Origin of the sequence: Micromonospora sp. WMMD712 (assembly GCF_029581295.1) — a bacterium.
Lineage (GTDB): Bacteria > Actinomycetota > Actinomycetes > Mycobacteriales > Micromonosporaceae > Micromonospora > Micromonospora carbonacea.
The window spans coordinates 3,519,393-3,747,697 of record NZ_CP120743.1 but is presented as its reverse complement, the minus strand read 5'-3'; the positions used below and the strand labels follow the sequence as shown (position 1 = coordinate 3,747,697).

Here is a 228,305-nt window from a genome sequence, read left to right as displayed (position 1 = left end):
CCGACTTCCCGCCGCTGTGCCGGAGCCGCTTCGAGGCGGCGATCCGGCACCCGATGCCGGGCAACGTGCCGGCCTGGGCGCTGGCCCGGCTCGACGGCGAGCCGGCCGGCTTCCTCGCCCTCGACCTGCCGCAGCTCGACAACACCGACAACGCCACCGTCGACCTGTTCACGCACCCGGCGCACCGGCGGCGGGGGGTCGGCCGGGCCCTGCACGCGCACGCCGTGGAGCTGCTGGGCGAGCGGGGGCGCAAGCGGGTGGTCGGCGCGACCGTCGCGGCCCTGCCCGGCGGGCCGGCGCGCGGCGGGGCCGGCGGGGCGTTCGCCGCGGCGACGGGGGCGCGGGCGGTGCTCGCCGAGGTCCGCCGCCGCCTCGACACCACCCGGCTCGACCAGGCCGCGCTCGACGCGGCGCTGGCCGACGCCCGGTCCCGCGCCGCCGGCTACCGCACGGTCCGCTGGCAGGGCGCGGCCCCGCAGGAGCACGTCGCCGATGTCGCCCACCTCGACGGCCGGCTGATGGCCGACGCGCCCCTGGGCGAGATGGAGTGGGAGCCGGAGCGGGTCGACGTCGAGCGGGTCCGGGGCGTCGAGCGGGCGTTGGACGCGCGGGGCCGCCGCCGCTACCACCACGGGGCGGTGCACGCCGCGTCCGGCCGGCTGGTCGCCTGGACGACGATCGACCTCGGCCCCAGCGTCCCCTGGCACGCGTGGCAGCAGATCACCATCGTCGACCCGGCGCACCGCGGCCACCGGCTCGGGCTCCTCGTGAAGGTCGAGAACCTGCGGTACGCGCTCGACCACGAGCCGGGGCTGCGCGCGGTGGACACCTTCAACGCGCAGGCCAACACGTACATGATCGCCATCAACGAGGCGCTCGGGTTCCGCCCGGTCGACGCCTGGACCGACTGGCAGCTCACCCTCTGACTGGCCGGCCCGCGGCAGGGCGGCGGGCGTCCGGCGGCGTCCGCCGGCCCTACTGCCCGCCCGCCGGCTGCGGCATGATGGCGGGCATGACGGAGACCCCGCATCCTGCGTACGACAAGCACGCCGACACCCTGCACCGGGCGCTGACCGCGATCACGGAGCGCGGGTACTGGTCCGCCTATCCCGAGTCACCCAGCCCCCGGGTGTACGGCGAGACCGCCGCCGCCGACGGCAAGGCCGCCTTCGAGGCGTACCTGGGCGGCGACTTCCCGCTCGACCAGCCGGGCAGCGGCGACCGGGTCGCCACCGAGGCCAGCCCCTTCGGGCTGGAGCTGAACGTCAGCTACCCGCACCCGGGCGTCGACGAGCTGGTGGCCGCCGCCTCCGCGGCCCTGCCCGCCTGGCGCGACGCCGGCCCGCAGGCCCGCGCGGGCGTCTGCCTGGAGATCCTCGACCGGCTGCACAGGCACGTCTTCGAGCTGGCCAACGCGGTGCAGTTCACCAGCGGCCAGGCGTTCGTGATGGCCTTCCAGGCCGGCGGCGCGCACGCGCTGGACCGCGCCCTCGAAGCGGTCGCCTACGCGTACGCGGAGATGACCCGCCACCCGGGGACGGCCGGCTGGGAGAAGGCCGCCGGCAAGGGCGACCCGCTGCGGATGACCAAGACGTTCCACGTGGTGCCGCGCGGGGTGGCCCTGGTGATCGGCTGCAACACCTTCCCGACCTGGAACTCCTACCCCGGGCTGTTCGCCTCGCTGGTCACCGGCAACCCGGTGGTCGTCAAGCCGCACCCCCGCGCGGTGCTGCCGCTCGCGATCACCGTGAAGTACGCCCGCGAGGTGCTCGCCGAGGCCGGCTTCGACCCCAACCTGGTGCTGCTCGCCCCCGAGGCCCCCGGCGAGAGGCTCGCCTCCACCCTCGCCCTGCACCCGGCCGTGAAGATCGTCGACTTCACCGGCTCCACCGAGTACGGCGACTGGCTGGAGGCCAACGCCCGGCAGGCGACGGTCTACACGGAGAAGGCCGGGCTGAACGCCGTCGTGATCGACTCCACCGACGACTTCGCCGGGATGTGCCGCAACCTCGGCTTCACGCTGACCCTCTACAGCGGCCAGATGTGCACCACCTCGCAGAACATCCTCATCCCCGCCGGGGGCATCGACACCGACCAGGGGCACAAGAGCTTCGACGAGGTGGCCGCCGGGATCGCCGCCGCCGTGGGCAAGCTCACCGCCGACCCGGCCCGGGGCGTCGAGCTGACCGGCGCGATCGTCAACGACGGGGTGCTGGAACGCCTCGACGAGGTCACCAAGGTCGGAGCGGCGGTGCTGGAGTCGCGTACCGTCGAGCACCCCGCCTTCCCCGGCGCGGTGGTGCGGACGCCGACCATCGTCAGGCTCGCCGCCGCCGACACGGCGACGTACGGCCGGGAGTGGTTCGGGCCGATCTCGTTCGTGATCGCCACCGACTCCACCGCGCACAGCCTGGAACTCCTCCGCGCCACCGTGGGCGAGTCCGGGGCGCTGACCGCCGCCGTCTACTCGACCGACCCGGCGGTGCTGGACGCGGCCGAGGCGGCGGCGATCGACGTCGGCGTGCACCTGTCGTGCAACCTGACCGGCGGCGTCTTCGTCAACCAGTCGGCGGCGTTCTCCGACTTCCACGGCAGCGGCGCCAACCCGGCGGCGAACGCGGCGCTGACCGACGGCGCGTACGTGGCGAACCGGTTCCGCATCGTCCAGAGCCGCCGCCCCGCCTGAGGTGCAAGGAGGGGCCCCTTGTTAACGCTTTCTGTTGTACAGGGGGCCCCTGCAAACACCCCCGCCTCAGGCCGGGCGGCGCATCTGGAGCTCGCGCAGGGCGGGGAGCCTCGGGTGCGGGACCCGCACGCCCGTGTCGACGAAGCCCAGCTTCCGGTACGCCCGGTAGGCGCGGTCGTTGCCGACGACCACCTCCAGCATCAGCTCCGGCCGACCGCACTCCCGGGACCAGGCGGCGACCCCCTCGATCAGCGCGGCGAGCAGCCCGGTGCCGCGCCGGGCCGGCGTGACGTAGACGGCGTAGACGACGGTGAGGCCGGGTTCGTCCGCCGAGATCGTCCCGCCGGCGTGCCCGACGAGCCGCCCGGCGGGGCCACCCGGCCGGTCCGCGCCGGGGTCGGCGACGAACTGGGCGGTGTGCCGGCCGCTGGCGACCGACGCGACGCGGGCCGCGTACTCGGCGTGCGGGCGGGCGGCGGCCTCCGCCAGGGTCTCCAGGAAGGCCAGCGGCGCGTCGGCGAGCATCTCCAGCCGCAGCGCCCGCATCCGCGCCGCGTCCGGCAGGGTCAACCGGCGTACGTCGACTGCCGGCGCGGCGGTGTCGGCCGTCCCCGTCGGGGCGCTGCCCGGGTCGGTCGGCGGGCGGGAACCTGCTGTCATCCCGCATACCTATCGCAGTGATGGCCGCCTATGCCGCACCGGGTTGAGGTCGGTCCGTTATAGCCCTATTTGTGGTCGTGCGCCGTCGTCACTCCTCGTGTAGCGTGCGATTTCGGTCACTGGTTTCCCGGTCGGCGCAGACGGGTGAAACCGGTGTTCCCGGGGCCGCCGGTTCCGTCGGCGTACCCGCTCGTGGAAGGCCGCGCGACGTTAGGAAGTGCACCGTGGCACAGGGCACCGTGAAGTGGTTCAACGCCGAGAAGGGCTACGGCTTCATCGCCGTCGACGGGGGGCAGGACGTCTTCGTCCACTTCTCCGCCATCGAGATGGACGGCTACAAGGCGCTGGACGACGGGCAGCGCGTGGAGTTCGAGATCGCGCAGGGGCAGAAGGGGCCGCAGGCCGAGCGCGTACGCGTCGTCGCCTGACGCCCCGACCGGTTGGCCCGCGGGCGGGCGGGCCACCGATGGCCGGCGGAGCGCGCCGCCCCGGTCGGCGCGGACGGATCGGTCCGGGGCGGCGCGGACGGGGCGGTCCAGGAATGCTGCGGACCGTTCCCACATCGCCGCCGGGGAGGGCGCACGTCCCAGGGCGCATGTCCCAGCCATCTCCGTCCGATCGATCGATCCCACCGGGGGCCGAAGGGCCGGTCGGCCGCGCTTGGTCGGGCTGCGGTCGGTTTCCCGGCCGCCAGGTGCCGCGCCGGGTTGCCGACCCACCCTGGCCAAGGCTCCACCCTGGTCCGGCCCCAGCTTGGTCCGGCGCCAGCTTGGCCCGGTGCCACCTTGGCCCAGCACCACCTTGGCCCGGTGCCACCGCCGGTTCGCGCCGTGCCGTCCCGCCGTGGTAGCCCTGCCCACCGGGCCGCGCCGCGTCGTGGCCGCCGCCCGGCTGTGTTTCCGCCCGGACCCGCTGGTCGGCCTGCCCGGGGAAGGGGCGGGCGGATGGTCCCGGGTGCCCCGGCGCGCCGCGCCGCGGTCGGTGGCCGCTCGTGCCGGTCCCGGCTCTCGCCTGCCTGGCCGCACCCTCTCGGCTCTCTCGCCCTTCTTGGTCCGACCGTCCTGCCTCGTCGGTCCTGCCCTCGTCGGTCCTGCCCTCGTCGGTCCTGCCCTCGTCCGTCCTGGCCTTGGTCCGTCCTGGCCCTGGCCGTGTGCCTGGTCGCCCTGGTGCGCCTGGTCGTCCCGGTCCGGCCGGTCGTTACGGTCGTCACGTGCGCCGGGCGGCGGGCGTACGAGGGGTCGGTTACCGCCGCCCGGCCGGCGGGTGAAATCGGCTGAACCGGCGGGCCGGGTCGCGCTGGTCAGGTGGGGTCGACCCGGTCCGTCCGCCGCATCGTGCTTGCACTCGGCAGGGCAGAGTGCTAAACAAGTCATTGGCACTCGCCTTGGGTGAGTGCCAATGGTCGGGACGGTGGGGCCACGGCCGCACGGCGGAGATCCGTCGGGCGGCACATGGCCGGTCGTCGCGGGCTATCCGGCCCGGCCGAGGAGACGTCGTCGTCGCCAGGTGGCGACGTCCCAAGGTGCGTACACCAGGCGGCCCATCCGGGACACACACTCGGGTGGCCCGTGAGTGTCCAGGAGGACAACGCCGTATGGCCAAGATGATCGCGTTCGACGAAGAGGCTCGCCGCGGCCTCGAGCGGGGCATGAACCAGCTCGCCGACGCCGTGAAGGTGACCCTCGGCCCGAAGGGCCGCAACGTGGTGCTCGAGAAGAAGTGGGGTGCCCCCACCATCACCAACGATGGTGTGAGCATCGCCAAGGAGATCGAGCTCGAGGACCCGTACGAGAAGATCGGCGCCGAGCTGGTCAAGGAGGTCGCCAAGAAGACCGACGACGTGGCCGGTGACGGCACGACGACGGCGACCGTCCTGGCCCAGGCCCTGGTCCGCGAGGGCCTGCGCAACGTGGCCGCCGGCGCCAACCCGATGGCCCTGAAGCGGGGCATCGAGGCCGCCGTGGCCAGCGTCTCGGAGGAGCTGTCCAAGCTCGCCAAGGACGTCGAGACCAAGGAGCAGATCGCCTCCACCGCCTCCATCTCCGCCGGTGACAGCACCGTCGGCGAGATCATCGCCGAGGCGATGGACAAGGTCGGCAAGGAAGGCGTCATCACCGTCGAGGAGAGCAACACCTTCGGCCTGGAGCTCGAGCTCACCGAGGGCATGCGCTTCGACAAGGGCTACATCTCCGCGTACTTCATGACCGACCCGGAGCGGATGGAGGCCGTCTTCGACGAGCCCTACATCCTGATCGCCAACAGCAAGATCTCGTCGGTGAAGGACCTGCTCCCGATCCTGGAGAAGGTCATGCAGTCGGGCAAGCCGCTGCTGATCATCGCCGAGGACGTGGAGGGCGAGGCCCTGCCGACCCTGGTGGTCAACAAGGTCAAGGGCGTCTTCAAGTCCGCGGCCGTCAAGGCCCCCGGCTTCGGCGACCGCCGCAAGGCCATGCTGACCGACATCGCCATCCTCACCGGTGGCCAGGTCATCAGCGAGGAGCTCGGCCTCAAGCTGGAGGCCGCCGGCCTCGACATGCTGGGCCGCGCCCGCAAGGTCGTGGTGACCAAGGACGAGACCACCATCGTCGACGGTGCCGGCGACGCCGAGCAGATCCAGGGCCGGGTCAACCAGATCCGGGCCGAGATCGACAAGAGCGACTCCGACTACGACCGCGAGAAGCTGCAGGAGCGCCTGGCCAAGCTGGCCGGCGGTGTTGCGGTGATCAAGGTCGGCGCGGCCACCGAGGTCGAGCTGAAGGAGCGCAAGCACCGCATCGAGGACGCCGTCCGCAACGCGAAGGCCGCCGTCGAGGAGGGCATCGTCCCGGGTGGTGGCGTCGCGCTGGTGCAGGCCGGCAAGACCGCCTTCGACAAGCTGGACCTGACCGGCGACGAGGCGACCGGCGCGCAGATCGTCAAGATCGCGCTGGACGCTCCGCTGCGGCAGATCGCCGTCAACGCCGGCCTGGAGGGTGGCGTCGTCGTCGAGCGCGTCCGCAACCTGGACGCCGGCCACGGCCTCAACGCCGCCAGCGGCGAGTACGTGGACCTGCTGGCCGCGGGCATCATCGACCCGGCCAAGGTGACCCGGTCGGCGCTGCAGAACGCCTCGTCGATCGCGGCGCTCTTCCTCACCACCGAGGCCGTCGTCGCGGACAAGCCGGAGAAGGCCCCGGCCGCTGCGGCTGGCCCGGGCGGCGGGGACATGGACTTCTGAGTCCAGCTCCCACCGGAGTTCAGTTACACCGCACGTCGAGGGGGCGGGTCGCGTCAGCGGCCCGCCCCCTCCGCGTCGTCACGGCCGCCAGCGCCGGCCACTCCGGCCTCGGACACTCGGGCCGTCGGCACTCCGGCCAAGGCCACTCGGTCCTCGGGCACTCCCGCCTCGGGCACTCCGGCCTCGGGCACGCGCCCGCTGGCGGCTCTCACGCCGGCGTCGCTCACGCCGGCGTCGCTCACGTCGGCAGGGGCGGCTGGTCGCGTCGCCGCCCGGCCCGGCCGGGCGGCCGGCGAATGCGGATCGGCTCGTCGACGCGGATCGGCTCGTCGACCAGGACCACCGGCTCCTCCGCCGCAGGCGCGTCGCCCCCGGCCATCTCCGCCAGTTGCTCGGCGTCGCCGTAGTCCAGCCGGTCGAACGGCAGTTGCCCCGGGATCTCCTCGACCGGCACCCAGGCGGCGGAACGTGGAGCCTCGGCCCGCTCGTCGTCCGTGGTCATCGCGGCCTCCTCACCTCGACGGTAGGTGACCGTCGATGCCGGGGCGGCCGAACGGCGCTATCCGGCCCGGTGCCCGTTTCGCCCGCCGGCGGGGCGAGGATCGCGGGGCCGCCGCCGGGGCGCGGGGTGCGAGGTGAGAAGGGGACCCCTCTCTACCGTATGCGTTAACAAGGGGCCCTTCCTTACCCGCTCAGCGGGCCGCGCGGACAGCGGCGTACGCGTCGACCAGGCCCGCCCCGCTGATGTTCGCGTCGCCGCCGCAGGCGTCGGCCGGCTTGCGGGAGGCGTACGTCGCCCCGGCCGGGACGGCGGTGTCGCGCAGGATCCGGCGGGTGCGCTCCAGGTCGCCGACCAGCGTCGGGTTCGCCGACCACATCAGCGCCACCACGCCCGCGACCTGCGGGGCGGCCATCGACGTGCCGTCGAGGGTGGCGTAGCCGCCGCCCGGCATCGCGGAGAGCACCCCCACGCCCGGGGCGACCACGTCCGGCTTCGCCGCGCCGGGCACCGGCCCCCGGCTGGAGAAGTCGGCGACCTGGCGCTCCCGGTCGGTCGCCCCGACGGTGAACACGTCCGGGTACGTCGCCGGCGGGTCCTCGATCGACCGGCAGTACGGCCCGGTGTTGCCGGCCGCCGCGACCACGAAGATGCCCGCGGCGTCCAGCGCGTCGGCCGCCGGCCGCAGCGCCGCCGGGTCGCAGCCCTCGATCGGCGGGCAGCCCCACGAGTTCGTCAGCACCTGGGGGGCCCGCTCGGGCCGCCCGTCGGTGAACGGGTCGCCGCCGGCCGGGAACGGGGCCAGCATGAACTGGAGGCAGTCGAGGTAGCGCGCCGGACTGCCGAGGTTGCGGTCGAGGTTGACGCAGCCGACCCAGCTCGCCCCGGGGGCCACCCCGATCCCGTCCCGCCCGACGGCGCTGCCCGTCGTGTGGGTGCCGTGGCCGCCCTGGTCGGTCGGCGCGCGGGTGTGGTCCCACGGGTCGTACCAGGAGTCGTCGCCGCCGCGGAAGCCGCCGGCCAGCGCCGGGTGCCGACCGTCCACCCCGGAGTCGGAGCTGCCCACCACGACGCCGGCCCCGGTGACCTCGAGCTGCGACCAGACCTGGTCGGCGCGGAGCAGGGAGACGTTCCACGCCGGCCCGGAGGGGGCCGCCTGGTCGCCCCGGCTGGTCGGCGCGGGGGCCGGCAGCGGGCGCAGCCGCTGGCTCAGCAGCACCCGGTCCACCTCCCGCCGGCCCGACAGCCAGGCGCGCACCGCCGGCCCGCCGTCCACCTCGATCGCGTTGACCAGGTAGTACGGCGTCGGGTCGAGCCCCAGCCGGGTCAGGTCGCGGCGCAGCCCCGCCTGGGTGCGTTCGGCGGTCTCCACCAGCCGCCGGTAGACCTCGCGGGCGCGGGCGTCCCGACCCGCCTGGCCCGTCCCGCCGGCGGGCACGCCGCTCAGGTCGGCCTGCTCGCGCAGCACCACGAGCAGCCGTTCGCCGTGCAGGCCGGGCTGGCCGGGGCCGAGGTGGACCAGCGCCGCCCCGGCGAGCAGCACGCCGACGGTCGCCACCGCCACCGGCCGGCTCGGCGCGTGCCCGTTCGGGCGGGCCAGCAGCACGCCGTACACGATCGCCAGGAGCGCGGCCACCGCGAGCCCGGCGGCGGCGGCGACCGCCACCCAGAACGGGACGTCGCGGGTGGCCGCCAGGAGCAGGGTGATCTCCTCCGGGTCGGCGAACGCCAGTGGCCCGAACGTGGCGAGCCCGACCAGCCAGCGCACGGGCGCGGGGCCGACCGGCCCGCCGGAGCGCAGCGCGGGCGTCTGGAGGGCGGCCAGCGCGAAGCCGAGCGGGGGCAGGGTCAGCAGGGCGGGCAGTTGCGCGCCGGACTGCCCGGTGCCGGCGGCGAGCAGCAGCAGCGTCACCCCGGCCACCAGGCCGCCGACCAGCACCAGCCGCGCCGGCCGGTGCGGCGGCCCGCCCGCGAGGTGCGCCCAGAACCGGGCGTCGAGCAGCACCCCGGCGAGGACGCCGACGGCCGCGGCGGCCGCCGCCGCGAGCACGGTCTCCAGCAGCCCGCCGAGCGCGCCGAACCAGGCCCAGGGCAGCAGCGTCGCCAGCCCGGCGGCCACCGCCAGCCAGGTCACGGCGGGTGGGGCCGCCGGAACGGTCCCGCGCGGACCGGCCGGGGCGGTGGGCGCGGTGGGCGCGGTGGGGTCGTGCGGGCGGTCGGGCCCGGCGGGGTCGTCCGGGTGGCCGGCCCCCGAGGGCGCGGCGGGGTGGTCCGGGCGGCCGGCGGCCGGCGGCGTCGGCGCGGGGCCCCGGACCAGCCGGGGCAGCACCACAGCGAGCAGGACCGCCGTCGCCGCCAGCGCGGCCAGGTACGCCTCGTGGTGCACCGGCGGCAGGGCGCGCAGGCCGGTGAGCGCGCCGAGGGCGAGCAGCCCGCCGAGCCAGGCCCGGCCGGTGGTCCGGACCGCCCCCGAGCGGGGCAGCAGGGCCAGCAACAGCGCCGGCACCCCGGCCAGCAGCACCGTCACGACGGCGACCACCGGCCACAGCCAGACCACCCGGTCCAGGCCGGTGGCGAGCCGGACCTGGTCGGCCAGCCAGCCGACCAGCTCGGCCGGCGCGACGACCGCGACCGTCCAGCACCCGGCCACCGCCGCCGCGACCACGGGCCACGGGCCGGGGCGGGCCGGCGGGACGGCCACGGGCGACAGAAAGGGACGACCTGCGTACGGACCGACCTCCATCCCCCGACAGTACGGCCGGATCACGACATGCCGTGCGGTGGCCACGGCGGTTACGGTGGACGGGTGCGTGACCCCAACGTCTCCCGAAGCGTCGCCGGCCAGCTCTCCCCGGCGCGCCGCGCCGCCGACCTGCGGCGACTGCGCGCCGAGCGGTTCGACGTCCTGGTGATCGGCGGTGGCGTCACCGGTGCCGGCGCGGCGCTGGACGCCGCCTCCCGGGGCCTCAAGGTGGCCCTGGTGGAGGCGCGCGACTTCGCCGCCGGCACCTCCAGCCGGTCCAGCAAGCTGATCCACGGCGGCCTGCGCTACCTGGAGCAGCTGGAGTTCCACCTGGTCCACGAGGCGCTCACCGAGCGGGGGCTGCTCGCCACCCGGCTCGCCCCGCACCTGGTCCGGCCGGTGCCGATCCTGGTCCCGCTGCCCGCCGGCAAGGGCGTGCGCGACCTGCCCGGCCGCACCTTCCGCCGCTCCTACTACGGCCTCGGCGTGGCCGCGTACGACGCGTTCGCCGGGCTGTTCGGGGGCGGGCGGGGGATGCCGCTGCACCGGCACCTCACCCGGGAGGGCGCGCGGCGGGTCTTCCCGAGCCTGCGCGCCGACGGCCTCGCCGGGGCGATCCGCTACTACGACGGGCAGGTCGACGACGCCCGGCTGGTGGTCACCCTGGCCCGCACCGCCGCCAGCCTGGGGGCGACGGTGGTCAGCAGCACCCGCGCCGTCGGCCTCGTCCGGCAGGCGCGCGAGGTGACCGGGGTCCGGGTCCGCGACCTGGAGGCGCCGCCCGGCTCACCGGACGCCGAGTTCGACGTACGCGCCCGCACGGTCGTCGCCGCCACCGGCGTGTGGACCGACGACATGTCGCGGATGCTCAACGACGTCGGGCTGCGCCGGGGCGTCCGGGTCCGGGCGTCGAAGGGGGTGCACCTGGTGGTGCCCCGCTCGGCGATCACCGGCGAGACGGGCCTGATCCTGCGCACCGCCACCAGCGTGCTGTTCGTCATCCCCTGGGGCGGGCACTGGATCATCGGCACCACCGACACCGACTGGCGGCTCGACCGGTCCCACCCGGCCGCGTCGGCCCGCGACATCGCCTACCTGCTGGAGCAGGTCAACACGGTGCTGGACCGGCCGCTGACCACCGACGACATCGAGGGCGTCTACGCCGGGCTGCGGCCGCTGCTGGCCGGCGAGGCGGACTCCACCTCCAAGCTGTCCCGGGAACACGCGGTGGTCGAGCCCATGCTCGGGCTGCTGCTCGTCGCCGGGGGCAAGTACACGACGTACCGGGTGATGGCCTCCGACGTGGTGGACCGCGCGGCCCGCCGGCTCGGCGGGGTCCGCCCGTCCCGCACGGCCGACCTGCCGCTGCTCGGCGCCGACGGGTACGCCGCGATGTGGCGGGACCGGGCCGACCTGGCCCGCCGGCACGGGGTGCCGGTCGGGGTGGTCGAGCACCTGCTGGAGCGGTACGGCACCCTCACCCTCGACCTGTTGGCGCTGGTCGACGCGGATCCGCTGCTCGCCTCCCCGCTGGCCGGCGCGCCGGAATACCTGGCGGCCGAGGTGACGTACGCGGCCCGCGCCGAGGGGGCGCTGCACCTGGAGGACGTGCTGACCCGGCGTACCCGGATCTCCTTCGAGACCGCCCACCGCGGCCTGGAGTCGGCCGAGCACACCGCCGAGCTGATGGGCGCGGTGCTGGGCTGGGACGCGGCGACCCGGGCGCGCGAGGTCGCGCACTACCGGGCCCGGGTGGAGGCGGAGCGGGAGTCCCAGCTCATGCCGGACGACGCGACGGCGGACGCGGCCCGGCTCGGCGCGCCCGACGTGCGGGGCTTCGCGGCGGACCGGGGCACCGACGGCGACCCGGTCGAACTCCCGTCGTCCCCCCGGTAGCCGAACCCTTACCGGAGGGCGGGCCACCCCTGACCGGCCGCTCGGCCGGTACCCGCCGGCACCATGATCGGGTACGTTCCGGCGCGTGATCCGCCCTTTCCGTGCGCGTTCGATCATCCCGGTGGCCGCCGGTGCCCTGCTCGCCGCGGCACTCGCCGCCTGCTCGGCGGTCGGGCCGGTCCGGCGGGCCGGCACGGCGACCGCCCCGCCGTCCGACGGGACGCCGGCATCCCCGGCCGGCGGCGCGGCGGCCGGCGGGTCGGCACGGGTGGAACTGGTGCAGAAGCACGGCCAGGACGGCCCGGTGCGGATGCTGACCGTCCTGCCCGACGGGCGGTGGGAGTGCAGCAACTGCGCCGGCGACGACGTCCGGTCGTCGGGGCAGCTCGACCCCGAGCGGACGCAGCGGCTGCGCGCGCTGCTCACCGACGAGCGGCTGGCCGCCGAGACCGACAAGGCCCGGGGCTACCGGGTGAGCTGCATCGACGCGCTGACGTCCGTGCTGGTCACCACGCCCGGCCCGATCACGATCGAGGACTGCCCGGGGGAGGACCGGCCGCCCCTCGGGTACGAGATCCTGCTGCTGCTCACCCAGGCCACCCCGGCGGAGGCCACCGCCTGACGGTATGTCCGAGGACCGCGTCAGAGCACCTTGCCGGGGTTGAACAGCCCCGCCGGGTCGAGCGCCGCCCTGATCGCCTGGTGCACCCGCACCCCGACCGGCCCGATCTCCTGGGCCAGCCAGTCCCGCTTGAGCAGCCCCACCCCGTGCTCGCCGGTGCAGGTGCCGCCCAGTTCCAGCCCAAGCCGCATGATCTCGTCGAACGCCCGCCGGCCCCGCTCCACGCTCGCCGGGTCGGCCCGGTCGACCACGATGTTCGGGTGCAGGTTGCCGTCGCCGGCGTGCCCCACCACCCCGATCGGCACGGCGCACTCCTCGGCGATGCGGGCCACCCCGTCCAGCAGCTCGGCGAGCGCCCCGCGCGGCACCGCCACGTCGTCGATGACCAGACCCCCGTTGCCGCCCGGGTACGCGTCGGCGGCGAACTTCTCCATCGCCGGGTGGGCCAGCCGCCGGGCCTGGAGCAGCGCCGCGGCCTCCACGGCGTCGGTGGCCGCGTACACCTCGTCGGCCCCGGCGTATTCGCACACCTCGGCGATGCGGGCCAGGTCGTCGGCGGCCCGCGACCCGGTGTCCACGGCGGCCAGCAGCAGCGCCTGCGCGTCGGTGTGCAGCCCCATCGGCTGGTACGCCTCGATGGCCCGCAGGTGGGTGCGGTCGAGCAGCTCCAGCAGGCTCGGGGTGAGGCCCTTCGCGGCGATCTGGGCCACCGCCGTGCCGGCGTCCGCCGTCGAGTCGAAGACGGCCACCAGGGTCAGCGACTCCTCCGGGGCGGGCCGCAGCGCGACGGTCACCTCCGTGATCACCCCGAGGGTGCCCTCCGAGCCGACGAAGAGCCGGGTCAGGTCGTAGCCGGCGACGCCCTTGGCGGTGCGCCGCCCGGTGCGCAGCACCTCGCCGGAGGCGAGCACCACCTCCAGGCCGAGCACGTACTCCGTGGTCACGCCGTACTTGACGCAGCACATGCCGCCCGCGTTGGTGGCCACGTTGCCGCCGATCGTCGACGACTCCCAGGAGCCCGGGTCCGGCGGATAGTAGAGCCCCTCCCGGCGCACCGCCCCGGCCAGCGCCGCGTTCACCACGCCGGGCTGGACCACGGCGATCCGGCCCACCGGGTCGATCTCCAGGATCCGGTCCATGGCCACCGTGCTCAGCACCACCGCGCCGTCCACCGCGTTCGCCGCGCCGGCCAGCCCGGTCCGCGCACCCTGCGGCACCACGGGTACGCCGTGCCGGGCCGCCGCCCGGACCACGCCGGCCACCTGGGCGGTGTCGCGCGGACGGACCACCACCAGTGGCGTGCCGGAGGCGCACAGGTCGGCCTCGTCCCGCTCGTGCATCCGCAGCAGGTCCGGGTCGGTCAGGACGGCGGCGTCACCGAGGAGGGCGCGCAGCTCAGCGAGGAGAGGGGATCCGGCCATGCAGGAGAGGTTAACCGGCGGCTAGGTTGGCGGCCATGCTGTACGTGGACCAGCCCCGCTGGCCGGCGCGCGGGCGACTCTGGTCCCACCTGATCAGCGACGCCTGCCTCGCCGAGCTGCACGTCTTCGCCGAGACGCTGGGCGTGCCCCGGCGCGCCTTCGACCGGGACCACTACGACATCCCCGCCGAGCGGTACCGGATGGCGGTGCACCTCGGCGCGCGGGTCGTCCCGAGCCGCGACCTGGTCCGCCTCCTGCGCGCGGCGAACCTGCGCCGCCCCAAGCACCTCCACCGCCCCAAGCACCTTCACCGCCCGGCTCCCTGAGCCCGGCGGCGCCGTTCTCCGCTCTACGCTGGTGCCGCGCCGGCACCTGCCCGACGACGCGTCGCCGGATGTCCGACGACGGAGCCGGGCAGGCCGCGCCGGCGCACCGGGGAAGCCCCCGCCCCCAGGTGTGGGAGCCGCGAGGCGGGGCCTTCCCGCCCGGTGTGGGCTCAGCTGGTCGTCAGGTCAGCTGGGCCCACATCCGTTTCCGGCCAGCGTCACCACGAGGCCCGCCGAGTAGGCGACGACCTTCAGTGCCAATGCCACCCACTCGCCGACCTCCCTCCACCGGTTGGCTTTGGTCCGCTGGTTTCCTCGCGGGCCCGAAGGCCCCTTACGGCGCATCGTCACTCGCGCCCCTCCCGAGATCGACGGGTCGGGGAAACGGTTCGTCCCCCGGCCGTCGGGACGATCCGCGCCCACCTCAATCCGGGGGTTGTGCCAGCCGGCGCGGTGACGGGCGGCGCAGCTCGTACCGAAGCTCGAACATCCGGTTGAACTGCCTCAGCACGTAGAGCAGTTGTGCCCCGTAGGTGCGCCTCTCTTCCGCGAGCCCGTACAGTTCGGCCCGGAGCTCCTCGTCGTACCGTGCCCGCTGGTCCGGCGGAAGGATCCGGACGATGAAGTCGACCATGCGTAACGCCTGCCTTCGCGGCTGAAGCTCGGCGTCGATCGGCGGGATGTCCTCGGCGAGGTGCGCCTCGGATCGTCCGAGATCCTCGGCGAGGTCGCGATCGAGGTGTACGCGGATCCCGACGTGCGCGAAGGTCCCGTACCCGCCGGTGAGGGCGAGTCGCAGGTCCTCGGCGCTGCGGCAGGCGAGATGGAAACACCGGACGAGGAAGCTGACCCGGGCGCTGTTGTCGCCCGTCCGCCACGCGGTTCCCTCGGCGAGGGCGAGAGTCCTGTCGAGTTCCCGGGTCAGGGCCTGGTCCAGATCGCACACCCGGCGGTAGGCGCGTCGGTCGTCGCGGTTCTCCAGGTCGTGAACGATGGCGATCACTTCGCGGTCCAGCCGGGCGATCTCGTCAGCCAACGGGCGACCTTCGGGAATCCGCTGCGCCAGGTCCTCGGAGAGGGCGGAGAGCACTTCGAGGTCGCGGGACAGGTGGTATGCGTGGAAGCTCATGCGAGCCCACCCGGGAGGGCCGGGTTCGCACCGCGGAAACGGCGGGCCTCGACCGCGGCCAGAGCGGTGCGCGCCTGCTGTGCGCCGTCCGGGCTCAGCCGGTAGTAGCGCCTGCGCGGCCGTCCGGCCCGATGCGGGTCGACGTTCTCCCAGTGGGACTCCAGCCAGCCCACCTTCTCGAGGCGGGCCAGGATCGGGTGGATGGTGCCGCTGGCCAGGTTGGCCTCCTCGCAGATCTGCAGGCCGTATCTCGCCTCGGCGGGCTTGTCCAGGAGGACCCGCAGCACCCGCTGTGTCGCCAGCGTCATCCGCACTTCCGATGTGGACATGGTCGTACTCTACCTAGCTACCTCTACCTCTAGCTAGCCCCCTCGGCGTCGCCCCCCGACCTCGGCGATCTTGCACTTTGGGCCCACCTCTTGGGGGTTTTCATACCTTATGTCGGGGCCGTAAGTGCAAGATCACGAAGAGGGAGTGGGGTCAGGGGGTGTGGGGGGTGGGGGGGTGAGGGTGGTTAGTTCGCGGGTGAGGTTGGTGTGGGCCCGGGGGGTCCAGTGGGTCTGCGGGTGGGGGTGGTGGTAGAGGGTGGGCAGGGACAGGAGGGAGCGCAGGATGCGCGCCCGGCCGCGGCGGAAGTCCCCGTCCGGCACGTGCGCGTACTCCCGGCGGATGGCGGCGGCATAGCGGTCGTACTCCTTGGGCGGCCCGGCCAGCACGGCCAGGTCGGCGTCGCAGAGCAACGCCCCGTCGCGGTCGTCGGCGGCGACCGCGTGCCCGGCGGTGAGCAGCACCAGCCGGCGCACCTCGGCCACCGCCGCCGGCGGCACCCCGAGCCCGGTGAGCAGCCCCTCGGCGAGATCGGCGCTGGCACGCTCGTTGGCGTCCCCGGCGGCGCGCGGGTCGTAGACCGCGTCGTGGCACCAGGCGGCGAGGCGGACCAGGTCCGGACGACCGGCGCAGCCGGCGTACGCGTCGACCACGTCGAGGACGGCGGCCAGGTGCCGGACCGTGTGGTAGTGGCGGTGCGGCTCCCGCCAGCGGGCCAGCAGCTCCTGCCCGGCGCGGGTCAGCGCGGGGCCGTCGGGTGCGCCGGCGCCCCGCACCGCCGCCCGCCACCGGGCCACCAGGCCGGCCCCCCGGCCGTCGTGCGGGACTGCCTCGCGGTCGTCGTCGGTGTCGGCCCCCCGGCCGTCGTGCGGGACTGCCTCGCGGTCGTCGTCGGTGTCGGCCCCCCGGCCGTCGTGCGGGACTGCCTCGCGGTCGTCGTCGGTGTCGGCCCCCCGGCCGTCGTGCGGGACTGCCTCGCGGTCGTCGTCGGTGTCGGCCCCCCGGCCGTCGTGCGGGACTGCCTCGCGGTCGTCGTCCGCCTCGGCCGCCCGGTCGTCGTGCGGGTCGGGCACCCGGGCATCGTCCAGCTCCGTCACCCGGCCGAGTCTGCCGCAGCGGGCGAGGATTCGCCGTCCCCGCTACGGGTAGTCCCCGCCATGGCCGTGGCCCGGGACCGCCGACCCTCGCTGCTGGGGCGCGCCACGATGCGCGACGGCAACGGCGGCGACGTCGACGCGCCACGGATCGCGGCGGCGATGGAACAGCTGCGCCACCGGGGCAAGGCCACGCTGCACGACCGGCTGCACCGGGTCCGGATGGCGCTCGGGCTGGCCGTCCAGGCCGGGCTGGCCGCGGCGCTGGCCTGGATCGTCTCCCACGAGCTGCTGCACAACCCGCAGCCGGTCTTCGCGCCGATCTCGGCGGTCGGCACCCTCGCCGCGTCGGTCGGCCAGCGGCTGCGGCGCACCGTCGAGCTGATCATCGGGGTGGCGGTCGGGGTGTTCCTCGGCGACGTGCTGATCTACTTCCTGGGCACCGGCGGTTGGCAGCTCGGGATGGTGGTGACGGCGGCGATCCTGCTGACCATCTTCTTCGGCGCGAGCGTGGCGATCGTCATCCAGGCCGCCGCGACGGCCGTGCTGATCGTCACGCTCAGCCCGTCCACCGAGAACCTGGAGATACCCCGCTTCGTGGACGCGTTCGTCGGCGGCGGGATCGCGCTGGTGGTGACGGCGATCCTGCTGCCGTTGAACCCGCTGCGGGTGATCAACCGGGCCGCCCGGCCGGCGCTCGACCTGCTCGCCGACCAGCTCGACGTGGCCGCCGCCGCGCTGCGCGACCGGGACCGCGACAGCGCCCAGGGCGCACTGGAGCGGCTCCGGGAGAACAAGGCGGAGCTGGCCACCTTCACGGAGGCGATCGAGGGCGCGAAGGAGACCAGCACCCTCTCCCCGGCCCGCTGGCACCGGCGCAGCGAGCTGACCCACTACGCCGAGGCGGCCGAGCCCATCGACCGGGCGATGCGCAACAGCGGCACCCTGATCCGGCGCTCGGTCACCATGATCGAGGACGGCGAGCCGGTGCCCGGCCCCATGCCCGACGCGGTGGGCCACCTCGCGGAGGCGGTCCGCCTGCTCCGCCACGAGTTCGCCGTCGGGGCGGAGCCGGAGAAGGCCCGGGAACGGTCCCTGCGCGCGGTCAGCGAGGCTGGCCGGGCGTACGAGCAGGGGGTCGGATTCTCCGGCAGCGTGGTGGTCGCGCAGGTGCGGACCACCGCCAGCGACCTGCTGGTGGCCTCGGGCATCGAGCAGCAGGAGGCGAACCGGCTGGTCCGGGAGTCCTTCGGCGAGCAGGAGAAGCCGGCCCCGGAGGCGGACGAAGGCGAGCCCGGCCCCCGCAGGTCGCCCGCCGCCCCGTCCGTCGGCTGAGCGGCCGGCCCGCGCTCAGCCCCGCCCCGTCCGTCGGCTGAGCGGCCGGGCCGCGCTCAGCCCCGCCCCGTCCGTCGGCTGAGCGGCCGGGCCGCGCTCAGCCCCGCCCCGTCCGTCGGCTGAGCGGCCGGGCCGCGCCGCGCTCAGCCCCGCCGACCGGGTCAGCCCAGCTCGGCGAGGGCGGCCAGCAGGCGGTCGACGTCCCGCGCCGTGCTGCCCAGGCCGAGGCTCGCCCGCAGGGCGGTCGGCGGCAGGTCCGCCCGGCCGCTGCGGGCCGCCGCCTCGGCGAGCAGCCGCCGGGCCAGCGGGTGTGCGCAGAACAGCCCGTCGCGGACCCCGACGTCGTGCCGGGCCGCCAGCTCCGCAGCCACCTCGCCCGAGTCCCGGCCGGCGACGACGAACGAGACGATGCCGACGCGGGGCGCGTCCGGGCCGAAGGTACGCAGCTCCACCACGTGCGGCAGGGCGGCCAGGCCCTGCCGGAGCCGGGCCAGCAGGGCCTGCTCCCGGGCGTGCAGCTCGTCCCGGTCGGCCTCGGTGAGGGCCGCGCAGACCGCCGCGAGGGCGACGGCGCCGAGCAGGTTGGGGGTGCCCGCCTCGTGCCGGGCCGGGCCGGCGGCCCAGCGCACCTCGTGCGTGGCGTCCCCGACGTGGCTGGTCGCGCCCCCACCCGCCAGGTACGGCGGGGCCGCGTCGAGCCAGTCGCCCCGCCCGAGCAGCACCCCCGCGCCGAACGGCGCGTACAGCTTGTGCCCGGAGACCGCCAGGTAGTCGACGCCCAGCGCGGCGACGTCGACCGGGGTGTGCGGGGCGAGCTGGGCGGCGTCCACGGCGATCCGGGCGGCGTGCCGGCGGGCGACGGCCGCCAGCTCGGCCACCGGCCAGCGTTCCCCGGTCACGTTGCTCGCCCCGGTGACCGCCACCAGCACCGGCGGGCCGGCGGGGCGGCTCGGGCCCCCGGCCCCCGGCGTCGCGTCCCGGCGCAGCTCGGTCAGCGCCGCGTCCAGGGCCCGGACCGCCTCGCCTGGGCCCGCCGGCACGGGCAGCCGCACCGAGCCGCGCGGCCAGGGCAGCAGGTTGGCGTGGTGCTCGCCGGCGAACGTCACCACCGTCGTCCCGGTGGGCAGGGTGCGGGCCAGCAGGTTCAACGCGTCCGTCGTGTTGCGGGTGAAGATCACGTGGTCGCCGGGACGGGCGCCGAAGAAGTCGCCTACGGTCTGCCGGGCCCGCTCGTAGGCGAGGGTGCAGCGCCGCGACAGCGCGCCCGCGCCCCGGTGCACGCTGGCGTACCAGGGGAGCAGCTCGGCCACGGCGTCGGCCGCCGCCCGCGCGCACGGCGCGCTGGCCGCGTGGTCCAGGTTGGTCTGGCCCGGCACGCCGAGCACGTCGAGCGGCCGCGACGACGCCGGCGCGGTCCGCGCGGGCAGCGGGGCGGGCGGGGGTACGAGGGTGACGGTCATGCCGACCTCCGGGTCCGGGGACCCCGGGTGACGCCACCGGAGACGGGGTCCGCGCTTGCCCAGCGCCGGACGGGGCTGGGCCCGGTCATCACCCGGGGCACCCCACCGCGAACTCGACGAGGGTTGCCGGCCAGCAAGCCGGGGCTTGACGCTGGCGCTCGTGACCTGACGACAGGATAACGGTCGGCGGATGCGCCCGGAACGGGCGGCGGGGGGTGACTACGCTGACAGAATGGCCGACACCCCACCCGGCGGCGCGCCGGTGCCGCCGTGGACCGCGCCCGACGTCCCCGCGCCGCCCGGCGGGTCCGCCCCCCGGATGCCGCTGCGCCGGCTGGGCTGGCGACGGTTCCTGGTGCTGGCCCTGGTGGTGCTGCTGATCGCGGCGTGCGCGGTCTACATGCTCTTCGTGCTCGGGTCCAACCTCGGGCCGCAGGCGCTGCTGATCGGGGTGGTCGCCGCGATCCTGCCGGTGCCGGTGCTGGTCTCCTGCTTCCTGTGGCTCGACCGGTACGAGCCGGAGCCGCTGAAATACCTGATCTTCTGCTTCGCGTGGGGCGCGTTCGTCTCGACGGCCGCCTCGCTGACCGTGAACGAGTTCTTCGCCGCCCGGTTCGCCGACTGGGGGCTGCCGAACGCCCTCACCGGCGTGCTCGTCGCGCCGTTCATCGAGGAGCTGACGAAGGCGCTCGGGCCCATCCTGCTGCTGATCTTCCGCCGCCGCGAGTGGTCCGGCATCACCGACGGCCTGGTCTACTGCGGGCTGTCGGCGGTCGGCTTCGCCATGGTGGAGAACATCCTCTACCTCGGCGGCTACGGCTACGCCTCCGGCGTCGACGAGTACGGCCCGGCCACCGGCGCGCGGCAGGTCATCGCGATCTTCATCGTCCGGATCCTGCTGTTCGGGTTCGCGCACCCGCTGTTCACCTCGATGACCGGGGTGGGGCTCGGCATCGCCGCCCGCACGGCCGACCGGCGGGTGCGGTTCCTCGCCCCGCTCGCCGGCCTGCTGCTGGCGATGATGCTGCACGGCACCTGGAACCTGCTGCCGTCGCTGGCCCAGGCCACCGGCCAGGCCATGATCGCCCTGTACGGCTACCTGGGCGTGATGGTGCCGATCTTCTTCGCCATGGTCGGGTTGGCCATCTGGCTGCGCGGCTGGGAGGGGCGGCTGACCGAACGCACCCTGCCCGACTACGTGCGGGCCGGCTGGCTCACCCCGCCCGAGGTGGCGTCGCTGGGCAGCCTCGGCCGGCGGCACGCGGCCCGCACCTGGGCCCGTCGGGTGGCCGGCGACGCGGGCCTCAGGGCGATGCGGGGATACCAGTTCTCTGCCACCCGGCTGGCGCTGCTGCGCGACGGGATGCGCCGGGGGCTGGACCGCCGGCCCGCCGACCGGGAACGGACGATCAGGGAGGAACGGGAGCTGCTGGACGCGCTCACCGCGTACCGGTCGTTCTTCGTCGGACGGGACCCGCAGGCGCCCGTCGGCAGCTGGGACGGCCACCGCTACCACCTGCGGTTCCCCGACGGCTCGCAGCGCGCCGTCGACGCGCCGGACGAGCCGGTCGTGCCGATCCCGGTGGTGCTCGTCCCGCCGCCCCCGCCACCGGCCCACCCGGCGGGCTACGGCCCACCCGGCTGGTACGGCCCTCACCAGCCCCCGCCCTGGCCGCCACGGATGGGCTGACGCCGGGCGTGTGCGGGGTGGGCGGGCGGCCGGGCACGGGCGGGTGTGCGGGCGGGCCCGGCACGGGCTGACGGCCCGGCACGGGCTGACGGCCCGGCGTGTGCGGGTGTGCGGACGGCCCGTTCAGGTCGTCAGGCCGGTGAGGAAGTCGCCCATGCCCTGCGCCATCGCCATCAGGCCCCCGCCGACCGACCTGCACACCTGCGCCGCGCCGTCCGGCCGGAACGCCACGAAGTAGATCAGGAACGCGACGCCGCCCCAGAGGAACACCTTTTTCCAGAACACCGGCACACGCTCCCCTCCCCAGGGTGCTGGACGTGCCTGGCTTCCCGTCGCGGACGGCCGCAAACGAAGCAGCCCCCGCCAGGCCGCGCACGGTGCGCCCCGGGGGAGGAGTGTCAAGAGGGGCCCCCTGCTATGCAGAAAGCGTTAACAGGGGGCCCTTCCTTACAGGTAGAGGCCGGTGGAGCCGGTGGTCTCCGCCTCGACGCGTTCGGCGGCCACGGCGTGCACGTCCCGCTCGCGCAGCAGCACGTAGCCCCGGCCCTGGAGCTCGACCTCGGAGCGGTCGTCGGGGTCGAAGAGGACCCGGTCGCCGGAGACGATCGAGCGGACGTGGGGACCCACGCCGACGGCGGTCGCCCAGGCGAGGCGCTTGCCGACGGCGGCGGTCGCCGGGATCACGATGCCGGCGGTGGAGCGGCGCTCACCCTCGCTCCCCTCCAACCGCACCAGCACCCGGTCGTGCAGCAGGCGGATCGGCAGGCCGGAGTCGAGGCTGTCATCGGCGGTCACGACGGGAACGGTACCGCGTCCCCGCAGACCGGTCCGCCGGTGGTTACGGGGTCGAGCCCCAGGGCAATGTTGGCGCAACCGCCCTAGGCTGGGCCGGTCGGACGTATCCTGTCCACCCCTGTCGTCTGGGCGGGCGGGTTCTGCTGCGGGAGGTGCGCTTGAGCCGCTTCGAGCGGGTGTGGGGACGGCTGCACCGCGCGTACGAGTCGGGACGGGACGCGGTGCGGCAGGCCCGCGCCGACCCGACCGGGCGGGCCGACGTGACGGGCCGCCGGGCGTCGCCCGGCAGCGTCGACGCCTCGGCCGGGGCGGGGGTGGCCTCGCCCCGCTCGCCGGGGCCGGTGGCCCCGCCGTCGGCGGTCGTGGTCGGTGCCGAGCCGCCCGCCGCGCTGCACAACTCCACCTCCAGCCGCGACGACGCGGACGTGCCGCACGCGCTGCGCATCGCGGCCGCGTGGTCGTGGCGGCTGATCGTCATCGGCGTCGTGTTCTGGGCGCTGCTGAAGATCGTCGCCACCGTCAGCATCGTGATCATCCCGCTGGCCATCGCCATGCTGCTCTCGGCGCTGCTCGCGCCGGCCGTGGGCTGGCTGCTGCGGGCGCGTTTCCCCCGTTCGCTGGCGACGGCCGTGGTGCTGGTCGGCGGCCTGGCGGCCGTGGTCGGCACGCTGACGCTGGTGGTCAACGAGTTCATCAAGGGCGTGCCGGAGCTGAGCAAGAAGTCCTCCGAGGGCGTGCGGCAGATCCAGGACTGGCTCAAGACCGGCCCGCTGCACCTGTCGGACAGCCAGCTCGACCGGTACATCGAGGAGGCCCAGTCCTGGATCAACAACAACACCGAGCGGTTCACCAGCGGGGCGGTCTCCACCGCGGCGACCCTGGCCGAGGTGCTCACCGGCATCGTGCTGGTGCTCTTCGCCACGTTCTTCTTCCTGCGTGACGGCAGCCGGATCTGGCGGTTCCTGGTGCGGCTGCTGCCGGTGGCGGCCCGGTGGAAGGTCGACGACGCCGGCCGGGCGTCCTGGGAGACGCTGGGCGCCTACGTGCGGGCCACGGTGCTGGTCGCGTTCATCGACGCGGTCGGCATCGGCACCTTCCTGGTGATCTTCGACATCCCGTTCGCGTTCCCGCTGGCGGCGCTGGTCTTCCTCGGCGCGTTCATCCCGATCGTCGGGGCCGCGCTCTCCGGTGGGGTCGCGGTGCTGGTGGCGCTGGTCGACAGCGGCCCGGTCACCGCCCTGATCATCCTCGGCGTGGTGATCGGCGTGCAGCAGGTCGAGGGGCACGTGCTCCAGCCGCTGATCATGGGCCGGGCGGTGGCCATCCACCCGCTCGCGGTGATCATCGGCATCGCGGCGGGCGTGGTGCTCGCCGGGATCACCGGCGCGCTGGTGTCGGTGCCGCTGATCGCGGTGCTCAACACGGCCGTCCGCCGGCTCGCCGCGCGGACGGTGCCGGACACCCCGCCCGACGCCGTGGTGGTCGCCTCGCAGGCACCCTGACCGGCCGGCGGGCGAACGACAGCCAGCCCCGCCGGCCCGGCCGCGTCACGACCTGCCGAGCCGCTCCAGCGCCCCCCGGGCCACCTCCGGGCGCGTCGTGTACCAGAACGGGGGCAGCGAGCGGCGCAGGAACGGGCCGTAGCCCCGGGCCGTCTCCAGCCGCGAGTCGAGCACCGCGACCACGCCCCGGTCACCGGTGGCCCGGATCAGCCGGCCCACCCCCTGCGCCAGCCGGACCGCCGCGATCGGCACGCTGACGGCGGAGAACCCGGAGCCGCCGCCCGCGTCCACGGCGGCGGCGCGGGCCGCCGCGAGCGGCTCGTCCGGCCGGGGGAACGGCAGCCGGTCGATCACGACGAGCTGGCAGGAGTCGCCCGGCACGTCGACCCCCTGCCACAGCGACATCACGCCGAACAGACAGCTCGACTGCTCCTCGCGGAACCGGCGCACCAGCAGCGGCAGTGACTCCTCGCCCTGGAGCAGGACCGGCAGGTCGGTCTTCGCGCGCAGCAGCTCCGCCGCCTGCTGCGCGGCCCGCCGGGAGGAGAACAACCCGAGGGTACGCCCACCCAGCGCCCCGACCAGCGCCAGCAGCTCCTCGCCGGCCGCGTCGGGCAGCCCGGAGGCGGCGGGGCGGGGCAGGTGCGCCGCCACGTAGAGGATGCCCTGCCGGGCGTAGTCGAACGGGGAGCCGACGTCGAGCGACCGCCAGCCCGGCCCCTCCGTGGCGGGCACGGTGCCGGTGGTGGGGCGGCTGCCCGAGGCGGCGGCCACCGGCGTCGCGCCGGCCGGGGCGTCCCCCCGGGCGGTGGCGGCGGCCAGCGCGGCGGCGGCCGGGGACGGCGGGGCGGGCGGCGGCGCCTCCAGCCCCAGCGCCCGGGCCACCGTGTCGAACCGGCCGCCCAGCGCCAGGGTCGCCGAGGTGGCGACGACGGTGCGCTCGTCGTAGAGGTGGGCGGCGAGGGTGCCGGCGACCGACAGCGGGGCCACCACCAGGGCCCGGCGGCTGCCGTTGTCGGGCTTCTCCACCCACGCCACGTCGTGCTCGGACTCCTCCAGCAGCCGTTGGGCGGTGGCCGACAGCTCGTCGAGCACCGCCTTGGCCTGCTGCTTGCGGACCGGGTCCGGGTCGTCGGACTTGACCTCGCCGATCGCGTCGAGCGCGGCCCGGGTGGCGGCGTCGAGCAGGGTGCACGCCTCGCGCAGCGGGCCGGGCAGCCCGGCGGTGAGGCGGCCGGCGGGCACCTCGGCCAGCCCGACGGCGAGCGCGTCGCCGGCCTCGGTGAGCCGCTCGGCGACCTCCGGACGCAGCAGCGGCCGGGCCCGCCGGGTGGACCGGTCGATCAGCTCCGGCACCAGCTCGGCCTGGGCCGCCGAGGAGACCCGGTCGGCCAGCTCGTGCGCCTCGTCGACGATCAGCAGCTTGTGCGGCGGCACGATGTGCCGGCCGGCGATCATGTCGACGGCGAGCAGGCTGTGGTTGGTCACCACGATGTCGGCCTCGCGGGCGCGGGCCCGGGACGCCTCGGCGAAGCACTCCGCGCCGAACGGGCAGCGGGATGCCCCCACGCACTCCCGGGCCGGCATCGACACCAGCCGCCAGGCCAGGTCGTCGACGCCCGGGTCCAGCTCGTCGCGGTCGCCGGTGTCGGTCTCCATCGCCCAGTCGCGCAGCCGCTCGATCTGCTTGCCGAGCCGGCCCGCCTCGCCGAGCCACCTCCCGCCCCCGCCGCCCGACCGGGGCTCGACGGCGTCGAACAGGGTGTCCGCCGGCTCGTCCTCCGTCGAGTTGTCCAGCCGGGCCAGGCACAGGTAGTGGTGGCGGCCCTTGAGCACGGCGAAGGTGGGCCGGCGGCCGAGCACGGGCTCCACGGCCTCGGCGAGCCGGGGCAGGTCGTGCTCGACGAGCTGGGACTGCAACGCCAGGGTCGCGGTGGAGACCACCACCGGGCCGTCCACGGTGAGGGCCGGGGCCAGGTAGCCCAGCGACTTGCCGGTGCCGGTGCCGGCCTGCACCAGCAGGTGCTCGCCGGAGGCCACGCACTCGGAGATCGCCGTGGCCATCTGCTGCTGGCCGGGGCGGGCCGCGCCGCCGGGGACCGCGCCGACCGCGGCGGCGAGCAGCTCACCGGCGTCGGCCCGCTTGCCGCGCCGCCGGGCGGAGGTGCGGGGGAGGGCGGAACCGGGAGCGGTGCGCGGCGGAGTCACCGTGCGAAGGTACCCGCCGCCGCCGACACCGGTCCGCCCCCGCCCCGCGTGGCGGGGTCACCGTACGAAATCTCCCGGCATCGATTCCGTTACTTCCCCCCGCGCGACGGGTGGGCGGAATCGACTAGGGTGCGACTCATGCCGAGCGACGTGGTCCGCGTGATCTACCGCAAGTACGACGGCAGAGCCCACCGCGACTACCCGGCCCGCCGCCTGGCCACGGACGATCTCGGCGTGTGGCTCGGCGTGCCGGCCGGCACCGAGTCCATCTACCACGGCCAGCCGTCGGTCGAGCAGATCCCCTTCGTCCTGCTGGTGCCGCACCACGCCTGGTGGACGTGCATGTTCAACCCGCCGCCGCGCACGAGCGAGGTCTACTGCGACATCGCCACCCCGGCCCGCTGGGAGGGCGACGACACCGTCCACCTGTTCGACCTCGACCTCGACGTGGTGCGCCGCCGGGGCACCGGCCTGGTCGAGCTGCGCGACGAGGACGAGTTCGCCGAGCACCGCGAGCAGTTCGGCTACCCCGACGACCTGGTGGCCGAGGCGGAGACCGCCTCCCGCTGGCTGCTGGGCGTGCTCGGCGACGGCAGCGAGCCGTTCGCCACGGCGTACCGGAAGTGGCTGGCCCTGGTGGTCTGAGCCCGGCCCGCCCGCGGCCCGCCGCCGCCGACCGCGAACGTGACACCGCGCCCGACGGGCGGGAGTGGCCGGGGTAGGTGATGATCCAGTCATGAGCGGGTTCGATGGTGCGCGGTCGGCTGCCGGCCGCGCGGTCCGGGACGTCGTGCCGCCCCACGGGGCGACGATGCGGGAGTTGCTGCGGGTGGGCGGGGGCACCGTCGACCTGGCGGCGATCGACCCCCGGTCGACGCCGGGGCTGCCGCCGGTCGCCGCCGAGGGCGACGGGGGCCGCAAGGCGTGGGCGCGGGAGCAGGTGCGGTTGCTCGGCGCGGCCCTGGGGCGGCAGCAGGAGATGCTGTACGCCGGCGCGCAGGCCGCCGCAGGTCGGGGCGCGCCCGCCGGCCCTACCGCGACGGCCGACGCCGCACCGGGGCGGGGCCGGCCCGACCGGGTGCTGCTGGTGTTGCAGGCCATGGACTGCGGCGGCAAGGACGGCACGATCCGGCGGGTCGCCGGGGCGATGAACCCGCTCGGGCTGCACATCCGGTCGTTCGGGCCGCCGACGCCGCGGGAGCGGCGGCGCGGCTTCCTGTGGCGGATCCGCCGGGCCCTGCCACCGTCCGGCTACGTCGGGGTCTTCAACCGGTCGCACTACGAGGACGTGCTGATCGCCCGGGTGGAGTCGCTCGTGTCGGAGGCCACCTGGCGGGCCCGGTACGACCAGATCAACGCCTTCGAGCGGGAGCTGACCGGCTCCGGGGTGCGGCTGCTCAAGGTCATGCTGCACATCTCGTACGCGGAGCAGGGCGAGCGGCTGCTGGCCCGGCTGACCGACCCGACGAAGCACTGGAAGTACCACCCGAGCGACCTGGACTCCCGGGCCCGCTGGGGCGACTACCAGGCCGCGTACGCCGAGGCCCTGAGCCGGTGCGGCACGGACGCCGCGCCGTGGCACGTGGTGCCGGCCGACCGGAAGTGGTACCGCGACTGGGCGGTGGCGCACCTGCTGCGGGAGACGTTCGACGACCTGGATCTCGGGTATCCGCCGGCGGACTTCGACGTGGCGGCGGAGCGCAGGCGGCTGCGCGGCGGCTGACCGGCCGGTTTCGCGGCGGCTGACCGGCGGTGAGCTGGCCGGGCGTCGTCCGGCGGTCGGCCGGCGCTCGTGGGCCGGTGCCCGGTGGTTGCGGGCCGGGTGCCCGGTTCCAGGTGAACGACAGGTGAACTACCAGTAAATGGCGGCTGGCCAGGGGTGGGCCGACGAATTCGCGGCCCGGCCGTTTCCTAGCATTCCCGTTGCAGGCACCCCCGGGGCGTCCGCCACCCTTCCACCGACACGACGAGGTCCAGGCTGTGAAGTTTTCCTTCCGCCCCACCGAGGGCGCCTTCTACGAGCTCTTCACCAGGGCCGCGCAGAACCTGGTGCGGGGCACCGAGCTGCTCAACGAGCTGGCCCTGCCGGGCGTGGACGTGCAGTCGGTGAGCGAGCGGCTGACCGAGGTCGAGCACGACAGCGACCAGATCACCCACGACCTCTACAAGAAGATCAACTCCACCTTCATCACCCCGTTCGACCGGGAGGACATCTACCGGCTGGGGTCGCTGCTCGACGACGTGATGGACCACCTGGAGGCCGTGGGCAACCTGCTCTACCTCTACGGGCTGACCAAGCTGCCGGCGCTCCCGCGCGAGCTGCACGAGCTGGTCAACGTGCTGGACCAGCAGGCGAAGCTGACCGCCGAGGCGATGCCCCGGCTCAAGTCGATGAAGGACCTCGAGGACTACTGGATCGAGTGCAACCGGCTGGAGAACGACGGCGACCAGGCGTACCGGATGCTGCTGGTCCGCCTCTTCTCCGGCGAGTACGACGCGCTCACGGTGCTCAAGATGAAGGAGGTCGCCGACGAGCTGGAGGCCGCCTGCGACGCCTTCGAGCACGTGGCCAACACCGTCGAGACCATCGCGGTCAAGGAGTCCTGATCCTGTGAGTCCCGAACTCATCGCCGTGCTGGCGGTGATCGCGGTGGCCCTGGCGTTCGACTACACCAACGGCTTCCACGACGCCGCCAACGCGATCGCGACCAGCGTCTCCACCCGCGCCCTGACACCCCGGGTCGCGCTCGCCCTCGCGGCCGTCGGCAACTTCGTCGGCGCACACTTCGGCGCCGGGGTCGCCAAGACCGTCGGCGACAACCTCGTCACCCTGCCCACCGGCATCGCGAGCCTGGGGGTCGTCTTCGCCGGGGTGCTCGGCGCGATCGCCTGGAACCTGATCACCTGGTACTTCGGCCTGCCGTCGTCGTCCTCGCACGCGCTGTTCGGCGGCCTGGTCGGGGCGACCCTGCTGGCCACCGGCGGCGTCGTGCAGTGGATCAACATCGGCGAGAAGGTGCTGCTGCCGATGGTGCTCTCGCCGATCGTCGGCCTGACGCTGGGCTACCTGCTGATGCTGGCGATCCTGTGGCTGTTCCGCAACGGGCAGCCGGGCAAGCTGAACCGGGGCTTCCGCTGGGCGCAGACCGCGTCGGCGGCGGCCATGTCCGTCGGCCACGGCATGCAGGACGCCGCGAAGACCATGGGCATCGTGGTCCTCGCCCTCTACACGGGCGGCTTCCAGGACGACAAGACCCACATCCCCGGCTGGGTGTTCTGGACGTCGGCGGCGATGCTGGCGGCCGGCACGTACGCCGGTGGCTGGCGGATCATCCGGACCCTCGGCCGTAAGATCATCGACCTGGGCCCGCCGGAGGGCTTCGCCGCCGAGACGGTGGCCAGCTCGGTGCTCTACTTCAACGCGCTGGTGCTCCACGCGCCGATCTCCACCACCCACACGATCACCTCGGCGATCATGGGCGTGGGGGCGACCAAACGGCTCTCCGCGGTGCGCTGGAACGTCGCCGGCAACATCGTGGTCGCCTGGATCATCACGTTCCCGGCGGCGGCGCTGATCGCCTGCGTCACGTACCTGCTGGTCCGCCCCCTCTTCGGCTGACGACCGCCCGCCGCGCGCGACGTCCGGCGGTCTCACCGCCCGCCGCGCGCCGGCCCGGCGGTTAGGAAGGGCCCCCTGTACAACAGAAGGCGTTAACAGGGGGCCCTTCCTTGCATCTCACTTGTAGTGGACGCCGATCTGCTCGCGGATCGCGTCGAGCAGGCCCATCACCTCGAGCGTGGTGGCGTGCGGCACCAGCGGGCTCTCCGTCAGCCCCGCCGCGAGGCAGCGCTGCACCTCGATCGCCTCGTACTGGTAGCCGCCGCCGGTCAGGTCGGCCGGGATCGTCTCCGGCTCCGCGCCGGCCCGGTGCAGCGTCGCCGACGGCGGCCGGAAGAACGGCGCGGGCAGGTCGATGCGGCCGGTGGTGCCGGTGATCGAGGCGACCATCGGGCTCGCCCCGACCATGCCGCAGCTCAGCGTCGCCACGGCCCCCGAGTCGTAGCCGAAGACGATGCCGGTGTTCTCGTCGACCCCCTCCGGGCCGATCTTCGCCCACGACCGCACATGCTGCGGGACGCCGAGCAGCAGGTGGGCCAGGCTGACCGGGTAGACGCCCAGGTCGAGCAGCGCGCCCCCGCCCAGCGCGCGGGCCCGCATCCGGCTCTCCGGCGCGAACGGCCCGGCCACCCCGAAGTCGGCCTGCACGCCGGTGACCTGCCCGATCGCCCCCTCGGCGAGTAGCTCCACCACCCGCAGGACCAGCGGGTTCGTGCGCATCCACATGGCCTCCATGAGGAAGACCCCCCGGGCGCGGGCCGCCTCGACCAGCTCGGTGCTGTCGGCCAGGTCGAGGGTGAACGGCTTCTCCACCAGCACCGCCCGGCCCGCCGTCAGGCAGGTCATCGTCGCCTCGTGGTGCGCCGAGTGCGGGGTCGCCACGTAGATCGCGTCCACCTCGTCGTCGGCGGCCAGCTCCGCCCAGGACCCGTACGCCCGCCGTGCGCCGTGCCGGTCGGCGAACGCCCGCGCCGACTCCGCCGTGCGCGAGCCGACCGCGACCAGCTCGGCCCCCGGCACGTGCCGCAGGTCCTCGGCGAAGTGGGCGGCGATGTTTCCGGTGGCCAGAATCCCCCAACGTGTCATGCGACCACGCTAGCCGGGCGGGAGCGGACCCCCCGCCGCCGCCGGACCGGCGGACCCACCCTGCGGGACTACGCTCGCGGCATGACGATCGACAGCCACGGTTTCCCCGCCCCGCCGGCCCTGGTCGCGCACGCCCGGCGGTTCCGCGCCGAGGGCGGCATGCCCGCGCGGCCCCGGGTCGCGGCCACCGTGCTGCTGCTGCGCCCGGCCGGCGACGACTTCGAGGTGTACGTCATCCGTCGCGCGGCCGCGATGGCCTTCGGCGGCGTGTACGCGTTCCCCGGCGGCGGCGTGGACCCGTCCGACTCGGCGGCGCACCTCGACTGGGCGGGGCCCGAGCCGGCGGGCTGGGCCGGGCGGCTGGGTGTCGCGCCGGACGCCGCGCAGGCGGTCGTGTGCGCCGCGGCCCGCGAGGTCTTCGAGGAGTCCGGGGTGCTGCTGGCCGGGCCGGACCCGGCGACCGTGGTGGGCGACGTCAGCGGGGACGACTGGGAGTCCGCCCGGCAGGACCTGGAGGCCCGTCGCCGGGGCTTCGCCGACCTGCTCGCCGGGCGGGGGCTGACCCTCCGGTCGGACCTGCTGCTGCCGTGGAGCCGGTGGATCACCCCGGAGTTCGAGCCGCGCCGCTTCGACACGTACTTCTTCGTGGCCCTGCTGCCGGCCGGGCAGCGGACCCGGGACGTCTCCGGCGAGGCCGACCACACCATGTGGGTACGCCCGGCGGACGCCCTGGCCCGCGCGGAGGCCGGCGAGCTGACCATGCTGCCGCCGACCCTGGTGACGCTGGCCGAGGTGGCTGCCGCCGGTGACCTGGCCGGGGTGGCCCGGGCGTCGGCCAACCGCGACGCGGCGACGCCGATCACCCCGCGCCTGGAGCTGCCGGCCGACGGCGAGCCCCGCTTCGTGCTCGGCTGAGCGCCCTCGCCCTGCCTACCCGCCCGCCCGGCGGCCCGCCGGGTTAGGAAGGGCCCCCTGTACAACAGAAAGCGTTAACAGGGGGCCCTTCCTTGCATGCGGCTCAGCCGAAGCGGCCCGTGATGTAGTCCTCGGTCTTCTTCTGGCTCGGGTTGCTGAAGATCTTCTGGGTGTTGTCGTACTCGATGAGGCGGCCCGGGTCGCCGGTCTTCTCGATCGAGAAGAAGGCCGTGCGGTCGGAGACGCGGGCGGCCTGCTGCATGTTGTGCGTGACGATGATGATGGTGAACTTGTCCTTGAGCTGGAACATCAGGTCCTCGATCGCCAGCGTGGAGATCGGGTCCAGCGCCGAGCAGGGCTCGTCCATCAGCACCACCTGCGGCTCGACGGCGATCGTGCGGGCGATGCAGAGCCGCTGCTGCTGGCCGCCGGACAGGCCCGCGCCCGGCTTGCCGAGTCGGTCCTTCACCTCGTTCCAGAGGTTCGCCGCGCGCAGCGAGTTCTCGGCCGCCTCGTCCAGGATCGACTTCCTGCGCACCCCGTTGAGCCGCAGCCCGGCCACCACGTTCTCGTAGATGCTCATGGTGGGGAACGGGTTGGGCCGCTGGAAGACCATGCCGATCATGCGGCGTACGGCGGTGACGTCCACGTCGCGGTCGTAGATGTTCTGCCCGTCGATGGTGAGGTCGCCCTCGACGCGGGCGCCCGGCAGCACCTCGTGCATCCGGTTGATCGACCGCAGGAACGTCGACTTGCCGCAGCCCGACGGCCCGATGAGGGCGGTCACGGTCTTCGGCTCGACGGTCAGGTTGATGTTCTCGATCGCCTTGAAGCCGCCGTAGTAGGCGGTGACGTTGGTGGCGTCGACGCGCTTGGCCATGGTGGTGGTACCTCCGGGATTCATCGGCCGAGCCGGTTCCGGCGAGCCAGCAGCTTCGCCGCGATCGTCAGGATCAGCACGAGGGCGACCAGGGTCAGCGCCGCCGTCCACGCGCGGGCCGGGGCGTACTTCGACGCGTCGCCCGCCTGCTGGTAGACGAACAGGGCCAGCGACGACTGGTTGTTCTCGAACGGGTTGAAGTTGATCGCCGCGCCGCCACCGGCCACGAGCAGCACCGGCGCGGTCTCGCCGGCCGCCCGCGCGATGGCGAGCATGACGCCGGTGACGATGCCGGGCAGCGCGGTCGGGAGCACGACCCGCAGGATGGTCTTCCACTTCGGCACGCCGAGGGCGTACGCGCCCTCGCGCAGCGGCGCGGGGACGAGCCGCAGCATCTCCTCGGTGGAGCGGACGACGGTGGGCAGCATCAGCACGCTCAGCGCCAGCGCGGCGGCGAAGCCGGAGAAGCCCGGCCGCCCGTCGTTGAACACCGGCGAGACGACCAGCACCCAGAAGGCCAGCACGAAGAGGCCGGAGACGATGGACGGGATGCCGGTCATCACGTCGACGAAGAACCGGATCGCGAAGGCGAACCGGCCCCGGCCGTACTCGACGATGTAGATCGCGCAGAGGATGCCGAGCGGGACGGTGATCAGCGCGGCGATGCCGACCTGCTCCAGCGTCCCGACGATCGCGTGGTACGCGCCGCCGTTGGCGTCCCGGGCCCCGATGTTGTTCATCGAGGTGCCGAAGAAGTTGCCGTCGAGGCGCTCGACGCCCTTGCTGACCAGCGTCCACACCACGGACGCCAGGGGCAGCACGGCCAGCACGAACGCCGAGTGGATCAGCGCGCTCCAGGTGCGGTTGCGGGCCGAGCGCCGCCCCTCGACGGCGTGCGCGGCGGCGAAGAGGCCGGCCAGGTAGAGCAGCGCGGCGACGGCCACGACGAGCACTGGGCCGCCGATGCCGGCGCCGTACACGACGGCGGCGGCGACCGCGACCGCGCCGACGGCGATGGCCGGCGGGGCGTACTTCGGCAGGCGCTTCGCCCGGAGGGTGGCCGGCTGGGCCGGCGGCCGGGTGCGGTGGGCGACGGTGGTGCTCATGCGGCCGACTCCGTGAACTCCCGGCGACGGTAGATGATCGCCCGTGCCGTGATGTTGACGATCAGCGTGATGGTGAACAACACCAGGCCGGAGGCGATGAGGGCGCCCCGCCCGGTGTCGTTCGCCTCGCCGAACGCGTTGGCGATGTTGGCGGCGATGGTGTTGCCGCCGTTCTCGATCAGGTTGAACGAGATGCCGAAGGTGATGCCGAGGGTCATCGCCAGCGCGATGGTCTCGCCGAGCGCGCGGCCGAGGCCGAGCATCACGGCGGCGATGATGCCGGGGCGGCCGTACGGGAGGACGGCGGTGCGGATCATCTCCCACCGGGTCGCGCCGAGCGCGAGGGCCGCCTCCTCGTTGGCGGTCGGGGTCTGGAGGAACACCTCGCGGGAGAGCGAGGTGACGATCGGCAGCACCATGATCGCCAGCACCAGCGCGCCGAGCATGATCGACTTACCGAACGGGCCGTCGCCGCCGAAGATCGGGATCCAGCCGAAGTAGGTGTTCAGCCAGACCGAGAAGTCCCGCACCGGGTTGACGAAGATGTCCCGCCCCCAGAGGCCGAAGACCACGCTCGGCACGGCGGCCAGCAGGTCGATGAGGAAGCCCAGCGCGGTGCCGAGCCGGCGCGGCGCGTAGTGGGACAGGTAGAGCGCGATGCCCAGCGCCACCGGCACCGCGATCAGCAGCGCCAGCGCGGAGCTGAGCACCGTGCCGAAGGCGAGCGTGCCGATGCCGAACTTCGGGGCGGTGTCGTTGGGCGACCAGCCCTCGTACGTCCAGAAGTTCGCGGTGTTGGCGCGCAGGGCCGGCACCGCCTTGGCGATCAGGAAGACCGCGATGGCGGCGATGATCACCAGGACGGCGGCGCCGGCGGCCAGGGTCAGGCCGCGGAAGGCGCGTTCCGCGCCGAAGGCCCGCGCCCGGGGCAGGCCACCGCCGCCGCCGAGGCCGCCCCCGCCGGGGGTACGGGTGCTGACTGGTGCCTCGGCCACACGCGCCGAGGCACCGGCGGGGCGCCCGTGGCCCGAGGCCACGCGGATCCCGCCGGTGCCGGCGTCGGCCGAGCGGGGAGGGGTTTCACCCATCTGCTCGCTCGCTTCGAGTTGAGGGAGGTGGTGGTGTCGGTCGCGGTCAGGAGAGGTTCTTGACCGCGGCCTCGACCTTGGTGCGGACCGAGTCCGGCAGCGGGGCGTAGCCCAGCTCGGTCAGCTCGGCCTGGCCCTGGGCGCTGGCGGCGTGGCCCAGCAGGCCCTTGACCAGCGGCAGCTTGTCGGCGGCGATGCCCTTGCTGCAGACGATCTCGTAGGTCACCAGGACGATCGGGTACGCCCCGGCCTCCTTGGTGGCGTAGTCGACCGACATCTTCAGGTCGTCGCCCTGGCCCTCGATCTTGGCCCCGGCGATGGTCTTGCCCGCGTTCTCGGCGGTCAGCTCGGCGAACTCGCCCGCCCCGTTACCGATCTTGGCCATCTTCAGGCCGGCGTTCTCGGCGAAGGACCACTCCATGTAGCCGATCGAGCCGTCGGCGCCCTTGACGGAGCTGGCCACGCCGTCGGAGCCCTTCGCGCCGGTGCCCCCCGGGGCCTTCCACGCCTTGGCGTTCTCGAAGGTCCAGTCCGCGGCCGAGGTCTTGGCGAGGAACTTGGTGAAGTTGTCGGTGGTGCCGGACTCGTCGGAGCGGTGCACCGTCTGGATGGTGGTCGACGGCAGCTTGACGTCCGGATTGTCGGCCTTGATCGCCGGGTCGTCCCACTTGGTGACCTTGCCCGCGAAGATCTTCGCGAGGGTGGCCGGCTTGAGCTGGAGGTTGTCCACGCCGCTGACGTTGTAGGCGACGGCGACCGGGCCGATCACCATCGGCAGGTGGATGGCCTGGCCGCCGGTGCACTTGGCGTCGGCCTGCGGCTGCTCCTCGGGCTTGAGCGCCGAGTCGGAGCCGGCGAAGTCGGCGGTGCCGGCGATGAACGCCTGGATGCCCGCGCCCGAGCCGGACGGCTCGTAGTTGATCGTGCTGCCGGCGCACTTCTGCTGGTAAGCCTTGATCCACTCGGCCATGGCGTTCTTCTGGGCCGACGAGCCCTGCGCGTTCAGGGTGCCGGTGGCGCAGTCGGCCGCGGCGGCCGAGCCGGACGCGGAGGCGCCGCTGGCGGGCTCGTTGTTGTCCGAGCCGCATGCACTGAGACCGAGCACCGCAGTAAGAGCGAGGCAGGCGATAGTGCCGTGCCGCTGGAGCTTCACCTGAGGGGTTTCCCTTCACGTCTGGACGGGCCGTTCCCGGCTGGGTGGCCCGGGGGAGGGCCGGCGTGACCCGGCTGAACTGAAAGTTAGGAGGGCCAGGTAGCCGGATCGCCGGTCGCAAGTGAACGAGGAGTGAACAGGTGCGGCCGGGCGGGTTGCCGCAGGCTGAGGAAGGGTTGTCCATTTCGTGAACTCGCGGCCGACTATCGCTATTAATGCGATATATCCGGGCAGCCGTTATCGCGCCGAGGCCGTGCCGTGACGCCGCCGTGACGCGCGAAGCGAGGGAAGCGGGGCCGTCAGCCGAGGTGGTAGTTGACGTGCGCGGACCAGCGGGCGAAGCCGGCCCGCTCGTAGAGGGCGACCGCACCGGCGTTCGACTCGTCCACGTAGAGCATCACCCGGTCCAGCCCCCGCCGACGCAGGTACGCCAGCCCGGCCGAGGTGAGCGCCCGGCCGAGCCCGCCGCCGTGCGCGGCCGGGTCGACCCCGAGCACGTAGACCTCGCCGATGCCGGCCGCGCCCGGCCGGGTGTGCACCTTCGTCCAGTGGAAGCCGAGCAGCCGGCCGGTGTCCGTGGCGACGGCGAGCAGGAAGCCGGCCGGGTCGAACCACGGCTCGGCGAGGCGTACCCGCAGGTCGTCCGCCGTCCAGCGGCCCTGCTCCGGGTGGCTGGCGAAGGCCCGGGCGTTGAGCGCGAGCCAGTCCGCGTCGTCCTGCCCCGGCACGAACGCGCGCAGCGCCACCCCGTCGGGCAGGCGCGGCTCGGGCGGCGGGTCGGCCAGCGGCCGGCGCAGTTGCCAGAGGACCCGGGCCCGGGTGAGGCCGAGGTCGACGCCGAGCGCGGCGGCGGACGGGTGGTCGCCGTGCGCCCAGGCGCGCACCGGCCCGGCGGCGGCCGCGAGGGCCTCCCGGGCCAGCGCCCGGCCGGTGCCCCGCCGCCGGTGCGCGGGGTGCACGGCCAGCTCCACGCCGACGCCGCCGGCCGGGTCGGTGGTGTCCAGGTGCGCGTACCCGGTCAGGGCGCCGCCGGGCGCACGGGCCGTGAGGTGCACCGCCGGGGCGTGCGGGTCGCGCAGCCGCAGCAGCGTGTGCTCGTCGAACGGGTCGGCCCCGTCGGCGTCGCCCGCCGCGCGGGCCAGGGCCAGCACCTCGGCCACCTCGCCCGGCGTCAGCAGGTCGGCCCGGGTCACCCGGTCGGTCGTCGGCTCGGCGCTGCTCACCCGACCAACGGTAGCGGGACCGCCGCCCGGGCGGGGTCGTTGGCCCGGGCACCGCTGGACGGGGGGCCGACGCCAGGTGACGCCCGGCCCAGGCGGCCCCGGCTCAGGCGCTGCCGGTGGGCAGGGCCTCCAGCCGGAACCGGGCCGCCAGGTCCGGCAGGAGGCTGTGCAGCGCGTCCACCGTGCCCTGCCGGTTGCCGCCCGCGTCGTGCAGCAGCACGATCGAGCCCGGCTGCGCCTCGGCGGAGACGTCGTGGACGATCCGGGTCGCCCCCGGGGCCCGCCAGTCCGACGGGTCGACGGTCCAGTGCAGGGGGATCAGCCCCAGCTCCTCGGCCACCGACACCACCGGGTAGGTCCACGCCCCGCCCGGCTGGCGGTAGTAGGCGATCTCGGCGTCGGGCACGGCGGCCCGGATCGCCGCGTTGGTGCGCAGCAGGTCGGCCCGGATGACGTCGGTCGACCGCTTGCCGAGCAGCTCGTCGTGGTGCCAGGAGTGGTTGCACAGGGTGTGGCCGTCGGCCACGATCGCCTGGATCAGGTCGGGGTGGCGCTGCGCGTTCTCGCCGACCACGCAGAAGGTGGCCTTGACGCCGTGCTCCCGCAGCAACGCCAGGACCTGCGGCGTGTACTGCGGGTCCGGCCCGTCGTCGAAGGTCAGCGCCACCTGCGCCGACCCGGTGGTGACCCGGGCGCCGAACAGGCCGTCGCCCCCGGTCTCCGGCGCCTGCGCGGTCCCGCCGTCCTGGCCGTCCTGGCCGGACTCGGTGGGCGCGCCGGGTCCGTCGGTGGCGGCGGGCGGCGCCCCGCCCCGGCCGGGGTCACCCTGCGCCGGCTGGTCGGCGAAGCTCGGGTCGTCCGCGCTCGCGCTGACCCCGGTGGTCTGCCGGGCCGGGCCGGGCACCATGCTGCGGCCCAGCGCGTACGCGGAGCCGAGCAGGGAGACCACCACCAGGGTGGCGAGCGCCACGAACCGCCCGGTCGTGTCGACGCGCATCAGTGGTCGCCGCCGCTCGGTCGCGGGGGTCGGCCCCTCGTCGCCCCCGTGGTCATCGCACGCACCGTCGCCCCTTTCCTCGGCCACTTCGCCAGTCAGGATAAAACTGGCTAGTGGAGCAAAAGGGGCAAACCGGAAACTCGACGACGTCGACCGTCCCCGGCGGATCAGCCGGAACGGGGCGGATCAGCCGGGGACAGGGGGACGGACCGTCGGTGCCGGCCCGAGCGGGGACCGGGGCCGGTCAGACCGGGATCGGGGCGTGCTCCGACTCGGGCAGCGACCGCGACGGCGGCACGACGAACTTGTAGCCGACCTGGCGCACGGTGCCGATCATCGACTCGTACTCCGAGCCGAGCTTCGCCCGCAGCCGCCGCACGTGCACGTCCACGGTGCGGGTGCCGCCGAAGTAGTCGTAGCCCCAGACCTCGCGCAGCAGCTGGTCCCGGGTGAAGACCCGACCCGGGTGCTGGGCCAGGAACTTCAACAGCTCGAACTCCTTGTACGTCAGGTCGAGCGGCCGGCCCTTGAGCTTCGCGGCGTACGTGTCGGGGTCGATGCTCAGCTCGCCGGCCCGGATCGAGCCGCCGGCGCCGGACGTGGCGTTGCTCAACCGGCCGACCGCCAGCCGCAGCCGCGCCTCCACCTCGGCCGGACCGGCGCTGGCGAGGATGACGTCGTCGACGCCCCAGTCCGCGTTCAGCGCGATCAGCCCGGCCTCGGTGACCACCGCGACCAGCGGCACCCCGAGCCCGGTGGCGTGCAGCATCCGACAGGTGGCCCGGGCCTCGCTCAGCTCCGAGCGCGCGTCCACGAGGACGGCGTCGGGGCTTGGACCGGCAACCAGCGTGCGGACGTCGCGGGGCGCGGTGCGCACCGAGTGTGGCAGCAGGTCGAGCGCCGGCAGCACCACCGATGGTTCACCTGCGCGCGCGGTCACCAGCAGCAGGATCTCCACACGATCACCTCCGTCCCGGCGGCCCTCACGGCCGCGCGCGACCAGCGGCACCCTGAGGCGGGGTGCGCTGAGAACTTGCGTGGGTCCCGGCGTCGCTGACGGGCGGGTAACGGCTTGAGCGTAACCGATCGCTCCGTCCGTGCCTCCAGGTCGTTTCCCGTTTGTCGGCCTTGCCCACGAACGCGCCACAGGTTTTAACGTCACGGAAACCGTGGCCACCGATCCGACACCCCGGTCTGGCACGATCAGGTCGTGTTTCCCTCGACCTCCTCCGAGGCCGGCCGGGACCCGTGGGCCGACGACGGCCACCCTGGGCCGGCCGGTCGTGCGCATCCACCGGCCCCGCGCACCGGCCCGGACGTCGACGACGACGGGCCCCCGGCCCGCCGCGGGCGGCCCCGTCGGCTGCGCCGGGGCGGCGAGCCCGCCCGGCGGCCCGACGACGAGGCCGTCGAGGAGCTGGAAGAGGAGGAGATCGAGCCGGTCGAGGTGCGCCGGCCGCTCGCCCTGACCGTCGCCGGGTTCGCCGCGCTGCTCGGCGTCGGCCTGGTGCTCGGCGCGCAGACCGCCGGGCCCGGGCACCGGCTGCCCTTCGCGCTCATCATCTTCGGCGTACAACTGATCTTCGTGCTGGCCTGGACGATGGCCATGCGCCCGCCCGCGTTGCTGCTGGTGGCGGCCACCAGCGCCGTGGTGGCCGCCGCCGCCGACGTCGCCGCCGTGCGGTCCGACGTCGCCGGCCTCGCCCCGCTGGGCTACCTGGCCGCCGGAGGCTTCCTGCTCGGCGTGCTCGGGCAACTGGTCCGCCGGGTCGACCGGGTCCGGGTCACCGACTCGCTCGGCACCACGCTGCTGATCGTGGTGGGCGTGGTCGCGTTCGCCACGCTGATCGTGCTCAGCCGGATCCCGGCGGGCACCCAGGCGATCACCGTCTGCCTCACCGCCACCGGCGTCGCGCTGACCGTGGCCCGGATCACCGACGCGGTGCTGCCCTGGCCCCGGCTCGCCCCGCAGGTGCCCCGGGGGGCGGCCGGCGTCGTGATCGGCGCGATGGTCGGCACCCTCGCCAGCGCCGTCCTCGGCAGCTTCCTGGTCGGCTTCACCCCGACCAGCGGAGCGGTGATCGGCCTGGTCACCGCCGCCACCGCCGTGCTCGCCGACCTCGCCGTCGGATACGCGGAGGCGGGGCGGCTGATGGCCGGCGAGCCGCCGACGATGTGGGTCGCCCGGCACATGCAGGGCCCGCTCGGCGGCTTCGCCCTGGCCGCCCCGGCGGCGTACGCCATGTGCGTGCTGTTCCTCTGACCGCCCCTGCGGCGGGCCGAGGGTCGGCCGAACGGGCCGTGCGGCGCGACGGACGGTTGGCGCTTTCCCGCTTCGGGTACTCTCCGGGGCGCCGCTCGGGCGGCACCGGTGCCAGGGGCGCGCCGGCACGACAGAAGGAGGCGGCGTGGCGACGGCCCACCCGGCGTACGAGGAACGTCCCCGGCGACGCGGGCGCAAGGTGCTCATCACGCTGGTGGTCCTGCTGCTGATCCTGGGCGGGCTGCTGGTGGCCGCCGACCGGGTGGCCGCCGGGGTGGCCGAGCGGGCCATCACCGACCAGGTCAGCCAGCAGATCACCAAGCAGGGCGCCCAGTCCTCGCCGCCCGAGGTCGAGGTCGGCGGCTTCCCGTTCCTCACCCAGGTGCTCGACGGCAGGTACGAACGGATCTCCATCCGGCTGCGCGACGTGCGGGGCTCGGTGAACGGCGACGCGGTCGCCCTGCCCGAGCTGGACGTCGACGCCCGCAACGTGCGGGCCTCCCTGGAGACCCTGCGCACCCAGCAGGGCGACGTGGTCGCCGAGACCGTCGACGGCACCGGCACCATCACGTACGAGAGCCTGGCCGCGCTCCTCGACCGGCCCGGCCTGACCCTCGGCCAGCGCGACGGCCGGCTCGCCGTCACCGCCCCCGTCGACATCCTCGGGCAGAAGCTGACGCTCACCGGGACCGCCGACGTGACCGTCGGCAAGGAGGGCGCGATCTCGCTGCGCTTCAACGACGTCGACGCCGAGGGGCTGCCGAACATCCCGCTGGCCCGCACCCTGCTGAGCAACTACGCCAAGGACATCTCGATCGACGTCCCCCTGCCCGACCTGCCGTTCCAGCTCGCGGTGCGCGAGGTCAGGCCGCTGCCGCAGGGCCTGGCGGTGACCGCCGCCGCCAAGGACGTCCCGATCAACTCGGCCGGCTGACCGCCCGCGCCCGTCAGCACGGTGAGCGCCCGTCCGGCGACTGTCCGTCGGGACGGGCGTCCCGGATGCTGGTCGGGGCGGTGGCGTTCCCCGGGATGGCTGGTAGTGTCCCTGCTCATGGGGACGCTCCTCACCAAACGGCGCGCGGTCGACCTGTGCCGCGTGGCCACCTGCCTGTGTCGCCCCGTCATCTGACGGCGGGGCTGTCCTCGGCCGCCTGACGGCGGCCACCGGCCACAGGGTCTGCGTACCCTCCCGGTTCTTCCCCCTGAACGCCCGGCAGCGGCGCCGTCGCACGAACCCGTGATCCCGTCCTTTCTCTGGGTCCCGCGCGTGGTGCGACAGCTACAGACTTCGTCCTCGCGCAGGCTCACCATCCACCTCACCAGGGAGTGATCTGATGAGTCGCGACACCGCACTCGTCTCGGCCGAGTGGGCCGAGAAGAACATCGACGCCCCGGGCGTCGTCTTCGTCGAGGTCGACGAAGACACCTCGGCCTACGACACCGGCCACATCGCCGGCGCGATCAAGCTCGACTGGCGCACCGACCTCCAGGACCCGGTCCGCCGGGACTTCGTCAACAAGTCCCAGTTCGAGGCGCTGCTCTCCGAGCGCGGCATCTCCAACGACGACGTCGTCGTCCTCTACGGCGGCAACAACAACTGGTTCGCCGCGTACGCGTACTGGTACTTCAAGCTCTACGGCCACCGCGACGTCAAGCTGCTCGACGGCGGCCGCAAGAAGTGGGAGCTGGACGCCCGCCCGCTGGTGACCGACGCGGTGACCCGCCCGGCCACCCAGTACGTCGCGCAGGAGCCGGACACCTCGATCCGCGCCTTCCGCGACGAGGTCGTCGCCGCGATCGGCACCAAGAACCTGGTCGACGTGCGCAGCCCCGACGAGTTCGCCGGCCGGCTGCTCGCCCCCGCCCACCTCCCGCAGGAGCAGGCGCAGCGCGCCGGTCACATCCCCACCGCGATCAGCGTGCCGTGGTCCAAGGCGGCGAACGAGGACGGCACCTTCAAGTCCGACGACGAGCTGCGCAAGATCTACGCCGCGGCCGGGCTGGACGACAGCAAGGAGACCATCGCCTACTGCCGGATCGGCGAGCGCTCCTCGCACACCTGGTTCGTGCTCCAGGAGCTGCTCGGCCACGCCAACGTGAAGAACTACGACGGATCCTGGACCGAGTACGGCTCGCTGGTCGGCGTGCCGGTCGCGCTCGGCGACGAGCCCGGGGAGGCCTGAGCCATGACTGCTCCCACCGCTCCCACCGCTGCCGGGTGCGCCGCGCCCGACCAGGCCGCCCCGCTGCCGGCGAGCCTGGACCTGGAGAAGGAGACCGTCATCACCGGCGCCGTCCGGTCCGAGGCGGGCGACACCGTCGCGGGCGCGTACGTCCGGCTGCTCGACTCGACCGGTGAGTTCACCGCCGAGGTGGTCACCTCCCCGGCCGGCCAGTTCCGGTTCTTCGCCGCCCCGGGCACCTGGACGCTGCGGGCGCTGTCCCGGCACGGCAACGGCGAAACCGCCGTGACCGCCGCGCGCGGCATCAACGAGGTAACGGTCACCGTAGCGCCCTGAGGTGCAAGGAAGGGCCCCCTGTTAACGCTTTCTGCATAGGAAGGGCCCCCTCCTAACACCTGCGCACGGCACGCGCATCGGCTCGGGCCGGTCGCCCCGCACCAGGGGTGACCGGCCCGAGCCGTGTCGCGAGGCAGACGCCGCCGGCTGGCCACCGGGCCAACCCGCTACCTCAGCACGGGCGGCGCGGCCTCACCGCCGGTCTGCCAGCCGAACGGGTCGTCGTCCTCCAAGACCCGTATCCGCTCGCTGCCCGCCCTGCCCCGCTTCGACTGGTCGTCGGAAAGCGCGGAGACCTTCGTCCTCAGGTCGTCGATCATCTGGTAGAGGCGGACCCGCTCGCGGTCTGTGCTCTCCCGCATCTCGCCCAGCGTCACCAAGTGCTGGCTCGCGCGAGCCTCGGCGTCGTCGCGTTCCCGCACGAGCTGGCCAGCCCGGGTCTCCGCCCTGTCGCGTTCGAGGATGAGCCGGCCGGCTCGGCTCTCGGCCTGGTCGCGTGCTTCGGCGAGTAGATCCTGACGGGCGATGAGGTCCTCGTTCTCCCGTACCAGCCGATCGATCCGCGCGTTGAGCTCGGCACCCTCCTGATGCTGGCGGGCGACGTCCTGCCGCATCTGTTCCGAGACGTTCTCGATGCTGTTGATCAGCCTGCGCCGGTCCGCCTCGGCCTCTTCGATTTGCCGCTGCAGGTTCTCGGTCAGCCCGGCGATCTGGCCCTGCAACTCCTTGATCCGCCGGTGCTGGTCGACCAGTTCCTGTTGGGCGCGGTCGTGCTCCCGTTCGAGCATCGCGATCCGGCTCTTGTCGTCGCCGGCCTGGGAGGCGGACGCCAGCGCGTCCCGGACGATCCGCCCTTCGACGACGATCCGGCCGGTGTAGCCGTGCGGCGGGCCGCCACGGTACTGCTGCCACAGGCCGGCGAACAGTTCCAGGCGATCGTCGTGGTCGTCGGCGGGCGCGCAGATCCGGACGGCCCAGACGAGCAGGTCCCACGACACCCTGCCATCGCGTCTCAGCTCGTCGAGAACCTTCTTGTGGGTCGCGCCGTGATCGACTGCGATCTTCTTCCAAAAGTGCTGGAACGCGCCGTGCTTACGGCCGTGCCAGTTGCAGATCAGCTCCCGTACCCGGTGCTGCACCTCGTCCACGTGGCCATTCTGGTCGAACCGTCGATCGCGTGCAGCGCAGGGGGCGGTGCGCCTCGCGTCTGCTGGAGTGACAGTGCAGATAGGACATTTGGGTGGCTCGAAAGTGGTCACCGGCAAGGGACGAAGGACCGTTCGGATGGCGTGATGCCGGTCACATAGATGCCTTCTTTTCGGCAGTGATCGCAAGTTCTCAGCGGTCGGACCTCGCCTTCTGTCCAGTGGGGCTCTCGTTTGCGGGTGTGGCCGAAAAGCGGCTGCCGACTTGCGCTTTGTCGAAATATCCGATTTTCCCCGCCTCTGCTCTCATCGCAGGAATGAAGTACCGCTTCAGTGCGGTCCGGGGTGCCGGCGGAGCCGACAGCCAGGGCCCTGGGTGGACAGGGAGGTGCCATGTCCGTGTTCGTTGAACTTGCCGACCGCCGGGAAGCGCTCGTCACCGTGACGGTGCTGTTGGTGCTGCTCGGATGGGGACTGTTCGCCGTGCGGCGGCGTCGAGGGCATGATCTGGCGGAGCTGCGGTCCACCGCCCGCGTCGCGACGCCGCAGAGCATCTACCAGCTGCTCGCCTGGGCGCTGTCCAGTGACGGCCGGACGGCTCGCCTGATCGTCCTGCTGGTGGTGCTGCTCCTGCTCGTCACGTTCGACGACAGCCTGGCCCGCGCAATCGAGGCCCTGTTCGGCGCTGCCTGAGGGCGAGGCATATGGCGTCGAGGCGCACAGCAAGAGCGCTCGGGCCGGTCGCCCCGCACGAGGGGTGGCCGGCCCGAGCCGTGTCAGTTCCCGGGAACACGTCACGAGGTGCAGCCGCCGGCATGATCGACGCGCCGCACGCAGCGGCGTCGACCGCCGAGCCGCCGGTCGCAGAAGACCTGGTGCTGCGCGTCCGGCGCGCCCTCCTCCGACACCGTCGTCTCGCCGAGCACCAACTCCGGCAGGAACGCCAGCGACCGGCCGATCGCGCGGGCCAGCAGCCGCGCCGCGGGCAGGCCGTCGGCGGCGACGGTCAGGTGTACGACGTACCGCTCGCGCCCCGTCGTGGCGGTCACCCGCGCACCACCCGGGGCCCGAACCGGGACTGCCAGTCGCGGAGCGCGCCCTTGATCCGCGCGTTCTCTTCCCGGGTACGGCTCAACTCGGCGTGCAGCGCGGCCAGCTCGTCGGCGGTCCGGCGCAGGTAGCCGTCCACCTCGGCCGGGTCCAGCCCGCGCCGGCACCGGCCGAAGCGCTGCTGCCGCATCTGGTTGGCGCAGAGCGGCCGGTACGCCGTCGACCGGTGATGGTGGCCCGCGTTCCGCCGTCCCGGCGGCGCGGATCGACCGGTGGGGCGGGCGCTGGGTTGGTTGGTCGTGGGGCGGGTGGTGGCGCGGTGTCGGGCCGGTGGGCGGCGGTCGGGTGGTCGCTCGGCTGTCGCCGAGCGGCCGGCTGCCGTCGACCGGTTCCGGCGGAACAGCCGGAGGAGCCTGCGCACGATGAGGACCACCTCTCCGCAAGGGCAGCCGGGAACAGCGCCGCCGGGGAAGGCGGCCGGGACGGGCGTGTCCCTTCCGACTCCGACACCCGCCCCGACCGGGGGATGAGCCCTACCCGTTGCCACGCGAGGAGCGCTCACCGCCAACTTATTTGAGGAACTGGAAAGAGTCAACGACCGTTTGCTGTGCGTGGTTGCAGGTGGTGATCGGGGCGTGATCGAATCGGAGGTGCCACGCGAGGAGTGCCATGCCTGTGACCCCGGACTACATCCGGATCTCTGACGAGATCGTTGCCGACGTCAGGTCGGGCAAGTACAAGCCTGGGGACAAGCTGCCCTCGATCAGTGAGCAGTGCAGCAGGTTCAACGTCAGCGCGTCGACGATCAACCTCGTCAACGTGCGGCTGGAGGCGCTCGGGGTGATCAGCCGTCACCAGGGCAAGGGCATCTTCGTCACGGATCCGGCGACCTGGCTGCGCAAGCCCTGACCGGGGCGAGATCTTGAAAGATTCCGGCCCCTGGAGGGGCTGTTCAGTCCCATGAGGGGCCATGAACTTCCAAGATTCCCTGTTACGGAGCTGCCAGGCGCAGCGGGGCCGGGCGAGACGGGGCAGGGTGGGCGTGATCGTGCTTGATCAGGGATCGAGTGGCCTCCCACGCGGAGCGATGCCACTGTTTCCCTGATCGAGCGGGCCTCCCTGCCACCAGGCGCGATCCTGGGTCCCGAACGGGTGCGCCCGGACGGCCGCCCCGAGCGGGCGCGGAGGGCGCTTACCCGTCCGACGCCTGTTCGGCTGCGCGCTGCACCCGGGCGCGGTGCTCGGCCCACCGGCTCGCGTCGGCGTACGGCAGGTTGTCGATGCTCCGCAGCAGCCCTGCGGTGCCGTCGATCGTCTCCCGGACGATGTCCGCGTGCCCGGCGTGCCGATGGCTCTCGGCGGTCACGTGCACCAGGACGCGGTGCAAGGTCAGCTCATTGCGACCGGCCGGCCACCAGGAGACGGTGCCGATCGCGTCGAGCGGCAGGGCCTCGATCGTCGCGTCGGCGTGTGCCCAGGCCCGGCGGTAGAGCGCGACGAGCTGCGCGCGGGACTCGTCGGCGGTCGCCCACATGTCGGCATTGGGGTCCGCGTCGGGGTCGGTGTCGGAGTCGAGCCAGGGCATCGGCTCGTCGTGCGGGCGGCCGAAGGTCGGCCCGAAGTAGCCGAACTCGACGCCGGCCAGGTGCTTGACCAGCCCCAGCAGGTTGGTGCCGGTCGGGGTCACGGGCCGGCGGATGTCGTACTCGGAGAGCCCGTCGAGCTTCCACAGCAGGGCCTCGCGGGCGTCACGCAGATACTGGTGCAGGTCGGCCTTGGCATCGGGTGGCGTCATCCGCACACCCTCCCACCCGCCTCCCCACCCCTCCCCACCCGCCGCACCCCCGTCCCTGCCGCCACCCCCCGCCTGCGCCGATCTTGCACTTTGGGCCCCGACTTTGTCCCTTTTGCTGCTTATGCGGGGGCCGAAACTGCAAGATCGCGGGGGCGAGGGGCGAGGGGCGAGGGGCGAGGGGCGAGGGCGAGGGGCGGGGGGCGAGGGCGAGGGGCGAGGGCGAGGGGCGGGGGGCGAGGGGCGGGGGGCGGGGAGGGGGAGCGAGGGGCGGGGAGGGGGAGGGAGGGGTCAGTTGCCTCGGCGGCGGAGCTTGGCGCCCCACTGGGCCACCGTCACCAGCAGCGCGCCGATGCCGAGGGCGAGTGCGCCGATCAGGCCGACGGCCGCCGTGGAGGCGCCCGTCACCGGCAGATCCTGGCTCGCGGACATGTTCACCTCCCTCACGCGTCCGTGGCGGCGGGGACGGCGAAGCGGGTGGGGGAGGCCCACACGCACCGGTCCACCGTTGGCTGGCGGATGGCCTTGACCAGGGCGTGCACCAGGATCACCCGGTACAGCAGGTCGGCCAGCACGATCGTCGGCAGGAACAGCAGCAGGCGGGGGCGGCGCAGCCGCCAGGCGGCGAGCGCGACCCACAGCCCCTGGCCGGCGAGCAGGAGCAGCAGGCCCGTGCCGAGGCCCGGCCCGGCGGTGGCGAGCAGCCACAGGGTGAGCGGCGCGCCGAGCACGTACAGCAGCCAGTGCGCCATGAGCAGCACGTACGCGTAGTCGAAGCGGGTGTTCCGGCGGCCGACGGAGTGCCCGATGATGCCCTGGAAGGTGCCCCACAGCCAGCGCAGGTTCTGCTTGTACCAGTCCCGGCCGTTCGTCGGGTCCTGCAAGAGCGCGGTGGCGCGGGGGGCGTACACGACGCGGCCCAGGCCCCGGCGGTGCGTCTCCAGCACCCAGTACGTGTCGTCGACGATGTACGGCGGCTGCTGCGGCAGCAGCACGTCGAGCAGCTCCGTGCGGTAGATCGAGTTCGAGCCGGAGATGCAGTTCATGACGTTGAAGTGGCTCTGGATGCGGCGTACGACGGCCTGGTAGTTCCAGTAGCTGTAGGCGCGCTTGGCCAGCCACGGGTTCCACCGCCGCTCCGGCGGCCACCAGGTGACGTTGTGCCCGACGACGATCGCCACCCGCTCGGTGAGGTGCGCCAGCGCGGCGGTGACGAAGTCGGGCGCGACCAGCACGTCGTCGTCGAGGATGGCGACGGCCCGGTACGCCGTGCCCAGCCCGAACCGGACGTACCCGGCGTGCAGGGCGGCGGGCTTGCCGACGTTCTCCGTGAGCTCCAGCACCTCGGCGCCGGCCTCGGCGGCCTCCCGCGCGGTGGCGTCGGTGGAGGCGTCGGAGACCACGTAGACCCGGGCGCCGGTGGCGCGGGCGGCCCGCACCGCTCCGGCGATCGTCGCCGCCCCGTTCCGGCAGGCGATCATGATGGCCACCTCGTCGGGGGCGACCGGTCGGTACCGGGGGAACTCGGGGCGCTCGCCGTGCCGGGTGACCCGCTCGGGGCGGAGGAAGCCGTAGCCGAACGCGGCCACGAGGAGGAACAGAACGATACCACCGAGAGTAATCGTGGAGATCAGGAAAGCTTCCCGCATGAGGCCCATTTCGCAGGTGAGAGGGTATGCGAAGGCCGCTCACGTTGCGGCGCTGCGGTAACGCTACGTGTTCTTCCGGCGGTCGCCAAATGCCGGCCCGGGTTCTGGCCGTTCGGCCGACCCGCCGGCCCCGCCCGGTGGAGTCGCCGCCGGTCAGGGGCACGATGCGCCGCGCGCCGGCCGGGCGTTCGGCCCCGCGTGACACGATGAGCGGGTGAGTGGTGCTGCCCCCGCCGGATACGCCCCGCCGACCGGTCCCGGCGGAAACGGAGAGCCGACGCCGCCGGCCCGCCGGTCCCGTTGGCTGCTCGTGGCGACCGTGGCCTGGGCGGTGCTGCTCGGCGTACTCACCTGGGTCTCGGTCCGCGACGACGGGCCGACGGTCCGCGAGCAGCGCAGCCTGGCCCAGGCCGGGCCGGTGGTCGACCGCGCGGTGGGCGAGCTGGTCGCGGCGGCCGGCGACCGGGCCGTCGCGCTCACGCCGGCCCGGACGGAGCCCGGCTGCCGGGTGACCCCCCTGCTCGACGGCGCGACCCTGGAGCGCGGCGTGGAGATCCTCGACCCCGCCGCCGACCCGCGCGCGGTGCTCACGGAGCTCGCCGACCGGCTGCCGACCGGCTGGGAGGCCGGGGTCCGGGTGACCGGCGACGGCCCCCGCCTGCGGGCCGACGCGGGGGAGTTCGTGCTGGTCGAGGGCCGCCCGGCCGGCGACGGCCGGCTCCGGCTGACCGTCCGCACCGGGTGCCGGCCCGTCGGCGACGGCTACCGCCCGCCGTCCGCGCAGGGCGGCCCGGAGGCCGACGCGCTCGCCGCCGCCCGGCGGGCGCTGTCCGCCCCCGCCGGCCCGGCCCCCGAGCTGCTCGCCGCGCCGTGCCCCGGCGGCGACCGCCAGGCCCGCACCGCCCGCGTCACCCTCGACCCCGTCCCGGCCGCGCCGGCCACCGCGCTCGCCCCGGCCGCCGGCCGCGCGGTCCTGTTCGACACCCCCGAGGGGTACGCCTACCGTGCCGGCGGGGTCACGGTGGCCCTGACCGGCGGCGACCTCACCGCCACCACGTCCTGCCGCTGAGCACCCGGGGCGGCAGCCCGGCAGGGCTCAGCGGCGCACCGGGTCGCTCGCGGTGCGGCTGCGGCCCAGCGCGTCGACCAGCCCCCACCGGCCGGGGATGTCGAGCAGCTCCACCCGGCCCATGCCCGCCGGCACCGCCGGATCGATGATCAGGTGCTCGCCCTGCGGCTCCAGGCCGAGCATCACCCGCAGCAGCAGCAGCGGGGTGCCGGCCGACCACGCCTGTGGGCTGCACGCCGTCGGATACTCCACCGGATAGTCGGTGAGGTCCCGCTCGTAGCCGGCGAACGCCTCCGGCAGCCGCCCGCCGAAGTGCCGGGACGCCGACAGGATGCCCTCGCAGATCCGGCCGGCCTCCTCGCGGAAGCCGTACCGCCACAGGCCCCACGCGATGATCGAGTTGTCGAACGGCCAGACCGTGCCGACGTGGTAGCCGATCGGGTTGTAGCGGCCCTGGTCGTCGGCGAGCGTACGCACGCCCCAGCCGGAGAACAGCCGGGGCCCGAGCAGGTGCGCGGCGACCGGCCCGGCCTTGTCGGCGTCGACGATCCCGCTCCACAGCAGGTGGCCGATGTTCGACGACAGGGCGTCGACGGGCTGCCCGTCCTGGTCCAGCGCCAGCGCGTAGAACCCGCGGTCGGGCAGCCAGAAGTCCCGGTTGAACCGCTCCTTCAGCTCCGCCGCCTCACGCTCCAGCCGCTCCGCGTACGCGGGATCGTGCCAGACCTCGCGGGCCAGCCGCGCCCCGCGCAGCTTCGCGTCGTACGCGTACCCCTGGGTCTCGCAGGTGGCCCGGGGGAAGCCCGGCAGCCGGCCGTCGGCGTAGGAGATCGCGTCCCAGGAGTCCTTCCAGCACTGGTTCGCCAACCCCGTGGCCGGGTTGCGGGTCCGGTACCAGACGTACCCGGTGCCCAGCAGGTCGCCGTACGTGTCGATCCACTCCAGCGCGCCCCGGGCCGCGGCCTCCAGCTGCCGCACCAGCCCGGTGTCGCCCGTCCACCGCTCGTACTCGTCGAGCAGGATCACGAACAGGGGCGTCGAGTCGGCGGAGCCGTAGTACGGCGAGTGCGGCTGCTCCTCGAACCCGGCCGTCTCGCCGTACCGCAGCTCGTGCAGGATCTTGCCGGGCTCCTCGTCGCGGAAGTCGTCGATCCGGAACCCCTGGAGGCCGGCCAGCATGGTGATCGTCGGCGGCACCAGGTCCGGCAGGAACGGCAGCACCTGGAGCGAGGTGAAGATGCTGTCCCGACCGAACAGGGTCATGAACCAGGGCAGCCCGGCGGCCATCAGCCGCACCCCGAGGGCGATCGACTCGTAGCGCAGGGCCGCCAGGTCGTTCAGGCTCCGCAGGTACGCCCCGGCCAGCGGCTCGCAGTCGCAGCCGAGCTTCGGCGCCCGCGCGACGACCTCCTCGTGCTCGGCCTGGATGGCGGCGATGGACCGGTGCGCGCCGAGCGGCAGGCTGTCCCGGACGTCCTCGCCCCGGGCCCCGTAGATCACCGTCTGCACGTCGAGCCGGGTGGTCCACTCCCCGTGCGGCTCGACGCACACCCGGAACGTCATGCCCGTCGGGTCGACGATCGCCGTGGCGCTGCTGACCACCACGGTCTCCCGGTGGAAACCCTCGCGCCGGTAGGTGAACCGCAGCTCGTCCTCCCCCGGGGCGGCGGTGGCCCGGCCCGTCTTGCGCCGGGTCTGCTTGATCTCGAACAGGTCGGCGAAGTCGGCCCCCATGTCGACCCGGACGACGAACTCGGCCTCGCGCCCGGAGTGGTTGAGGACGGTCAGCTCCTCGGCGAAGCTGCCGCCGATGGACCGGCTGCGGAGCACCGACACCTGCGCGTCCAGGTAGTGCGAGGGCGCGCCGGGCACCAGGAAGAACCGGGTGCGGTACGAGAACGCGTCGTCGACGGAGAGCGGATGCAGCCGCTCCCCGTCGACCGTCAGCACCCAGGTCGACAGGAACCGCGTGTCGAAGGAGAACAACCCGGTCGGGAAGTCCTGCGCCGGCTCGATGTCGCCCCGCCGGTCGCTGACCAGGAAGGTGTTGCCGTCGAGGATGCTGACCTGCCCCCTCACGCCGGCTTCCTCACCCCGGCCGCCCGGTCTGCTCCCGGGCCACCGCCCGGGGATCCCGGGTGCCCGGCCGCTGCGGGAAGAACCGCCGGAAGGCGAGGTAGAGCACCACGTCGCCGGCGAGCGTGCTCTCGTTGCGCAGCATCGACGAGATGCCGTGCGCCCGGCCGGTGACGAGCCGGTCGAAGAGGTCGGCGCTGCCGAACCAGTAGGCGTCCGCCGGCCCGGTCTCCCTCGTGACCCGGGCCGAGCCGGGGGCCATCTCGACCCGCCAGTGCTCGCTGTGGTCGCCGGTGGTGAGCCGGAACTGGATCGTGCCGCGCACCGGGCCGCGCAGGACGGCGGGGGCGCGCGCCGGCAGCGACGCGAAGAACCGCTCCGTCGCCTCGGTCGTCTCCCCGGTCACAGGGGAGATCGTAGGCAGCGCGGGGGACGAACCGGGTGGTTATCGACACTCAGTAGACGAGTGCCCGCGTGCCCTCGGCCATCGCCTCCTCGACGAAGACCGCCGCCCCGGCGATCCGCACCCCGGGCAGCACGTCGCCGGGGCCGATGTCCCGCCGGGCCGCGCACTGGGTGCAGGCGGTCACCCGGCCCGTCGTCAGGATCACGTGCAGCAGCTCGCCCAGCGGCGCGGAGTGCGGCAGCTCGAACTGCTGCGCCCGCCCCGGCAGCGCGAACCAGGTCGATTCCCCGGTCAGCCAGAGCGACACGTCCACCCCGGCGGCGGCGGCCGTGGCGGCGACGGTGAAGGCCTGGGCGCACCGCTCCGGGGCGTCGGCCCCGGCGGTCGCCTTGACGACGAGAGAGCGGGCCATGGGGCCCAGCATAGGATGGCCGGGATGGTTACCGAGATCGGGTTCGTCAGCCTGCTGGTCGCCGGCCTGGGCGCGCTCGCCGGTGGCCTGGTCTACGCTGCCGTGCGCATCTCGAGAGGACGTTGGTGACCTGGTGAGCGACGAGAACCCCCTCCAGCCGCCGTGGCTGAACGCGCCCCCGGTCGATGAGTACCCGTACGAGGAGAGCCACGACCTGCGCGTCGGCCCGAAGCTCCACCCGACGCTGGACGGCCTGCTGCCGTACGTCGGGGTGTGGCGCGGCCGGGGCCGGGGCGGCTACCCGACGATCGAGGACTTCGACTTCGCCCAGGAGATCCGGATCAGCCACGACGGCCGGCCGTTCCTGCACTACGAGTCGCGGGCGTGGATCCTCGACGAGCAGAGCCGGCCGGTGCGCCCCGGCGGCCGGGAGATCGGCTGGTGGCGTCCGGTGCTCGGCGACGACGGCCGGGCCACCGACGAGCTGGAGGCCCTCATGTCGGTGCCGACGGGCGTGATGGAGCTGCACATCGGCAAGCGCAAGGGCACCCAGGTCGAGTTCGTCACCGACGCCGTGGTGCGCACCGCCACGGCCAAGGAGGTCACCGCCGGCCACCGCCTCTTCGGCATCGTCGAGGGCGCTCTGCTCTACGCGCAGGACATGGCCGCCGTGGGCCACTCCCTGACCCCGCACCTCTCGGCCCGCCTGATCCGCGTCGCCGGCTGACCCGGGCTGTGCCGGCCCGGCCTCCCTGCCCGCCAGGCCCGGCCTCCCTGCCCAGCCCACCAGCCCCGGCCGCCGCCGTCCGCGCACTCAGCGGGGATGGGCCAGCAGAGCCTGGGCGGCGTCGGTGTGCGCCGAGCGCGGCAGGCGCACCCCGTCCAGGGTGTGCACCGGGGCCAGGCCGCGCAGGGACGAGGTGAGCCACACCCCGTCGGCGGCGCGCAGCCCGGCCGGGGTGACCATGCGCTCCTCGGCGGTCAGGCCCAGCTCGGCGGCGTACCCCAGCAGCCAGGCGGCGGTCACCCCGGGCAGGATGCCGGTGGCGTCGGCCGGCACCGTGCACAGGGCGCGCCCGGCCACCCAGACGACGTTCGCGGTCGGCCCCTCCAGGGCGTAGCCGTCGGTGGAGACCCACAGCGCGTCGTCCACGCCGTGCCCGGCGGCCCAGCGGCGGGCGGCGGTGCTCACCGCGTACGACGTCGACTTGACGCCGACCGGCAGCCAGCCCAGGGCGGGGCGGGCGGTGGCGGCCACGCCCAGCGGCAGGGTCGCCACGGAGATCCCGCCGCGCCGGGCCTGCCGGGCGGCGGCCGGCACCCCGGCGAGCGTGGCGTGCGCCGACGGCGGCCCGCCGCCCTCCGGCCCCCGGGTGCACACCAGCCGCAGCGCGCCCTCCGCGTCGACCGGCCAGCCCGCGCAGACCTCCTCCAGCAACCCGGCCAGCACCCCGGCCGGGGGCAGCGGCAGGCCGATCCGGGCGGCCCCCCGGGCCAGCCGGGCCAGGTGCTCGTCGCGCAGCCACGGCCGCCCGCCGCGTACGTGCATGGTCTCGAAGAGCCCGTCGCCCTGGAGCGCGCCCAGGTCGTCGCCGCGCAGCACCGGCTCACCGGCTGGCACGACGCCCCGCCCCAGCACCGCGACCCGCGCGTGCGCCCCGCTGCCCGCCGCCGTACCGCCCGCCACCTCCGTCACGACCGGTGAGCCTAGTCGCGTACCCCCGTGGCGGCCGGCGCGTCGCGGCGGCCGCACTATGATCGGACGGTGTCCGAGTCATCCCTCGCGGAAGTGCTCCGCGCCCGTGGGCTGCGGCTGACGGCGCAGCGGCAGCTGATCCTCCAGGCGGTGCTGGATCTCGGGCACGCCACACCGGAGCAGGTGCACACCGCCGTGCGCGAGGTCGCCGCCGGGGTCAACATCACCACCATCTACCGCACGCTGGAGCTGCTGGAACGCCTCGGCCTGGTGACCCACACCCACCTGTCGCACGGCTCGCCCACCTACCACGCGGCCGGCGAGCACCAGCACGTCCACCTGGTCTGCCGCGAGTGCGGCGCGATCGACGAGATCGACCCGGAGCTGCTCGGGCCGCTGGCCGACCGGCTGGTCGCCGAGCGCGGGTTCCGGGTGGACATCGGGCACGTGGCGCTGTTCGGCGTCTGCGGCCGGTGCGGGGAGGAGCCCGTGGGCGAAGGCGTTCCGGGCCGGGGCGAGGACGGGGAGCGGCAATGATCGACATCGCGGGAGCGGTGGCCACCGACGCCATCGACGAGGAGACCCGGGACCAGCCGGAGCCGGCGCACCGGGCGGCCGGGGTGCGGCCCGTCGCCGCCCACTACGGCGACCCGCTGCGGGAGCAGCGCGTCCTCGACACCGCCGTCGGCCTCGTCGACCGGTCGCACCGGGGCGTCGTCGCCGTGCCCGGCGAGGAGCGCATCGGCTGGCTGCACACCCTCACCACCCAGCACCTCGCCGCCCTGGCCCCGGGCGAGGGCACCGAGCTGCTGGTGCTCTCCCCACACGGCCACGTCGAGCAGCACGCCATGGTCGCCGAGGACGGCGACACCACCTGGCTCGACACCGAGCCCGGGGCCACCGGGGGCCTGCTGACGTACCTGGAGAAGATGCGGTTCTTCAGCAAGGTCGAGCCGCGCGACGCCACCGCCGAGCACGCCCTGCTCTCGCTGGTGGGGCCGGAGGCGACCGGGGCGCTCGCCACGCTGGGCGTGACCGGGCTGGCCGCGCCCGACGCCGTCGCGGTGCCCGGCCCGAAGTTCCGCGCCGGCGAGCTGCCGCCCCGGCCCACCGTCCGCTACGCGGTCGCGCCGCTGCCCGGCGGCGGGTGGGCCCGCCGGGGCCCGCTGGGCGTGGACCTGCTGGTGCCCCGCCCCGCCATGGACGGGGTCGTCGCCGAGCTGCGCGCAGCCGGGGTGCCGCCGGTGGGGCTGTGGGCGTACGAGGCGATCCGGGTGGCCGCCCGGCGGGCCCGGGTCGGGGTGGACACCGACCACCGGACCATCCCGGCCGAGGTGGACCTGATCGCCCCGGCGGTGCACCTGGACAAGGGCTGCTACCGGGGCCAGGAGACGGTGGCCCGGGTGCACAACATGGGCCGGCCGCCGCGTCGCCTCGTCCTGCTGCACCTGGACGGGGTGACCACCGACCGGCTGCCGGCCGCCGGCACGCCGGTGACCCTCGACGGCCGGGCGGTCGGCTTCGTCGGCACGGCGGTGCTGCACCACGAGCTTGGCCAGGTCGCGCTGGCGGTGCTGAAGCGCAACGTCCCCGACGCCGCCCGCCTGCTCGTCGGCGACTCGGCCGCCGCCATCGAGTAAGGAAGGGCCCCCTGTTAACGCTTTCTGTATAGGAAGGGCCCCCTCCTAACACCGCAGCCGGCGCGCAGTCGCACCGCAGCCGGCGCGCGGGCGGGGAGCGAGCGGCGCGCGGCGTTGCGACCGGCTGGCGGACGGGCGCGTCCGCTGGGGGAGCGCGCGCCGTCGACCGGGCCCCCGCCGGGCGTCTAGGATCGCCGGCATGACGACAGGGACGTTGATCACGGTTGCCCCCACCGGCGCGGAGTCGGCCAAGGCGGAGGTCCCGGCGCTGCCGGTGACCCTCGACGAGCTGCTGCTGACCGCCAAGGAGTGCGAGGCGCTCGGCGCCGCCGTGATCCACGTCCACATCCGCGACGACGAGGCCCGGCCCACGCTCGACCAGGGGCGGCTGCGGGAGACCGTGGCGGCCCTGCGCGAGGGCACCGACCTGATCGTGCAGCTCTCCACCGGCGGCGCGGTCACCGACCCGGAGGCCGACCGGCTGGCCGTGCTGGACGCCGGGCCGGACATGGCGTCCTGCACCATGGGCACGCTCAACTTCGGCGACGACGTCTTCCTCAACCGCTGGGAGTTCATCGTCGACCTGCACACCCGGATGCAGGAGCGCGGCATCGTGCCCGAGTACGAGATCTTCGACCTCGGCCACCTGACCGCCCTGCAACGGCTCCTCGGCAGGCACGGGCTGCCGCACGGCGGGCACGTGCACGTCGACTTCGTGATGGGCGTGCCGGGCGGCATGCCGGGCACCACGGCGACGCTTGCCGCCGCCCACCAGGCGCTGCGCGACCTGCCGGAGGGCACCACGTTCTCGGCCACCGGCATCGGGCGCAGCACCATCCCGGTGCTGCTGGCCTCCCTGTCGGCCGGCGGGCACCTGCGGGTCGGCATGGAGGACACGGTGACGTACGCGAAGGGCCGGCCGGTCGAGTCGAACATGCAGCTCGTCGCGCGGGCGGTGGGCTTCGCCCAGCTCGCGCAGCGCCCGCCGCTGACCACCGCCGAGGCCCGCGCCCTGCTCGGCGTCGCGCCCCGCTAGGCCCCGGGCGGGCGGCGCGCGCCGGTAAGCCCCGGTCCAGCCGTCGCCCCTGTCGCGGCTCGGGCGACTGCGCTGGTCACCCGCGTTTCGTCGCCCGTCGGCCCCTCGGTACCGTCCACCGTGTGACGAAGACCTACTCCGGTGGCGTGCCGCTGGCCGAGGTGGTCCGTTCCGGGTTCGTGGAGGGGCTGCACCGCGGCTCGGTGGTGGTGCTCGACGCGGCCGGCGCGACGGTCGCCGCCGCCGGGGACGTGGCGTCCCCGGTCTTCCCCCGCTCGGCCAGCAAGCCGATGCAGACGGTCGGCATGCTCCGCGCCGGGCTGCCGCTGACCGACCCGGCCGACGTGGCGATCGTGTCGGCCAGCCACGCCGGGGAGGAGTTCCACGTGGCCCGGGTCGGTGCGCTGCTGGCCGGCGCCGGGCTGGACGAGTCCGACCTGGGCTGCCCGCCCGACCTGCCGATGGGCGAGCTGGCCCGGGAGGCGGTGCTGCGCGCGGGCGGCGGGCCGACCCGGGGCCGGATGAACTGCTCCGGCAAGCACACCGGCATGCTGCTCACCTGCCTGGCCGCCGGCTGGCCCCGGGCGGGCTACCGGCAGCCGAAGCACCCGTTGCAGCGCGCGCTGAGCTCGGCCGTCCAGGAGTGCGCCGGGGAGCCGGTGGCGGCGGTCGGGGTGGACGGCTGCGGCGCGCCGGTGCTGGCCGTGTCGCTGACCGGGCTGGCCCGCGCGTACCTGCGGCTGGTATCCGCCGGGCCGGGCTCGCCCGAGCGGACCGTCGCGGACGCCATGCGGGCGCACCCGGAGCTGGTCGGCGGCACCTGGGCCGAGGACAGCCGGCTGATGCGCGGCCTGCCCGGCGCGCTTGCGAAGATCGGCGCGGAGGGGGTGATCGCCGCCGCGCTCCCGGGGGTCGGCGCGGTCGCGCTGAAGATCGACGACGGGGCTTCGCGGGCCCGGATGCCGGTCCTGGTCTCCGCGCTGCGCCGGCTGGGCGTCCGGGCGTCCGTCCTCGACGAGTACGCCGAGCTGCCGCTGCTCGGCGGCGGGATCCCGGTCGGGGCGGTCCGCCCGGTCTGGTGACGGCGATAGGAAGGGCCCCTTGTTAACAGACGTCTGTTAACAAGGGGCCCTTCCTTGCACCTCACCGCAGGAAGTCCAGCAGGGCGTCGTTGACGGCGTCCGGCCGTTCCAGGGGGAGCAGGTGCCCGGCGTCCGGCACGTCCGGCAGCCGCACCGCGCCCGGCACCTCGGCGGCGATCCGGTCGGCGAGCCGGCCGATGTCCGGCACGTCGGCGGCCCCGGCGGCCACCAGCACCGGTACGCGCAGCTCGCCGAGCCGCTCGATCGCGGGCGGGTCGAGTTCGGCCCCGTCGACGGCGCTCAGCGCCAGCTCGGCCGCGAGCGCCCGGCGGTCCATCTCCTCGGCGAACCGGACCAGCTCCGGGTCGACGTCCTCGGGGCGGCGGGCCGGGCCGACCACCCAGAACCGCACCTCGCCTGCCGCCGTGGCCGCGAAGTCCTCGGGGTCCGTCTCGCCCACCAGGTCGTCCCAGAGGTCGTTGGCCTCGTCGGACCACTCGCTGCCGCTGACGGCCGTGCCGAACAGGGCGAGTGCGTCGACCCGATCCGGGTATGCGAGGGCGGTGTCCAGTGCCACGGCCCCGCCGAAGGAGCACCCGACGAGGGCGGCCCGGGGCAGTCCCAGGGCGTCCAGCAGGCCGACCACGTCGTCGTGGTGGGCGAACGGGTCGGTGGGCAGCTCGGAGTCGCCGTAGCCGCGCAGGTCGACGGTGATCACGCGGTGCCGGGTGGCCAGTGCGGGCACCTGTTCCCGCCACATGCGCCGGTCGGCGATGCCGGCGTGCAGCAGGAGCACGGGCGTTCCGTCACCCGTGTCGTCGTACGCGAGGTTCGCGCCGTTGATCTCGATCTTCGTCACCTCGGGGAAGGTACGGACCGGACGCACGGCGCGCAACAGATTCACGTCGGGCGGCGCTGACCAGGGGCGTGAGACCTTGCTAACTCTGGTTAGCGTTTTGCTTGCAGCAGCTAACGGGGCCGGTTAGCGTGGGGCCATGGCCACTCCCAAGGACCTACCCGACGTCGGCGGGTTCATCCGTGACCTGCGGCGCAACGCGAAGATCTCGCTGCGGCAGCTCGCCGAGCAGGCGGGCGTCAGCAACCCGTACCTCAGCCAGATCGAGCGGGGCCTGCGCAAGCCCAGCGCCGAGGTGCTCCAGCAGCTCGCCAGCGCGCTGCGGGTCTCCACCCCGGCGATGTACCTGCGGGCCGGCCTGCTCGACGACAAGGAGGGGCAGGGCGTGCTCGCCGCCATCGCGGTCGATCCCGACCTGACGATGGCGCAGAAGCAGTCCCTGACCCAGATCTACGAGACGTTCCGCCGGGAGAACAGCCGGCTCGCCGAGGCGACGGCCGCCACCGAGGCCGCCGAAGCCGCCACCGAGGCCGCGGAAGCCGCCACCGAGGCCGCGCAGGCCAGCACCGAGGCCACCGCCCAGGCGGCCGAAGCCGGCCCGGCCGGCACGAACACCACAGCGGCCCCGGCCACCGGAGCCCCGGCCACCACGGCGGACCCGGCGGCCCCGTCCGCGCCGGGGGTCGCCCCGGAGGCCCCGGGCACGCTGACCCCGGCCGCGACCGGGCCCACCACGCCGGAGGGCACCCCGACCGAGGCGGTCCTGGAGTCGGTCGCCGTCACCGAGGCCGGCCCGGCGCCCGCCCCGCCCAGCAGCACGCCCGCGAGGAAGGCCGCCGAGAAGGCGACCGCCGTCGAGACCGAGCAGACCGCCGCCGCGGTCGAGGAGGAGAAGTCATGAGCCCGAAGACCAACCGCATCCCGGCCCCGCTCTACGCCGCCGCCGGCGCCGGCGACCTGGCCCTGGAGCAGCTCCGCAAGCTGCCCACCGTGGTCACCGACCTGAGCGGCAGGGTCGCCGCCGACCTGGGCGGCAAGGCCGTCGTGACCGGCTTCGAGCTGCGCCAGAAGGCCACCGAGACCCTGCGTACGGCCAACCAGACCGCCGCCGAGCTGCGGGGCCGGTCGGTTCCGGCCGAGCTGAACCGGCTGCGCGAGGCGGCCGACGTCAACCGCCTGCGCGAGGCCGCCGACCTGAACCGCCTGCGCGAGGTCGCCGACGTCGACCGGCTGCGCGAGCTGGCCGACCTCGACCGGCTGCGCGGGCTGGCCGCCCGGAACGCGGCCGTCGTCGTCGCCGGTGCGCAGGCCGCCCAGGAGCGGGCCCTCGCCGCGTACGCGGAGCTGGTCGCCCGTGGCGAGCGGGTGGTCGGCGCCGGCGTGCTGGAGGCCGCCGACACCGTCAACGCCGACATCGCGGCGACCGAGGCCGACCTGAACCCGGCCCCGGCCGCCCCCGCCGCGCCCGCCCCGGCGGCGAAGGCCGACGTCCCGACCCCGGCCGACGTGGCCGAGGTCGTCGAGGCCAAGCCGGCCGCCGCGCGGACCCCGCGCACCCGCGCGAACAAGGCGACCGCGACCAAGGCGACCGCGACGAAGGCGACCGGGGCCAAGGCCAGCACGACCAAGGCGGCCGGGGCCAAGACCAGCGCGAAGACCGCTGCCAGGGGCGGCACCGGTGCCGGCCCCAAGGCCGAGGCCACCGACGGCCCGACCTCGGAGGCCACCGACACCCCGTCGGCCAAGCTGCCCAAGGCCATCCGGCGGACCCGCCCGGCCGCCGAGTAGCCGACCTGGTCCGCGCAACCCGGGGTTGACCGCCGCGGCCCGCGTTTCCCGGCGCGCCGCGGCCCGCGTTTCCCGGCGCGCCGCGGCCCGCGTTTCCCGGCCCGCCCCGGTCTGCGGCCCGCCCCGGCCTGGCCCGCGATCCCGAGCCCGGCCCGCGCCGCGACCGGCGGGGCGGCCAGCCCGGGAGAGACGCCGCACGACCCCGGAGACGTCCTGGCGGACGGATCCGGGGTCGTCGGCATAAGCTTGCCGGCATGGCCATCGCCGCGCCGATCTTCGCTTTCCAGGTCCAGTATTGGATCACCATGCTGCTGCTGGTGTTCGCCCTCGTCATCGAGGGGGTGGCGCTCGTGCACGCGATCACCCAGCGCGGCGAGGGCTTCGCCGCGATCGGCACCCTGCCCAAGGGCGGATGGATCGCCATCCTCGCGGTGTGCCTGGTGCTCACGCTGTTGACCAACAACGTGCTGAACATCTTCGGCCTGATCGGCATCGCCGCTGCCCTGATCTATCTGCTGGACGTCCGGGTCGGGCTGCGTGACCTGCACGACGGCCGGGGATCCTCCTGGTGAGAGGGTTCCGCTGGCCACCGCCGCCGGACGGCGGGCCACGGACCTGGGGCCCCGGCCCCGGCGCCCCGCGTACGGGCCGGCCGGCCCTGCCCGAGCCGGAGACCGAGTTGGTCGCCACCCCGCACGGGGCACGCCTCGAACAGCTCGTCACCGGAGCCGGCGATCCCGTCACCGTGTTCGCGCACGGGCTGGGCAACGGCATCGCCACCACCCGCCCCTTCGGCAGCGGCGTCGCCGGCCGCAAGGTCTTCTTCCAGTTCCGGGGGCACGGCCGCTCCGACGCGCCCCCCGGCCCGTGGACCTACCTCGACCTCGCCCGGGACCTGCGGGCCGTCGCCGACCTCGCCAACGCCACCCGGGCGTTCGGCGCGAGCCTCGGCGCGGGCGCGCTGTGCCGGCTGCTCGCCGAGAGCCCGGAGCGCTTCGACCGGCTGGTCTTCTTCCTGCCGGCGGCGCTCGACCAGCCCCGCACCCCGGCCGCCCGGGAGCGGATCGCCGCCCTGATCGAGGCGGTGGAGAGCGGGGACGCCTCCGCCGTCGCCGACGTCGTCTCGGCCGAGCTGCCGCCCGCCGTGCGCAACACGCCCGCCGGGTGGGCGTACCTTCGGCAGCGGCTCGACCACCTGCTGCGCGACGGCCTGGCGGCGGGCCTCGCCGACCTGCCCGACCAGGCCCCGCTGGGCGACCGGGCGGAGCTGGCCGCGGTGACCGCCCCGGCCCTGGTGCTCGCCTGCGCGGGCGACGACCTGCACCCGGTCGAGGTCGCCGAGCAGCTCGCGGCCGCCCTGCCCCGCGCCACCCTCCACGTGTACGACCGCCCGGGCGTGCTCTGGTCGGAACGCGCCGACCTGCGGGAGCGGATCTCGGGGTTCCTCAACGGCTGACGCCGGCCGCCGGGGGTGTCAGCCGTCGGCCGCCCCGACCGGCGGCAGGTGGGCGGCCCGCACGTCGAGCAGCCAGCGCTCCACCGTCGCCTCGTCGGGCCGCTGCGGCAGCGGCGTACGCGTCGTGTCGAAGGCGTGTTCCGCCTCGGCGAGCAGGTCCCGCGCCTCCGCCAGTTCCCCGCCGGCCACCCGCTCCCCGAACGCCCGGAACCGCTCCGGGTCGGCCAGCCGGATCTCCAGCACGCCGGTGGCGTAGAGCCGCCGGCCCTGGTGCACCAGCCGGGCCAGGTGCCGGGCGTGCTTCGCGGTCCGCCGCCGGGTGTCCGCCGAGAACGTCCCGTCGCCCCGCGACGCCAGCTTGCGGAACTGCTGCGCGGCGTACCCGAGGTAGGCGTCGCGGACCCGGGGCGCGCTGAGGAACGCCGACCGGATGCCGATCAGCCGGTCGCCCAGCGCGGTGCGCGTCTCGTAGCAGTCGTCGGGCAGCCACATCAGCTCGGTGGCGGTCGGGTTGCCGCCCAGCGCCAGCCGGGCGTACTTGCCGGCCTCGTGCAGGGTGACGTCCGGGTCGGTGGTGACCACCGACTCCCGGGGCGGGCGCAAACCGTGGAAGGCGACGGTCGGCGCGGCGAACACCCCGATCCGGTCGACGTCGGAGCCGGGCCGGGCCAGCCCGTACGCCACCGAGCCGACGATCCCGGAGAGCAGCAGGCGCATGAGCCGATCATGACGCAGGACACCCGTTCGCGAAACCGGACTTCGGCTGTCAGGTATCGCTGTCAGGGTCGACGCATGACAACGAAACCCCTGACCGGGAGGGTCGCGCTCGTCGCCGGGGCGACCCGGGGCGCCGGCCGGCAGATCGCGATCCAGCTTGGCGCGGCCGGGGCGACGGTGTATGCCACCGGCCGCAGCAGCCGCACCGCCGGTCGCTCCGAACTCGACCGGCCGGAGACCATCGAGGAGACCGCCGAGCTGGTCACCGCCGCCGGCGGCACCGGCATCGCCGCCCGGGTCGACCACCTCGTGCCCGAGCAGGTGCGCGACCTGGTCGCCCGCATCGACGCCGAGCAGGGCCGGCTCGACGTGCTGGTCAACGACGTGTGGGGGGCCGACCCCCTGATCACCTGGGAGAAGCCGGTCTGGGAACAGCCCCTCGACGCTGGCTTCCGTACCCTGCGGCTCGCGGTCGACACCCACGTCATCACCAGCCACTTCGCGCTGCCGCTGCTGATCCGCCGCCCCGGCGGGCTGGTGGTGGAGATCGGCGACGGCACCCGGGAGTACAACGACGCCCACTACCGGCTGTCGGTCTTCTACGACCTGGCCAAGACCTGCGTGAACCGGCTCGCCTTCACCCAGTCGCACGAGCTGGAGCCGCACGGCGGCACCGCCGTCGCGCTCACCCCCGGCTGGATCCGCTCCGAGTTCATGCTGGAGCACTTCGGCGTCACCGAGGCCAACTGGCGCGACGGCGCGGCGACGGACCCGCACTTCCTCATCTCGGAGACCCCGGCGTTCGTCGGGCGGGCCGTCGCCGCGCTGGCCGCCGACCCCGACCGGGCCCGCTGGAACGGCAGGTCGACCTCCAGCGGCGAGCTGGCCCGGGTGTACGGCTTCACCGACCTCGACGGCAGCCGACCCGACGCCTTCCGCTACCTCGACGAGGTGGTGCACGGCGGCAGGCAGGCCGACGCCGCCGACTACCGCTGACCATCGCCCTCCGGCCCGGCGTGCTCCCACCCGTCGCCCGCCTACCCGTCGCCCGCCCGCCCGGGGCCCTCCCGTCCGCCGCCCGGCCCGCCGTACAGCGCGGCGAGCCGGGCGGCGGCAGCGGCCACCCGCCCCCGCAGCTCCGGCGGATCGAGCACCTCCGCCTCCGGCCCGAGCCGCAGCGCCAGGTGGTACGCCACGTCGACGGACTCGATCGGCAGCCAGGTGACCACCCAGCCGTCCCCGTCGGGCGCACCGGCGGCGGCCGTCGCCTCGGCGTACGCGAAGGGTGCCTCCGGGGCGCTGCGGAGCTCGCGCAGGCCGGCGGGGCTCAGCCGGACGCGGACCCGGGTCCGCTGCATGCTGCGCAGGAACGCCTCGGCCTGCCCACGCCAGTATCCGCCGAGGTCGAAGCGCTCGTCGCGGTCGAACGTCTCCCCGCCCGGGGCCACGTCGACCACCCGGTCGACCCGGTACGTGCGCGTGTCGTCGCCGACGCGGGCGACCAGATACCAGGTCCCGCTCTTGAGCACGAGCCCGTACGGCTCGACCCGCCGGACGACCTCGCCGTCGCCGCGCCGGTAGCGCAGCTCGACGACCCGGTCGCCCCACACGGCGCGGGCCAGCTCGGCCAGCCGGGGCGGCGGCGACGCGTCGCGGAACCAGCCCGGCACGTCCAGGTGGAACCGCTGCCCGGCGCGGGCGGGCGCGTCGCGCAGCGCGGGCGGCAGCGCGGCCAGCACCTTCAGCTCGGCCGAGGCGACCGCGTCGGCCAGCCCCATGTCCCCCGCCGGCCCGGGCAGCCCGGCGAGGAACAGCGCCTCCGCCTCGTCCCGGGTGAGCCCGGTCAGCCGGGTCCGGTAGCCGCCGAGCAGGCGGTAGCCGCCGGCCCGGCCCCGGTCGGCGTAGACGGGCACCCCGGCGGCCGACAGCGCCAGCACGTCCCGGTACACGGTCCGCTCGGAGACTTCCAGCTCACGGGCAAGCTCGGCCGCCGTCATCACCCCCCGCGCCTGAAGCAGCAGCACCACCGAGATCAACCGCGAGGCTCGCACCCGCCCATTGTGTAAGGAAGGGCCCCCTGTTAACGCCTGCGGTATAGAAGGGAACCCTTCTCACTCCGCCCCGCGTTGCTTGGCGGGGCGGGCGGGACAGGCGCGGTTAGGCTCAGCGGTCGTGAACGTACCCAGCAGCATCACCGCGCCGGTGACCGGCGCCGTCGGCCGATTCTTCTCCGGGGTCGGGCTGCTCCTGCGCGGCATCGGCCTGTACGTCCGCAGTCCCGGCCTGATGCTGCTCGGCATCGTGCCGGCGCTGATCTCCGGAACCCTCTTCGTGGCCGCCTTCGCCACCCTCGTCTACTTCGTGGACGACCTGGCCGCGCTGGTCACCCCGTTCGCCGACGACTGGTCCCGCACCGCCCGCAGCCTCGTCCGGGTCGTCGCCGGCCTGGCCTTCCTCGGCGTCGGCGGGCTGCTCGGGGTGCTCACCTTCACCGCCGTGACGCTGGCCATCGGCGACCCGTTCTACGAGAAGATCTCCGAGCGGGTCGAGGAGCGCCTCGGCGGCACGCCCGGCGCGGTGGAGGCGCCGTTCTGGGCGTCGCTGCGCCGCAGCATCGTCGACTCGCTGAGGCTCGTCGCGATCTCCGTACTCGTGGGTATTCCGCTCTTCGCGGCCGGCTTCATCCCGGTGGTCGGGCAGACCGTCGTGCCGGTGATCGGGGCGGCGGTCGGCGGCTGGTTTCTCGCGCTGGAGCTGGCGGGGGCCCCGTTCTACCGCCGCGGCATGCGGCTGCCCGACCGCCGGACGTTGCTCAGGGCCGACCGGCCGACGACGCTGGGCTTCGGGGTGGCGGTCTTCGTGTGCTTCCTGATCCCGCTCGGCGCGGTGCTGGTCATGCCGGCGGCGGTGGCCGGCGCGACCCTGCTCACCCGCCGCGCGATGGGCCAGTCCATCGAGCCGCCGGGCCGCCCCGTCGAGAAGCGGTGACGTGGAGGTCGACCCTGCCGCGTGCACGCCCCGCCGGAGGTGGCGAGAAGGGAACCCCTCTCTACCGTATGCGTTAACAGGGGGCCCCTCCTTGCACCTATCCTTAACCGGACGAAAGGTGCGATAAGGGATGCCTCGCGTGTGGGCCGACCGGTTCAGGTCCGCGGTCTCGGCGACCGCGGCCTGCCTGCTGCTGCTCGGGGTCGCGGGCCTGCCCCGGCGCGAGGCCCGGCCCGGCCCGTCGACCGCCCGCCCGCCCGTGCCGCCGGTGCCGCCCGCGCCCCTGCCCGGTCCGCGCACGACGATCCGGCTGGACCCTGCCGACGCGCCGGTCCGGGCGGCCGGGCGCGACCCGGCCTGCGCCGAGGGCCTGGGCGGCGGGCCCTATCCCGACGAGGACGTGTGGATGTTCGGCCTGCCGGCCGGCGCGGCCGTCGCCCGGTTCGTCGCGGTCACGCCCGAGTTCGTCGCCCCGGACCGGGAACGCGTCGCCCTCACCGTGCCCACCGAGGCCGGCGTGCTGACTGTGGACGGGGCCGGGGGCAGCGCGGCGTGGCTGCGCCTGCCCGCCGGCTGGACCCTGACGGGCGGCTCGGCGGCGATCGCCGGGGACGCCGGCTCCTTCGCGCTCGCGGCGGTCTGCCCGGCGTCCGCGCCACCGCCGTCGTCGTCGTGACCGGCCCGCCCGGCGCGAACCCCACCACGCCCCGCCGGAGGTGGTGAGAAGGGGACCCCTCTCTACCGTATGCGTTAACAGGGGGCCCCTCCTTACGCCGAGGCGCGCAGGACCAGCTCCGTGGGCAGCACGAGGGCCGGCTCGACGTCCTCGCCGGCCGCGATCCGCAGGAGCTGGCGGGTCGCCTGCCGGCCCAGGTCGACGATCGGCTGCCGCACGGTGGTCAGCGGCGGGTCCGTGTACGCGGCCGTCTCGATGTCGTCGAACCCGATCATCGCCACGTCGGCGGGCACCCGCCGCCCCGCCTCGCGCAGCGTCCGCATGGCGGCGTGCGCCATCAGGTCGGAGGCGGCGAAGACGGCGTCCAGATCGGGGTGGGCGGCGAGGAGCTGCCGCATCGCCGCCGCCCCCGACTCCCGGGTGAAGTCGCCGTACGCCACCCGTTCCGGCAGCCCCGCCTCGGCGACGGCCGCCCGGTAGCCGGCGAGGCGTTCCACCCCGGCGAACATGTCCTGCGGACCGGCGATGGTGGCGATGCGCCGCCGCCCCGAGTCGAGCAGGTGCCGCACCGCCCGGGTCACCCCGCCGACGTGGTCGACGTCGACGTACGGCACGCCGACGTCGCCGAGGAACCGCCCGCTGCACACCACGGGGATGCCGAGCCCGGCCAGCCGGGCGGGCAGCGGGTCGGCCCCGTGCAGCGAGGCGAAGACGACCCCGTCGACGTGCCGCCCGGTGGTGTACCGCTCCACCCGGGCGTGCCCGGCCGGCGAGCCGGCGAGCATCAGCACGAGCTGCTTGTCGGCGGCCTCCAGCTCCTGCGCGACGCCCCGGATGATGCTCGGGAACACCTGGTCGTCGGAGAAGACCCGGGTGGCCTCCTCGGGCAGCACGAGGGCGATGGAGTCGGTCCGCTGGGTGACCAGGCTGCGGGCGGCGAGGTTCGGCACGTACCCCAGCTCGGCCACGGCCTGGCGGACCGCCTCCCGGATCGGCTCGGCGACGGTGGTGGAGCCGTTCACCACCCGCGACACGGTCGCCCGGGAGACGCCGGCCCGCCGGGCCACCGCCTCCAGGGTCGGCCGCTGGGCCGTCGTCATCGGAGCGCTCCCCACCTCGTCACAGCCCGTTCCGGGAGATCACCTCCTGGTACCACCGGGCGCTGGCCTTCGGCGTGCGCCGCTGGGTCAGGTAGTCGACGTGGACGATCCCGAACCGCTTGCGGTACCCCTCGGCCCACTCGTAGTTGTCCAGCAACGACCATACGAGATAGCCGCGCAGGTCCACCCCCCGGCCGATGGCCGCGTGCACGGCCCGAAGGTGCCCGTCGAGGTAGGCGATCCGGTCGGCGTCGACCACCCGACCGGCGGAGTCGGTCGTGCGGTCCGGGAACGCGCCGCCGTTCTCGGTGATCATCAGCGGCAGGCCGGGGTAGTCGGCGGCCAGCCGGTCCAGCAGCCGGCCCAGCCCGGCCGGCTCGATCGCCCAGCCCATGTCGCTCACGGAGCCGGCCGCCGGCAGGAACTCCACGGCGCCCTCGGTGCCCGGCCAGGCGCTGCCGCCCGCCCCGTCCGGCCGCCCGGCCACGTAGGTCGGCGCGTAGTAGTTGATGCCGAGCAGGTCGATCGGCGCGGCGATCAGCTTCTCGTCGCCGTCGCGGAGGAACGTCGCCGGGTCGACCATCCGGGCCACGTGCTCCAGCACGTCGGCGGGGTACCCGGCGCCGGTCAGCGGGTCCAGGAAGATCCGGTTCTGCAACCCGTCGACCAGCCGGACCGCCGCCGCGTCCGCCGCGCTGTCCCGGTCCGCCGGCTGCACCTCCGCCGGGTTCAGGGTGATCCCGACGACCTCCGCGCCGCCCGCGCGCAGCGCCCGGACCGCCAGGCCGTGCCCCAGCAGCAGATGGTGTACGGCGGTGAAGGCCGCGCCCGGGTCGCTCACGCCGGGGGCGTGGACCCCGTTGCCGTACCCGAGGTAGGCCGAGCACCACGGCTCGTTGAGCGTGGTCCAGGTGCGGATGCGGTCGCCGAGCCGGCCGTGCACGGCCGCCGCGTACGTGGCGAAGTGCTCGGCGGTCTCCCGGTTGGTCCAGCCGCCCCGGTCTTCCAGCGCCTGCGGCAGGTCCCAGTGGTAGAGCGTGACGATCGGGTCGATGCCCCGGTCGAGCAGCGTGTCGGTGAGCCGGTCGTAGAAATCCAGCCCGCGCGGCTCGACCGGCCCGGTGCCGTCGGGCTGGATCCGGGGCCACGCGATCGAGAACCGGTACGCCTTCAGCCCCAGCTCCGCCATCAGGGCCACGTCGTCGGCGTACCGGTGGTAGTGGTCGCAGGCGACGTCGCCGGTGTGGCCGGCGAAGACCTTGCCCGGCGTACGGCTGAAGGTGTCCCAGATCGACGGGCCGCGACCGTCGTCGCGGGCCGCGCCCTCGATCTGGTACGACGCGGTGGCCGCGCCCCAGACGAAGTTGTCGGGGAACCGTAGCTCGCTGCTCGCGCTCACGCCTTACCTTCCTTCGTTCGCGACTGTGGGGCTCGCAAGATCGGCTCACTCCTCGCGCTCACGCCTTGACCGCACCTTCCATGATTCCGCCGATGATCTGGCGGCCGAACAGGACGAATACCAGCAAAAGGGGCAGGGTTGCGATGGCCGTGCCGGTGAAGACCTGCGACATGTCCTGGTAGTAGCCGTCCGACAGCGCCCGCAGCGACAGCTGCACCGTCGGGTTCTCCGGGTCGTTGAGCACAGCGTACGGCCAGAGGAAGTCGTTCCAGGTCGTCATGAACGTCAGCAGGCCGAGGACCGCGGCGGCCGGGCGCAGCGCCGGCAGCACCACGTTCCAGTAGATCCGCGCGGTGCCGCAGCCGTCCATCCGGGCGGCCTCGATCAGCTCGGTGCTGACGGCCTGGCTGGCGTACTGCCGCATCATGAACACGCCGAACCCGGTGACCAGCGCCGGCACGATCACGGCCGGCAGCCGGTCGTTCCAGTTGAGCTTCGTCATCAGCAGGTACAGCGGGATGACCCCGAGCTGGGTGGGGATCATCATCGTCGCGATGATCACCAGCAGCAGCCCGCTGCGGCCGCGGAACCGCAGCTTGGCGAAGGCGAACCCGGCCAGCGTGGAGAAGAAGACCACCGACACGGTGACCGTGACGGCCACGATCGCCGAGTTGATCAGACCGGTGAGGAAGTACGCGTCGGTGTTGTCGAACAGCCGGGCGATGTTCGCGCCCAGGTTGCCGCCGGGGGTGACCGGCGGCGGTATCTGGCCCATCGCGTCGCTGGAGCGGCTGGCCACCACGAACATCCAGTAGATCGGGAAGACCGACAGCAGGGCCGAGACGGCCAGGGCGGCGTACGTGAGCCGGCCGGCGGACCAGAGCTTGTTCATCGGACGCGCTCCTTCCGGGGGCGGCGGACCCGCGGCGGCCCGTCGGTGCCGCCGAGCCGGCGCAGGATCACCACGTTGATCGCCGCGACGATCGCGATCAGGGCGAACAGCAGCCACGCGACCGCCGAGCCGTAGCCGAAGTTGTAGTGCGGCGCGAAGGCGTTCTCGAACATGTACATGGTCATCGTCTGCGACTCGCGCAGCGGCCCGCCCCGGATCGGGTTGGTGCCGGAGTGGAACATCCGGGGCTCGGTGAAGAGCTGGAGGCCGCCGATGGTCGACACGATCACCGCGAAGATGATCGTCGGCTTGAGCAGCGGCACGGTGATCTTCCAGAACTGCCGGGCCCGGCTGGCCCCGTCGATCGCCGCCGACTCGTACAGGTCGCGGGGGACGGCCTGCATGGCGGCGAGGAAGATCAGCGCGTTGTAGCCGGTCCACCGCCAGTCGACCATGGCGGAGATGGCCACCCACGAGGCGAACCGGTTGGACTTCCAGTCGATCGCGTCGACGCCGACCAGGTCGAGCAGCCAGTTGATCATGCCGAACTGCCGGCCGAACAGCACCCCGAAGACGATCGCCACGGCGGCGGTCGAGGTGACGTTCGGCACCAGCACCGCCATCCGCCAGGTGGTCCGGGCCCGCAGCCGCCGGTTGAGCAGGCTGGCCAGCCAGAGCGCGGCCAGCAGCTGCGGCACGGTCGAGAGGACGAAGATGCCGAGGGTGTTGACCACCGAGTGCCAGAAGTCGGGGTCGGCGAGCAGCCGGGTGTAGTTCTCCCCGCCGACGAACGGGTGCTCGGCGGCGAGCAGGTCCCAGTCGTGCAGCGACACCCAGAACGTGTACGCCAGCGGGTACGCCCCGAACACGCCGAAGAGCAGGAAGAACGGTGCGATGTAGAGGTAGGGGGAGTACTTCTCGTCGAGCCGGCTGAGCCGGTACCTCCGGGGCGGGCGGGCGGTGCTCCGCTCCGCCGGTGTCACCGGTGGCAGGGCGTCGAGCTGGACGGCCATGGGCCCGGTCACTCCTTTCCGCGTCTCGCGCGGCGCGGGCGGCGTCCCCGGCGTGCCGGAGCGCCGCCCGCGCGTCCGCGTCGGGCCTACTTGGCCGCGGCCTTCTTGGCGTTGTTCACCGCGTCGGTCCACGCCTGCTCGGGGCTGCGCTGGCCGAGGTCGACGGTGCGCACGGCGTTCTCCACCTCGGTGCGGACGGCCTGGTTCTTCGGGCCCATGTAGACCGGCTTGAGGCTCTTCGCGCCGGCCGCGAAGATCTTGCCGACGGGGGCGTCGGAGAAGTACGCGTTCGTGGAGTCGGCCACGGCCGGGTCGTCCAGCGCCTGCGGGTTGGACGGCAGCGGCCCCTTGGCCTTGAACGCCCCGATCTGCCCCTGGGCGCTGGTCAGGAACTTCGCCAGCTCGATCGCCTCGGCCTGGTGCTTGCTCTGCTTGGGCACGGCGAGGAAGGAACCGCCCCAGTTGCCGCCGTTGCCGGGCACCTGGGCGATGTCCCACTTGCCCTTGGCGGCCGGGCCGGCGTTGCCCTCGATGGTGCCGGTCATCCAGGCCGGGCAGGCGATGGTGGCGAACTTGGCCTGCTTGAACGCGGAGACCCACTCCTCGGACCAGGAGCCGTACTTGCCGGACAGGCCGGAGTCGAGGATGTCCATCGTGGTGTCCCACGCCTGCCGCACGGCCGGGTTGCTGTCCACCACCAGGTTGTTGGCGGTGTCGTAGTAGTGGTAGCCCTGCGCGTTGCCGGCGGTCTGGAGCACGATCGTGTTGAAGATGTTGGTGGCCGAGTCCAGGAACGCCGCGCCGGTGTTGGCCGCCTTGAACTTCTCGCCGGTGGCGATGTAGTCCTGCCAGGTGGGCCAGAGCTTGGACACCTCGTCGCGCTGGGTCGGCAGCCCGGCCTTGGCGAACAGGTCGCTGCGGTAGCACATCGCCATGCCGCCGACGTCGGTGCCGAGGCCGATGAGCTGCTTGCCGTCGGCGGTCAGCGCCTGGTTCCACTTCCAGTCGAGGAAGTTGCCCTTGAGCTCGGCCGCACCGTGGTCGAGCAGGTTGACGAAGTTCTGCGGGTTGGCCTTGTACTCGACGAGCAGGCCCTCCTCGATGGCGACCACGTCGCCGGCGCCCTTCCCGGCGGCGAGCCACTGGGTGAGCTTCGGCGAGTATTCGTCGAGGTTGCCGCCGGTGCCCCGCTCGACGATCTTCACGTCGGGGTGGGCGGCCATGTACTCCTGGTAGAGCTCCTGGTAGCCCATCTGGCCGAAGACGTCGACGGTCAGCGTGACCGGCCCGCCCTCGGCGGACTCGTCCCCGCCGCAGCCGGCGGTGGTGAGCAGTGCGGTGGCCGCGACGAGGGCCACGGCCGCGAGGCGGCGGCGTGGAAAGACACCCATCTTGTTCTCGGACCCCTCTCAGGTCGTGCGCATGGCGGTGGGGACGGGGGTGGAACCTTCGAGAGAGCGCTCTCACAAGAGCCTGGCCGCTGGCTGCCGGGATGTCAATAGAGCGCTCCCGGAGCGGAAAGGAAGGGCCCCCTGTTAACGCATTCGGTAGGGCAGGGGCCCCTTCCTAACAACGCACGGCGCGCGCGAACCGCCGGGCGGGCGGGGTGGCGGGCACGACGACGCGTGGCCCCCGGCTGTGCCGGGGGCCACGTCAGGCGGGAAAGGGGGAGCGGTCAGCCGGTGCGCAGGCCGTCGAGGAGGGCGCGGTCGCCCCGGACCCCGAGGGTGTCGAAGCTGACCCGGCCCATCAACGCCAGCAGCAGGTCGCTCGCCGTGCCGGTGACCTCGACCCGGGCGTGGTGGTCGTCGTGGTCGAGGATGGTGTCGGTGTCCAGCAGCGCCACGCCCTCGCCGCGCAGCCGCAGGTACCAGTCCTGGCCCGCGTCGGGCGCGGCCAGGTGCACCACCCCGCGCCACTGGCCGGTGGCCTTGCGCCGGCCCGCCGGCAGCCAGGTGTCGAGCACCTCGCTCACCCCGTCGGCCGCGAGCTTGGCCTCGATCGGCTCACCGGCGGCGATGGCGAGCTGGGCGTCCCAGCGGTGCACCGACGTCTCGTGCGCCATCCGGCGCGGCCAGAAGCCGGCCTTCTTCGGCTGCGGCGCCCAGTTCCACGTCGGGGTCTCCGGGTCCAGCCCGTCGAAGGTCGCCATCAGCCGGTCGTACGCCTGCTGCCAGAACTCCAGCGCGGACGCCCCGGCGGGCGGCGCGGCCGGGACGCTCGGCCGCTCGGGCCGGGTGGTGCCCCCGGTCGTCACGATGGTGTTCACCCAGGTGTAGACCTCGCCGAGGTGCACGGTCAGGTCGGTGATCGTCCAGCCGGGGCAGGAGAGCACGGGTGTCTCGGGGGGAGCCTCCGCCACGGCGGCGGCGAACGCGGGACCCTCGGTCCGCAGCGCGCCGATCCAGAAGTCCTTCGTGCCGTGCAGTCTGCTCATCACGATCCTCCCGGGCGACCGCGCCACCAAGTGGGTGCCGCGGCTCCCTCTCAGCCTAGGGTGAAAGGCGTGTCAGACGTTAGTGCCCACCCGACCACCGAAACCCGCGCCGCCGACCCGACCAGGTTGGCGGGATACACCACGCTGTGCCTCGGTGGCCCGGCCGGACGGATCGAGACCGCTGCCAGCGCCGAGGAGATCGTACAAAAGGTGCAGCAGGCCCGCCGGCGGGACGATGAGGTCCTGATCCTCGCCGGCGGCAGCAACGTGGTCGTCGGCGACGCCGGCTTCCCCGGCACGGTCGTGCTGGTGCGGTCCCGGGGGCTGCGGGTCGTCGCCGAGGACGCCGACACCGTCACCGTACGGGTCGAGGCCGGCGAGCCGTGGGACGACCTCGTCGCCGCCACCGTCGCCAACGGCTGGTCGGGGCTGGAGTGCCTCTCCGGCATCCCCGGCTCGGCCGGCGCCACCCCGATCCAGAACGTCGGCGCGTACGGCCAGGAGGTCGCCGAGACGATCACCGGCGTGCAGGTGTACGACCGCGTGCAGGAGAGCCTGGGACGGGTCGAGGCGGCCGACTGCGGCTTCGCGTACCGGTCGAGCATCTTCAAGTACAGCGAGCGCTGGGTGGTGCTGTCGGTCGACTTCCGGCTCGCCCGCTCCCCGCTGTCCGGCCCCGTCCGCTATGCCGAGCTGGCCCGGGCGCTGGGCGTCGAGCCGGGCGACGCGGTGCCGCTGGCCGACGCGCGGGCCGCCGTGCTGCGGCTGCGCGCCGGCAAGGGCATGGTGCTCGACGCGGCCGACCCCGACACCCGCTCGGTGGGCTCGTTCTTCACCAACCCGGTGCTCGACGGCGAGGCGTACGAGCTGCTGCGCGGGCGGGCCGCCGACCTCGGCGAGCCGCCGCACTGGCCCGGGGCGGGCGGCACGGTGAAGGTGAGCGCCGCCTGGCTGATCGACAAGGCAGGCTTCGCCAAGGGCCACCCCGGGCCGGAGGGGGTGGCCATCTCCAGCAAGCACACCCTCGCCCTGACCAACCGCAGCGGCACCGCCAGCACCGCCGCGCTGGTCGCCCTGGCCCGCGACATCCGCGACGGCGTGCACGCCCGGTTCGGCGTGCCCCTGCACCCGGAGCCGGTCCTGGTCAACTGCGCCGTGTGACGGCCGGCGGGCGGACGCGCCCACCCGGGTCGTCCGGCGGCAATGGCAGACTCTTCGGAGTGAGCGACGTGGCCGCATCGGCGATGGACGGCGAGCTGGAGAGCCCCAGCCTGGTGGATCTCGCCGTGTCCCGGCTGACCCGGGAGATCCTCAGCGGCAGGAGCGACCCGGGCGAACGCCTGGTGGAGGAGCAGCTGACCCGGCGGCTCGGGATCAGCCGCGCCCCGTTGCGGGAGGCGCTGCGGCTGCTGGCGCAGCAGGGCCTGGTGGAGCACGTGCCCCGGCGGGGCGTCCGGGTCGCCACCCTCTCCGATCGCGACGTGCGGGAGCTGTACGAGCTGCGCGACGTGCTGGAGCGGGTGGCGGTGCACCGGGCCGTGCCGGTGCGCCGGGAGGGCGACCTGGCCGGGCTGCGGGCGGCGCTGGACCAGATGCGCGAGGCGACCCGGGCCGGCGACCGGCTGGCCGTCGCCGAGTCGCACCGGGCGTTCCACGTCGCGCTGGTGGCGCTGGCCGGCAACCGGCAGCTCTCCGCCGTGTACGACTCGATCCTGATGAAGTTGCAGCTCTACATGGCGATCAACCTGCGCCGCGAGGCGGAGGTGGCGCAGCCGTCGGACGGGGTGCACCGGCACGAGCGGCTCTTCGCGGCGGTCGCCGGGGAGGACCCGGAGGCGGTGCTCGCGGTGCTGTCGGAGCACGGCGCGCGGTCGTACCTCGACTAGCCGGGGGCGGGCCGGCCCGCGGCCGGCGTCATGCCGTCGTTACCTGTCGCGCCGTTCCCTGTAACAGAACTGTCGACAATCGACTGTATGTCAGAACGGATCGGATCGCTCGCGGAGCTGCGGTCGGCGTACCGCGAGGGCGGCCTCACCCCCGCCGCCCTGGCCGAGCGCGTGCTGGCCGGGCTCGCCGGCCGCGACGGCGCGCCGGTCTGGATCAGCACCGTCCCGGCCGACCGCCTGCGGGCCCAGGCCGCCGCGCTGGGCCGCGACGGCGACCCCGCGCGGCTCCCGCTGTACGGCATCCCGTTCGCGGTCAAGGACAACATCGACGTCGCCGGCATGGTCACCACCGCCGGCTGCCCCGACTTCGGGTACACCGCCGACGCCGACGCGCCCGTGGTGCGCCGGCTGCTCGACGCCGGCGCGCTGCTGGTCGGCAAGACCAACCTCGACCAGTTCGCCACCGGCCTGACCGGGGCCCGCTCGCCGTACGGCAGCTGCGAGAGCGTCTTCGGCGGCGGCCTCGTCTCCGGCGGCTCCAGCTCCGGCTCGGCGGTCGCGGTCGCCAGCGGCCAGGTCAGCTTCGCCCTGGGCACGGACACCGCCGGCTCCGGCCGGGTGCCGGCGGCGCTCAACGGCATCGTCGGGGTCAAGCCCACCCGGGGCCTGCTCAGCACGGCCGGCGTGGTGCCGGCCTGCCGCTCGCTGGACTGCGTCTCGGTCTTCGCCGCCGACGTGGCGGACGCCGTGGACGTGCTGCACGCCGCTCGCGGCGTCACGGCGGCCGACCCGTGGGGGCGTCCGCTGCCGGCCGAGCGGGTGCCGGCCCGCCCGCCGGGGGCGCTACGCCTCGGGGTGCCCCGCGCAGAAGACCTGGAGTTCTTCGGCGACACCGGCCAGCAGGACCGGTTCGCCGCCGGCGTCGAGCGGCTGCGTGACCTGGTCGGCCATGCCCAGCCGGTGCCGCTGGGCCCCTTCTTCGAGGCGGGGGACCTGCTCTACCAGGGGCCCTGGGTGGCCGAGCGGCTGACCGGGCTGGACGACTTCCTGCGGGAGCGCCCCGAGGCGGTCCTGCCCGTCACCCGGGCGGTGCTGGAGACCGGGCGGCGCTACGACGCGGTCGACGCCTTCCGGGGCCGGCACCGGCTCCGCGAGCTGCGGGCCCGGGTCGACCGCGGGTGGCGGCAGGTCGACGTGCTCGTCGTGCCCACCGTCGGCACCACCTTCACCCTCGCCGAGATCGCCGAGGACCCGATCGGGCGCAACGCCGTGCTCGGCCGCTACACCCAGTTCGCCAACCTGCTCGACCTGGCCTGCGTGACCGTGCCCAACGGGTTCACCGCCGCCGGCCGGCCGGCGAGCCTGACCCTGGTCGGCCCGGCGTTCAGCGACACCACCCTGGCCCGGCTCGCCGCCGCCCTCACCGGCGGGGCCGACGTGGGACCGGCCGACGTGGGACCGGCCGACGTGGGACCGGCCGACGCCGCGCCGCCGGCGACCGCCACCGGGCCGGGACCGGCGGACCTGCTCGTCGCCGTCGTCGGGCGGCACCTGGCCGGCGAGTCCCGCAACGGGGAGCTGACCGACCGGGGAGCCACGCTCGTCGCCGCGACCCGGACCGCGCCCTGCTACCGGCTCTACCGGATGGCCACCCCCGACGGCGAGGGGCTGCCCGGCCTGGTCCGCGTCGAGGCGGCCCGGGGCCACCGCATCGACGTCGAGCTGTGGCGGCTGCCCGCGTCCGCCGTCGGCGGGCTGCTGGCCGGCGTCCCCGCCCCGCTCTCGCTGGGCTGGGTCCGGCTGGACGACGGGCGCAGCGTCCTGGGCTTCCTCTGCGAGGCGTACGCCGCCGGGCCGGACGCCGAGGACATCAGCGCCGCCGGGGGCTGGCGGGCGTACCGCAGCGCCGCCCGGCGATGAGCGGCGACGACAACAGGAGGAGGAGAGGATGGCAAGGATCGGGCCGGTAACCGCGAACCCCTACCCGTGGCCGTACGACGGCGCGGTCGACACCACCCGCACCGCGTTGCTCTGCATCGACTGGCAGACCGACTTCTGCGGGCCGGGCGGCTACGTCGACGCGATGGGCTACGACATCAGCCTCACCCGGTCCGGCCTGCCGGCCACCGCCCGGCTGCTGGCCCACGCCCGGTCGCTCGGGATGCTCGTCGTGCACACCCGCGAGGGGCACGACCCCGACCTGTCGGACCTGCCGCCGAACAAGCGCTGGCGCTCGGCGCGGATCGGCGCCGAGATCGGCGGAGCCGGCCCGTGCGGCCGGATCCTGGTCCGGGGCGAACCGGGCTGGGAGATCGTGCCCGAGGTCGCCCCGGCGCCCGGCGAGGTGGTCGTCGACAAGCCCGGCAAGGGCGCGTTCTACGCCACCAACCTCGACCTGGTGCTGCGCACCCGCGGTATCACGCACCTCATCCTCACCGGCATCACCACCGACGTCTGCGTGCACACCACCATGCGCGAGGCGAACGACCGGGGGTACGAGTGCCTGATCCTCGCCGACTGCACCGGCGCGACGGACAAGGGCAACCACGAGGCGGCGCTGCACATGGTCACCATGCAGGGCGGCGTCTTCGGCTGCGTCGCCACGTCCGACGACGTCATCGCCGCGACGGCGGGGTGAGGCGCGAGATGCCGACCGTCGCCGCCGCCCGGCCCACCCCGTACACCTTCGACACCGCGACCACGGCGCTGCTGGTCATCGACATGCAGCGCGACTTCCTGGAGCCCGGCGGGTTCGGCGAGAGCCTGGGCAACGACGTCGGCCAGTTGCGCCGCACCATCGCGCCGCTGGCCGCGCTGCTGGCCGGCGTCCGCGCCGCGGGCCTGACCGTCGTGCACACCCGCGAGGGGCACCTGCCCGACCTGTCCGACTGCCCGCCGGCCAAGCTCCACCGGGGCGCGCCGAGCAAGCGGATCGGCGACCCGGGCCCCAACGGCCGCATCCTCGTGCGGGGCGAGTACGGCCACGACATCGTCGACGAACTCGCGCCGCTGCCCGGCGAGCCGGTCGTCGACAAGCCCGGCAAGGGCGCGTTCTACGCCACCGGGCTGGAGGCCCTGCTCGCCCAGCGGGGCATCCGCAGCCTCCTGGTCACCGGGGTCACCACCGAGGTGTGCGTGCACACCACCGTCCGGGAGGCCAACGACCGCGGGTACGAGTGCCTCGTGCTCGCCGACTGCGTCGGGTCCTACTTCCCCGAGTTCCAGCGGGTCGGGCTCGACATGATCGCCGCCCAGGGCGGGATCTTCGGGTGGGTCGCCGAGTCCGCCGAGGTGCTCGCCGTGCTGCCCAGCACCACCATGTCGCAACCCTCCTCCTGAATCGGGAGCAGCCATGGTCACCCCCAAGCCCCCCGCCGCCCCGCTCCCGTTCTGGGTGCGCGGCGACACCAACGCGTTCTTCGGTTTCGGCGTCAACGTCCTGGTCAACGTGCTCACCCTGACCGGGCTCTGCCTGGCCGTGGTGAAGCTCCCCGAGGGGGAGGTGTTCGGCACGATCCTGCCGGCGCTGGGCATCGCGCTGGTCGCCGGCAACATCTACTACACCTTCCTGGCGCGCCGGCTGGCCCGGCGGGAGAACCGGTCCGACGTGACCGCCCTGCCGTACGGGCCGAGCGTGCCGCACATGTTCATCGTCATCTTCGTCATCATGCTCCCGATCTACCTGCGCACGCAGGACCCGGTGCGGGCCTGGGAGGCGGGGCTGGCGTGGGCCTTCATCATCGGCGTGATCGTGCTGATCGGCGCGTTCGTCGGCCCCTACATCCGCCGGTACGCGCCCAGGGCCGCCGTGCTGGGCACCCTCGCCGGGATCTCCGTCACCTTCATCTCGATGAACCCGGCCGGGCAGATGTGGCGGATGGCCTGGATCGCGCTGCCCGTCTTCGCGCTGCTGCTGATCGGCCTGCTCACCGACGTCAGGCTGCCGTTCAACTTCCCGATCGGGCTCGCCGCGCTGCTGGTCGGCACGGCGCTGGGCTGGGCCGGCGGCGCGATGTCGGTGCCGGACGTCACGGCCGCCGCCCGGGACATCGCGTTCGCCGTGCCCTCGCTCAAGCTCGACCTGCTCGGCACCGGGCTGGCCGACATGGCGCCGTTGCTGGCGACGGCGATCCCGCTGGGGGTCTACAACTTCACCGAGGGCATGTCCAACGTGGAGAGCGCGGCGACCGCCGGCGACAACTACAACCTGCGCAGCGTCCTGCTCGCCGACGGCGCGGGCGCGGTGATCGGCGCGGCCCTCGGCTCGCCGTTCCCGCCCGCCGTCTACGTCGGGCACCCGGGCTGGAAGGCGGCCGGCGGCCGGAGCGGCTACTCGATGGCGACCGGCATCGTGATCGCCATCCTCTGCTTCCTCGGCATGTTCGGCCTGCTGGCGACGATCTTCCCGACGGCGGCGATCGTGCCGATCCTGCTCTACATCGGGCTGCTGATCGGCGCGCAGGCGTTCCAGGCGACGCCCCGGGCGCACGCCGCCGCCGTGGTCGCCGCGCTGATCCCGAACATCGCGGCCTGGGCCACCAGCCAGATCGACAACACGCTGGCGGCGGCCGGCACCACGGCCGCCGAGGTGGGCGACGAGGCCCTGGCCGGCGCGGGCGTGGTCTACGACGGCCTGCTCGTGCTCGGCCAGGGGGCGATCCTCGCCGGCCTGGTGCTCGGCGCGGTGGTGGTCTTCGTCATCGACAAGCGGTTCGTCCGGGCGGCGATCTTCGCCGGGTCCGGCGCGGCGCTCTCGTTCGTCGGGCTCATCCACGGCGAGCGGATCGAGTGGAACGCGAACGGCCCCGTGGCGCTCGGCTACCTCCTCGTCGCGGCGGTCTGCGGGATCTTCGCGCTGGGCCGGCCCGCGCCCCGGGTCCCCGAGCCGGAGGAGATCGAACTCGACCGCCTGCACGGCGAGGCCGCCCCCGGGCCCGCCGGCAGCGAGCCGACCGCCCCCGAAACCGCCGCTGCCGAGCCGACCGTCGCCGGGCCCGCCGACGGCGGGCAGCGGGAGCGCGCGGTGAGCGGCTGAGGCCGCCGGCCCGGTCGGGCGGCGGCACCGGCCGCCCGACCGGGCCCGCGTACGCCCGGCCCGTCGTGCGAAGGAGGATGCCCGTGGAGATCGACCGGACCGACGTGGTCGCCGAGGTGGCGGCGGCCTTCGCCGGCTACGAACAGGCGCTGGTCGACGGCGACGCCGACCGGATCTGCGGCTACTTCTGGGACGCCGACCGGACCGTGCGGTTCGGCATCGACGACCACCAGCACGGGCTCGACGCGCAGCGCGCCTGGCGCGCCGCCCAGCCGCCGCTGCCGCCCGGCCGCCGCCTCGTCGACACGGTGATCACGACCTTCGGCGCCGACCTCGCGGTGGTCACCACCCGGTTCGGCTACGCCGACGCCGCCGCCCGGGGCCGGCAGACCCAGACCTGGGTCCGCCTGCCCGTCGGCTGGCGCATCGTCACCGCCCACGTCTCCGAGCCCACCACCGGCGGCCCGGCCCCGCCGGGGGAGCCGCGCTGAGCCACCCGCCCGGGCTCAGGCGGTGGACCCGGCGGGGGCGACGGCGGACCAGTCGACGGTCAGCTCGCCGTGCCGCCAGCGGCGGGGCCCGTCGACGACCGGCCAGCCGGCGTCGCGGACCGCCGTCACCGCCCGCAGCCACCGCTGCCGGGGCCCGAAGGCCGCGTACGCGGCGGCGGAGCGCCACGCGTCGTCCAGGTCCCGCAGCAGGCCGTGGATCGCCTCGCCCGGCACGTTGCGGTGGATCAGGGCCTTCGGCAGCCGCTCGGCCAGCTCGGCGGGGCTGCCCAGTGTGGTGAGCTTCGCCGCCAGGGTGAGCGTGCGGGGCCCGGCGGAGTCGATCAGCAGCCAGCCGCCGAGCCGGCCCAGCTCGTCGCAGGTGCCCTCGACCAGCAGCCCGCCCGGGGCCAGCCGCCCGGTGACGGCCCGCCAGGCGGCGGCGACCTCGGCTTCGTCGTACTGCCGCAGCACGTTGCACGCCCGGACCAGGGCGGGCCGCAGCCCGGCCAGCTCGAACCCGCCCCGGGCGAAGGTGAGGCCGGGCGGGTCGGCGGCCGGCTGCGCGGCGGCCACGCGTACCGGATCGATCTCCAGCCCGACCACCCGCACGTCGGCGCGGACCCCGGCGGCGAGCCGGGCGCGCAGCTCCACGGCGGTGACCGGGGTCGCGCCGTAGCCGAGGTCGACCACCAGCGGGTCCGCCGCGTCCCGCAGCCGGTCGCCGCACGTCTCGACGATCCAGTTGTCGACCCGGCGCAACCGGTTCGGGTTGGTCGTGCCCCGGGTGACGACCCCCTGCGGCCGCGCCGCCGCCTCCGCCCGTGACCGGGGCACCATCAGCCCGCCCGGTGCACCTTGTGCTGCGCGGCCTGGGCCAGCGGGCGGACCACGAGCCGGTCGACGTTGACGTGCTGCGGGCGGGTCGCGCACCAGGCGACGCAGTCGGCGACGTCCTCGGCGACCAGCGGCTCGGCCACCCCGGCGTAGACCGCCTCGGCCCGGTCGGCGTCGCCGCCGAAGCGGACCAGCGAGAACTCGTCGGTCCGCACCATCCCCGGGTCGATCTCGACCACCCGGACGGGCCGGCCGCACAGCTCCAGCCGCAGCGTGCCCGCGACCGCCGTCTGCGCGTGCTTCGCGGCGCTGTAGCCGCCCCCGCCCTCGTAGACGACGTGGCCGGCGGTCGAGGAGACGATCACGATCGTGCCGGCCCCGGACGCCTCCAGCGCGGGCAGCAGCGCCTGGGTGACGCGCAGGGTGCCGAGCACGTTCACGTCGTACATCCACTGCCAGTCGCCCACCGACCCGGACTCCACCGGGTCGAGCCCGCGCGCGCCGCCGGCGTTGTTGACCAGCAGGGTGACCGGGCCGGGGGCCGCCGCCGCCGCCGCGGCGAGGCCGGCCACCGACTCGGCGGACGTGACGTCGCACCCGACGGCGGCGGCCGACCCGCCGGCCGCCCCGATCTCCGCGACGAGCGCGGCCAGCCGGTCGGTGCGCCGCGCGGCGGCCAGCACGTGGAACCCCTCGGCGGCCAGCCGGCGGGCCGTGGCCGCGCCGATCCCGCTGGACGCCCCGGTGACGATCGCGACAGAGGTCATCGGGCCATTCTCACCCCGGGGCGACGGCGCGCGCGCCGCCGGTCGGCTCCCGCGTCGATGAGGTCCGTCACGCCCGGGGGCAGCCGGTACGCATTTCCGGTTCCCGATGGGGAAGATGACACGCGGCGCGCAGGTTGACCGAGGAGCGCCGGTCGTGCGGGACGGCATCAACCGTGACAGAGGGAGCGGACGTGGCGGAACAGCACACCGGCGTGGGTCGTCAGCGAGGTGCCCGGCCGTGGCCGCGCCCCCGGCGCATCGCCACCCTGTCGGTGCACACCTCACCCCTGCACCAGCCCGGCACGGGCGACGCGGGCGGCATGAACGTCTACATCCTGGAGGTCGCCCGCCGGCTGGCCGAGGCCGACGTCGAGGTGGAGATCTTCACCCGGGCCACCTCCGGCGATCTGCCGCCGGTGGTCGAGATGTCCCCGGGAGTGCACGTGCGGCACGTCACCGCCGGCCCCCTGGAGGGGCTGACCAAGGAGGAGCTGCCAGGCCAGCTCTGCGCGTTCACGGCCGGGGTGCTGCGCGCCGAGGCGGCCCGCCCGCCGGGCCACTACGACCTGATCCACTCGCACTACTGGCTCTCCGGGCAGGTCGGCTGGCTGGCCCGGGAGCGCTGGGGGGTGCCGCTGGTGCACACCGCGCACACCCTGGCCAAGGTGAAGAACGACCGGCTCGCCGCCGGGGACCGCCCCGAGCCGAAGGCCCGGGTCATCGGCGAGGAGCAGGTCGTCGCCGAGGCCGACCGGCTGGTCGCGAACACCCGGGTGGAGGCCCGCGACCTGCTCGACCGGTACGACGCCGACCCGTCCCGGGTCACCGTGGTCGAGCCCGGCGTCGACCTGGACCGGTTCCGGCCCGCCGCCGGGGACCGGCACGCGGCCATGCTCGCCGCCCGCCGCCGGCTCGGCCTGCCCACCACGGGGTACGTGGTCGCCTTCGTCGGCCGGATCCAGCCGCTGAAGGCCCCCGACGTGCTGATCCGCGCCGCCGCCGCCCTGCGCGAGCGGGACCCGCGCCTCGCCGACGAGCTGACCGTGGTGATCGTCGGCGGCCCCAGCGGCAGCGGGCTGGACCGGCCCACCGCCCTGATCGAGCTGGCCGCCTCGCTCGGGATCGCCGACCGGGTGCGCTTCCTGCCGCCGTGCACGGGCGACGACCTGCCGGCCGTGTACCGGGCCGCCGACCTGGTCGCCGTGCCGTCGCACAACGAGTCGTTCGGGCTGGTCGCCCTGGAGGCGCAGGCGTGCGGCACGCCCGTGCTGGCGGCCGCCGTGGGCGGCCTGGTGACCGCCGTCCGGGACCAGGCCAGCGGGGTGCTCGTCGACAGCCACGACCCGGTCGACTGGGCCCGCACGTTGGCGGGGCTGCTGCCGGACCGGGCGCGGCGGGCGACGCTGGGGCGGGGCGCCGAGCAGCACGCCCGCAACTTCTCCTGGGACCGCACCGTCGGCAACCTGCTCGCCGTCTACGGCGAGACGATCGCCGAGCACCGGGAGCGGCTCAGCCGGCTCGCGGTCGACCCGGCGCTCTCCTGCGCCTGGTGAGCAAGGAAGGGCCCCCTGTTAACGCATCCGGTAGAGAAGGGCACCCTTCTCACCGCGCCACCACCCACCACCCACCACCCGCTGCCGGCCGTGGTCGGCGGCGGGTGGTGGGCCGCGGCCGTAGAGTGGGGCGGATGAGCGCGAGGAGCCAGGTGGCCGCCCTGATCGAGTCGTTCTGCGCCGAGCGGGAGCTGTCGGTCGAGTCCACCGGCGAGGCGTCGTACGCGGTGACCCTGCCCGGCACCCACAAGCTCAAGACGATCTGCAACCTCGTCGTCGGCGAGCACGCGCTGCGGATCGAGGCGTTCGTGATGCGCCAGCCCGACGAGCGGCGCGAGGAGCTGTGGGCCTGGCTGTTGCAGCGCAACGCGCGGATGTACGCCGTGTCGTTCTCCATCGACGCGGTCGGCGACGTCTACCTGACCGGCCGGGTGAACCTGGCGGGGGTCGACGGGGACGAGCTGGACCGGCTGCTCGGCAGCGTGCTGACGTACGCCGACGAGTCGTTCGACACGATGCTGGAGATCGGCTTCGGCACCGCCATCCGGCGGGAGTGGGAGTGGCGGGTCAAGCGCGGCGAGTCCACGGCCAACCTGGCCGCGTTCGCGCACCTCTTCGAGCCGTCGCCCGCCGGCGGGGCCCCGGCGGGGGGTTCGGAGCCGTCCTGACGGGTATGCCGCACCGCGCGGTGCGGCACTGGGATCGACCGCGCGCCGAGGACGGACTGTCGAGGAGCGGGAGCATCCCATGGCTCAGCGGAACAGCTCAGGTCGCGGCGGGACTGCGACCAGGACGAGGCGGCAGGCGGGCAACCAGACCCCGAACACCCCGACGATCTCCGAGTCGGAGATCTCCCGGATGCGGGTGGACGACATCCGCGCCCAGCTGCGCCGTCGGGGCGTCGCCGGGATCTCCGTGCTGCGCAAGCCGGAGCTGGTGAAGACCCTGGCCCGTACCCTGCGGGCCGAGGGTCGGGGCGCGGCGCGGCGCAGCACCGGGCCCGCGGGCCGCGCCAGCGCCACGAGGACCAGGACCACCGGGGGTACGCGCACCGCGGCCGGCGCCCGCACGAGGGCGACGCCGGCCCGGGCGAAGGCCGCCCCGGCCCCGACGAGGGCCAAGGCGGCCCCGGGCCGGGCCAAGGCGGCCCCGTCCCCGGCGCGGGCGCGGGCGGCCCAGGGCCGGGCGCGGACGACGGCGTCCCCGACGCGGACGACGGCCCAGGGCCGGGCGCGGGCGACGGCGACCCCGACGCGGGCGGCCAAGGCGGCCTCGGCCTCGGCCTCGGCCCGGCGGACCGCGTCGGCTTCGGCCCGGCGGACCGCCCCAGCGAGGAAGGCCGCCCCAGCGAGGAAGGCCGCCCCGGCGAGGAAGGCCGCCCCGGCGCGGGCCGGCCAGGGCACGGCCCGGCGGTCGCCGGTCCGGACCGGCCGGTCGTCGTCCCGGTCGGCGCGGTCCTCGCAGCCGATCACCTCGCTCCAGGACCGGCCGGAGCGTCCCGGGCGCAGCCTGGTCACCACCAACCACGACGTGATCCGGCGCTGGGCGCGGGAGCGCAACGCCCGGCCGGCCACGATCGCGGGTACGGAGCGCAACGGCCGGGCCGGGGTGCTGACGTTCAACCTGCCCGGGTACCGGGAGAGCAGCCGGATGCGGGAGATCACCTGGGACGAGTGGTTCCGGACCTTCGACGGCCGCCGGCTGAACCTGATCTACCAGGAGCAGCTGCGGGACGGGCGGCCGAGCAACTTCTTCCGCACGGAGTCACCCGATCGTGAGGACGGCTGAGGGTTTGCGGTGCCGGCGCACGGGTAGTCCGCGGTGCCGGCGATGACCCGGCGGGCAGGGGCCGTTCCGGACGGTGACCCTGTGACCGGCGAGACAGCCGTTCCGGGTTGAATCCGTAACCAGGGGAAACTAGCTTTATTGCACGCGCCGCGCTCGGAACCGTTCGGGGGAGCGGTGGATCGATCAGATCCGCGCACGAGCGCAGGCGCAGGGACGGGTGGATCCCGCCGTTGGGGGACGGCGCCACCCGTTGGAACCGGCGGCGCGAGCGGGCGACGCTTACGGGGGTGAGTGTCGCCCGCCGCCGCCGGCACGATGCGGGCGCCCATCACGACCACTGGTCGAGGTGGGCGCTTTGCGTCGCCCGGGAGCGCCCCGGCTCCCGTGCCCCCGGCTCCCGGACGGCCTCAGCGCGCGGCGGACGTCAACGGTCCGCGCTGGGCCGGCGCGGGCCCGGCCGGCCGGCGCAGCGCGGCGGCCCGCCGCTCCCGGGCCGGCCCGGAGGCCAGGTGGGCGACCGCCACCACGACGCCGACCGCCGCGCAGCCCAGCCAGAGCGCCGCGTTGCCGGCCTGCTGCCGGACCAGGCCGCCGACGATCGGCGCGCTGGCCCCGGCGACCTGCCAGGACAGCGAGAAGACGCCCTGGTAGCGGCCGCGCAGGTCGGCGGGGGAGAGCTCCGCGATCAGGGTGGAGTTCGACGGCGAGTTGAGCATCTCGCCGAGGGTCCAGACGAGCACGGTGAGGGCGTAGAACCAGGCGGCGTCGGCGAACGCGGTCAGCCCGAACCCGACGCCCATCACCACGGCGGCGAGGGCGAGCACGTGCGAGCGGCTGCGCCCACGGATCAGCCGGGGCACGAAGAGCTGCCCGGCCACGATGAGCACCCCGTTGAGCGCGATCACCACGCCGTACGTGGAGGGGCTCAGGCCGTCGTCGCCCATGGCGATCGGCAGCATCGAGATGTGCTGGAGGAAGACCAGCGCGCCGAGCAGGTTGAGCGCCACGAAGCCCAGGTAGATCCGGTCGCCGAGGATGGTGCGCAGCGCTCCCCGGGGGCGGGCGGCCCCGGCGGGGAGCACGACGGCGCGGGCCGGGGTGCGGGTCTCGGTCACCTTCACGAAGATGATCACGGCGGTGGCCAGCGTGGTCGCCGCGTCGATCACGAACAGCAGCAGGTAGCTGGCCTCGGCGGCCAGGCCGGCGAGGATGGCCGCGCAGGCGAAGCCGAGGTTGATCGCCCAGTAGTTGAGCGAGAACGCGCGCAGCCGGTCCCGCTCCGGCACCACGTCGATCATCATCGCGCCGAACGCCGGCCGGGCCGCCTCGGCGAACAGGCCGAGCAGGAGCGCGCCGCCGGCCACCGCCCAGAGCTGCTGGGCGAAGCCGAGGACGAGCATCATGCCCGCTGCGCCGAGGTGGGCGGTGAGCAGCGTCGGCCGCCGGCCCCACCGGTCGGCGAGCGTCCCGCCCAGCGTCGTGCCGACCGCGCCGCCGACGCCCCAGAGGCCGAGCACGAGGCCGGCGGCCAACTCGTCGAAGCCGCGTTCCTGGGTGAGGTAGATGGCCAGGAAGACCAGGACGAACGAGCCCAGGCGGTTGATCAGGGTGCCCGTCCACAGGTACCAGAAGGTCCTCGGCAGCCCGCCCGCGGTGTCCCGCACCCAGCCCCGCACCGTCCGCACGCCCGGCCCCGCCTTTCTGTAATGACCGATGTATCAAAAGCGCCTTACAACCTAGTCCCGGGGCCGAAGGCGGGTCACCGGCTTTTCCACGTGGTGGTCGTCACCGCAGGTCCCCGCGTGTGCATCGACGGAGTACGGCAGGATGATCGGCATGACTGCGAGCGAAGGGCCCACCGTCGGGACGCTGGTCCTGCTGCGGCACGGCGAGAGCGACTGGAACGCGAAGAACCTCTTCACCGGCTGGGTCGACGTCGACCTGACCGCCAAGGGCGAGGCGGAGGCGCGCCGCGGCGGTGAGCTGCTGCGCGAGCACGACCTGCTGCCGGACGTCGTGCACACCAGCGTGATGCGCCGGGCGATCCGCACCGCCGAGCTGGCGCTGAACGCCGCCGACCGGCACTGGATCGCGGTGCGTCGGTCGTGGCGGCTCAACGAGCGCCACTACGGCGCCCTCCAGGGCAAGAACAAGAAGCAGACCCTCGACGAGTACGGCGAGGAGCAGTTCATGCTCTGGCGTCGCTCGTACGACACCCCGCCGCCGCCGATCGCCGACGACGACGAGTGGTCGCAGGTGGGCGACCCGCGGTACGCGCTGCTGCCGGGCGAGCTGATGCCGCGCACCGAGTGCCTCAAGGACGTCGTCGAGCGGATGCTGCCGTACTGGTACGACTCGATCGTGCCGGACATCCTGGCGGGCCGGACGGTGCTGGTGGCCGCGCACGGCAACTCGCTGCGCGCGCTGGTCAAGCACCTCGACCGGATCAGCGACGAGGCGATCGCGAAGCTGAACATCCCGACCGGCATCCCGCTGCGCTACGACCTGGACCCGCAGCTGCGTCCGCAGGTCCTCGGCGGGACGTACCTCGACCCGGCCGCCGCCAAGGAGGCCGCCGCAGCGGTCGCCAACCAGGGCCGCTGAACTGTAAGGAGGGGCCCCTTGTTATCGCGAAAGCGATAACAAGGGGCCCTTCCTAACGCCTGGGGCGCTCACTCGGCCGCGGCGGCGGGCTCCCCGGTGATCAGGTAGACGACGTGCTCGCCGGCGTTGACCGCGTGGTCGGCGAACCGCTCGTAGAACCGGCCGAGCAGGGTGGCGTCGATCGCCGTCTCCACCCCGTACGGCCAGTCGTCGCCGAGCAGCACCTCGAAGAGGCTCTTGTGCAGGTCGTCCATGGCGTCGTCGTCGCGGTCCAGCTCGGCGGCGAGGTCGGCGTCGGGCTTGGCCAGCACCGAGCCGATCTTCTCGGCCATCCGGTCCGCGATCGACGCCATGTCGACGAAGACCGGCCGCAGCTCCGCTGGCACGGCCGGCGACGGGTGCCGGCGCAGCGCGGTCTTCGCCACGTGGTCGGCCAGGTCGCCCATCCGCTCCAGGTCGGCGGCCACGTGCAGGGCGGTGATCATGGCCCGCAGGTCGGAGGCGACGGGGGCCTGCCGGGCCAGCAGGTCGCAGACCCGCTCCTCGACGTGCCGGTAGAGCTCGTCGATCTCGGCGTCCCGCTCGATCACGTTCTCGGCGGCCTGGCGGTCGGCGGTGAGCAGGGCGCGGGTGGCCTGGCGCATGGCCGCGCGGATGGCCTCGGCCATGTCCACCAGCAGCTGGCTGACAATCTGGAGGTCGGCCCGGAACTCGTCGCGCATCATCACGTCCTGTGGTCGGTGGTCGCCGGCCCCGCTGGTACGGGCGTCGGCGCTGGTCTGGCAGGGTGCGCGACAACCGTAGGCCGGGGGAGATGACCGGAGGTGAACGCTGGTGAACGACGCGGGACCGACGGGTGAACATCGCCGGAAGCGAGGGCGTTTCATCCCGTTTGTGGCGATGTCCAGATGAACAATGACCCTACGATCGCCGGGTGGAGTGGGCGGTGACGGCGGCGGCGGTCGTGACACTGGTGGCCGGGCTGGCCATCGGGTCGCTGCTGCCCCGGCTCGTCCGGTCGTGGCGTCGCCGCGGCCCGGCCGCCGGGAGCGGCGGCCCCGCCCGCCTGTTCCGGACCAGGGGGAGGCCCGTGATGGTCGACGAGCAGCAGACCGGCCTCTCCAGCCTGGGCCGCCGCACGGTGGACTCGCTGCGGGCCGGCGTCGTGGTGCTCGACCCCGACGACGTGCCGGTGCTGGTCAACCCGGCGGCCCGCGCGATGGGGCTGCTGCGCACCGGGGCCACGCCCGGCTCGATCGCCGCGCACCCCCTGATCCGTACCCTCGCGGGTCAGGTGCGGCGCACCGGCGTGCGGCGCGAGATCGAGCTGGACCTGCCGCGTGGCCGCGACGCCTCCGGCCCCGACCCGCTGGGCGTGCACCTGCGGGCGATGGCCATCGGCGGCGGGCACGTGGCCGTGGAGGCGGCCGACGTCACCGAGTCGCACCGGCTTGCCCGGGTCCGCCGGGACTTCGTGGCCAACGTCAGCCACGAGTTGAAGACGCCGATCGGGGCCCTGCAACTGCTCGCCGAGGCGCTGCTCGACGCCACCGAGCCGGCCGGGGCGGCGGCCCCCGACCTCTCCGAGGACCTGGTGGCCGCGCGCCGGTTCGCCGAACGCATCCAGCACGAGTCGACCCGGCTGGGGCGGCTGGTGCAGGAGCTGCTGGAGCTGACCCGGCTCCAGGGCGCGGAGCCGCAGCCCGCCCCCGAGCCGGTCGCCCTGGACTGGGTGATCGCCGAGGTGATCGACCGCACCCGCACCACCGCCGCCGCCCGGCGGATCGAGGTGGCCACCGAGGGCGAGCGCGGCCTGACCGTGTACGGCAGCGACACCCAGCTCGCCACCGCCGTGGCGAACCTCGTCGAGAACGGCATCACCTACTCCGGCGAGGACACCACCGTCCGGGTCACCACCCGGGCCGACGGCGAGCACGTCACGATCTCCGTCGCCGACCAGGGCATCGGGATCGCGCCGACGGACGTCGAGCGGATCTTCGAACGGTTCTACCGGGCCGACCAGGCCCGCTCCCGGGCCACCGGCGGCACCGGCCTCGGCCTGGCCATCGTCAAACACATCGCCAGCAACCATGGCGGCCGGGTCGAGGTGTCGAGCACCCTTGGTGGTGGGTCGACGTTCACCCTCCGGCTGCCCGCCCGTCCACCGGACGACCTGCTGCCGACACCGCAACCGGATGGGATCGAGGCCGGCCCGGCCGAGCTTCCGGCAGGTCCGACCGCTATGAAAGGAATACCCCGTTGAGCCGCGTTCTGGTGGTCGAGGACGAGGAGTCGTTCTCCGACGCCCTGTCGTACATGCTCCGCAAGGAGGGCTTCGAGGTCTCGGTCGCGGCCACCGGCCCGTCGGCCCTCACCGAGTTCGACCGGACGGGCGCGGACATCGTGCTGCTCGACCTGATGCTGCCCGAGATGTCCGGCACCGAGGTGTGCCGGCAGCTCCGCCAGCGCTCGCACGTGCCGATCATCATGGTCACCGCGCGGGACAGCGAGATCGACAAGGTGGTCGGCCTGGAGATCGGGGCCGACGACTACGTGACGAAGCCGTACTCGCCCCGGGAGCTGGTGGCCCGGATCCGGGCCGTGCTGCGCCGGCAGACCCCCGACGTGGCCGAGTCGGGGGCACCGACCCTGGCGGCCGGGCCGGTGCGGATGGACATCGAACGGCACGTCGTCACCGTGGACGGGGGCACCGTGCAGCTTCCGCTCAAGGAGTTCGAGCTGCTGGAGCTGCTGCTGCGCAACGCCGGCCGGGTGCTGACCCGGGGCCAGCTCATCGACCGGGTCTGGGGCGCCGACTACGTCGGCGACACGAAGACCCTCGACGTGCACGTCAAGCGGCTGCGCTCGAAGATCGAGCCGGAGCCGTCCGCGCCGCGCTTCATCGTCACCGTCCGGGGCCTGGGCTACAAGTTCGAGCCGTGACGGGCCCGATCACCGCCTGACCGCACCCGGTCGGTGCGCTGAGCAATCGCCAGCGTGGTTAGGAAGGGGCCCTTCCTATACCGAAAGCGTTAACAGGGGGCCCTTCCTTACGCGCTGGCCGGGTGGGGGGCGACCTGGCCCTGCCGGAGGCGGGCCGCGCACAGCTCCGCGAGCTTCGCGTACGCCGCCGCGCCGACCAGCGCGGTCAGCTCCGGGCCGTACGAGACGTACATCGGCTCGGCACCGACGTGCGCGTCCGTCGACGAGGTGCACCACCAGTCGAGGTCGTGCCCGCCCGCGCCCCAGCCCCGCCGGTCGAACTCGGCCAGCGTGGAGACCAGCACCTTCGTGTCGTCGGGCCGCTTGTGCCACTCCTGGTCCCGGCGGATCGGCAACTGCCAGCAGACGTCCGGCTTGTATTCCAGCGGGTGCACCCCGTCGCGCAGGGCCTGGGCGTGCAGCGCGCAGCCGCCCCCGCCGGGGAAGTCTGCGTCGTTGAGGAACACGCACGGGGCGTCGACCGCGCGGGTGGCGGTGCGCCGGGCCGGCGTCTTGCCGTCGACCGTGTCGTTCTCGGTCCAGTTCTTGAACCCGCGCCGGAAGTGCTGCCAATTCTCCGGGGTGAGCCGCTTGACCGCCGCCCGGACCCGCTTTTCGTCGTCGGCGTCGGTGAAGAACGCCCCGTGCGAGCAGCAGCCGTCGGCGGCCCGGCCGGCGACGATGCCGTGGCAGCCCCGGCCGAACACGCACGTCCAGCGGGACAGCAGCCAGGTCAGGTCGGCGCGGACCACGTGGGTGGCGTCGGCCGGGTCGACGAACTCGATCCACTCCCGGGGGAAGTCCAGCCCCACCTCGCGGCTGCGCGGGTCGTCGGGGTCGTCCACCAGCACCTGGATCTCGATCTGGCTCGTCACCCGGACCAGCGTACGCCCGGTGCCCCGTTCGCACCGGCGAGCCACCGATCCTGGCAGGCCCTAGTGTCTTCGGCATGCGACTGGGAGTGCTCGACGTCGGTTCCAACACGGTGCACCTGCTGGTGGTCGACGCCCACCCCGGCGCGCACCCGTGGCCGGCGCACTCGGAGAAGGTGGTGCTCCGGCTCGCCGAGCAGATCGGCCCGGACGGCGCGCTCACCGAGGCCGGCGCGGACGGGCTGGTCCGGGCGGTCGCCGCGGCCCGCGCCTCGGCCACCCGGCTGGGCAGCGGCGACCTGCTGGCCTTCGCCACCTCCGCCGTGCGCGACGCCACCAACGCGGCCGAGGTGCTGGCGAGGGTGCGCGACGCCACCGGCGTACGGCTGGAGGTGCTCTCCGGCGCGGACGAGGCGCGGATGACGTTCCTCGCGGTCCGGCGGTGGTTCGGCTGGTCGGCGGGCCGGCTGCTCGCCCTGGACATCGGCGGCGGGTCCCTGGAGATCGCCGCCGGCATCGACGAGGACCCGGCCGTCGCCGTCTCCCTGCCGCTCGGCGCGGGCCGGCTCACCCGGGACCGGCTGCGCATCGACCCCGACGGCGCGGAGCCGCCGCCGGCCGGGGCCGTGGCGGACCTGCGGGAGTACGTCGACGGGCTGCTCGACCCGGTGGTGGAGAAGATGGCCGAGGTGGGCTGGGAACGCGCCGTGGCCACCTCGAAGACGTTCCGCACCCTGGCCCGGCTGGCCGGAGCGGCCCCCTCCGGTGCCGGGCTGTGGGCCCGGCGCAGCCTGACCCGGCAGGGGCTGCGGCAGGTCCTCGGCTTCGTCCGGCACATCCCGCCGCGCCACCTGAGCGAGCTGGAGGGGGTGAGCGTCGGCCGGGCGCACCAGCTGCTGGCCGGCGCGGTGGTGGCCGAGGCGGTGATGCGCCGGCTCGACGTGCCCGCGTTGGACATCTGCCCGTGGGCGCTGCGGGAGGGGGTCATCCTGCGCCAGCTCGACCGGTTCACCGAGAGCGCAACCCGCGGTGACCAGCCGTAACGCCCCGGCGGCCCGATGCGGCGCTACGGGCGGTCTGCGATTACTCGTCACGATGCCGCAACGTGGACCGGGCTACGCTGGCAGCTGTGACTTCCCGCGTCCCGGTGCTCCTGTCCACGTCCTCGGTGTTCCCTGAGCGGACCGCGGCGGCGTTCCAGCTGGCCGCGGCACTCGGGTACGACGGCATCGAGGTGATGGTCTGGACCGACGCCGTCAGCCAGGACGCCGGCGCGCTGCGCGGCCTCGCCGACCACTACGGCGTGCCGGTGCTCTCCGTCCACGCCCCCTGCCTGCTGGTCACCCAGCGGGTGTGGAGCCCCGACCCGTGGGAGCGGCTGCGCCGCGCCGCCGAGCTGGCCGACACCCTGGAGGCGCCCACCGTCGTGGTGCACCCGCCGTTCACCTGGCAGCGCGACTACGCCCGCACCTTCGCCGCCGGGCTGGACGAGGTCGCCGGGCGGTTCACCGGGCTGACCTTCGCGGTGGAGAACATGTACCCGGTGCGGATGGCCGGCCGGCAGTTCGTCCCGTACGCCCCCGGGTGGGACCCGACCGAGACCGGCTACCCGTCGTACACCCTCGACCTGTCGCACTGCGCGGCCTCGCACACCGACGCCCTGGCCATGGCCGACCGGATGGGCCCGGCCCTGGCCCACGTGCACCTCGGCGACGGCACCGGCGAGGGGCGCGACGAGCACCTGGTGCCGGGGCGCGGCGGCCAGCCCTGCGGCGAGCTGCTGCGGTCCCTGGCCGGGCGCGGCTTCACCGGCTCGGTGGCCGTCGAGGTCACCACGCGGGGCGCGAAGAGCCGCGCCGTCCGCGAGGCCGACCTGCGCGAGTCCCTGGAGTTCGCCCGCGCCAACCTGACCGCGCCGTCCCCCGTCGACGCCTGAGCCGCGCACCCGGCAGCCGGCCGACGCCCGGGTCGGCCCGGCCCGGCCGCCGGCCGACGCGCAGGTCGGCCCGGCCCGATCAGCGCGCCGGGGTCAGCGCGTCGGCCGGGGCGGCCTGCTGCTCGCCGATCGCCGCCCGCTTGCGGGCCCGGTGCGCGGCCACGTGCGAGCGGGTGGCGCAGCGCTCCGAGCAGAACCGCCGGCAGCAGTTCGACGAGGTGTCCAGGTAGACGTTGCCGCAGCGCTCGTCGGCGCAGACCCCGAACCGGGCGCTGCCGTACTGGCAGAGCCACACCGACAGGCCCCACACCGCGCCGGCCAGGTATTCCGCGCTCACCGACGCGCCCCGGCTGGTGACGTGCATGTGCCAGTCGCTGGAGTCGTGACCGGAGATGCGCGGCTGCACCGGGTATGCCTCCAGCAGCGCGTTCAACTCGGCGACCGCCTCGATGTCGCGCCCCGAGGTGCCGTAGTCGAAGACGTCCCGCAGCCGCTTCTGTGCCCGCCGGAAGATCGCCAGGTCCCGGTCCGCGACCTCGTCGCGCATCCACGCGTTCTCGTCGGGGAAGAGGGCCCGCAGGTCGTCGAGGTCGTCCAGCCGGGCGTTGACGAGGTCAACCCCGGTCCGGGCGTACGCGTCGAAGTTCACACCCCAACGGTAGACGACTCACGTCAGGCGCGGCGTGTCGATGTAGTGCGGCAGGAACCGGGCGTAGTTGTCGGTGATCAGACTGGCGCTCTCCCGCAGGCCCGCGCCCGCCGGCTGGCCGTCGACGATCCAACTGCCCAGCACCACGTGGTTGCCGTCGAAGCTCGGCAGCGCCCGGAACTCCTGGTAGCAGAAGCCCTCGTCGCCGTAGTCGCTGGGATTGCTGACCTCACCGGCGGCCGTGACGATCCGCACCGACCCGCCCTCGCGGCCGAGCAGCGGCTTCGCCACGTACTCGGTCATCGACCGCGGCGAGTCGAGGTACGCGGGGAGGAGGTACTCGTGCCCGGGATACAGCTCCCACAGCACGGCGAGCAGCGCCTTGTTGGACAGCAGCAGCTTCCAGGCCGGCTCGATCCAGGTGGTCGGCGTGCCCGGCTCCAGCGCCAGCGGCCCGTAGGGCTCGGCGAGCATCCACTCCCAGGGGTAGAGCTTGAAGCAGGTGGTGACCGGGGCGTCGACGGCGTCGACGAAGCGCCGGCCGTCCCAGCCGATGTCCTGGATCGGCAGCAGCTCCGCCTTCAGCCCCGCCTGCCGGGCGGTCTCGGCGAGGTAGCCGGCCGTGATCTGGTCCTCGCCCGACTCCTCCTCGTTCGACCACACCACGTGCACCCGGTCGTCGTGCAGGCCCGCGCCGATGCGCGCCCATGCCGCGACGAGGCGCTCGTGCAGGCTGTTCCACTGGTCCGCCGTCGGGCGCGTGTCCTCCAGCCAGAACCACTGCACGATGCTCGCCTCGACCAGCGAGGTGGGGGTGTCCGCGTTGTACTCCAGCAGCTTCGGCGGCCAGCTCCCGTCGTAGCAGAGGTCGAAGCGGCCGTAGAGGCTCGGCGGTCCCTCGCGCAGGGAACGGGCCACCGCCTCGGCCGCCCACCCGGGGATGCCGAACTCGGCGTACCGGCCCCGGGCCACCACGTGCTCGGCGGCGGCGACGCACATCCGGTGCAGCTCGGCGGTCGCCTCCTCCAGCCGGAGCACCTCCTCCAGGCCGAAGACGTACGCGGCGGTCTCGTCCCAGTACGACACGATCCCGCCGTCGGGCAGCTCCGTGTCGACGTAGACGAGGCCCTGCGAGCGCACCGTGGCGTCCCAGTCGGCGCGCGGGGTGGCCGCCTCGCGCCGCACGTCAGCCGCCGCAGGAGGCGAGGTGGGTGCCGAAGCCGCCGCGCTCCGGCACCGCCGCGGCGGCGCCCGCCCGGGAGTCGCCGCGCCCGGCGTCGGTGACGGCGGTGCCGGTGGCCGGCACGTGCATCGCCAGCGCAACGGTCGTCCCGCCGCCGACCGGACCGAGGGCGCAGTCGTCGTCATCGTCGTCGCCGGAGGACATGTTGCAGCCGGACACGGTGAGCGCGAGGGCGGTCAGCGCGCCGATCTGCACGGTGGCCGACCGGAGCCGGCGTCGGGGGCGTTGTTCCACGGGATCGTTGTAGCTGATCCGCGCCACGTCACCCGCCCGGGGGCTGCGCCGCCGGGCAAGGAAGGGCCCCTTGTTAACGCATTCGGTAGAGAAGGGTTCCCTTCTCAACCGCCCCGGTTAAAGCAGGTTGCCGTAAGTCCTGTCGGTAAGCCGGTGGGTTGAGGCTCGTCGTGCGGTGTGGACCTCGCTGGGTTTGCATGGAGTTTGCAGACAACGTGCAAACACCAGCGAGGCCACGATCAGTATGCGACCGCCACAGACCTACGCCAACCCGACTGACGCCGAGTACCAGGACCTACTCACCGTGCTGCACCACCAGTGGCGCGTTGCCCTGCGGGCGGTGGTGATCCTGCTCTCCGCCGACGGCATGTCCCCGGCCGAGATCGCCGAACTCCTGCACTACGACGATCCGGTCACTGTGCGCCGATGGATCCGGCGACACCACGCCGAGGGCCTGCCCGGCCTGCCCGACCGGCCCCGATCGGGTCGCCCCCGCCACGGCAGCGCACGCCTGGGCGAACGCATCCGCGCCCTCCTGGCCACCCCGAAAGCGTGGACCACCATCCGCATCTGGCGGGCTCTGGGACGCCCCGCGATCAGCCTGCACACCACCTACCGGCGCATCCGCGAACAGGCCCGATGGCGCCGGCCCCGCCTGATCGCCCGGACCGACCCCGACCACGACACCATCTGCACCCGCATCCGCGCCCACCTGCGGACCCTGCCCGCCGGCACGGTCCTCCTGGCCGAGGACGAAACCTACCTCGAACTCCTGGCCAAGGTCCGCGCCTGCTGGCAGCCCCACGGCCTACGCCACCGCATCCTCACCCCCGGACGCAACCAACGCCGCAGCATCTACGGCGCGGTCAACCTCACCACCGGCACCTTCCACCACCACCCCAGCGTCAAAGCCGTCTCCGAGGTGTTCTGCCACTTCCTGCAACACCTCCTCGACACCTACCCCCACGCCCCCGCCGTCGTCGTCCTCTGCGACAACGACACCACCCACACCAGCCGCCACACCCGAACATGGCTCGACCAGCATCCCCGCCTCCACCTGATCACCGGCGCCCGCTACAGCCCCCAGGACAACCCCGTCGAACGCATCTGGGCCGCCCTGAAACACCACATCGCCAACACCGCCGTCACCACCCTCAACGACCGACTCCGACAAGCCCACACCTTCTTCCACCACCGCACACCCGACCAGAACCTCACCACCGCCGCACCCTGGACCAGCCCATGGCTACCCCACAATTACCGACAGAACTTCTGGCCAGGCGCTTAATAGGGGGCCCTTCCTTCAGTCCCGGCGGGGGCCGCCGCCGGGCGGGGTGGTGCCCCCTGGCGTTACGCTCAGCTCATGCTCCGTTCCGTCATTCTTGCCGCCTCCCGGTCATCCCAGGTCGAGCGGCTCGTCGCGACGGCCCCGTTCACCCGGGACGTCGTCCGCCGGTTCGTCGCCGGCGCCGGCACCGACGACGCGTTGCGCGCGACCCGCGAACTCGTCGCCGAGGGCCTCGCGGTCACCCTCGACAACCTCGGCGAGGACACCGTCACCGCAGAACAGGCCACCGCCACCCGGGACGAATACCTGAAGCTGCTGAAGCTGCTGTCCGACGCCGGGCTCACCCCGGCCGCCGAGGTCAGCGTCAAGCTCTCCGCGCTCGGCCAGCGCTTCGACGAGCGGCTCGCCTACGACAACGCGCGGGCGATCTGCGCCGCGGCGGACGCGGCGGGCACCACGGTCACCCTGGACATGGAGGACCACACCACCACCGACTCGACGCTGGACACGCTGGCCCGGCTCCGCAAGGACTTCCCGGCGACGGGGGCGGTGCTCCAGGCGTACCTGCGGCGGACCGAGTCGGACTGCCGCGAGCTGGCGTACGCCGGTTCCCGGGTGCGGCTGTGCAAGGGCGCGTACCGGGAGCCGGAGTCGGTGGCTTACCAGGCGGCCCGCGAGGTGGACAAGTCGTACGTGCGGTGCCTCAACATCCTGATGTCCGGCGACGGGTTCCCGATGCTGGCCACCCACGACCCGCGCCTGATCGCCATCGGCGAGGACCGGGCGCGCTGGTTCGACCGGGGGCCGGACCGGTTCGAGTTCCAGATGCTCTACGGCATCCGGCCGGAGGAGCAGGCCCGGCTCGTCGGCGACGGCTACACCGTGCGCACCTACCTGCCGTACGGCACCGACTGGTACGGCTACCTCATGCGCCGCCTCGCCGAGCGCCCCGCGAACCTGGCCTTCTTCGGCCGGGCCCTGATGTCGAAGAAGTGACGGGCGCGGCGCGCAGGCGGCGCGCCCGTTCGACCGGGCCCGGATGCTGAGCACCAGCGGGTAGCCGTCCGGGCCGGCGAACGTCACCCCCCCCAGCGGTCCCGTACGGGCCGGCGGAGACCCTCGTCCCGCCGGCCCGTTGTTGTCGGGTGCTGCGGCCGGCGGGGCGTTTCGACGGTTCCGTGCCGGGGATCCGGCGATCCCACGTGGGCTTCGGGTCGAGCTTGCCGGTGGTTGGCTAATCATGTTAACTTTTTGGCTATGACAACTAGCTACGTCGAGCGGGACGGTGGGCGGATCGCCTACGAGGTGCACGGGCAGGGCCCCCTGGTGGTCCTCGCGCACGGCATGGGGGAGAACCGGGCGGCCTACCGCCACCTGGTTCCGCTGCTGGTCGACGCCGGCTACCGGGTGGCGTCGGTCGACGTACGCGGGCACGGCCGGTCCAGCGCCGGCTGGCCGACGTACGCCCCGGCCGAGGTCGGCGGCGACCTGCTCGCCGTCGTCCGCGCCCTCGGCGGCGGCCCCGCCACGCTGGTCGGCAACTCCTCCAGCGCCGCCGCCGTGGTCTTCGCCGCCGCCGACGCCCCCGACCTCGTCGGCGCGATCGTCCAGGTGGGCGCGTTCGTCGCCGAGCGGAAGCTGAACCCGGCCCTGCGGCTGGCCGTGGCGGCGGTGCTGCGCAGCCCTCGGCTGTTCGGTATGTTCCACCGCAGCCTCTTCCCCGGCGGCCGGCCGGCGGACTACGCCGCGTACCGCAGGGCGATGGTGGCCAACCTGCGCGAACCCGGCCGGATGGCGGCGATGCGCGGGGTGGCGGCCCCGGCCGGGCCGCACTGGACCACCCGCGCCCCCGAGGTGCGCCAGCCGGTCCTCGTGCTGATGGGCGCCAAGGACCCCGACTTCCCCGACCCCGGCGCCGAGGCCCGCGCCGCCCGGCGGCTCTTCGCCACCGCCGAGGCCCGCATGATCGACGACTCGGGCCACTACCCGCACGCCGACCGGCCGGCCGAGACCGCCGCCCAGCTCGTCGCCTTCCTGGCGGTCACCGCCCGTGCCTAGGGCCGGGCTCAACCAGCAGGTCGTGGTGCGCCAGGCGGCCCGGCTCGCCGACGAGGTCGGCCTCGACCGGCTCACCCTCGCCGCCCTGGCCGGTCGGCTCGGCGTCGCCCTGCCCAGCCTCTACAAGCACGTCAGGGGCGCCGACGAGCTGGGCCAGAAGTTGGCCGCGCTGGCCACCGCCGAGCTGGCCGACGCGCTCACCGCAGCCGCCGCCGGCCGCGCGGGCGAAGACGCGCTACGCGCCGTCGCCGCCGCCTACCGCGACTACGCCCGCCGGCACCCCGGGCGCTACGTCGCCGCGCAACGCGCGCCCGACGCCGGCGACCCCGACCACGTCGCCGCCGCCGGTCGGGCCGTCGGCGCGATCTACGCCATCCTGCGGGGGTACGGCCTCGACGGCGACGACGCCGTCGACGCCACCCGGGTGCTCCGCAGCGCCCTGCACGGCTTCCTCGCTCTGGAGGCCACCGGCGGCTTCGGGCTGCCCCGCGACGTCGACCGCTCGTACGACCGGCTCGTGGCCGGGCTGGACGTGGCGTTCCGCTCCTGGCCCCGGGAGGGCTGACCCGTGCACCTCGACCGGGCCCTGCTGGCGCTCACCGCACTGCGGGACTGAGCGCCCGCCCCGGGCACCTGCCCCCGGTCGGCCCGCCCGGCGGCGGCCGGGCGGCCCGTGGCGCGTTCGCCCGATCCGCCCCGGAGGTCGTACCCTTCGCCGGGTGACCGACGGCTTGGACGGCATGCACCGGTGGGACCAACCACGACGGCGTCGGCCCTGGCCGCTGTGGGCCGCACTCGGCGTGGTGCTGGTGCTGCTCACCTGCGGCCTGCCGACCGTGCTGCTGGCCGGCGTGCTGCACGAGGCCGCGGACCGGCCGACGATCGGCCGCCTCGGGCCCACCGTGCCCGCCGACCCGGCGGTCGAGGCCGCCCGGCAGCTCGGCGAGCGGATCTCCGACCAGCTCGACCGGCAGGCAGCCGCCCTGCTCAACGGCGACCGGGCCGGCTTCCTCGCCGTCGCCGAGCCCGCCGCCCACCCCGCCCTGACCCGCCGGTACGCCGCCCTGCGGGCCCTGCGGGTCACCGTGTGGCGGCCCGAACAGACCGGGCTGCCGACCACCGTGGCCGGGCGGCCCGGCGAATGGCGGATCGTGGTCCGCTTCCAGTACTGCTTCGTGGTGCCCGGCTGCCGGCCCAGCCCCGTGCTTGTCGGCACCCGGTGGCGGGACAGCGGCGGACAGGTCCGACTGGTCGCCATGGAGGAGTCCCGGTCCGCCGAGACCGGCACCCGGCCGTGGGAGGTGAGCGACCTGGTCGTGGCGGTGGGCCCGCGCACGGTCGTGGCCACCACCCCGGCGCTGCGCGGGAAGCTCCCCGGCCTGCTCCGCCAGGCCGAGGCCGCGGCGCGGACCGCCGACGCGTACACGGTCGCCGGCCCACCGCCCGACCGGTACCGGATCTTCTACGCCGGCAGGGCGGAGTGGCTGAGCTGGTACGGCGGTGGCCGCCCGGCGTGGACCGGCGGGTACGCCGTCACCGTCGGCGGCGGCCACCACGAGGTGGTCCTCAACGCCGACGGGCTCACCGCCACCGGCGCCGACGACCTGCTCCGGCACGAGCTGACGCACGCCGCCTCCCTGCCCGAGCGCGGATACCCGGGCCGGGAGACCTGGTGGCTGGTGGAAGGGCTCGCCGAGTACGCGGGCGTCGGCGGAGCACCCGTCGGCCGGTACGAGGGGCTCGCCGAGGTGCGCGAACTGCTGGCGCCGGGCGGCGGCTGGACCGGCCGGCTCGACGACCTCACCCCGGCCGAGGACGCCCCCGCCCGGCGCGTCGGCGGCAGCTACGGCGTCGGCTACCTGGCCGTACGGCACCTCGCCGACCGGTTCGGCGAGCAGCGGGTGCTCGCCTTCTTCAAGGCGGTGGTGCACGACCGGCGGACCGCGGAGGAGGCGTCGGGGGAGGCGTTCGGCGAGCCGTGGGCGGGCCTGCACGACGAGTGTGTCGCGTACACCCGGACGGCGGTCGGCTGAACGGAACCGCGGTGGTGTCGCGCCCGCCCACGGCGTGAGCGGACGCGACACCACCGTCGGTCAGGGGATCTCCGCCCAGGCGGCGAACGCGGCCCCGGGGGACGGCTGGTCGGTCTTGTAGATCCGGCCGTCGGTGCTTCGCCCCAGCAGGGTGATCGCGTTGTTGCCGTTGAGCACGGCGGCCGGGTCGCTGTCGAAACCGTCCGTCGGCTGCCCGGAACTCATGATGCTCCAGGCGCCGAAGCTGCCGCCGACAGCGGACTGCTGCGTGCCCCAGACCTTGCCGTCGGTGCCGCGTCCGTACAGGACGAACCTGTCGTTGCTGGTGCGCAGCGCCGCCGGGTCGCCGACGAATGTCGGCTGGCCCGTGCCCATGACCCCCCACGCGCCGAACGCGGCTCCGGCCGAGGGCTGACCCGCGCCGTAGAGCTTGCCGTCCGCGCCGACGGCGTAGAGCACGAGTGTGCCGTTCGCGCCGAGCAGCGTGGTCGGGTCGCCGGTGAACCCACCGGCCGGCCCGCCCGTGCCGACCGTCACCCAGGTGCCGAACGCGGCGCCGGGGGACGGCTGGGCGACCCCGTGCATCTTCTTGTCGCCGGCCCGCGCGTAGATGACGATCGCGCCGCTGGCGGCCTTCGTGACCGTCGGCCGGCCGGTGACGCCCGCGCCGCCCACCCCGATGCGTACCCAGGCCCCGAACGTGCTCCCCACCGCCGTCTGGGCGGTGCCCCAGATCCAGCCGTCGGCGGCCCGGGCGTACAGGGCGATGGTGTTGCTCGTGGTGAGCACGGCGCTGGGGTCGCTCGCGAAGCCGGCCGGCGGCTGGCCGGTGCCGATGGCCCGCCAGGTGGTGAAGGCCGCGCCGACGGACGGCTGGCCGACCCCGTACATCTGGTTGTCGACGCCACGCGCGTAGAGCACGACGGTGCCGTTGGCCGCCTTCAGCGCCGTCGGCGAGCCGACGAAGCCGCTGCGGTCGCCGATGCGCACCCAGGGCCCGAAGGCGCCGCCGACGCTGCTCTGCCCGCTGCCCCAGATCCAGCCGTCGGCGCCGCGCCGGTAGGCCAGCACCGCGCCGGTCGCCGACGCTACCGCCGCGACCTCACCGCTGCTGCGGGTGTCGACCTCCACGGCCCAGATCCGGTCCCACGTCTGGACGTGCGCCAGCTCGCCGCTGAACCAGCCGCCGTGAGCGGTGGCGCTGGTGCGGTGGCTGCCCATCCGGAACAGCCCGGCGGCGGCCCAGCCGGTGGTGTGCGTGGCCCGTCCGGCGTTCACCCCGCTCACGTACAGGGTCATCGCGCCGCTGGTCTTGTTCCAGCTCGCCATGACGTGTGTCCAGACGCCCACGCGGGCGGTGCCCGGGGCGCTGGTCGCCGTGTCGAGGACCGGGCTCGCGGCGTCGGTGCGGGCCATCGTGAAGCGCCACGACGAGTCGCCCGCGTTGGTCCAGAGCCGGAAGCGGGCCGCGTTGGTCCCGCTCTGGGACAGCACCGTCCCACCGAGGGCGGCCGGCTTCACCCACGCGGAGACCGTGAAGTCGGCATTGGTGTCCACCGCCGACGACGCGGTGAGCGTGCCGGTGGTGGTGGCGGGCGGGGGATTGAGGAGGACGTCCGGGTCGAACGCGTCGCCGCTGCTCCACGACGCGCCGGTGGTGGCCGTGGCGTGCAGCGTGCCCGCGCTGTCCTTCGCGGTGGTGACCGGTCCGTCCGTGCCGTCGTTGAGCTGCCAGCTGTGACTGGAGGTGACCAGCGTCTTCGCCGGCTGGGCGGTGACCGTGCCGAGCCCGCCCGACAGGCCGCCGACCAGCCAGGCGGTGGTCACCCCGCCGGCCCCCGTGGTCCACAGGTCCGCCGTGCCGTCGCTGTCGATGTCGGCGGCCCGGAGCGTGAGGTCCGCGCCCGTGTTCCAGTTCTCGTGCAACGTGTACGAGGTGTGGCTGAGCTGGTTGACGCCGTCGAAGGACAGGTCGGTCCACAGGTGGAGGGCGCCGGTCGTGCGGTTCCACAGGAACATGACGGTGCTCCCGGACAACTGGGCCGTGGTGATGGTCCACTTGTCCCAGTCGGCCCCGCCGGTCGGCGTCGGCTGGCTGATCGTGAGCGGGTCGGCGTAGAGCGCGGGGGCGTAGACGTTCGAGTAGTAGGTCAGGTGGTGTCCGACGGTGCCGTTCCCGCTGATGCCGATCAGCTCCGGGTAGCCGGTGCCGGCCCCACGGATGTCCCCGGCGTTGGCGAGTCGGAGCGGCAGCGTGCCGTCGGCGTCGACGAGGAGGTCCCCCGCGATGCTGAACTGGTTGCCGCTGAGCTGCGCCTGGATGACGGAGCCGTCACCGTTGTTGCGGAGCACCCCGCCGTTGCCCGTCGCGGGATAGTAGACGAGGACGTCCTGCAGGCCGGTGCCCGTGAAGTGACCGGTGACGACCTGCGCGCCGTCGAAGTCCGTGGGGGAGTTGTTCCCGGTCACCCCGTTGCCGCGGGCCCCGATGTTCGTCCCGGCCACGGCGAGCTGCTCGCTGCCGCCCGGCGCGAGCCAGAGCCCGGGGGGAAGCCCATGGGTCGCCCCGACGGCGACCAGGTCCGGTGCGGAGTCGCCGTTGAGGTCACCGTCCGCCGCGACGGCGGCCGGGTTGGAGTTGAACGTGACGCTCCTGCTGTCACCGATGTTGCCGCCCGCGGAGACGCTGGTGACGGTCAGGGTGTTGGTGAACCGGGTCGGGGTGACGGCGATGGTCGCCGCGCCGTTGGCAGCGGACACGTCCGAGGGCGGGCCGGCGTTGAGCTGGTAGACGTACCCGCTCGGGTCGGTGCCGTCCGCCTTGGCGATGTCCACGGTGAAGGACTGGCCGATGGTGGTCGTCCCGTCGGCGATCTCGGGGATCGCGGGCGCTCCCGGGCGGGTCGGGTCGAAGGTGAACGAGCAGACCCCCGACCAGTCGCCCGTCATGCCGAAGTCCGTCGCCTGCACCTTCCAGGAGAAGCTCGTGCTCGCTCCGTTGGCCGCGGTCCTGAGGGTCGAGACGGGCACGACGAGCACCGCCGTGCTGCCGGAGGAGTAGGTGAGCAGGTTCGGGTTCGAGGAGGCCAACGGCGTCTGGGCGGCGTCGGTGGTCTTCCACAGCCTGAAGCTGATGCCGAGGGTGCCACCGTTGCGGTCGGAGACCGGCGCGTACAGCGACACGGAGGCGTCGCCGACCGTGCTGGTGCCGGCGCAGGCCGTCGGCGGCGAGGTGGTCAGCCCGGTCGGCTTGTTGGGCTTGTGGTTGTAGCGGATGGTGAGGGTGGGGCTGGTTTCGAGGAACTCCTTCCAGCTCTGGGTGTCGCTGGCCTCGTTGGCGGCGATCATCCGCAGGGTGCGGGTCGCCTTCTGGGCGGCGACGTCGGCTTCCACCTGGCCGGTGATGTCGAAGGAGACGGCGGCGGCGTCGCAGCCGCTGTAGCCGTAGGCGAAGCTCTTCGATGCGGCGAGGGGTCCGTTGGCCACCCCCTCCCAGTGGTTCCAGGTGGCGTTGGACGAGCTCAGGGTGGTCGCGGGGGCGTAGACGTTGACGGTCTTGGCGGTGCAGCTCCACGACTTGGTGTTGGTGATCTTGAAGATGGCGTCGTGGATCTCGGCCCCGGCGAGGGTGCTGTAGGGGATCGGGAAGTTGACCAGGGTCTGGGAGCGTTGGCTGCCGGAGTTGCCGACCTGCATGCGTCCGATGAGGTCGGGGGTGTCCTTCCAGTAGTTGGTGGACTGGTGCTGGTAGGAGATGGTGGCCCAGCCGGACATCTTGGGCCCGACGGGGGTCCAGTTGAACGTGGGGTCGACGTAGACGGGGTAGACGGTGTCCGGGTCGTCGAACAGCTTCCGATCCGGGGACAGGCGCAGCGTGCCGGGGGAGATCTTCACGGCGATGGGGGCGCTGTGGGCGGCGCGGCCGGGTGCGGTGGCGCTCGACGGGGCGGTGGTCTGTGCGGTGGGGTTGGTGGTGGAGTCCCACATGGTGGGGGCGGGTGCGGTGAGGACGGGGTGGCCGGTGCGGTCGTGGCCGGTGATGTTGCCTGCCGCGTCGGTGGTGAGGGTGACGCCTCTGGTGGACGTGGTGAGGTCGAGGGTGGCCAGTTTGGGGTGGCGGGCGGCGTGGCGGTTCTTGACGACGAAGACGTGGGAGAAGCCGCCTTCGGCGGTGACGCGGACGGTGAGGTCGACGCCGGGTAGGACGTCGGGGTAGGTGGCGGTGGGTCCGGACAGGACGGGCTTCGGCAGTGTCATGGGTGCGGTGAGGGTGAGGGCGCGGTCGCCGCTGGTGAGTTCGGCGAGGGGGCCGGTGCCGCCGGGGGAGAGTCGGACCTGGTTGGTGGTGACGGTCGGGGTGATGCTGCCGTCGGGGTGGTGGACCAGGGTCGGGTCGAGGGTGCGCCACTGTCCGTCGATGCGGGTGCGGGTGGGTGTGGCGGTCTGGGTCAGTTCGATGGTGCCGTCGGGTCGGGCGGTCGTCGTGGAGGTGGAGGTGCCGGCGGCGGTGGCCTCGACGGGGCGGCCGGTGCGGCGGGCCTCGGTCATGGCGCGGTCCACGCCGAGCGGGCCGGTGGCCGGCTTCGCGGCGGGTGCCGACGACGCCGCCTCGGCGGCAGGCGCGGGCAACGACGCGACGCTGGCGACCAGGAGGCCGAGGCTGACGCCGGCCGCGACTGCCCTTCCGCGGCGGGATCGTCGTGGCGGGTGAGCTAGGAGCATGGAGCGGTGCCTCCCCGTGTGTCCGGTGGACGCCGGGCGGCGTCCGGTGGGCGGCCACAGTGAAGCAGCCCCACCGGCCCACGGGAAACGTCGAATCTCACCATCGGTCGTCCCTTTGGGACTCTCTGCGACCGATATGGATGAAGTGATCTCGACCTATCGTTACCGCGTCGTTACCTTTCGCGCAGGCGAACGTGAAAAATAGTTCGCGCCATGCGGTGTTCGTTCGGACACTCTGCGTGGTTCGGTTCTTTCTCGCGGAGTGGGGTACGCATGGTCGGGCACGGGGGAACACGCCTGTTGGCTGGTCCGGGGCGATTGATCGCGCTGGCCGTGGCGGCATCGTTGGCGGTGGGGGTGCTGTCCGGCGTCCCGGCGTCGGCGAGGCCCCTGGACGACGGCGGGCACGCGCTGCTGCCCCCGGTGTCTCCTGGCCGTCCGGTCACGGGCGTCAAGCCGTTGCCGACGCGGTTCGTGCCGCCGCCCGACGACGCGAGGGCCACCCATCGCCCGGCGCGGACGGCCTGGCCCAGGGCCGCGTCAGCGCGGCTGGACCTGAGCGCGTCGGCCGTCACCGGCGCGCGACCGGCGGCGAAGGCACGGGCGGTGGGGACGCCGGTGTGGGCGCAGCCGCTCGCCGGGGGCGGCCGGTACGCCGGCCCCCGCCGGCTCGACGTGCGCGTCGCGGACCGGGCCACGGCGGAGTCCGCCGGGGTCGACGGCGTGCTGCTGTCGGTCGCCCCCTCGCCCGGGGCCGCCGCCGCGACGGTGCGGGTCGGCGTGGACTACGCCGGCTTCGCCGAGGCGTACGGCGGGAACTACGGCTCGCGGCTGAGGCTGGTGCGGCTGCCCGCGTGCGCCCTCACCACCCCGGCGGCGGCGGGGTGCCGCACGGCGTCGCCGCTGCCCTCCACCAACGACAGCACCGCCCGGACCGTGTCGGCCGAGGTCCCGCTGGCGGGCACCGCGGCCGCGGGCGGCGCGACGACCGTGCTGGCGGCGGTCTCGACCGCAGGGGACGAGGGCGGCGCGGGCGGCACCTACGCCGCGACCGACCTGTCGCCGTCCCAGTCCTGGAGCGCGGGCGGCAGCACCGGCTCGTTCAGCTACACCTACCCGGTGACGGTGCCGCCGACCCGCTCCAAGCTGGTGCCGAAGGTGGCCCTGTCGTACGACTCTGGCGCCGTCGACGGGCAGACCTCCTCGACCAACGCCCAGGCGTCCTGGGTCGGCGACGGCTGGACGACGCCGCGGTCGTACGTCGAGCAGACCTTCGTCTCCTGCAAGGACGACCCGGGTGGCAGCCCCTCCCCGGTGGAGACCCACGACCGCTGCTACACCGGCCCGGTCCTGACGATCGCGCTGAACGGCTCGTCGAGCGCCCTGGTCTGGGACGCGACCAAGCAGGTGTGGAAGCTCCAGAACGACACCGGTGCCACGGTCGGCCGGGTGACCAACTCCGGCAACGGCAGCGGCACCCACGACACCGACTACTGGCGGGTCACCGAGCGCGACGGCACCGTCTACGAGTTCGGCCGCAACCGGCTGCCCGGCTGGAGCTCCGGGAAGCCGGAGACGAAGTCGGTCGACACCGTTCCGGTCTACTCCCTGCACCCGGGCGACCCCTGCCACGACCCGGCCGGCTTCTCCTCCTCGGTCTGCACGATGGCGTACCGGTGGAACCTCGACCACGTCACCGACGTCCACGGCAACGCGATGGCCTACTACTACGACCAGGCCACCAACCGCTACGGCCGCAACATGGGGGCCACCGACGTCAGCTACGTGCGGGACAGCCACCTCGCCCGGATCGACTACGGCTTCCGCGACGGCGGGGCGTACGGCACGGCGCCGAACCGGGTCGTGTTCGCCACCGGCGACCGGTGCCTCGCCGGCACCTGCCAGCCGCTGAACTCGGCCAACAAGGCGAACTGGCCGGACGTGCCCTTCGACCTGGTCTGCAACGCGGGCACCGACTGCCCGGCGTGGAGCCCGTCGTTCTTCTCCACCGTCCGGCTGACCTCGATCGAGACCCAGCAGTACGACACCGCCACCTCGACGTACCAGAAGGTCGACTCGTACGCCCTGGCGCACACCATGCCGGCGACCGGTGACGGCACCTCCCCGACGCTCTGGCTGTCCTCGATCACCCGCACCGGGCACGACACCGCCTCCGGCGGATCCACCGCGCCCGTCGCGCTGCCGTCGGTGTCGTTCAGCGGCATCAAGCTGGCCAACCGCGTCGACGTCACCGGCGGCCTGCCGAGCTTCTACCGGCAGCGGATCTCGGCGATCACCACCGAGACCGGCTCGGTGGTCTCGCCCAGCTACGAGCTGCCCCTGCCGTGCACCGCCCCGGTCACCACCGCCCCCGCCTCGAACACCAGGTCCTGCTACCCGATCCACTGGACCCCCGAGGGCTACACCGACCAGATCCGGGACTGGTTCCACCGCTACGCCGTCACCCGGGTCACCGCCACCGACCCCACCGGCGGCGCACCCGCCACCTCCACCGGCTACGAGTACGTCGGCGGCGCCGCGTGGCACTACGACGACAACGAGGTGGTCAAGGCCAAGTACCGCACGTACGGCCAGTTCCGCGGTTACGGCAAGGTCAGGGTGCGTGGCGGCGACGGGGTCAACGACCGCCGGACGTTGTCCGAGACGACCTACCACCGCGGCATGAGCCGCAACAACAACACCACCGTCGTCAACCTCACCGACTCCGCCGGCGGCGTCCACGAGGACGTCGACCAGCTCGCCGGCCGGGAGCTGGAGACCACCAGCCACCTCGGCGACGGCGGACCCGTCGACAGCTCGACGGTCACCTCCTACTGGGTGTCGGAGGCGACCGCGACCCGTAGCCGCACCGGGCTGTCCCCGCTGACCGCGACGTTCGCCGCGCCCGCGCGGGTCTGGCGGCGGCAGGCGGTCACCACCGGCGGGGCGACGACCTGGCGGTACAGCGCGACCGACAACTCCTACGACGCGTCGACCAGCTCGGCCACCTTCGGGCTGCTGAAGCACGCCTACGACCACACGACGCCGGCGAGCGCCGCCTACGACCGGTGCACCACCACGTCGTACGCGGCACCGAACGCCGGCCTCAACCTCGTCGGGCTGACCAGCGAGACCGAGACCGTGGCGGTGGCCTGCGGCGGCTACGCCCAGGGCCCGTCGGCGTCGTCGCCGGGCAGCGTGAACACGCTGACCGCCCCCACGACGGTCAGCCGGCCGGCGCAGGTCGTCTCGCACGTCCGGACGTACTACGACGACCCTGCCTTCGCCACGACGTTCCCGCAGGCCGCCGCGCCCACCAGGGGCACCGTCACCATGGTCCGCAAGGCGTCCGGCTGGGCCTCCGGCGCATACACCTACCAGACGACCGACCGCGCGGAGTTCGACGCGTACGGCCGGGCCACCGGCACCTGGGACGGCAACGGCCACAAGAGCACGGTCGGCTACACGGACAACGCCGTCGGGCTCACCACCGGCGTGACCGTGACGAACGCGGAGGGCCACGCCACCACCAGCGTCGTCACGCCGATGCGGAACCTGACCACCAGCAGCACCGACCCGAACAACGTGGTGACCCGCACGCAGTACGACGCGCTGGGCCGCCGCACGTCCGTCTGGCTCGCCTCCCGGGCCACCAGCAGCTCGGCCCACCTCAAGCACACCTACACGGTGTCGAAGACCGGCCCGTCGGCGACCACCACCCAGACGCTGAACAACAGCGGTGGCTACCAGAAGACGACCACCATCTACGACGCCCTGCACCGGGTGCGGCAGATCCAGGCGGACACCCCGCAGGGCGGGCGCATGGTCACCGACACGTTCTACGACAGCCGGGGCTGGGTGCGGGCCACGTACAACGGCTGGTGGGATGCCGCGAGCACGCCGGACACCACCCCCGTGTACGCCGACAACCTGCTGAAGAAGGCGCTGAACCAGACCTTCAACACGTACGACGGACTGGGCCGGGTGATCCTGGCCGAGGCGGCCCGTGACGGCGCGGTCAGGTCGGCGACCAGGACCGTGCACAACGGGGACCGGACGACGGTCGTCCCGCCGACGGGCGGCACCACCACCACGGTGGTGACGGACCCGATGGGCCGGACGCAGCAGCAACTCCAGTACACCTCGGCACCGACCCTGACCAGCCCGGCCGACCCGTTCACCGGGAGCTACCAGCTCACCGGCGGCACCACCGTCGCCACCGGCTACGGCTACGACGCGGGCGGCAACCAGTCCACCCTGACCGACCCGGCCGGCAACGTCTGGACCCGCCAGCACAACCTGCTCGGGCAGGTCGTGAGCCGGGACGACCCGGACGCCGGCATCAGCACGACGCGCTACGACGGCGTCGGGAACATCGTCGAGACGACCGATTCCCGGGGCAGGACGACGTCCTTCACGTACGACAAGATCGATCGCAGGACGGGCAGCTACGCCGCCGCCCTCGCCGCCCAGGCGGCCGGCAACCGGCTCGCCGCCTGGGTGTACGACAACGACAACGCCGCCGAGCCGACGATGACCAACCCCGTCGGCAAGCTGACCACGAAGATCGCCTTCCGCGGCGGCGCCGAGTACCGGACCCAGTGGACCGGCTTCAACGCCTACGGCTCCTCGACCGGCGAGAAGATCGTCATCCCGGCCGTGGAGGGGCTGCTCGGCAACACCTACGGCTACACCCACAGCTACCACAGCTCGACGGGCAAGCCGCTCGGCGACACCTACCAGGCCCGGGGCGGCCTGCCCGCCGAGACGGTCGTCCGCGGCTACAGCGGCGTCCTCGACCTGCCCAGCACCCTCGGCGGCCTGGCCAGCTACGCCAGCTCCACCGAGTACGACGCGTGGGGCCGGGTCACCCGGGGCGTCCAGGGGCCGGCCACGAGCGCGGCGTCGCTCGTCAACACCTACGACGACCACAACGGCCGGCTGCTCCAGCAGAAGGTCACCAGGACCACGACGACGACCAGCGACGTCGGCCGGCAGGACTACGCGTACGACCTGTTCGGGAACATCGTCAGGACCGTCGACACCCGCCACCTGCCGGGCGCGGCCGCCGAGACCGAGTGCTTCCGGTACGACGCGCTGCGGCGGCTCACGAAGGCGTGGACCGCGACCGACGACTGCGCCGCGACACCGACGACCGGCAACCGCGCGACGGTCGGCAGCGGCATCGGCGCGACCAGCGCCTACTGGACCGAGTGGGAGATCGACCCGCTCGGCAACCGCACCAAGGAGACCCGGTACTCGCCGACCGGCGGAGCCGACACCGTCACCACCTACGCCTACGACGGCAACGGCGGCGGGCAGCCGCACACGCTGACGGGCACGACCACCACCGGCGGGCTCACCGGCAGCACGTCGTACGCGTACGACAGCGCCGGGAACATGACCACCCGCCAGGCCGGGCAGGGCACCCAGACCCTCACCTGGGACGACGCGGGCGAACTGACCTCGGTGACCGGCGGCACGGACGGGGACAGCTCGTTCCTGTACGACGCCGACGGCAACCTGCTCATCCAGCGGGACCCGGGCTCCACCACGCTCTACCTGGCCGGCGAGCAGATCACCCTGAACACCGGCACCCAGGCGCTGAGCGGCATCCGCTACCACGCCCTGCCCAGCGGCGCGGTGGCCTACCGGACGGGCAGCGGCACCGCGTACGGCTTCGTCCTGCCCGACCACCAGGGCACGCCCAGCCTGTACCTCAACAACACCGCCCAGGTGCCGACCTGGCGGCAGTACACCCCGTACGGCGCGCCGCGCGGCGCGACGGTGACCGCCCCCGACAACCGGGGGTTCCTCAACCAACCGCTGAACCCGAACACGGGACTGACGCAGGTCGGTGCCCGCAACTACGACCCGACGATCGGCCGGTTCGTCTCGCTCGACCCGTTGCAGGACCCGGCCGACCCGCAGCAGTGGAACGGCTACGCGTACGCCAACAACACGCCGGTCACCTCCAGCGATCCGTCGGGGTTGATCCCGGACGACTGCCGGTACTTCGACTGCTACGGCTACGACCCGAACAAGGGCTGCCCGCACGGCTGCGGCTCGACGGACAACGTGACGTGGGGCGAGGAGAACGACAAGGGAAGCTCCAAGCCCGACAAGGAGAACCACCCGAGGGACCTCGGCTACGGCATACAGGTGCCGGAGAGCGTGCCGTTCGAGGATTTCATACGCCGCTGGCGCGAACAGCGCGCGAACTGGTTCGCCACGCGGGGCGAGGGCGCCGACAGGGCCGGAATGCGCGACGACACCGCCGTGCTCGCCATGAACATCTGCAGCGAGATGGGCAGACCGGGCGGGTGCAAGGAGTGGATCGAGGAACTCTGGGAGATCCACTACCAGTGGGGTGCCGACACCCTCCCCATGGACGAGGGTGGCCTCCCCAAGCCCCCCGCGGGTACGAGCGTCGGCAAGGGGAAGGGGGGCAGGGGCACCGGCTCCCGTAGCGCCGGTTGCCTGAGTTTCAGCGGCGACACCCGGGTCCTCATGGCCGACGGGAGCACCAAGAAGCTCGAAGAGGTGCAAGTCGGCGACGAGGTGATGGCGGCAGACCCGGAGACCGGTGAGCAGGGCCCCCGCACCGTCACCCGCGTCTGGGTGCACGAGGACGACCTCGTCGACCTCCGGATCGGGGACGCCTTAGTCACCACCACGGAGGACCACCCGTTCTGGAACCACACCGACCGCGAGTGGCAGCGCGCCGACGAGATCGATCGGGGCGACTGGGCGCTGGGTAGCGATGGTATAGGGCCTTCGATAGGCGGGCTGGAGTGGTCGTCGGCGACGGCCGCGTCCGCCTACAACCTCACCGTCGACGGCATCCACACGTACTATGTCCTCGCCGGCGACACTCCGGTGCTGGTCCACAACGACAACGGTGGCATCGACCTTAGCAAGGCGACCCATTGGCAGGGGGGACGATTCCCGGTGGGCGGCGCGCTTGACGCCGGCGGGCCGGCGAATGGAGTTCTCTACCGCACTCAGAATGGTGTTGTTAGTAACTACGCCGTATACGATGCGGATGGTGTCATTCTGCGGCGAGTCGATTTGGTTGGTGCTGCGCATGGCGGTGTGCCGACACCTCACGTGCAGGAGTTCACCCGCAACGTGACCCCTGACGGGCGGGTCTTCCCGCAGCAGAGCAAGATTGCAACACCGGCTGGCCCGGGGGATCTTCCGCGCGTCGGGTGCTGACAGGCGCAGGGGGGCGATGCCAGGGCCAGAAGAGTAGAGAGGCAGGCAAGCGGTGGATCTCAGCAAGCTTCCCCAAATGAAGGGCTGGATCAGAGCTGGCGAGGAGTTCGATCCAAGATCGTTCTTGCAGTCCACGGCGTCCGTGGGTGAGGCTGCCGCTATGTCGATTCTCTTCTGGCCCGAGTTCACCGAGTATCGCAAGGGCGTCTTCCTGGGCTTCCTCTTCGAGCGGCGCGGAGTCGACGCCTGGTTCGATGAACTCAAGGGGGATGAGGTTGCGGTCGAAGGTGTCGTGAACCATGTTCACTTGTGGGACGTTTTTGCGCCGAAAGTGGAAGCTGAATACGCTGTTCTGGCCGAGTTGGCGCCGCGGATTGCGGCGATGTGGCGGGCGGCGCTCGAATCGACATTTCCTGCCCGGCGATTCGTCGTCTCCGTGGTCGATGCGTCAGAGGATTATGGGCCTACAATTTCGATTCGATCAGCCTGATCGCTTCACTGCGAAGATGTCGATCTCGCTCCGCTGTGTGCAGGCAGGGGCGGTTGTGCGCCGGGGGTGTAGCTGTGGTTGCTGCGAGTGGTGAGGGGCAACGCGGCGAAAAGGGAGAGACTCGGTGTCTTTGATCCGAACTTGGGAGGTGGGGGCGGGCGATAGGGGTAGGGGCGGCTCGATTACCTCATTGAGTTCCGGGTCTGGGAGGTGCCAACTGCGGGACGTCTTGTTCCGTAGGTGCGGGGTGGCCGTCCAGCGGATGTGGGCGTGATGATCGACCGCTGTCCGGGCTCGACCGGGCACCTGCGACACTGAAGCGCTCCCAGTGCGGAGCCCCGGTCCGCGTCCGGAAGCGGCCCGGGGCACCCGCCCGGTGGCTCCGGTGGCGCCGCCGGAGCCACCGGGTGCCTTGATCGACTCCATGTCGGCGACATGGCGGGGTCGGGAGGCCCCGGACACCGCCATGTCGCCGACATGACGCCGGCCCAACCGGACGCCGGCCTGGCCGGACCCGGCAGGCCCCGGCCCCCCGGGCGGGGCGAAACGGCAGGCCACCGTCGGGGGAAACCCGTCCCCGGCGTGATCAACATGCGCGAAGGGATCGCGCCGGTCACAGCCGTCCCGCTACCGTACTGGTAACACGCGCGTAGCCCGTCCTGGCGGGAGGATCCCGTCCGGCGGCACGCGCCGGGGCATGGGATGGGGCGGTGGGCCATGACCGGTTCGCAGTCCGACGGCAGGCTGTCGGAGGTCAGGTTCCTCACCGTCGCCGAGGTGGCGACGGTGATGCGGGTGTCGAAGATGACGGTCTACCGGCTGGTGCACAGCGGTGAGCTGACCGCCGTGCGGGTCGGCCGGTCGTTCCGGGTGCCCGAGCACGCGGTGCACGAGTATCTCCGGGGCGCGTTCCAGGAGACCGCCTGATCCGTCTGCCGCACCTGGGCTGCCCGTCCGCCGACGTCGCGGCCCGGCACCCCGCGCGAGGTGTCCGGCGTGCCGCACTGGGTGCCCGCCGTGCCGCGCAGGGCACCCCGCTTGCGCAGAGGGCAGTGTCGCAAAGGGCACCGAGTGCGACGTAACGGGCATCGACGGGGGCGCGTTGGTCCTGCTGAGGCTCTCCCGCTACCCTGGACCGGACCGTGACCGCACACCGGTGCGCCCGCCGCACGCCAGCAGGTCCGGCCCGTTGTCCGCAAGCGGCCCTCGACGCCCGCGTGGTGTCATCCGGTCCGCCCCGCACGTTGCATCGAAAGGCTGTCGTCGTATGGGCTCGGTGGTCAAGAAGCGCCGCAAGCGCATGGCTAAGAAGAAGCACCGCAAGCTGCTGCGCAAGACCCGCGTCCAGCGTCGCCGTCTCGGCAAGTGACCGGGGCCGGGCCCACCGTGGCCCGGCACCCCGTGTCGCTTGCCAACAGTCGACCCTCGGAGGCTCAGGTGATCAGGCCGCGGTTGCCCCGGCTCGATCCCACCTGCCGGGGTAGGTGCACGACGTGACCCCCGGTGGCACCCCAGGTGCCCCGGGGGTGGTCGTCGTCACCGGGGTCAACCGCTATCTCGGCGCGCACGTGGCCGCCCGCCTCGCCGCCGACTCCCGCATCGAGCGGGTGATCGGCGTCGACCCGAGCGCCCCCAACCCCGAGCTGTCCGGCCTGCTCGACCGGGTCGAGCACATCCGGCTCGACCTCGGCTCGCTCGGCGGGCTCCTCGCCGATCTCGACGTCGACGCCGTGGTGCACCTCGCCCTCGTCACCTCCCCCGACCCCCAGCAGGGCGGCCGGTCGGCGATGAAGGAACAGAACGTCATCGGCACCATGCAGCTGCTCGCCGCCTGCCAGCGGGCGCCCCGGCTGCGCAAGCTCGTGGTCCGCTCGTCGACCGCCGCGTACGGGGCGTCGTTCCGGGACCCGGCCGTCTTCACCGAGGAGACCGAGCCGCGCGAGGTGCCGCGCGGCGGTTTCGGCCGCGACATCCTCGACATCGAGGGGTACGTTCGTGGCTTCCGTCGCCGCCGGTCGGACGTCACCGCCACGGTGCTGCGCTTCGCGCCGTTCATCGGTTCCACGGCCGACACCACGCTGACCAGGTATTTCTCCCAACCGTTCGTCCCCACCGTCTTCGGGCGCGACCCCCGGTTGCAGTTCGTGCACTTCGACGACGCGCTGGAGGTGCTGCACCGGTCGGTCGCCGAGGAGCACCCGGGCACGTTCAACGTGGCCGGTCCGGGCGTGCTCTCCCTGTCCCAGGCGATCAGGCGGGCCGGGCGGGTGGGGGTGCCGGTGTTCGAACCGGGCCTGTCCGGGGCCGTCGCGCTGGCCCGCAGCCTCGGCTTCGGCCGGTACGGCCTGGACCAGGTCGATCTCTTCGTGCACGGTCGGGTCGTGGACACCTCCGCCCTGGAACGCGAGTACGGCTTCGCGCCCCGCTCGACCGCCGCCGCGTTCGACGACTTCATCCGCGCCCACCAGGGCGGCGTGGTGGTCACCCGGGAACAGTTGGCCGCCGCCGAGCGGGCCGTCCTCGACGGCATCCGCCAGGTGCGCGCGGCCGTGCGGGAGCGGTCGTGACGCCGCCGGACGAGGAGCGCGGGCGCGCCGGGGCCAACGGCCGGTACGACGTACCGCTGGTGGTGGCCCGCCCGGACGGGGAGCCGGCGCGGCGCAACGGCCACCATCCGCCCCCGGGCCCCGCCGCCGACCCCGCCCGTGGCGCGGCTGACCCGCGACCGACCCGGCGGGAGCAGCCGGCGGAGCGGAAGCCGGCGGAACCGGCGGCGGTGCGCAAGCTGGGGGAGCAGGAGCCGGCGGCGGGTGCCCCACGGGACGCGGCGGTGCCGGACCAGCCGGGCGACGTGTGGGACCGGCGGGTCGCCTCGGGGCTGGCGTTCCTGCGTCGGCGGCTCTCCGGCGACTACCAGGTGGACGAGTTCGGGTTCGACCCGGAGTTGACCGAGTCCGTCTTCCACCCGATGCTGCGGCTGCTCTACCGGGACTGGTTCCGCACCGAGGTCACCGGGCTTGAGCACGTGCCGGTGGACGGCGCCGGCCTGGTGGTCGGCAACCACTCCGGCACGGTGGCGCTGGACGCGCTGATCCTCTCCGCCGCCCTGCACGACCAGCACCCGGCCCACCGTTACCTGCGGCTGCTCGGGGCCGACCTGGTGTTCCGGATGCCGGTGGTGTCCGAGCTCGCCCGCAAGACCGGCGGCACGGTCGCCTGCAACCCGGACGCCGAGCGGCTGCTCCGCTCCGGCGAGGTCGTCGGCGTCTTCCCGGAGGGGTTCAAGGGCGTCGGGAAGCTCTACGCCGACCGGTACAAGCTGCAACGCTTCGGCCGGGGCGGGTTCGTCTCGGCGGCGCTGCGCACCGGCACCCCGATCGTGCCGGTGGCGATCGTCGGGGGCGAGGAGATCTATCCGATGCTCGCCGACATCAAGCCCCTCGCCCGGCTGCTCAAGCTGCCCTACTTCCCGGTCACGCCGACGTTCCCGTGGTTGGGTCCGCTGGGGATGGTGCCGCTGCCCAGCAAGTGGCTCATCGAGTTCTGCCCGCCGATCCCGACCGCGCACCTGACCGACTCGGCCGACGACCCGCTGGTCGTGTTCAACCTCGCCGACCAGGTGCGGGAGACCATCCAGCAGACCCTGCACAGCCTGCTGGAACGCCGCCCGGACCCGTTCGGTCCCTGACGCGCACGGGCCCCGGGCCGCGCCCCACCGGACGCGGGGCGGCGGGTCGTCAGCGGACGCGACGGCGCTTCTGTAGCGCCATGCCGGCGCCGACCGCACCCGCGAGCAGCCCGGCCGCCGCAGTCGACGGCACCGCGATCTTCACGGCCCGCCGGCCGGTGCGGAAGTCCCGCACCTCCCAGCCCCGCTGCCGGGCCTGCCGCAGCAGGGCGCCGTCCGGGTTGACGGCCACCGCCCGGCCCACGGCAGACAGCATCGGCAGGTCGTTGGCGGAGTCGCTGTAGGCGGAGCAGCGCGACAGGTCCAGCCCCTCGACGGCGGCGAGCTGGGTCACCGCCTCGGCCTTGGCCGGCCCGTGCATCAGGTCGCCCACCAACCGCCCCGTGTACGCCCCGTCGACCACCTCGGCGACCGTGCCGATCGCCCCGGTCAGCCCCAGCCGGGCGGCGATCACCCGGCCGATCTCGACCGGCGCGGCGCTGACCAGCCAGACCCGCTCCCCGGCGTCCAGGTGGCGTTGCGCCAGCCGTCGGGTGCCGGCCCAGATCCGGGGGGCCATCAGCTCGTCGAAGATCTCCTCGGCGAGCCGCTCCACGTCGTCGACCCGCCAACCCTCGATGAAGGCGAGGGCCGCATCCTTGGCCTGCGACATGTCCCCGGCGTGCTCGGTGGCGAGCACCCGGAAGCGCAGCTGCTGCCAGGCGAACCGGGCCAGGTCCCCGGTGGTGAAGTAGTTGCGGGCGGCGAGCCCGCGGGCGAACCAGTAGATCGACGCGCCCTGCATCATCGTGTTGTCCACGTCGAAGAAGGCCGCGGCGGCCGGGTCGGGGGCCACCGGGGTGGCGGGCGCGGCCTCGGTCTCCGCCCAACCGGCGGTGTGCCCGTGCCGGTCGGTGCTGACCGTCATCCTGCCGTTGCGGGCCACCCGACCTCCCTCGCTCGACGACCCCGACGAGTGCCTCCCCGCGAGCGTAGCCGGGGCGGCGCGACCGCCCACCCGCTGCGGCGAGAACTGTGGCGCGCGCTGCTCGGGGTAAGGAAGGGCACCTTGTTAACGCATAACGGTGTAGAGGGGCCCCTTCCTTACCGCAGGCAACGCGAGGAGCGCAGCGGGAGCAGGAAGCAGGGAAGCAGGAGAACAGCGAAGCGGGAGAGCGGGCGATCAGCGGTCGCCGGGGCAGGTCGTCGGTGTCGGGCCGAGCGCGTCGCTGCCGGCGGGCACGGGCAGCTCGCACTCGATGGCCGCGCGCAGCGCGTCGGAGCGCTTGCGGATCGCGTCGAGCAGGGCGATCGACCGGCGGACCCGGTCCCGCTCCGTGCGGCTGGCCCCGTCGAGCAGGTCGCCGACCGCGCGGCGCTGCCCCGTGACGAAGGCGTTCACCGACTCCAGACCGGCCGGGTCGGAGCGCTGTGCCGCCGTGGTGGTGAGCAGGCGTACGCCCTGACGGGTGTCCGAGTCCATGTCGTCGAGGACGGCGTCGAACCCGAGCCGGTCCCCGCGCAGCGCGGCGGCCTCGCCGAGCCGGGTGCGGGCGAAGTCGAGGAAGAGCTGGCCGCGGCTGAGGTCCGAACTGGCCAGGGCGAGCTGGGCGCGTTCCGTGGAGCGCTTCATTCCGTAGAGGGCGTCGCCGGGCACGGCGTTCTCGCTGGCGGCGGAGATGCCGGAGACGGCGATCGCCCCGGCGGTCACCCCGATGAGGATGGCGCCCCGGGCCCGGGCCCGGCGGGCGGTGACGGCCGGCAGCAACGGGCCACGTGGGCCGCCGCCGAGGGTGGCGCGCTGGGCCGCCGCGCCGCGCTGACCGAGCACGCCCCGCCGGACGGCCGGCGCGCTCTCCGGGGCGGTGGCCCCGATGCCCTCCCGCTCGGCGGCGGCGACGAGCATCGCCCGCAGGCCGGTGCGGAAGTCGGGGTTCACGGGCGGAGGGTCGGCGTGGAGTTGCCGGCCGACCGCGACGAGCGCGGCGAGATGATCGTCGGCCCGGGACCGGACGTGGTGACGTCGGCCGCCGTTGGCTTCGTCGAGAAGCTGCGCGAAGCGCTCGGCGCGCCGGCGGGAGAAGAGGTTACTGATCACCGCAGGCACCTCCTCTCGCTGGTCACGGCCGGTCGGCCGCTGTCGGCACCAGCGACCGGCGGCAGCATGCACCCAGGACGAAGCTCGTGCCGGGCTGCGCTTTCCGGACCGTCGGGCCCGGGGATGCCGGAAACCACCGGTCGCACCGGGAGAAACGCTCCGCCCCGGGCACGGGTTACGGGGCCGGCGGGAGCGAAATCACGAAGAGTGATGGGCGTCACGCCGTCCGCTGGCGGGTGCTCCCGTCCGCGCGGCGCGCCCCGGCCGGCGTACGGCGTGCACCGCCGTCGGGGGCCGGGTGCCGCGCGGACGCCGCCGGCCGGGCGGCCCGGCCCCGCGCGGGGCGGCCCACCGGGCGGCCCGGCCGGGGCGGGCGGAACGGGACGGGTCGGCGCGGCCGACGGCGGCGGTCAGGGCTGGAAGCCGTCCGGCAGCAGCCGGGCCAGCGCGCGGACCGCGCGGTACTGCAACGCCTTGATCGCGCCCTCGTTCTTGCCCATCGCCCGGGCCGTCTCCGCCACCGAGAAGCCCTGGAGGAACCGCAGCACGATGCACTCCTGCTGCTCCGGGTTGAGCTGCTTGACGGCGGTGAGCAGGGCGACGTTGGTGATGTGCTCGACGACCGCCGCCTCCGGGCTGCCCTCCGGGCCGCGGTCCTCCCGGTCGGCGTCCAGCACGTCGCCGGTGGTGACCTCCAGCCGGTACCGGCCGGACTTGAAGTGGTCGGCCACCAGGTTGCGGGCGATGGTGACCAGCCAGGCGCCGAGGTCCCGGCCCTGCCAGGTGAAGCTGCCGATGCGCTTGAGGGCGCGCAGGAACGTGTCGGAGGTGAGGTCCTCGGCGAGCTGCCGGTTGCCGACGCGGAAGTAGACGAAGCGGAAGACGGTGTCGACGTACCGGTCGTAGATCAGCCCGAACGCCTCGGCCTCGCCGGCCTGGGCGCGCTCGACCAGCTTCCAGACCTCGGTGGCCGGGTCGGACGGGTCGGGGCGGCTCGGGAAGCCCGTCGGCGTGCCGCCGCCCGGGGGCCCGGGCGGCGGTGGGGGCGGGTTGGCCGGCACCGCCGGCAGCACCGCCGTCTCGCCGGCCGCCGGATCGGCCGTCGGCGGGGTGTCGCCACTGCGTCGGCCCTGCGCCGGCATCGTCGGCCGCGCGGGCGACGCCACCCGGCCGCCGTTGCCTCCCGGCGTCGCCGGCCGGGGCACCGCCTCGTTGTGATGGGACCGGTTGCGTAACCGTCTGGAGGCCCCGTCGCCGCGTACGGCGAGGCTGGACCCGTCGTCCACGGGGTTCCGGCCGATGCCCAACCGTTCGTTGAGGACGGCGCGGGCCGCCGCGGCCAGCCCGACCGGTCGCTGCGCGTAGCCGAAACTGGTCACCGTGCCTCCCCGGTCCGGGTCGCCGCAGGCCGCGGGGCCGCCCCGGCGCGGGCGCGGCCGGGGCCGTCGGGCAGGGCTCGTCCGGGACGTGCCGACGGGCGGCAGATCCCCTTGAGGTACGGGTCCAATGCGCTCACAGGCACGGGGGCCTCCTCGGGCTGAGGGGTGTCGACTCACGGCAAATGGGGTGAGTCGACCCGAGTGATAATAGGGCCAACGTCACCCGCGCGTGGCAAGTCCGTTACACAGAGCAGAAGTATTTGCTCGCCCGTCCGATCTGCGGCGGACCCGTTGTCCGTCGGGGGAGGTTGACTTTCGCGCGGCGGCTGGTTAGGGATATGCCCAGCTCAGCGCCCGATCGACCCGTTCGGCGCGGGGCCGGTACGACGGCTGCGCCGGCTGCCCGTGCGGGGCGGCGGCGGTGCTTCCGCGCGTCAGGTCGGGCCCGTCCGCACACGGTGCGTTGCCGAGTCGCCGGTACCGGGTGTGTCGCACCGACGGGCCGGGGGAGACTGTCCGGGCGCGGGCCGCCGGAGGGCGGCCCCGGCCGACACCCGCACGGAGGTTTCCCGATGTCCAGTGACGCCCGGCTCACCCTGATCACCCGCCCCGGCTGCCACCTCTGCGAGGACGCGAAGGCGGCGCTCGGCCGGGTGGTCGCGGTCACCGGCGACCGGTGGATCGAGAAGGACGTGACCACCGACGTCGAGCTGGAGCGGGAGTACGGCGACCGGCTGCCCGTGGTGCTGCTCGACGGCAAGGAGCACGGGTACTGGCGGGTGGAGGAGGAGCGGCTGCTGCGGGACCTGACCACCCCACAGCTCTGACAGCACACCACCCCACAGCTCTGGCCGCGACGCCGCAGCTCTGGCCGCCTCCCGCGCACCGACGCGACCCGGAGCTCCCCACGCGGCCGCCCGCCGCCTATCGTGCTCGGATGACCCCTGCGCGCCCCCACCTCGTCTGGGACTGGAACGGCACCCTGCTCAACGACCTCGACCTGGTGGTGACGGCCACCAACGCGGCGTTCGCCAGCGTGGGCGGGCCGGCCGTCACGGCGGACGAGCACCGGGTGCGGTTCCGCCGCCCGATCGCCGACTACTACGCCGGGGTGCTCGGCCGGGCGGTCGACGACGAGGCGTTCGGTGAGCTGGACCGGATCTTCCACGACGCGTACCGCAGCGGGTTGACCACCTGCGCGCTGGCCGACGACGCGGCGGCGGCGATGGCGGCCTGGCCGGGCAGCCAGTCCCTGCTGTCCATGTGGTTCCACGACGAGCTGGTGCCCGCCGTGCACTCCTACGGGCTGACGGGGCGGTTCGCCCGGGTCGACGGGCTGCGCGCCACCGTCGGCGGCGACCGCAAGGCCGGGTCGCTGGCCGAGCACCTGTCCGGGCTGGGGTTGGACGGCCGGGCGGTGGTGCTGATCGGGGACTCGGTCGACGACGCCGACGCGGCCGAGTCGGTGGGCGGCCGGGCGGTGCTCTACACGGGGGGCTTCACCGACGCGGCCCGGCTGCGGGACTCCGGTCACCCGGTGGCCGACACCCTCACCGAGGCCGTCGCGCTGGCCGCCACCCTGCGCTGAACCCCGGCCACCGGCGCGCCGGGGTCCGCCCTGCGTCGCCCCGGCGGCGGCGCGGTCAGCCGCGCAGGTAGGCGAGGACGGCCAGGACGCGCCGGTGCTGGGCGGTGTCCGGGGGCAGGCCGAGCTTGGTGAAGATGTTGCGGACGTGCTTCTCGACCGCGCCGTCGGTGACCACGAGGGCCTTCGCGATGGCGGTGTTGGAGTGCCCCTCGGCCATCAGGGCCAGCACCTCGCGCTCGCGCGGGGTCAGCTCCCGCAGCGGGTCGTCGCGCCGCCGGCGGACCAGCAGCTGGCCGACCACCTCCGGGTCGAGCACGGTGCCGCCGGCGGCGACCCGGGCCAGCGAGTCCAGGAACTCGTCGATGTCGGCCACCCGGTCCTTGAGCAGGTAGCCCACCCCGCCGCCGGCCCCGCCGGTGGTGGCCAGCAGGTCGTCGGCGTACGACACCTCGACGTACTGGGACAGCACCAGGACCGGGGTGCGGGGGACGAGGCGGCGGGCCTCGACCGCGGCGCGCAGCCCCTCGTCGGTGTGCGACGGCGGCATCCGCACGTCGACGATCGACACGTCGGGCCGGTGGGCGACGACCGCCCCGACCAGGGCGTCCCCGTCGCCGACGGCGGCCACCACCTCGTGCCCACGTTCGGTCAGCAGCCGGACCAGCCCCTCCCGGAGCAGCACGGCGTCGTCGGCGATCACCACCCGCATGGTGCTGGTGTCTACCACGTCGTGACCCTCGGCGGGGCCGCCGGGAGCGCCTGCGGCGCCGTCGGGGGTGTCGCGGGGAGCGCCTGCGGCGCTGTCGGGGGTGTCGCGGGGAGCGCCTGCGGCGCTGTCGGGGGTGTCGCCGGCGGCCGCCGGGGCGGCCGTCGTCACAGCGGGAGGTCCGCGCGCACCTCGGTCGGCCCGCCGGCCGGGCTGACGACGTCGAGCCGGCCGCCCGCCGCCCGCACCCGGTCGGCGATCCCCGCCAGGCCGTGCCCCTTGGCCAGGTGCGCGCCGCCGTGGCCGTCGTCGGCGACGGCGACCACCAGCCGGTCGTCGTGCCGGGTGACCTCGACCCGGCACTCCGTCGCCCCGCTGTGCTTGGCCACGTTGGTCAGCGTCTCGGCGACCACGAAGTAGGCGGTGCTCTCCACGGCCGGGTCGGGCCGCCCGTCCGGGGCGTCCAGCCGGGGGTCGAGCCGCAGTTCGATCGGGATCAGGCCGCGCCCGGCGAGGGCCGCCAGGGCGCTGGGCAGCCCCCGGTCGACCAGGATCGGCGGGGCGATGCCCCGGGACAGGGCGCGCAGCTCGGCGAGGGTGTCCCGGGTCTGGGCGACGGCCTCGTCGAGAGTCCGGCCGGCGGCCTCCGGGTCGTCGGCGAGCTGGTGCCGGGCCCGGCTGAGGTCCATGGCGAGCCGGACGAGGCGCTGCTGGGGGCCGTCGTGGATGTCGCGCTCCAGCCGCCGCAGCGCGGTGGCCTCGGCGGAGGCGGCCGCCCGCCGCCGCTCCTCCAGGACGGTGATCCGGCTGCGCATCTCGGCCACCCCGGTGAGCAGGGCGCGGGCGAAGCCGGCCTTCAGACGGGCGCACCCGCGTACCACGAGCGGCAGGGTGACCAGGAAGAACAGCCCGGCGGCGGTGTTGATCCCGATCCGGGCGGCGGCCGAGTCGCCCAGGCCGAGCAGCTCGCTGAGGGGCTGGTCGTCGGGCGGGTGCGGCAGCACCCAGTCGTAGACCGAGTAGAGCGTGCCGACGAGCGCGGCGGCCCACCAGGTGACGGTCACCACGAACGTGACGAGGGCCACGACCAGGTTGAGGATGCCGTGGGCCAGGTCGAGCCAGGACTGCACGTCCGCGATGGGGACGAGGATCCGCCGCCAGGCGCTGGCCCCCGGCTCGGCCCGGCGGTACTCGGGCCGCACCCGGTCCTGCCCGAGCACAGCGGTCAGCCGCAGCCGCTCCACGTCGGCGAAGCCCCGGGCGGCGTAGAGGGTGGCGGCGAGGACGGGCAGGCCGATCACGGTCACCGCCAGTCCCACGCCCAGGGCCAGCCCCGCCACCAGGACCACGAAGCCGGCCACGGCGAGGGGGAAGCCGAGCAGCACGTACCCGGAGTCGCGCAGGAGCTGGCGGGTGAGGCGGGGCGGGAGGGCGGCCGGCTCGGCCGTGGCGGCGGTGGTCATGGTTCGAGGCTAGGGACGCGGCCCCGCCCCCCGGAATCCCGTCGGCCGTCCTCTTGCTGGTGGTGCCAGCCCTACCGTCGGCCGGCGACCCCGCTGGGCGGGACGGGGCGGCGACGGGCGCGGCGCTCGCGCGATTGGTGACGGAAGTCGGGAATGAGCAATAATCGGCGCGGGCCACGCGAGGCGCCGGATCGATCTTGGGGGGTGGAGGGGCAGGTGGAGGCGGGTCGCCGGTCTTCAAGATCGCGATTTGTGCGTGTCTTCACAAGCGCCTACTCTGTAGTTCCGACGCGTCCTGCTAGCACAGCCGGCAATCTCGGTCGCCAGCGGGAGTCCCGATACGGCAGGCCGCTTGAGCCGGCCGAGGATCGCACCGCACGGAGTCTCATGAGTCAGCAGCACCGTCACCCTGGCGCGTCCGGCCGCGCCGGTGCCGTACCGGCGCTCCCGGACCTGCCCGAGGCGACCGTCGCGCGGCTGCCCGAATACCTCCGCGCCCTGCACAACCTCGCCGAGTCGGGTCACGAGACCGTCTCCAGCGAGGGCCTGGCCAGCGCGGCCGGGGTCAACTCCGCCAAGCTCCGCAAGGACCTGTCCCACCTCGGCTCCTACGGCACCCGCGGCGTCGGCTACGACGTCGCCCTGCTGGTCGAGCAGATCGAGTACGTGCTCGGGCTCACCCAGCGGCGGGCCGTCGCCCTGGTCGGGGTGGGTAATCTCGGTCACGCCCTCGCCGGCTACGACGGCTTCGCCAGCCGCGGCTTCCGCATCGCCGCCCTGCTGGACGCCGACCCGGGGCGGGTCGGCGAGGAGATCAACGGGCTGGTCGTGCGGCACGTCGACGAGCTGCCCCGCATCGCCGCCGAGGAGCCGATCGCGATCGGCGTGATCGCCACCCCGGCCCGCGCCGCGCAGGCGGTCGCCGACCAGCTCGTCGCCGTCGGCGTGACGAGCATCCTCAACTTCGCGCCGTGCGTACTCTCGGTCCCGGACGGGGTCGACGTGCGCAAGGTCGACCTCGCCATCGAGCTGCAGATCCTGTCCTTCCACGAGCACCGCAAGGCGTCGCTGACCGCGCTGCCCGCCGCCGGCGGCACCGCCCTCACCGCCCTGCCCGGCGGGCTCGCGGCCACCGACCCCCAGGAGGCGATCGGCACGTGAAACTGCTCGTCGTCGGCGCGTCCTACCGCACCGCTCCCGTCGCCACCCTGGAACAGCTGGCGGTCGGCCCGGCCGACCTCACCCGCACCCTGGACCGCCTGCTCGCCCAGCCGTACGTGAGCGAGGCGGTGCTGGTCTCCACCTGCAACCGGGTGGAGGTCTACGCCGCCGTATCCGGTTTCCACGGCGGCCTCGGCGACGTCTGCGCCGTCCTCGCCGAGCAGGCCGGCACCCCGCCCGCGAGCCTGGCCAGCCACCTCTACGTGCACTACGACGCCGCCGCCGTCGACCACGTCTTCCGGGTCGCCGCCGGGCTGGACTCGATGGTCGTCGGCGAGGCCCAGATCCTCGGCCAGCTCCGCGACGCGTACCACTGGGCCAGCGGCGCCGACTCCGCCGGCCGGCTGCTGCACGAGCTGATGCAGCAGGCGCTGCGGGTGGGCAAGCGGGCGCACGCCGAGACCGGGATCGACCGGGCCGGCCAGAGCGTCGTCAGCGCCGCGCTCGACCTGGCCGCCGGCCACCTCGACGGCGCGCTATCCGGCCGCCCGGCCCTCGTGGTGGGCGCCGGCGCGATGGGCGCGCTGGGTGTGGCGACGCTCTCCCGGCTCGGCGCGGGCCCGCTCACCGTGACCAACCGGGGGACCGACCGGGCAGTGCGACTGGCCGAGTCGTACGGGGCCAGCGCCGCGCCCATTGCCGGGCTGACCGACGTGCTCTCCACAGTGGACATCGTAGTGGCCGCCACCGCGGCCACCGAACCGGTCCTCACCCGCGAGGTGGTCACCCGGGCGCTCGCCCGCCGCGACCCCGACCGGGGCCCGCTCGTGCTGCTCGACCTCGCCGTTCCCCGCGACGTCGAGGCCGGCGTGGCCGGGCTGCCCGGCGTCGAGGTGATCGACATCGACCGGATGGCGGCGGTCCTGGCCGGGGGCCCCGCCGCCGCCGAGGCCGCCGCCGTCGAACGGATCGTCACCGCCGAGGTCGAGTCGTTCCTCACCTGGCTGCGCGGCGCCGACGTGGCACCGACCGTGGCCGCCCTGCGCGGCCGGGCCGAGGACGTGGTCGCCACCGAGCTGCGCCGGCTGGCCCAACGCCGCCCCGACCTCAGTGACGACCAGCGCGCCGAGGTGGCCCGCACGGTGCACCGGGTCGTCCAGCGGCTGCTGCACCAGCCCACCGTGCGGGTCCGCCAGCTCGCCGCCGAGCCCGGCGGCGACCAGTACGCGGCGCTGCTGCGCGAGCTGTTCGACCTCCAGGTCCCGCAGACGTCCCCCGTCGACACCGTCCCCGACGTTGTCGACACCGACCCCACCCCGTATCCCGGAGGCGACAGATGACCGCCCCCCTGCGCCTCGGCACCCGGGGCAGCGCGCTGGCGATGGCCCAGTCCGGCCAGGTCGCCGCGGCGCTCACCGAGGCGACCGGCCGCCAGGTCGAACTCGTCGAGGTGGTCACCGCCGGCGACCGCTCGTCCGCCCCCGTGCACCGGCTCGGCGTCGGCGTCTTCGTCTCGGCGCTGCGCGACGCCCTGACCGCCCGCACCATCGACCTCGCCGTGCACTCCTACAAGGACCTGCCCACCGCGGCGGCCCCCGGGCTGCACGTCGCGGCGGTGCCGCCCCGCCAGGACCCGCGCGACGCGCTGGTCGCCAGGGGCGGGCGCACCCTCGCCGAGCTGCCGCCCGGCGCGGTGGTCGGCACGGGCGCGCTGCGCCGCATCGCCCAGCTGCACGCGCTCGGGCTGCAACTGGAGGTCACCCCGATCCGCGGCAACGTGGACACCCGCCTGGCGCGGGTCCTCGGCCCGGACGCCGACCTCGACGCGGTCGTCCTGGCCCGGGCCGGGCTGGCCCGGCTCGGCCGGGCCGACGTGATCACCGAGACGCTCGACCCGATGCTCATGCTGCCCGCACCCGCCCAGGGCGCGCTGGCCGTGGAGTGCCGGGCCGACGACACCGACCTGGTCGAGCTGCTCGCGGTGCTCGACCACGCACCGTCCCGGGCCGCGGTCGTCGCGGAACGGGCGCTGCTGGCCACCCTGGAGGCCGGGTGCAGCGCACCCGTCGCCGCCTATGCGGAACTCGCCGAAGGCGACGCCGGCGATGAGATCTACCTGCGCGGGGCGGTGATCAGCCCGGACGGCACGCGAGACCTCCGGCTGTCCCGCACCGGAACGCCCGCCGACGCGGCGGAGATCGGCAAGGCACTCGCCGCCGAACTCCTCGAACTCGGCGCCGACTCGATCCTCGGCCACGAAGGAAACGCCGGTCCGGGGACCCAGCAATTTGGGAGCACAGAATGACCCGCACCCGTAAGCCCGTCGGCCGTATCGCGTTCGTCGGGGCCGGCCCCGGCGACCCGGGCCTGCTGACCCGCCGGGCGCACGACGCCCTGGTCGACGCCGACCAGGTGGTATACGACCGGGGAGTCCCCGAGTCGCTGCTCGACGCCGTGCGCGCCCAGGCCAAGTCCGACGCCCAGTTCTCCCCGGCGGAGGGCGTGCCGGGTGACGTGGCGAAGGTGCTGATCTCGGCCGCGAGGTCCGGCCTGAACGCCGTGCACCTCGTCGCCGGCGACCCGTTCGGCCACGACTCCGTGGTCAAGGAGGTGCAGGCGGTCGCCCGCACCGCCGCGCACTTCGAGGTGGTGCCGGGCGTCGGCCAGGCCGAGGGCGTCGCCACCTACGCGGGCGTGCCGCTGCCGGGCGTACGCACCGCCGCCGACGTCGAGGACGTCACCACGCTGGACTTCGACGCGCTCGCCGCCGCCGTCGGCCGGGGCTCGCTGGCGCTCGCCGTGGACGCCGGCGACCTGGCCGCGATCCGCGACGGCCTGCTCGCCGCCGGGGTCGACGGCTCGACCGGCGTCGGGGTGACCGGCGACGGCACCGGGGAGACCCAGTACACGACCACGTCGACCGTGGACTCGTTCGTGGCGGCGGCGCTCGGTTTCACCGGCCGGGTCGTGCTCACCGTCGGCGAGGGCGTCGGCCAGCGCGACAAGATGAGCTGGTGGGAGAACCGCCCGCTGTACGGCTGGAAGGTGCTCGTCCCGCGCACCAAGGAGCAGGCCGGGGTGATGAGCGCGCGGCTGCGCGCGTACGGGGCGATCCCGTGCGAGGTGCCGACCATCGCGGTCGAGCCGCCGCGTACCCCCGCCCAGATGGAGCGGGCGGTCAAGGGCCTGGTCGACGGCCGGTACGCCTGGGTGGTATTCACCTCGGTCAACGCCGTCCGCGCGGTGTGGGAGAAGTTCGCCGAGCACGGCCTGGACGCCCGGCACTTCGGCGGCGTCAAGATCGCCTGTATCGGCGAGGCCACCGCCGACGCCGTCCGCGCGTTCGGCATCCAGCCGGAGCTGGTCCCCGCCGGGGAGCAGTCGTCCGAGGGGCTGCTCGCCGAGTTCTCGCCGCACGACGAGATCCTCGACCCGGTGGGCCGGGTGCTGCTGCCGCGCGCCGACATCGCCACCGAGACCCTCGCCGCCGGGCTCACCGAGCGCGGCTGGGAGGTCGACGACGTGACCGCGTACCGCACGGTCCGGGCCGCCCCGCCGCCCGCCGAGATCCGCGACGCGATCAAGTCGGGCGGGTTCGACGCGGTGCTGTTCACCTCGTCCTCCACGGTCCGGAACCTGGTCGGCATCGCCGGGAAGCCGCACGCGCGCACGGTTGTCGCCGTCATCGGCCCCAAGACGGCGGAGACCGCGACGGAGTTCGGCCTGCGGGTCGACGTCCAGCCGCAGCACGCCTCGGTGCCCGACCTCGTGGAGGCGCTGGCCGCCTACGCCGTCGAGCTGCGCGAGAAGCTGGCCGCCATGCCGGCCAAGCAGCGCCGGGGCTCGAAGGTGCAGGGGCCGACCGCCCTGCGGTTCCGCTAGTCGCACCGGCCGCACAGCCAGCTCGCCCAGGGAGGCCCCGCATGCCGTACCCCGAGATCCGGCCCCGCCGGCTGCGCCGCAACGCGGCCGTGCGGCGGCTGGTCTCCGAGACCCGCGTCGACCCGGCCGAGCTGGTCGTGCCGATGTTCGTCAAGGAGGGGCTGACCGAGCCGCGGCAGATCGCGTCGCTCCCGGGGGTGCTCCAGCACTCCCGGGACTCGCTGCGCAAGGCCGCGGCCGAGGCGGTCCAGGCCGGCGTGGGCGGGATCATGCTCTTCGGGGTGCCCGAGCGGCGCGACCCGACCGGCTCCGGCGGCATCGACCCGGGCGGCATCCTCAACGTCGCCATCGCCGACGTGGTCGCCGAGGTGGGCGACGCGACCGTGGTGATGAGCGACCTGTGCCTGGACGAGTTCACCTCGCACGGGCACTGCGGCCTGCTCACCCCCGACGGCGAGGTGGACAACGACGCCACCCTCGTCGCGTACGCCGAGATGGCGGTGGCCCAGGCCGCCGCCGGGGTCGGGGTGGTCGGCCCGTCCGGGATGATGGACGGGCAGGTGGGCGTGGTCCGCCGGGCCCTGGACGCCGCCGGCCACACCGACGTGGCGGTCCTCGCGTACGCGGCGAAGTACGCCTCCGCCTTCTACGGCCCGTTCCGGGACGCGGTGGAGTCGTGCCTCGACGGGGACCGGCGCACCTACCAGCAGGACCCGGCGAACCTGCGGGAGTCCCTGCGTGAGGTCGCGCTCGACGTCGCCGAGGGCGCCGACATCGTGATGGTCAAGCCGGCCCTGCCCTACCTCGACGTGGTGGCGGCGGTGCGCGCGGCGGTCGACGTCCCGGTCGCCGCCTACCAGGTCTCCGGCGAGTACGCGATGGTCGAGGCGGCCGCCGCCAACGGCTGGATCGACCGGGAGCGGGTCATGCTGGAGACGCTGACGTCGATCCGGCGCGCCGGGGCGCAGATCATCCTCACCTACTGGGCGGTCGAGGCCGCCCGCCTGCTCCGCGACCGTTACTGAGCGCATCTGGGCTGACCGCCCCCCCCGTTTCCCTTCCGCTCCCTTGAATCCCTTTTGTGCACCTTCCTCGCCCGACCCCAACCCCCTTCTTTGCTTCCTTTGCTCTGCACCCACGGGCGCAACACTTACCTAGGGTGACTGCTGCGTCGGCGGGTGCAGAGCAAAGGGGCCGCGAGGAGTGGTCGCTGGTGCCCGGCCCGGCCGCGGACCGCTCGACCAGCCGCCCCGCCGACCGAAGCGCGGCCAGTCGACCGGCGGCCAGCGGGACGCGCGGGTTACCGCCAGACGCCCGGTTATCCACAGCCGGGCGGGGCGGGGTTGCGACCGGCCCGCGCGGGCGGGGAACGTGAACCCATGGCAGCCCACATCGCGCCACCGCAGCCCGACGACGCCCCCGGAGGCGACGACGCCGAGTCCGGTGACCCGGCAGGCGGCGGGGCCACGGACGCCGATCAGGCAGCCGGCGAGCCCACCGCCGGCGACGAGCCGCCGGCGATGCTGACCGAGCCGTTCGACATCCCGTGGCCGGTGGCCGGCATCATCCGGGCCGTGCGGCGGCGGGCCGACGCCAGCCAACGCGAGCTGGCCGCCTGCGCCGGGGTGCACCCGTCCACGATCGGGCGGATCGAGGCCGGCGCGCTGACCCCCAGCATCGCCATGCTGCGCCGGCTCCTCGCGGCGGCGGGCTTCCGGCTGGCCGTGGTGGACGAGTTCGGCCGGGTGCTCCAGCCGATGCGCGACCGCGACGACGCCCGCGACGGGGCCGAGCGCCGCTACCCGTCGCACCTGGACACCATTCTCGACCCCGAGCCGGGGGAGTGGTGGGCCGACGTCTACGGGCTGGCCCGCCCGCCGGAGACCTTCTACCGCAACCGCGCCTACCGGGACGCGATGCGCCGTCGCAGCCGGTGGGAGGTCCGCGTCGCCAAGCTCCGGCACGTGCCGCCACCGCCGCGTGCCGTCCCCCCGTACGGCTGACGGCCCGCCGCCCGGCCAGGAGCCGGGCGACGGGCCGCCGTGGAGCCGTCGGGCCGGTCAGTCGTCGTCGGTGATGGTGCCGACGGCCAGCGGGTCGGCCAGGTGCAGGCCGGGCACGCCGGCCACCAGCAGGTTCACCTTCTCGTCGGCCTCCCGCTTGTGGTCACCGCGCACGGTGACCGTGAAGGTCAGCGAGGTCTGCCCGGCTGCCAGGACCTTGCAGCCGACGTACGGCTCGTAGTCCGCCCCGGCCTGCGCCGTGGTGCCGTAGGTGGCGGCGCAGATCAGGGCCGGCTGCGACAGCGGCCGGGACACGGTGACGGTGAAGGCGAGCGGGCGGGTGCCCTTGTCGCCCTCGACCACCGTGGCGTCGGCGACGCTCAGCGACGCGCGGGAGCGGAACCGGGCCACCTGCGGGTCGTGGTCGCTGGAGCCGCGCGACCCGTCCCCGGTGAACTCCGCCGGCCAGTCGGCGTTGACGTGCGCCGCCCGCACCTGGACCAGGTCGTCGCGCAGCGCGTCGTTGACGAACAGGTGGTCCAGCGTCTGCGCCTGCCCCTCGAAGCTGTACGAGTACGCCGACGACGGCACCTCGGCGACCAGGTCGTCCCACAGGCTGTGCAGGCCCGCGTCGTACAGCGCGGCGAGCTGGTCCGACGGGGTCGGGTCGGCCCCGGTGGCGATCGGGTCGTCGGGGCGGGGGAAGACGTTCAGGTCCCCGCCGTACACCACCCGGGAGTTCCGGTCCGCGTTGTGGATCGCGGTGACCAGCGCGGCACCGTAGCGGGCCTGCTCGGTGCGCTGCCCGACCCGGCTGTCCGGCCCGGACGAGAAGTGGTTGCTCAGCGCCCACAGGTGGTAGCCCTCGGAGCCGCCCGGGGTCGCCTTGACCCAGAACTTGCCGAGCTGCGGGGCCCGCGTGTAGACGTTGTTGCCGTCCTTGCCGGTGGAGGTGTCGGTATCTGCCGGCAGCACCGCGTTGAGCGCCTTCGGGTTCTGCACGTCCGCGTTGGACGGCAGCCCCGTCGACCGGTACGGCACCACCGGCGCGGAGCCGAGCAGCGGGTCGGTGGTGGTCGCCTCGGCCAGCGACAGCCGGTCCGTGCGGTAGAGGAACCCGGCGGTGATGCCCCGGGCGTCCGCGCCGGTCCGGTCGTACGCCGCGGCGTACGTGGGCCCGCCCGCGGCGGCCACGGCCAGCGCCAGCTCCTGGAGGGTGTCCGGCGCGCCGTCGGCGTCGTTCGTGTCGCCGCACACCAGCGCGCCCCCGGTCACGGAGCAGATGTCCTGGTCCTCGGCCTCCTGCACCAGGATCAGGTCCGGCGAGTGCAGATCGGTGCGGATCTGGTCGGCGAGCGCCGTCAGGTGCTCCCGGTAGTCGGCCTCGCTGGCCGGCACGTAGTCGAACGGCGGGCTGACCCCGGTGCAGCCGGCGTTGCCGGTGAAGTCGCAGCCGTCGAACGGGTCGTCCCGGTAGTCGTACAGGTTCTCCACGTTGTACGTGGCGACCGCGATCTCCCGCGACCGGTCGGCCGGCTGCGGCGGGTTGTTCTTCGACGGGTCGGCCCCGGCCGCGAAGGCGGCCTGCTCGACCTGGACGCCGTACTTCTCGAACGCGTAGTAGAGCGCGCCGTACGCGTCCCCGGTGAGGGTGTCGAAGGTCCGGGCCGGCGGCAGCAGGGCGGCGTTGTCCCCGGCGGTCGCCTTGACGCCCATGGCGCCCAGCATGATCCGCTGCCCGTTGCCGTCGTCGAAGCGGCGGGTCGCGTCGTTGTCCAGCGGGTGCGCGTCGCGGAACACCCGGCGGGCGTACGCGTCGGCGCGGCCGAGCAGCGGGTCGTCCCGGTCGACCACCCACACCTCGGAGTCGGCCGTGGACGCGAACACGGCCCGGCCGCTCACCGCGCCGCTGCCGGCCCGGACCCGCACCCGGGCCCCCTCGTGCCGCTCCCAGAACCGCTGCGCGGCGGCCAGGTCGGCCGGGGGCACCGCGTCGGCGACGGCGACGACGGAGTTCACGTCGAGGCCGGACGCGATCTTGGTGACCAGCGAGGCCCCGGAGAGCTGGGTCATGTTGTAGTACTCGGACACCCGGGCCCGCAGCACCACCTCGTCGCCCACCGTCGGCACGTAGCCGCCGATCAGCGAGGTGAACGAGCCCATGAAGACGAAGATGCCGTCGGAGGAGGACGGGTCGCCGTCGCTCGCGTCCGCGCGGCTCTGGAGGAAGAAGCCGTGCTGGTCGGCCCCGGCCGACGTCCGGGCCAGGGTGCGCTGGGTGATCACGCCCCGCACGTCGTACAACGTGCTGCTCGTGCCGTTGCCGGAGGCCGGCGCGAGCGGCGACCGGTCGGCCGGGCCGGACTCGGCGTCGGTGGTCGGGCCCTGCACCTCCCCGACGGTCAGCTCCCGGGTCACGGTCACGGCCAGCGCGCAGGTCGCGGTGCCGCCGTCCGTGTCGGTCGCGGTCACCGTCACGGTGTACGCCCCGGCGGCCAGGTCGGCGCTGGTGGCGATCGTGGCGCGGGCGGTGCCGCCGACGGCGTCGGCCGGGGTGAAGGCGGTGCGGCTGATCGTGCCCGTGGCCGGGGCCGGCTCGACCGAGGTGACCGCCAGGCCGACGATCGTGTCGTCCGGGTCGGTGGCGGTCACCTCCCGGCTGGCGGCGGTGCCGGCGGCGGTGGTCAGCGCCCCGCCGCAGGTGACGGTGGCGGGCTGGTCGACGGGGCCGCCGCCGTCGACGGTGTGCGCGCCCAGCCCGTCGAACGTGTCGGTGGCGTAGCCGGCCCACTGGGCGGCCGGGTCGAAGGCGTCCGACGGGTCGGTGTCGCCGGAGGTGACCGTGGGCAGCCGCCGCAGCGTGTTGTCGGCGGTGCTGGTCAGGCCGCTGCCCCACTCGGTGCCCGGGTCGACGCCGACCTGGCCGATCGAGTCGACGACGGTGCTGCCGCCCCGACGCAGCACGATCGCGTCGTCGCCGTTGAAGAGGCTGGCGGTGGTCGTCTGGTCGGCCTGGGCGAGGACCGCCGGCGCGGCCGAGGCGGCGGCGAACACGAACGTGTCGCCCGCGGCGACCGTCCCGGTCAGGGCCAGGGTGGTGGCCGTGGTGTTGCCGTTGAAGTAGAGCAGGAGCTGGTAGCCGCCGGCGGTGAGGTCGACGGGGGCACCGGTGCCGTTGTAGAGCTCGATCGCCTTGTTGTTCGACGAGCCTTCGACGTACTCCGAGATGAAAAGGTCGGTGGGCGCGGCGCTGGCCGCGGTGGGTGCGACGCCGATGACCGGGATGGTGACGGCTACGGCGGTCGCGAGCGCGGCAGTTCTGCGGCGCGGGCGCATGGGGCCTCCACGATGGGTGGACGTGAACGAACGCACGTTAAGCGGCGGCGCTGTCCGCCGTCCATCCCCCACGGGGCGCTTTGGTGAATAGCCGACTCAGCCGCCGAGGCGGTGCACCAGCTCGGCGACGTCCACGCCGTATTCGCACCACTCCCGGTCCGGTTGGTAGCCCAGCTCGGCATTGACCTTCAGCATCGCCTCGTTGGCCTGGGCGTTCCAGGTCTGCACCTCGGTCAGCGTGGGCTCGGCGGAGCGCAGCTCCAGCAGCATCCGGGCCTTGATCGCCCGGTCGATGCCGTAGCCCCGGTGCTCCTGCACCACGATCGTGTCGTACTGGTCGGCCCGGGTCGGGTGCTGCGCCGGCACCACCACCTCGGTCAGCCCGGCCACCTCGCCGGTGCGGTCGTGGGTGGCGACCACGATGTACGGCTTCATGCCGCGCCGGTGCAGCGTGGCCAGGCTGTCCCGCAGCCGCTGCGGGTCGTAGGAGCTGGGGCGCAGCTCGCCGTCGTCCACGTCGCGCACCTCGGCCTTCGCCCGCGCGTACGCCTCGATCAGGTCGTCCGGCGGGCCGCCCGGGCAGAACCGCACCTGGTAGCCCGCGCCGACGCCCGTGGCCATCTCGGCCAGCGCCGACCAGTCCACCCCGGACAGGTCGAGCACGCTGCGGGTCTCCACGTATTCCCGGGAGAAGCCCAACGCCTCGTAGAACGCCACCGCCGGGGTGCCGCCGACGACCTCGACCCCGATCGACTGGAAGCCCTCCTGGTAGACCCGGCGGGCGGCCACCCGGGTCAGGTCCCGGCCCAGGCCGGTGCGGCGCACCGACGGATGCACCAGCACCTCCAGGACGCCGATGTCGCCGAGCAACAGCACGTGGACGTGGCCGAGGATCGGCCCGGGGCCGCCCCCGGCGGCCGGCTCGGCCTGGGCCACCCAGGCGAGCCGCCGCTCGCCGGGCATCACCTCGGAGAGGTATTCCCGCAGGTGGCTCCCCTGCCACGGCGGATCCTGCGGGAGGTCGGCCGCCAGCACCGCGTTCAGCGTGTCCAGCAGCGACGCGAGCTCGGCGGGCGACGCGGTCCGGGGGTCCCATTCGCGCACCATCACCCGTCTAGCTTGCCGCTTACGGCAGCTTGACGGAAGTGTCCAGTTCTCGGATGCGCCCGGTTTCTCCCGCGAGGCCGGCGGCCACCTCACGGGCGGCGGCTGGCCAGCCCGTACTCGTTGGCCTTGTCGAAGACGTCCTGGGCGTAACGGCGCACGTCGTTGTACGACAGGATGGCCCCCCACCAGTCGCCGGGGACCGTCATGTTCCGGCCGCCCTTGCACAGGTAGTTGCCGGCGGCCAGGGCCGCGTCGTCCAGGTCGTGCGGGTTCTTGCGCCCGTCGTTGTCGGCGTCGGCGCCGATCTCCTGCCAGGTCGTCGGGATGAACTGCATGGGCCCGATCGCCCGGTCGTAGACGGTGTCCTTGTCGTAGAGCCCCCGGTCGGTGTCGGTGATCCGCTGCCGCCCGCCCTGGCCGTCGAGCGGGTCGCCGATGATCTCCGGGAGCGCCTGCCCGTCGGGACCCAGGGTCGCGCCGTTGGCCTGGCCGTGGCGCGACTCGACATAGCCGATCGCGGCGAGGGTGGTCCAGCTCAGCCGGCAGCCCGGGGTGGTCTGGGCGAGCGCCAGCTCGGCGTACCCGTACGCCTGCATGGCCACCGGCGAGATGCCGACCTTCGCCCCGGTCTGCTGGGCCCAGGCGGCGAGCGCGTCCGCCGGCCGGCCGGTCGGCGCCGGCACGACCGGTCCCGCGCTCGCGCCGGGCACCGCCGTCGCGCCGGGCGGCAGCGGGGTGGCCGACCCGCCGGGCAGCAGCCCGCCCTGCGGGGTCGCCGTGCCGGCCCCCGGGGTGCCGGCGGTGCCGTCCACCGCCACCGGGCGGGACTTCGGCGCGGACGCCGGCACCAGCAGCGCCCCGGCGGCGGCGGTCCCGGCGACCAGCACGAGCAGGAACAGGCCGGGCAGCGTGAGCCGGCCGCTCGGGCGGCGGGACCAGGCCCGGGTGGCGCGGGCGGCGGCGACTGCCGCCTGCCGGGGCGGGGGCATGCGCACGGCGTGGGCGAACGGCACCCGACGCCGCCGGGCCACCCCGGTCGGCTTCTCGGCCTCCGACTTCTTCGCCGCCTCGGGCCCGGCGGGCTTCGCCGCCTCCGCCCCGGGCTGCTCCGCCTCGGGCTGCTCCGCCTTGGGCTGCTTCGCCTCGGGCTGCTCCGCCGCATCGGGCTCGGCCGGCGTCGCCGGCTCCGGCTCGGCGGCTTCCTTCGCCGTCGGCTCGGCGGCCGGCTCGGTCGCCGCCGGCTCGGCCGGCTGCGTCGACTCTGGCCCGGCCGGCTGCCTCGCTTCCGGCTCGGCCGGCTGCTTCGTCTCCGGCCCTGCCGGGTCCGGCTTCTTCGGCTCCGGCTCGGCCTGCGGCGGGGAGTCGGCGGGCGGCTCGCCGCGCAGCCAGGGCCGGCGGGGGCGGGGCACCCGGGCACGCGGCGGCGCGCCGCCCGGATCGTCGGGCGGCGCGGCCGGTCGCAGGGCCCTGGCCGCCGGTCTGTCCTCGCCGTCCACCACCCGTCGAGTATCACCCATGCCCCGCCCGGAGTCAGGCCCGGTCGTACCCTGGTGCCATGCCCCGGTACGAGTTCCGCTGTCGCGCGTGCGGCGACACCTTCGAGGTCAACCGTCCGATGGCGCAGGCCGGTGAGCCGGCGTCCTGCCCGAGCGGGCACGCCGACACCGTCAAGCTCCTGTCCACCGTGGCCGTGACCGGCCGTGGCGGCGGCGCGGGTCCGGCTGCGCCGGCCCCCTCCGCGGGCGGTGGTGGCGGTTGCTGCGGTGGCGGGTGCGGCTGCTGACCCGGCCCCGACCGGCCCCGGCGCACCGGGGCGACCCGCCCCGGCCGGCCTGCCCCGACGGGGCCGTACCGGCCCGGGTCCTGCCGTTTCCGGCCCCGGTTGGCACCTTGGGGTGGATTGCGCCCATCCGTTCTCACGATGCGTGACGGCCCGACCATAGGGCAGCATGTACCCGTCGTCACGGGGGCGGAGGTTCGACGTATGACGTCAGGGGTCCACCTCCCGAGCGGTTGGGTGACCTTCGTGTTCACCGACATCGAAGGTTCGACGCGCCTGGCCCAGTTGCTCGGTCCCGGGTACCGTCCGGTGCTGCGGGAGCATCGCAGGCTGCTGCGGGACACCCTGGCCCGCACCGACGGCGCGGAGCTGCTCACCGAGGGCGACTCGTTCTTCATCGCCTTCCCCGACGCGGGTGCCGCGCTCACCGCCTGCCTCACCGCGCAGCGCGCGCTCGCGACGCACGACTGGCCGGCCCCGGAGGCCGCGCCCCGCGTCCGGATGGGCCTGCACACGGGCTGGGCGGAGCCCCGCGACGGCGAGTACGCCAGCCACGAGGTGCACCGGGCCGCCCGGGTGGCCGCCGCCGCCCACGGCGGGCAGGTGCTCTGCTCGGCGGCCACCGCGCGGCTCGCCTCCCCGCTGCCGGCGGGGGCGTCCCTGCTGGACCTCGGCCTGCACCGGCTGCGTGGCTTCGACGACCGGGAACGGCTGTTCCAGCTGATCGCGCCCGGCCTGGAGCGGCAGTTCCCCCGCCCGCGCACCGCCGACGCGGTGGCGCACAACCTGCCGACCCAGGTCACCTCGTTCGTCGGCCGGGAGACGGAGCGGGCGGAGCTGCGCCGGCTGACCGCCGGGCACCGGCTGGTGACCGTCCTCGGCGCCGGCGGGGCCGGCAAGACCCGGCTCGCCGTCGAGCTGGCGGCCGGCATGGTGGAGGAATATCCGGACGGCGTCTGGTTCGTCGACATCGCCACGGTGACCGACCCGGGGCTGGTGGCGTTCGCGGTCGCCGCCGTGCTCGGGCTGCGTCCGGAGCCCGGCCGCCGGATGGTCGACACCCTCGTCGAGTACGCCGCGGCCCGTCGGATGCTGATCCTGCTGGACACCTGCGACGCCCAGCCGGCCGCCTGCGCCGAGCTGATCTCCCTGCTGCTCGCCGGCGGGGGCGGGGTCCGGGTGCTGGCCACCAGCCGCGAGTCGTTCGGCCTGCCCGGCGAGGTGGTGTGGCGGATCCCGCCGCTGTCCGTGGAGCCCCGGCCGGGCGGCGCGGAGAGCGACGCGGTGGCGCTGCTGCTGGCCCGCACGGCGGCGGCCCGGGGCGGCCGGGAGCCGGCCCCGGTCGAGTCGGCCGACCTGCGGCGGGTGGTACGCCAGCTCGACGGGCTGCCGCTCGCCATCGAGCTGGCCGCCGCCCGGCTGCGGGTGCTCTCCGTCGGGCAGCTCGCCGAGCGCCTCGACGACGTGCTCGGGACCCTCGACGCCGGCCGGGACGCCGCCCCGCAGCCGCCCCGGGACGAACCCGGCTGGACGGGCAACCAGCAGGACACCGTCGACCTGGTGGCGGCGTCCCGGGGCAACGCCCCGCCCACCCCGGCGACCCGTGCCGTGCAGCGGTCGGCCGCCGAGCGGCACCTCACCATGCAGGCCACCGTCACGTGGTCGTACCGGACGCTCGGGCCCCGGGCGGCCCGGCTGCTGCGCTGGCTGGCGGTCTTCGCCGGCCCGGTGGACCTGCCGACGGTGGAGTGGCTGCTCGACGACGACCCGCTGGACCCGCTGTCGGTGCTGGTGGACAAGTCGATGATCCTGGCCGAGCCGCACGCGTCGGGCAGCACGTACCGGATGCTCGACCCGATCCGGGCGTACGCGGCGCGGCGGCTGGCCCAGGCGGGCGAGGAGCGGGCGGCCCGGGACCGGCACCTGGCCTGGTCGACGCGCGCCCTGCGGCGGGCCCACCTCGGGCCGGACGGCCGGCCGGCGACCCTGTCCCTGTACGCCCTCGACCCGCTCGCCGGCGAGGTGCGCGCCGCGCTGCGCTGGTGCACGACCGGCGGCAGCGCGCGGGACGGGCTGCGCCTGGCCGGGGGCCTGGACCAGTGGTGGCGGGAGCGCGGGCTGGCCCGGGAGGGACGGCTCTGGCTGTTCCGGCTCTACGGCCGGATGGCCGAGACCGGGGAGCACGTGCCGGACGCCGAGCTGGCCGCCGCGTACTACATGCACTCGCTGCACGCCGGCGCGGACGGCGAGTTCGCGGAGGAGCTGCGCTACTCGCAGCAGGCCGAGGCGGCGGCCCGGCGGGCCGGCGACGCCGGGCTGCTGGCCCGGGTGCTGGCCGGGCGGGCCGCCCCGCTGGTCGACATGGGGCAGTTCGCCGACGCCGAGCGGGCCTGCCGGGAGGTCATCGCCTGGGCGCACGAGCGGGAGGTGGCGGGGGACGCCCTGTTCGCGGTGCTCAGCCTCGCCGAGCTGCTCTGGCGGCGCGGCGCGCTGGCGGAGGCCGCGGAGCTGCTCGGCGCGGCCCGCCCGGTCGAGGCGGCCCGCCCGGCGGACCGGGGGCGTCGGTCGGTGGACATGCTGCTCGGCATGGTGGCGCTGGCCCGGGGCGACCTGGTGGCCGCACACGAGCACCTGCTCGTGGCGTTGCGGTCCCGGATGAGCCACGGCTTCCACCGCCGGGCCTGCGACACGCTGCACGCGATCGCGGTGCGCTGCGCGGCCGGCGGCGACCCGCTGACCGCCGCCCGGCTCTTCGGCGCGGCGCAGGCGACCCGGGAGAGCCTGCGGTCGGCCCCGGGCATCTACGGGGCGTACTGGCTGGAACGGCAGGCCGCGCTGCGCCGGGAGATGGGCGACGTGGCCTTCGACGAGGCGTACGCGCAGGGGAGCGAGCTGCGCCTGGAGGAGGCGGCGGCGCTGGCCCTGGCGGTGGAGCACCCCGACCTGGGGGTGGACTCGACCCGCTTCGCGGCCACCGGGCTGCCGACGCCCGCCCCCGCGCACCCCGCCGAGGGCTGCTGTTAGGAGGGGACCCCTGCTATGCAGAATGCGTTGACAGGGGGCCCTTCCTTGCGGCTCAGCGCTCGGCGGCCGCCTTCATGCGGGCGGCGCGGTCGATGTCGGCCTGCCGGACCGCCGCGAGGGAACCGAAGATGCTGACCGCCTCGTAGTAGGTCCACGCGAGGCTGTAGCAGGCCGGCCGGACCACCGAGCTGTAGGTGGCGCAGACCCGCTTGAGGTCCTCGTAGAAGGCGCTGTCCACCCGGGCCTTGTTGGCCGGGAACTGCCCCATCTCCTTGTAGTTGCGGTAGCCGAAGTCGTGCCGGTGGCACGAGAGCTTGAAGTTGAACCCGAGCGGGTTGTCCGGGCTGGACGAGCAGTAGTCGGTGGACCAGTTGAAGGCGTACTCGGCCCAGGCGGACTGGTCCTGTCGGGCCGAGTTCCAGCTGGTGTAGCTGCTGGCGCTGGTCTGCGTCCAGCTCGACAGCACGCCGAGCTTCTGGCTGGTGCTGACGGCGGCGGCTGCGGGGGAGGCGGCCGCGAGCGCCGCGAGCAGGGCGAGCGCGCCGGAGGCGAGGAGGGTGGCGAGGCGTCTGGGCACGGGGGACCTCCGCGGGGGTGTGCGGTGTGGCTGGTTACCGGCGGGTCACCGGATTCGACAAGTGTCGATCAAACCGCGAAGCGTCGAGTACGTCATAAACCAACATCTGGTGACATCAGTTGAAACAGACGAATGCCCCGGACGCTGGGGCGCCCGGGGCACTCGTCCGTGCCGCCAGTCCTCAGCGCACGAAGCGCGGCGGGCTGACGGGGCTCTCGTTCCACAGCCGGTCCAGCGCCGTCACGTGGTACGTGTACCGCGCGCCGGCCGCGGCCGTGCCGTCCACCCAGGACTGCGTCGCGCCCGGGGTGGCCCGTACGGTGCCGACCAGGTGGGACGCGTCGGCGAAGCCGCACGCCCCGGCCGGGCCGGTCCCGTCGAACCGGTAGACCGCGTACGACGCGGCCCGGCCCAGCGGGCCCACGCCGTCGGCCGGCTGCCGCCAGCTCAACCGCACCCCGTCGGCCTGCCGCTGCGCGCCGGTGACCACCGGGGGCAGCAGCGGCCTCGCCGGCAGGTGCGGCATCGCCGGGACCAGGGCGGGGCGGGAGTAGTGCTCGGCGGCGTAGAGGTCGGTCGCCCCGAGCCGGTTCGCCCGCACCTGCACGGCCGAGAAGTGCACGTTGCCCAGCACCTCCGGGTACGCCCGGTTGAGCGTCAGGTGGTCGGACAGCTCGCGCGGGTTCTGCCAGTACGACCCGTACGCCGGGTCGCCGCTCTTGTAGTCGGCCTGGCCGACGTAGAGCTGCACGCGGGTGCCGCGCACCGTCTCGGCCCACCACGGCACCAGCCGGGCGTAGTCGGCCGCCGGGTACTGGCCGATGTACCAGTAGAGCTGCGGCACGATGTAGTCGATCCACTCCTGCTTGACCCACTTGCGGGTGTCGGCGGAGATGATGTCGTACGACTGGCTGCCGGTGGTGTCCGAGCCGTTCGGGTCGGCCGACGCGTTGCGCCAGATGCCGAACGGGCTGACCCCGAACTTCACCCACGGCTTCGCCGCCTTGATCCTGCCGTTCATCTCCTGGATCAGCAGGTCGATGTTGTCCCGCCGCCAGTCGGCCCGGTCGGTGAAGCCCCGGTTGTACGCCGCGAAGGTGGCGTCGTCGGGCACCTGGTAGCTGCCGCTGGGGTAGGGGTAGAAGTAGTCGTCGAAGTGCACGCCGTCGATGTCGTAGCGGGTGACGGCGTCCATCATGGCGGTCTGGACGAACTCGCGGACCGCCGGGACGCCGGGGTCGTAGTAGAGCCGGCTGCCGGCGACGCCGGCCGGCGGGTAGGCGAACGTCCACTCGGGGTGCTGGCGGGCCGGGTGGTCGGGCGCGAGCTGGGTGAGGTCGGCGCCCGCGCCGCCGGGGGCCGGCATGGAGATCCGGTACGGGTTGAACCAGGCGTGGAACTCCAGGTTGCGCCTGTGCGCCTCGTCGACGAGGAACGCCAGCGGGTCCCAGCCCGGGTCCTGCCCGCGCACCCCGGTCAGGTACTCCGACCACGGCTCGTACGGCGACGGCCAGAACGCGTCGGCGGTGGGCCGGACCTGCACGACGACCGCGTTGTGGTGCAGCCGCTGCGCCAGGTCGAGCCAGCCCAGGTATTCGGCCCGCTGGGCGGCGATGCGGTCCGGGGCGGTCTGCGACGCCTTGGTCGGCCAGTCGATGTTGACCACCGACGAGATCCACATGGCCCGGAACTGCCGCTTCGGGGTGGCCGGGTCGGTGGCGCAGGTGACGCCGCCGGGGGCGGCCTGCGCCGTGGCCCCGGACGGCGTCGCCGCTGCGGCGGTGCTGGCGTGTGCCGCCGCTGCGGCGGTGCTGGCGTGTGCCGCCGCTGCGGCGGTGGGTGCGGCGGCGACGAGCGCGCCGAGCAGGGCCACGGCCAGCCCGGCGGCCCTGAGCCGAGTTGCCTTCATCCGGTGCGTCCCTTCGGTGGGCTCGGCGGGCGGGCGCGATGCCTGCTGCGGCAAGAACCGCCGCAGCGAATCTGACCCTGGTAGGAAATTTTCACATCGGGCGGGCCGGCGCAAGACCCCCGCCCGGATCGGCGCCCGCCCGGAGTGGAACGCCGCCGGGGCGCGCGGCGGACCGTGACCGTATCGACACCCAAAGTCGTGATTCGCGGACCGCCGCGCTGGGTAGCTTCGCCGGTCACCGGCCGCCACGGTGGTGGTCGCACGGTGGGAGGGGTGAGCGCGGTGTCGGTGCTGCGTACCAAACCGATCAAGGACGTGATAGCCCAGGGCGAGGCGGACGGTGAGGGCGGCGGCCCCGGCCTCAAGCGTCGACTCGGCGCGCGTGACCTCACCGGCTTCGGCATCGGCATCGTCATCGGCACCGGGATCTTCACGCTCACCGGCATCGAGGCCCGCGACAGCGCCGGTCCCGGCGTGGTGATCTCCTTCGCCATCGCCGGCGTGGTCGCGCTGCTCGCCGCCCTCTGCTACGCCGAGCTGGCCTCCAGCGTGCCGACCGCCGGCAGCGCCTACACCTACGCCTACGCGACGATGGGCGAGATCGTCGCCTGGATCATCGGCTGGGACCTGCTGCTGGAGTTCGCCCTCGGCGCGGCGGTGGTGGCCCGCGGCTGGTCCGGCTACCTCGCCGAGCTGCTCGGCCTGCCCACCGCCTGGTTCGGCGAGGAGGGCAGCATCGTCAACGTCGGCGCGATCGCCGTCGTGCTGCTGCTCGGCGTCGTGGCGATCGTCGGCATCCGCGAGTCCGCCCGGGTCACCAACCTGCTCGTGCTGGTCAAGGTGGCCATCTGCGTCTTCATCGTGGTCGCCGGCCTGTTCTTCGTGAAGGCCGCGAACCTCACCCCGTTCATCCCGCCGGCCGAGCCCGCCGGGGCCGGCGACGACGGGATCAAGCAGCCCGTCACCCAGGCGCTGTTCGGGCTGGAGCCGTCCGTGTTCGGGTTCGTCGGCGTCCTCAGCGCCGCCGCCGTGGTCTTCTTCGCGTACACCGGTTTCGAGGCCGTGGCCAACCTCGGCGAGGAGACCCGCCGGCCCAAGCGCGACCTCACCCTCGGCCTGCTCGGCACGCTGCTGATCTCCACCGTGCTCTACATCGGCGTCTCGCTGGTCGTCGTCGGCATGGTCCCCTACACCGAGATCGACCGGGGCGCGCCGATCGCGTCCGCCTTCAACGCGGTCGGGGCCGAGTGGGCCGGCATCCTCGTCTCCATCGCCGCCGTCGCCGGCCTGACCAGCGTCATCCTCGTGGACCTGGTGGCCATGGGCCGGATCGGCTTCGCCATCAGCCGCGACGGGCTGATCCCGCCGTCGGTGGCGAAGGTGCACCCGCGCTTCGGCACCCCGTACCGGATCTCGGCCGTCATGACGGTGGCCGTGGCGCTGCTCGCCGGCTTCCTGCCGCTGTCGGCCCTGGCCGACCTGGTCAGCATCGGCGCGCTCTGCGCGTTCGTGCTGGTCTCGGTGGCCGTGCCGATCCTGCGCCGCAAGCGCCCCGACCTGGAGCGGCCGTTCCGGGTGCCGTTCTCCCCGGTGCTGCCGATCGTCTCCGCGCTGGCCTGCCTCTACCTGATGCTCAACCTGTCGGTGGAGACCTGGATCCGGTTCCTGATCTGGATGGCGCTCGGCGGGATCGTCTACTTCGGCTACGGCTACCGCCGCAACCGCCTGGCGCGCAAGGAAGGGCCCCCTGTTAACGCCTGAGGTAGAGAAGGGTCCCCTTCTCACCCCCGCCGCCCGGCGCTACGCGGCGGCGGGGGCGAAGCGCAGCAGGTTCCAGGAGACCGCCGGCAGCAGCACCGCGCAGCGGCCCCCGTCGGTGGCGGGGGCCGCCAGCTCCCGGGGCGCGACCCGGTCGGGCTCGGCCTCGGTGTTGACGGCGTCCGGGTCGGCTGCGGCGGCGAGGGTGAGGTGGGCCGCCCCGGTCAGGGCGGGCAGGCCGCGCAGGTCCAGGTCGAGGGGGAGGTCGGCGGGGCCCCGGTTGACCGCGAGCACGGTCAGCGCGCCGGTCTCCTCGTCGTGCAGGGCCACGGTGTCCAGCACCGGGACGTCCCCGTAGCGCTTCGTGGCGTACGTCGGGCAGACCGGCTCGGTGCGCAGCACGGTGCCCCGGGCGTGGCGGGCGGTGAGGGCGAACGGGTGGAAGATGCTCTGCCGCCAGGCGGGACCGCCGGTGCGGGTGCGGATCGGGGCGATCACGTTGGCGAGCTGCGCCTGGCAGGCCACGCCGACCCGGTCGGCGTGCCGGAGCAGGGTGATCAGCAGGTCGCCGACCACCACCGCGTCGACGGCGGTGTAGTCGTCCTCGATGAGGGTGGGGGCCTCGACCCAGCCGCGCCGGTCCAGGTCGGCCTGGAGGCGGGACTGGTACCAGACGTTCCACTCGTCGAACGAGATCTTGAGCTTACGCCGGTGCCGCTGCTTCGCCGCCACGTGGTCGGCGGTGGCGACCACCTCCGCGATGAAGTGGTCCATGTCGACGGCCGAGGCCAGGATGCTGGCCCGGTCGCCGTCGGCGGGATCGTAGTAGGTGTGCGCGGAGATGTAGTCCACGTGCTCGTAGGTGTGCTCCAGCACCGTCGCCTCCCAGGAGGCGAAGGTCGGCATGCCCCGGCCGGAGCTGCCGCAGGCGACCAGGCTGACCGAGGGGTCGATCAGCTTCATCGCGCGGGCGGTCTCGGCGGCGAGCCGGCCGTACTCGTCGGCGGTCTTGTGCCCGACCTGCCACGGGCCGTCCAGCTCGTTGCCCAGGCACCACAGCCGCACCCCGTAGGGCTCGGGCGCGCCGTGGGCGCGGCGCAGGTCCGACAGCCGGGTGCCGCCGGGGTGGTTGGCGTATTCCAGCAGGTCGCAGGCCTCCTGCACGCCCCGGGTGCCGAGGTTGACGGCCATCATCGGCTCGACGCCGGCCGCCGTCGCCCAGGTCATGAACTCGTCGAGGCCGAAGGCGTTGGTCTCGATCGTCTTCCAGGCGAGGTCGAGCCGGCGGGGCCGGTCGGCGACGGGGCCGACGCCGTCCTCCCAGCGGTAGCCGGAGACGAAGTTGCCGCCGGGGTAGCGGACCACGGAGACGCCCAGCTCCCGGGTCAGCTCCAGCACGTCGCCGCGCAGGCCGTGCGGGTCGGCGGTGGGGTGGCCGGGCTCGTAGATCCCGCCGTAGACGCAGCGCCCCAGGTGCTCGACGAAGGACCCGAAGATCCGCCGGTCGGCCGGCCCGATCGCGAAGGCCGGGTCGATGGTCAGCTTCGCGGTCACCGGGAAATCCACCTTTCGTCGCCGTCCCGTCGGTTCTATAACGTTGTACTCAACGCTGTAAAGGGGCGGCGGAGCGCCCGTGGCACCCGGCGGGGAGGCGGCGGTGCGACACAGGCTGAAGGACGTGGCGGAGCGGGCCGGCGTCTCCGTCAAGACCGTCTCCAACGTCGTCAACGGCTACCAGCACGTGCGGCCCGACACCCGGGCCCGCGTCGAGCGGGCCATCGCCGAGCTGAACTACCGGCCCAACCTGTCGGCGCGCAACCTGCGTAAGGGGCGTACCGGGGTGATCGCCCTGGCCGGGCCTGAGCTGGACGTCCCCGCCTTCGCCGAGTTGGCCCGGCACGTCGTCACCGCCGCCGCCGAACGGGGCTGGACGGTCCTGGTCGACCGGGCCGGCGGCGGCCCCGCGCCGCCGGGGCGGGTCGCCGCCGGCATCGGCGACCACCTCGTCGACGGCCTGATCGTCGGCCCGTCGACGCCGACCGCCGGGCACCTCGCCGGCCGGGACGACGGCACCCCGGTGGTGCTGGTCGGCGGGCCCGGCGGCCCCGGCCCCGCCGACCACGTGGCGACCGACGACGCGGCCGCCGCCCGCGCGGCCACCGCCCACCTGATCTCCCTCGGCCGCCGCCGCGTCGCCGCGATCGGCGTGCGGCCCACCCCCGAGGTGGCCGCCGCCCGGCTCCGCCTCGCGGGCTACGCCGCCGCGCTCGCCGCGGCCGGCATCGCCCACGACGAGCGCCTCGTCGTGCCCGTGCCGGCCTGGCGTCGCGCCGACGGCGCGGCGGCCGTGCGGCACCTGCTCACCTCGGGGGTACGCCCCGACGCCGTCCTCTGCCTCACCGACACCCTCGCCCTCGGTGCCCTGCGGGCGCTGCACGAGGCCGGTCTGCGGGTCCCCGGCGACGTGGCGGTGGCCGGCTTCGACGACATCGAGGACGGGCGCTTCTCCGTCCCCACCCTCACCACCGTCGCCGCCGACAGGGAACGCGTCGCGCGGCTGGCCGTCGCGCTGCTGGCCGACCGGATCGACGGGGACCGGAGCGCCCCGCCGCGCACGCTCACCGTCCCCTGCCGGCTCGAACCGCGGGAGAGCACGCTCGGCCGCTGACCCCGCCCCGGGCGTCGGTTCGTCCACATGCGACAGTCGTGCCACGGGCTGCCGCCGAACGGCGGATGGGCGCGGTGACGGCGGGTCGCGATGATGTGGCGGCACGTGGGGACGAGCAGACCAAACTGGGGGCGAGATGAGCACCGATTCGAGCTGGGGCGACTACCTGTCCGCTGACACCGCCGGCACGGACGCCGGCATCGCCACCTTCGATCAGCCGGTGGTCGAGCCGGTCGCGGTCGAGCCGGTGCTGCCCGAGCCGGTGGTGGACGTCGTCGAGAGCGAGCTGGCCGGCGCGGCCGCCGACCAGGACTGGTCGGCCTGGCACGCCGACAGCGGCGACCAGTGGGCCGACTCGGCGCAGGACTGGGTCGACTACGCCAACGAGAACCTGGCCGCCGGCAACACCGACATCGCCGCCAGCGCCTTCGACACCGCGGCGAACCACGCCGACCTGGCCGACGGCAACTACGACGTCTCGTTCGACTACGCCGCCCAGGCCGGCACCCACCTGGACACCGCCGTCGCGGAGGTCGCCCCCTACGACACGTACGACGCGGGCACGGGCTTCGACGCAGGGGCGGGCTTCGACGCCGGCACGAGCTTCGACATCGCGGAATGAGCTGGGCCGCCGACAACGACCCCGGCAGCCGGCCGCAGCCGGCCGTGCTGGCCGCCGAGGCCGGCCGGCTCGCCGCCGGGGCGGAACGCCGGATCGCCGCCCCGGCGAGCGCGGTCCGGCAGCACCTGCTCCGCGCCGTCCGGGACCTCGGCTTCGACCTGCGCGCCGAGCAGCTCAGCCTGCTGGAGGCGGTCCGCGGGTCGAAGCTCGGCGGGGTGACCCTCTCCGCCGCCCGGGTGCCCGTCTTCCTCCGGATCGGTCTCGAAGCCGACGCGGCCGGGACCCGGGTCACCGTCCTGCTGGCCGACCGCTGGGTGGGCAAGGTGGGCCGGAACTGGGGCCTGACCTCCGTCTACGTCGAGCTGTTCGGGTCCGTCCTCAGCGCCGTCGACGGCGTGCTGGGCCGGCTCGACCCGGCCGCCGCCGCCACGTTCGCGCCCTGGTGGCGGCAGACCGGCCCCGGCGACGTGGCGATCATGCAGAACGCGGCCGGCATCGCCAACCGGGCGGGAGCGGTGCTGTCCCGGCACGCCTCCCGCCTGCTCGAAGGGGACGCCGCCACCCCGCGCCGGGCGTCGGTCAGCCGCGCCGGCACCGAGACGTTCGCCTTCGAGACGCCGCAGGCCGTCGCGGAGGTGCCGGCCGAACTGGCCGACGGCATGCTGATGGTCGGCACCCTGGTGGCCAGCCGCCCCGACGGGATGCCACCCCACCTGGTGGCGCAGGTGCGGTCACTGGTGGTCCGGATCGAGGAGCACCTCGCCGCGGTCGCCGGCACCGCCGGGGCGGCCCCGGCCGCCCGGTTCACCGTCGACCCGGCGGACGTGCCGGTGGTGACCTTCCTGCACCAGCAGGCCCGGATCCGGGGCATGCTCCCGGTGCGGACCCTGCGTACCTGCACCACCTGCCGGCTGGAGAAGGTCACCAACCCCGACCTGGAACGGTTGCAGGAACGCACCCGCCGGACCCGGGACCTGGCGAGCAGCATCAGCGCGGTGGTCACCCCGTACGTGCTGGCCGGACGGCTGGTGCAGCTCAACGGCAAGGGGCCCAGCTTCGCCTGCCCGCGCTGTCAGGGCATGGACGCCGACGAGACGGTGGTGACGTACTGCCAGCGGTGCGGCGACCGGCGGGCCGAGACGGCCCTGCGGACCTGCCCGAAGTGCCAGTTCGACTTCCGCAGCCTGCTCGCCGGCGACAAGCCCTGGCAGCCGCGCGCGACGCAACCGACGGGCGTGGCCGCCGCCCCGGAGCCCGTGCTGCCGCCCGCGACCGCCGCCCCGGCCCCGCCGGCCCCCGGTCCGCCCCGACGGGTGGATCCGGAGGCGGAGCAGTGGCCACGCCCACCGGGGTACGCGCCCGGCTGACCGGCGTCGGCCCGGCGGGGCCGGGGCACCCGGGCCGGGCCGACGCCCCCGTGTCAGGCGAAGAAGCGGGCCAGGTGCGGCTGCTCCGGCGCCGGGTCGTCCGCGCCCAGTGGGGTGAGGTCGGCGAAGATGCTGGCGCCGTCGCAGCCCACGTGCAGGGGAAACCAGCGCGGGGTGCCCGGCGGGCGTTGCAGGCAGATCCCCTTGACCGTCTGCACGTCCAGCAGCCGCACGTGGGTCGGGTCGGCCACCGCGTTCACGTGCCCCCACCAGGGGCTCATCACGTGCAGCACCCCACCCGGGCGCAGCACCCGGTGACACTCGTCCACCAGCGGCAGGAAGTCGATCAGGTGCTCCAGGATGTGCACCGCGAACAGCACGTCCACGGAGTCGTCGGCCAGCGGCAGCGACCCGGACAGGTCGGCCACCGCGTCCACCCCCGGGGCCGGGTAGATGTCCAGCCCCAGGTTCTGCGGATACTGCTTGGTGCCGCCGCAGCCCAGGTCCACCACGACCGGGTCGCGGCCGGCGACCCGCACCCGGCACCAGACGCCGAACACCCCGGCGAGCCGGCCGACCAGGCCCCGCACCAGGCGCAACTGCGCGGCGTCGGCGACCTCCCCGGTCAGGTGGGCCACCCCCCGGTCGAAGCGCACCCGCACCGCCACGTCACGCAGCCGGGCGTCGTGGGCGGCCTGATCCGCCCACGCCTCGGCGAGGAACTCGTCGACCGCCCGCAGCCGGTCGGCCGAGGGCGCGGTCAGGACCGTCGCGACCATGGGCCACCTCCGGTGCGCCCGTACCCGGCTGGGCGGGCGATATGCCCCGGCCGGGCGGGATCCCCCGAAGGGGGACGAGCCGTCAGCCGGTGATCCGCCGGCTGCCCCGCCCCGCGCCCCGGATCCGTTGCCGGGGCGGCGCGACGGCCGTCTTGGGCCGCTTGAGGTGGTAACGGTGCAGCTCGCTGCTGCCCGGCTGCGACGGGTCCTCGCTCATCCCGACCAGCTCCCAGCCCTGGTCGCCGGCCCGGTTCAGGTGCGCCAGCGCCGTGTCGCCGTACGGGGTGACGTCGACCATCGAGCCGTCCGGGCCGTACCAGATGAACACCAGCTCCCAGCCGACGTCCGTGCTGGCCGCCTGGCGGCGTCGGACCAACAGCGCGTACTCCCACTTGAGCATGGAGTCATTGTCACCCCGCCGGCCCCGGTCGGCACGCCGTCGGACCTGGCGATCCGCCCCGCGGCGGGGCGGCGCGACCCGCCCGCCGTCAGTCCTCGGCGACCCGGCCGGCGTCCACCCGCACCCGGCGGTTGACGGCCACCGCGTCCAGCATCCGCCGGTCGTGCGTCACCAGCAGCAGCGTCCCCGGGTAGCTGGCCAGCGCCGACTCCAACTGCTCGATGGCCGCCAGGTCCAGGTGGTTCGTCGGCTCGTCGAGCACCAGCAGGTTCACCCCGCGCCCCTGCAACAGCGCCAGCGCCGCCCGGGTCCGCTCGCCCGGCGACAGCGACGCCGCCGTCCGCAGCACGTGGTCGGCCCGCAGGCCGAACTTGGCCAGCAGCGTCCGCGCGTCCGCCGGGGACAGCTCCGGTACGGCCAGCCGGAACGCGTCCAGCAGCGGCTGCTCGCCGAGGAACAGCCCCCGGGCCTGGTCGACCTCGCCGACCACCACCCCGGGGCCCAGCGAGGCGTGGCCGGCGTCCAGCGGCAGCCGCCCCAGCAGCGCGGCGAGCAGCGTCGTCTTGCCGGACCCGTTCGCCCCGGTGATCGCCACCCGGTCGGCCCAGTCGATCTGGAGGGTCACCGGGCCGAGGGTGAAGCTTCCCCGGCGTACCACGGCGTCGCGCAGCGCGGCCACGACGGCGCCGGCGCGGGGCGCGGCGGCGATCTCCATCCGCAGCTCCCACTCCTTGCGCGGCTCCTCGACCACCTCCAGCCGCTCGATCAGCCGGTCCGTCTGCCGGGCCTTCGCCGCCTGCTTCTCCGACGTCTCCCCCCGGTGGTGCTTCACGTGCTTGTCGCCGTCGGTGGCCTTGCGGCGGGCGTTGCGCACGCCCTTCTCCATCCACGCCCGCTGGGTGCGGGCGCGCGCCTCCAGGGCGGCCCGGGTGTCGGCGTACTCCTCGAACTCGGCGCGGGCGTGCCGGCGGGCCACCTCCCGCTCCTCCAGGTACGCCGCGTAACCGCCGCCGTAGTGCCGGACGAGCTGCTGGTGCAGGTCCAGCTCCAGCACCCGGGTCACCGTGCGGGTCAGGAACTCGCGGTCGTGGCTGACCAGCACCGTCCCGGCGCGCAGCCCGGTGACGAAGCCCTCCAGCCGGTCCAGCCCGGCCAGGTCCAGGTCGTTGGTGGGCTCGTCGAGCAGGAACACGTCGTAGCGGCTGAGCAGCAGCGAGGCCAGCCCGGCGCGGGCCGCCTGGCCGCCCGACAGGGCCGTCATCGGATGGTCCAGGTCGACGGTGAGCCCCAGCTCGGCGGCCACCTGCTCGGCGCGCTCCTCCAGGTCCGCCCCGCCCAGGCCCAGCCAGCGCTCCAGCGCCTCGGCGTACGCGTCGTCGGACCCGGCCGACCCGGCCGTCAGCGCCTCGGTCGCCGCGTCCAGGGCCGCCTGGGCGGCCGTCACCCCCGTCCGGCGGGCCAGGAAGTCCCGTACCGTCTCCCCGGGTCGGCGCTCCGGCTCCTGCGGCAGGTGCCCGACGGTCGCGGTGGGCGGGCTCAGCGTGACGCTGCCGGCCTCGACGGGCAGCAACCCCGCGAGGGTACGCAGCAGCGTCGACTTGCCCGCCCCGTTCACCCCGACCAGGCCGACCACGTCGCCCGGGGCGACCACCAGGTCCAGCCCGGAGAAGAGCAGCCGCTCGCCGTGCCCGGCCGCGAGATCCTTGACCACCAGTGTCGCGCTCATCAGCACCCGAGCCTATCCACCGCGCTGCGCGCGTAAGGAAGGGCACCCTGTTAACGCCTTTTGTATAGGAAGGGCCCCTTCCTAACACCTCGCCCGGTCGCAACTTCCTGTGGCGGAACACTCGCGGTCCGGCCGGTGTTGTGCCAGCGTCGGATCAGGTGCCGGCGCGAGACGAGGAGGTGGGTCGATGGACCTTCTGGCGGACTACCGACGGGCGACCATGTTCTTCGAGATGGGTGACGCGTCCGGGGCGGTGCGGCTGCTGGAGCCGATCGTCGAGGCCGAGCCCGGCAACTCCGCGGTGCGGCAGTTGCTGGCCCGCGCCTACTTCCAGACGGCGCAGCTCAACCGCGCCGAGGAGCAGCTGCGCGAGCTGGTCGACCGCGACCCGAGCGACCACTACGCGCACCACGTGCTGGGCCGGACGCTGGAGCGGATGAACCGCCCGGCGGACGCGCTGCGGCACCTGCGCATCGCCGCCGCGATGTACTCGACGAACACCGACTACACGACCGCGCTGCGCCGGGTGGAGAACCGGGTCAGCGGCGGTCACTGACCGCGCCGCCGGGGGAGGGGAGAACGCGCCCTTCCCCGGCGCGCACCACAGGTTGCCGTGACTCTTCGTAACTGCTACCTGGCCTCGCCCCGCATCTCGTTCCCCTTTGCTCTGCACCCACCGACGCACACCCCTTGCTGAACTGGGCATTTGCGGGGCTGGGGGCGAGGAGCTGGACATGGCGGTGCTCGCGTTCAGTTGCTGTTGCGCGCGTGGGTGCAGAGCAAAGGGCATGCTGGCGGTGGTGTCGCAGGGGTGAACCGCTCGCGTGGTGTCCCGCCGTGCCGCGGGCCTACCATGGGCTGCCATGGGAGTCGCGCAGGTGGTGGAGGCGGAATGAAGCTCAAGCTGGACCTGCACGACATCTTCAACAAGGGCCACGACATCGACCGGGCCCTGCGGGGGATCATGGACGAGGCGGTGGCGAAGAAGGCCACCCTCGTCGAGATCATCCCCGGCAAGGGCTCCGGCCAGCTCAAGAAGCGGGTGCTGCGGTTCCTCGACCAGAAGGACGTCAAGCAGCTCTACCACCGGGTGGAGAAGGACTCGAAGAACTTCGGCCGCCTCTTCGTCCACTTCCGCTGGAAATAAGGACCTTTGTCTCTGCTGGTCCTCGACGTGACCCTTGCCTGCTGAAATGCCTTCCACCGGCTGCTGCCATTGCTTGCTCTTGGTCGTGCCGGATCTGTGTGATGTGGTCGTGGTGGGTCGCGTCTGCCACCGATCAACGGCCAGCGTTCGGCGCAAGGATCTTCATGCCGTCTCGCGCGGTCGGCCGCCAGCGCCATATGATGACGCTGTGGATGAGCATCCATCGATCTCGGATGAATCACGCGTAAGGTGTAGTTTTGGTTGGGTCCTGCTGTCACGGGGGCCACGGTTGCTGCACCGATTCCACCTTCAGCAGCCTGGCCGTTTGTTGTGCGGCCCGTCTATCGACGAGACTGCGATGACCTTTCTCGGCCACAAGCGTCCGGCCAAGACCCAGGATGTAAAGGCCTGCGGCAGATGCTCAGAGGAGATGGGTCGAATTCGCGCCGGACGAGCCACGATCTAGGTTAGTGACCCTGCCGAGGTCGACCGCCTCGACCGAGTGAGGGCTCGTGGGGGATCAGTCCACGCACTGCGCGGAGGGCTGCCGACGCTAGGTCGACGGCGTTAGCTGTAGCCCTGGGCAGATCGACAGGGAGAGGATCCGGGCGCACCTGTTGGGCGAGCTGGGCATCTCAACAGTGGCGCAGCGGGGGTAAGCGAGTTGCTTGTCTTTGGGTCTGGCGTGGTGCACGTTGGCGTTGCCTCAAACCTACCTGGGCATCTCGGAGGCATGTCGGAGCGATGTCATTCCGGTGCTCTGCAAAGGAGGGCGTGCCGGCTTTGCTAGTGAGAGTACTTTCGCTGGTGAATGTGCACGCTCTGCTCAGTGCCCTTGTACCAGCAGCCGCGAGTGGGGCATGAGATCCAGTTGCCCGCGCGCACGGCTTCGTCGATGACTGGCCGCCCTGGACCGTAGCCATGCTTGTGGAGTAGTTGCGCGACCTGGCTGCCGTAATTGGCGGCCAGGAGGGCGGCTTCGGCAATTTTGTCGTGTCCTTGAGAGAAGAACGAGCCAATACCCGTCTCCTTGCCGCAACCGCACCAGCAGGTGCCCGTAGGGATCAAACGCGGAAGATCGGCCGTAGTCACGCCACAAAGTATCGATTCCTTGGAATGGTCTCAAGACTTGATTCCAAGAGGGAAGGTAAGAAGTGCTTCCAAGGGTTTATGCGCCTGACCCTGCCGCAGGAGCGAGGGCCGGGACCGGGACGACATGAGGGGTTCGCCGGGGCCCGCCCGCGGAGGGATCAAGCCTGACCGCCCGGAGCGGGCGGGCCCCGGCGAACCCCACCGCAAACCCGGCGAACCCCAACCCCTACAGCGGGTACGTGCGGGCCACCGCAAGCATCTCCGAGCTGTGCGAGCCGACCACCCCGATGTCAGCCGGCCGGGGCCGGAACCCGGGGACGCCGTCCAGCCCGTCGCTGGCGTCCATCGCGCGCAGCGCCGCCGCCCTGGAGCCGCCGGCCAGCACGAGGGTGACCTCGATCCCCTCCGGCGGCGGGGCGTGGAACACGATCCCGAAGCCCCAGGGGGCGCCGGTGGCGCGTCCGCCGGGGATCGCCCGGCCGGCCACGACCGCCGACTCGACCTCGGTCGCGCCGTCGACGTGTAGGGTGAGCAGGCGTACCGGCCGCTGCGGGGTGACCCGCACCCGCACGGTCCGCTGCTCGACCGGGCCCGACCCCGAGGCGGCAGCGCTGTCGGCGATGACCTCCAGCTTCGGCGCGGGCAGGTTCGCCGCCTGCGCCGGCCCGGAGCGCAGCTCGGTGTCGCCGAGCCCGGGGAAGTCCGCGACCGACGCCGCGCCGCCGACGAACTGAGCCGTCCAGGGCTGGGGGTCGGTCTCGTGGCTGAGCCAGCGGGCCTGCCCGGTGCCGGCGTCGAGGGCGTACATCAGGTGGGTGGGCACGGGGTGGGCGGCGTCGAACCGGTCGACGGCGAGCCCGACCCCGGCGAACACCGCCGCCGCGAGCCCGGCGGCGACGGCCGGGAGCGCGCCGGCGCGGCGGGCGCGGGCGGCGACCAGGCCGCGCTGGCCGCCGGCCTCGGGGTGCAGCAGGTCCACCACGGGCAGCGCGGCCAGCCCGAGCAGCACCGCGAACAGCGCGGCGACGCCGCCCATCGCCATGCCGAGCGCCGGGAACAGCAGGACCACGGTCGGCAGCAGGATCACCACGGCCACCGCCCCGGCCAGGGTCGTCGCGAGCACGGGCCACGGGCCGTCGATCCGCACGGCGAGCGCGGTCAGCCCGGCCGCCGCGCCGGCCAGGGCGGGCAGGGTCGTCAGGTACGCCCCGCCGGGCACCAGCACCGCGAGCGCGATGCCGAGTACGGCCAGCCAGCCCAGCCCGCCGATCGCGAGGGCGGCGGGGCCGACCCGGCGGCGGGTCAGGGCGTACCAGGTGAACAGGGTCGCGGCGGCGAGCGCCACCACGGCGAGCCGGTACCAGGTGGGCCGGTACGGGTCGAGCAGCTCGGCGTAGCCGGGCCGGACGGCGGTGACGCCCGCCCAGAGCAACTGCGCGCCCAGCGGCGCGACGACGATCGGCGCCAGGCCCAGCGCGAAGCCGGCGGCGAGCCGGCCGTACGTGGTGCGGCCCCGCCGCCGGGCGAGCCAGCCGAGCGCGAGCACGGCCAGCAGGGCGGCCACGGCCAGCGGCAGGACCAGCCAGCCGGGGTAGCGGGCCAGCCCGCCGGGGACGGGGAAGTAGGTGGCGTCGTGGCCGGCGTCGAGGGCCTTGAGGTCGGCGCGGCCGAACTCGCGGGCGAGGCCGAGCGCGTTGTCGCCGTGCTGCTGGAGGCTGGCCCGGTCCATCGCGGCCGGGGTGTCCAGCGGCGTGTGGTAGACCGCCCCGCCGTCGATGTAGGCGGAGTTGAGCCCGACGAAGCCGGCCCGGTCGAGGAACGCGGTGAAGTCCGTGTCGTTGGGCAGCGCCCGGTAGATCTCCACGGCGAAGGAGGTGCCGACGGGGTGCGGGGCGGCCCGGCCGAACACGTCGACGAGCTTCGCGTTGTCCCGGGACGTCTCGAACATGATCACCGGGCCGGTGGAGCCGCGCGCCTCCAGGTTGAGCACGACCCCGCCGTCGGCGGCGAGCGGGTGGTCGGCGGCGAAGGCCGACGCCCCGCACAGGCACGCCTCCTCGGCGTCGGTGAGCACGAACACGACGTCGTTGCGGGGGCGGGGGCCGGCGGCCAGCGCGCGGGCCACCTCCAGGATGGTGGAGGTGCCGGCGGCGTCGTCGTTGCCGCCTGGGCCGGACTGCACCGAGTCGTAGTGGGCGACCAGGAACACCTTGCCGGTGGGGTCGGTGCCGGGCAGCCGGGCGACGACGTTGCGGACCCGGGCCAGGGTCGACCCGGCGGCGGCACCGCTGAGCTGGCCGGCCTCCCGGGCGACGGCGTCCTGCACCGTGGTCTCCAGCCCGAGGCCGCGCAGCACGCCTTCGAGGTGGGCGCGGACCTGGTCGTTGGCCGGGCTGCCGGCCGGGTGCGGCCGGGCCGCGATCGTCTCCACGGTCCGGTACGCCCGCGCGGCGCTGAACTCGTCGGCGGGGGCGTCGGCGGGGCGCGGGGCGGGGGTGTCCAGGTCGTACGCGACGGTGCCGCCGACGGCGAGCAGGGCGGCGAGCGCGGCGAGGGCGGCGAGCGGGCGGCGGCGGGGCCGGGCCAGCGCCCGGTCGGCGGCGCGGGTGGGGGGCGGTGCGCCCACGGTGACTCCTCGGGGTGGGGCCGGGCCGGGCCTCGGGGTGGCGGGCCAGGGGTGGGCACCATCCTGCACCGCCGGTGCCCGCGGCGGGACTCCCCGGGGGCAGAGGTCGGTTCCCCTCGGGGCACTTGTTCTCTTTGTCCCCGACCGGGGCGGCCGCCGTCACCACCGAGGACGGCCGGCGGCGACCCGGCCGTGCCGGGCCCGTCGTGTTGTGTGGGAGCGTTGTCTAATACAGGATCAGCAGGGCACTCGGAAGGAGCCCGACATCACCAGCGATCTCCCGCGTCCCGGTGCGGTGACGCGGTCGCCCCGGGGGACCGGTCCCGCCGGTTCCTCCGTCGTGCCCCGGGCGTTCCCGGCCGGCGGCGGCCTGGGGCATCCGGTGCTGCCGCCCGGCGAGCGGCTGCGGGTGCTGCTGGTCGAGGACGACGAGGGCGACGCCTTCCTGGTCGGCGAGCTGCTCGCCGAGACCAACTCGTCGATCGACCTGCTGGTGGCGACCAGCCTGAGCGAGGCCCGGCAGCGGGTGATGGGCGTCGACTGCGTGCTGCTCGACCTCGGCCTGCCCGACGCGCAGGGGCTGGACGGGCTGCGTCAGGTGCTGGAGATGTCCAGCGGCGCCGCGGTCTGCGTGCTGACCGGGCGCTCCGACGAGCACCTGGGCATCGTCGCGGTCGCCGAGGGTGCGCAGGACTACCTGGTCAAGGGCCAGGTCGACGGGGTGCTGCTGACCCGGGCGCTGCGCTACGCGGTGGAGCGTAAGCGGGCCGACGAGAACGCCCGGCGGCTGCGCGAGGTGGAGCTGCGCCAGGCCGAGTCGGCCCGGCTGGAACGCGGCCTGCTGCCCCAGCCGCTGATGTCGACCGACGAGGTCGCGGTGCACACGTTCTACCGGCCCGGCCGGCACGCGGCGCTGATCGGCGGCGACTTCTACGACGTGGTGCAGACCCGCCCGGACCGGGTGGACCTGATCGTCGGCGACGTCTGCGGGCACGGCGTGGACGAGGCGGCGCTGGGGGTGGAGCTGCGGGTGGCGTGGCGGGCGCTCGTGCTGGCCGGGGTGCCCGACGACGAGGTGCTGCCGGCCCTGGAACAGGTGCTGATGAGCGAGCGCCGGCTCCAGGAGATCTTCGCCACCGTGGCCACCGCCCGGCTCGACCTGGCCGGCAACGCCGCCACGGTGCGCCTCGCGGGGCATCCGCCGCCGCTGCTGCTGTCCGGGGGTAAGGTCGCGCCCGTGCCGGCGCCGGGCGGCCTGCTGCTGGGCGTCCGTCCCCGCCGTCCCGTGGCCTTCGACCTGGAGTTCGACACCGATGACTGGTCCCTGTTGATGTACACCGACGGCCTGATCGAGGGGCGGGTCGGCGACGGCGACGAGCGGCTCGACGTCCCCGGCCTGACCGAGCTGCTCGGCGACCGGGACAATCTCGCCGTGCCGCTGGCCGAGCTGCCGGCGTGGCTGGTCGGGCGGGCCGAGCAGATCAACGGCGGCCCGCTCGCCGACGACGTCGCCATGCTCCTGGTCACCCGGGGCGGTGGCCGGTGACGGCAGGATTCGCCGGCTGGACCCTGCGCCGCCGGGTCGTCGCGCTGCTGGCCGTCGTGGGCGTGCTGCTGGGCGTGTCGGTGGCGGTCGAGATCGCCGTGGCCGCCAAGAACCGCGACTACACCCACTCGGTGCTCGACCGCACCGGCCCGCTGCGCGCCCAGTCGCAGGAGCTGCTCAGCGTGCTGGTCGACCAGGAGACCGCGATCCGGGGGTACGCGCTGACCGGCGACCGCCGGGACCTCGAACCGTACGTCCAGGGCGGGGAGCGCGAGCAGCAGCTCTACCGCAGCATGCGCGGCCTGATCGGCGTCTACCCGGCGCTGGGCCGCCAGCTTGACGGGGTCGAGGCGGAGGCCGGCCGGTGGCGCAGCACGGTCGCCGAGCCGGTGATCCGGACCACCGAGGAGCAGGGCACCACCGCCGGGCGGGCGCTGATCACGGAGGAGTCCCGGCAGCGCTTCGACGTCATCCGCACCTCGGTGAGCCAGCTCCAGGAGGGCATCCTCGTCGAGCGCGAGAAGGGCGCCGACAACATCTACCGCACCAGCAGCATGCTGGTGCTGCTGCTGGTCGGGGCGGCGATGGTGGTGGCGGTGGCCGGCGCGGTGCTGCTGATCTCGCTGGAGCGGATGGTGGTCCGGCCGCTGACGGGCCTGGCCGAGCAGGTCCGCGAGGTGGCCAAGGGCGACTTCCAGCACCGCATCACCGGGTCGGGTCCGCCGGAGTTCCTGCGGCTCGCCGACGACGTGGACGCGATGCGCCAGAAGATCGCCAAGGACCTGACCGAGGTCCGCCAGGCCCGGGAACGCATCGAGTGGGTCAACAGCCAGCTCCAGAAGCAGGCGGAGGAGCTGGTCCGGTCCAACCGCGACCTGGAGCAGTTCGCGTACGTCGCCTCGCACGACCTGCAGGAGCCGCTGCGCAAGGTGGCCAGCTTCTGCCAGCTCCTCCAGCGCCGCTACGCGGGGCAGCTCGACGAGCGCGCCGACCAGTACATCGCGTTCGCCGTGGACGGCGCGCAGCGGATGCAGCGGCTCATCAACGACCTGCTGGCGTTCTCCCGGATCGGGCGGCTCACCACGGGCTTCACCGAGGTCGACCTCAACGACGTGATGGGCGACGTGGCGGGGCAGACCGAGGCCGCCCGGCAGTACGCCGACGGCGAGCTGACCTGGGACGCGCTGCCGACGATTCGGGGCGAGGAGCCCCTGCTGACGAACCTGCTGGCCAACCTGGTCAGCAACTCGATCAAGTTCCGCCGCCCGGACGTGCCGCCGAGGGTGCACGTCTCCGCGCGGCTGGTGGGCGACGAGTGGGAGATCAGCTGCCAGGACAACGGCATCGGCATCGAGCCGGAGTTCGCGGACAAGATCTTCGTGATCTTCCAGCGGCTGCACTCCAAGGACGCGTACCCGGGCACCGGCATCGGGCTGGCGATCGTCAAGAAGATCGTCGAGTACCACGGCGGCCGGGTCTGGGTGGACACCGACACCGCCGAGGGCACCGCGATCCGGTTCACCCTCCCGGCGCTGCCCGAGGACGTGGCGGCCGCCGCGCGGGCCGCCGAGCAGCCGGCCGCCGACGACGCCACGGGTGACGACGCCACGGGCGACGCGGCGACGGGCGACGCGGCGACGGCGGACGACCCGGCGGCCGGTGGGTCGGCGGCGGACGACGCGGCGGGCGGCACCGACCCGGCGGCGGACGACGCGCCGGTCGGCGACGGCGGGGTGCGGGTGGAACTGCCCCGCCCACGCGGCGCGCGGGCGGAGGGGACCGGCGGGACCCCGGACAGCGACGGCACGAAGGAGGCGGTGGGATGACCGCGCCCGCGGACGGCAAGAGCCCGATCGAGGTCCTGCTGGTCGAGGACGATCCCGGGGACGTCCTGATGACCCAGGAGGCGTTCGAGGAGCACAAGCTCCGCAACCGGCTGACCGTCGTCTCCGACGGCGCGGAGGCCCTGGCCTACCTGCGCCGCGAGGGCAAGTACGCGGACGCGGTGACGCCGGACCTGATCCTGCTCGACCTGAACCTGCCCCGCCGGGACGGCCGGGAGGTGCTGGAGGAGATAAAGCAGGACGAGCAGCTCTGCCGCATCCCGGTGGTGGTGCTGACCACCTCCCAGGCCGACGAGGACATCCTGCGCAGCTACCAGCTGCACGCGAACGCGTACGTCACGAAGCCGGTCGACTTCGAGCGGTTCATCGCGGTGGTCCGGCAGATCGACGAGTTCTTCGTCAGCGTGGTGAAGTTGCCGCCGCGTGGCTGACCTCACCGACACCCTGACCGACGACGTCGCCGAGCTGCTGCACCGGGCGGCGACGGACGTCGTGCTGCCCCTGTTCCAGCAGCTCGACGACGCCGACGTGACGGAGAAGGCCCCCGGTGACCTGGTCACCGTCGCCGACCAGCGGGCCGAGGAGCTGATCAGCGCCGGGCTGCGCCGGCTGCGCCCCGGTTCCGTGGTGGTCGGCGAGGAGGCGGTCGCCGACGATCCGTCCCTGCTCGGGCACCTGCGCCCCGGCGGGGCCGGCGGCGGGCACCTGAGCGGCGGCGGCGACGTCTGGCTGGTCGACCCCGTCGACGGCACCGCCAACTTCGCCGCCGGCAGGCGTCCGTTCGCGCTGATGGTGGCGCTGCTGACCGGCGGGGAGCAGGTCGGCGCGTGGGTGCTGGACCCGCTGGGCGGGACCCTGGCCGTCGCCCGCGCGGGCCACGGCACGACGGTCAACGGCGCGCCGGTGCGCGTCGGCGACGCCGTGCCGCCGCCCGGCGAGCTGCGCGGCACGGCGATGACCCAGTTCCTGCCGCCGAAGCTGCGGCGGCGGGCCGAGGCCGGCGGGGAGCGCATCGGCGCGCTGCTGCCCGGCCAGCACTGCGCCGGTCGGGAATACCTCGACCTGCTCGTCGGCGAGCAGCAGTTCGTGCTCTTCTGGCGCACCCTGCCGTGGGACCACGCCCCCGGGGCGCTGCTGGTCCGCGAGGCCGGCGGGGTGGCCCGCCGGTTCGACGGCAGCGACTACCACCCGGCCGAGGACGCGTCGGGGCTGCTGGTCGCCGCGAACGAGCGGGTGTGGGCCGAGGCCCGCGAGGCATTGATCCTCGACTGACATCCGTGGGAGCATCCGGCGGGGCGTCCGCCGCCGCCCGGTCCGGTATCCTGACCGGCGGTCTCCGCCAGCGGGCCGCCGCCCGGCGTCGGTGGGGGCCGCCGCGCGCCACCGGGAGCCGGTGGTCGAGGGAAGGGACGCCGACGTGCCCAGGACCAGCCTCATCCGGCGTCGCGGCCGGGGGCCGCTGACCGCGCTGCTCGTCGCCGTGGCGCTGCTGCTCGGCGTGGGCGTCGGGCCGGCCGCCGCCGAACCCAACGAGGGCGGCACGAAGAAGCTGCGCGAGGCGCTGGAGTCCGCCGCCAAGGGGCACATCGAGGCCAAGGCGAAGCTCGACAACTCCAAGCGCCGGCAGCAGCTGCTCACCGCCCAGCTCAAGACCGTCGAGACCCGGCTGGCGGGGCTGACCGCGCAGGTCGGCGAGGTGGCCGCGCAGTCCTACCGGCTGGGGCGGATGACCGCGCCGGCGCTGCTCATCCAGTCGGTCTCCCCGGAGGCGTTCCTCAACCGCGCCGCCGAGCTGGACGTGATGGCCCAGCGGGACAGCCGCCGGCTGCGCGAGCTGATCGACACCCGGGACGAGGCGAACCGCGCCAAGATCGCCATCGACGCCGAGGTGCGGGAGCAGCAGAAGCAGCTCGCGGCGCTGGCCAAGAAGAAGCGGGAGGCCGAGACCGCCCTCGCGGCGGTCAGCTCCGGCAGCGGCTCCGGGTTCAGCGGCGGCTCCGCCTCGGCCAAGCCGGCCCCGCGCAACTCCGACGGCAGCTGGCCGTCCGAGTCCTGCTCGGTCAACGACCCGACCACCTCCGGCTGCATCACCCCGCGCACCCTGCACGCCCTCCAACAGGCCAAGGCCGCCGGCTACAAGCGGTACGTCTCCTGCTACCGCAGCGGCGGCAGCGGCGAGCACCCCAAGGGCCGGGCCTGCGACTTCTCCGCCGCCACCAACGGATTCAAGGACGAGACGGCCACCGGCGGCGACAAGGCGTACGGCGACAGCCTGGCCAACTACTTCAAGAACAACGCCAGCCGGCTCGGCGTGCTCTACGTGATCTGGTACAGGCAGATCTGGATGCCGAACACCGGGTGGCGGGCGTACAGCGGCAGCGGCAGCCCCGCCGCCGACCACACGAACCACGTTCATCTCTCGATGTACTGACCCGGGGACCCAGCTTCGCTGCGTACCATCGCGACGGTGAGCAGCTCATCGTCGTCCGCCGCCGTCGCGCCGGCGCGGCCCGCGCCGCCTGACGCCCGCGCCCTGCCCAACGGGCTCGCCGCGTTCCTGGTCTTCTTCTCCAGCGGGGCGGTGCTCGTGCTGGAGACCGTCGCGCTGCGCCTCGTCGGCCCCTACGTCGGGGTCACCCTGGAGGTGACCAGCTCCGTCATCGGCATCGCGCTGGGCGCGATCGCGTACGGGGCGTGGACCGGCGGGTGGCTGGCCGACCGGCGGGACCCGCGCGCCCTGATCGCCCCGGCGCTGGTGCTGGCCGGCATCGCCACCGCCGTCACCCTCCCCGTCGTCCGGTACGCGGGCGAGGTGCTGCGCGGCGGGGCGGCCAGCGCCGTGCTGCTGCTCACCGCGCTCGCCGTGTTCGTGCCGGCGGCGCTGCTCGCGGCGGTCACCCCGCTCGTGGTGAAGCTCCAGCTCGCCGACCTGCGCCGCACCGGGCAGGTCGTCGGCCGGCTCTCCGGCGTCGGCACGCTGGGCGGCATCACGGCGACCCTGCTGACCGGCTTCGTGCTCGTCGCCGCGCTGCCCAGCAGCGTCATCCTGCTCGCCCTCGCCGTGCTGCTCGGTGGCACCGGGCTGGGGCTCGGCGCCTACCTGCACCGGCAGGGGCGGGCGGGGCTGGCCGGGGCGGGGGCGGGGCTGCCCGGTCCGGGCCGGACGAAGGCCGTCCTCGCGGTGCTCGGGCTGGCCGGGGCGGGGCTGACCACCGTCGCGCCGAACCCGTGCGACGTGGAGACGGCGTACCACTGCGCGTCGGTGGAGACCGACCCCGGCCGGCCGTCGGGGCGCACGCTGCTGCTCAACTCCGCCCAGCACTCGTACGTCGACCTGGCCGACCCCACCCACCTGGAGTACGCGTACACGCAGTGGATCGGCGCGGCGGCCGACGTGGCCGCCCCCGCCGGGCAGCGGCTGGACGCCCTGCACCTGGGCGGCGGGGGCTTCACCGTGCCGCGCTACCTGACCGCCACCCGGCCCGGCACCCACAACGCGGTCTTCGAGATCGACGGCGGCCTCGTCGAGCTGGACCGCCGGGAGCTGGGCGTGCGCCCCGGGCCGGGCCTGCGCATCGAGGCCGGCGACGCCCGGGTGCTGCTCGACGCGGAGCCCGCCGACAGCCGTGACCTGGTGGTCGGTGACGCGTTCGGGCACCTCGTGGTGCCGTGGCACCTGGCCACCCGGGAGATGGCGGCCGGGATCAACCGGGTGCTGCGTCCCGGCGGGATCTACGTGCAGAACGTCATCGACTACCCGCCCGGCCGGTTCGTCCGCAGCGAGGTGGCCACCGTCGCCGCGGCGTTCCGGCATGTCGCCCTGGTCGCCCCGCCCGACGCGGTGGCCGGCCGGACCGGCGCGAACTTCCTCATCGTCGCCTCCGACGAGCCGCTGCCGCTGGCCCCGCTCGCGGGCCGGGTCAACGCGCTGCCCGAGGCGGCGATCGTGCTCGCCGGCGACGTGCTGGCGTCCTTCGTCGGCGACGCGCTGGTGCTCACCGACGACTACGCGCCCGTGGACCAACTGCTCGCGACCGCCTGAAAGGGTGAAACCCTGACCGATTCTGACCGTGCGGGGTTAGGACGGCGCGGGTCGGGCAAAACCTCCGACCATGGGTGGAGCGGTCCGTAACGGCGCGCAGCTCCTCGGTGAGCGCTACCGGCTCGTCGAGCAGCTCGGCGCGGGCGGCATGTCCGTCGTGTGGCGCGGCTACGACGAGGTGCTGGGCCGGCAGGTCGCGGTGAAGGTGCTCGCCTCCCGGCTGGCCAGCGACCGGGCGTTCCGGCACCGGCTCCGCGCCGAGGCCCAGGCCGCCGCCCGGCTCTGCCACCCCAACATCACCAACGTGTACGACTACGGCGAGTCCGAGCAGGTCGGGCTGACCGTCCCGTACGTCGTCATGGAGCTGGTCGACGGCGGGCCGCTCAGCGCCCGGCTCGGCCGCGACGGGACGCTGCCCTGGCGGGAGGCCGTGACCATCGGCGCGGAGGTGACCTCGGCGCTGGCCACCGCGCACGCCCGGGGGGTGGTGCACCGCGACGTGACCCCGGGCAACGTCATGCTCACCTCCACCGGCGTGAAGGTCGTCGACTTCGGCATCTCGGCGCTGGCCGGGGAGAGCGAGAAGGGCGCGGACGGCACGCTGCTCGGCACCCCCGCCTACCTGGCCCCGGAGCGGCTGGACAACGGCCAGGTCTCCCCGGCCACCGACGTGTACGCCCTCGGCCTGTTGCTCTACCGGATGCTCACCGGCCGGCTGCCGTGGCAGGCGAGCACCACCACCCAGATGCTGCGCGCCCACATGTACGCCGAGCCTGCGCCGATGCCGGACGTGCCGGGGCTGCCCGCCGAGGTGGCCGGGCTGGTGCACCGCTGCCTGGCCAAGCGCCCCGAGGACCGGCCGGTGACCGCCGAGGTGGCCCGCACCCTCGCCGGGGCCGCCGGGATGCTCGCCACGGTCACGGTGCCGTCCGCGCCGGCCGGCGGCGACCCGGCCCGGCTCGACCCGGACGTGCTCGCCAACGCCGGCACCACGATCCTGCCCTGGTCGACGGAGACCGGCGCGCTGCCCTTCCCCGGCCGCACCCGCACCCGGCGGGCGGTGACGCGGCGGCGGCGGGTCGAGGCGGGGGTGGCGGCGGCCGGCCTGGTGGCGGTGACCGCGACGATGTGGGGGCTGACGTCCCGCAGCCCGGCCAGCGGCGGCATCGACCGGCCCATCGAGGCCCGGATGGGGCTGACCGGGCCGCCGCCCTGCGCCGTCGACTACGCGCTGCGCAAGGACTCCGGGAAGGACTTCACCGCCGAGTTGACCCTCACCAACACCTCCGAACGGGAGCTGCGCGACTGGACGATGAGCTTCGCGTTCCCCGGCCAGCAGACCGTGACGAAGACCGACCCGGCCGTACGCCAGCAGGGGCGCACGGTCGAGGTGCGTCCCGCCGCCGGGCAGCCCGCGCTGGCACCCGGAGCGGCCCGCAAGGTCGCCCTGACCGGCCGGTACACCGGCACGAACCCGCTGCCGCTGGAGTTCCGCCTCGGCGACGCCGAGTGCCGGGTACGCGTCTCCGGCGTCGCCGGGACCGTGCCCACCGTCAAGCCGACCGCCAAGCCGACGAAGGCCCCAGCGAAGCCCACCACGAAGAAGGCCACGGTCGCGAAGGCCGGCGGCCCCGGCGGCGCGAAGGCCCAGCCGGACAAGCCGGACAAGCCCCCGAAGCCCGGCCCGCCCGCCAAGCCCGGCCCGCCCGGCAAGGGGAAGGGCAAGTAGCTCAGGTCAGCTCGGCGAAGCGCTGCACCTGGGCGATGCTCCCCTCCACGATCAGCACGCTGCCCGGGGCGAGGACGGTGCCCGGGTCGGCGTACCGGAACCGCTCGCCGGGCAGCTTCGCCCCGACCACCATCACCCCGTAGCGGTCGGCCGGGGCCAGGTCGCGCAGCGGCCGACCGACCAGCGCGTCCGGCACCCGCACCTTGGCGATGGCGAAGTCGTCGCCGAACTCGATGAAGTCGAGCATCTTGCTGACGATCAGGTGCGCCACCCGCTCCCCGGTCTCCGCCTCCGGGAAGATCACGTGGCGGGCGCCGACGGAGCCGAGGATCTTCGCGTGCTTGTCCGAGGTGGCCCGCGCCCAGATCTCCGGCACGCCCAGCTCGGCCAGCCCGAGGACGGTCAGCACGCTCGCCTCGACGGACGCGCCGATCGCCACGACCACGCGCGGGAAGTCCGTCACGCCGAGCTGCCGCAGCGCCCCCTCCTCGGTCGCGTCGGCCTGCACCACCCGGTCCAGGTACGGCGACCAGCGCTGCACCCGTTCGCCGTCGCGGTCGATGGCCAGCACCTCGTGGCCGAGCTGGGTCAGCGAGGTGGCCAGGTGGCAGCCGAACCGCCCCAGCCCGATCACCGCGACGCCCCCGTCGTCTGAGCTCCTAGCCGACAATGGGTTGCTCCTCCGGGTAGCGGTACAGCCGTCGTCGGGTGTTCAACGCGATCGCCGACCCGAGGGTGAGCGGCCCGACCCGACCGACGTACATGAGGACGGTCAGCAGGAGCTGGCCCGGCTCGGGGACGGTCGACGCGACGCCGGTGGAGAGCCCGGTGGTGCTGAACGCCGAGGTCACCTCGAACAGCGCCAGGTGGTAGGCCAGCCCCTCGGTGAGCAGCAGCAGGACGACCGTGCCGCCGACCACCAGCGCGACGCTGAGCAGGGCGACGGTCAGCGCCTGCCGCAGGCTCGCGGTGGACACCCGCCGCCGGCCCACGATGACGTCCGGTTCGCCGCGCAGCTCCGCCCAGATGGCGAAGCCGAGCAGGAAGAACGTGGCGACCTTGATCCCGCCCGCCGTGCTGGCGCTGCCGCCGCCGATGAACATCAGGGTGATCAGCAGCGGGACGCTCTCCTCGTCCAGCCCCGCCGGGTCGAGGACGGCGAACCCGCCGGTGCGGATCACCGCGCTCTGGGTGAAGGTGGCCAGCACCTTGCCGGCGACGTCGTACCCGCCGACGGTGCGCGGGTCGGGCCATTCGGCGGCGAGCAGCCCGAGGAAGCCGACGACGAGCAGCAGCGCGCTGCCCCACACGGTGAGCTTGGTGGCGATCGCCCAGCGGCCCGGCGTCCGCCACTCCCGCGACGCCTCGAACAGCGCGGGGAAGCCCAGCCCGCCGACGATCGTGCCGAACGCGATCGGCAGGCAGATCCACGGGTCCCGGGCGAACCCGACGAGGCTGTCGGTGAAGAGCGCGAAGCCGCCGTTGTTGAACCCCTGCACGGCGTGGAAGAGGCCGTACCAGAGGGCCCGGCCGGGCGGGTAGCCGTAGCCGAGCCAGAACCGGCCGGCGAGCACGGCGGTCATGGCCAGCTCGAAGCCGGCCATGGTGGCCGCGATCCGCAGCAGCAGCCCGCGGACGTCGCCGATGCCGAACTCGGCGGTCTCGGCCTGCACCAGCAGCCGGTTGCGCAGCCCGAGCTGCCGGGCGACCACGAGCACCACCAGGGTCGCGCCGCTGAGGATGCCGAACCCGCCGACCTGGGTCAGCACGGTGATCATCACCAGCCCGAACCCGTTCCAGTACGTCGGGGTGTCGACGACGGACAGCCCGGTGACCGAGACCGCCGAGGTGGCCGTGAAGAACGCCGTGCTGAACGGGGTGAACCGGTGCGCGCTGGTCGCCGCCGGCAGCATCAGCGCGCCGGTGCCGAGCAGGATCGCCGCCAGGAACCCGAACGGCACCAGCCGCACGGGGTGACGGAGAAACCGGCGCACCAGACAATCTTCCGTTCCCCGCCGACCGCCGGTGCCGAAACGGCCATCTACCGGCCAACCGCCCCCGGTCTGCTGGGCGCGATCCCTCGACGACAGGAGACGGCGTTGCGACGTACCCTTTCCGCCCTCGGCCTGGCCGGCGCGCTGCTCGCGGCGGCCGTGGCGGTGCCCGCCCTGAGCGCCTCGGCGAAGCCGGAGGCCGCCCCCGGCGCCGCCCCGGACGCCGCCCCGCCGGCCGCCGCAGACGGGTCCCGGGCCGCCGACCGGCCGCTGGTCATCGGCCACCGGGGCGCGAGCGGCTACCGGCCCGAGCACACCCTGGAGGCCTACCGGCTGGCGATCCGGATGGGCGCCGACTACATCGAGCCGGACCTGGTCCCGACGAAGGACGGCCAGCTCGTCGCCCGGCACGAGAACGAGATCTCCGGTACGACCGACGTGGCGGCCCACCCCGAGTTCGCCGCCCGGAAGGCCACGAAGACCATCGACGGGGTGCCGGTGACCGGCTGGTTCACCGAGGACTTCACCCTCGCCGAGCTGAGGACGCTGCGGGCCAAGGAGCGGCTGCCCCAGGTGCGGGTCGCCAACACCGCGTTCGACGGCAGGTTCCCGGTGCCCACCCTCCAGGAGGTCATCGACCTGGCCCGCACCGAGAGCAGGTCCCGGGGCCGCACCATCGGCGTCTACCCCGAGACCAAGCACCCGAGCTACTTCGCCTCCATCGGGCTGCCGCTGGAGGAGCGCCTCGTCGCCGTGCTCAAGGCGAACAAGCTCACCCACCGCAACGACCCGGTGATCATCCAGTCGTTCGAGACGGCCAACCTGCGCAAGCTGGCCAAGCTGACCGACGTGAAGCTGGCCCAGCTCCTCGACGCGTCGGGCCGCCCCTACGACTTCACCCTCGCCGGCGACCCCCGCACCTACGCCGACCTGGCCACCGCCTCCGGCCTGAAGTGGATCGCCGGGTACGCCGACGGCGTCGGCGCGAACAAGAACCTCATCGTCCCCCGGGACGCCGCCGGCAGGCTGCTCGCCCCCACCGCCCTGGTCCGGGACGCCCACCGGCTGAAGCTGGTGGTGCACGCCTGGACGTTCCGGGCCGAGAACCAGTTCCTGCCGGCCGACTTCCGCATCGGCGCCGACCCGAACGCCCGCGGCGACATCACCGCCGAGTACGAGCTGTTCTACGGCCTCGGCCTGGACGGCGTCTTCGCCGACCAGCCGGACACCGCCGTCGCCGCCCGAGCCGGCCTGCCCCGCCACTGACCGACCTCGCCCGACCACGGCCCGTCCCCTCCACCGGGGGCGGGCCGCGCTGGCTGGGCACAGCCGCGGCTGTGTGGGCGTGCTGCGGCTGGGTGGCTGGTTGCGCTGCGCTGGTTGCGCTGCGCTGGTTGGGCGTGCTGCGGCTGGGTAGGTGCGCCGCCTGGCGGCGCGGCCCCTGTTCTGCCGACTAGCGAGCTGATGTCGTAGATGGATCGGGCCCCGCACCGCCATGTTCCGGCTAGGGAGCTGATGTCGTAACTGGATCGGGCCCGCACCGCCACGTTCCGGGCGCGGCCTGGTCGGGCCGCGTGACTGCACCTGTCACCTGCCGGTCCGGCAGACGACCCGGTCGCGCAGCCTCGGCAGACCTGTCCGACCCGGGTCGCGCAGCCCGCGGCGCGAACGGTTGCGTCCACGGGAGTGGTGTACGACTTGCCCGTGATGGGCGTGTTGCGTAGATGAGAGACGGCCATCGCGTCGATCCTTCAAGACGACCAAGTCAGAGAAGGAAGAGAGAGCGCGATGGCCGCTTCAAAGAGTGTGAACCCTGTTGACCTGCTGCGCGAGCAGATTGAGGGCGCGTCGCCGGATGTGTTGCAGGCGATGATCCGCACGTTCGCGCAGGCGGTGATGTCCGCCGAGGCGGATGCCATCTGCGGCGCCGGCTACGGGCAACGCAGCGACGAGCGGGTCAACTCGCGCAACGGCTACCGGCCTCGGGAGTGGGACACCCGCGCCGGAACGATCGACCTGGCGATCCCCAAGCTCCGTCAGGGCAGCTACTTCCCCGACTGGCTGCTGACGCATCGGCGACGGGCCGAGCAGGCCCTGGTCTCGGTGGTGGCCACGAGTTATCTGCTCGGGGTCTCGACGCGGCGGGTGGAGAAGCTGGTCGAGCAGCTCGGGATCCGGCAGCTGTCGAAGTCGCAGGTCTCGGAGATGGCCGCCCACCTCGACGCCCAGGTCGAGGCGTTCCGCAACCGGCCCCTGGACGCCGCGCACTACACGTTTGTGTGGATGGACGCGCTGACCATGAAGGTCCGCGAACACGGCCGGACCGTCAACGTCCACGCCCTGGTCGCGGTCGGGGTCAACGCCGACGGCCAGCGTGAAGTCCTCGGCGTCGACGTCGCCTCGGACGAGGACGGCGCCGGCTGGCTGGCGTTCCTGCGATCCCTGACCGCCCGCGGACTCTCCGGCGTCCAACTGGTCATCTCCGACGCCCACCGCGGCCTCGTCGCCGCGATCGGCGCAGCCCTGCCCGGCACCACCTGGCAACGATGCCGCACCCACTACCTGCGCAACCTGCTCACGAAGGTGCCGAAGTCGGCGCAGCCGTGGATCGCGACCCTTGTGCGCACGATCTTCGACCAGCCTGATGCCGACGCCGTCCGAGCCCAGTTCCAGCGGGTCGTGGCGACGATCGAAGCGAAGTTCCCCACCGCGGCCGAGCACCTCGACGCCGCCCGCGACGACCTCCTGGCGTTCACCAGTTTCCCGCGCGAGATCTGGCGTCAGATCTGGTCGAACAACCCGCAAGAGCGCCTGAACAAAGAGATCCGCCGGCGCACCGACGTCGTCGGGATCTTCCCGAACCGGGCGGCGATCATCCGCCTCGTCGGTGCTGTCCTGGCCGAGCAGACCGATGAATGGACCGAAGGACGCCGCTACATGGGCCTGGAACTACTGGCCAAAGCCCGCCTGATCACCGTCGACACCAGCCAACACGACACCGACCAACCCGACCCCACCCCGATCGCCGCATAGCATCAGACCGGATCACGCGATGGCCGTCTCTTACACCACCAGCGCGGACGTGACCCGGCGAACGGCGGGCGGCTCGGTGCCGAGTCATCTGCGACATCAGCTCCCTAGCCGGCGAGAAACGACCCCGAGCCCAGGCGCGCGGCCCGTGATGTCGGGCAGGTGGGGGTATCCGCGAGGCAGGACGGGCCCAGCTCCCCGACATGGAGTCGATCATCGTCGCCAGCCGCCAGCCGCCAGCCGCCAGCCGCCAGCCGCCAGCCGCCAGCCGCCAGCCGGCGGGTGGTAGGTGGCGGTGGCGGGTGGCGACACACCGGCCGGCGGGCCGGTGCGGAAAGCGGCCCCGGCAGGTGCGGGGCTGCCGTACTACCGCCGCGTGACTGTCCCGGCGGGCCACCCATTCACCGCTACTTATGTGTTTCCGCCACATGGCTCGTGGGTGACGTCACTTCTAGCGTGATCCGACACATGACGTTAACTTCCTCCGAGTCCTCACGTGGAGTCGCAATGACGGTCCGGACGACGCGGCGGGTGTTCCTCTCCGCCGCCACGATGATGGCCGCGGCGCTCGCCGCCACGGCCTGTGGCAGCCCGCAGGACACCGCCTCCGGCGGCGGTGACGGTGCCGCCCCGGTGAAGGTCGGCCTGGTCTACTCCCAGTCGGGAGCGCTGGCCAGCTACGGCAAGCAGTACATCGAGGGGTTCCGGGCCGGGCTCGACCATGCCACCGGGGGCACCGGCAAGGTCGGCGACCGGACCATCGAGGTCACCGAGGTCGACGACGCGGGCGACCCGGCGAAGGCGGTGTCGGCGGCCAAGGACCTGATCGGCAAGGGCACGAAGATCATCGCCGGCTCGACCTCGTCGGGCGTGGCGCTCCAGGTGGCCCCGATCGCCGCCCAGAACAAGGTCCTGTTCATCTCCGGCCCGGCCGCCACCGACGCCGTGACCGGGGCGAACCGGTACACGTTCCGCTCGGGGCGGCAGTCCTACCAGGACGTGGTGACCGCGAGGTCGTTCATCGGCGACCCGACCGGCAAGAAGGTCGTCGTGTTCGCCCAGGACGGCGCGTTCGGCGACGCCAACGAGGCCGCCGTGAAGGCCGTCATCGGCGGTGCCGGGGCCAGGGTGAGCAGCGTCCGCGCGCCGGCCAGCGCCACCGAGTTCACGCCGTTCGCCAGCCAGATCAAGTCCGCGAAGCCCGACCTGCTCTTCGTCGCCTGGGCGGGCACCACCGCCCCCGCCATGTGGCAGACCCTCGACCAGCAGGGCGTGCTCTCCTCGACCACGGTCGTCACCGGGCTGGACATCCGCGCGTCCTGGCCGACGTTCGGCGCGGCCGGTGCCAAGATCTCCTTCCTGTCGCACTGGTTCGACGGGGCCGCCGACACCGAGGCCGCGAAGGCCGCCAAGGCGAAGGTCCCCGGCGGCACCCTCGACCTGTTCCACCCCGACGGCTTCGCCGCCGCCCAGATGGTCGTGCGCGCGGTCGAGCAGGGCGGCGACGACGTGGACAAGATGATCGCCGGCCTGGAGGGCTGGAGCTTCGAGGGCGTCAAGGGCACGATGACGATCCGCGCCGAGGACCACGCCCTGCTCCAGCCGATGTTCCAGGCGAAGCTGGCCGGCAGCGGCAGCGCGTACACGGCGACCGCGCAGAAGAGCCTGACCGGCGACGAGACCGCGCCGCCGGTCGGCCAGATGAAGGGCTGACCCGTGCTCGCCACCCGCGCCCTGACCTGGCGGATCGGTGAGGTCGCCATCGTCGACGGCGTGCACCTCGACCTGGCGCCGGGCGAGTTCCTCGGCGTGATCGGGCCGAACGGCGCCGGCAAGACGTCCCTGTTCAACCTGATCACCGGTCTGCGTCCGCCGACGGCCGGCCAGGTGCTGCTCGACGGCGAGGACGTCACCGCCCTCCCGCCGCACCGGCGGGCCCGGCGCGGACTGGGGCGTACGTTCCAGTCGTCGTCGGTGTTCGGGTCGCTGACCGTGCGGGAGAACGTGCGGCTCGCCGTACAGGCGCACCGGGGTGGCTCGATGAAGCTGTGGCGGCGGGCGGCGGCCGACCGGGGGGTGGCCGCCGCCGCCGACGCGGCGCTCGACCGGGTCGGCCTGCACCACCGGGGTACGGCGCTCGCCGGGACCCTCGCCCACGGCGAGAAGCGCAAGCTGGAGATCGCCCTGCTGCTCGCCGGGGAGCCCCGGGTGATGCTGCTCGACGAGCCGATGGCCGGCGTCAGCGCCGAGGACGTGCCCGAGCTGGTCGCGGTGATCCGGTCGCTGACCGGCGACAGCGGCCGGTCCGTGCTCATGGTGGAACACCACATGGACGTGATCCTCGAACTGGCCGACCGGATCGCCGTGATGCACCACGGCGCGCTGCTGGCCTGCGACACCCCGGAGACCGTGATGGCCGACGCCACCGTCCAGGAGGCGTACCTGGGGGAGTCGCTGTGACGGAACCGATCCTGACCGTCGCGGACCTGTCGGTGCGCATCGCTGGGCTGCACATCCTCCAGGGGGTGTCGTTCACCGTCGCGCCGACCGGCGTGACCGTGCTGCTCGGGCGCAACGGCGTCGGCAAGACCACCACCCTGCGTGCCGTCCTGGGGCTCACGCCCCGGGGCGGCGAGGCGGGCGGCACCGTGCGGACGGGCGGGCGGGAGCTGCTCGGCCGCCCCACCCACCGGCTCGTCCGCGCCGGGCTCGGCTACGTGCCGGAGGACCGCGACGTGTTCGCCGGGCTCACCGTCGCCGAGAACCTGCGGCTCGCCGAGCGGCGGGGCGCCACCCCGGCGTACGACCGGGTGTTCGCGCTCTTTCCGGAGCTGGACCGGCGCGGACGGCAACGGGCCGGCTCGCTCTCCGGCGGGCAGCAGCAGATGCTCGCGATCGGCCGGGTGCTGCTGAACGACAACCGGCTGCTGCTGGTCGACGAGCCGACGAAGGGGCTGGCGCCGAAGGTGGTGACCGAGGTGGCCGAGGTGCTGGAACGCGTCGCGGAGACGGTGCCGGTGCTGCTGGTCGAGCAGAACCTCGCCGTGGTCCGCCGGCTCGCCACCGACGCGGTGGTGCTCTCCGCGGGCCGGGTCGCCTGGGCCGGCGGCGCGGGCGAGCTGCTGGGCTCGGCGGAGCTGACCCGCTCCCTGCTCGGCGTGGGCTCGGGCGAGGTGCCGGTGAGCGCGAGGAGCGAGCCGGGCCTGCGCGCCCCGCAGCCGCGAACGGAAGGTGGCGCTGCGTGAACACGATCGTGCTGCTGACGCTGACCGGGCTCGGCCTGGCGGCGCTGTACTTCCTCGTCGCGTCCGGGCTGTCGCTGGTCTTCGGCCTCGCCGACGTGCTCAACTTCGCCCACGGGCTGTTCCTCGGCGTCGGCGCGTACGGGACGTGGTGGGCGGCGGGCAACCTGCCCGGTGCCGGCGGCGAGGGCCTCGGCTTCGTGTTCGCCGTCGCCTTCGGGGTGGCCGCCGGCACGGCAGTTGCCGTGCTGGTCGAGCTGGTGCTGATCCGGCCGCTCTACTCGCGCACCATCGAGCAGGTGCTCGTCACCGTCGGCCTGTCGCTGGCCGGGGTGGCGCTGCTCCAGGCCACCTGGGGCGCGGACGCCCGGCCGTTCCCCCGCCCGCAGTGGACCCGACAGGTCACCGGGATCCTCGGCGCGCAGGTGCCCAACGGCGGGCTGCTGCTGATCGTCGCCGCCGCCGTGGTGCTGGGGGCGCTGCTGGCGTTCCTGCGCTGGACCCGGTACGGGCTGATCATCCGGGCCGGCGTGGAGAACCGGGAGATGGTCACCGCGCTGGGCATCGACGTGCGCAAGGCGTTCACCCTGGTCTTCGCCATCGGCGGGGCCGCCGCCGCGCTGGCCGGCGCGCTCGGCGGCGTCTACTTCGGCACCGTCTCGCCCGGCCAGGGCGGCTCGCTGCTGATCTTCGCGTTCATCGTGGTGGTGATCGGCGGCATGGGCTCCGTCGTCGGCTCCGCGTACGCGGCCGTCGCCGTCGGCCTGCTGCAACAGTTCGTCAACTACTACGGCGCGTCCGGCGTCGGCGACCTGTGCGTCGTCGCGCTGCTGGCCGTGGTGCTGCTGCTGCGCCCCCAGGGCATCGCCGGAAAGGTGGCTCACGCATGACCGACTCGATGGTCGAGGCGCCCCCGGCGCGGGTGCCGGACGAGCTGACCCCGCACCGGCGGGGCTGGCCCGGGCTGCGACCGTACCTGCCGCTGGTGGCGCTGGCCGTGGCGGCGGTCCTGCCGTACTCGACGCTGGAGCTGCCCGGGGTCTTCGAGGGGCCGCTGAACTCGCCCGGCACCCTGCAACTGCTCGCCGTCTGCCTGGTCTTCGGCGGCCTCGCCGCCGGCTACGACCTGCTGTTCGGGCGCACCGGGATGCTCTCCTTCGGGCACGCCCTCTACTTCGCCGCCGGCGTGTACGGCACCGACGTCCTCGTCACCCGGGCCGGGCTGCCGCTGTGGCAGGCCGCGCTGCTCACGGTCACCGGCGCGACGGTCCTCGCCGGGCTGCTCGGCGCGGTGGCGCTGCGGACGGCCGGGATCGCGTTCGCCATGGTCACCCTCGCCTTCGCGCAGGTGGGGGCGATCCTGGTGGCCCGGGACTTCGGCGGGCTCACCGGCGGCGAGGAGGGGCTGCCGCTGGACGTGTTCGGGCTGCCCGCCGGGCTGGTCGGGGTGGCCAACACCGTCAACCTGTACTGGCTGGCGCTGGCGTACCTGGCCCTGGTGGTCCTCGTCGTGCACCGGGTGTCCGGGTCGCCGACCGGGCGGGTGCTCGCCGGGCTGCGCGACGACGAGCGGCGGATCGGGGTGCTCGGGCTCGACCCGTACCGGTTCAAGCTGGTCGCGTTCACCCTGGCCGGCGGGCTCGCGGCCGGCGGGGGAGTGGTCTACTGCCTGATCGTCGGCGGCGCGTCGCCGCACGTCACCTCCAGCGAGCTGACCCTGTCGCTGCTGGTGATGGTGGTGCTCGGCGGGCCCGGCACCCGCTGGGGGCCGGTGCTCGGCGGCGTCGGCTACATGTACCTGGACCACCGGCTCACCGCGTTCGGCAGCAGCGACGCCGTGGAGGCGCTGCCGGCGTTCCTGAGCCGTCCCCTGAGCCAGCCGCTGTTCGTGCTGGGCACCGTGTTCATCCTGGCCGTCTACTTCTTCCCCGGCGGCCTGGCCAGCCTCCGCTCCCGCCTCGGCCCGCTGGCCCGCCACCTGCCCGCCCGCCGCACCCCTTGATCGACGGGGGCGGGGGGTGGGGGCTGGTAGGAATGGGGGGTGGATCAGCAGGGGCGGGTACGGGAGCGGGCCGAGGCGGTGCTGCGCCGGTTGGCAGGGGAGCACGCCCGGCTGCGGGAGGACCAGTGGCGGGCCATCGAGGCGCTGGTGGTCGACCGGCGTCGGGTGCTCTGCGTGCAGCGCACCGGGTGGGGCAAGTCGGCGGTCTACTTCGTGGCCACCGCCCTGCTGCGCGACCGCGACGGGGCGGGCCCACCCGCCGACCCGAAGCCCGCCGGCTCCGGGGCCGCCGGCGTCGGGCCGACGGTGATCGTGTCGCCGCTGCTGGCGCTCATGCGCAACCAGGTGGAGGCCGCCGCCCGCGCCGGCATCCGGGCCCGCACCATCAACTCGGCCAACCTCGACGAGTGGGACGCGGTCACCGCCGAGATCCACGACGGCGCGGTGGACGTGCTGCTGATCAGCCCCGAGCGGCTCAACAACCCCGACTTCCGGGACGCGGTGCTGCCTCGGCTGGCCGCGACCACCGGGCTGCTCGTCGTCGACGAGGCGCACTGCGTCTCCGACTGGGGGCACGACTTCCGGCCCGACTACCGGCGGCTGCGCACGTTCCTGGCGAACCTGCCGGAGCGTACGCCGGTGCTCGCCACCACGGCCACCGCGAACGCCCGCGTCACCGCCGACGTCGCCGAGCAGCTCGGCGACGCGCTGGTGCTGCGCGGCACGCTGGACCGGGAGTCCCTGCGCCTCGGGGTGCTCGACCTGCCCAGCCCCGCGCACCGGCTCGGCTGGCTCGCCGACCACCTGGACCAACTGCCCGGCTCCGGGATCGTCTACACGCTGACCGTGGCGGCGGCCGGCGAGACCGCCGAGTTCCTGCGCTCCCGGGGCTACCCGGTCGCCTCCTACACCGGCCAGGCCGAGGACGCCGACCGGCGGGCCGCCGAGCAGGACCTGCTCGACAACAAGATCAAGGCGCTGGTGGCCACGTCGGCGCTGGGCATGGGCTTCGACAAGCCCGACCTCGGGTTCGTGGTGCACCTCGGCGCGCCGCCGTCGCCGATCGCGTACTACCAGCAGGTCGGCCGCGCCGGGCGCGCCGTCGAGCACGCCGAGGTGCTGCTGCTGCCCGGCGCGGAGGACGCGGCCATCTGGCGCTACTTCGCCTCGCTCGCGTTCCCGCCCGAGGAGCAGGTGCGCGCCGTGCTGGCCGCCCTGCACACCGACCGGCCGCTGTCCACCCAGGCCCTCGAACCGATCGTCGACCTGCGCCGGGCCCGCCTCGAACTGATGCTCAAGGTCCTCGACGTGGACGGTGCGGTCCGCCGGGTGCGCGGCGGCTGGCTCGCCACGGGCGAGCCCTGGGTCTACGACGGGGCCCGGTTGCGCCGCGTCGCCGAGGCGCGCACCGCCGAGCAGCGGGCCATGCGCGAGTACGCGACGACGCCCGGCTGCCGCCTGCGGTACCTGCGGGAGTGCCTCGACGACGCCGGGGCCGGCGACTGCGGCCGGTGCGACCGGTGCGCGGGCCCGCTGTTCACCGCCGACGTGTCCTCGCCGGCGCTGGGCGCGGCCCAGGGGTTCCTCGGCCGCCCCGGCGTGGACGTCCCGCCGAAGAAGCTGTGGCCGACGGGGCTGGACGCGGTGGGCGTACCCCTGAAGGGCCGGATCCCCCCGGCGGAGCAGGCGCTGGCCGGGCGGGCCGTGGGGCGGCTGTCCGACCTGGGCTGGGGCGGCCGGCTGCGGGAGCTGGTCGGCCCCGGCGTGGCCGACCGGCCGGTCCCCGACGACGTGGCCGGCGCGGTCGTCGAGGTGCTCAAGGCGTGGGCGCACGGCGACGACCCGTGGCCGCGCCGCCCGGTGGGCGTGGTCGCGGTCGGCTCCCGGCGGCGGCCGGAGCTGGTCGGCTCGCTCGCGGAGCGGATCGCCGCGGTGGGCCGGCTGCCGCTGCTCGGCGCGGTCGTGCCCACGGGCGCCGCCGGCCCGGACGGCCCGCGCGGCAACAGCGCCCAGCGGGTACGCGCGCTGCACGACGCCTTCGCCCTGCCGGACGGGCTGGCCGACACGCTCGCCGGGCTGGACGGGCCGGTGCTGCTCGTCGACGACCTGGTCGACACGGGCTGGACGCTGACGATGGTGGCCCGGCTGCTGCGCCGGGCCGGCGCGCCCGACGTGCTCCCCCTGGCGCTGGCCGTCGCCGGCTGACGGGTGCAAGGGTGCAAGGGTGCAAGGAAGGGCCCCCTGTTAACGCATTCTGTTGTACAGGGGGCCCCTGCAAACGAAAGTTCCCGGGGGCGGCGGATTGCGACCAGTGCCACGCCGCGCCGTCGCTGACCAGGCCGGGCGGGCCCCGGCGGTACGGTGGGCCGCATGACCGAGCAGCTTCCCGACGGCGGGGAGCCGCAGCAGCCCGGGGCGCTGGTCGACCGGGGCACGCTGCGGCTCGCGTCGGTCGTCGGCGGGCTGGTGCTCGCGGTCCTGCTCGGGTTCGGCCTCGGTCGGCTCAACCCGCCCCCGGCAGCCGGCGGCTACGCGTCGACGCCGGCCGGCGCGGACCACACGCACGCGCCCGGCACCGGGGAGCACGACCACGGCGGCACCGCCGACGGGAGCGACCCGACGGGCGTCGGGGGCCTCGCGGTCAGCTCCGGCGGCTGGACGCTGACCCCGCTGGCGGCCGACCTCGCGGCCGGGCGGGCCGGCGAGTTCCGGTTCCAGATCCGGGACGCCGAGGGGCGGCCGGTGACCCGCTTCGCGGTCGTGCACGACAAGCCGATGCACATGATCGTGGTGCGCCGCGACCTCACCGGCTACCAGCACCTGCACCCGACGATGGCCCCGGACGGCACCTGGTCGGTCCCGCTGACCCTGCCGCAGCCGGGCGTCTGGCGGGCGTACGCCGACTTCACGCTGGTCACCGACGACGGCGGGCAGAGCGCCCGGACGCTGGGCACCGACCTGGCCGTCCCGGGGGAGTACGCTCCCCGGCCGCTGCCGGCGGCGGCCCGCGCCGCGACCGTGGACGGCTTCGCGGTGAGCTGGTCCGGCGAGCCCGGGATCGGCGTCACCCGGCCGCTGCGGTTCGAGGTGCGCGCCGCCGACGGCACCGCCGCGCCGCTGGAGCGCTACCTGGGCGCGTACGGGCACCTGGTGGCGTTGCGCGAGGGCGACCTGGGCTACCTGCACGTGCACCCGGAGGCGGGGCCGCCGACGGCGGGGGTGAGCTTCCAGGTGACCGTGCCGGGGCCGGGCCGTTACCGGCTCTTCCTCGACTTCCAGGTGGCCGGCGTGGTGCGGACGGCCGAGTTCACCCTGACCGTGCCCTGACCCGCAGGGCTGAGTGGCCCGCCACGGTCGGAGGACCCGCCACGGTCGGAGGACCCGCCACGGCCCCGGGGCGGTTCAGCCGGGGCGAAGGCCGGGCGGCTCAGCCGGGGCGGTTCAGCCGGCGCGGCGGACCGGGCGGCGGGCCAGGTAGCGGAGCAGGTCGCGGATGTGGTGCTTCTCCTCGGCCGGCACGGCCGGGTCGGCCAGCCGCTGGAGGATGACCCGGACGTCGGCCTCGACCGGCCCCTCGTCGCCGCGTCGCCGGGGGACGGGCCCCGAGTCGGGCAGCCCGAGGGCCCGGAAGGCCGCCGTCACGGGCAGGTCGAGCGCGGCGCAGAAGCCGCGCACCTTCGCCAGCTCGGGGTAGTCCTGCCAGTCGCCGGCGAGCCAGCGAAAGACGGTGGACCGGCCCACCCCGGTGTGCGACGCCAGGTCGCTGACGGTCCAGCCCCGTTCCTCGCGGGCGTCGTCGATGGCGCGTCGCACGAAACGCGCGAACGCCATCTGCGGGGAAACCTCTGGCGGAGCCATTCCTGCGCGGTCTTCCTTCGGGCCGGAGCACCGGGCGGTGCCCCCTGAGGGTAGTCCCACAGATGACGGAAGCAAGCGTTTGCTCGCCCCCTTCGTCCCGATCGGTGCCTTCCCGGGGCGGCTACCTGCGAATATCACTCATGTTCTTTCCCGCCGAATGGGAACGTTCCCACGGGAAGCGTATCGGTCGCTGCGGCTGATTGCCGTACGTCAACTAAGCTCGATGCTCATCCGCCTACCGCCCGTGGCCGTGGGTGACCGCCGATGAGGAGCAGCATGAGCGAGCCGAGCCGTCCGGTGCCGCACCGTCCGGGTGCGGTGAGTCTCTTCTTCGTCGCCAAGGCCGGCGTGTTCGCCGCCGGCTTCTGGTGCTGGCTGCTCGTCCTGGTGTCGCACGCCGAGCGGGTGACCGGGGCACACGTCCTGGCCGCCACGGGCGCGGTCACCACGACGCTGGTCGGCGTGGTGCTCGGCGTGCGCCTGGCCCTGCAACGCAACGCGGCGGTGCGGCACGCCGAGCTCAAGCGGCTGCTGGTCGACATCTCCTGGAACGCCTTCGCCGCCGCCGGCAACGCGGAGACCCCGGCGAAGGTGGTGCCGTTCCCGACCTTGTCGCCGGACATCGAGCGGCCGGGCGGCCGGGGGCGCGGCGACCGGTTCTCGGCCTTCGACCGCAGCGCCGGCAACGAGCGGGCCCAGGGGCGGGACCGGGACGGCAGCGGCGACCGCCGCCGCTGAGCGGACCGGCGCGAGAGCGACCCCGGGCGGGGTCAGCCGGTCGGCGTGGCGAGCAGCGCCTCCAGGCGCGGGGTCACCTGCCACTGGTCGACCAGCGCCCGGTATTCGGCGCGCTGCTCGGCGGTCGGCGGCCCGCCTGCCCGCCGCGCCCGGATCAGCAGGTTGCGGGGCGTGTGCCGGGAGTCGACGAACTCGACCACCTCGGTCCGGTACCCGTGCAGCCGCAGCAGCGCGGCCCGCAGCGAGTCGGTCAGCACGTCCGCGAAGCGCTCGCGCAGGATGCCCTGCCGGGTCAGCAGGTCGTACGGGGCCGGGGCCGACCGGGCCCGTAGCTGGGCGGCGAGGTCGTGGTGGCAGCACGGCGCGGCGAGCACCCAGCGGGCGTCCCAACGCACCGCCCGGGCCAGCGCCTCGTCGGTGGCGGTGTCGCAGGCGTGCAGGGCCAGCACCAGGTCGGGAGCGGGGTCGACCGCCGCGTCGGCGATCGTGCCGGCCACGAAGGTCACCCGGTCGGCCCAGCCGAGCCGCCCGGCCAGCTCGGTGTTGCGTTGCCGCTGGTCCTCCCGCACGTCGACGCCGACCAGCCGCACGTCCAGCCCCCGCTGGTCGAGATACCGGTACGCGGCGAAGGTCAGGTACGCGTTGCCGCAGCCCAGGTCGACCACGCGCAGCGGCCCGGTGAGGCCGTCCGGCAGCGTGGCGGCCAGCGCCCGCAGGAACGCGTCCACCTGTCGGCGCTTGGCCGCCGATCCGCCGATCTCGGCGAAGATCGCGTCGCCCGGGTCGAGCAGCCACTCCTTGGCCCGGTCGTGCCCGACCGGCTCGGCGGCGGGCCGGGCGGCGGCGGCCCGGTGCACCTGCGCCTCGCCGGACTTGGTCACCCGGAGCTGGAGCGTCACGTCGGTCGTCTCCACGTGCCAGTTGCCGAACGGCTCGGCCAGCAGGGCGTCCACGGCCGCGCCGGCCTCCGCGCCGGGCGCGAGGTTGCGGGTGTACGGGCGGGCCCCGTCGGAGGTGGCGATCTGCAACCTCGGGCCCGCCTTGAGGGCGACGGGGCGCAGCTCGGCGCGGACCACCGAGGGGCGGTGCCCCTTGCGGCGGCCGGCGGCGACGGCCCGGGTCAGCGCGGGGTCGAGCAACAGGGCCCGGACCTCGGTCAGGGCGGCGTCCAGGGGTTCGGGCATCTCTCCATCTTCCTCGCCGGGATCGTCCCGCACGCGGCGGGCGGTGCCCTCGGCGGCCCCTGGGCGGGACGTCGAGTGGCGGCCCTCGGCGGGACGCGGGGTGTGCCGAGCCGCCCCGCCCGGTCGGCCTGCTCCGGAACGCGACATCCCCCGCTCCGGCGGGGCCGGGCGGGGGATGTCGACGGTCGCGCGTGGGTCAGTCGGCGGTCGCCTCGGCGGGCGTACCCGGGCCGGAACCGCCACCCCGGCGGCGTCGGCGGCGGCGGGGCTTGGCCGGGTCGCCGTCGGCCGCCGCCGCAGCGGCGGCGGGCTCGGTGCCGGACGGCTCGGCGGCGACCACCGCGGTCGGCTCGCCGGCCACGACCTCGCCGGCCCGGCGGCGACGCCGGCGGCGCGGGGTGCGGGCCTCGCCCTCGGCGGCCTGCTCGGCCGGACCATCGGCGGCGTCGCCGTCGGGCCGGCCCCGGCGGCGCTCGCCGCGCCCACGGGACTCGCCCCGCTCGCCGCGCCGGGGGCTCCGGCCGCCGGACTCGCCGCGCCGGGACCGGCCGCCGAGGTCCTCCTCGACCTCCGCGGACAGCCCGGCCCGGGTCCGCTCCGCCGTCGGCAGGGTGCCGGTGACGTCGCGGGAGATGGCCAGGTCGGTGTAGAGGTGCGGCGACGTGTGGTACGTCTCCGGGGGCTCCGGCATCTCCAGCCCGAGCGTCTTGTCGATGATCCGCCAGCGGGGCATGTCGTCCCAGTCGACGAAGGTCACCGCGACGCCCGTGGCGCCGGCCCGGCCGGTGCGGCCGATCCGGTGGGTGTAGGTGTCCTGGTCCTCGGGGCAGTCGTAGTTGATGACGTGGGTGACGCCGCTGACGTCCAGGCCCCGGGCGGCCACGTCGGTGGCGACCAGGATGTCGATCTTGCCGGCCCGGAACGCGCGTAGCGCCCGCTCCCGGGCGCCCTGGCCCAGGTCGCCGTGCACGGCGGCCACGGCGAAGCCGCGGAAGTCGAGATCCTCGGCGACCCGGTCGGCGGCCCGCTTGGTGCGGGTGAAGATCATGGTGAGGCCGCGCCCCTCCGCCTGGAGGATGCGGGCCACGATCTCGATCTTGTTCATCGAGTGGGTGCGGTAGACCAGCTGCTCGGTCTGCGGCGACGGCCCGGTCTCGGCGGTGTGCCCGGCGTGGATCGTCATCGGCTGGCGCAGGAAGCGCCGGGACAGGGTGACGATCGGGTCCGGCATGGTGGCCGAGAAGAGCATCGTCTGCCGGTCCTCCGGCAGCATCGCGAGGATCTTCTCGACGTCGTCGAGGAAGCCCAGGTCGAGCATCCGGTCGGCCTCGTCGAGCACCAGCGCGCGCACCCGGTCGAGGCGCAGGTGCTTCTGCTTCTGCAGGTCCATCAGCCGGCCCGGCGTGCCGACCAGGATCTCGACGCCCTTGCGCAGCGCGTCGATCTGCGGCTCGTACGCCACGCCGCCGTAGATCGGCAGCACCCGGACGCCCCGGGTGCGCCCGGCGGCGGCCAGGTCCTTGGCGACCTGGATGCCCAGCTCGCGGGTGGGGACGACGACGAGGGCCTGCGGCACGCCGTCGCCGCCCTCGGCCGGGGCGAAGACGCGCTCCAGCAGCGGCACGCCGAAGCCGAGGGTCTTGCCGGTGCCGGTCGGCGCCTGGCCGATCATGTCGACGCCGCGCAGCGCGATCGGGATCGCGTACTCCTGGATGGCGAAGGCGCGGGTGATGCCGGCCGCGGCCAGCGCCTCGACGGTCTCCGGCCGGGCGCCGAGCTCGGCGAAGGTGGGTGCCTCCGGGCGGACCGGGGCGGTCGGTGCCAGCTCCTGGCCGGCTGTGGGATCGAAGATCTGATCGCTCATATGGATTTGGGGGTGCCCTCTCGTGGTGCGCCCCTCAGGTCCTCAGGGCGCGGACGGTAGTGCGCGGGCCACACGGTCGGGGGCGAGATCGCCGAGCCGGACCGGGCCGCACGCGCGCCGTGGTGCAGGGCTTCGGGTCGGATCGACCCTTCGCCGGATCAGCGCCCACGGCAACTGCCCCATACTACCTGAGCCGCCCCGGTGTCGTCCCTGTTCAGGGCAGGGTACCCACAATTGGGGTCGGTGATTGTGACCTGGGTCACATGAATGCCACCCGATTGCGCCCCGTTGCGCCGCGTTCGGGGCGGGGTGGGCGGGCCCGGCCGGCCGACCTGCGCGGTCGGGCCGGCCAGCGCCTCTGGCCGCCGGTCTCCCGCAGGGAGCTCAGCGGACGGTGAAACCGACCGCCCGGGGCGACGCCTCGGCGATCTCGACGTAGGCGACCTTGTTGACCGGCACGATGACCCGCCGGCCCTTCTCGTCGGTCAGGGAGAGCGTCCCCTCGTCCTTCGCGAAGGCGTCGGTCACGATCTGCTCGATCTCGGCCGGCGACTGCGCGCTCTCCAGAACCAGCTCGCGCGGCGCGTACTGCACGCCGATCTTGACCTCCACGGTGCCTCCTCAACTGGGGCGAAAAAGCCGCCGTGGGAAGGCTATCCGATCTCACGGCCGGATGTTCAGGCTGACTCACCCTGCAACGGGAAGCTGGCGATGCCCCGCCAGGACAGCGCCGCCACGAGCGCCTCGGCCTCGGCCTTCGGCACCTGCCGGCCCCCGGCCAGCCAGAACTGCGCCGCCGTCTCCGCCGCGCCGACCAGGCCGGAGGCGAGCAGCTCGGCGTGCGCCCGGCTCACCCCCGTGTCGGAGATGATCGTGTCGGTGATCGCGGCGATGCAGCCCTGCTCCACCCGCTCCACCCGCTGCCGCACGGCCGGGTCGTTGCGCAGGTCGGACTCGAAGACCAGGCGGAACGCCTCGCTCTCGTGGTCGACGAAGTCGAAGTAGGCGCGGACCGACGCGCCGACGCGTTCCTTGTTGTCGTTGGTGCCCCGCATCGCGTCGTGCACCTTCGCCACGATCGCGTCACAGTGCGTGTCCAGCAGCGCCAGGTAGAGCTCCATCTTGCCCGGGAAGTGCTGGTAGAGCACCGGCTTGGAAACCCCCGCCCGCTCGGCGATGTCGTCCATCGCGGCGGCGTGGTAGCCCTGCGCGACGAACACCTCCTGCGCCGCCGCGAGCAGCTGCTTGCGCCGCGCGGAGCGGGGCAAACGCGTGGGCCGGCCGGCGGTCTGGGCACCGTTCCCCACAGCCGTCATGGGAACCTCCGAAACTGGTCGTACGAGCCGGCATATCGCCCGAACCGGTCGGGGTCGACGAACCCCGCGCGGAATTGGCCCGCCGCTGTAACTTATCGCCACTGTCACCACACGGTAGCCTCAGCGGGGGCGACCAAGGAGCGCGCGGTGAGTGAAGCAGGGCAACCCGGTGCCGCCACCCCGGGAGAGCACGGCGACGGCACGGGTCAGCAGGACGACCTCGCCCGTTCCGTCAGCGGGTGGGCGCCCTCGGCGACCGGCTGGTCCGGTGGCGGCGACGCCGGCGCGTCGCGGGAGGCGTCGTCCGGCTGGGGCCGCGCCGAGCCGGCGTCCGGCTGGGGCGCCTCGTCGCCCCGCCACGGCGACCTGCCGGCCCCCCTGCCCGGCCCGGCGACCCGGGGCGAGCCCGCGACCCGGGTCAACGGCCACCCGCACGTCAACGGCGTGAGCCACCCCGGCGACGAGTCGCGCCCGGGCCGCCCCACGCCGGTCAGCGCGCCGCCGCACGCCGAGGGCGCCGGCTGGGAGGCCGACGACGACCGGCTGGCCGTCCCCGCGCAGCGCCCGGCCTCCGCCCTGGAGCGGTCGGCCCCGGCGCGCGGCGGCGACCCCGACCCCGCCGCCCGGCACTCCTCCGACGACCAGCCGGCCTCCCGCCTGGGTCACTGGCCGGACGACGACGCCCCGGCGTCCGCGCCCCCCGCCGGCCAGGCCCCACCGGCCGACCCCGGCTTCGACTCGGCGCGCGGCTTCCCCGCCGACCGCGCCGCCCCCGATCACGGCGCGACCGCCGGCGGGCCGTACGACTGGGCCCACCGGTTCCCGCCCGAGGACGACGACCCGCGCGGCTACCCGGCGGCCGAGCCCGGTCGTGGCGGCCGGCCCGGCGAGCCGGGTCGTGGCGGCTATCCCGGCGAGCCCGACCGGGGGCGCGACGAGACCGCCGCGCCGCCCCCGCCGGGCTGGGCCGGCCCCGACTGGAACCGCCCGAGCTGGGGCGGGGGGTGGGCGCCGCCGTGGTCCCGCGACCAGGGCGAGCCTGCCGCCCGCCGCCTGCGCGACGACGAAGACGAGCCCGCCCGCCGGTCCCGCGACGACGAACCGGCCGGGCGTCGCCTGCGCGCCGACGAGGACACCGCCGACCGCCGCGCCGGCGTGGACGAGCTGGCCGGGCGTCGGGCCGGCGTGGACGAGCTGGCCGGGCGTCGGGCCCGCGCGGAGGCCGAGCCGAACGGCCCGGCGCGCGCGGAGGCCGAGCAGGCCGGTCCGCCGTCGCGCGAGGGCCGGGCGGCCGACTGGGCCCCCCCGGCCGGTCGGGGCCACCCGCCGGAGCCGGTCCACCCCTACGCCGCCGAGTCGACCCGGCCCTACGAGCCGGTCCGCGCCGAGCCGGTCCGGCCGTACCAGCCGGTCCGCGCCGAGCCGGTCCGGCCGTACGAGGTGCCCCGTCCCGGGTCCGAGCCGCGTGCCGGGTCCGAGCCGCGTGCCGGGTCCGAGCCGACGACCCGACCCGCCCCGGAGCCGGCCGAGCGCCCCGCCTGGGCCGGTGCCCACCCGGCGTCCGCCCCGCCCGCCGGCGGGCCCGGGACCTCGTCCGCCGCAGCCGTCGACCCGGCCGAGGCCCGGGCCGCCGCCCGGCCCTTCCGGCTCCGTCCGGTCCCCGAGGACGCCCCGCCCACCGACGCACCCGGCCGACCGCCGACCGCCACCGCCACCGGTGCCGGACCGACCGCCGTGCCCGCCACGAGCGGGATCGGCCGGCTGGTCCGCACCCCGCCCGCGCCCGCCCCGGCGAGCGCACCCCCGTACGCGGCCCGCCGATCCGCACCCGACCCGGTGAACCCGGCCGCCCCGGCCGACGGGGGCCGGCAGCCGGACCCCACGGCGGTGCTGCCGCAGCGCGTCCCCGCCGAACCGGACGTGCCCGTCGTGCCGGAGCCGCCAGCCGTGGAGCCCCCCGCAGAGACCCCGGAGCTCGCCCGCATCGCCACCCACCTTCGTCGCGACGACGAGCCCGCCCCGCCGCAGGAGCGGCCCGAGGGGTTCGACGTCAACGCCATCCTCGACGCCGTGCGCGGTGTCGCCGGGGTGCGGGACGCGGCCCTGCGCCGCACCCCGGCCGGCGCGCACAGCCTGCGGCTCGACCTCGCCGACGGCGCTGACCCCGCCGAGGTGAGCCGCCAGGTGGCCCGTCTGCTCCAGGATCGGATGGGGCTGGCCGCCGCTCCGCAGGACGCTGCGGGGCCACCGGGCGTCCCGCCCCCGCCCGTGCGTCGCCGCTCCGCCGAGGCGCGCCCCGACCTGCGGGGCGCGGCCCCCCGGCCCCCCGAGCGGCGGCCCGCCGACCCCCGGGCCGCCGGCCGGCTGCCGGAGGGCCGACCGTCCGCCGACGCGCCGCCGCCCCGGCTCGACCGCCGGGCCGACCCGGCGGGGGAGCCGCCGCGCCGGCGTCGCCAGGCGACCACGCACCGGGGCCGGGCCGCCGTGGAGGAGCCGGGCCAGGTCAGCGCCGCCCCCGCCGGGCTCGCGACCGGCAGCCCGGCGACGCTCGGCTCCTCGTACTCCGGTGGGCAGATGACCACGACGGAGACCGCGCCCTCGCGACCGCTGGACACCGGCGGCGCGCCGGGGCCCCGCGTGGTGATCGACCACGTCCAGGTGAGCACGTTCGGCCTCGACGCGAACGTCGAGGTCCGCCTCCTCGCCGACCGGGAGACCGCATCCGGGTACGCGACCGGGCCCGCCGTCGACGGCTACGTGCTGCGGCTCTGCGCCGTCGCCGCCGCGGCGGCGGTGGACCAGCTGCTGCGCGGCGGCGAGCAGGAGCCCGACCGGGGCCGGTGCTTCGTCGAGCACGCGGCGGTGGTGCCGTTCGGCAACTGCGAGGTGGCCACGGTCGTGGTGCTGCTGGTCTGCGACGGCTGGGTCGAGCAGCTCGCCGGCTCGGCGCTGGTGGCCGGCGACCCCCGGCAGGCCGTCGTCCGGGCCACCCTGGCGGCCGTCAACCGCCGCCTGGAGGCGCTGCTCGCGTGAGCCGCCGGGCCGGGCGCGCCCGACGGGCGGCTCCCGGTGCGGGGCCGACCGGCGGTCCGGCGTGACCGTCGCCGGCCGGTGGGCGCAACGCGGGCGGGACGCGGCGGGCGCGGGCAGACTTGGTGCCATGAAAGCCGCCATCCTCGGGCCGGACCACCACCTGCCCCCGCACGGCACCCCGCCGCCGTGGCCCGGTCGGGAGGTACGCCTCGACGGCACCGTCACCCACGTCCGGGACACCCCGGCCACCGCCGCCGGGGCGGAGCCGGCGCTCTACGTCCACGGCCTCGGCGGGTCGTCGCAGAACTGGACCGACCTGGCCGGGCTGCTCGCCGACCGGCTCGACGGCCAGGCCATCGACCTGCCGGGATTCGGGCACAGCGAGCCGAGCCGGCGCTACACCGTCCCCGCGTTCGCCGAGCACGTGGTCCGCTGGATCGAGCACTCCGGCCGGGGGCCGGTGCACCTGCTCGGCAACTCGCTGGGCGGGGCGATCTCGGTGCGGGTCGCCGCGCTGCGCCCGGACCTGGTACGCACGCTGACCCTGATCTCCCCGGCGCTGCCCTTCCTGGACTTCCGCCGCTCGTTGCAGGGCCGGATGCTGCCGCTGCTGGCCGTCCCGCGCGGGGAGCGGCTCGTCGGCTGGCAACTGGCCCGGCTGGATCCGGAGGTGATGGCGCAGCAGGTGCTGGAGTCCTGCGTGGCCGACCTGACCCGGATCAGCGAGCAGCGCCGGCGGGAGGCGTTGGAGGAGATCCTGCTGCGCTACCAGGCCGCGCACTACGCCTCCGTGTACGTGCGCACCTTCCGCGGCCTGGTCTCCAGCTTCCTGCGTTCGTACCTGCGGGGGCCGGAGTCGCTGTGGCGGCTCGCGGCGGCGGTGCGGGTGCCGACGCTGGTGATCGGCGGGTCCGAGGACCGGCTGGTCGACGTGCGGGTGGCCCCGCAGGCCGCCCGGGTGATCCCGGACAGCCGGCTGCTGATGCTGCGCGGCGTCGGGCACGTGGCCCAGCTGGAGGTGCCCCGCACGGTGGCCCGCGCGGTGCTCGGTCTGCTCGACGAAGTGGCGAACCCCGTGACGGTCCGTGACGTGGCATCCTGACCGGGATGCCCGGATTCCTGCCTCGTCGCGCTTCCCGCCCGAATTCCCCCGCAGCCCCGCCCGCCCGCCGGTGGGCCCTGCTGTCGGCCGCCGCCCTCGCCGGGTGCGTCCTGGCCGGCGCGGTCCTGCTGACGGCCCGGCCCCCGACCGGCGGCGGGCCCCCGACCGAGGTCGAGGCGCTGGCCGTGGACCAGGCCGCCCGCACACCGGCCCCGCCGGGCGGCGCGGCCCCGGCCCCGGCGTCGCCGGGCCCCGGCGGCCCTTCGGCGGCGGCGTTCGGCGGCTCCCCGCCCGTCGACCCCGGCGCCCCGCCGGCCCCCGGGGCGTCCCCGGTGCTGCGGATCCCGGGCCCCGTGCCGTCGGCCGGCGGGGGCGGCTTCCGGTACGACGACCGTCCCGGCGCGGTGCTCGGCGCGGCCGGCGCGCTGCGCCGCTACCGGGTGGCGGTGGAACGGGAGGCGGGCGAGGACGCGGGCGACTTCGGCACGGCGGTGCAGGAGGCGCTGGCGGGGCCGGGAAGCTGGGTGGACAGCGGCCGGCTGCGGCTGCAACGGGTGCCCGGCACGGCCCGGCACGACTTCACGGTCTACCTGGCCACGGCCGGCACGGCGGCGCGGATGTGCGCGGCCGGCGGGGTCGACATCCGGGTGGGCGGGCGGCCCTACACCTCCTGCCGCGCGCCCGGCAAGGTGATCATCAATCTGGACCGGTGGCGGCTGTCGGTGCCGCACTTCGTCGCGGCCGGGGTGCCGCTGGCGGTCTACCGGACGTACGTGGTGAACCACGAGGTCGGGCACCAGTTGGGCCACGGCCACGAGCGCTGCCCGAAGCCGGGCCGGCCGGCGCCGGTGATGATGCAGCAGACCCTCTTCCTCAAGGGCTGCGTGGCGAACCCGTGGCCGTACCGGGACGGCCGCCGCTACGCCGGCCCGCCGCTGTGACCGGGGGCCTGCCACGGTGACCGGGGCCTGCCACGGTGATGGGGGGCCCGCCGCGGTGACCGGGGCGGCTCCCGTCGCTGCGGCCGGGGCGGGGCGCGCCGGGAAAGGCGAGGGCTTCTCGCACTGCTAGCGGCAAAAGCGCAGTTGGGCGCGATTTGTCTGTCAGGCTGACGGGGTGACTTCCCTCTCCCCGTCCGGGGCGTACCGCCCCCGGCGGCCGGGTCGGCCGGGGCCCCGTACGGCGCTCGGCGGCCTGTCCGCCCTGGTGGCCGTCGCCGCCGCCGTGCTCCTGGTCCTCGGCGCGGTGCCGCCGACCGGGCCGGCGCAACCCGGCGGGGCGGGGGCCGGCGCGGGCGACCGCAGCGTCGGGGCCGCGCCGGGCGACCGGGCCGACCAGGCCGGTCGGGCCGAGCAGGGGCGGTCGGGCGACTGGCCGACCAGCGGACCCGGCCGGTTCGTCGCCGCCGCGGGCGGGTCCCCGGTCCGGGGCGCGGGCGGGCCGGTGCGCCGCTACCGGGTGCTCGTCGAGCGGGACACCGGCCAGGACGCGGACGCGTTCGCCGAGGCGGTCGACGAGGCGCTGGGCGACCCGCGCAGCTGGACCGCCTCGGGCGAGGTGCGGCTGCAACGGGTGGCCGGGCCCGCCGCCCCCGCCGGCCCGGAAGCCGCCGCCGCCCCCTTCGCCCCCTCCGACCCCTCCGCCCCCGGTGTCTCCGGGGTTTCCGCACCCGAGGTGGACTTCACCGTCTACCTGGCCACCCCCGTCACCTCGGAGCGGATGTGCGCGCTCGGCGGGCTGCGCACCGAGCGGTACACCTCCTGCCGCCTGCCCGGTCAGGTGATCATCAACCTGGCCCGGTGGATGGAGGCGGTTCCGGACTACGGCGCCCCGCTGGACGCCTACCGCACGTACGTGGTCAACCACGAGGTCGGGCACGAGCTCGGCGAGCTGCACGAGGCGTGCCCGGGGCCGGGCGAGCCCGCGCCGGTGATGCAGCAGCAGACGTACGGCCTCGACGGCTGCGTCGCGAACCCCTGGCCCTACCTCGACGGCAGGCGGTACGCGGGGGAGCAGGTCCCGGGCACCTGAGATATTCCCGCTCCCGCATGTCGGGCGGGTGTCCCTGCTCATGGCCGACCGGCGCTCCGGCGAGTGACAATGGCTCGTCACCCACGCCGATCCCGGGGAGTCCACCGTGTCGTTGCCCCCGCTCGTCGAGCCCGCCGCCGAGCTGACCGTTGACGAGATCCGCCGCTACTCGCGCCACCTGATCATCCCCGACGTCGGGGTCGAGGGGCAGAAGCGGCTGAAGAACGCCCGGGTGCTCTGTGTGGGCGCCGGCGGTCTCGGCTCGCCGGCCCTGCTCTACCTGGCCGCGGCGGGCGTCGGGACGCTCGGCATCATCGACTTCGACACCGTCGACGAGTCCAACCTCCAGCGGCAGGTCATCCACGGCGTCTCCGACGTCGGCCGGTCCAAGGCCGAGTCCGCCGCCGCGTCGATCCGGGAGATCAACCCGCTGGTCACCGTGGAGATCCACAACACGGCGCTGGACCGGGACAACGTGCGGGAGATCTTCTCCGGCTACGACCTGATCGTCGACGGCACCGACAACTTCGCCACCCGCTACATGGTCAACGACGCGGCGGTGCTGCTCGGCAAGCCGTACGTCTGGGGGTCGATCTACCGGTTCGACGGCCAGGCGTCGGTGTTCTGGGCCGAGCACGGCCCCTGCTACCGCTGCCTCTACCCGGAGCCCCCGCCGCCCGGCATGGTCCCCTCCTGCGCCGAGGGCGGCGTGCTCGGCGTGCTCTGCGCGTCGATCGGCTCGATCCAGGTCAACGAGGCGATCAAGCTGCTCGCCGGCATCGGTGAGCCGCTGGTCGGCCGGCTGATGGTCTACGACGCCCTGGAGATGAGCTACCGCAAGATCAAGGTCCGGAAGGACCCGAACTGCGTGCTCTGCGGCGAGAACCCGACGGTCACCGACCTGCTGGAGGACTACGAGGACTTCTGCGGCGCGGTCTCCGAGGAGGCCCAGGAGGCGGTGGTCGACGCGACGATCACCGCAGCCGAGCTGAAGGAGTGGCAGGACGCCGGCAAGGACATCTTCCTCGTCGACGTCCGCGAGCCCGCCGAGTACGAGATCGTCCGGATCCCCGGCTCGACGCTCATCCCCAAGGGCGAGATCATCTCCGGCGAGGCGCTGGCGAAGCTGCCGCAGGACAAGCAGATCGTGCTGCACTGCAAGTCCGGCGTCCGCTCCGCCGAGGCGCTCGCCGCGCTCAAGGCGGCCGGCTTCCGCGACGCGGTGCACGTCCAGGGCGGCGTCCTGTCCTGGATCAAGCAGATCGACCCCTCGCTGCCGGCGTACTGACCGCGGCCACCGCGGGCACCGCCCGCGCTGGCGGTGCAAGGAAGGGCCCCTTCTTAACGCTTACGGCAGAGAAGGGGCCCCTTCTCACATCCGCGCGCCCACCGTTCACATCTGCTCGCCCACCGTTGGCACCTGCTCGCCCAGTGTCGCCCGGCCGACCATCCGAGGTGGGATCGCGTCTGCGTCGGTAGCGTTCCTGCCGTGGTCGACTTGGACGCCGCGATCGGGTTCGTGGTGGCGCACGGTGACGCGGTGGAACGGGCCCGGCTGTCCTGGCTGCGGGCCGGCGCGACACCGTCGCCGGAGTTGCTCGACAGCGCCGAGGTGGGGCAGACGCCCACCGGCGGCTGGCCCGCCGTGTGGGGCACCGACCTCGCCTCGGTCGACGCCACCTGCTTCCGCCTCGCCGAGCTGGACGACCTCGGCGCGCTCGGCCGGCCCGCCGCCCGCCGGGCGCTGGACTGGCTCGCGTCCCGGCAGCAGGCCGACGGCGGCTGGGAGGAGGACGCCGCCCTCGCCGACGACGCCCCCTGGTGGGCCCGGCCCGGCGACCCCGAGGCGCGGCTGTACCTGACCGCCACCGTCACCTTCTGGCTCACCGTCGCCGACCTGGACGCGGCGCGGGCCGCCGCACCGCCCGGCCGCTGGTCGACGCACCCGCCCGACCCCCGCTGGTCGGCTCATCCGCCTGACCCCCGTTGGTCGGCGCACCCGCCCGACCCCCGGTGGCCGGCCGGCCCGCCCGGCCAGGCGACCGGCAGCCCGCATGCCGGCAACCAGCTCGCCGGCAACCAGCTCGCCGGCGACGCGTACGCCGGTTCCGTGCAGGCCGGCGTCCGGGCCCTCGTCGGGCAGCTCCAGCCGGACGGCACCTTCCCGTCGTACCTGGCCGTCGGCTGGCTGAGCGCGGCGGTCTTCCACCAGCAGGAGCTGTTCTACGAGTCGGCCCGGATCCAGGTGGCGCTGGCCGACCGGATGCCGAAGCTCTCGCCGGCCAACGCGGCGTCGCTGGCGGCCGCCCTGCGCCGGGTCGGCGTCGACGAGCAGCACTGGACGCTGGTCGCGGCCCGCCGCCGGTTGACCGAGACCCAGCGCAGCGACGGCGGCTGGGAGAGCGACGACGGCCACCAGTTCGACGTGCACACCACCCTGGCGGCCATCCGCGCCTGCCGCTGACCGGCCCGCTGCCTGCCTCGTGCTCCGCCCAGCGGGGTGAGAAGGGAACCCCTCTCTACCGTATGCGTTAACAGGGGGCCCCTCCTTACCCCTACCCCCGCAGGTGGCCGTCGCCCGTCACGACGTACTTCGTGCTGGTCAGCTCCGGCAGGCCCATCGGCCCCCGGGCGTGCAGCTTCTGCGTCGAGATGCCGATCTCCGCGCCGAAGCCGAACTCGCCGCCGTCGGTGAACCGGGTCGAGGCGTTGACCATCACCGCCGCCGCGTCGACCCGGGCCACGAACTCGCGGGCCGCCGACTGGGAGTCGGTGACGATCGCCTCGGTGTGCCCCGTGCCGTACCGGCGGATGTGCGCCACCGCCGCGTCGAGCGAGTCGACGACGGCGACGGAGATGTCGGCCGACAGGTATTCCGTGGCGAAGTCCTCGTCGGTCGCCGGCACCACCGCCGACGAGTACGCGGCGACCTCCGGCGAGCCGTGCACCGTCACCCCGGCCTCGGCGAACGCGGCCAGCACCGCCGGCAGGAACGCGTCCGCGACCGAGGCGTGTACCAGCAGCGACTCGGCGGTGTTGCAGGTCGACAGGCGCTGGGTCTTCGCGTTCAGGGTGATCGCGACGGCCTTGGCGAGGTCGGCGGCGGCGTCGACGTACACGTGGCAGTTGCCCACCCCCGTCTCGATCACCGGCACCGTCGACTCCTCGACGACGGTGCGGATCAGCGACGCCCCGCCGCGCGGGATCAGCACGTCGACCAGGCCGCGCGCCCGCATCAGCTCCTTGACCGAGTCGCGGGAGCTGGCGTCGAGGAGCTGCACGGCGTCCGCCGGCAGGCCCGCGTCGGCGATCGCGTCGCGCAGCACCGCGACCAGGGCCGCGTTGGAGTGCGCCGCCGAGCCGGAGCCGCGTAGCAGCGCCGCGTTGCCCGACTTCAGGCAGATCCCGGCGGCGTCGACGGTCACGTTGGGGCGGGCCTCGTAGATGATCCCGACCACCCCGAACGGCACCCGGACCTGCCGCAGCTCCAGCCCGTTGGGCAGGGTCGAGCCGCGGACCACCTCGCCGACCGGGTCGGGCAGCGCGGCCATCTCGCGCAGCGCGTCGGCGATGCCCGCCACCCGCGCGGCGTCGAGGGCGAGCCGGTCCAGGATGGCCGCGCTCAGCCCGGCCTCCCGCCCGGCCGCCAGGTCCGCCGCGTTCGCGGTCACGATCTCGGCGGTACGCGCGACCAGCGCGTCGGCCATCGCCACCAGCGCGGCGTCCTTGGTGGTGCGGGTGGCGACCGCCAGGGCCTCCGCCGCGCCCCGGGCCCGCCTGGCCTGCTCGACGACGCTCATCCAGCTCACTCCTCACGGTGTTAGGAAGGGACCCCTGTACAACAGAATGCGTTAACAGGGGGCCCCTGCTTACAGCAGCACCAGGTCGTCGCGGTGGACGACCTCACGTTCGTACGCCGGCCCGAGCGCCGCCGCCAGCTCGCCGGTGGAGCGGCCGAGCAGCCCGGGCAGCTCCACGGCGTCGTAGTTGACCAGCCCCCGGGCCACCGGCGCGCCCCCCGAGTCGACCAGGTCGACGGGGTCGCCGGCGGTGAACGCCCCGTCGACGGCGGTGATCCCGGCCGGCAGCAGCGACTTGCGCCGCCCCACCACGGCGGCCACCGCGCCCGCGTCGAGGTGCAGCCGGCCGCGCGGGGTGGTGGCGTGGGCCAGCCAGAACAGCCGGGCGGTCGGGCGTCTGCGTTCGGCGTGGAACAGGGTGCCGACCTCGTCGCCGGCCAGCGCGGCGGCGGCGAGTCCGGCGGCGGTGAGCACCACCGGGATGCCGAAGCCGGTGGCGATCCGGGCCGCCTCGACCTTGGTCACCATGCCGCCGGTGCCGACGCCGGCCCGCCCGGCCCCGCCGATCTGCACGCCGGCCAGGTCGCGTTCGTCGTGGACGTCGGTGATCCGGGTCGACCCGGGGCGGGCCGGGTCGCCGGTCCACAGGGCGTCGACGTCGGAGAGCAGGACCAGCAGCTCGGCGTGGACGAGGGCGGCGACGAGGGCGGCGAGCCGGTCGTTGTCGCCGAAGCGGATCTCCTCGGTGGCGACGGTGTCGTTCTCGTTGACGATCGGCACGGCCCGCAGGTCGAGCAGCTTGCGCAGCGTCCGGTACGCGTTGCGGTAGTGCGCCCGCCGGGTCACGTCGTCGACGGTGAGCAGCACCTGCCCGACGGTGAGGCGGTGCCGGGCGAAGCCGGCCGCGTACCGGCCGATCAGCAGGCCCTGGCCGACGCTGGCGGCGGCCTGCTGGGTGGCCAGGTCGCGCGGGCGGCGGCTGAGCCCGAGCGGGGCGAGCCCGGCGGCGATCGCGCCGGAGGAGACCAGCACCACCTCGCGGCCGTCGGCGGCGAGCCGGGCGAGGGTGTCGACCAGCGCGTCGACGCGGGCGTCGTCGAGGCCCCCGGACGCGGTGGTCAGCGAGGACGAGCCGATCTTGACGACGACCCGCCGGGCCGAGGTGACTGCGAGACGCACCCGCCCATTCTGCGCGGTCGGGTCGGCGGGCCCCGGCGGCGTTCCCATATCGTGGCAGCTCGTGACACCTGCGGAGTACGTCGAGGCGGTCCTGGAGCTGGTCGAGCGCATCCCGCCTGGCCGGGTGATGTCGTACGGCGCGGTGGCCGACGCGCTGGCCGAGCGCTCGGGGCGGGCGTCGGCGCGGCTGGTCGGCTCGATCATGGCCCGGCACGGGGGCGGGGTGCCGTGGCACCGGGTGGTCACCTCGGCGGGCCGGCTGCCGCCCGGTCACGAGGTCGAGGCGCGGGCCCGGCTGCGCGCCGAGGGCGCCCCGCTGGGCGGGACGGGGGTGGACATGGCCGCGGCGGCCTGGTCGCCGGAAGAGGGGATGTGACCGCGACCGTAACGTGAGTAACATTCGGCGTCATGACGCTGCCGCCCGCCGGACCCGGGACGCCGCCCGCGGCCCAGGCGCCGCAGCCCGGCGCGGGCGGGGCCGCTCCGCAGTCCGGCGGCCACGTCCTGCCCCGCCGGGTGCACGCCGGCTACGCCCTCGGCTCCCTGGTCACCGGGGCTTTCGGCACCGTGCCGGGGCTGCTGCTCCTGCCCTACCTGACCGACACCCTCGGCGTCGCCGCCGGGGTGGCCGCCCTGCTGGTGCTCCTGCCGAAGGCGTGGGACGTGCTGGTCAACCCCGTCGCCGGGCGGATCTCCGACCGCACCAGGTCGCGCTGGGGGGCCCGCCGGCCGTACCTGCTGCTCGGCGGGCTCGCCCTCGCCGTGCTGTTCGCCGCGATCTTCGCCGCCCCGTTCGACGCCGGCCCGGCCGCCGGGGCGTACGTCGCCCTCGCCTTCCTCGCCACGGCGACCGCGTTCGCGTTCTTCCAGGTCCCGTACGTGGCGATGCCGGCCGAGCTGACCGACGACTACGCCGAACGTACCCGGCTGATGAGCTGGCGGATCGCGGTGCTGGCGGTGGCCATCCTGGTCTCCGGCGCGGTGGCCCCCGCCGTGGTGACCGCCGGCGGCGACGGCGTCGCCGGGCACCGCTGGATGGGCCTGTTCGTCGCCGCGCTGATCGTGCTCGGCACCCTCGGCGCGTTCCTCGGCACCCGGGGCGCGCCCACCGGCACGGTCGGCGAGAGCGAGCCGACACTGCGCGCCCAGCTCGCCGTCGCCGCCCGCAACCGGCCGTTCCGGGCGCTGCTGGTCTGCTTCGTGATCCAGTCCGCCGGGGTGGCCACCATCCTGGCCGGGGTCAGCTACTTCGCCGACCAGGTGCTGCGCGACCCCACCACCGGCCCGACCGTGCTGTTCGCCTGCTTCGTCGGGCCGGCGCTGCTGGTGATGCCGCTGTGGACCCGCGTCGGCGCGCGGGTCGGCAAGCGGTCCGCGCTGGTCGCCGCGTCCGTGCTGCTCACGGCGGGGGCCGCCGGCCTGGTCGCCGCGCCGGCGCTGCCGGCCGTCGCGGTCTATCTCGTGGTCGCGGTCATCGGCGTCGGGTACGCCGGCCAGCAGGTCTTCGCGCTGGCCATGCTGCCCGACTGCATCGCGTACGACACGGCGCGCACCGGCCGCCGGCAGGCCGGCGTGTTCACCGGCCTGTGGACGGCGGGGGAGACCCTCGGCCTCGCCCTCGGCCCCGGCATCTACGGCCTGGTGCTCCAGCTCAGCGGCTACGTCTCCTCCGACACCGGCACGGCGGCCGTCCAGTCCGACGCGGCCCGCCTCGGCGTGCTGCTGGGCTTCACCGTGCTGCCCGCCCTGCTGGTGGGCCCGCCCCTGCTCCTGCTGCGCCACTACACGCTCACCCGGGACGACCTGCTGACCGTCGCCGCCGGCCACCAGGGGACCGGCCACCACGAGAGGAACGTCACCGCCGCATGAGCGACGACCAGGACACCGGCCAGGACACCGGCCGGGCGCTGCCGGAGCGCGGGCTGCCGGCCGAGCGGGTGCTCGGCGACGTCAAGGCGCTGCGCGCGGGGGACCGGCCCACCCACGGGGGGCGGCTCTTCGCGTACGTCTACGACCCGGCCGTGCCGGGCCTGGACGAGCTGGCCGCCGCCGCCCACGCGAGCAGCGCGCACGTCAACGGCCTCGACCCGACGGCGTTCCCGTCGCTGCTGGCGATGGAGAACGCGCTGGTCGGGGCCGCCTCCCGGCTGCTCGGCGGCGGCCCCGGCACGAACGCCCCCGACGTCGTCGGCAGCGTCACCAGCGGCGGCACCGAGTCGCTGATCCTCGCCGTGAAGGCCGCCCGCGACGCCCGCCCCGACGTCGCCGCGCCCCGCATCGCCGTGCCGGTGACCGCCCATGCGGCGTTCGCCAAGGCCGCCCACTACCTGCGGGTCGCCCTCGACCCGGTGCCCGTCGACCCGGTGACCCTGCGGCCGTCCGCCGCCGCCGTGGCCGCCGCGATCGGCCCCGACACGGTCCTGGTGGCCTGCTCCGCCCCCTCGTACGCGCACGGCGTCGTCGACCCCGTCGCCGAGATCGCGGCGGTGGCCGCCGAGGCGGGGGTGCGCTGCCACGTCGACGCCTGCTTCGGCGGCTGGACGCTGCCCTGGCTGCGCCGCCTCGGCGAGCCGGTGCCGCCGTTCGACTTCGCCGTCGCCGGCGTCACGTCGATCTCCGTCGACCTGCACAAGTACGCGTACGCCCCGAAGGGCGTCTCCGTGCTGCTGCACCGCACCCCGGCGCTGCGCGCCCCGCAGTTCTTCGCGTACGCCGGCTGGCCCGGCTACACGATGGTCAACCCGGTGATCGCCTCCACCCGCTCCGGCGGCCCGATCGCCGCCGCGTACGCCACCCTGCGCCACCTCGGCGAGGACGGCTACCTGCGGCTCGCGGCGGCCACCCGCGACGCCGTGGCCGGGCTCGCCGCCGCGGTACGCGGCACCGACGGGCTGCGGCTGCTGGCCGAGCCCGAGTCGACGGTGGTCTGCTTCACCTCCACCGACCCGACGCTGGACCTGTTCGTGCTGGTCGACGAGCTGACCGCCCGCGGCTGGCACACCCAGCCCCAACTCTCGTACGGTGACCTGCCGGCCAGCGTGCACCTCACGGTGACCGCCGCGGTGGCCCCCCGGGTGGCGGAGTTCGGCCCCGACCTGGCCGACGCGGCGGCGGCGGCCCGCGCCGCCGGCCCGGTGGAGCTGCCCGCCGAGCTGACCGCGCTCGCCGCGACGCTGACCCCGGAAGCGCTCACCCCGGAGCTGGTCGCCGGCCTGGCCGCCGCCCTCGGCCTCGGCGGCGCTGCGGTTGGCCCGGGCCCGGTGGTGGCCGGCGTTGGCGACGTGGCGGCCGGCCCCGGCGACGCGGCGGCCGGCCCGGGCGACGCGGCGGTTGGCCCCGGCGGCGGCTTCGCGCCGGACGCCACCGTCAACGCCCTGCTCGACGCCGCCCCGCCGGCCCTGCGGGAGCGGCTGCTGGTCGAGTTCGTCGGCCTGCTGCAACGCCCCACCTACTGAGCTGCCCCTGAGCCGCCCGCCCCGAGCTGTCCCGTTCGGGGCGGGCGGCGGCTGTGGTTGACTGGCGCGGAGGAGAGAGGGGGCGGTCGTGCAGCTGCCGGCAGTGCTCGGGGAGCCGATCCGGTTCGTGCTGAACTGGGGCCGTCGCTACTCGCTGTGGGTGTTCAACTTCGGCCTGGCCTGCTGCGCCATCGAGTTCATCGCCACCAGCATGGGCCGGCACGACTTCATCCGGCTGGGCGTCATCCCGTTCGCCCACGGCCCGCGCCAGGCCGACCTGATGGTGGTCTCCGGCACGGTCACCGACAAGATGGCCCCGGCGATCAAGCGGCTCTACGACCAGATGCCCGAGCCCAAGTACGTCATCTCCTTCGGCGCGTGCTCCAACTGCGGCGGCCCCTACTGGGACTCGTACTCGGTGACCAAGGGCGTCGACCAGCTCATCCCCGTCGACGTGTACGTGCCCGGCTGCCCGCCCCGCCCGGAGGCGCTGCTGCACGGCATCCTGCGCCTCCAGGAGAAGATCGCCGCCGAGCAGTCCGGGATCGGTGGCGTCCCCCGCCCCGACCCCCTGGCCTCCCCGGCCGACGGCCGGTCCTTCCGTTCGGTGGAGTCGCTGACCGCCCCACCGATGCGCCGCCCCGACTGAGCTCCGCCGACCGGGTCCCGCCCCGACCGGGGCGGCGCGCCTGGCGACTGCGGGCCCTGGCAGGGCACCTGTCTCGGGCTCGGTTGGCGTGCTCTGCCACGGCATAATCGGCCATGTCGATGCTTGGTGTTCCGGGCAGCCAGCCGAGGCGCAGAGGGGACCGCGGTGGGAGTGCCAGAAGACGTGTCGGGGAACCAGAATCCCGGCGAGCGGCAGACCCTGCGGCGACGCCTGGGCCGCCACTACAACGAGAGCCTGGACGGCAGCGGCAGGGGGGCCGTGCTGAGCGCGCTCATCGGCCTGGTTTCAGCCCTGCTCGGGGCCGCGGTGGCGATCTACGTGGCGACCAGGGGCGACGACGGGGACGCTCCACCGGAGGCCAGGCCGAGTGCCGGAGCGAGCAGCCCGGCCGGCGCCCCGCCGGTGCCGAGTTCCCCGGCCGCGTCGAGTCCCACGGCCACCCCGAGCCATGCGGCCACGTCGTCGACCGAGCCGGGCCCCACCACGGCCGCCCCGTCCGACGGCGGGGTCCGGTGGAGCGGCGAGGTGGGGTTCGCCACCTACGGCGTCGATCTCGACACCGTGCCGGCGACGGTGCAGAGGTACTCGTCGACCGACGCGGACCTCAGTCGGGACTCGGCGAGCGCGGATGACGGGCTGCACGCGGAATGGGGACAGCTCGCCCTGTGGCCGGGGCCGGGCACGCCCTCGCGGCAGCAGTGCGCCGAGCGCGTCTCCACGCACGGCGCGGAGTGGGTTCACATCCCGGTCGGCAGAATCGGTTGCCTGACCACCAACAAGGACCGCGTCGCCATGTTCAAGGTCATCCGCTACCCGGACGACTCCTTCCAGGTGACCGCCCATGTCACGGTCTGGAACCCGCCAGAGGGCTCCTGACCCATCCCGCCCGCGCCGTTGCCCTCCCCGCAGGATGCCGATCGCTCTCGCCACCGAGGCGGCAGCTCTGTCGGGGACGCCCCAGCGGGACGGGACATGGTGGGTGCCGACTGGCGGCGGCGAACCGGACACGGGCCACCCCTGAATAGCTGGGGCCGGTGTCGAAGCCGACCCACCGCGGCCCGCATGGGTGGGTTCTGGAGCACCTGACGTGGCACAACAAGATCGTGCTCGATCAGTGAACGCGTGGCCTTGTTGCGGCGAGGAGACCACCCTTTCCGGGATCGAGCGAGACCTCGCATCCCTGCCCAAGCCGCAGCGCTCCTGCGACGCAACCCGCTCCGAAGTTCACAGAGCTTGAAAGCGGACGGCCCCTCTGGGGGCCGAGAACTTCCAAGATCCACCCCATCCCGCTCCCCCGGCACGATGCGCCCCTGGCGCAGCCCCCTCACCCCCGCGATCTTGCAGTTTCGGCCCAGGCAAAGCGGGCTAAAACGCCCTTCTCGGGGGCCACAAGTGCAAGATCGGCGCGGGCGATCAGGGCGGGCGACCTGCTGCACCTGACCCGCGCCGCGAGCCCGCAGTTCGTCCGCCCGATCGTCGTGCGGGCGATCCGGGAGCTGACCGACCCGCACACCTACCACGGTTGGACCTGGATCGAGGCGTACGAGTTGGGCGCCCGGGGTGAGGCGGTCGCCAAGCGTGAGTTGTTCGTCCGGCGGGACGGGCTGCGGTGGTTGTCCCCGGGTCGGGCGGTGACGACGGCGACCCGTCGTCCCGGCCGAGCCGCCCGCAGCGTGCGGGTGCCCGCATGAGGCGGCCGGAGCACGCCCTGAGTCGACCCACCTGGCGCTGCCGGGCGTGCGGGATCGCCTGGCCCTGCTCGCCCGCCAAGCTGCGTCTCCTGGCGGTGTACCGGGAGGACCGTGACGGCCTGCTGAGCCACCTCGCCGCCCTGATGGAGGAAGCTGCCGTCGAGCTGTTTGCGGGGCTGTCCTGCCTGCCCGGCTGGCTGACCGCTTCACCGGCTGGGCGCGACCCAAGGGGGAAGGCGGGGCGGTGGCGGGGTGGGATTAGCCTGCGGCCATGAACCAGTCTGCGGACAAGCGTTCCGCTTTCATCGTCGACGTGCTGACCGAGGAGTTCGGCGCGTCGATGGCGCTCGACCCGGCGGCGTTCCGCCGCAAGTTCCGCAAGATGGCCGCCTCGCCGTTCGCGTTCTACCGGGGCAGCGCCTCGCTCTTCTACGCCGACCAGCGGGGCGACTTCGCCGACGACGCGTTCCTCGACGGGCGCACCAGCCGGGTGTGGATCCACGGGGACCTGCACGCGGAGAACTTCGGCACCTACATGAACGCCTCCGGGCGGCTGGTGTTCAACGTCAACGACTTCGACGAGGCGTACGTCGGGCCGTTCACCTGGGACCTGCGCCGCCTCGCCGCCAGCGTCGCCCTGCTCGGCTACGCCAAGGCGCTCTCCGACCGCGCGATCGGTGACCTGGTCGCCGGCTTCGCCCGGTCGTACCTGACGGAGCTGCGGGCCATCGCCGCCGGCGGGGACGACGCGATCGGCTCGATCACCCTCGACAACGCCGACGGGGTGCTGCGCCGGGTGCTCCAGCAGGCCCGGCTCAACACCCGGGTGGACCTGCTCGCCGCGCAGACCACCGTCGACAACTACGAGCGCCGGTTCTCCCTCGGCGACGGGGTGTTCGAGATCGACGGCGACACCCGGGAGAAGGTCTGCGCCGCGTTCGCCGACTACCTGGGCACCCTGCCCGAGTCCTCGGCGAACCTGCGCCCGGTCTCCGCGCACATCAAGGACGTCGTGCTGCGCAAGGGGGTGGGCATCGGCTCGGCCGGGCTCCCGTCGTACAACCTGCTGCTGGAGGGGCACACCGAGGCGCTGGAGAACGACGTCGTCATCTACATGAAGCAGGCCCAGGTGCCGGCGGTCGCCCGGCACATCGACGACGAGCGGGTGCGGTCGTACTTCCGGCACCAGGGGCACCGGACGGCGGAGTCGCAGCGGGCGCTCCAGGCCCACGCCGACCCGTGGCTGGGCTTCACCGAGCTGGACGGGGCGGGGCAGCTCGTCGCGGAGGTCTCCCCGTACGCCGCCGACCTGGACTGGTCGGACGTCAACGAGCCGGAGGAGCTGGCCGGGGTGCTGGCCGACCTGGGCCGGGCGGTGGCCCGGATGCACTCGGTCGCCGACGACGAGTCCAGTCACGACCTGGTCGACTACTCCACCGAGGAGGCGATCGTCGCGGCGGTCGACACGGACCCCGACGGGTTCGTCGCGGGCCTGGTGGAGTTCGCCCACGCGTACGGGCTGCGGGCCCGCGAGGACCATCAGCTCTTCGTCGACCTTTTCCGCAACGGCCGGCTGCCCGGCATCTGATCAGGCCCGGGGCCGGCCCGCTCACCGGGTGAAGTCCAGCACCACCTTGATGTCGTCGCCGGTGGGGGTGTACGCCTGCGCGTACTCCGCCACCGGCACCCGGCGGGTGATCAGCGCGTTCAACCAGGACTGGTCGGCGCGGGCCAGCGCCGTGGCGGCCAGGTCCCAGTGCCGCCGGTTGGCGTTGACCGAGCCGAACACCACGTTGTTCTCCAGCACCAGCTCCCGGTTGAGCGCCCCGGCGTCGAAGTCGAGGGTCCGGCCGCCGCTGGACACGCCGGTGAGGCAGACGATGCCGGTCGGCCCGGCCTTGCACATCGCGTCGAGCACGACCGCCGGCGCGCCGGTGCACTCCACCACCACGTCCGGCACGAGGTCGAGTCCGCCCACCGGCCCCGTGTGGTACGTCGCGCCGAGCGCCCGGACCAGGTCCGGCTTCGCCCCCGTCTCGGCGCGGTCCAGCACGTGCACGGCGAACCCGCGCTGGGTGGCCAGCAGCGCCGCCAACAGGCCGATCGGCCCGGCCCCGGTGACCAGCGCGGTCTGCGGCTGCCACTCGGCGCGGGCACCGATGCGCTCGATGTGGTCCCACGCCTTCGCCACCACACTGGTCGGCTCCAGCAGCATCCCCACCGGGGCGAGGACGGGGTCCAGCCCGACGGCGAAGCGCGGCTGCACCCGCCACCGGTCCCGGGCGAAGCCGGGCAGCCCTTTGATGCCGTGCTCCGTGTACTCGCCGTTGCGGCACATGTCCCACTCGCCGACCGCGCAGTTGGCGCAGGGCACCGGGTCCGGGTGCCGGACGATGCCGACCACCAGGTCGCCGGGGCGCAGGGTGCCGCTCGGGTCCTCCACCACCCGGCCCAGCGACTCGTGCCCGAGCACCAGGGCAGCCGCGCCGGGCGGGGCCTCGCCGTAGGCGCCCTCGACGATCTCGTGGTCGGTGCCGCAGATCCCCACGGCCAGCGCCTCGACGAGGATCGCCCCCTCCTCGGCGTGCGGCTCCGGGTAGTCGTCCACCAGGCGCAGCGAGTCGCGGACTCCGGGGTTGACGGTCACGGCGCGCACGACCCCATCCTTCCCCGCCGGGCGCGCCGCCGCTCGGCGAATCCGGCATCCGGCCCGCCGTCCGCCCGGCAGAACCGGCATCCGGGCCGCCCCGGGTGACCGGCGTCGGTCATAGGATCAGCGGCATGACTCCCGAAGAGGTCGGCCAGCGGCTGGTCGCGCTGCTCGCGCCCGTCGAGGCCACCGCGTCGGTGTCCGGCGGCCAGGCGTACGCGCGGGCCACCGTCGACGTACCCCCGGCGAGCTGGCGGGACGCGCTGCGCGCGGCCCGCGACGACGCCGACCTGGGCTGCGACTTCTTCGACTGGCTCTCCGCCGTCGACCAGCTCGCCGACGGCTGCGAGGTGGTCGCCCACCTGTGGTCGACGGGGCGTCGGCACGGCCTGCTGCTGCGCACCCGGGTGCCGTGGGACGCGCCCCGGGTGGACTCGGTCGTCGACCTCTACCCCGGCGCGGCCTGGCACGAGCGGGAGACGTTCGAGATGTTCGGCGTCGACTTCCCCGGGCACGGCGAGCTGCGTCCGCTGCTGCTGCCGCCCGAGTTCGAGGGGCACCCGTTGCGCAAGGATTTCGTGCTCGCCTCGCGGGTGGCGAAGCCGTGGCCGGGCGCGAAGGAGCCGGGCGAGTCGACCGCCGCCGGTGGCCGCCGCGCGGTGCGCCCGCCGGGGGTGCCGGCCCCGGGCGAGTGGGGGCCGACGTCGCCACCGGCCGCCGGGCCGCCCGCCGGCGCGAGGCGGGGCGAGGGCGCGGCGCGGGGCGAGGGCGCGGCGCGGGGCGACGGGGGCGCGGCCTGATGCCCGACTGGTTGGAGGCCGTGCTGCGGGTGGTCGGCGTGCTGGTCGCCTTCCTCACGCTGCCGCTCGTCGTCGGGCAGGCCGAGCACAAGGTGATGGCGCACATGCAGGGCCGGCTCGGCCCGATGTACGCGGGCGGCTTCCACGGCTGGGCGCAGCTCGTCGCCGACGGGGTCAAGTTCGTGCAGAAGGAGGACGTGACCCCCCGGGAGGCGGACCGGGCGGTGTTCCGGCTGGCCCCGGTGGTGGCCCTGGTGCCCTACCTGCTCGCCCTGCTGGTGATCCCGCTCGGGCCCGGCGACCTGGTGGGCCAGCCGCTGGACATCGGCCTGTTCTTCGTCCTGGCCGTGGTCGGGGTGGGCGTGGTGGCGGTGCTGATGTCGGCGTGGGCGTCGGCCAACAAGTACAGCCTGCTCGGCGGGCTGCGCGGGGCCGCCCAGCTCCTCGGCTACGAGCTGCCGCTGGTGCTGGCCGCCGCGTCGGTGGCGATGGCGGCCGGCACGCTGAGCCTGCCCGGCATCGTCGAGGCGTGGCGGCCCTGGTGGCTGCTCTGGCAGGCCCCCGCGATGATCGTCTTCTTCGTCGCCGGGCTGGCCGAGATCCGGCGGCCCCCGTTCGACATGCCGGTCGCCGACTCGGAGCTGGTCTTCGGCTACCTGACGGAGTACACGGGGCTGCGCTTCGCGTTCTTCCTGCTCGCCGAGTACGTCGGCATCGTGGTGATCGCCGCGCTGACCACCGTGCTCTTCCTCGGCGGCTGGCAGGGCCCGTTCGCCGACGCGCAGCTCGGCTGGCTGTGGACGCTGCTGAAGGTCTTCGCCGTCTCGTTCGTGATCATCTGGCTGCGGGTGTCGTACCCCCGGCTGCGCGAGGACCAGCTCCAGCGGCTGTGCTGGCTGGTGCTGGTGCCGGCCTCCCTGGCCCAGCTAGTCCTTACGGCCGCCGTCCGCGTCTGGATGTAAGGAAGGGCCCCCTGTTAACGCATTCTGTTGCACAAGGGGCCCTTCCTAACACTCGTTACGGGGCCGCGTAGAGCAGGCGGTTCGGCGAGCCGGGGCCCGGGTCGATCACCACGCCGGTGGTGGCGGCGGCGGTCAGCGCGCTCTTGGCCTGCGCGAGGGTGGCCGTCGGGAACTGCTGCCGGTAGCGCGCCATCCAGCCCGTGACGTGCGGCGCGGCCATCGAGGTGCCCGACCAGCCGGACGCGACGGCCGTGTTCGAGGCGATGCCGGCGGAGGTGATGTTCACGCCGGGGGCGAAGACGTCGACGCAGGTGCCGTAGCTGGAGAACGAGGCCCGGGTGTCCGTGACGTCGGTCGCGGCGACGGTGACGCCCCGGGACGACCGGGGGCCGTTGGTGCAGGCGTCGGTGTTGAAGTTGTTGGCGATGAAGACGGTGTGCACGCCCGAGTCGATCAGGTTCTCGGCCGCGGTGTTGGGGGTGGTGCCGTACCCCTGGAGGCTGAAGTTCGCCACCGACACCGGGTCGTGGTGGGTGGCGATCCAGTCCATGCCCTCGATCAGGTCCGTCGTCCAGCCGGAGTTGTCGCACTGGAGGACCCGCACGGCCTTGATGGTGACGGACTTGGCCACCCCGTACGTCGCGCCGCCGACGGTGCCGGCGACGTGCGTGCCGTGCCCGTGGCAGTCGTTGGTGCCGTTGCCGTCGCCGACCGCGTCGTAGACGCCGCTGGCCCGGCCGCCGAAGTCGACGTGGCTGGCCCGGATGCCCGAGTCGACCACGTAGACGGTGACGCCGGACCCGGTCGACGTGTAGCCGAAGCTGTTGTTCAGCGGCAGGTAGTGCTGGTCGATGCGGTCCAGCCCCCAGGACGGCGGGTTCGACTGGACGGCAGACGCCGAGAAGTCGTCGGCGCCGCCGCCGTAGATGCGGCTGTCCCGTTCGACGTACGCGACGGCGGGGTCGGCCCGCACGGCGGCGAGGGCCGCCGGGGAGAGCTGGGCGGCGTACCCGTCGAGAACCTGGGTGTAGCGGTTGAGCACGGTGCCGCCGGCGCGCTCGGCGACGGCGGCGGCCCGGCTCGTGCGGGCGGTGCGCGTGGCGCGGTCGGTGCCGGCGGGCGGGTCGGCGAGCACCACGATGTACCGGTCCGGCGCGGCCTCCGGTCCGCCCGGACGCAGCGGGGCGGGCGCGGGACGCCCGGGCTCCGCCGCGCCGGGGGCGGCCGACGCGGGTACGGCGAGGGTGGTGACGAGCGCTCCGGTGATCACGCCGGCCAGCACGCCGAGGCGTGCCGTTCTGCGACCTGGCTTCCGCAAGGCTGATCTCCTCAACTGTGGACAGCCTGCGCCGAACACCGGCGAAGAGCCGGCGGCGCAGGCCACTCAAGTCGATCAGCCTGAATTGAAGCGAGTGTTAACTAATGAAGAGCGTCGATGTTATTTCAGCCCAGCGGAGTGTGCGCCGGGTCGACCCGCTCGGCGGGCGGCGGGGGCGGCGGCGGGGTGCCGTCGCCGAAGGGCCGGCCGCCGAGGGCCTCCCGGCCGTGCGGGGTGAGCCAGTTCGCCAGGTCCGGGCCGAGCGGGACGACCCCGGTCGGGTTGATGTCCCGGTGCACCTCGTAGTAGTGCCGCTTGATGTGGTCGAAGTCGATCGTGTCGCCGAACCCGGGGGTGGTGAACAGGTCCCGGGCGTACGCCCACAGCACCGGCAGCTCCGACAGCTTGCTCCGGTTGCACTTGAAGTGGCCGTGGTAGACCGGGTCGAAGCGGACCAGCGTCGTGAACAGCCGCACGTCGGCCTCGGTGATCGTGTCGCCGACCAGGTACCGCTGCCCCGACAGTCGCTCGGTCAGCCAGTCGAGCCGGTCGAACAGCCGCCGGTACGCCGCCTCGTACGCCCCCTGGCTGCCGGCGAAGCCGCACCGGTACACGCCGTTGTTGACGTCGGCGAAGACCACGGCGTTGACCTCGTCGATCTGGTCGCGCAGCCGGGCCGGGTACAGCTCGGGCGCGCCCTCGCGGTGGTACGCCGTCCACTCCGTCGACAGGTCCAGGCTCATCTGGGCGTAGTCGTTGGTGACCACCTGTCCCGTCGGCACGTCCACCATCGCCGGCACGGTGATCCCCCGCTCGTAGCCGGGGAACCGCTTGAAGTACGCCTCCTGGAGGCGCTCGATGCCGAGCACCGGGTCCCGCCCGCCCGGGTCGAGGTCGAACGTCCAGCTCCGGGCGTCGTGGGTCGGCCCGGCCACCGCCATCGAGAGGACGTCCTCCAGGCCGAGCAGCCGGCGCACGATGATCAGCCGGTTGGCCCAGGGGCAGGCGCGGCTGACCGCCAGCCGGTAGCGTCCCGGCTCCACCGGCCAGCCGTCCCGCCCGTCGGCGGTGATCCGGGTGGCGATGTACCGCTGGTCCCGGGTGAACTCCCCACCGGGCTCCACGTACTTGCCGCCGGGCTCCGAGCCCTTGCCGCCGGTCGTCGCGCCCGCCTCGTCGCCCACGTCGCCCCCTGCTGTCCGCCTCGCCGTCTCCGTCCGTCCCATCTTGACCGATCCGCCGCCCCGGGGCCCGCCGAGCCCGATCCTTACGCTCCGGGCCCGCCGAGAGCGCCGCGCCCCGCGTCGTACGGGAGGGCCGGCTGGCTAGGCTGCCCCGGTGAGCGACAGGGAGGCGGCGGCCCGGCGCTTCGTCGCCGACGTGTGGAACGCCGGGCGCGAGGAGTCCGCGTACGAGCTGGTGGCGGCGGGCTGCCCCGGGCTGGGCGGGACGGGCCCGGAGGCGGTCCTGGCCTGGCACCGCGAGCGGCGGGCGGCCTTCCCCGACCTGCGCTACAAGCTCGTCGACGTGGTGGCCGCCGACGACCGGGTGGCCCTGCGCTGGCGGGCCGCCGGCACCCAGGCCGGCCCGTTCGGGCCGGTGCCGCCCACCGGGCGGGTGGCGAGCTTCTCGGGGGCGACGTTCCTGCGCTTCGACCCGGCGGGGCGGATCGTCGACGTGTGGCACGCCACCGAGCTGTTCCAGCTCCTCCAGCAGCTCGGCGTCGAGATGCTCCCGCCGCTCACCGGCCCCTGACCCCGCCGCCGCCCACCGGCTCGGCACGCTGGGCGGGACCGCTCACAGGTGCCGGGGCGTGATCCGGGCGATCGACAGGTTCACCGGGAACGGCTCGCCGGTGTCGACGAACTTCGTCCAGCGGCGGTCATGGGGCTGTTCCTTCCCGGTGCTTCGTTCTCCCCGGCTCACCGTAAGGCGCGAAGGGCCGGGTGGTGGTCGCGCGCGCCGGGGGCACAGGGCAGGATGGGCGGCATGGGCGAGACGAGTGGGCGGGGCGTGCCCGGTGAGGGGCTGGCGAAGGGGCTGGCGGTCACGCTGCGCACGATGACCCGCCGCTCGACCACCCAGCAATATCCGGACGTCGCCCCCGAGCTGCCGCCCCGGTCGCGGGGCGTGATCGCGCTGCTGGCCGAGAACTGCACCGTCTGCATGCTCTGCGCCCGCGAGTGCCCCGACTGGTGCATCTACATCGACTCGCACAAGGAGGAGGTGGCGGTGCCCGGCGCCGCCCGCCCCCGGCAGCGCAACGTGCTCGACCGGTTCGACATCGACTTCTCGCTCTGCATGTACTGCGGCATCTGCGTCGAGGTCTGCCCCTTCGACGCGCTCTACTGGTCGCCCGAGTTCGAGTACGCCGAGTACGACATCAAGGACCTGCTGCACGACAAGGACCACCTCGGCGAGTGGATGGCCACCGTCCCGCCGCCGCCCGCGCACGACCGCAACGGCGAGCCGGCGAAGGAGGAGGCCACCGCCGCGCGCAAGGCCGCGGCCCCCGCCGGGTCCGCCGCCCGGCCGACCCTCTCCCGGGTACGCCCCGAGCCCGGCCCCGCCGCCCGCCCGAGCACCGCCCCGGCCGCCCCGGCCCCCGGCCCCGCCACGACGGCGGGCCCCGCCGCGCCGACGGACGGCGCCCCCACCGACCCGGGTGCCGCCCCGTGACCGGTGCGGACGCGCTGCTGCTGGCCCTCGGCGCGGTGGCGGTCGGCGCGGGGGCGCTGGTGGTGACGACCCGCCACCTGGTCCGCGCCGGCCTCTACCTGGTGGTCTGCCTGGGCGCGCTGGCCGGCGTCTACCTGGTGCTCGCCGCCGAGCTGGTGGCCTGGGTGCAGGTGTTGATCTACGTGGGCGCCGTGGTGGTGCTGCTGCTGTTCGCGGTGATGCTGACCCGCGCCCCGATCGGCGCGTCCGACGACCTGGACCGGCCGGGCTGGCCGGCGGCCCTGATCGGCGGCGGCGTCGGCCTCGGGCTGGCCGCCCTGCTGGTCGACGCCTACCGCTGGACCCGGGTGGACCTGACCGCGCCGGGCACCGCCGAGCGCCTCGGCGAGCAGGTGTTCCGCACCTGGGTGCTGCCGTTCGAGGTGCTGTCGGTGCTGCTGCTGTCCGCCCTGGTGGGCGCGGTCGTGCTGTCCCGCCCCGACGTCGGCCGCCGCCCGGCCGGCGGCCGGGCCCCCGCAGCGGCGGGCAACCAGGACCGCGCGGGAGGCCGCCCGTGAGGCCCGTCGTCCCGTACGTCACCGCCGCGCTCCTGTTCGGCCTCGGCACCTACGGCGTGCTGCGCCGCCGCAACGCGGTGCTCGTGCTGATGGCGGTGGAGCTGATGCTCAACGCCGTCAACCTGATCCTGGTCACCGCCGACGCGACGGTCCGGGCGGCGCTGCCGCACGCGGGTCAGGTGTTCGCGCTGTTCGTGATCGTGCTGGCCGCCGCCGAGATCGGCGTGGGGCTGGCCATCGTGCTCCAGCTCTACCGGCTGCGGGCCAGCGTCGCCGTCGACGAGGTGCCGCTGACGGAGCCGCCGGCCGAGCCGCCGACCGGGTCGCCGGCCGAGCCGCCGACCGGGTCGCCGGCCGAGCCGCCGACCGGGTCGCCGGCCGAACACGCGGGGCGGGCCACGACCACCGGCGAGGTGACCCGGTGACCGGGCTGCTCGGGGCGCTGCTGCCGGCCGTACCCCTGGTGGCGGGTCTGGTGGGGTTGCTGCTGCCGCCCGTGTCGGGCGGTGGGGGCGCGCGGGCCGGGGCGGACCCGGCCCGGCGGGTCGCCGTCGGGCTCGGCGTGGCGGGCGCGGCCGGCGCGCTGCTGGTCGCGGTCGCGCTGCTGGCCCGGGTCGGCGCGCCCGTGGAGACGTCGACCACCTGGGTCGACCTGGGCGGGCTGCGGGTCACCCTCGGCGTCCGGCTCGACGGCGCGGCGGCCCTGGTCGCCGTCGCGGTGGCGGCGGTGGCGCTGGCCGTGCAGGTCTACTCGGTGGGCTACCTGCGGGCGGGCCCGCACGACGAGGCCGGCGTCGACGTCGACCACCGCTATCCGCCGTACGCGGCGCAGATCAGCCTCTTCACCGCCGCGATGCTGCTGGTGGTCGTCGCCGGTGACCTGGTCATGCTGCTGGTCGGCTGGGAGGTGATGGGCCTCTGCTCCTACCTGCTCATCGCCCACGACCGCCGGCTGCCCGGCGCGCCGGCCGCCGCGATGAAGGCGTTCCTGGTCACCCGCGTGGGTGACGTCGGCTTCCTGCTCGGCATCGCCCTGCTCGGCGTCTCGGCGGGCAGCTTCCGCATCGCCGACGTGCTCGCCCACGACCACGCCGCCGGCACGCTCACCGCCGCCTGCCTGCTGCTGCTCGCCGGGGTGGCCGGCAAGAGCGCGCAGTTCCCGCTGCACACCTGGCTGCCCGACGCGATGGCCGGCCCGACCCCGGTCTCCGCGCTGATCCACGCCGCGACCATGGTCGCCGCCGGGGTCTACGCGGTCACCCGCCTCTTCCCGCTGTTCGAGCGGGCCCCGGTGGCGCTGGCGGTGCTCGGGGTGCTGGCCTCGGTGACCCTGCTGCTCGGCGCGCTCGCCGCGACCGCCCAGGACGACCTGAAGCGGGTGCTGGCCTGGTCGACGGTCTCCCAGCTCGGCTACATGACGGGCGCGCTGGCCGTCGGCGCGCCCGCCGCCGCGCTGTTCCACCTGCTCACCCACGCCGCGTTCAAGGCGCTGCTGTTCCTCGCCGCCGGTGCGGTGATCCACGCCCTCGGCACCCCGCTGCTGTCCCGCATGGGCGGCCTGCGCTCGACGATGCCGGTGACGTTCTGGTGCACGGCGGTGGGCCTCGGCGCGCTGGCCGGCGTCCCCCCGCTGGCCGGCTTCTGGAGCAAGGACGGCGTGCTCGCCGCCGCCCAGGCCGCCGCGCTCGACTCCGCCGGCCCGGCCCCCGCCTGGGTGGGCTGGCTGGTGTGGCTCGCCGGGCTGGCCGGCGTCGCCGTCACCGCCTGGTACGCCACCCGGCTGCTGCTGCGCGCGTTCCTCGGCGCGGCCCGCCCGCCGCTGCCGCAGCACGACCGGCCGATCTCGCTGCACCCGCACGACCCGCCGGCCGTGATGCGGGTGCCGCTGCTGCTGCTCGCGGTGCCGGCCGCGCTGCTCGGGCTCGCCGCGTTCTGGCCGGCGTTCACCGGCCGGCTCGGCGCGGGCGAGGGGGAGTGGACCCACGTCGGCCCGGCGCTGCTGCTGCCGCTGGCGCTGCTGGTCGCCGGGGCCGTCCTCGCCTGGGCCGGCTGGCGGCGGGACACCGCCGCCGACCCGGCCCGCGCCCTCGGCCCGCTGGGGCCGGTGTTCGCGGCCGGCTTCCGGCTCGACGACGTGCAGCACACCCTCGTCGTACGCCCGGTGACCGCCCTCGCCCGGTTCGCTCGCGCCGCCGACGAGCGGGTGGTCGACGGCGTGGTGGAGGGCACCGGCCGGGGCGCGACCGGCCTCGGCGGGGCGCTGGCCGGGCTGCACCGGGCCGCGCTGCCCCGGGCGGCGGCCGGGGTGCTGGCCGGGGCGCTGCTGATCGGCCTGGCCGCCGTGCTGATCGGGGGTGCGGCGTGACCGTGGACCGGGGAGCCCGCGCGCGGGCGATCGGGGGAGCCGGATGAGCCTCGGACAGGTCCTGCTCGTCGCGGCGCTGGCCGTCCCGGCCCTCGGCGCGGCAGTGGTCGCGCTGCTGCCCGGCGACCGGGCGGCCCGCGTCGTCGGCACGGTGGCGGCCGGCCTGACCCTGCTGGCGACCCTGCCCCTGGCCACCGGCGACCGGAGCTGGACGGCCTTCGGGCCCGCCCCGGCGGTGCACCCCTGGCACCGGCTCGACCTGCCCTGGGTGCCCGCCCTCGACCTGCGCTTCCACCTGGGCGTCGACGGCATCTCCTACCCGCTGGTCGTGCTGACCGCGCTGCTCACGCTGCTCTGCTGCGCGTACACCCTGTGGAAGGTGCCCGACGGCGGCGGCAGCGGCCGGGCCCTCGTCGCGCTGCTGCTGGTCGTCGAGGTCGGCATCCTCGGCACCTTCCTCGCCCTCGACCTGGTCCTGTTCTTCGTGTTCTTCGAGGTCGTCCTCCTGCCGATGTACGCGATCATCGCCGGCTGGGGCGGGGCCGACCGGCGGCGGGCGGCGGCCAAGTTCGCCCTCTACACGCTGCTCGGCTCGGTGCTGCTGCTCGTCGGCGTCTACGTCGTGGTGGCCGCCGCCGGCACCGCCGACCTCCTCGCGCTCACCGGCGGCACGGGGCTGTCGCGGGGCACCCAGCTCGCCGCGTTCACCCTGCTCGGGCTCGCGTTCGCGGTGAAGAGCCCGCTGTGGCCGCTGCACTCCTGGCTGCCCGACGCGCACACCCAGGCGCCCACCGTCGGCAGCGTCATCCTCGCCGGGGTGCTGCTCAAGATGGGCACGTACGGGCTGATCCGCGTCGCCGTCGGGGTGGCCCCGGAGGGGGCCCGCTGGGCGGCCCCGGTGCTCGGGGTGCTCGCCGTCGCCGCCATCATCGTCGGCTCGCTGGTCTGCCTCGCGCAGGGCGAGCTGAAGCGGCTCATCGCCTACTCCAGCGTCGGCCACATGGGGTTCGTGCTGCTGGGGGTGGCCACGCTCACCGCCACCGGCCTCCAGGCCGCGCTGATCGGCAACGTCGCGCACGGGGTGATCACCGGCCTGCTGTTCTTCCTCGCCGGGGCGATCAAGGACCGCGCGCACACCGGGGCGCTGGCCGAGCTGTCCGGGCTGCGGGAGACCGCGCCCCGCCTCGCCGGGCTGCTCGGCTTCGCCGCCGTCGCCTCGCTGGGGCTGCCCGGCCTCGCCGGCTTCTGGGGCGAGGCGTTCGCCGTGGTCGCCGCCGTCGGGCGGGGCGGCCCGCTGTGGACCACCCTCGGCGTGCTCGCCGCCGTCGGCGGGGCGCTGACCGCCGCGTACCTGCTGCGGCTGCTGCGCCGCGTCACCCACGGCCCGGCCAGCCCGGCGGTCGGCCGGATCGGCCCCGGCCTGGCCGCCGCCGAGTGGACGGCCTGGGCCCCGCTGGTGTTGCTCGCCCTCGCCGTCGGCCTCGCCCCCACGCTGGTCCTCGGCGTCGCCGCCGACCCGGTGGCGGCACTGCTGGAGGCAGTCAGATGAGCAGCCTCGTGCAGAGCGTCGACAACGTGGCGCTGCTCCCGGCCTACCTGGCCGCCGGCACCGCCGTCCTGGTGCTGCTGGCCGACCTGCTGGTGGCCCGCGCCGCCGCGACGGTCGCCGTGGCCGCCGCCGGGGCGGTCGCCACCGCGCTGGGCAGCGCGGTCGTCGGCGCGGGCGGGCCGCGGTCCACCTTCTGCGTCGCCGCCGACTGCTCGTACGTCTTCGGTGGCCGGGCGGCCCTCGTCGGGGCGCTGTTCGCGCTGCTCACCCTCGGGGTGCTGGCCCTGTCCGGCCCGGCGCTGCGCGCCGGTCGGTCGCCCGTCGGCGAATACTGCTTCCTGCTGGCCTGCTCGATGACCGGCGGCGTGGTGCTCGGCGCGGCCGGCGACCTGATCACCCTGGTCGTGGCGCTGGAGACGCTGACCCTCCCGCTGTACGTGCTCGTCGGCCTGCGCCGGGGCAGCCTCGCCTCCGCCGAGGCGGCGGTCACGTTCTTCGTGGTGAGCGTGGTCGCCACCACCGTCACCCTGCTCGGCGCGGCCCTGCTCTACGCGGTCACCGGCGGCCTGCACCTCGACCGGGTCGGCGCGCTGCTCGCCGGGCGACCCGACCTGCTGGACGTGCCGTTGACCACGGCGGCGGTGGCGCTGCTGCTGCTCGGGCTGGCGTTCAAGGTGGCCGCCGTGCCGTTCCACGCCTGGGCCCCGGCCACCTACGACGGCGCGCCGCTGCCCGTGGCCGCCTACCTGTCGACCGCGTCGAAGCTGGGCGGGGTGGTGGCCCTGCTCGCGGTGGTGCAGCGGGCCCTGCCCGCCGAGGTGACCGGCCCGGTGCTGGCCGGGCTCGCCGTGCTCACCATGACCGTGGGCAACCTGGTGGCGCTGCGCCAGCGCCGCACGGTGCGGCTGCTCGCCTGGTCGTCGGTGGCCCAGGCCGGCTACATCCTCGCCCCGCTGGGCGCGCTCGCGCTGGCCGCCGGGCGCACCGCCGACGCCCGCGCGGCCGCGTACGCCGCCGCCGTGGCGTACGCCGTGTTCTTCGTGGTCCTGGAGCTGGCCGCCTTCGCGGCGCTGGTGGCCCTGCGCCCGGCCGACGCCGACGGCGGCAGCCTCGCCGACCTGCGCGGCGCGGCCCGGCGGCGGCCCTGGGTGGCCGGGGCGTTCGCGCTGGCCCTGGTCGGGCTGGCCGGGCTCCCGCCGGGGCTGGCCGGCCTGTTCGCCAAGGTGACCGTGGTCCGGGCGCTGCTGGCCGGCGGCGCGGGCTGGCTGGCGCTGGTGGTGGCGGTCAACGCGGTGATCGGCCTGGCCTACTACCTCCGCCTCGCCGCCACCCTCTACGCCCCGCCCGCCGAGGCCGCCCCGCCGGCTGAGGCTGGGGGCACCGCCGGCACCCGGCCCGCCTGGGCGGTGCTCGGCACCCTCGCCGTGGCCACCCTGGTCGCCCTGGCCGTCGGCGTCGCCCCGCAGCTCGTGCTGGACCTCGCCGCCCGCTGAGCGGCCCCTGAGCGACCTCGGAGCCACCCCCGACCTCAGTGTTTCCGCAGGTCGATCCCAGGCAACTCACAGCGTTGAGACGGATGGTTGGCGGGTACCGAGGTGTTGTACCGGTCAGCGGATCCCGCGCGGTCCGCGCACCGAAGGAGCGATCGTGCATCACAACCGTCTGAAGACCGCAGCGCTGCTCGGCCTGCTGACCTCGCTGATCCTCGCGGTCGGCTACTGGTTCGGTGGCAGCGGCGGGCTCGTCCTCGCCGTCGTCGTCTCGTTGGTGATGAACGGCGTGACCTACTTCTACTCCGACAAGCTCGCCCTGCGCTCGATGCGGGCGCAACCGGTCAGCGAGGCACAGTTCCCCGAGCTGTACCGGATGGTCCGCGAGCTGGCCACCGAGGCGCGCCAGCCGATGCCCCGCCTCTACGTCAGCCCCACCGCCCAGCCCAACGCGTTCGCCACGGGCCGCAACCCGGCCAACGCGGCGGTCTGCGTGACGCAGGGGATCACCGAGATCCTCGACTACCGGGAGCTGCGGGGTGTGATCGGGCACGAGCTGTCGCACGTCTACAACCGGGACATCCTCATCTCCAGCGTCGCCGCCGGCCTCGCCGGCATCATCACCATGCTGGCCAACATCGCCTGGTTCATCCCGCTCGGCGGTGGCGACGACGAGGACGCCCCCAACCCGGTCGTGCTGCTGCTCACCCTGATCCTCGGCCCGCTCGCGGCCACCGTGATCCAGCTTGCGATCAGCCGCAGCCGCGAGTTCCAGGCCGACGAGTCGGGGGCCCGGCTCACCCGGGACCCGCTGGCCCTGGCCAGCGCCCTGCGGAAGATCCACCTGGGCACCCAGGCCCGGCCGCTGCCGGCCCAGGGGCAGCTCACCAGCACCGCCCACCTGATGATCGACAACCCGTTCAAGCGGGGCGGCGGCATCGCCGCGCTCTTCTCCACCCACCCCCGGATGGAGGAGCGGGTCGCCCGGCTGGAGCGGATGGCCGCCAGCGCCGGCCCCGTGCAGTTCCAGCGCTGACCCGTCCCGACCCCGATCCCGCCCGCGCCCGGTCCGACCGGGCGCGGGCGTTTCGTCTGGTACGCGGCGAGACGCGCACCATAACCAGTTCACGGCTGCCGGGCTGCGGCGTTAGGGTCGGAACGTTTCCGGCTCGTTACAAGCCCTCGTCGCACCTTTCCCGTCGCACCCCTGGAGGTTCCCGTGGCCGCACTGCGCCAGTACCTCGGCGTATGGCGGATCCCCGGCGCGCCGATGCTGCTCGTCCTCGGCGTCATCGGCCGGCTCGGGATCGGCATGACGCCGCTGGCGCTGCTGCTCGTCGTGCAACAGGTCACCGGGCGCTACTCGCTCGCCGCCGTCGCCGGTGGCATCTACGCCCTCGCCGGTGCCGCGCTCAGCCCCGTCGCCGGCCGCGTCGCCGACCGGGTCGGCCCCACCCCCGTGCTGCTGGCCACCGCCGTCGCCCACCCCCTCGCCCTCGGCGGGCTGCTCTGGGCCAGCCGTGTCGACGGGGCCAGCATCGCCCTGATCTACCTCGCCGCCGGGGTGGCCGGCGCCACGTACCCGCCGCTGACCGCCGCGCTGCGCGGCGCGTGGAACGACCTCACCAGCCCCGCCACCGCCCGGTACCACCTGCGCAACACCGCCCTCGGCGCGGAGACCGCGCTCCTCGAAGTCGTCTTCGTGCTCGGCCCGCTGCTGGTTGCCGCGTTCGTCCTCATCGCCGACGCGGCAGCCGCCCTGGTCGGCGCGGCCGTGGTCACCCTCGTCGGCACCGTCGCCGTGGCGCTCGGCCGGGTCATGCGCGGCTGGCGACCCCACCCGAAGGAGAACCACGCCCGGGGGCTCGGCCCGCTGCGCGTCGGCGGCTTCCCCGCCCTGCTGCTCTGCATCGCCGGCCTCGGCATCGCGTTCGGGGCCGCCGGAGTCATCGTCCCGGCGTTCGCCGGCAACCAGCCCACCGACGACCCGGAGAGCCTGGCCGGCGTCCTGCTCGCCGTCTGGGGCCTCGGCAGCGCCGCCGCCGGCTTCTGGTTCGGCGTCCGCAAGCCCGCGGCCAACATGACCCGCCAGTTCGCCTGGCTGCTCGCCGCCGTCGCCGCCACCTTCGCCGTGTACGCGGTGATGCCCGGCCCGCTCGCCCTCGGCATCGCGCTGGTCGTCGGCGGGGCCGCCATCGCACCCGCGCTCACCCTGGAGAACACCCTCGTCGGGCGGATCGCCCCGGCCGGCATGCTGAACGAGGCGTACACCTGGGCGGTGACCATCATGGTCGCGTCCAGCGCCGCCGGTGGCGCGGTGGCCGGGCTGATCATCGACCACGCGGGCGGCGTGCCGTGGGCGTTCGTCTTCGCCGGGTCGGCCGTCGCCGTCGGGGCCGCCGTCGCCGCGCTGCCCGCCGGCCCCATCGCCCGCGCGGAGGCCACGGCGGTACGCGTCGAGCAGACCCTCGCCGCCTGAGCGTTCTGCTCGCCCGGTGCCTGGGGGCTGTGGTCAGCCGCTGCGTGGCGCGTACATGATGACGGCGACCCCGACCAGGCAGATGGCCGCGCCGACGACGTCGTAACGGTCGGGCCGGAACCTGTCGACGACCATGCCCCACGCGAGCGACCCGGCGACGAACACCCCGCCGTACGCGGCGAGGATGCGGCCGAAGTTCGCGTCGGGCTGGAACGTGGCGACGAAGCCGTAGAGCCCGAGCGCGACCACGCCGCCCGCGATCCAGAGCAGCCCCCGGTGCTCCCGCCAGCCCTGCCACACCAGCCAGGCCCCGCCGATCTCGGCGAGGGCGGCGAGCAGGAACAGCAGGATCGAGCGGGCGACCGTCATGCGTCAGACCGTAGCCCTGTGATCCCTCGTCAGCGGTAGTTGGTGTGGAGTTGCCGGACGGTCATGGGGGTAGGGGTGGGTGTGCGATCCGGTGCACCGCCTACTCAGGCAGAGCGAGCGGGCCGGGGCCGACAAGGTCGTTCGTCCTGTAAGCGCTCCACCTTGTCGCCTTGGCCTCCTTCCCCGTCGTGGGGGTCGGCGGTGGGCGGGGCGCGGGCACGGTGCGCGGCAAGCGCGGCGAGTCAGCGGTACCTTGTCACCAGTGAACGGGCGGCACGGGCGGATGGATCTTGGTCGGGCAAGTGAATAAAACCGGCTTTGTTGATCTTTAGCGGCCCAGGTCAGGAAGTCTGTTCCCCGCGCACGCGGGGGTGATCCCCACACCTGCCGGACGTCGGCCAGCAGGTTCCGCTGTTCCCCGCGCACGCGGGGGTGATCCCACCACGTAGTCCCGGGGCGGGAGGTCCAGCGCCTGTTCCCCGCGCACGCGGGGGTGATCCTGAGCCGGTCGGTGTCCCAGCCGGGAAGCCACCCTGTTCCCCGCGCACGCGGGGGTGATCCGCTGCCCGCCGCGCGCGTCGTAGGCGGCTTCGCCTGTTCCCCGCGCACGCGGGGGTGATCCCGTCCAGCTGTTCACGGGGCTGCAGCCGTTCGGCTGTTCCCCGCGCACGCGGGGGTGATCCTGCCGACCCTGCCGGCGCTACCCCCCGAGCCGGCTGTTCCCCGCGCACGCGGGGGTGATCCCGTGAGCGCCGACCTCCCGGTGTGTTGGAGGGCCTGTTCCCCGCGCACGCGGGGGTGATCCCGCGCTGTACTTCGCGCGGAACAGCGCGTCGTCGCTGTTCCCCGCGCACGCGGGGGTGATCCCGGGCGGTCGGGCGACAACGGCTCCCCCGTGACCTGTTCCCCGCGCAGGCGGGGGTGATATCCCTGTACGGGAGTTCGTACAGCAGGGCGAGGGGGCTGTTCCCCGCGCACGTGGGTGCTCCCGCCCGGTAGCGGAGCCAGGCCGTCAAAGGCCGGAGAAGGGCGACCAGCGACGACCAAAGCCGCCTAAGTTCGCCCAGCTCACACGGTGCGGCTCGCTGCTCAACTAGGAGCCTGACCGGGCCCTTAGCGGTAGTTGGTGAACTGGAGCGCGATGCCGAAGTCCTCGCTCTTGAGCAGGGCGATGACGGCCTGGAGTTCGTCCTTCTTCTTGCCGGTGACCCGGAGCTGGTCGCCCTGGATCTGCGCCTGGATGCCCTTCGGGCCCTCGTCGCGGATCTTCTTGCTGATCGCCTTGGCCTTGTCCGAGTCGATGCCCTGGACCACCTTGGCCTCGATCCTGAAGACCTTGCCCGAGGCGCGCGGGTCGCCCGCGTCCAGGGCCTTCAGCGAGACGTTCCGCTTGACCAGCTTCTCCTTGAAGACGTCCAGGGCGGCCAGGACCCGCTCCTCGGTCTCCGCCTGGAGCCTGATCGCCTCGTCGCCCGTCCAGGAGATCTCCGCGCCGGTTCCCCGGAAGTCGAACCGCGACGTGAGCTCCTTCTCCGCCTGGCGGAGGGCGTTGTCGACCTCCTGCCGGTCGACCTTGCTCACGATGTCGAACGACGGGTTCGCTGCCATGCTGATGCTCCTGCTGTCCGGCGGTGGTCAGTGCACGTGCGCGCCGCCAACCAGCGGCACGACCCCCTGACGGTACCCGGTTGCACTCGCCCCGGGAGCAACCGCTATCCTTGGCTCCGCTGCCACGCCACGGCGCGGCGGCGACGCCCTGGCGGGTTGCCCGAGCGGCCAATGGGAGCGGACTGTAAATCCGTCGCGAAAGCTACAGAGGTTCGAATCCTCTACCCGCCACCAGGTGCAGTCACGGCCCCTGAACAGCAGGAATGCTGATCGGGGGCCGTTCTCGTTGATCTGGCCGAGTCCGGCTTAGTCCAGCCGTCTATAAGCCTCCACGGGAACATAACGGGAACGCTGATCTTGGCTCCGGGTCGCCCCGTTCGTGGGTTCAGGTGAGCTTGCCCAGACCGGCGTTACCGCCCGATGATCCGGATCTCGCTAGCCCCGTACGTCTCCACTCGGCCGGCCGCTCTGGTGGTCACCACCGTGCCAACGCCGTCGTACGTCACTGAGTCGTCCGGGCCGATGGTGACGTCGACCACAGTGATCCGGCCGCCCCGGGCAGTCGGTGAACCGTCCACATCGTCAGGCGACGCCGCGTCCACGCACCAGCAGCGCTGTGCAGGGGCTACTCACTCGTCTCCGCATCGGATGTCGGCGGCCTCGCCAGCGTTGTCGTAAACGATGTCGCACGTCAGGTGCGGGACGTACTTGGCCTTGTAGTTGATCTCCGAGCGTTCCCAGGCGTCCCACAGATCCCGGTCGTAGATACCTCGCCGGATGTCCCGCTGCCTGGCCCTCTCCCGAGCGATCTCCATCGGCGCATCGACCCAGATCCGGTGGTGGTAGTACTGCCGCAGCTCGGGGTGGTAGGCGGACACGCCCTCCACGATGAGATACCGGACCGCCGGCACCTTCACCCACCTACCCGGCCCGCCGTCGCTGTCGGTCAGAGTCCGGTACGCCGTGAGCTCACCACGCCGGGCCGGCTCAAGCACCCGACGCGCGAGTTCCCCGCGGTCGAAGTCGGTCTTGTCCTCGTTGCTGACCACGCCGTGGATCAGGAAATCGTCCAGGTGCACCAGATGGGAACTGCCCAGCGACTGACCAAGCCGCCGAGCGAATACGGTCTTGCCGGCACCGCCGAACCCTTCCACGCCGACCAGCGTCGGCCGATCTGACCGCCCGCCCTGGCCAATCAGGGCCGCGATCTGCGCCATCTCCAGCCCCAACACAGGACCCGCAAGCTGCCGCTCATGCTTCCCCGCCGTCCCCTCAGCCGCCACCGCCCCCTCCACCAGATATGGCACGTTGGCCGCACGCTTCCAGGGCCAGTATCGACCCCGAAACCCTCGACTGGCCATCCGCCATCCCCGCCGGAGGTCGCCCGCCGCCTGGGCCACAGCGTGGCCGTGCTCCTGCGGGTCTATGCCAACGGCATCGACGGGGGAGAGGACGGGGTGAACGACCGGATCGGTAACGCGCTCGGATGAGGTGTTCCGCTGCGGGAACATGACGGGAACTTCGGGCGTCCGGGGCTTATGATCGACACGAAGCGGCTGGTCACGGGTGGTATGGCTTCCAAGATCGCGCCTCGCTTCCCTCCGGCGTGTGGTCGGCGCATCCTGCTGCCATGAACGTCTTTGTCGCTCTGGCTGCCGTGATCATTCACCTGTGGCTTCCGTTGTTGATCATCCTCTCTGTCGTCGCGGTGGCGGGATGGCTGGCATGGGCGGCGGTTCGTCGACCGAAGGGTGCTCTTCCTGAGCGACCCGGCCCAGGAAACGGACGCGTCCGAGCGCGGGCAGGGGGTCCTGCGCGCCGGTCGGGAGGCCAGGTCAGCTCGACGTCCGGCGAGTACTTCAACGATGCCCGCGACGTCTGGCCGATGCCTCCGGAAGGCTGAGAGCCTCGATGCACGAGCTGTGCCGCACACGCGGGCTGCGGATGATTCGTCGCGGCTTTGGGTTGATGGCCTGCCTGACCCTGCTGAGCGAGAATGCGTAAGTGATCTTCAAGCTGGCGTTCCTGTGTCTGGTGCTGATGGTGCTGGGCTTGGCGGCGGTCTTCACCGTGTGGTACCTGGCGAACTGGCTGCGGTGGTCGGTGCCCCGTGCGGTTGTCTCCCTGGGGCACTGGGCTGTCTCCCTGCCTCGCCGAATGGGGTCCCTGACGGTCGACTCGCCGCAGGGCCGGCCCTTCAACGACTCGCGCGATGTCTGGCCGACGCCAACGGACGATTGAACTGTTCCTCGCTGGCCCGCGACTACGAGCCCGTCCGGTCGTCTCGAAAGCCCGGATTCGCTTGGCCGCGACTGCCGGCAGGCTAAGCCGCCCCGCCGAAGATTGACCCGCCACCTCGGTTGGGCCGTCGGTGACTCTGATAATCGCGTGGCTTTGCCGCACCTTCCAGCAGATGGCATTCTCACCGCGAGATTGGGTGATGCCGCCATATGGGTTGATTTCGGCTTCTGCTGTATCCGTCCACGATCGTCGTTACGTTCAAGCAGCGCCAAGCCCCCCTCTTACCTCTCCGTAGTCGTTCGATTATCGTGAGTGATCCCTGCGAGAGGAGATGGCAAATGCCGTTGTCAGTAGCGGACTTCGCGGCGCTCGGAAGCAAGCCGATCACGATCCAGTCGACGTTCTTTCCGAACGTCTATCTGCGCATGGACGGGGCCGGGGTGACCACCTTCACCGGGTCCGGCGGTGGGACGGTCAACTGTCAGTTCGGCGCGGGCCCCCTGGAGAAGTTCAGGCTCCACGCGAACTCGGACGGTTCGTACTCCTTCGAGTCGGTGGTCTCTCCGAACGTGTATCTCCGAATGGACGGTGCCGAGCTGCCGCCCATCACCTCAGGTCCCGGTGGTGGGACGGTAAACTGCCAGTTCGGCGTGGAGCCCTACGAGAAGTTCAAGCTTCGCGCGCAGGCGGACGGCTCGTTCTCCTTCGAGTCGGCCACGGCCTTTCCGAACGTGTACCTGCGCTTGGTCGGCTCCGGGGTGACGGCCTCCACAAATTCCGGCGGCGGGATCGTCAACTGTCAGTTCAACGCCAATGGTGGCGGCCACGAGAAGTTCCTGCTGAACGTGGCCGGATAGTCTCTGCACTGGCTTTCAGCCGGCACCGCTCTGCCGGCTCCTAGCTCCTTAGCCTGACGCACCTGTAATTCCGGTCCGGCGGGGTCGGGCGACGGGCGTCCCGAGAGGGGCTCTCGTCACCCGGCCCTGGTCTGAGTAGCCTCCATCGGATTGGCGAGAGAATTCGCCCTTAGTTCTCGGCAGTGAAAGCAACCGGTGCTTTTTGGTTGGTCATGCCATTTCGGTCTTGAGGTGCCCGTTGATGTAGGGCTGGGACGGCCGTTGGAAGCACGCGCCGGAGACGCGGGACTCGATGGTCCGGACGTGTCGGAAACCCTGCCGACGGTAGTAGTCGTGGAGCCCATAGTTGGTGGTCCAGGCGTCCAACCGTAGCCAGGTCAGCCCCGCGTCGTAGGCCCGCCCGCCGGCCCAGTCCAGCAGCTCGCCGCCGAGGCCAGCACCGGAGTGGGCCAGCGGGATCATCATCTTCGCCGCGTACAACGCGTCGGCCGGGTCGTCCTCCGGGTACCACAGCGCCTCGGGGTCCCGGTCCGGCTTCCACAGGCCGTCCACGTCCACGTATGCGGTCAGGGTGATGGTGGCGATCGGGTCGTCGCCGTCCCAGACCAGCCACGTCTGTCCGGCGGATACCGTCGCGGCCACGGCGGACCGGGGCAGCGGGATGGACCACTGTTCCTCGCCCCGGGCGGCGAGCCACGCCACCCGCTCGCGCCGCCACTGCATGATGACGTCGACGTCCTGGAGCCGGGCCGGAGTGATGATCACTCGGGGGATTCCTCGGGGCGGAACCTGGCGATGACGCTGACGTCTCCGTGGGTGGTGACGATCTGGTTGCGGTCGCCGGCGAAGACGTTGAAGGACACCCGCACTGGGCGCTGCTCGGTGTAGCCGGTGCGGATGTGCAGCAGGATCGTCGTGCCGGGCTGCAAGCCGAGCAGGTTCGCCTCCTCGGGCGTGGGCATCCGGGAGACGTACTCGTCGTAGTAGGCCGTCTGCTGGTGACCCCGTTCGGCCAGAAGCCTGGTGGTTCCCTGCGGGATGTCCTTCGGCGACAGCAGCTCGCGGATCTCCTCGGCGAGGTCCATTGGGTAGTAGGTGTCCTGTAACGAGGACGGCTGGTCGTTGACATACCGGACGCATCGGCGCAGCACCGCGACCGAGTCGGGTTCGACGTGGAGGCGTTCGGCGAGTTCGGGCGACAGGGACCGGATCGTCAGGGTGAACTCCTGCGACGCCTCGTAGCCCTGGGCCACGACCTCCGAACGCCACGCGTCCGTCTCGGCCGTCGGCTGGGCGGGCATCTCGGCGCGGTGGGCGTGGAACGTCAGAGTGACCTTCCTTCGGACGATCATGCCGCCGCCGCGTCCGGGCACCCTCTGCACCAGGCCCTCGTTCACCAGCAGGGCAGTGGCGTCGCGGACGGTGTTGCGCGAGACGCCGTACTGGTCCTGGAGCTGGGGCTCGGTCGGGAGCCGGTCGCCTTCGCGCAGTGTTCCGGACACGATCTGGCCCCGAAGCTCGCTGGCGATCTGGCGGTACTTCGGCTGGCCCACGTCGCCGTCCCTCCTGATGTCGTACCAACCAATCTATCCGCATGCCTTGACTGCCTCCTGCCCGCCTGTAATGGTTGGTATGAATCCAACCTTACTTACGGCTACGGCTCGATCGCAGAGGAGTGGCATGGATGATCAGGCCGGCGAGCTGGCACGGGACATCGAAGTGGTGAACCGGGCCCTCGCATCGACCCGCGCCCACCTGACCGCACTCGCTCGGGCGGAGGACGCCCTTGAGCTGCGCCGACCGACCCACTCGCCACTGCTCACGCTCGTGGAGCACGCCGAGAAGGCGGCGGCCCGGGTGACGCGGTATCTGCGGGCGCTCTCGCCTGCGAACACCTCTGACGTGACCGGGAAGCGGGAGTGCTCGTGATCTCCGGGGTCGTGTCGATCGTGTTCGGTGGGCTGGTGCCGGGCTTCCTGCTCGGGTTGCTCGCCTTCCGGGTCAAGTCCCGCTGGTGCCCGCGCTGCGGCGAGCACACCCTGGCCATGCCCCCGGAGCTGGACAGATGAGTGGCCGCGACGAGGTGCCGATCGGGCGGCGGATGGCGGAGCTGCGGGCGCGGCGGGGCATGAGTCAGCAGGTCTTCGCCGACCGGATCGGCAGGTCGAAGAGCTGGGTCGACAAGGTCGAGCGAGGTGTACGCACCCTCGACCGGCTCTCCGTCATCGAGACCGTCGCCGCCGCCCTCGGCGTCACCCCGACGATCCTGCTCACCGGCAGGCCCCGCCGGGAGGGCGTCACCGACACCGACGCCGCCGTGGAACGCATCCGCGCGGCGCTGGCCCGCCACGACCCACCCGGGGCCGACGCCGACAGCCCCACCGCGCGGCAGCTCGACGACCGGGCCGGGCACGCCTGGGCCGCCTACCGCAACGGCCACCACGCCCAGGTCCTGCGCGCCCTGCCCGACCTGCTCGCCGCCACCCGGCACACCGGCCGCGCCGAGCCGGCGGCCGACCCGCCCGTCCGCGTCTACCGGCTGACCGCCCAGACGCTGGTCAAGCTCGGCCAGCCCCACCTCGCCTGGCTGGCCGCCGACCGCGCCATGACCGCCGCCACCGGCGACCCGCACCGCACCGCGCTCGCCGCCGTCTCCCTCGCCCAGGCCCTGCGCGCCCTGCACCGGGGGCGCCTCGCGCAGGCCGCCGCGCTCACCGCCGTACACCAGCTTGACCTGGCGGCGCACGACCGCCCGCCGGACCCCGGCCTCGCCGGGACGCTGCTGCTCGAAGCCGCCCTCGCCGCCGCAAGCTACCGCGACGCCGCCACCGCCCACGACCTCGCCGAGCGTGCCGCCCACCTCGCCGCCGCGCACGACGACCACCATCAGGGTGACGGCGACGGCATCGCCTTCGGCTCCGCCGCCGTCACCCTCGCCCGCGCCCTGGTCGCCACCCAGCTCGGCGACCATCATCAGGCCGTCACCATCCATCGGTACGCCACCAGCGGCGACGGCTGGCGTCAGCTTCCCGCCGAGCACCGCGCCGCCCACCTCATCGACATCGCCCGCGCCCACCTCGATCTTGGCGACCCGCGGGCCGCCGGCCGCGCCCTGATCGACGCCGACCGGATCGCCCCCGCCGAGGCGCGCACCCGCCCCGCCGCACGCGCCGCCCTCACCGCGATCGTCCGCACCGGACTCACCGCCGCCGACGTCGCCCGCCTCGCCGCCACCGTCGGACTCACCCGGCAGTAGGCAGCCGCCCGATCGTGCCGCGCTGTCCGCCGCGCCGCCGACCCTGCGGCCCTGCCCGACGGTGCTACCGACCCCGGCAGCGCCCGACGGTCGGCCCCGAAGATCGCCTGTCGGGTACCGGCATCCGGTTCGGCGTGTCGCGCCGGTGACGAGCAGACGACCAAGGTGTTGCCAGCCGGGAACGAGTGGGGTGGGGAGTGCGGGCGGGCGTCGTGAGTGATGTCGTATCTGACTCAGCTCCCTATGCGCGGCGGAAGCCGCCCGCCGGGGCAATGGCAATGGGCGGCGACTCCGCCCTTTCCGGGGAACTTTCCGGGGAAATCGAATGAGCGCGCGGCATCGCGCCACCTGGCCTCGCGAAGATGGACGATCCTGACGGGCGGGGCTTGGTCG

The 228,305-nt window shown here is 74.3% G+C and carries 205 protein-coding genes, 1 tRNA gene, 1 pseudogene, 1 CRISPR repeat array and 1 riboswitch (2 of these 209 cut by a window edge); of the genes and pseudogenes, 126 read left to right on the top strand and 81 right to left on the bottom strand.

What is annotated here, in order from left to right:
* Together O7633_RS16080 and paaN are read left to right on the top strand one after the other, a co-directional pair.
* Window positions 1–926, top strand: partial view of a GNAT family N-acetyltransferase gene (locus O7633_RS16080; protein ID WP_282328354.1) — the 3' portion only. Its footprint begins 94 nt before the window's first position; only the last 926 of its 1,020 coding nucleotides appear in the window; its start codon lies off the left edge, out of view; the stop codon is at window positions 924–926.
* 86 nt (window positions 927–1,012) lie between these two features.
* Complete coding sequence (paaN, locus tag O7633_RS16075; RefSeq protein ID WP_282328353.1) at window positions 1,013–2,686, top strand: phenylacetic acid degradation protein PaaN; 1,674 nt, start codon at window positions 1,013–1,015, stop codon at window positions 2,684–2,686.
* 66 nt (window positions 2,687–2,752) lie between these two features.
* Here paaN and O7633_RS16070 read toward each other — a convergent pair whose 3' ends face one another.
* Window positions 2,753–3,232 carry a GNAT family N-acetyltransferase gene (locus O7633_RS16070; RefSeq protein ID WP_282328575.1) on the bottom strand — a complete coding sequence of 160 codons (480 nt, stop codon included), beginning with the start codon at window positions 3,230–3,232 and terminating at the stop codon, window positions 2,753–2,755.
* Between the two features lie 338 nt (window positions 3,233–3,570).
* On the opposite strand from O7633_RS16070, the gene O7633_RS16065 reads away from it, so the two are divergent.
* Together O7633_RS16065 and groL are read left to right on the top strand one after the other, a co-directional pair.
* On the top strand, window positions 3,571–3,774 hold the full coding sequence (locus O7633_RS16065; protein WP_007073263.1) for a cold-shock protein: 204 nt from the start codon (window positions 3,571–3,573) through the stop codon (window positions 3,772–3,774).
* Between the two features lie 1,166 nt (window positions 3,775–4,940).
* Entirely contained in the window at window positions 4,941–6,563 is a 1,623-nt protein-coding gene (groL, locus tag O7633_RS16060) for a chaperonin GroEL (RefSeq protein WP_178066567.1), read from the top strand.
* A gap of 238 nt (window positions 6,564–6,801) precedes the next feature.
* Here the strand turns inward: groL and O7633_RS16055 are convergent, their stop codons facing one another.
* Together O7633_RS16055 and O7633_RS16050 are read right to left on the bottom strand one after the other, a co-directional pair.
* A complete protein-coding gene (locus O7633_RS16055) occupies window positions 6,802–7,065 on the bottom strand; it encodes a hypothetical protein (protein ID WP_074472364.1) in 264 nt (87 codons plus the stop codon).
* 190 nt (window positions 7,066–7,255) lie between these two features.
* Window positions 7,256–9,805, bottom strand: a complete 2,550-nt coding sequence (locus tag O7633_RS16050) for a S8 family serine peptidase (protein ID WP_282328352.1) — start codon at window positions 9,803–9,805, stop codon at window positions 7,256–7,258.
* Between the two features lie 27 nt (window positions 9,806–9,832).
* Between O7633_RS16050 and O7633_RS16045 the strand changes: the two genes are divergently transcribed.
* Window positions 9,833–11,701, top strand: a complete 1,869-nt coding sequence (locus O7633_RS16045; RefSeq protein ID WP_278129669.1) for a glycerol-3-phosphate dehydrogenase/oxidase — start codon at window positions 9,833–9,835, stop codon at window positions 11,699–11,701.
* A gap of 85 nt (window positions 11,702–11,786) precedes the next feature.
* Window positions 11,787–12,323 (top strand): hypothetical protein, encoded by a 537-nt coding sequence (locus O7633_RS16040; RefSeq protein WP_282328351.1) that lies wholly within the window; start codon window positions 11,787–11,789, stop codon window positions 12,321–12,323.
* A gap of 20 nt (window positions 12,324–12,343) precedes the next feature.
* Here the strand turns inward: O7633_RS16040 and O7633_RS16035 are convergent, their stop codons facing one another.
* Entirely contained in the window at window positions 12,344–13,744 is a 1,401-nt protein-coding gene (locus tag O7633_RS16035) for an FAD-linked oxidase C-terminal domain-containing protein (protein WP_282328350.1), read from the bottom strand.
* A gap of 35 nt (window positions 13,745–13,779) precedes the next feature.
* Between O7633_RS16035 and O7633_RS16030 the strand changes: the two genes are divergently transcribed.
* Entirely contained in the window at window positions 13,780–14,070 is a 291-nt protein-coding gene (locus tag O7633_RS16030; protein ID WP_278129665.1) for a DUF4031 domain-containing protein, read from the top strand.
* A 424-nt stretch (window positions 14,071–14,494) separates the two neighbouring features.
* Here the strand turns inward: O7633_RS16030 and O7633_RS16025 are convergent, their stop codons facing one another.
* From O7633_RS16025 to O7633_RS16015, 3 genes are all read right to left on the bottom strand, one after another.
* Window positions 14,495–15,199 (bottom strand): hypothetical protein, encoded by a 705-nt coding sequence (locus O7633_RS16025; protein ID WP_278129664.1) that lies wholly within the window; start codon window positions 15,197–15,199, stop codon window positions 14,495–14,497.
* The gene (locus O7633_RS16020) at window positions 15,196–15,528 is read right to left on the bottom strand and encodes a helix-turn-helix transcriptional regulator (protein WP_246384172.1); all 333 of its coding nucleotides are present in this window, start codon (window positions 15,526–15,528) and stop codon (window positions 15,196–15,198) included. The genes O7633_RS16025 and O7633_RS16020 overlap by 4 nt, the downstream gene beginning before the upstream one ends.
* A gap of 132 nt (window positions 15,529–15,660) precedes the next feature.
* A complete protein-coding gene (locus O7633_RS16015; RefSeq protein WP_348776331.1) occupies window positions 15,661–16,623 on the bottom strand; it encodes a hypothetical protein in 963 nt (320 codons plus the stop codon).
* Between the two features lie 108 nt (window positions 16,624–16,731).
* Between O7633_RS16015 and O7633_RS16010 the strand changes: the two genes are divergently transcribed.
* Complete coding sequence (locus O7633_RS16010) at window positions 16,732–17,955, top strand: FUSC family protein (RefSeq protein ID WP_278136265.1); 1,224 nt, start codon at window positions 16,732–16,734, stop codon at window positions 17,953–17,955.
* A gap of 161 nt (window positions 17,956–18,116) precedes the next feature.
* On the opposite strand, the gene O7633_RS16005 is transcribed toward O7633_RS16010, so the two are convergent.
* Complete coding sequence (locus O7633_RS16005; protein ID WP_282328349.1) at window positions 18,117–19,415, bottom strand: aminotransferase class V-fold PLP-dependent enzyme; 1,299 nt, start codon at window positions 19,413–19,415, stop codon at window positions 18,117–18,119.
* A gap of 46 nt (window positions 19,416–19,461) precedes the next feature.
* A riboswitch (SAM riboswitch) is annotated at window positions 19,462–19,581 on the bottom strand.
* A gap of 24 nt (window positions 19,582–19,605) precedes the next feature.
* On the opposite strand from O7633_RS16005, the gene O7633_RS16000 reads away from it, so the two are divergent.
* Window positions 19,606–21,105, top strand: coding sequence for a PrsW family intramembrane metalloprotease (locus O7633_RS16000; RefSeq protein WP_282328348.1), 1,500 nt, complete (start codon window positions 19,606–19,608; stop codon window positions 21,103–21,105).
* A gap of 123 nt (window positions 21,106–21,228) precedes the next feature.
* Here the strand turns inward: O7633_RS16000 and O7633_RS15995 are convergent, their stop codons facing one another.
* Together O7633_RS15995 and O7633_RS15990 are read right to left on the bottom strand one after the other, a co-directional pair.
* Window positions 21,229–21,390 carry a hypothetical protein gene (locus tag O7633_RS15995; protein WP_176734729.1) on the bottom strand — a complete coding sequence of 54 codons (162 nt, stop codon included), beginning with the start codon at window positions 21,388–21,390 and terminating at the stop codon, window positions 21,229–21,231.
* Window positions 21,391–21,552: 162 nt separating this feature from the next.
* On the bottom strand, window positions 21,553–21,900 hold the full coding sequence (locus O7633_RS15990; RefSeq protein WP_178067867.1) for a co-chaperone GroES: 348 nt from the start codon (window positions 21,898–21,900) through the stop codon (window positions 21,553–21,555).
* Window positions 21,901–22,025: 125 nt separating this feature from the next.
* Between O7633_RS15990 and O7633_RS15985 the strand changes: the two genes are divergently transcribed.
* A complete protein-coding gene (locus tag O7633_RS15985; RefSeq protein WP_348776338.1) occupies window positions 22,026–23,402 on the top strand; it encodes an AI-2E family transporter in 1,377 nt (458 codons plus the stop codon).
* A gap of 45 nt (window positions 23,403–23,447) precedes the next feature.
* Here the strand turns inward: O7633_RS15985 and O7633_RS15980 are convergent, their stop codons facing one another.
* Window positions 23,448–25,610: an ATP-dependent DNA helicase gene (locus tag O7633_RS15980; protein WP_282328346.1), complete on the bottom strand. Its 2,163-nt coding sequence runs from the start codon at window positions 25,608–25,610 to the stop codon at window positions 23,448–23,450.
* A 138-nt stretch (window positions 25,611–25,748) separates the two neighbouring features.
* Between O7633_RS15980 and O7633_RS15975 the strand changes: the two genes are divergently transcribed.
* From O7633_RS15975 to O7633_RS15960, 4 genes are all read left to right on the top strand, one after another.
* Window positions 25,749–26,255 carry a DUF402 domain-containing protein gene (locus O7633_RS15975; RefSeq protein ID WP_178066558.1) on the top strand — a complete coding sequence of 169 codons (507 nt, stop codon included), beginning with the start codon at window positions 25,749–25,751 and terminating at the stop codon, window positions 26,253–26,255.
* Between the two features lie 166 nt (window positions 26,256–26,421).
* Window positions 26,422–27,333 carry a PPK2 family polyphosphate kinase gene (locus O7633_RS15970; protein ID WP_282328573.1) on the top strand — a complete coding sequence of 304 codons (912 nt, stop codon included), beginning with the start codon at window positions 26,422–26,424 and terminating at the stop codon, window positions 27,331–27,333.
* Between the two features lie 257 nt (window positions 27,334–27,590).
* Complete coding sequence (locus O7633_RS15965) at window positions 27,591–28,217, top strand: DUF47 family protein (protein ID WP_043965192.1); 627 nt, start codon at window positions 27,591–27,593, stop codon at window positions 28,215–28,217.
* A gap of 4 nt (window positions 28,218–28,221) precedes the next feature.
* Entirely contained in the window at window positions 28,222–29,229 is a 1,008-nt protein-coding gene (locus tag O7633_RS15960) for an inorganic phosphate transporter (RefSeq protein WP_074472375.1), read from the top strand.
* 117 nt (window positions 29,230–29,346) lie between these two features.
* On the opposite strand, the gene O7633_RS15955 is transcribed toward O7633_RS15960, so the two are convergent.
* The gene (locus O7633_RS15955; protein ID WP_282328345.1) at window positions 29,347–30,315 is read right to left on the bottom strand and encodes a Gfo/Idh/MocA family oxidoreductase; all 969 of its coding nucleotides are present in this window, start codon (window positions 30,313–30,315) and stop codon (window positions 29,347–29,349) included.
* Between the two features lie 81 nt (window positions 30,316–30,396).
* Between O7633_RS15955 and O7633_RS15950 the strand changes: the two genes are divergently transcribed.
* Entirely contained in the window at window positions 30,397–31,230 is an 834-nt protein-coding gene (locus O7633_RS15950; protein ID WP_282328344.1) for an NUDIX domain-containing protein, read from the top strand.
* Between the two features lie 103 nt (window positions 31,231–31,333).
* Here the strand turns inward: O7633_RS15950 and pstB are convergent, their stop codons facing one another.
* From pstB to O7633_RS15915, 7 genes are all read right to left on the bottom strand, one after another.
* Window positions 31,334–32,110: a phosphate ABC transporter ATP-binding protein PstB gene (pstB, locus tag O7633_RS15945; RefSeq protein ID WP_282328343.1), complete on the bottom strand. Its 777-nt coding sequence runs from the start codon at window positions 32,108–32,110 to the stop codon at window positions 31,334–31,336.
* A 20-nt stretch (window positions 32,111–32,130) separates the two neighbouring features.
* Window positions 32,131–33,216, bottom strand: a complete 1,086-nt coding sequence (gene pstA / locus O7633_RS15940; RefSeq protein WP_282328342.1) for a phosphate ABC transporter permease PstA — start codon at window positions 33,214–33,216, stop codon at window positions 32,131–32,133.
* Window positions 33,213–34,304, bottom strand: a complete 1,092-nt coding sequence (pstC, locus tag O7633_RS15935) for a phosphate ABC transporter permease subunit PstC (protein WP_074472380.1) — start codon at window positions 34,302–34,304, stop codon at window positions 33,213–33,215. Before pstC ends, pstA begins: the two co-directional genes overlap by 4 nt.
* 46 nt (window positions 34,305–34,350) lie before the next feature.
* Window positions 34,351–35,457 (bottom strand): phosphate ABC transporter substrate-binding protein PstS, encoded by a 1,107-nt coding sequence (gene pstS, locus O7633_RS15930; protein WP_282328341.1) that lies wholly within the window; start codon window positions 35,455–35,457, stop codon window positions 34,351–34,353.
* Window positions 35,458–35,756: 299 nt separating this feature from the next.
* The gene (gene mshD / locus O7633_RS15925) at window positions 35,757–36,680 is read right to left on the bottom strand and encodes a mycothiol synthase (RefSeq protein ID WP_282328340.1); all 924 of its coding nucleotides are present in this window, start codon (window positions 36,678–36,680) and stop codon (window positions 35,757–35,759) included.
* Window positions 36,681–36,783: 103 nt separating this feature from the next.
* Window positions 36,784–37,677 carry a polysaccharide deacetylase family protein gene (locus tag O7633_RS15920; protein ID WP_282328339.1) on the bottom strand — a complete coding sequence of 298 codons (894 nt, stop codon included), beginning with the start codon at window positions 37,675–37,677 and terminating at the stop codon, window positions 36,784–36,786.
* Between the two features lie 244 nt (window positions 37,678–37,921).
* Window positions 37,922–38,635, bottom strand: a complete 714-nt coding sequence (locus O7633_RS15915) for a response regulator transcription factor (RefSeq protein ID WP_043965210.1) — start codon at window positions 38,633–38,635, stop codon at window positions 37,922–37,924.
* 252 nt (window positions 38,636–38,887) lie between these two features.
* Between O7633_RS15915 and O7633_RS15910 the strand changes: the two genes are divergently transcribed.
* From O7633_RS15910 to O7633_RS15895, 5 genes are all read left to right on the top strand, one after another.
* A complete protein-coding gene (locus O7633_RS15910; RefSeq protein WP_282328338.1) occupies window positions 38,888–39,940 on the top strand; it encodes a hypothetical protein in 1,053 nt (350 codons plus the stop codon).
* Between the two features lie 145 nt (window positions 39,941–40,085).
* The gene (locus tag O7633_RS15905; protein ID WP_178066552.1) at window positions 40,086–40,874 is read left to right on the top strand and encodes a DUF2993 domain-containing protein; all 789 of its coding nucleotides are present in this window, start codon (window positions 40,086–40,088) and stop codon (window positions 40,872–40,874) included.
* Between the two features lie 117 nt (window positions 40,875–40,991).
* Window positions 40,992–41,069: an Ms5788A family Cys-rich leader peptide gene (locus tag O7633_RS33165; protein WP_311202345.1), complete on the top strand. Its 78-nt coding sequence runs from the start codon at window positions 40,992–40,994 to the stop codon at window positions 41,067–41,069.
* Window positions 41,070–41,274: 205 nt separating this feature from the next.
* Window positions 41,275–42,123, top strand: coding sequence for a sulfurtransferase (locus O7633_RS15900; RefSeq protein WP_043965215.1), 849 nt, complete (start codon window positions 41,275–41,277; stop codon window positions 42,121–42,123).
* A 3-nt stretch (window positions 42,124–42,126) separates the two neighbouring features.
* A complete protein-coding gene (locus O7633_RS15895; protein WP_278129636.1) occupies window positions 42,127–42,459 on the top strand; it encodes a DUF1416 domain-containing protein in 333 nt (110 codons plus the stop codon).
* Window positions 42,460–42,626: 167 nt separating this feature from the next.
* Here the strand turns inward: O7633_RS15895 and O7633_RS15890 are convergent, their stop codons facing one another.
* A complete protein-coding gene (locus O7633_RS15890) occupies window positions 42,627–43,607 on the bottom strand; it encodes a hypothetical protein (RefSeq protein WP_282328337.1) in 981 nt (326 codons plus the stop codon).
* 390 nt (window positions 43,608–43,997) lie between these two features.
* Here O7633_RS15890 and O7633_RS15885 point away from each other — a divergent pair, with 390 nt between their 5' ends.
* Entirely contained in the window at window positions 43,998–44,297 is a 300-nt protein-coding gene (locus tag O7633_RS15885; RefSeq protein WP_282328336.1) for a hypothetical protein, read from the top strand.
* A 101-nt stretch (window positions 44,298–44,398) separates the two neighbouring features.
* Here the strand turns inward: O7633_RS15885 and O7633_RS15880 are convergent, their stop codons facing one another.
* Both O7633_RS15880 and O7633_RS15875 read right to left on the bottom strand, forming a co-directional pair.
* Window positions 44,399–44,653, bottom strand: a complete 255-nt coding sequence (locus O7633_RS15880; RefSeq protein WP_282328335.1) for a hypothetical protein — start codon at window positions 44,651–44,653, stop codon at window positions 44,399–44,401.
* Window positions 44,650–45,075 (bottom strand): DivIVA domain-containing protein, encoded by a 426-nt coding sequence (locus O7633_RS15875; protein ID WP_282328334.1) that lies wholly within the window; start codon window positions 45,073–45,075, stop codon window positions 44,650–44,652. Before O7633_RS15875 ends, O7633_RS15880 begins: the two co-directional genes overlap by 4 nt.
* Before the next feature lie 248 nt (window positions 45,076–45,323).
* Here O7633_RS15875 and O7633_RS15870 point away from each other — a divergent pair, with 248 nt between their 5' ends.
* Window positions 45,324–45,563, top strand: a complete 240-nt coding sequence (locus tag O7633_RS15870; protein WP_282328333.1) for a winged helix-turn-helix domain-containing protein — start codon at window positions 45,324–45,326, stop codon at window positions 45,561–45,563.
* Window positions 45,564–45,846: 283 nt separating this feature from the next.
* Here the strand turns inward: O7633_RS15870 and O7633_RS15865 are convergent, their stop codons facing one another.
* The 3 genes from O7633_RS15865 to O7633_RS15855 form a co-directional block, all read right to left on the bottom strand.
* Window positions 45,847–46,449 (bottom strand): DinB family protein, encoded by a 603-nt coding sequence (locus tag O7633_RS15865; protein ID WP_282328332.1) that lies wholly within the window; start codon window positions 46,447–46,449, stop codon window positions 45,847–45,849.
* A gap of 288 nt (window positions 46,450–46,737) precedes the next feature.
* Window positions 46,738–46,878, bottom strand: a complete 141-nt coding sequence (locus O7633_RS15860) for a hypothetical protein (protein ID WP_176734426.1) — start codon at window positions 46,876–46,878, stop codon at window positions 46,738–46,740.
* An 11-nt stretch (window positions 46,879–46,889) separates the two neighbouring features.
* Window positions 46,890–48,095, bottom strand: a complete 1,206-nt coding sequence (locus tag O7633_RS15855) for a glycosyltransferase (protein ID WP_282328331.1) — start codon at window positions 48,093–48,095, stop codon at window positions 46,890–46,892.
* A gap of 214 nt (window positions 48,096–48,309) precedes the next feature.
* Here O7633_RS15855 and O7633_RS15850 point away from each other — a divergent pair, with 214 nt between their 5' ends.
* Entirely contained in the window at window positions 48,310–49,164 is an 855-nt protein-coding gene (locus O7633_RS15850) for a hypothetical protein (RefSeq protein WP_074472390.1), read from the top strand.
* Between the two features lie 27 nt (window positions 49,165–49,191).
* On the opposite strand, the gene O7633_RS15845 is transcribed toward O7633_RS15850, so the two are convergent.
* Genes O7633_RS15845 through O7633_RS15835 form a run of 3 tightly spaced genes read right to left on the bottom strand, consistent with a single transcriptional unit; the run spans window position 49,192 to window position 52,070 of the window.
* A complete protein-coding gene (locus O7633_RS15845; protein WP_282328330.1) occupies window positions 49,192–51,243 on the bottom strand; it encodes a glycogen debranching N-terminal domain-containing protein in 2,052 nt (683 codons plus the stop codon).
* A 10-nt stretch (window positions 51,244–51,253) separates the two neighbouring features.
* Window positions 51,254–51,646, bottom strand: a complete 393-nt coding sequence (locus O7633_RS15840; RefSeq protein ID WP_282328329.1) for a hypothetical protein — start codon at window positions 51,644–51,646, stop codon at window positions 51,254–51,256.
* Between the two features lie 49 nt (window positions 51,647–51,695).
* Entirely contained in the window at window positions 51,696–52,070 is a 375-nt protein-coding gene (locus tag O7633_RS15835) for a DsrE family protein (protein WP_282328328.1), read from the bottom strand.
* Window positions 52,071–52,082: 12 nt separating this feature from the next.
* On the opposite strand from O7633_RS15835, the gene mtfM reads away from it, so the two are divergent.
* Both mtfM and O7633_RS15825 read left to right on the top strand, forming a co-directional pair.
* Window positions 52,083–52,187, top strand: coding sequence for a small membrane protein MtfM (gene mtfM, locus O7633_RS15830; RefSeq protein ID WP_278129622.1), 105 nt, complete (start codon window positions 52,083–52,085; stop codon window positions 52,185–52,187).
* Window positions 52,188–52,191: 4 nt separating this feature from the next.
* Window positions 52,192–52,785, top strand: coding sequence for an FABP family protein (locus O7633_RS15825; RefSeq protein ID WP_282328327.1), 594 nt, complete (start codon window positions 52,192–52,194; stop codon window positions 52,783–52,785).
* A gap of 87 nt (window positions 52,786–52,872) precedes the next feature.
* Here the strand turns inward: O7633_RS15825 and O7633_RS15820 are convergent, their stop codons facing one another.
* Entirely contained in the window at window positions 52,873–53,745 is an 873-nt protein-coding gene (locus O7633_RS15820; RefSeq protein ID WP_282328572.1) for an aminotransferase class IV, read from the bottom strand.
* Window positions 53,746–53,823: 78 nt separating this feature from the next.
* Here O7633_RS15820 and O7633_RS15815 point away from each other — a divergent pair, with 78 nt between their 5' ends.
* The 4 genes from O7633_RS15815 (at window position 53,824) to O7633_RS15800 (ending at window position 57,512) form a co-directional block, all read left to right on the top strand.
* A complete protein-coding gene (locus O7633_RS15815) occupies window positions 53,824–54,291 on the top strand; it encodes a Fur family transcriptional regulator (RefSeq protein WP_278129618.1) in 468 nt (155 codons plus the stop codon).
* The gene (locus O7633_RS15810; protein WP_282328326.1) at window positions 54,288–55,394 is read left to right on the top strand and encodes a folate-binding protein; all 1,107 of its coding nucleotides are present in this window, start codon (window positions 54,288–54,290) and stop codon (window positions 55,392–55,394) included. The genes O7633_RS15815 and O7633_RS15810 overlap by 4 nt, the downstream gene beginning before the upstream one ends.
* A gap of 199 nt (window positions 55,395–55,593) precedes the next feature.
* On the top strand, window positions 55,594–56,430 hold the full coding sequence (locus O7633_RS15805) for a 3-keto-5-aminohexanoate cleavage protein (protein ID WP_282328325.1): 837 nt from the start codon (window positions 55,594–55,596) through the stop codon (window positions 56,428–56,430).
* 122 nt (window positions 56,431–56,552) lie between these two features.
* Window positions 56,553–57,512, top strand: a complete 960-nt coding sequence (locus tag O7633_RS15800; protein ID WP_282328324.1) for an asparaginase — start codon at window positions 56,553–56,555, stop codon at window positions 57,510–57,512.
* A 61-nt stretch (window positions 57,513–57,573) separates the two neighbouring features.
* Here the strand turns inward: O7633_RS15800 and O7633_RS15795 are convergent, their stop codons facing one another.
* Window positions 57,574–58,371 (bottom strand): alpha/beta hydrolase, encoded by a 798-nt coding sequence (locus tag O7633_RS15795; RefSeq protein WP_282328323.1) that lies wholly within the window; start codon window positions 58,369–58,371, stop codon window positions 57,574–57,576.
* A gap of 136 nt (window positions 58,372–58,507) precedes the next feature.
* On the opposite strand from O7633_RS15795, the gene O7633_RS15790 reads away from it, so the two are divergent.
* From O7633_RS15790 to O7633_RS15775, 4 genes are all read left to right on the top strand, one after another.
* The gene (locus tag O7633_RS15790) at window positions 58,508–59,269 is read left to right on the top strand and encodes a helix-turn-helix transcriptional regulator (protein ID WP_282328322.1); all 762 of its coding nucleotides are present in this window, start codon (window positions 58,508–58,510) and stop codon (window positions 59,267–59,269) included.
* Window positions 59,266–60,156, top strand: coding sequence for a hypothetical protein (locus O7633_RS15785; RefSeq protein WP_282328321.1), 891 nt, complete (start codon window positions 59,266–59,268; stop codon window positions 60,154–60,156). The genes O7633_RS15790 and O7633_RS15785 overlap by 4 nt, the downstream gene beginning before the upstream one ends.
* Before the next feature lie 254 nt (window positions 60,157–60,410).
* Entirely contained in the window at window positions 60,411–60,728 is a 318-nt protein-coding gene (locus O7633_RS15780) for a DUF2516 family protein (protein WP_043965247.1), read from the top strand.
* On the top strand, window positions 60,725–61,612 hold the full coding sequence (locus tag O7633_RS15775) for an alpha/beta hydrolase (protein ID WP_282328320.1): 888 nt from the start codon (window positions 60,725–60,727) through the stop codon (window positions 61,610–61,612). The genes O7633_RS15780 and O7633_RS15775 overlap by 4 nt, the downstream gene beginning before the upstream one ends.
* Before the next feature lie 18 nt (window positions 61,613–61,630).
* Here the strand turns inward: O7633_RS15775 and O7633_RS15770 are convergent, their stop codons facing one another.
* The gene (locus O7633_RS15770; protein WP_282328319.1) at window positions 61,631–62,329 is read right to left on the bottom strand and encodes a nucleotidyltransferase domain-containing protein; all 699 of its coding nucleotides are present in this window, start codon (window positions 62,327–62,329) and stop codon (window positions 61,631–61,633) included.
* A gap of 75 nt (window positions 62,330–62,404) precedes the next feature.
* Between O7633_RS15770 and O7633_RS15765 the strand changes: the two genes are divergently transcribed.
* The gene (locus O7633_RS15765; RefSeq protein WP_282328318.1) at window positions 62,405–63,325 is read left to right on the top strand and encodes an SDR family oxidoreductase; all 921 of its coding nucleotides are present in this window, start codon (window positions 62,405–62,407) and stop codon (window positions 63,323–63,325) included.
* A 41-nt stretch (window positions 63,326–63,366) separates the two neighbouring features.
* Here O7633_RS15765 and O7633_RS15760 read toward each other — a convergent pair whose 3' ends face one another.
* Window positions 63,367–64,380 carry a YafY family protein gene (locus tag O7633_RS15760; protein WP_282328317.1) on the bottom strand — a complete coding sequence of 338 codons (1,014 nt, stop codon included), beginning with the start codon at window positions 64,378–64,380 and terminating at the stop codon, window positions 63,367–63,369.
* 121 nt (window positions 64,381–64,501) lie between these two features.
* Here O7633_RS15760 and O7633_RS15755 point away from each other — a divergent pair, with 121 nt between their 5' ends.
* Window positions 64,502–65,317 (top strand): EI24 domain-containing protein, encoded by an 816-nt coding sequence (locus O7633_RS15755; protein WP_282328316.1) that lies wholly within the window; start codon window positions 64,502–64,504, stop codon window positions 65,315–65,317.
* 130 nt (window positions 65,318–65,447) lie between these two features.
* Complete coding sequence (locus O7633_RS15750; protein WP_282328315.1) at window positions 65,448–65,993, top strand: hypothetical protein; 546 nt, start codon at window positions 65,448–65,450, stop codon at window positions 65,991–65,993.
* Between the two features lie 92 nt (window positions 65,994–66,085).
* Here O7633_RS15750 and O7633_RS15745 read toward each other — a convergent pair whose 3' ends face one another.
* The 6 genes from O7633_RS15745 to O7633_RS15720 form a co-directional block, all read right to left on the bottom strand.
* Window positions 66,086–67,093, bottom strand: a complete 1,008-nt coding sequence (locus O7633_RS15745) for a LacI family DNA-binding transcriptional regulator (RefSeq protein ID WP_282328314.1) — start codon at window positions 67,091–67,093, stop codon at window positions 66,086–66,088.
* 19 nt (window positions 67,094–67,112) lie between these two features.
* A complete protein-coding gene (locus O7633_RS15740) occupies window positions 67,113–68,492 on the bottom strand; it encodes a GH1 family beta-glucosidase (protein WP_282328313.1) in 1,380 nt (459 codons plus the stop codon).
* Window positions 68,493–68,550: 58 nt separating this feature from the next.
* Window positions 68,551–69,384: a carbohydrate ABC transporter permease gene (locus tag O7633_RS15735; RefSeq protein WP_282328312.1), complete on the bottom strand. Its 834-nt coding sequence runs from the start codon at window positions 69,382–69,384 to the stop codon at window positions 68,551–68,553.
* The gene (locus O7633_RS15730) at window positions 69,381–70,397 is read right to left on the bottom strand and encodes a sugar ABC transporter permease (protein ID WP_282328311.1); all 1,017 of its coding nucleotides are present in this window, start codon (window positions 70,395–70,397) and stop codon (window positions 69,381–69,383) included. The genes O7633_RS15735 and O7633_RS15730 overlap by 4 nt, the downstream gene beginning before the upstream one ends.
* Window positions 70,398–70,483: 86 nt before the next feature.
* Window positions 70,484–71,788 (bottom strand): extracellular solute-binding protein, encoded by a 1,305-nt coding sequence (locus O7633_RS15725; protein WP_282328310.1) that lies wholly within the window; start codon window positions 71,786–71,788, stop codon window positions 70,484–70,486.
* A gap of 284 nt (window positions 71,789–72,072) precedes the next feature.
* The gene (locus tag O7633_RS15720) at window positions 72,073–72,834 is read right to left on the bottom strand and encodes a maleylpyruvate isomerase family mycothiol-dependent enzyme (RefSeq protein WP_282328309.1); all 762 of its coding nucleotides are present in this window, start codon (window positions 72,832–72,834) and stop codon (window positions 72,073–72,075) included.
* 69 nt (window positions 72,835–72,903) lie between these two features.
* Between O7633_RS15720 and O7633_RS15715 the strand changes: the two genes are divergently transcribed.
* The 7 genes from O7633_RS15715 to O7633_RS15685 all read left to right on the top strand — a co-directional run bounded on the left by O7633_RS15715 (window position 72,904) and on the right by O7633_RS15685 (window position 80,246).
* On the top strand, window positions 72,904–73,995 hold the full coding sequence (locus tag O7633_RS15715; RefSeq protein WP_282328308.1) for a UDP-N-acetylmuramate dehydrogenase: 1,092 nt from the start codon (window positions 72,904–72,906) through the stop codon (window positions 73,993–73,995).
* Window positions 73,996–74,054: 59 nt separating this feature from the next.
* Window positions 74,055–74,720 carry a GntR family transcriptional regulator gene (locus O7633_RS15710; protein ID WP_278129587.1) on the top strand — a complete coding sequence of 222 codons (666 nt, stop codon included), beginning with the start codon at window positions 74,055–74,057 and terminating at the stop codon, window positions 74,718–74,720.
* An 87-nt stretch (window positions 74,721–74,807) separates the two neighbouring features.
* Window positions 74,808–76,640 (top strand): allophanate hydrolase, encoded by a 1,833-nt coding sequence (atzF, locus tag O7633_RS15705; protein ID WP_282328307.1) that lies wholly within the window; start codon window positions 74,808–74,810, stop codon window positions 76,638–76,640.
* A 28-nt stretch (window positions 76,641–76,668) separates the two neighbouring features.
* Window positions 76,669–77,358: an isochorismatase family cysteine hydrolase gene (locus tag O7633_RS15700; RefSeq protein WP_278129582.1), complete on the top strand. Its 690-nt coding sequence runs from the start codon at window positions 76,669–76,671 to the stop codon at window positions 77,356–77,358.
* Between the two features lie 8 nt (window positions 77,359–77,366).
* Window positions 77,367–78,059, top strand: a complete 693-nt coding sequence (locus tag O7633_RS15695) for a cysteine hydrolase (protein ID WP_282328306.1) — start codon at window positions 77,367–77,369, stop codon at window positions 78,057–78,059.
* 13 nt (window positions 78,060–78,072) lie between these two features.
* Complete coding sequence (locus O7633_RS15690) at window positions 78,073–79,755, top strand: regulator (protein ID WP_282328305.1); 1,683 nt, start codon at window positions 78,073–78,075, stop codon at window positions 79,753–79,755.
* Window positions 79,756–79,838: 83 nt separating this feature from the next.
* Window positions 79,839–80,246 (top strand): AtzH-like domain-containing protein, encoded by a 408-nt coding sequence (locus O7633_RS15685; protein ID WP_278129577.1) that lies wholly within the window; start codon window positions 79,839–79,841, stop codon window positions 80,244–80,246.
* Between the two features lie 15 nt (window positions 80,247–80,261).
* Here the strand turns inward: O7633_RS15685 and O7633_RS15680 are convergent, their stop codons facing one another.
* Window positions 80,262–81,083: a class I SAM-dependent methyltransferase gene (locus O7633_RS15680; RefSeq protein WP_282328304.1), complete on the bottom strand. Its 822-nt coding sequence runs from the start codon at window positions 81,081–81,083 to the stop codon at window positions 80,262–80,264.
* Window positions 81,083–81,847, bottom strand: a complete 765-nt coding sequence (locus tag O7633_RS15675) for an SDR family NAD(P)-dependent oxidoreductase (protein WP_282328303.1) — start codon at window positions 81,845–81,847, stop codon at window positions 81,083–81,085. Before O7633_RS15675 ends, O7633_RS15680 begins: the two co-directional genes overlap by 1 nt.
* A 191-nt stretch (window positions 81,848–82,038) precedes the next feature.
* Between O7633_RS15675 and mshA the strand changes: the two genes are divergently transcribed.
* From mshA to O7633_RS15660, 3 genes are all read left to right on the top strand, one after another.
* The gene (gene mshA / locus O7633_RS15670) at window positions 82,039–83,400 is read left to right on the top strand and encodes a D-inositol-3-phosphate glycosyltransferase (RefSeq protein WP_282328302.1); all 1,362 of its coding nucleotides are present in this window, start codon (window positions 82,039–82,041) and stop codon (window positions 83,398–83,400) included.
* 134 nt (window positions 83,401–83,534) lie between these two features.
* Window positions 83,535–84,068: a YbjN domain-containing protein gene (locus tag O7633_RS15665; RefSeq protein WP_282328301.1), complete on the top strand. Its 534-nt coding sequence runs from the start codon at window positions 83,535–83,537 to the stop codon at window positions 84,066–84,068.
* 190 nt (window positions 84,069–84,258) lie between these two features.
* On the top strand, window positions 84,259–85,188 hold the full coding sequence (locus O7633_RS15660; RefSeq protein WP_282328571.1) for a hypothetical protein: 930 nt from the start codon (window positions 84,259–84,261) through the stop codon (window positions 85,186–85,188).
* A gap of 407 nt (window positions 85,189–85,595) precedes the next feature.
* Here O7633_RS15660 and O7633_RS15655 read toward each other — a convergent pair whose 3' ends face one another.
* The gene (locus tag O7633_RS15655) at window positions 85,596–86,873 is read right to left on the bottom strand and encodes an MFS transporter (RefSeq protein WP_282328300.1); all 1,278 of its coding nucleotides are present in this window, start codon (window positions 86,871–86,873) and stop codon (window positions 85,596–85,598) included.
* A gap of 151 nt (window positions 86,874–87,024) precedes the next feature.
* Here O7633_RS15655 and O7633_RS15650 point away from each other — a divergent pair, with 151 nt between their 5' ends.
* The gene (locus O7633_RS15650) at window positions 87,025–87,792 is read left to right on the top strand and encodes a phosphoglyceromutase (RefSeq protein ID WP_282328299.1); all 768 of its coding nucleotides are present in this window, start codon (window positions 87,025–87,027) and stop codon (window positions 87,790–87,792) included.
* A 68-nt stretch (window positions 87,793–87,860) separates the two neighbouring features.
* Here O7633_RS15650 and phoU read toward each other — a convergent pair whose 3' ends face one another.
* Window positions 87,861–88,514, bottom strand: coding sequence for a phosphate signaling complex protein PhoU (gene phoU / locus O7633_RS15645; RefSeq protein ID WP_278129564.1), 654 nt, complete (start codon window positions 88,512–88,514; stop codon window positions 87,861–87,863).
* A 212-nt stretch (window positions 88,515–88,726) separates the two neighbouring features.
* Here phoU and O7633_RS15640 point away from each other — a divergent pair, with 212 nt between their 5' ends.
* Window positions 88,727–90,055, top strand: coding sequence for an ATP-binding protein (locus O7633_RS15640; RefSeq protein ID WP_282328298.1), 1,329 nt, complete (start codon window positions 88,727–88,729; stop codon window positions 90,053–90,055).
* Window positions 90,052–90,735 (top strand): response regulator transcription factor, encoded by a 684-nt coding sequence (locus O7633_RS15635; RefSeq protein WP_043965295.1) that lies wholly within the window; start codon window positions 90,052–90,054, stop codon window positions 90,733–90,735. The genes O7633_RS15640 and O7633_RS15635 overlap by 4 nt, the downstream gene beginning before the upstream one ends.
* Window positions 90,736–90,842: 107 nt before the next feature.
* Here the strand turns inward: O7633_RS15635 and O7633_RS15630 are convergent, their stop codons facing one another.
* On the bottom strand, window positions 90,843–91,649 hold the full coding sequence (locus tag O7633_RS15630) for a hypothetical protein (protein ID WP_282328297.1): 807 nt from the start codon (window positions 91,647–91,649) through the stop codon (window positions 90,843–90,845).
* A gap of 74 nt (window positions 91,650–91,723) precedes the next feature.
* Here O7633_RS15630 and O7633_RS15625 point away from each other — a divergent pair, with 74 nt between their 5' ends.
* Window positions 91,724–92,689, top strand: coding sequence for a Ppx/GppA phosphatase family protein (locus O7633_RS15625; protein WP_282328296.1), 966 nt, complete (start codon window positions 91,724–91,726; stop codon window positions 92,687–92,689).
* Between the two features lie 86 nt (window positions 92,690–92,775).
* On the top strand, window positions 92,776–93,582 hold the full coding sequence (locus tag O7633_RS15620; RefSeq protein ID WP_278129536.1) for a sugar phosphate isomerase/epimerase: 807 nt from the start codon (window positions 92,776–92,778) through the stop codon (window positions 93,580–93,582).
* Window positions 93,583–93,661: 79 nt separating this feature from the next.
* Here the strand turns inward: O7633_RS15620 and O7633_RS15615 are convergent, their stop codons facing one another.
* Genes O7633_RS15615 through O7633_RS15605 form a run of 3 tightly spaced genes read right to left on the bottom strand, consistent with a single transcriptional unit; the run spans window position 93,662 to window position 95,708 of the window.
* The gene (locus O7633_RS15615; protein ID WP_278129534.1) at window positions 93,662–94,231 is read right to left on the bottom strand and encodes a CGNR zinc finger domain-containing protein; all 570 of its coding nucleotides are present in this window, start codon (window positions 94,229–94,231) and stop codon (window positions 93,662–93,664) included.
* Between the two features lie 18 nt (window positions 94,232–94,249).
* Window positions 94,250–95,416 (bottom strand): glutathionylspermidine synthase family protein, encoded by a 1,167-nt coding sequence (locus O7633_RS15610; protein ID WP_282328295.1) that lies wholly within the window; start codon window positions 95,414–95,416, stop codon window positions 94,250–94,252.
* A gap of 1 nt (window position 95,417) precedes the next feature.
* Entirely contained in the window at window positions 95,418–95,708 is a 291-nt protein-coding gene (locus tag O7633_RS15605; RefSeq protein ID WP_282328294.1) for a hypothetical protein, read from the bottom strand.
* Between the two features lie 244 nt (window positions 95,709–95,952).
* Here O7633_RS15605 and O7633_RS15600 point away from each other — a divergent pair, with 244 nt between their 5' ends.
* The 5 genes from O7633_RS15600 (at window position 95,953) to O7633_RS15580 (ending at window position 101,087) form a co-directional block, all read left to right on the top strand.
* The gene (locus O7633_RS15600) at window positions 95,953–96,996 is read left to right on the top strand and encodes an IS630 family transposase (protein ID WP_282323418.1); all 1,044 of its coding nucleotides are present in this window, start codon (window positions 95,953–95,955) and stop codon (window positions 96,994–96,996) included.
* Between the two features lie 75 nt (window positions 96,997–97,071).
* Window positions 97,072–97,992 carry a proline dehydrogenase family protein gene (locus tag O7633_RS15595; RefSeq protein ID WP_282328293.1) on the top strand — a complete coding sequence of 307 codons (921 nt, stop codon included), beginning with the start codon at window positions 97,072–97,074 and terminating at the stop codon, window positions 97,990–97,992.
* A 261-nt stretch (window positions 97,993–98,253) separates the two neighbouring features.
* A complete protein-coding gene (locus O7633_RS15590) occupies window positions 98,254–99,054 on the top strand; it encodes an alpha/beta hydrolase (protein WP_282328292.1) in 801 nt (266 codons plus the stop codon).
* Window positions 99,047–99,619, top strand: coding sequence for a TetR/AcrR family transcriptional regulator (locus O7633_RS15585; protein ID WP_282328291.1), 573 nt, complete (start codon window positions 99,047–99,049; stop codon window positions 99,617–99,619). The genes O7633_RS15590 and O7633_RS15585 overlap by 8 nt, the downstream gene beginning before the upstream one ends.
* A gap of 154 nt (window positions 99,620–99,773) precedes the next feature.
* Window positions 99,774–101,087 (top strand): hypothetical protein, encoded by a 1,314-nt coding sequence (locus O7633_RS15580; protein WP_282328290.1) that lies wholly within the window; start codon window positions 99,774–99,776, stop codon window positions 101,085–101,087.
* A 60-nt stretch (window positions 101,088–101,147) separates the two neighbouring features.
* On the opposite strand, the gene O7633_RS15575 is transcribed toward O7633_RS15580, so the two are convergent.
* Window positions 101,148–105,716, bottom strand: coding sequence for a LamG-like jellyroll fold domain-containing protein (locus tag O7633_RS15575; protein WP_282328289.1), 4,569 nt, complete (start codon window positions 105,714–105,716; stop codon window positions 101,148–101,150).
* Window positions 105,717–106,142: 426 nt separating this feature from the next.
* Between O7633_RS15575 and O7633_RS15570 the strand changes: the two genes are divergently transcribed.
* From O7633_RS15570 to O7633_RS15545, 6 genes are all read left to right on the top strand, one after another.
* Complete coding sequence (locus O7633_RS15570) at window positions 106,143–113,027, top strand: polymorphic toxin type 24 domain-containing protein (RefSeq protein WP_282328288.1); 6,885 nt, start codon at window positions 106,143–106,145, stop codon at window positions 113,025–113,027.
* 52 nt (window positions 113,028–113,079) lie between these two features.
* On the top strand, window positions 113,080–113,517 hold the full coding sequence (locus O7633_RS15565; RefSeq protein WP_282328287.1) for a hypothetical protein: 438 nt from the start codon (window positions 113,080–113,082) through the stop codon (window positions 113,515–113,517).
* A gap of 717 nt (window positions 113,518–114,234) precedes the next feature.
* Window positions 114,235–114,444, top strand: coding sequence for a helix-turn-helix domain-containing protein (locus O7633_RS15560; RefSeq protein WP_007073166.1), 210 nt, complete (start codon window positions 114,235–114,237; stop codon window positions 114,442–114,444).
* 340 nt (window positions 114,445–114,784) lie between these two features.
* A complete protein-coding gene (locus tag O7633_RS15555) occupies window positions 114,785–114,886 on the top strand; it encodes an AURKAIP1/COX24 domain-containing protein (RefSeq protein WP_007465623.1) in 102 nt (33 codons plus the stop codon).
* Window positions 114,887–115,010: 124 nt separating this feature from the next.
* A complete protein-coding gene (locus O7633_RS15550) occupies window positions 115,011–116,084 on the top strand; it encodes an NAD-dependent epimerase/dehydratase family protein (RefSeq protein ID WP_282328286.1) in 1,074 nt (357 codons plus the stop codon).
* 263 nt (window positions 116,085–116,347) lie between these two features.
* Window positions 116,348–117,205: a lysophospholipid acyltransferase family protein gene (locus O7633_RS15545; RefSeq protein ID WP_282328570.1), complete on the top strand. Its 858-nt coding sequence runs from the start codon at window positions 116,348–116,350 to the stop codon at window positions 117,203–117,205.
* Between the two features lie 49 nt (window positions 117,206–117,254).
* Here O7633_RS15545 and O7633_RS15540 read toward each other — a convergent pair whose 3' ends face one another.
* The 3 genes from O7633_RS15540 to O7633_RS15530 all read right to left on the bottom strand — a co-directional run bounded on the left by O7633_RS15540 (window position 117,255) and on the right by O7633_RS15530 (window position 120,661).
* A complete protein-coding gene (locus O7633_RS15540) occupies window positions 117,255–118,112 on the bottom strand; it encodes an HAD-IB family hydrolase (protein WP_256095297.1) in 858 nt (285 codons plus the stop codon).
* Between the two features lie 255 nt (window positions 118,113–118,367).
* Window positions 118,368–119,282 carry a DUF5667 domain-containing protein gene (locus O7633_RS15535; RefSeq protein WP_278129515.1) on the bottom strand — a complete coding sequence of 305 codons (915 nt, stop codon included), beginning with the start codon at window positions 119,280–119,282 and terminating at the stop codon, window positions 118,368–118,370.
* A 410-nt stretch (window positions 119,283–119,692) separates the two neighbouring features.
* Window positions 119,693–120,661, bottom strand: a complete 969-nt coding sequence (locus tag O7633_RS15530) for an ECF subfamily RNA polymerase sigma factor, BldN family (RefSeq protein WP_178066508.1) — start codon at window positions 120,659–120,661, stop codon at window positions 119,693–119,695.
* A gap of 572 nt (window positions 120,662–121,233) precedes the next feature.
* Here O7633_RS15530 and O7633_RS15525 point away from each other — a divergent pair.
* Together O7633_RS15525 and O7633_RS15520 are read left to right on the top strand one after the other, a co-directional pair.
* The gene (locus O7633_RS15525; protein WP_043965311.1) at window positions 121,234–121,488 is read left to right on the top strand and encodes a glutaredoxin family protein; all 255 of its coding nucleotides are present in this window, start codon (window positions 121,234–121,236) and stop codon (window positions 121,486–121,488) included.
* Between the two features lie 110 nt (window positions 121,489–121,598).
* The gene (locus O7633_RS15520) at window positions 121,599–122,249 is read left to right on the top strand and encodes an HAD hydrolase-like protein (protein WP_278129510.1); all 651 of its coding nucleotides are present in this window, start codon (window positions 121,599–121,601) and stop codon (window positions 122,247–122,249) included.
* 55 nt (window positions 122,250–122,304) lie between these two features.
* On the opposite strand, the gene O7633_RS15515 is transcribed toward O7633_RS15520, so the two are convergent.
* Both O7633_RS15515 and O7633_RS15510 read right to left on the bottom strand, forming a co-directional pair.
* Window positions 122,305–122,958 carry a response regulator transcription factor gene (locus O7633_RS15515; protein ID WP_074472827.1) on the bottom strand — a complete coding sequence of 218 codons (654 nt, stop codon included), beginning with the start codon at window positions 122,956–122,958 and terminating at the stop codon, window positions 122,305–122,307.
* Window positions 122,959–123,122: 164 nt separating this feature from the next.
* Complete coding sequence (locus O7633_RS15510; RefSeq protein ID WP_282328285.1) at window positions 123,123–124,418, bottom strand: sensor histidine kinase; 1,296 nt, start codon at window positions 124,416–124,418, stop codon at window positions 123,123–123,125.
* A 387-nt stretch (window positions 124,419–124,805) separates the two neighbouring features.
* On the opposite strand from O7633_RS15510, the gene O7633_RS15505 reads away from it, so the two are divergent.
* The 6 genes from O7633_RS15505 to O7633_RS15480 all read left to right on the top strand — a co-directional run bounded on the left by O7633_RS15505 (window position 124,806) and on the right by O7633_RS15480 (window position 131,464).
* A complete protein-coding gene (locus tag O7633_RS15505) occupies window positions 124,806–125,579 on the top strand; it encodes a redox-sensing transcriptional repressor Rex (protein WP_278129506.1) in 774 nt (257 codons plus the stop codon).
* Entirely contained in the window at window positions 125,576–126,919 is a 1,344-nt protein-coding gene (locus O7633_RS15500; RefSeq protein WP_282328284.1) for a glutamyl-tRNA reductase, read from the top strand. Before O7633_RS15505 ends, O7633_RS15500 begins: the two co-directional genes overlap by 4 nt.
* On the top strand, window positions 126,916–127,884 hold the full coding sequence (hemC, locus tag O7633_RS15495; protein ID WP_282328283.1) for a hydroxymethylbilane synthase: 969 nt from the start codon (window positions 126,916–126,918) through the stop codon (window positions 127,882–127,884). The genes O7633_RS15500 and hemC overlap by 4 nt, the downstream gene beginning before the upstream one ends.
* A complete protein-coding gene (locus O7633_RS15490; RefSeq protein ID WP_278129500.1) occupies window positions 127,881–129,461 on the top strand; it encodes a uroporphyrinogen-III synthase in 1,581 nt (526 codons plus the stop codon). Before hemC ends, O7633_RS15490 begins: the two co-directional genes overlap by 4 nt.
* 41 nt (window positions 129,462–129,502) lie before the next feature.
* Window positions 129,503–130,486: a porphobilinogen synthase gene (gene hemB, locus O7633_RS15485; protein WP_282328282.1), complete on the top strand. Its 984-nt coding sequence runs from the start codon at window positions 129,503–129,505 to the stop codon at window positions 130,484–130,486.
* A 354-nt stretch (window positions 130,487–130,840) separates the two neighbouring features.
* Window positions 130,841–131,464 carry a helix-turn-helix transcriptional regulator gene (locus O7633_RS15480; RefSeq protein ID WP_282328281.1) on the top strand — a complete coding sequence of 208 codons (624 nt, stop codon included), beginning with the start codon at window positions 130,841–130,843 and terminating at the stop codon, window positions 131,462–131,464.
* Window positions 131,465–131,521: 57 nt separating this feature from the next.
* On the opposite strand, the gene O7633_RS15475 is transcribed toward O7633_RS15480, so the two are convergent.
* The 3 genes from O7633_RS15475 to O7633_RS15465 all read right to left on the bottom strand — a co-directional run bounded on the left by O7633_RS15475 (window position 131,522) and on the right by O7633_RS15465 (window position 137,424).
* A complete protein-coding gene (locus tag O7633_RS15475; protein ID WP_282328280.1) occupies window positions 131,522–134,800 on the bottom strand; it encodes a lamin tail domain-containing protein in 3,279 nt (1,092 codons plus the stop codon).
* A 96-nt stretch (window positions 134,801–134,896) separates the two neighbouring features.
* A complete protein-coding gene (locus tag O7633_RS15470) occupies window positions 134,897–135,907 on the bottom strand; it encodes a GNAT family N-acetyltransferase (RefSeq protein WP_278136261.1) in 1,011 nt (336 codons plus the stop codon).
* An 89-nt stretch (window positions 135,908–135,996) separates the two neighbouring features.
* The gene (locus tag O7633_RS15465) at window positions 135,997–137,424 is read right to left on the bottom strand and encodes a lytic murein transglycosylase (protein ID WP_282328279.1); all 1,428 of its coding nucleotides are present in this window, start codon (window positions 137,422–137,424) and stop codon (window positions 135,997–135,999) included.
* 38 nt (window positions 137,425–137,462) lie between these two features.
* On the opposite strand from O7633_RS15465, the gene O7633_RS15460 reads away from it, so the two are divergent.
* A complete protein-coding gene (locus O7633_RS15460; protein ID WP_074472443.1) occupies window positions 137,463–137,690 on the top strand; it encodes a zinc ribbon domain-containing protein in 228 nt (75 codons plus the stop codon).
* 201 nt (window positions 137,691–137,891) lie between these two features.
* A complete protein-coding gene (locus tag O7633_RS15455; protein ID WP_282328278.1) occupies window positions 137,892–140,711 on the top strand; it encodes an adenylate/guanylate cyclase domain-containing protein in 2,820 nt (939 codons plus the stop codon).
* Window positions 140,712–140,763: 52 nt separating this feature from the next.
* Here the strand turns inward: O7633_RS15455 and O7633_RS15450 are convergent, their stop codons facing one another.
* Together O7633_RS15450 and O7633_RS15445 are read right to left on the bottom strand one after the other, a co-directional pair.
* Window positions 140,764–141,288, bottom strand: a complete 525-nt coding sequence (locus O7633_RS15450; RefSeq protein ID WP_282328277.1) for a phospholipase — start codon at window positions 141,286–141,288, stop codon at window positions 140,764–140,766.
* Window positions 141,289–141,469: 181 nt separating this feature from the next.
* Window positions 141,470–143,197, bottom strand: coding sequence for a family 10 glycosylhydrolase (locus tag O7633_RS15445; protein WP_282328276.1), 1,728 nt, complete (start codon window positions 143,195–143,197; stop codon window positions 141,470–141,472).
* A 282-nt stretch (window positions 143,198–143,479) separates the two neighbouring features.
* Here O7633_RS15445 and O7633_RS15440 point away from each other — a divergent pair, with 282 nt between their 5' ends.
* Window positions 143,480–144,958 (top strand): amino acid permease, encoded by a 1,479-nt coding sequence (locus tag O7633_RS15440; protein ID WP_348776337.1) that lies wholly within the window; start codon window positions 143,480–143,482, stop codon window positions 144,956–144,958.
* Window positions 144,959–144,997: 39 nt separating this feature from the next.
* On the opposite strand, the gene O7633_RS15435 is transcribed toward O7633_RS15440, so the two are convergent.
* Entirely contained in the window at window positions 144,998–146,509 is a 1,512-nt protein-coding gene (locus O7633_RS15435; protein WP_282328274.1) for an alpha-N-arabinofuranosidase, read from the bottom strand.
* A gap of 103 nt (window positions 146,510–146,612) precedes the next feature.
* Between O7633_RS15435 and O7633_RS15430 the strand changes: the two genes are divergently transcribed.
* From O7633_RS15430 to O7633_RS15420, 3 genes are all read left to right on the top strand, one after another.
* On the top strand, window positions 146,613–147,623 hold the full coding sequence (locus O7633_RS15430; protein ID WP_282328273.1) for a LacI family DNA-binding transcriptional regulator: 1,011 nt from the start codon (window positions 146,613–146,615) through the stop codon (window positions 147,621–147,623).
* 136 nt (window positions 147,624–147,759) lie between these two features.
* Complete coding sequence (locus O7633_RS15425) at window positions 147,760–148,245, top strand: hypothetical protein (protein ID WP_282328272.1); 486 nt, start codon at window positions 147,760–147,762, stop codon at window positions 148,243–148,245.
* Window positions 148,242–149,612: a hypothetical protein gene (locus tag O7633_RS15420; protein ID WP_282328271.1), complete on the top strand. Its 1,371-nt coding sequence runs from the start codon at window positions 148,242–148,244 to the stop codon at window positions 149,610–149,612. The genes O7633_RS15425 and O7633_RS15420 overlap by 4 nt, the downstream gene beginning before the upstream one ends.
* Window positions 149,613–149,665: 53 nt before the next feature.
* Here O7633_RS15420 and O7633_RS15415 read toward each other — a convergent pair whose 3' ends face one another.
* The 3 genes and pseudogenes from O7633_RS15415 to O7633_RS15405 form a co-directional block, all read right to left on the bottom strand.
* On the bottom strand, window positions 149,666–150,391 hold the full coding sequence (locus O7633_RS15415) for a methyltransferase domain-containing protein (protein ID WP_074472450.1): 726 nt from the start codon (window positions 150,389–150,391) through the stop codon (window positions 149,666–149,668).
* Window positions 150,392–150,545: 154 nt separating this feature from the next.
* Window positions 150,546–150,791: pseudogene (locus tag O7633_RS15410) on the bottom strand (hypothetical protein); the annotation flags it as partial.
* An 88-nt stretch (window positions 150,792–150,879) separates the two neighbouring features.
* Window positions 150,880–152,517: an ABC-F family ATP-binding cassette domain-containing protein gene (locus O7633_RS15405; protein ID WP_074472830.1), complete on the bottom strand. Its 1,638-nt coding sequence runs from the start codon at window positions 152,515–152,517 to the stop codon at window positions 150,880–150,882.
* A 187-nt stretch (window positions 152,518–152,704) separates the two neighbouring features.
* Here O7633_RS15405 and O7633_RS15400 point away from each other — a divergent pair, with 187 nt between their 5' ends.
* Together O7633_RS15400 and O7633_RS15395 are read left to right on the top strand one after the other, a co-directional pair.
* Window positions 152,705–153,073, top strand: a complete 369-nt coding sequence (locus O7633_RS15400; protein WP_043965357.1) for a tetratricopeptide repeat protein — start codon at window positions 152,705–152,707, stop codon at window positions 153,071–153,073.
* Between the two features lie 336 nt (window positions 153,074–153,409).
* Window positions 153,410–153,664 (top strand): Smr/MutS family protein, encoded by a 255-nt coding sequence (locus O7633_RS15395; RefSeq protein WP_013736060.1) that lies wholly within the window; start codon window positions 153,410–153,412, stop codon window positions 153,662–153,664.
* 786 nt (window positions 153,665–154,450) lie between these two features.
* Here O7633_RS15395 and O7633_RS15390 read toward each other — a convergent pair.
* Together O7633_RS15390 and O7633_RS15385 are read right to left on the bottom strand one after the other, a co-directional pair.
* Window positions 154,451–154,756, bottom strand: coding sequence for a hypothetical protein (locus tag O7633_RS15390; protein ID WP_282328270.1), 306 nt, complete (start codon window positions 154,754–154,756; stop codon window positions 154,451–154,453).
* Between the two features lie 226 nt (window positions 154,757–154,982).
* Window positions 154,983–157,382, bottom strand: coding sequence for a M28 family peptidase (locus tag O7633_RS15385; RefSeq protein ID WP_282328269.1), 2,400 nt, complete (start codon window positions 157,380–157,382; stop codon window positions 154,983–154,985).
* 340 nt (window positions 157,383–157,722) lie between these two features.
* Between O7633_RS15385 and O7633_RS15380 the strand changes: the two genes are divergently transcribed.
* The 7 genes from O7633_RS15380 to O7633_RS15350 all read left to right on the top strand — a co-directional run bounded on the left by O7633_RS15380 (window position 157,723) and on the right by O7633_RS15350 (window position 166,543).
* Window positions 157,723–158,928 carry a fused response regulator/phosphatase gene (locus O7633_RS15380; RefSeq protein ID WP_278129467.1) on the top strand — a complete coding sequence of 402 codons (1,206 nt, stop codon included), beginning with the start codon at window positions 157,723–157,725 and terminating at the stop codon, window positions 158,926–158,928.
* Window positions 158,925–160,754 (top strand): sensor histidine kinase, encoded by a 1,830-nt coding sequence (locus O7633_RS15375; RefSeq protein ID WP_282328268.1) that lies wholly within the window; start codon window positions 158,925–158,927, stop codon window positions 160,752–160,754. The genes O7633_RS15380 and O7633_RS15375 overlap by 4 nt, the downstream gene beginning before the upstream one ends.
* On the top strand, window positions 160,751–161,203 hold the full coding sequence (locus O7633_RS15370) for a response regulator (RefSeq protein ID WP_074472456.1): 453 nt from the start codon (window positions 160,751–160,753) through the stop codon (window positions 161,201–161,203). The genes O7633_RS15375 and O7633_RS15370 overlap by 4 nt, the downstream gene beginning before the upstream one ends.
* On the top strand, window positions 161,196–162,044 hold the full coding sequence (locus O7633_RS15365) for an inositol monophosphatase family protein (RefSeq protein WP_282328267.1): 849 nt from the start codon (window positions 161,196–161,198) through the stop codon (window positions 162,042–162,044). The genes O7633_RS15370 and O7633_RS15365 overlap by 8 nt, the downstream gene beginning before the upstream one ends.
* Window positions 162,045–162,189: 145 nt before the next feature.
* Entirely contained in the window at window positions 162,190–163,203 is a 1,014-nt protein-coding gene (locus O7633_RS15360) for a hypothetical protein (RefSeq protein ID WP_282328266.1), read from the top strand.
* Between the two features lie 36 nt (window positions 163,204–163,239).
* Window positions 163,240–164,814: a fused MFS/spermidine synthase gene (locus O7633_RS15355; RefSeq protein WP_282328265.1), complete on the top strand. Its 1,575-nt coding sequence runs from the start codon at window positions 163,240–163,242 to the stop codon at window positions 164,812–164,814.
* Between the two features lie 70 nt (window positions 164,815–164,884).
* Window positions 164,885–166,543 (top strand): serine/threonine-protein kinase, encoded by a 1,659-nt coding sequence (locus tag O7633_RS15350; RefSeq protein ID WP_282328264.1) that lies wholly within the window; start codon window positions 164,885–164,887, stop codon window positions 166,541–166,543.
* A 1-nt stretch (window position 166,544) separates the two neighbouring features.
* Here O7633_RS15350 and O7633_RS15345 read toward each other — a convergent pair whose 3' ends face one another.
* Together O7633_RS15345 and O7633_RS15340 are read right to left on the bottom strand one after the other, a co-directional pair.
* Window positions 166,545–167,213 (bottom strand): TrkA family potassium uptake protein, encoded by a 669-nt coding sequence (locus tag O7633_RS15345; RefSeq protein ID WP_282328263.1) that lies wholly within the window; start codon window positions 167,211–167,213, stop codon window positions 166,545–166,547.
* Entirely contained in the window at window positions 167,203–168,537 is a 1,335-nt protein-coding gene (locus O7633_RS15340; RefSeq protein WP_278129460.1) for a potassium transporter TrkG, read from the bottom strand. The genes O7633_RS15345 and O7633_RS15340 overlap by 11 nt, the downstream gene beginning before the upstream one ends.
* A gap of 105 nt (window positions 168,538–168,642) precedes the next feature.
* Between O7633_RS15340 and O7633_RS15335 the strand changes: the two genes are divergently transcribed.
* The 9 genes from O7633_RS15335 (at window position 168,643) to O7633_RS15295 (ending at window position 180,138) form a co-directional block, all read left to right on the top strand.
* Window positions 168,643–169,803, top strand: a complete 1,161-nt coding sequence (locus O7633_RS15335; RefSeq protein WP_282328262.1) for a glycerophosphodiester phosphodiesterase — start codon at window positions 168,643–168,645, stop codon at window positions 169,801–169,803.
* Between the two features lie 522 nt (window positions 169,804–170,325).
* Window positions 170,326–171,570 (top strand): IS256 family transposase, encoded by a 1,245-nt coding sequence (locus O7633_RS15330; RefSeq protein WP_282323228.1) that lies wholly within the window; start codon window positions 170,326–170,328, stop codon window positions 171,568–171,570.
* A 504-nt stretch (window positions 171,571–172,074) separates the two neighbouring features.
* Window positions 172,075–173,280 carry a substrate-binding domain-containing protein gene (locus tag O7633_RS15325; protein WP_282328261.1) on the top strand — a complete coding sequence of 402 codons (1,206 nt, stop codon included), beginning with the start codon at window positions 172,075–172,077 and terminating at the stop codon, window positions 173,278–173,280.
* 3 nt (window positions 173,281–173,283) lie between these two features.
* Window positions 173,284–174,027 (top strand): ABC transporter ATP-binding protein, encoded by a 744-nt coding sequence (locus O7633_RS15320; protein ID WP_178066483.1) that lies wholly within the window; start codon window positions 173,284–173,286, stop codon window positions 174,025–174,027.
* Window positions 174,024–174,812 carry an ABC transporter ATP-binding protein gene (locus tag O7633_RS15315; protein ID WP_282328260.1) on the top strand — a complete coding sequence of 263 codons (789 nt, stop codon included), beginning with the start codon at window positions 174,024–174,026 and terminating at the stop codon, window positions 174,810–174,812. Before O7633_RS15320 ends, O7633_RS15315 begins: the two co-directional genes overlap by 4 nt.
* A complete protein-coding gene (locus O7633_RS15310) occupies window positions 174,809–175,699 on the top strand; it encodes a branched-chain amino acid ABC transporter permease (RefSeq protein ID WP_074472466.1) in 891 nt (296 codons plus the stop codon). The genes O7633_RS15315 and O7633_RS15310 overlap by 4 nt, the downstream gene beginning before the upstream one ends.
* On the top strand, window positions 175,696–176,811 hold the full coding sequence (locus tag O7633_RS15305; protein WP_282328259.1) for a branched-chain amino acid ABC transporter permease: 1,116 nt from the start codon (window positions 175,696–175,698) through the stop codon (window positions 176,809–176,811). The genes O7633_RS15310 and O7633_RS15305 overlap by 4 nt, the downstream gene beginning before the upstream one ends.
* Before the next feature lie 39 nt (window positions 176,812–176,850).
* The gene (locus O7633_RS15300; RefSeq protein ID WP_282328258.1) at window positions 176,851–179,016 is read left to right on the top strand and encodes a DEAD/DEAH box helicase; all 2,166 of its coding nucleotides are present in this window, start codon (window positions 176,851–176,853) and stop codon (window positions 179,014–179,016) included.
* Window positions 179,017–179,181: 165 nt separating this feature from the next.
* The gene (locus tag O7633_RS15295; protein ID WP_282328257.1) at window positions 179,182–180,138 is read left to right on the top strand and encodes a hypothetical protein; all 957 of its coding nucleotides are present in this window, start codon (window positions 179,182–179,184) and stop codon (window positions 180,136–180,138) included.
* Window positions 180,139–180,252: 114 nt separating this feature from the next.
* On the opposite strand, the gene O7633_RS15290 is transcribed toward O7633_RS15295, so the two are convergent.
* Window positions 180,253–180,669, bottom strand: coding sequence for a helix-turn-helix domain-containing protein (locus tag O7633_RS15290; protein ID WP_282328256.1), 417 nt, complete (start codon window positions 180,667–180,669; stop codon window positions 180,253–180,255).
* 276 nt (window positions 180,670–180,945) lie between these two features.
* Here O7633_RS15290 and O7633_RS15285 point away from each other — a divergent pair, with 276 nt between their 5' ends.
* Complete coding sequence (locus O7633_RS15285) at window positions 180,946–181,407, top strand: hypothetical protein (RefSeq protein WP_282328255.1); 462 nt, start codon at window positions 180,946–180,948, stop codon at window positions 181,405–181,407.
* Window positions 181,408–181,439: 32 nt separating this feature from the next.
* On the opposite strand, the gene O7633_RS15280 is transcribed toward O7633_RS15285, so the two are convergent.
* From O7633_RS15280 to O7633_RS15265, 4 genes are all read right to left on the bottom strand, one after another.
* Window positions 181,440–182,591: an SAM-dependent methyltransferase gene (locus O7633_RS15280; protein ID WP_282328254.1), complete on the bottom strand. Its 1,152-nt coding sequence runs from the start codon at window positions 182,589–182,591 to the stop codon at window positions 181,440–181,442.
* A 196-nt stretch (window positions 182,592–182,787) separates the two neighbouring features.
* Window positions 182,788–184,455: a DEAD/DEAH box helicase gene (locus tag O7633_RS15275; RefSeq protein WP_282328253.1), complete on the bottom strand. Its 1,668-nt coding sequence runs from the start codon at window positions 184,453–184,455 to the stop codon at window positions 182,788–182,790.
* A 384-nt stretch (window positions 184,456–184,839) separates the two neighbouring features.
* On the bottom strand, window positions 184,840–185,067 hold the full coding sequence (locus O7633_RS15270; protein ID WP_007073114.1) for a DUF3107 domain-containing protein: 228 nt from the start codon (window positions 185,065–185,067) through the stop codon (window positions 184,840–184,842).
* A gap of 65 nt (window positions 185,068–185,132) precedes the next feature.
* Entirely contained in the window at window positions 185,133–185,771 is a 639-nt protein-coding gene (locus O7633_RS15265) for a TetR/AcrR family transcriptional regulator (RefSeq protein ID WP_074472473.1), read from the bottom strand.
* Between the two features lie 1,155 nt (window positions 185,772–186,926).
* Between O7633_RS15265 and O7633_RS15260 the strand changes: the two genes are divergently transcribed.
* The 6 genes from O7633_RS15260 (at window position 186,927) to O7633_RS15235 (ending at window position 194,401) form a co-directional block, all read left to right on the top strand.
* Window positions 186,927–188,804 carry a hypothetical protein gene (locus tag O7633_RS15260; RefSeq protein WP_282328569.1) on the top strand — a complete coding sequence of 626 codons (1,878 nt, stop codon included), beginning with the start codon at window positions 186,927–186,929 and terminating at the stop codon, window positions 188,802–188,804.
* Between the two features lie 127 nt (window positions 188,805–188,931).
* Window positions 188,932–189,906: an alpha/beta hydrolase gene (locus O7633_RS15255; protein WP_278129450.1), complete on the top strand. Its 975-nt coding sequence runs from the start codon at window positions 188,932–188,934 to the stop codon at window positions 189,904–189,906.
* Entirely contained in the window at window positions 189,903–190,847 is a 945-nt protein-coding gene (locus tag O7633_RS15250; protein ID WP_282328568.1) for a DUF3152 domain-containing protein, read from the top strand. The genes O7633_RS15255 and O7633_RS15250 overlap by 4 nt, the downstream gene beginning before the upstream one ends.
* A gap of 175 nt (window positions 190,848–191,022) precedes the next feature.
* Window positions 191,023–191,937: a DUF3152 domain-containing protein gene (locus O7633_RS15245; protein ID WP_282328252.1), complete on the top strand. Its 915-nt coding sequence runs from the start codon at window positions 191,023–191,025 to the stop codon at window positions 191,935–191,937.
* Between the two features lie 106 nt (window positions 191,938–192,043).
* Window positions 192,044–193,225, top strand: coding sequence for an adenylyltransferase/sulfurtransferase MoeZ (gene moeZ / locus O7633_RS15240; RefSeq protein ID WP_074472834.1), 1,182 nt, complete (start codon window positions 192,044–192,046; stop codon window positions 193,223–193,225).
* Window positions 193,226–193,426: 201 nt separating this feature from the next.
* Complete coding sequence (locus O7633_RS15235) at window positions 193,427–194,401, top strand: prenyltransferase/squalene oxidase repeat-containing protein (RefSeq protein ID WP_282328251.1); 975 nt, start codon at window positions 193,427–193,429, stop codon at window positions 194,399–194,401.
* Window positions 194,402–194,492: 91 nt separating this feature from the next.
* Here the strand turns inward: O7633_RS15235 and O7633_RS15230 are convergent, their stop codons facing one another.
* Together O7633_RS15230 and proB are read right to left on the bottom strand one after the other, a co-directional pair.
* On the bottom strand, window positions 194,493–195,737 hold the full coding sequence (locus O7633_RS15230; RefSeq protein ID WP_282328250.1) for a glutamate-5-semialdehyde dehydrogenase: 1,245 nt from the start codon (window positions 195,735–195,737) through the stop codon (window positions 194,493–194,495).
* A gap of 69 nt (window positions 195,738–195,806) precedes the next feature.
* On the bottom strand, window positions 195,807–196,964 hold the full coding sequence (gene proB / locus O7633_RS15225) for a glutamate 5-kinase (RefSeq protein ID WP_282328249.1): 1,158 nt from the start codon (window positions 196,962–196,964) through the stop codon (window positions 195,807–195,809).
* 13 nt (window positions 196,965–196,977) lie between these two features.
* Here proB and O7633_RS15220 point away from each other — a divergent pair, with 13 nt between their 5' ends.
* The 7 genes from O7633_RS15220 to O7633_RS15190 all read left to right on the top strand — a co-directional run bounded on the left by O7633_RS15220 (window position 196,978) and on the right by O7633_RS15190 (window position 204,320).
* Entirely contained in the window at window positions 196,978–197,292 is a 315-nt protein-coding gene (locus O7633_RS15220) for an MGMT family protein (RefSeq protein ID WP_074472481.1), read from the top strand.
* Window positions 197,293–197,324: 32 nt separating this feature from the next.
* Complete coding sequence (locus O7633_RS15215; RefSeq protein WP_282328248.1) at window positions 197,325–198,785, top strand: MFS transporter; 1,461 nt, start codon at window positions 197,325–197,327, stop codon at window positions 198,783–198,785.
* Window positions 198,782–200,371: an aminotransferase class V-fold PLP-dependent enzyme gene (locus O7633_RS15210; protein WP_282328247.1), complete on the top strand. Its 1,590-nt coding sequence runs from the start codon at window positions 198,782–198,784 to the stop codon at window positions 200,369–200,371. Before O7633_RS15215 ends, O7633_RS15210 begins: the two co-directional genes overlap by 4 nt.
* Before the next feature lie 88 nt (window positions 200,372–200,459).
* Window positions 200,460–201,020, top strand: coding sequence for an NADH-quinone oxidoreductase subunit B (locus tag O7633_RS15205; RefSeq protein WP_282328246.1), 561 nt, complete (start codon window positions 200,460–200,462; stop codon window positions 201,018–201,020).
* A gap of 165 nt (window positions 201,021–201,185) precedes the next feature.
* Window positions 201,186–201,917 (top strand): hypothetical protein, encoded by a 732-nt coding sequence (locus O7633_RS15200; RefSeq protein WP_282328245.1) that lies wholly within the window; start codon window positions 201,186–201,188, stop codon window positions 201,915–201,917.
* 602 nt (window positions 201,918–202,519) lie between these two features.
* Window positions 202,520–202,732: a hypothetical protein gene (locus O7633_RS15195; protein WP_282328244.1), complete on the top strand. Its 213-nt coding sequence runs from the start codon at window positions 202,520–202,522 to the stop codon at window positions 202,730–202,732.
* 271 nt (window positions 202,733–203,003) lie between these two features.
* On the top strand, window positions 203,004–204,320 hold the full coding sequence (locus tag O7633_RS15190) for a DUF2252 domain-containing protein (RefSeq protein WP_282328243.1): 1,317 nt from the start codon (window positions 203,004–203,006) through the stop codon (window positions 204,318–204,320).
* Window positions 204,321–204,341: 21 nt separating this feature from the next.
* Here the strand turns inward: O7633_RS15190 and O7633_RS15185 are convergent, their stop codons facing one another.
* Window positions 204,342–205,388: a glucose 1-dehydrogenase gene (locus O7633_RS15185; protein WP_282328242.1), complete on the bottom strand. Its 1,047-nt coding sequence runs from the start codon at window positions 205,386–205,388 to the stop codon at window positions 204,342–204,344.
* 125 nt (window positions 205,389–205,513) lie between these two features.
* Here O7633_RS15185 and O7633_RS15180 point away from each other — a divergent pair, with 125 nt between their 5' ends.
* Both O7633_RS15180 and O7633_RS15175 read left to right on the top strand, forming a co-directional pair.
* Window positions 205,514–206,182: an NADH-quinone oxidoreductase subunit C gene (locus O7633_RS15180; RefSeq protein ID WP_282328241.1), complete on the top strand. Its 669-nt coding sequence runs from the start codon at window positions 205,514–205,516 to the stop codon at window positions 206,180–206,182.
* Window positions 206,182–207,144: a complex I subunit 1 family protein gene (locus O7633_RS15175; protein ID WP_074472487.1), complete on the top strand. Its 963-nt coding sequence runs from the start codon at window positions 206,182–206,184 to the stop codon at window positions 207,142–207,144. Before O7633_RS15180 ends, O7633_RS15175 begins: the two co-directional genes overlap by 1 nt.
* Window positions 207,145–207,199: 55 nt before the next feature.
* Here the strand turns inward: O7633_RS15175 and O7633_RS15170 are convergent, their stop codons facing one another.
* Together O7633_RS15170 and O7633_RS15165 are read right to left on the bottom strand one after the other, a co-directional pair.
* Window positions 207,200–208,462: a S8 family peptidase gene (locus tag O7633_RS15170; protein ID WP_282328240.1), complete on the bottom strand. Its 1,263-nt coding sequence runs from the start codon at window positions 208,460–208,462 to the stop codon at window positions 207,200–207,202.
* Window positions 208,463–208,587: 125 nt separating this feature from the next.
* Window positions 208,588–209,646, bottom strand: coding sequence for a glutathione S-transferase C-terminal domain-containing protein (locus tag O7633_RS15165; protein ID WP_282328239.1), 1,059 nt, complete (start codon window positions 209,644–209,646; stop codon window positions 208,588–208,590).
* A 154-nt stretch (window positions 209,647–209,800) separates the two neighbouring features.
* Here O7633_RS15165 and O7633_RS15160 point away from each other — a divergent pair, with 154 nt between their 5' ends.
* Window positions 209,801–210,217: an ester cyclase gene (locus O7633_RS15160; protein WP_282328238.1), complete on the top strand. Its 417-nt coding sequence runs from the start codon at window positions 209,801–209,803 to the stop codon at window positions 210,215–210,217.
* Window positions 210,218–210,259: 42 nt separating this feature from the next.
* Here O7633_RS15160 and O7633_RS15155 read toward each other — a convergent pair whose 3' ends face one another.
* Window positions 210,260–210,388: a hypothetical protein gene (locus tag O7633_RS15155; protein WP_282328237.1), complete on the bottom strand. Its 129-nt coding sequence runs from the start codon at window positions 210,386–210,388 to the stop codon at window positions 210,260–210,262.
* 63 nt (window positions 210,389–210,451) lie between these two features.
* Between O7633_RS15155 and O7633_RS15150 the strand changes: the two genes are divergently transcribed.
* The 8 genes from O7633_RS15150 to O7633_RS15115 all read left to right on the top strand — a co-directional run bounded on the left by O7633_RS15150 (window position 210,452) and on the right by O7633_RS15115 (window position 219,581).
* Window positions 210,452–211,141 (top strand): NADH-quinone oxidoreductase subunit I, encoded by a 690-nt coding sequence (locus tag O7633_RS15150; RefSeq protein WP_282328236.1) that lies wholly within the window; start codon window positions 210,452–210,454, stop codon window positions 211,139–211,141.
* Window positions 211,138–211,698 carry an NADH-quinone oxidoreductase subunit J gene (locus O7633_RS15145; protein WP_282328235.1) on the top strand — a complete coding sequence of 187 codons (561 nt, stop codon included), beginning with the start codon at window positions 211,138–211,140 and terminating at the stop codon, window positions 211,696–211,698. Before O7633_RS15150 ends, O7633_RS15145 begins: the two co-directional genes overlap by 4 nt.
* A complete protein-coding gene (gene nuoK / locus O7633_RS15140; RefSeq protein ID WP_282328234.1) occupies window positions 211,695–212,123 on the top strand; it encodes an NADH-quinone oxidoreductase subunit NuoK in 429 nt (142 codons plus the stop codon). The genes O7633_RS15145 and nuoK overlap by 4 nt, the downstream gene beginning before the upstream one ends.
* On the top strand, window positions 212,120–214,063 hold the full coding sequence (locus O7633_RS15135) for an NADH-quinone oxidoreductase subunit L (protein WP_282328233.1): 1,944 nt from the start codon (window positions 212,120–212,122) through the stop codon (window positions 214,061–214,063). Before nuoK ends, O7633_RS15135 begins: the two co-directional genes overlap by 4 nt.
* A 43-nt stretch (window positions 214,064–214,106) precedes the next feature.
* The gene (locus O7633_RS15130; protein ID WP_282328232.1) at window positions 214,107–215,612 is read left to right on the top strand and encodes an NADH-quinone oxidoreductase subunit M; all 1,506 of its coding nucleotides are present in this window, start codon (window positions 214,107–214,109) and stop codon (window positions 215,610–215,612) included.
* A complete protein-coding gene (locus O7633_RS15125) occupies window positions 215,609–217,105 on the top strand; it encodes a proton-conducting transporter membrane subunit (RefSeq protein ID WP_282328231.1) in 1,497 nt (498 codons plus the stop codon). Before O7633_RS15130 ends, O7633_RS15125 begins: the two co-directional genes overlap by 4 nt.
* 154 nt (window positions 217,106–217,259) lie before the next feature.
* Window positions 217,260–218,138, top strand: a complete 879-nt coding sequence (gene htpX / locus O7633_RS15120) for a zinc metalloprotease HtpX (RefSeq protein WP_282328230.1) — start codon at window positions 217,260–217,262, stop codon at window positions 218,136–218,138.
* A gap of 183 nt (window positions 218,139–218,321) precedes the next feature.
* Entirely contained in the window at window positions 218,322–219,581 is a 1,260-nt protein-coding gene (locus tag O7633_RS15115) for an MFS transporter (protein ID WP_282328229.1), read from the top strand.
* Window positions 219,582–219,614: 33 nt separating this feature from the next.
* Here O7633_RS15115 and O7633_RS15110 read toward each other — a convergent pair whose 3' ends face one another.
* Window positions 219,615–219,950, bottom strand: coding sequence for a YnfA family protein (locus O7633_RS15110; protein ID WP_074472498.1), 336 nt, complete (start codon window positions 219,948–219,950; stop codon window positions 219,615–219,617).
* Between the two features lie 350 nt (window positions 219,951–220,300).
* Window positions 220,301–220,941: direct repeats of the CRISPR family, unit length 28 nt; unit sequence CTGTTCCCCGCGCACGCGGGGGTGATCC.
* Between the two features lie 122 nt (window positions 220,942–221,063).
* On the bottom strand, window positions 221,064–221,558 hold the full coding sequence (locus O7633_RS15105; protein WP_282328228.1) for a YajQ family cyclic di-GMP-binding protein: 495 nt from the start codon (window positions 221,556–221,558) through the stop codon (window positions 221,064–221,066).
* Window positions 221,559–221,708: 150 nt separating this feature from the next.
* Between O7633_RS15105 and O7633_RS15100 the strand changes: the two genes are divergently transcribed.
* Window positions 221,709–221,792: transfer RNA gene (locus O7633_RS15100), tRNA-Tyr, on the top strand.
* Window positions 221,793–222,187: 395 nt separating this feature from the next.
* On the opposite strand, the gene O7633_RS15095 is transcribed toward O7633_RS15100, so the two are convergent.
* Window positions 222,188–222,775 (bottom strand): hypothetical protein, encoded by a 588-nt coding sequence (locus O7633_RS15095; protein ID WP_282328227.1) that lies wholly within the window; start codon window positions 222,773–222,775, stop codon window positions 222,188–222,190.
* Window positions 222,776–223,562: 787 nt separating this feature from the next.
* Here O7633_RS15095 and O7633_RS15090 point away from each other — a divergent pair.
* Both O7633_RS15090 and O7633_RS15085 read left to right on the top strand, forming a co-directional pair.
* A complete protein-coding gene (locus tag O7633_RS15090) occupies window positions 223,563–223,799 on the top strand; it encodes a hypothetical protein (RefSeq protein WP_282328226.1) in 237 nt (78 codons plus the stop codon).
* 338 nt (window positions 223,800–224,137) lie between these two features.
* The gene (locus O7633_RS15085; protein ID WP_282328225.1) at window positions 224,138–224,656 is read left to right on the top strand and encodes a hypothetical protein; all 519 of its coding nucleotides are present in this window, start codon (window positions 224,138–224,140) and stop codon (window positions 224,654–224,656) included.
* Window positions 224,657–224,866: 210 nt separating this feature from the next.
* Here the strand turns inward: O7633_RS15085 and O7633_RS15080 are convergent, their stop codons facing one another.
* Window positions 224,867–225,421, bottom strand: coding sequence for a GCN5 family acetyltransferase (locus O7633_RS15080; RefSeq protein ID WP_282328224.1), 555 nt, complete (start codon window positions 225,419–225,421; stop codon window positions 224,867–224,869).
* Window positions 225,418–226,209: a GntR family transcriptional regulator gene (locus tag O7633_RS15075; protein ID WP_278129423.1), complete on the bottom strand. Its 792-nt coding sequence runs from the start codon at window positions 226,207–226,209 to the stop codon at window positions 225,418–225,420. Before O7633_RS15075 ends, O7633_RS15080 begins: the two co-directional genes overlap by 4 nt.
* A gap of 127 nt (window positions 226,210–226,336) precedes the next feature.
* Here O7633_RS15075 and O7633_RS15070 point away from each other — a divergent pair, with 127 nt between their 5' ends.
* The 4 genes from O7633_RS15070 to O7633_RS15055 all read left to right on the top strand — a co-directional run.
* Window positions 226,337–226,585, top strand: a complete 249-nt coding sequence (locus tag O7633_RS15070; protein WP_278129422.1) for a hypothetical protein — start codon at window positions 226,337–226,339, stop codon at window positions 226,583–226,585.
* Window positions 226,582–226,725 (top strand): hypothetical protein, encoded by a 144-nt coding sequence (locus tag O7633_RS15065; RefSeq protein ID WP_178066451.1) that lies wholly within the window; start codon window positions 226,582–226,584, stop codon window positions 226,723–226,725. Before O7633_RS15070 ends, O7633_RS15065 begins: the two co-directional genes overlap by 4 nt.
* Window positions 226,722–227,912, top strand: a complete 1,191-nt coding sequence (locus tag O7633_RS15060) for a helix-turn-helix domain-containing protein (RefSeq protein WP_282328223.1) — start codon at window positions 226,722–226,724, stop codon at window positions 227,910–227,912. The genes O7633_RS15065 and O7633_RS15060 overlap by 4 nt, the downstream gene beginning before the upstream one ends.
* A 362-nt stretch (window positions 227,913–228,274) precedes the next feature.
* Window positions 228,275–228,305: the start of a class I SAM-dependent methyltransferase gene (locus tag O7633_RS15055; RefSeq protein ID WP_282328222.1), read on the top strand. The gene runs 506 nt beyond the window's last position; the window shows 31 of its 537 coding nt (coding positions 1–31); its start codon is at window positions 228,275–228,277; its stop codon lies beyond the right edge, outside the window.

Bases quoted from the DNA above. Each gene is read 5' to 3' on its own strand.
- paaN (WP_282328353.1), top strand. From the start codon at position 1,013: ATGACGGAGACCCCGCATCCTGCGTACGACAAGCACGCCGACACCCTG.
- O7633_RS16070 (WP_282328575.1), bottom strand. From the start codon at position 3,232: ATGCGGGCGCTGCGGCTGGAGATGCTCGCCGACGCGCCGCTGGCCTTC.
- groL (WP_178066567.1), top strand. From the start codon at position 4,941: ATGGCCAAGATGATCGCGTTCGACGAAGAGGCTCGCCGCGGCCTCGAG.
- O7633_RS16055 (WP_074472364.1), bottom strand. From the start codon at position 7,065: ATGACCACGGACGACGAGCGGGCCGAGGCTCCACGTTCCGCCGCCTGG.
- O7633_RS16050 (WP_282328352.1), bottom strand. From the start codon at position 9,805: ATGGAGGTCGGTCCGTACGCAGGTCGTCCCTTTCTGTCGCCCGTGGCC.
- O7633_RS16045 (WP_278129669.1), top strand. From the start codon at position 9,833: ATGCCGTGCGGTGGCCACGGCGGTTACGGTGGACGGGTGCGTGACCCC.
- O7633_RS16035 (WP_282328350.1), bottom strand. From the start codon at position 13,744: ATGGCCGGATCCCCTCTCCTCGCTGAGCTGCGCGCCCTCCTCGGTGAC.
- O7633_RS16030 (WP_278129665.1), top strand. From the start codon at position 13,780: ATGCTGTACGTGGACCAGCCCCGCTGGCCGGCGCGCGGGCGACTCTGG.
- O7633_RS16025 (WP_278129664.1), bottom strand. From the start codon at position 15,199: ATGAGCTTCCACGCATACCACCTGTCCCGCGACCTCGAAGTGCTCTCC.
- O7633_RS16020 (WP_246384172.1), bottom strand. From the start codon at position 15,528: ATGTCCACATCGGAAGTGCGGATGACGCTGGCGACACAGCGGGTGCTG.
- O7633_RS16010 (WP_278136265.1), top strand. From the start codon at position 16,732: ATGCGCGACGGCAACGGCGGCGACGTCGACGCGCCACGGATCGCGGCG.
- O7633_RS16005 (WP_282328349.1), bottom strand. From the start codon at position 19,415: ATGACCGTCACCCTCGTACCCCCGCCCGCCCCGCTGCCCGCGCGGACC.
- O7633_RS16000 (WP_282328348.1), top strand. From the start codon at position 19,606: ATGCGCCCGGAACGGGCGGCGGGGGGTGACTACGCTGACAGAATGGCC.
- O7633_RS15975 (WP_178066558.1), top strand. From the start codon at position 25,749: ATGCCGAGCGACGTGGTCCGCGTGATCTACCGCAAGTACGACGGCAGA.
- O7633_RS15970 (WP_282328573.1), top strand. From the start codon at position 26,422: ATGCGGGAGTTGCTGCGGGTGGGCGGGGGCACCGTCGACCTGGCGGCG.
- O7633_RS15955 (WP_282328345.1), bottom strand. From the start codon at position 30,315: ATGACACGTTGGGGGATTCTGGCCACCGGAAACATCGCCGCCCACTTC.
- O7633_RS15950 (WP_282328344.1), top strand. From the start codon at position 30,397: ATGACGATCGACAGCCACGGTTTCCCCGCCCCGCCGGCCCTGGTCGCG.
- pstB (WP_282328343.1), bottom strand. From the start codon at position 32,110: ATGGCCAAGCGCGTCGACGCCACCAACGTCACCGCCTACTACGGCGGC.
- pstA (WP_282328342.1), bottom strand. From the start codon at position 33,216: ATGAGCACCACCGTCGCCCACCGCACCCGGCCGCCGGCCCAGCCGGCC.
- pstC (WP_074472380.1), bottom strand. From the start codon at position 34,304: ATGGGTGAAACCCCTCCCCGCTCGGCCGACGCCGGCACCGGCGGGATC.
- O7633_RS15920 (WP_282328339.1), bottom strand. From the start codon at position 37,677: ATGCGCGTCGACACGACCGGGCGGTTCGTGGCGCTCGCCACCCTGGTG.
- O7633_RS33165 (WP_311202345.1), top strand. From the start codon at position 40,992: ATGGGGACGCTCCTCACCAAACGGCGCGCGGTCGACCTGTGCCGCGTG.
- O7633_RS15900 (WP_043965215.1), top strand. From the start codon at position 41,275: ATGAGTCGCGACACCGCACTCGTCTCGGCCGAGTGGGCCGAGAAGAAC.
- O7633_RS15895 (WP_278129636.1), top strand. From the start codon at position 42,127: ATGACTGCTCCCACCGCTCCCACCGCTGCCGGGTGCGCCGCGCCCGAC.
- O7633_RS15885 (WP_282328336.1), top strand. From the start codon at position 43,998: ATGTCCGTGTTCGTTGAACTTGCCGACCGCCGGGAAGCGCTCGTCACC.
- O7633_RS15870 (WP_282328333.1), top strand. From the start codon at position 45,324: ATGCCTGTGACCCCGGACTACATCCGGATCTCTGACGAGATCGTTGCC.
- O7633_RS15865 (WP_282328332.1), bottom strand. From the start codon at position 46,449: ATGACGCCACCCGATGCCAAGGCCGACCTGCACCAGTATCTGCGTGAC.
- O7633_RS15860 (WP_176734426.1), bottom strand. From the start codon at position 46,878: ATGTCCGCGAGCCAGGATCTGCCGGTGACGGGCGCCTCCACGGCGGCC.
- O7633_RS15855 (WP_282328331.1), bottom strand. From the start codon at position 48,095: ATGCGGGAAGCTTTCCTGATCTCCACGATTACTCTCGGTGGTATCGTT.
- O7633_RS15835 (WP_282328328.1), bottom strand. From the start codon at position 52,070: ATGCTGGGCCCCATGGCCCGCTCTCTCGTCGTCAAGGCGACCGCCGGG.
- mtfM (WP_278129622.1), top strand. From the start codon at position 52,083: ATGGTTACCGAGATCGGGTTCGTCAGCCTGCTGGTCGCCGGCCTGGGC.
- O7633_RS15810 (WP_282328326.1), top strand. From the start codon at position 54,288: ATGATCGACATCGCGGGAGCGGTGGCCACCGACGCCATCGACGAGGAG.
- O7633_RS15805 (WP_282328325.1), top strand. From the start codon at position 55,594: ATGACGACAGGGACGTTGATCACGGTTGCCCCCACCGGCGCGGAGTCG.
- O7633_RS15790 (WP_282328322.1), top strand. From the start codon at position 58,508: ATGGCCACTCCCAAGGACCTACCCGACGTCGGCGGGTTCATCCGTGAC.
- O7633_RS15785 (WP_282328321.1), top strand. From the start codon at position 59,266: ATGAGCCCGAAGACCAACCGCATCCCGGCCCCGCTCTACGCCGCCGCC.
- O7633_RS15780 (WP_043965247.1), top strand. From the start codon at position 60,411: ATGGCCATCGCCGCGCCGATCTTCGCTTTCCAGGTCCAGTATTGGATC.
- O7633_RS15770 (WP_282328319.1), bottom strand. From the start codon at position 62,329: ATGCGCCTGCTGCTCTCCGGGATCGTCGGCTCGGTGGCGTACGGGCTG.
- O7633_RS15765 (WP_282328318.1), top strand. From the start codon at position 62,405: ATGACAACGAAACCCCTGACCGGGAGGGTCGCGCTCGTCGCCGGGGCG.
- O7633_RS15750 (WP_282328315.1), top strand. From the start codon at position 65,448: ATGCCTCGCGTGTGGGCCGACCGGTTCAGGTCCGCGGTCTCGGCGACC.
- O7633_RS15745 (WP_282328314.1), bottom strand. From the start codon at position 67,093: ATGACGACGGCCCAGCGGCCGACCCTGGAGGCGGTGGCCCGGCGGGCC.
- O7633_RS15735 (WP_282328312.1), bottom strand. From the start codon at position 69,384: ATGAACAAGCTCTGGTCCGCCGGCCGGCTCACGTACGCCGCCCTGGCC.
- O7633_RS15730 (WP_282328311.1), bottom strand. From the start codon at position 70,397: ATGGCCGTCCAGCTCGACGCCCTGCCACCGGTGACACCGGCGGAGCGG.
- O7633_RS15725 (WP_282328310.1), bottom strand. From the start codon at position 71,788: ATGGGTGTCTTTCCACGCCGCCGCCTCGCGGCCGTGGCCCTCGTCGCG.
- O7633_RS15720 (WP_282328309.1), bottom strand. From the start codon at position 72,834: ATGAGCAGACTGCACGGCACGAAGGACTTCTGGATCGGCGCGCTGCGG.
- atzF (WP_282328307.1), top strand. From the start codon at position 74,808: ATGTCAGAACGGATCGGATCGCTCGCGGAGCTGCGGTCGGCGTACCGC.
- O7633_RS15700 (WP_278129582.1), top strand. From the start codon at position 76,669: ATGGCAAGGATCGGGCCGGTAACCGCGAACCCCTACCCGTGGCCGTAC.
- O7633_RS15695 (WP_282328306.1), top strand. From the start codon at position 77,367: ATGCCGACCGTCGCCGCCGCCCGGCCCACCCCGTACACCTTCGACACC.
- O7633_RS15690 (WP_282328305.1), top strand. From the start codon at position 78,073: ATGGTCACCCCCAAGCCCCCCGCCGCCCCGCTCCCGTTCTGGGTGCGC.
- O7633_RS15680 (WP_282328304.1), bottom strand. From the start codon at position 81,083: ATGGTGCCCCGGTCACGGGCGGAGGCGGCGGCGCGGCCGCAGGGGGTC.
- O7633_RS15675 (WP_282328303.1), bottom strand. From the start codon at position 81,847: ATGACCTCTGTCGCGATCGTCACCGGGGCGTCCAGCGGGATCGGCGCG.
- O7633_RS15665 (WP_282328301.1), top strand. From the start codon at position 83,535: ATGAGCGCGAGGAGCCAGGTGGCCGCCCTGATCGAGTCGTTCTGCGCC.
- O7633_RS15660 (WP_282328571.1), top strand. From the start codon at position 84,259: ATGCGGGTGGACGACATCCGCGCCCAGCTGCGCCGTCGGGGCGTCGCC.
- O7633_RS15650 (WP_282328299.1), top strand. From the start codon at position 87,025: ATGACTGCGAGCGAAGGGCCCACCGTCGGGACGCTGGTCCTGCTGCGG.
- phoU (WP_278129564.1), bottom strand. From the start codon at position 88,514: ATGCGCGACGAGTTCCGGGCCGACCTCCAGATTGTCAGCCAGCTGCTG.
- O7633_RS15625 (WP_282328296.1), top strand. From the start codon at position 91,724: ATGCGACTGGGAGTGCTCGACGTCGGTTCCAACACGGTGCACCTGCTG.
- O7633_RS15600 (WP_282323418.1), top strand. From the start codon at position 95,953: ATGCGACCGCCACAGACCTACGCCAACCCGACTGACGCCGAGTACCAG.
- O7633_RS15595 (WP_282328293.1), top strand. From the start codon at position 97,072: ATGCTCCGTTCCGTCATTCTTGCCGCCTCCCGGTCATCCCAGGTCGAG.
- O7633_RS15590 (WP_282328292.1), top strand. From the start codon at position 98,254: ATGACAACTAGCTACGTCGAGCGGGACGGTGGGCGGATCGCCTACGAG.
- O7633_RS15560 (WP_007073166.1), top strand. From the start codon at position 114,235: ATGACCGGTTCGCAGTCCGACGGCAGGCTGTCGGAGGTCAGGTTCCTC.
- O7633_RS15555 (WP_007465623.1), top strand. From the start codon at position 114,785: ATGGGCTCGGTGGTCAAGAAGCGCCGCAAGCGCATGGCTAAGAAGAAG.
- O7633_RS15540 (WP_256095297.1), bottom strand. From the start codon at position 118,112: ATGACGGTCAGCACCGACCGGCACGGGCACACCGCCGGTTGGGCGGAG.
- O7633_RS15525 (WP_043965311.1), top strand. From the start codon at position 121,234: ATGTCCAGTGACGCCCGGCTCACCCTGATCACCCGCCCCGGCTGCCAC.
- O7633_RS15520 (WP_278129510.1), top strand. From the start codon at position 121,599: ATGACCCCTGCGCGCCCCCACCTCGTCTGGGACTGGAACGGCACCCTG.
- O7633_RS15515 (WP_074472827.1), bottom strand. From the start codon at position 122,958: ATGCGGGTGGTGATCGCCGACGACGCCGTGCTGCTCCGGGAGGGGCTG.
- O7633_RS15510 (WP_282328285.1), bottom strand. From the start codon at position 124,418: ATGACCACCGCCGCCACGGCCGAGCCGGCCGCCCTCCCGCCCCGCCTC.
- O7633_RS15505 (WP_278129506.1), top strand. From the start codon at position 124,806: ATGAGTCAGCAGCACCGTCACCCTGGCGCGTCCGGCCGCGCCGGTGCC.
- hemC (WP_282328283.1), top strand. From the start codon at position 126,916: ATGACCGCCCCCCTGCGCCTCGGCACCCGGGGCAGCGCGCTGGCGATG.
- O7633_RS15490 (WP_278129500.1), top strand. From the start codon at position 127,881: ATGACCCGCACCCGTAAGCCCGTCGGCCGTATCGCGTTCGTCGGGGCC.
- hemB (WP_282328282.1), top strand. From the start codon at position 129,503: ATGCCGTACCCCGAGATCCGGCCCCGCCGGCTGCGCCGCAACGCGGCC.
- O7633_RS15480 (WP_282328281.1), top strand. From the start codon at position 130,841: ATGGCAGCCCACATCGCGCCACCGCAGCCCGACGACGCCCCCGGAGGC.
- O7633_RS15475 (WP_282328280.1), bottom strand. From the start codon at position 134,800: ATGCGCCCGCGCCGCAGAACTGCCGCGCTCGCGACCGCCGTAGCCGTC.
- O7633_RS15470 (WP_278136261.1), bottom strand. From the start codon at position 135,907: ATGGTGCGCGAATGGGACCCCCGGACCGCGTCGCCCGCCGAGCTCGCG.
- O7633_RS15465 (WP_282328279.1), bottom strand. From the start codon at position 137,424: ATGGGTGATACTCGACGGGTGGTGGACGGCGAGGACAGACCGGCGGCC.
- O7633_RS15460 (WP_074472443.1), top strand. From the start codon at position 137,463: ATGCCCCGGTACGAGTTCCGCTGTCGCGCGTGCGGCGACACCTTCGAG.
- O7633_RS15455 (WP_282328278.1), top strand. From the start codon at position 137,892: ATGACGTCAGGGGTCCACCTCCCGAGCGGTTGGGTGACCTTCGTGTTC.
- O7633_RS15445 (WP_282328276.1), bottom strand. From the start codon at position 143,197: ATGAAGGCAACTCGGCTCAGGGCCGCCGGGCTGGCCGTGGCCCTGCTC.
- O7633_RS15425 (WP_282328272.1), top strand. From the start codon at position 147,760: ATGAGCACCGATTCGAGCTGGGGCGACTACCTGTCCGCTGACACCGCC.
- O7633_RS15420 (WP_282328271.1), top strand. From the start codon at position 148,242: ATGAGCTGGGCCGCCGACAACGACCCCGGCAGCCGGCCGCAGCCGGCC.
- O7633_RS15415 (WP_074472450.1), bottom strand. From the start codon at position 150,391: ATGGTCGCGACGGTCCTGACCGCGCCCTCGGCCGACCGGCTGCGGGCG.
- O7633_RS15405 (WP_074472830.1), bottom strand. From the start codon at position 152,517: ATGAGCGCGACACTGGTGGTCAAGGATCTCGCGGCCGGGCACGGCGAG.
- O7633_RS15400 (WP_043965357.1), top strand. From the start codon at position 152,705: ATGGACCTTCTGGCGGACTACCGACGGGCGACCATGTTCTTCGAGATG.
- O7633_RS15395 (WP_013736060.1), top strand. From the start codon at position 153,410: ATGAAGCTCAAGCTGGACCTGCACGACATCTTCAACAAGGGCCACGAC.
- O7633_RS15370 (WP_074472456.1), top strand. From the start codon at position 160,751: ATGACCGCGCCCGCGGACGGCAAGAGCCCGATCGAGGTCCTGCTGGTC.
- O7633_RS15350 (WP_282328264.1), top strand. From the start codon at position 164,885: ATGGGTGGAGCGGTCCGTAACGGCGCGCAGCTCCTCGGTGAGCGCTAC.
- O7633_RS15330 (WP_282323228.1), top strand. From the start codon at position 170,326: ATGGCCGCTTCAAAGAGTGTGAACCCTGTTGACCTGCTGCGCGAGCAG.
- O7633_RS15325 (WP_282328261.1), top strand. From the start codon at position 172,075: ATGACGGTCCGGACGACGCGGCGGGTGTTCCTCTCCGCCGCCACGATG.
- O7633_RS15305 (WP_282328259.1), top strand. From the start codon at position 175,696: ATGACCGACTCGATGGTCGAGGCGCCCCCGGCGCGGGTGCCGGACGAG.
- O7633_RS15295 (WP_282328257.1), top strand. From the start codon at position 179,182: ATGACCGAGCAGCTTCCCGACGGCGGGGAGCCGCAGCAGCCCGGGGCG.
- O7633_RS15290 (WP_282328256.1), bottom strand. From the start codon at position 180,669: ATGGCTCCGCCAGAGGTTTCCCCGCAGATGGCGTTCGCGCGTTTCGTG.
- O7633_RS15285 (WP_282328255.1), top strand. From the start codon at position 180,946: ATGAGCGAGCCGAGCCGTCCGGTGCCGCACCGTCCGGGTGCGGTGAGT.
- O7633_RS15280 (WP_282328254.1), bottom strand. From the start codon at position 182,591: ATGCCCGAACCCCTGGACGCCGCCCTGACCGAGGTCCGGGCCCTGTTG.
- O7633_RS15275 (WP_282328253.1), bottom strand. From the start codon at position 184,455: ATGAGCGATCAGATCTTCGATCCCACAGCCGGCCAGGAGCTGGCACCG.
- O7633_RS15265 (WP_074472473.1), bottom strand. From the start codon at position 185,771: ATGACGGCTGTGGGGAACGGTGCCCAGACCGCCGGCCGGCCCACGCGT.
- O7633_RS15255 (WP_278129450.1), top strand. From the start codon at position 188,932: ATGAAAGCCGCCATCCTCGGGCCGGACCACCACCTGCCCCCGCACGGC.
- O7633_RS15230 (WP_282328250.1), bottom strand. From the start codon at position 195,737: ATGAGCGTCGTCGAGCAGGCCAGGCGGGCCCGGGGCGCGGCGGAGGCC.
- proB (WP_282328249.1), bottom strand. From the start codon at position 196,964: ATGGGAACGCCGCCGGGGCCCGCCGACCCGACCGCGCAGAATGGGCGG.
- O7633_RS15215 (WP_282328248.1), top strand. From the start codon at position 197,325: ATGACGCTGCCGCCCGCCGGACCCGGGACGCCGCCCGCGGCCCAGGCG.
- O7633_RS15210 (WP_282328247.1), top strand. From the start codon at position 198,782: ATGAGCGACGACCAGGACACCGGCCAGGACACCGGCCGGGCGCTGCCG.
- O7633_RS15190 (WP_282328243.1), top strand. From the start codon at position 203,004: ATGAACCAGTCTGCGGACAAGCGTTCCGCTTTCATCGTCGACGTGCTG.
- O7633_RS15180 (WP_282328241.1), top strand. From the start codon at position 205,514: ATGACTCCCGAAGAGGTCGGCCAGCGGCTGGTCGCGCTGCTCGCGCCC.
- O7633_RS15175 (WP_074472487.1), top strand. From the start codon at position 206,182: ATGCCCGACTGGTTGGAGGCCGTGCTGCGGGTGGTCGGCGTGCTGGTC.
- O7633_RS15150 (WP_282328236.1), top strand. From the start codon at position 210,452: ATGGGCGAGACGAGTGGGCGGGGCGTGCCCGGTGAGGGGCTGGCGAAG.
- O7633_RS15130 (WP_282328232.1), top strand. From the start codon at position 214,107: ATGAGCCTCGGACAGGTCCTGCTCGTCGCGGCGCTGGCCGTCCCGGCC.
- O7633_RS15125 (WP_282328231.1), top strand. From the start codon at position 215,609: ATGAGCAGCCTCGTGCAGAGCGTCGACAACGTGGCGCTGCTCCCGGCC.
- O7633_RS15110 (WP_074472498.1), bottom strand. From the start codon at position 219,950: ATGACGGTCGCCCGCTCGATCCTGCTGTTCCTGCTCGCCGCCCTCGCC.
- O7633_RS15105 (WP_282328228.1), bottom strand. From the start codon at position 221,558: ATGGCAGCGAACCCGTCGTTCGACATCGTGAGCAAGGTCGACCGGCAG.
- O7633_RS15095 (WP_282328227.1), bottom strand. From the start codon at position 222,775: ATGGCGCAGATCGCGGCCCTGATTGGCCAGGGCGGGCGGTCAGATCGG.
- O7633_RS15085 (WP_282328225.1), top strand. From the start codon at position 224,138: ATGCCGTTGTCAGTAGCGGACTTCGCGGCGCTCGGAAGCAAGCCGATC.
- O7633_RS15070 (WP_278129422.1), top strand. From the start codon at position 226,337: ATGGATGATCAGGCCGGCGAGCTGGCACGGGACATCGAAGTGGTGAAC.
- O7633_RS15060 (WP_282328223.1), top strand. From the start codon at position 226,722: ATGAGTGGCCGCGACGAGGTGCCGATCGGGCGGCGGATGGCGGAGCTG.